This window comes from Serinicoccus sp. CUA-874 (assembly GCF_001942225.1).
Taxonomy (GTDB): Bacteria; Actinomycetota; Actinomycetes; order Actinomycetales; family Dermatophilaceae; genus Ornithinicoccus; species Ornithinicoccus marinus.
On record NZ_MKJZ01000034.1, the window covers coordinates 1 to 228222 of the forward strand.

Annotated in this window: 204 protein-coding genes and 15 pseudogenes (1 of these 219 only partly in view); 111 read left to right on the forward strand and 108 right to left on the reverse strand. The window is 71.7% G+C overall.

Translation table 11 applies throughout. The features are described 5' to 3' along the window. Together BJF80_RS20850 and BJF80_RS10875 are read left to right on the forward strand one after the other, a co-directional pair. The coding region (locus BJF80_RS20850) for a DEAD/DEAH box helicase (protein WP_187344366.1) at positions 1–1847 on the forward strand (1847 nt) is incomplete at its 5' end. Between the two features lie 24 nt (positions 1848–1871). After that, the gene (locus BJF80_RS10875) at positions 1872–3428 is read left to right on the forward strand and encodes a phytoene desaturase family protein (protein WP_075813603.1); all 1557 of its coding nucleotides are present in this window, start codon (positions 1872–1874) and stop codon (positions 3426–3428) included. A gap of 9 nt (positions 3429–3437) precedes the next feature. Here BJF80_RS10875 and BJF80_RS10880 read toward each other — a convergent pair whose 3' ends face one another. Genes BJF80_RS10880 through BJF80_RS10890 form a run of 3 tightly spaced genes read right to left on the reverse strand, consistent with a single transcriptional unit; the run spans position 3438 to position 5601 of the window. Beyond that, the gene (locus tag BJF80_RS10880; protein ID WP_022924741.1) at positions 3438–3584 is read right to left on the reverse strand and encodes a methionine/alanine import family NSS transporter small subunit; all 147 of its coding nucleotides are present in this window, start codon (positions 3582–3584) and stop codon (positions 3438–3440) included. Beyond that, positions 3581–5128: a sodium-dependent transporter gene (locus tag BJF80_RS10885; protein WP_075813605.1), complete on the reverse strand. Its 1548-nt coding sequence runs from the start codon at positions 5126–5128 to the stop codon at positions 3581–3583. Before BJF80_RS10885 ends, BJF80_RS10880 begins: the two co-directional genes overlap by 4 nt. Continuing rightward, entirely contained in the window at positions 5125–5601 is a 477-nt protein-coding gene (locus BJF80_RS10890; protein ID WP_075813607.1) for a type II 3-dehydroquinate dehydratase, read from the reverse strand. The genes BJF80_RS10885 and BJF80_RS10890 overlap by 4 nt, the downstream gene beginning before the upstream one ends. A 174-nt stretch (positions 5602–5775) precedes the next feature. Here BJF80_RS10890 and BJF80_RS10895 point away from each other — a divergent pair, with 174 nt between their 5' ends. Continuing rightward, a complete protein-coding gene (locus tag BJF80_RS10895; protein ID WP_075813609.1) occupies positions 5776–7188 on the forward strand; it encodes a GH1 family beta-glucosidase in 1413 nt (470 codons plus the stop codon). Here the strand turns inward: BJF80_RS10895 and BJF80_RS10900 are convergent. From BJF80_RS10900 to BJF80_RS10925, 6 genes are all read right to left on the reverse strand, one after another. Next, positions 7185–7994, reverse strand: a complete 810-nt coding sequence (locus tag BJF80_RS10900) for a helical backbone metal receptor (RefSeq protein ID WP_075813611.1) — start codon at positions 7992–7994, stop codon at positions 7185–7187. The two genes, BJF80_RS10895 and BJF80_RS10900, sit on opposite strands and share 4 nt — an antisense overlap. After that, positions 7991–9385, reverse strand: coding sequence for a UTP--glucose-1-phosphate uridylyltransferase (locus BJF80_RS10905; RefSeq protein WP_237767564.1), 1395 nt, complete (start codon positions 9383–9385; stop codon positions 7991–7993). The genes BJF80_RS10900 and BJF80_RS10905 overlap by 4 nt, the downstream gene beginning before the upstream one ends. 10 nt (positions 9386–9395) lie before the next feature. After that, positions 9396–10331: a DUF1295 domain-containing protein gene (locus BJF80_RS10910; RefSeq protein WP_075813613.1), complete on the reverse strand. Its 936-nt coding sequence runs from the start codon at positions 10329–10331 to the stop codon at positions 9396–9398. A 44-nt stretch (positions 10332–10375) separates the two neighbouring features. Continuing rightward, positions 10376–11323: a carbohydrate ABC transporter permease gene (locus BJF80_RS10915; protein WP_075813615.1), complete on the reverse strand. Its 948-nt coding sequence runs from the start codon at positions 11321–11323 to the stop codon at positions 10376–10378. Beyond that, positions 11320–12300 carry a carbohydrate ABC transporter permease gene (locus BJF80_RS10920; protein ID WP_075813617.1) on the reverse strand — a complete coding sequence of 327 codons (981 nt, stop codon included), beginning with the start codon at positions 12298–12300 and terminating at the stop codon, positions 11320–11322. Before BJF80_RS10920 ends, BJF80_RS10915 begins: the two co-directional genes overlap by 4 nt. Positions 12301–12386: 86 nt before the next feature. Next, on the reverse strand, positions 12387–13730 hold the full coding sequence (locus BJF80_RS10925) for an ABC transporter substrate-binding protein (RefSeq protein ID WP_237767565.1): 1344 nt from the start codon (positions 13728–13730) through the stop codon (positions 12387–12389). Between the two features lie 342 nt (positions 13731–14072). Between BJF80_RS10925 and icmF the strand changes: the two are divergent. Both icmF and BJF80_RS10935 read left to right on the forward strand, forming a co-directional pair. Next, positions 14073–17290 (forward strand): annotated as a pseudogene (gene icmF / locus BJF80_RS20855) (fused isobutyryl-CoA mutase/GTPase IcmF). A gap of 8 nt (positions 17291–17298) precedes the next feature. Continuing rightward, a complete protein-coding gene (locus BJF80_RS10935) occupies positions 17299–17511 on the forward strand; it encodes a hypothetical protein (protein WP_075813621.1) in 213 nt (70 codons plus the stop codon). 59 nt (positions 17512–17570) lie between these two features. On the opposite strand, the gene BJF80_RS10940 is transcribed toward BJF80_RS10935, so the two are convergent. Continuing rightward, positions 17571–19112, reverse strand: a complete 1542-nt coding sequence (locus BJF80_RS10940; RefSeq protein WP_075813623.1) for a DEAD/DEAH box helicase — start codon at positions 19110–19112, stop codon at positions 17571–17573. Positions 19113–19265: 153 nt separating this feature from the next. On the opposite strand from BJF80_RS10940, the gene BJF80_RS10945 reads away from it, so the two are divergent. The 4 genes from BJF80_RS10945 (at position 19266) to BJF80_RS10960 (ending at position 24890) form a co-directional block, all read left to right on the forward strand. After that, positions 19266–20111, forward strand: a complete 846-nt coding sequence (locus BJF80_RS10945) for an alpha/beta fold hydrolase (protein WP_075813625.1) — start codon at positions 19266–19268, stop codon at positions 20109–20111. A gap of 92 nt (positions 20112–20203) precedes the next feature. Continuing rightward, positions 20204–23578 carry a DEAD/DEAH box helicase gene (locus BJF80_RS10950; RefSeq protein WP_075813627.1) on the forward strand — a complete coding sequence of 1125 codons (3375 nt, stop codon included), beginning with the start codon at positions 20204–20206 and terminating at the stop codon, positions 23576–23578. Positions 23579–23590: 12 nt separating this feature from the next. Then, positions 23591–24235 carry a maleylpyruvate isomerase family mycothiol-dependent enzyme gene (locus tag BJF80_RS10955; RefSeq protein ID WP_075813629.1) on the forward strand — a complete coding sequence of 215 codons (645 nt, stop codon included), beginning with the start codon at positions 23591–23593 and terminating at the stop codon, positions 24233–24235. Continuing rightward, positions 24222–24890, forward strand: coding sequence for a VOC family protein (locus tag BJF80_RS10960; protein ID WP_202817214.1), 669 nt, complete (start codon positions 24222–24224; stop codon positions 24888–24890). The genes BJF80_RS10955 and BJF80_RS10960 overlap by 14 nt, the downstream gene beginning before the upstream one ends. Positions 24891–24898: 8 nt before the next feature. Here the strand turns inward: BJF80_RS10960 and BJF80_RS10965 are convergent, their stop codons facing one another. The 4 genes from BJF80_RS10965 to BJF80_RS10975 form a co-directional block, all read right to left on the reverse strand. Continuing rightward, entirely contained in the window at positions 24899–25597 is a 699-nt protein-coding gene (locus BJF80_RS10965) for an ABC transporter permease subunit (protein WP_321166391.1), read from the reverse strand. A 135-nt stretch (positions 25598–25732) separates the two neighbouring features. Further along, the gene (locus BJF80_RS10970) at positions 25733–26497 is read right to left on the reverse strand and encodes a carbohydrate ABC transporter permease (RefSeq protein ID WP_237767566.1); all 765 of its coding nucleotides are present in this window, start codon (positions 26495–26497) and stop codon (positions 25733–25735) included. Further along, a complete protein-coding gene (locus BJF80_RS20225; RefSeq protein ID WP_237767567.1) occupies positions 26494–26640 on the reverse strand; it encodes a hypothetical protein in 147 nt (48 codons plus the stop codon). Before BJF80_RS20225 ends, BJF80_RS10970 begins: the two co-directional genes overlap by 4 nt. Next, positions 26640–27947: an ABC transporter substrate-binding protein gene (locus BJF80_RS10975; protein WP_083673620.1), complete on the reverse strand. Its 1308-nt coding sequence runs from the start codon at positions 27945–27947 to the stop codon at positions 26640–26642. Before BJF80_RS10975 ends, BJF80_RS20225 begins: the two co-directional genes overlap by 1 nt. A 113-nt stretch (positions 27948–28060) precedes the next feature. On the opposite strand from BJF80_RS10975, the gene BJF80_RS20230 reads away from it, so the two are divergent. From BJF80_RS20230 to BJF80_RS10995, 3 genes are read left to right on the forward strand one after another with little or no spacing between them, the layout of a single operon-like run. Further along, positions 28061–28978 carry a L,D-transpeptidase family protein gene (locus BJF80_RS20230; RefSeq protein WP_237767568.1) on the forward strand — a complete coding sequence of 306 codons (918 nt, stop codon included), beginning with the start codon at positions 28061–28063 and terminating at the stop codon, positions 28976–28978. A gap of 10 nt (positions 28979–28988) precedes the next feature. Continuing rightward, positions 28989–29702, forward strand: a complete 714-nt coding sequence (locus BJF80_RS10990; protein WP_075813633.1) for a TMEM164-related integral membrane acyltransferase — start codon at positions 28989–28991, stop codon at positions 29700–29702. Continuing rightward, positions 29699–31978 carry an acyltransferase family protein gene (locus BJF80_RS10995; RefSeq protein ID WP_083673621.1) on the forward strand — a complete coding sequence of 760 codons (2280 nt, stop codon included), beginning with the start codon at positions 29699–29701 and terminating at the stop codon, positions 31976–31978. The genes BJF80_RS10990 and BJF80_RS10995 overlap by 4 nt, the downstream gene beginning before the upstream one ends. On the opposite strand, the gene BJF80_RS11000 is transcribed toward BJF80_RS10995, so the two are convergent. Then, positions 31969–33147: an acyl-CoA dehydrogenase family protein gene (locus tag BJF80_RS11000; RefSeq protein ID WP_075813635.1), complete on the reverse strand. Its 1179-nt coding sequence runs from the start codon at positions 33145–33147 to the stop codon at positions 31969–31971. The two genes, BJF80_RS10995 and BJF80_RS11000, sit on opposite strands and share 10 nt — an antisense overlap. 51 nt (positions 33148–33198) lie before the next feature. Here BJF80_RS11000 and BJF80_RS20865 point away from each other — a divergent pair. Together BJF80_RS20865 and BJF80_RS20870 are read left to right on the forward strand one after the other, a co-directional pair. Then, positions 33199–34110 (forward strand): annotated as a pseudogene (locus BJF80_RS20865) (xanthine dehydrogenase family protein molybdopterin-binding subunit); the annotation flags it as partial. Between the two features lie 100 nt (positions 34111–34210). After that, positions 34211–35578, forward strand: a complete 1368-nt coding sequence (locus BJF80_RS20870) for a xanthine dehydrogenase family protein molybdopterin-binding subunit (protein ID WP_269087404.1) — start codon at positions 34211–34213, stop codon at positions 35576–35578. A 4-nt stretch (positions 35579–35582) separates the two neighbouring features. Here the strand turns inward: BJF80_RS20870 and BJF80_RS20235 are convergent, their stop codons facing one another. The 3 genes from BJF80_RS20235 to BJF80_RS11020 form a co-directional block, all read right to left on the reverse strand. Continuing rightward, a complete protein-coding gene (locus BJF80_RS20235) occupies positions 35583–36302 on the reverse strand; it encodes a hypothetical protein (protein ID WP_075813636.1) in 720 nt (239 codons plus the stop codon). Continuing rightward, entirely contained in the window at positions 36299–36505 is a 207-nt protein-coding gene (locus BJF80_RS11015) for a hypothetical protein (protein WP_075813638.1), read from the reverse strand. Before BJF80_RS11015 ends, BJF80_RS20235 begins: the two co-directional genes overlap by 4 nt. A gap of 420 nt (positions 36506–36925) precedes the next feature. After that, the gene (locus tag BJF80_RS11020) at positions 36926–37870 is read right to left on the reverse strand and encodes an aldo/keto reductase (RefSeq protein ID WP_075813640.1); all 945 of its coding nucleotides are present in this window, start codon (positions 37868–37870) and stop codon (positions 36926–36928) included. A gap of 126 nt (positions 37871–37996) precedes the next feature. Between BJF80_RS11020 and BJF80_RS11025 the strand changes: the two genes are divergently transcribed. From BJF80_RS11025 to BJF80_RS11035, 3 genes are read left to right on the forward strand one after another with little or no spacing between them, the layout of a single operon-like run. Continuing rightward, entirely contained in the window at positions 37997–38872 is an 876-nt protein-coding gene (locus BJF80_RS11025; RefSeq protein ID WP_075813642.1) for an oxygenase MpaB family protein, read from the forward strand. Next, positions 38869–39429 carry a 2'-5' RNA ligase family protein gene (locus tag BJF80_RS11030; RefSeq protein ID WP_075813644.1) on the forward strand — a complete coding sequence of 187 codons (561 nt, stop codon included), beginning with the start codon at positions 38869–38871 and terminating at the stop codon, positions 39427–39429. The genes BJF80_RS11025 and BJF80_RS11030 overlap by 4 nt, the downstream gene beginning before the upstream one ends. Next, positions 39426–40913, forward strand: a complete 1488-nt coding sequence (locus BJF80_RS11035; protein ID WP_075813646.1) for a cryptochrome/photolyase family protein — start codon at positions 39426–39428, stop codon at positions 40911–40913. Before BJF80_RS11030 ends, BJF80_RS11035 begins: the two co-directional genes overlap by 4 nt. Before the next feature lie 69 nt (positions 40914–40982). On the opposite strand, the pseudogene BJF80_RS11040 reads toward BJF80_RS11035, so the two are convergent. Beyond that, positions 40983–41186, reverse strand: a pseudogene (locus BJF80_RS11040) (pyridoxamine 5'-phosphate oxidase family protein); the annotation flags it as partial. 3035 nt (positions 41187–44221) lie between these two features. Beyond that, positions 44222–45379 (reverse strand): M20/M25/M40 family metallo-hydrolase, encoded by a 1158-nt coding sequence (locus tag BJF80_RS11055; protein ID WP_075813652.1) that lies wholly within the window; start codon positions 45377–45379, stop codon positions 44222–44224. Between the two features lie 11 nt (positions 45380–45390). On the opposite strand from BJF80_RS11055, the gene BJF80_RS11060 reads away from it, so the two are divergent. Together BJF80_RS11060 and BJF80_RS11065 are read left to right on the forward strand one after the other, a co-directional pair. Then, positions 45391–46626, forward strand: a complete 1236-nt coding sequence (locus BJF80_RS11060) for an amidohydrolase (protein ID WP_075813654.1) — start codon at positions 45391–45393, stop codon at positions 46624–46626. Between the two features lie 232 nt (positions 46627–46858). Next, complete coding sequence (locus BJF80_RS11065) at positions 46859–47041, forward strand: hypothetical protein (protein WP_075813656.1); 183 nt, start codon at positions 46859–46861, stop codon at positions 47039–47041. A 7-nt stretch (positions 47042–47048) separates the two neighbouring features. Here the strand turns inward: BJF80_RS11065 and BJF80_RS11070 are convergent, their stop codons facing one another. Next, positions 47049–47783, reverse strand: coding sequence for a flavodoxin family protein (locus BJF80_RS11070; protein ID WP_022924698.1), 735 nt, complete (start codon positions 47781–47783; stop codon positions 47049–47051). A gap of 86 nt (positions 47784–47869) precedes the next feature. Here BJF80_RS11070 and BJF80_RS11075 point away from each other — a divergent pair, with 86 nt between their 5' ends. From BJF80_RS11075 to BJF80_RS11090, 4 genes are read left to right on the forward strand one after another with little or no spacing between them, the layout of a single operon-like run. Then, positions 47870–48550: a haloacid dehalogenase type II gene (locus BJF80_RS11075; RefSeq protein WP_075813658.1), complete on the forward strand. Its 681-nt coding sequence runs from the start codon at positions 47870–47872 to the stop codon at positions 48548–48550. 58 nt (positions 48551–48608) lie between these two features. Continuing rightward, the gene (locus BJF80_RS11080) at positions 48609–48968 is read left to right on the forward strand and encodes a hypothetical protein (protein ID WP_075813660.1); all 360 of its coding nucleotides are present in this window, start codon (positions 48609–48611) and stop codon (positions 48966–48968) included. Further along, positions 48965–50206 carry a saccharopine dehydrogenase family protein gene (locus BJF80_RS11085; protein WP_075813662.1) on the forward strand — a complete coding sequence of 414 codons (1242 nt, stop codon included), beginning with the start codon at positions 48965–48967 and terminating at the stop codon, positions 50204–50206. Before BJF80_RS11080 ends, BJF80_RS11085 begins: the two co-directional genes overlap by 4 nt. Next, positions 50203–50565 (forward strand): 2-polyprenylphenol hydroxylase, encoded by a 363-nt coding sequence (locus BJF80_RS11090; RefSeq protein WP_075813664.1) that lies wholly within the window; start codon positions 50203–50205, stop codon positions 50563–50565. The genes BJF80_RS11085 and BJF80_RS11090 overlap by 4 nt, the downstream gene beginning before the upstream one ends. Before the next feature lie 76 nt (positions 50566–50641). On the opposite strand, the gene BJF80_RS11095 is transcribed toward BJF80_RS11090, so the two are convergent. Beyond that, positions 50642–52591 carry a DUF305 domain-containing protein gene (locus BJF80_RS11095; protein WP_075813666.1) on the reverse strand — a complete coding sequence of 650 codons (1950 nt, stop codon included), beginning with the start codon at positions 52589–52591 and terminating at the stop codon, positions 50642–50644. Between the two features lie 231 nt (positions 52592–52822). On the opposite strand from BJF80_RS11095, the gene BJF80_RS11100 reads away from it, so the two are divergent. From BJF80_RS11100 to BJF80_RS11120, 5 genes are all read left to right on the forward strand, one after another. Then, positions 52823–53917, forward strand: coding sequence for a tartrate dehydrogenase (locus BJF80_RS11100; protein ID WP_075813668.1), 1095 nt, complete (start codon positions 52823–52825; stop codon positions 53915–53917). A 73-nt stretch (positions 53918–53990) separates the two neighbouring features. Then, a complete protein-coding gene (locus BJF80_RS21200) occupies positions 53991–54323 on the forward strand; it encodes a hypothetical protein (protein ID WP_321166392.1) in 333 nt (110 codons plus the stop codon). A gap of 47 nt (positions 54324–54370) precedes the next feature. Then, positions 54371–54703, forward strand: a complete 333-nt coding sequence (locus BJF80_RS11110) for a PadR family transcriptional regulator (RefSeq protein ID WP_075813670.1) — start codon at positions 54371–54373, stop codon at positions 54701–54703. Between the two features lie 5 nt (positions 54704–54708). Then, complete coding sequence (locus BJF80_RS11115) at positions 54709–55779, forward strand: hypothetical protein (protein ID WP_143554086.1); 1071 nt, start codon at positions 54709–54711, stop codon at positions 55777–55779. Positions 55780–56333: 554 nt separating this feature from the next. Beyond that, positions 56334–57032 (forward strand): hypothetical protein, encoded by a 699-nt coding sequence (locus BJF80_RS11120; protein ID WP_075813675.1) that lies wholly within the window; start codon positions 56334–56336, stop codon positions 57030–57032. Between the two features lie 27 nt (positions 57033–57059). On the opposite strand, the gene BJF80_RS11125 is transcribed toward BJF80_RS11120, so the two are convergent. The 3 genes from BJF80_RS11125 to BJF80_RS20245 all read right to left on the reverse strand — a co-directional run bounded on the left by BJF80_RS11125 (position 57060) and on the right by BJF80_RS20245 (position 62144). Continuing rightward, positions 57060–58958, reverse strand: coding sequence for an FAD-binding monooxygenase (locus BJF80_RS11125; RefSeq protein WP_075813677.1), 1899 nt, complete (start codon positions 58956–58958; stop codon positions 57060–57062). Positions 58959–59172: 214 nt separating this feature from the next. After that, on the reverse strand, positions 59173–60438 hold the full coding sequence (locus BJF80_RS20240; RefSeq protein WP_158068523.1) for a flavodoxin domain-containing protein: 1266 nt from the start codon (positions 60436–60438) through the stop codon (positions 59173–59175). Beyond that, positions 60429–62144 (reverse strand): cytochrome P450, encoded by a 1716-nt coding sequence (locus BJF80_RS20245; RefSeq protein WP_083673626.1) that lies wholly within the window; start codon positions 62142–62144, stop codon positions 60429–60431. The genes BJF80_RS20240 and BJF80_RS20245 overlap by 10 nt, the downstream gene beginning before the upstream one ends. 99 nt (positions 62145–62243) lie before the next feature. Between BJF80_RS20245 and BJF80_RS11135 the strand changes: the two genes are divergently transcribed. The 16 genes and pseudogenes from BJF80_RS11135 (at position 62244) to BJF80_RS11210 (ending at position 79420) form a co-directional block, all read left to right on the forward strand. Then, positions 62244–63161, forward strand: coding sequence for a LysR family transcriptional regulator (locus BJF80_RS11135; protein ID WP_022924672.1), 918 nt, complete (start codon positions 62244–62246; stop codon positions 63159–63161). Further along, entirely contained in the window at positions 63158–63580 is a 423-nt protein-coding gene (locus BJF80_RS11140) for an HtaA domain-containing protein (RefSeq protein ID WP_022924671.1), read from the forward strand. Before BJF80_RS11135 ends, BJF80_RS11140 begins: the two co-directional genes overlap by 4 nt. Before the next feature lie 134 nt (positions 63581–63714). Next, positions 63715–65121, forward strand: a complete 1407-nt coding sequence (locus BJF80_RS11145; protein WP_075813679.1) for an aldehyde dehydrogenase family protein — start codon at positions 63715–63717, stop codon at positions 65119–65121. Between the two features lie 120 nt (positions 65122–65241). Further along, the gene (locus BJF80_RS11150) at positions 65242–66240 is read left to right on the forward strand and encodes an AraC-like ligand-binding domain-containing protein (protein WP_052327799.1); all 999 of its coding nucleotides are present in this window, start codon (positions 65242–65244) and stop codon (positions 66238–66240) included. Between the two features lie 176 nt (positions 66241–66416). Then, a complete protein-coding gene (locus tag BJF80_RS11155) occupies positions 66417–66830 on the forward strand; it encodes a carboxymuconolactone decarboxylase family protein (RefSeq protein WP_022924668.1) in 414 nt (137 codons plus the stop codon). Between the two features lie 38 nt (positions 66831–66868). Further along, positions 66869–67756, forward strand: coding sequence for an NAD(P)-dependent oxidoreductase (locus BJF80_RS11160; RefSeq protein ID WP_075813681.1), 888 nt, complete (start codon positions 66869–66871; stop codon positions 67754–67756). Next, entirely contained in the window at positions 67753–68328 is a 576-nt protein-coding gene (locus BJF80_RS11165; RefSeq protein WP_075813683.1) for a TRAP transporter small permease, read from the forward strand. The genes BJF80_RS11160 and BJF80_RS11165 overlap by 4 nt, the downstream gene beginning before the upstream one ends. 5 nt (positions 68329–68333) lie before the next feature. After that, the gene (locus BJF80_RS11170) at positions 68334–69734 is read left to right on the forward strand and encodes a TRAP transporter large permease (RefSeq protein WP_075813685.1); all 1401 of its coding nucleotides are present in this window, start codon (positions 68334–68336) and stop codon (positions 69732–69734) included. A gap of 43 nt (positions 69735–69777) precedes the next feature. After that, positions 69778–70917 carry a TRAP transporter substrate-binding protein gene (locus tag BJF80_RS11175; protein ID WP_083673627.1) on the forward strand — a complete coding sequence of 380 codons (1140 nt, stop codon included), beginning with the start codon at positions 69778–69780 and terminating at the stop codon, positions 70915–70917. A gap of 116 nt (positions 70918–71033) precedes the next feature. Next, positions 71034–72593, forward strand: a complete 1560-nt coding sequence (locus BJF80_RS11180; protein ID WP_075813689.1) for a fumarylacetoacetate hydrolase family protein — start codon at positions 71034–71036, stop codon at positions 72591–72593. Beyond that, positions 72590–73278, forward strand: a pseudogene (locus tag BJF80_RS11185) (GntR family transcriptional regulator). Before BJF80_RS11180 ends, BJF80_RS11185 begins: the two are co-directional and overlap by 4 nt. Positions 73279–73297: 19 nt before the next feature. Continuing rightward, positions 73298–74821 carry a 5-carboxymethyl-2-hydroxymuconate semialdehyde dehydrogenase gene (hpaE, locus tag BJF80_RS11190; protein WP_075813691.1) on the forward strand — a complete coding sequence of 508 codons (1524 nt, stop codon included), beginning with the start codon at positions 73298–73300 and terminating at the stop codon, positions 74819–74821. A gap of 49 nt (positions 74822–74870) precedes the next feature. Beyond that, positions 74871–76037 carry a 3,4-dihydroxyphenylacetate 2,3-dioxygenase gene (gene hpaD / locus BJF80_RS11195; RefSeq protein WP_075813693.1) on the forward strand — a complete coding sequence of 389 codons (1167 nt, stop codon included), beginning with the start codon at positions 74871–74873 and terminating at the stop codon, positions 76035–76037. A gap of 16 nt (positions 76038–76053) precedes the next feature. Next, positions 76054–76839 (forward strand): 2-keto-4-pentenoate hydratase, encoded by a 786-nt coding sequence (locus BJF80_RS11200; protein WP_022924659.1) that lies wholly within the window; start codon positions 76054–76056, stop codon positions 76837–76839. Next, positions 76824–77624, forward strand: a complete 801-nt coding sequence (locus BJF80_RS11205; protein WP_075813695.1) for an aldolase/citrate lyase family protein — start codon at positions 76824–76826, stop codon at positions 77622–77624. Before BJF80_RS11200 ends, BJF80_RS11205 begins: the two co-directional genes overlap by 16 nt. A gap of 143 nt (positions 77625–77767) precedes the next feature. After that, complete coding sequence (locus tag BJF80_RS11210) at positions 77768–79420, forward strand: thiamine pyrophosphate-binding protein (protein ID WP_075813697.1); 1653 nt, start codon at positions 77768–77770, stop codon at positions 79418–79420. A gap of 15 nt (positions 79421–79435) precedes the next feature. On the opposite strand, the gene BJF80_RS11215 is transcribed toward BJF80_RS11210, so the two are convergent. Then, positions 79436–82318: an FAD-binding and (Fe-S)-binding domain-containing protein gene (locus tag BJF80_RS11215; protein ID WP_075813699.1), complete on the reverse strand. Its 2883-nt coding sequence runs from the start codon at positions 82316–82318 to the stop codon at positions 79436–79438. A 154-nt stretch (positions 82319–82472) separates the two neighbouring features. Between BJF80_RS11215 and BJF80_RS11220 the strand changes: the two are divergent. From BJF80_RS11220 to BJF80_RS20250, 3 genes and pseudogenes are all read left to right on the forward strand, one after another. Next, a pseudogene (locus tag BJF80_RS11220) lies at positions 82473–82769 on the forward strand (thiamine pyrophosphate-binding protein); the annotation flags it as partial. Positions 82770–83025: 256 nt separating this feature from the next. Beyond that, positions 83026–83919, forward strand: a complete 894-nt coding sequence (locus BJF80_RS11225) for a M14 family zinc carboxypeptidase (protein WP_237767569.1) — start codon at positions 83026–83028, stop codon at positions 83917–83919. Next, the gene (locus tag BJF80_RS20250; RefSeq protein ID WP_237767570.1) at positions 83817–84191 is read left to right on the forward strand and encodes a hypothetical protein; all 375 of its coding nucleotides are present in this window, start codon (positions 83817–83819) and stop codon (positions 84189–84191) included. Before BJF80_RS11225 ends, BJF80_RS20250 begins: the two co-directional genes overlap by 103 nt. Positions 84192–84198: 7 nt before the next feature. Here BJF80_RS20250 and BJF80_RS11230 read toward each other — a convergent pair whose 3' ends face one another. The 5 genes from BJF80_RS11230 to BJF80_RS11250 form a co-directional block, all read right to left on the reverse strand. Further along, entirely contained in the window at positions 84199–84708 is a 510-nt protein-coding gene (locus BJF80_RS11230) for a DUF421 domain-containing protein (RefSeq protein ID WP_022924643.1), read from the reverse strand. Between the two features lie 77 nt (positions 84709–84785). Then, the gene (locus tag BJF80_RS11235) at positions 84786–86174 is read right to left on the reverse strand and encodes an AI-2E family transporter (protein WP_075813703.1); all 1389 of its coding nucleotides are present in this window, start codon (positions 86172–86174) and stop codon (positions 84786–84788) included. 115 nt (positions 86175–86289) lie between these two features. Next, the gene (locus BJF80_RS21205; RefSeq protein ID WP_321166398.1) at positions 86290–87246 is read right to left on the reverse strand and encodes an Lsr2 family DNA-binding protein; all 957 of its coding nucleotides are present in this window, start codon (positions 87244–87246) and stop codon (positions 86290–86292) included. Beyond that, complete coding sequence (locus BJF80_RS11245) at positions 87243–87524, reverse strand: hypothetical protein (protein ID WP_143456393.1); 282 nt, start codon at positions 87522–87524, stop codon at positions 87243–87245. The genes BJF80_RS21205 and BJF80_RS11245 overlap by 4 nt, the downstream gene beginning before the upstream one ends. A gap of 102 nt (positions 87525–87626) precedes the next feature. Then, the gene (locus BJF80_RS11250) at positions 87627–88292 is read right to left on the reverse strand and encodes a hypothetical protein (protein WP_143554088.1); all 666 of its coding nucleotides are present in this window, start codon (positions 88290–88292) and stop codon (positions 87627–87629) included. 291 nt (positions 88293–88583) lie between these two features. On the opposite strand from BJF80_RS11250, the gene BJF80_RS11255 reads away from it, so the two are divergent. Beyond that, positions 88584–89513 carry a restriction endonuclease gene (locus tag BJF80_RS11255; protein WP_075813709.1) on the forward strand — a complete coding sequence of 310 codons (930 nt, stop codon included), beginning with the start codon at positions 88584–88586 and terminating at the stop codon, positions 89511–89513. A gap of 46 nt (positions 89514–89559) precedes the next feature. Here the strand turns inward: BJF80_RS11255 and BJF80_RS17845 are convergent, their stop codons facing one another. Then, a complete protein-coding gene (locus BJF80_RS17845) occupies positions 89560–90939 on the reverse strand; it encodes a DUF429 domain-containing protein (protein WP_083673628.1) in 1380 nt (459 codons plus the stop codon). A gap of 102 nt (positions 90940–91041) precedes the next feature. Here BJF80_RS17845 and BJF80_RS18880 point away from each other — a divergent pair, with 102 nt between their 5' ends. From BJF80_RS18880 to BJF80_RS11280, 4 genes are read left to right on the forward strand one after another with little or no spacing between them, the layout of a single operon-like run. Continuing rightward, positions 91042–91215 (forward strand): hypothetical protein, encoded by a 174-nt coding sequence (locus BJF80_RS18880; protein WP_158068524.1) that lies wholly within the window; start codon positions 91042–91044, stop codon positions 91213–91215. Between the two features lie 13 nt (positions 91216–91228). After that, a complete protein-coding gene (locus tag BJF80_RS11270) occupies positions 91229–91570 on the forward strand; it encodes a DUF2200 domain-containing protein (protein WP_075813711.1) in 342 nt (113 codons plus the stop codon). A 40-nt stretch (positions 91571–91610) separates the two neighbouring features. Next, on the forward strand, positions 91611–92201 hold the full coding sequence (locus tag BJF80_RS19100; RefSeq protein WP_022924634.1) for an SHOCT domain-containing protein: 591 nt from the start codon (positions 91611–91613) through the stop codon (positions 92199–92201). Between the two features lie 56 nt (positions 92202–92257). Beyond that, positions 92258–93631 (forward strand): HNH endonuclease signature motif containing protein, encoded by a 1374-nt coding sequence (locus BJF80_RS11280; protein WP_083673629.1) that lies wholly within the window; start codon positions 92258–92260, stop codon positions 93629–93631. A gap of 277 nt (positions 93632–93908) precedes the next feature. On the opposite strand, the gene BJF80_RS11285 is transcribed toward BJF80_RS11280, so the two are convergent. From BJF80_RS11285 to BJF80_RS18890, 12 genes are all read right to left on the reverse strand, one after another. Next, positions 93909–95156, reverse strand: a complete 1248-nt coding sequence (locus BJF80_RS11285; RefSeq protein ID WP_158068525.1) for a TIGR02679 family protein — start codon at positions 95154–95156, stop codon at positions 93909–93911. 8 nt (positions 95157–95164) lie between these two features. Beyond that, positions 95165–97699, reverse strand: a complete 2535-nt coding sequence (locus BJF80_RS11290; protein ID WP_237767591.1) for a TIGR02680 family protein — start codon at positions 97697–97699, stop codon at positions 95165–95167. Further along, positions 97651–99285: a TIGR02680 family protein gene (locus BJF80_RS20260; protein ID WP_237767571.1), complete on the reverse strand. Its 1635-nt coding sequence runs from the start codon at positions 99283–99285 to the stop codon at positions 97651–97653. Before BJF80_RS20260 ends, BJF80_RS11290 begins: the two co-directional genes overlap by 49 nt. Continuing rightward, complete coding sequence (locus tag BJF80_RS11295) at positions 99275–100519, reverse strand: TIGR02678 family protein (protein ID WP_075813719.1); 1245 nt, start codon at positions 100517–100519, stop codon at positions 99275–99277. The genes BJF80_RS20260 and BJF80_RS11295 overlap by 11 nt, the downstream gene beginning before the upstream one ends. Beyond that, on the reverse strand, positions 100516–102153 hold the full coding sequence (locus BJF80_RS11300) for a TIGR02677 family protein (protein WP_075813721.1): 1638 nt from the start codon (positions 102151–102153) through the stop codon (positions 100516–100518). Before BJF80_RS11300 ends, BJF80_RS11295 begins: the two co-directional genes overlap by 4 nt. Before the next feature lie 115 nt (positions 102154–102268). After that, on the reverse strand, positions 102269–103108 hold the full coding sequence (locus BJF80_RS11305; protein ID WP_075813723.1) for a TrmH family RNA methyltransferase: 840 nt from the start codon (positions 103106–103108) through the stop codon (positions 102269–102271). Continuing rightward, the gene (locus BJF80_RS11310; RefSeq protein WP_075813725.1) at positions 103101–103781 is read right to left on the reverse strand and encodes a hypothetical protein; all 681 of its coding nucleotides are present in this window, start codon (positions 103779–103781) and stop codon (positions 103101–103103) included. Before BJF80_RS11310 ends, BJF80_RS11305 begins: the two co-directional genes overlap by 8 nt. Continuing rightward, a complete protein-coding gene (locus BJF80_RS18885; protein ID WP_158068526.1) occupies positions 103778–103921 on the reverse strand; it encodes a hypothetical protein in 144 nt (47 codons plus the stop codon). Before BJF80_RS18885 ends, BJF80_RS11310 begins: the two co-directional genes overlap by 4 nt. After that, positions 103918–104145 (reverse strand): hypothetical protein, encoded by a 228-nt coding sequence (locus BJF80_RS11315; protein ID WP_143554089.1) that lies wholly within the window; start codon positions 104143–104145, stop codon positions 103918–103920. Before BJF80_RS11315 ends, BJF80_RS18885 begins: the two co-directional genes overlap by 4 nt. Positions 104146–104230: 85 nt before the next feature. After that, the gene (locus BJF80_RS11320; protein ID WP_075813729.1) at positions 104231–104599 is read right to left on the reverse strand and encodes a hypothetical protein; all 369 of its coding nucleotides are present in this window, start codon (positions 104597–104599) and stop codon (positions 104231–104233) included. 4 nt (positions 104600–104603) lie between these two features. Then, the gene (locus BJF80_RS11325) at positions 104604–105962 is read right to left on the reverse strand and encodes a hypothetical protein (RefSeq protein ID WP_075813731.1); all 1359 of its coding nucleotides are present in this window, start codon (positions 105960–105962) and stop codon (positions 104604–104606) included. Then, positions 105962–106228, reverse strand: coding sequence for a hypothetical protein (locus BJF80_RS18890; protein ID WP_075813733.1), 267 nt, complete (start codon positions 106226–106228; stop codon positions 105962–105964). The genes BJF80_RS11325 and BJF80_RS18890 overlap by 1 nt, the downstream gene beginning before the upstream one ends. Before the next feature lie 84 nt (positions 106229–106312). On the opposite strand from BJF80_RS18890, the gene BJF80_RS18895 reads away from it, so the two are divergent. Further along, positions 106313–106699 (forward strand): TY-Chap domain-containing protein, encoded by a 387-nt coding sequence (locus BJF80_RS18895; RefSeq protein ID WP_075813735.1) that lies wholly within the window; start codon positions 106313–106315, stop codon positions 106697–106699. A 142-nt stretch (positions 106700–106841) separates the two neighbouring features. Beyond that, complete coding sequence (locus BJF80_RS11340) at positions 106842–108023, forward strand: zinc-dependent alcohol dehydrogenase (protein WP_022924621.1); 1182 nt, start codon at positions 106842–106844, stop codon at positions 108021–108023. Here the strand turns inward: BJF80_RS11340 and BJF80_RS11345 are convergent. The 13 genes from BJF80_RS11345 to BJF80_RS21615 form a co-directional block, all read right to left on the reverse strand. Further along, a complete protein-coding gene (locus tag BJF80_RS11345; protein WP_075813737.1) occupies positions 108013–109014 on the reverse strand; it encodes an SDR family NAD(P)-dependent oxidoreductase in 1002 nt (333 codons plus the stop codon). The two genes, BJF80_RS11340 and BJF80_RS11345, sit on opposite strands and share 11 nt — an antisense overlap. Before the next feature lie 97 nt (positions 109015–109111). Next, entirely contained in the window at positions 109112–109369 is a 258-nt protein-coding gene (locus tag BJF80_RS11350) for a hypothetical protein (protein WP_143456458.1), read from the reverse strand. A 246-nt stretch (positions 109370–109615) separates the two neighbouring features. Beyond that, positions 109616–110563, reverse strand: coding sequence for an Lsr2 family DNA-binding protein (locus tag BJF80_RS11355; protein ID WP_237767572.1), 948 nt, complete (start codon positions 110561–110563; stop codon positions 109616–109618). A gap of 104 nt (positions 110564–110667) precedes the next feature. Further along, entirely contained in the window at positions 110668–110793 is a 126-nt protein-coding gene (locus BJF80_RS20875) for a hypothetical protein (protein WP_269087405.1), read from the reverse strand. Then, entirely contained in the window at positions 110790–112034 is a 1245-nt protein-coding gene (locus tag BJF80_RS11360) for an HNH endonuclease signature motif containing protein (RefSeq protein ID WP_237767573.1), read from the reverse strand. Before BJF80_RS11360 ends, BJF80_RS20875 begins: the two co-directional genes overlap by 4 nt. Before the next feature lie 360 nt (positions 112035–112394). Further along, the gene (locus BJF80_RS11365; RefSeq protein WP_158068527.1) at positions 112395–115781 is read right to left on the reverse strand and encodes a DEAD/DEAH box helicase; all 3387 of its coding nucleotides are present in this window, start codon (positions 115779–115781) and stop codon (positions 112395–112397) included. A gap of 109 nt (positions 115782–115890) precedes the next feature. Then, positions 115891–116088, reverse strand: a complete 198-nt coding sequence (locus BJF80_RS18900) for a PIN domain-containing protein (RefSeq protein WP_158068528.1) — start codon at positions 116086–116088, stop codon at positions 115891–115893. Positions 116089–116279: 191 nt separating this feature from the next. After that, positions 116280–116501 carry a type II toxin-antitoxin system Phd/YefM family antitoxin gene (locus tag BJF80_RS11375; RefSeq protein WP_028130947.1) on the reverse strand — a complete coding sequence of 74 codons (222 nt, stop codon included), beginning with the start codon at positions 116499–116501 and terminating at the stop codon, positions 116280–116282. Between the two features lie 248 nt (positions 116502–116749). Then, complete coding sequence (locus BJF80_RS11385) at positions 116750–117271, reverse strand: hypothetical protein (protein WP_075813745.1); 522 nt, start codon at positions 117269–117271, stop codon at positions 116750–116752. A 62-nt stretch (positions 117272–117333) separates the two neighbouring features. Continuing rightward, positions 117334–117510 (reverse strand): hypothetical protein, encoded by a 177-nt coding sequence (locus BJF80_RS20265; protein WP_237767574.1) that lies wholly within the window; start codon positions 117508–117510, stop codon positions 117334–117336. Continuing rightward, positions 117467–117967 (reverse strand): nuclease-related domain-containing protein, encoded by a 501-nt coding sequence (locus tag BJF80_RS20270; protein WP_075813747.1) that lies wholly within the window; start codon positions 117965–117967, stop codon positions 117467–117469. The genes BJF80_RS20265 and BJF80_RS20270 overlap by 44 nt, the downstream gene beginning before the upstream one ends. Positions 117968–118337: 370 nt before the next feature. After that, on the reverse strand, positions 118338–119390 hold the full coding sequence (locus tag BJF80_RS11395) for a 3'-5' exonuclease (protein ID WP_075813749.1): 1053 nt from the start codon (positions 119388–119390) through the stop codon (positions 118338–118340). A 285-nt stretch (positions 119391–119675) separates the two neighbouring features. Then, positions 119676–120362, reverse strand: coding sequence for a UvrD-helicase domain-containing protein (locus tag BJF80_RS21615; protein WP_075813751.1), 687 nt, complete (start codon positions 120360–120362; stop codon positions 119676–119678). A gap of 409 nt (positions 120363–120771) precedes the next feature. Here BJF80_RS21615 and drmD point away from each other — a divergent pair, with 409 nt between their 5' ends. The 10 genes and pseudogenes from drmD (at position 120772) to BJF80_RS11440 (ending at position 136355) form a co-directional block, all read left to right on the forward strand. Further along, entirely contained in the window at positions 120772–123900 is a 3129-nt protein-coding gene (gene drmD / locus BJF80_RS11405; RefSeq protein WP_237767576.1) for a DISARM system SNF2-like helicase DrmD, read from the forward strand. A gap of 17 nt (positions 123901–123917) precedes the next feature. After that, complete coding sequence (locus BJF80_RS11410) at positions 123918–127913, forward strand: Eco57I restriction-modification methylase domain-containing protein (protein ID WP_202817200.1); 3996 nt, start codon at positions 123918–123920, stop codon at positions 127911–127913. Then, complete coding sequence (gene drmA / locus BJF80_RS11415; protein WP_075813757.1) at positions 127913–131581, forward strand: DISARM system helicase DrmA; 3669 nt, start codon at positions 127913–127915, stop codon at positions 131579–131581. The genes BJF80_RS11410 and drmA overlap by 1 nt, the downstream gene beginning before the upstream one ends. Continuing rightward, positions 131578–131775, forward strand: a complete 198-nt coding sequence (locus tag BJF80_RS19365) for a hypothetical protein (protein WP_202817201.1) — start codon at positions 131578–131580, stop codon at positions 131773–131775. Before drmA ends, BJF80_RS19365 begins: the two co-directional genes overlap by 4 nt. Continuing rightward, a pseudogene (locus BJF80_RS21800) lies at positions 131721–132002 on the forward strand (DUF8724 domain-containing protein); the annotation flags it as partial. The gene BJF80_RS19365 and the pseudogene BJF80_RS21800, both read left to right, overlap by 55 nt. A gap of 152 nt (positions 132003–132154) precedes the next feature. Further along, the gene (drmB, locus tag BJF80_RS11420) at positions 132155–133657 is read left to right on the forward strand and encodes an MrfA Zn-binding domain-containing protein (protein WP_202817202.1); all 1503 of its coding nucleotides are present in this window, start codon (positions 132155–132157) and stop codon (positions 133655–133657) included. A 1-nt stretch (position 133658) separates the two neighbouring features. Next, positions 133659–134363 carry a DISARM system phospholipase D-like protein DrmC gene (drmC, locus tag BJF80_RS11425; protein ID WP_202817203.1) on the forward strand — a complete coding sequence of 235 codons (705 nt, stop codon included), beginning with the start codon at positions 133659–133661 and terminating at the stop codon, positions 134361–134363. A gap of 221 nt (positions 134364–134584) precedes the next feature. Then, positions 134585–135538, forward strand: coding sequence for a DNA cytosine methyltransferase (locus BJF80_RS11430; protein WP_158068529.1), 954 nt, complete (start codon positions 134585–134587; stop codon positions 135536–135538). 3 nt (positions 135539–135541) lie between these two features. Beyond that, the gene (locus BJF80_RS11435; RefSeq protein ID WP_075813761.1) at positions 135542–135949 is read left to right on the forward strand and encodes a very short patch repair endonuclease; all 408 of its coding nucleotides are present in this window, start codon (positions 135542–135544) and stop codon (positions 135947–135949) included. Between the two features lie 106 nt (positions 135950–136055). After that, positions 136056–136355, forward strand: a complete 300-nt coding sequence (locus BJF80_RS11440) for a transposase (protein WP_075813763.1) — start codon at positions 136056–136058, stop codon at positions 136353–136355. A 17-nt stretch (positions 136356–136372) separates the two neighbouring features. Here the strand turns inward: BJF80_RS11440 and BJF80_RS11445 are convergent. The 6 genes and pseudogenes from BJF80_RS11445 to BJF80_RS11470 form a co-directional block, all read right to left on the reverse strand. Continuing rightward, positions 136373–137422 (reverse strand): annotated as a pseudogene (locus tag BJF80_RS11445) (IS110 family RNA-guided transposase). Between the two features lie 381 nt (positions 137423–137803). Continuing rightward, complete coding sequence (locus BJF80_RS18490) at positions 137804–138340, reverse strand: hypothetical protein (protein WP_143554092.1); 537 nt, start codon at positions 138338–138340, stop codon at positions 137804–137806. Beyond that, a complete protein-coding gene (locus BJF80_RS11455) occupies positions 138333–139766 on the reverse strand; it encodes an RNA-directed DNA polymerase (protein WP_158068530.1) in 1434 nt (477 codons plus the stop codon). Before BJF80_RS11455 ends, BJF80_RS18490 begins: the two co-directional genes overlap by 8 nt. A gap of 416 nt (positions 139767–140182) precedes the next feature. After that, on the reverse strand, positions 140183–141244 hold the full coding sequence (locus tag BJF80_RS11460; protein WP_075813769.1) for a maleylacetate reductase: 1062 nt from the start codon (positions 141242–141244) through the stop codon (positions 140183–140185). A 35-nt stretch (positions 141245–141279) separates the two neighbouring features. Further along, complete coding sequence (locus BJF80_RS11465) at positions 141280–141963, reverse strand: alpha/beta hydrolase (protein WP_143554093.1); 684 nt, start codon at positions 141961–141963, stop codon at positions 141280–141282. Then, positions 141960–142913 (reverse strand): VOC family protein, encoded by a 954-nt coding sequence (locus BJF80_RS11470; RefSeq protein ID WP_075813771.1) that lies wholly within the window; start codon positions 142911–142913, stop codon positions 141960–141962. Before BJF80_RS11470 ends, BJF80_RS11465 begins: the two co-directional genes overlap by 4 nt. Before the next feature lie 160 nt (positions 142914–143073). On the opposite strand from BJF80_RS11470, the gene BJF80_RS11475 reads away from it, so the two are divergent. After that, positions 143074–143766: a GntR family transcriptional regulator gene (locus BJF80_RS11475; protein ID WP_075813773.1), complete on the forward strand. Its 693-nt coding sequence runs from the start codon at positions 143074–143076 to the stop codon at positions 143764–143766. 37 nt (positions 143767–143803) lie between these two features. Here BJF80_RS11475 and BJF80_RS11480 read toward each other — a convergent pair whose 3' ends face one another. Further along, positions 143804–144223, reverse strand: a complete 420-nt coding sequence (locus tag BJF80_RS11480) for a type II toxin-antitoxin system VapC family toxin (RefSeq protein WP_075813775.1) — start codon at positions 144221–144223, stop codon at positions 143804–143806. Then, complete coding sequence (locus tag BJF80_RS11485; protein WP_066636260.1) at positions 144220–144453, reverse strand: FitA-like ribbon-helix-helix domain-containing protein; 234 nt, start codon at positions 144451–144453, stop codon at positions 144220–144222. The genes BJF80_RS11480 and BJF80_RS11485 overlap by 4 nt, the downstream gene beginning before the upstream one ends. Positions 144454–144545: 92 nt before the next feature. Here BJF80_RS11485 and BJF80_RS11490 point away from each other — a divergent pair, with 92 nt between their 5' ends. The 6 genes and pseudogenes from BJF80_RS11490 (at position 144546) to BJF80_RS11515 (ending at position 149956) form a co-directional block, all read left to right on the forward strand. Further along, the gene (locus BJF80_RS11490) at positions 144546–145643 is read left to right on the forward strand and encodes an alpha/beta fold hydrolase (protein ID WP_321166393.1); all 1098 of its coding nucleotides are present in this window, start codon (positions 144546–144548) and stop codon (positions 145641–145643) included. A gap of 81 nt (positions 145644–145724) precedes the next feature. Next, positions 145725–147161 carry an HNH endonuclease signature motif containing protein gene (locus BJF80_RS11495; protein ID WP_237767577.1) on the forward strand — a complete coding sequence of 479 codons (1437 nt, stop codon included), beginning with the start codon at positions 145725–145727 and terminating at the stop codon, positions 147159–147161. A 312-nt stretch (positions 147162–147473) separates the two neighbouring features. Further along, positions 147474–148145: a hypothetical protein gene (locus tag BJF80_RS11500; protein WP_075813777.1), complete on the forward strand. Its 672-nt coding sequence runs from the start codon at positions 147474–147476 to the stop codon at positions 148143–148145. Positions 148146–148163: 18 nt separating this feature from the next. Next, positions 148164–149315: a helix-turn-helix transcriptional regulator gene (locus BJF80_RS11505; RefSeq protein WP_083673637.1), complete on the forward strand. Its 1152-nt coding sequence runs from the start codon at positions 148164–148166 to the stop codon at positions 149313–149315. A gap of 10 nt (positions 149316–149325) precedes the next feature. After that, the gene (locus tag BJF80_RS11510; protein WP_075813781.1) at positions 149326–149550 is read left to right on the forward strand and encodes a hypothetical protein; all 225 of its coding nucleotides are present in this window, start codon (positions 149326–149328) and stop codon (positions 149548–149550) included. Between the two features lie 63 nt (positions 149551–149613). After that, a pseudogene (locus BJF80_RS11515) lies at positions 149614–149956 on the forward strand (DUF2200 domain-containing protein). Positions 149957–150058: 102 nt separating this feature from the next. Here BJF80_RS11515 and BJF80_RS11520 read toward each other — a convergent pair. Next, a complete protein-coding gene (locus BJF80_RS11520; RefSeq protein ID WP_075813783.1) occupies positions 150059–150475 on the reverse strand; it encodes an organic hydroperoxide resistance protein in 417 nt (138 codons plus the stop codon). 53 nt (positions 150476–150528) lie between these two features. On the opposite strand from BJF80_RS11520, the gene BJF80_RS11525 reads away from it, so the two are divergent. Next, positions 150529–150984, forward strand: a complete 456-nt coding sequence (locus BJF80_RS11525) for a MarR family winged helix-turn-helix transcriptional regulator (RefSeq protein ID WP_075813785.1) — start codon at positions 150529–150531, stop codon at positions 150982–150984. Positions 150985–151044: 60 nt separating this feature from the next. Here the strand turns inward: BJF80_RS11525 and BJF80_RS11530 are convergent, their stop codons facing one another. The 7 genes from BJF80_RS11530 to ctlX form a co-directional block, all read right to left on the reverse strand. After that, a complete protein-coding gene (locus BJF80_RS11530; RefSeq protein ID WP_075813787.1) occupies positions 151045–151638 on the reverse strand; it encodes a (2Fe-2S)-binding protein in 594 nt (197 codons plus the stop codon). 85 nt (positions 151639–151723) lie between these two features. After that, on the reverse strand, positions 151724–152932 hold the full coding sequence (locus tag BJF80_RS11535; protein WP_075813790.1) for an NAD(P)/FAD-dependent oxidoreductase: 1209 nt from the start codon (positions 152930–152932) through the stop codon (positions 151724–151726). Positions 152933–152967: 35 nt separating this feature from the next. Further along, positions 152968–153189, reverse strand: coding sequence for a hypothetical protein (locus BJF80_RS19370; RefSeq protein WP_202817204.1), 222 nt, complete (start codon positions 153187–153189; stop codon positions 152968–152970). A gap of 195 nt (positions 153190–153384) precedes the next feature. Beyond that, positions 153385–153783 (reverse strand): thiol-disulfide oxidoreductase DCC family protein, encoded by a 399-nt coding sequence (locus tag BJF80_RS11545; RefSeq protein ID WP_075813792.1) that lies wholly within the window; start codon positions 153781–153783, stop codon positions 153385–153387. Between the two features lie 172 nt (positions 153784–153955). Then, entirely contained in the window at positions 153956–155026 is a 1071-nt protein-coding gene (locus BJF80_RS11550; RefSeq protein WP_075813794.1) for an EamA family transporter, read from the reverse strand. Further along, positions 154953–155531 carry a TetR/AcrR family transcriptional regulator gene (locus tag BJF80_RS11555; RefSeq protein ID WP_075813796.1) on the reverse strand — a complete coding sequence of 193 codons (579 nt, stop codon included), beginning with the start codon at positions 155529–155531 and terminating at the stop codon, positions 154953–154955. The genes BJF80_RS11550 and BJF80_RS11555 overlap by 74 nt, the downstream gene beginning before the upstream one ends. A gap of 221 nt (positions 155532–155752) precedes the next feature. Then, a complete protein-coding gene (ctlX, locus tag BJF80_RS11560; protein ID WP_075813798.1) occupies positions 155753–156805 on the reverse strand; it encodes a citrulline utilization hydrolase CtlX in 1053 nt (350 codons plus the stop codon). 128 nt (positions 156806–156933) lie between these two features. On the opposite strand from ctlX, the gene BJF80_RS11565 reads away from it, so the two are divergent. Both BJF80_RS11565 and BJF80_RS21210 read left to right on the forward strand, forming a co-directional pair. Continuing rightward, positions 156934–157287: a YciI family protein gene (locus BJF80_RS11565; RefSeq protein WP_075813800.1), complete on the forward strand. Its 354-nt coding sequence runs from the start codon at positions 156934–156936 to the stop codon at positions 157285–157287. Between the two features lie 338 nt (positions 157288–157625). Further along, positions 157626–158117, forward strand: a pseudogene (locus BJF80_RS21210) (DUF6596 domain-containing protein); the annotation flags it as partial. A 261-nt stretch (positions 158118–158378) separates the two neighbouring features. Here the strand turns inward: BJF80_RS21210 and BJF80_RS11575 are convergent. The 8 genes and pseudogenes from BJF80_RS11575 to BJF80_RS20290 all read right to left on the reverse strand — a co-directional run. Further along, the gene (locus BJF80_RS11575) at positions 158379–159497 is read right to left on the reverse strand and encodes an N-acetylglucosamine-6-phosphate deacetylase (RefSeq protein WP_075813986.1); all 1119 of its coding nucleotides are present in this window, start codon (positions 159495–159497) and stop codon (positions 158379–158381) included. Beyond that, entirely contained in the window at positions 159494–161038 is a 1545-nt protein-coding gene (locus BJF80_RS11580) for a glycoside hydrolase family 3 N-terminal domain-containing protein (RefSeq protein WP_075813802.1), read from the reverse strand. Before BJF80_RS11580 ends, BJF80_RS11575 begins: the two co-directional genes overlap by 4 nt. After that, a complete protein-coding gene (locus tag BJF80_RS11585) occupies positions 161035–161856 on the reverse strand; it encodes a carbohydrate ABC transporter permease (RefSeq protein WP_075813804.1) in 822 nt (273 codons plus the stop codon). Before BJF80_RS11585 ends, BJF80_RS11580 begins: the two co-directional genes overlap by 4 nt. Then, positions 161853–162758: a carbohydrate ABC transporter permease gene (locus BJF80_RS11590; protein ID WP_075813806.1), complete on the reverse strand. Its 906-nt coding sequence runs from the start codon at positions 162756–162758 to the stop codon at positions 161853–161855. The genes BJF80_RS11585 and BJF80_RS11590 overlap by 4 nt, the downstream gene beginning before the upstream one ends. Further along, a complete protein-coding gene (locus tag BJF80_RS11595) occupies positions 162755–164065 on the reverse strand; it encodes a sugar ABC transporter substrate-binding protein (RefSeq protein WP_075813808.1) in 1311 nt (436 codons plus the stop codon). Before BJF80_RS11595 ends, BJF80_RS11590 begins: the two co-directional genes overlap by 4 nt. Before the next feature lie 40 nt (positions 164066–164105). Next, a complete protein-coding gene (locus BJF80_RS20280; RefSeq protein WP_075813810.1) occupies positions 164106–164822 on the reverse strand; it encodes a GntR family transcriptional regulator in 717 nt (238 codons plus the stop codon). An 88-nt stretch (positions 164823–164910) separates the two neighbouring features. Continuing rightward, a complete protein-coding gene (locus BJF80_RS20285) occupies positions 164911–165567 on the reverse strand; it encodes a family 10 glycosylhydrolase (protein WP_237767594.1) in 657 nt (218 codons plus the stop codon). A gap of 134 nt (positions 165568–165701) precedes the next feature. Then, positions 165702–166517: pseudogene (locus BJF80_RS20290) on the reverse strand (family 10 glycosylhydrolase); the annotation flags it as partial. Between the two features lie 81 nt (positions 166518–166598). Between BJF80_RS20290 and BJF80_RS11610 the strand changes: the two are divergent. The 5 genes from BJF80_RS11610 (at position 166599) to BJF80_RS11630 (ending at position 171294) form a co-directional block, all read left to right on the forward strand. Continuing rightward, positions 166599–167642 carry an N-acetylglucosamine kinase gene (locus BJF80_RS11610; protein WP_083673638.1) on the forward strand — a complete coding sequence of 348 codons (1044 nt, stop codon included), beginning with the start codon at positions 166599–166601 and terminating at the stop codon, positions 167640–167642. After that, positions 167639–168547 carry an N-acetylmuramic acid 6-phosphate etherase gene (locus BJF80_RS11615; protein ID WP_075813988.1) on the forward strand — a complete coding sequence of 303 codons (909 nt, stop codon included), beginning with the start codon at positions 167639–167641 and terminating at the stop codon, positions 168545–168547. Before BJF80_RS11610 ends, BJF80_RS11615 begins: the two co-directional genes overlap by 4 nt. Next, positions 168544–169713 (forward strand): anhydro-N-acetylmuramic acid kinase, encoded by a 1170-nt coding sequence (locus tag BJF80_RS11620; RefSeq protein WP_075813814.1) that lies wholly within the window; start codon positions 168544–168546, stop codon positions 169711–169713. Before BJF80_RS11615 ends, BJF80_RS11620 begins: the two co-directional genes overlap by 4 nt. Then, entirely contained in the window at positions 169713–170498 is a 786-nt protein-coding gene (gene nagB / locus BJF80_RS11625; protein ID WP_075813816.1) for a glucosamine-6-phosphate deaminase, read from the forward strand. The genes BJF80_RS11620 and nagB overlap by 1 nt, the downstream gene beginning before the upstream one ends. Positions 170499–170565: 67 nt before the next feature. Beyond that, positions 170566–171294, forward strand: a complete 729-nt coding sequence (locus BJF80_RS11630; protein WP_075813818.1) for a VOC family protein — start codon at positions 170566–170568, stop codon at positions 171292–171294. Positions 171295–171310: 16 nt separating this feature from the next. Here the strand turns inward: BJF80_RS11630 and BJF80_RS11635 are convergent, their stop codons facing one another. The 6 genes from BJF80_RS11635 to BJF80_RS11660 form a co-directional block, all read right to left on the reverse strand. After that, positions 171311–171655, reverse strand: coding sequence for a hypothetical protein (locus tag BJF80_RS11635; protein WP_143554095.1), 345 nt, complete (start codon positions 171653–171655; stop codon positions 171311–171313). A 165-nt stretch (positions 171656–171820) separates the two neighbouring features. After that, a complete protein-coding gene (locus tag BJF80_RS21215) occupies positions 171821–172162 on the reverse strand; it encodes a cold-shock protein (RefSeq protein ID WP_321166394.1) in 342 nt (113 codons plus the stop codon). A 251-nt stretch (positions 172163–172413) separates the two neighbouring features. Then, positions 172414–172875 carry a zinc-binding dehydrogenase gene (locus BJF80_RS11645; protein WP_075813822.1) on the reverse strand — a complete coding sequence of 154 codons (462 nt, stop codon included), beginning with the start codon at positions 172873–172875 and terminating at the stop codon, positions 172414–172416. Between the two features lie 62 nt (positions 172876–172937). After that, positions 172938–174221 (reverse strand): hypothetical protein, encoded by a 1284-nt coding sequence (locus tag BJF80_RS11650; protein ID WP_075813824.1) that lies wholly within the window; start codon positions 174219–174221, stop codon positions 172938–172940. A 134-nt stretch (positions 174222–174355) separates the two neighbouring features. Next, positions 174356–176836, reverse strand: a complete 2481-nt coding sequence (locus BJF80_RS11655; RefSeq protein ID WP_075813826.1) for a DNA gyrase/topoisomerase IV subunit A — start codon at positions 176834–176836, stop codon at positions 174356–174358. 138 nt (positions 176837–176974) lie between these two features. Next, entirely contained in the window at positions 176975–178699 is a 1725-nt protein-coding gene (locus BJF80_RS11660) for a cell wall-binding repeat-containing protein (protein ID WP_158068532.1), read from the reverse strand. 145 nt (positions 178700–178844) lie between these two features. On the opposite strand from BJF80_RS11660, the gene BJF80_RS20295 reads away from it, so the two are divergent. The 3 genes and pseudogenes from BJF80_RS20295 (at position 178845) to lhpI (ending at position 181061) form a co-directional block, all read left to right on the forward strand. Beyond that, a complete protein-coding gene (locus tag BJF80_RS20295) occupies positions 178845–179201 on the forward strand; it encodes an amidohydrolase family protein (protein ID WP_237767578.1) in 357 nt (118 codons plus the stop codon). After that, positions 179186–180129: pseudogene (locus BJF80_RS11665) on the forward strand (amidohydrolase family protein). The gene BJF80_RS20295 and the pseudogene BJF80_RS11665 overlap by 16 nt, the downstream one beginning before the upstream one ends. Continuing rightward, entirely contained in the window at positions 180126–181061 is a 936-nt protein-coding gene (gene lhpI, locus BJF80_RS11670) for a bifunctional Delta(1)-pyrroline-2-carboxylate/Delta(1)-piperideine-2-carboxylate reductase (RefSeq protein ID WP_075813990.1), read from the forward strand. The pseudogene BJF80_RS11665 and the gene lhpI overlap by 4 nt, the downstream one beginning before the upstream one ends. A 15-nt stretch (positions 181062–181076) precedes the next feature. Here lhpI and BJF80_RS20300 read toward each other — a convergent pair whose 3' ends face one another. The 7 genes and pseudogenes from BJF80_RS20300 to BJF80_RS11700 all read right to left on the reverse strand — a co-directional run bounded on the left by BJF80_RS20300 (position 181077) and on the right by BJF80_RS11700 (position 187418). After that, entirely contained in the window at positions 181077–181433 is a 357-nt protein-coding gene (locus BJF80_RS20300; protein ID WP_237767579.1) for a hypothetical protein, read from the reverse strand. Between the two features lie 309 nt (positions 181434–181742). Next, positions 181743–181991: pseudogene (locus tag BJF80_RS21620) on the reverse strand (DnaJ domain-containing protein); the annotation flags it as partial. Then, positions 181934–182188, reverse strand: a complete 255-nt coding sequence (locus BJF80_RS18905; RefSeq protein ID WP_075813832.1) for a hypothetical protein — start codon at positions 182186–182188, stop codon at positions 181934–181936. The pseudogene BJF80_RS21620 and the gene BJF80_RS18905, both read right to left, overlap by 58 nt. A gap of 534 nt (positions 182189–182722) precedes the next feature. Then, positions 182723–183571, reverse strand: coding sequence for an ABC transporter permease (locus BJF80_RS11685; RefSeq protein ID WP_083673641.1), 849 nt, complete (start codon positions 183569–183571; stop codon positions 182723–182725). Further along, positions 183568–184551: an efflux ABC transporter ATPase subunit, DrrA-related gene (locus BJF80_RS11690; RefSeq protein ID WP_075813834.1), complete on the reverse strand. Its 984-nt coding sequence runs from the start codon at positions 184549–184551 to the stop codon at positions 183568–183570. Before BJF80_RS11690 ends, BJF80_RS11685 begins: the two co-directional genes overlap by 4 nt. Positions 184552–184619: 68 nt before the next feature. Continuing rightward, on the reverse strand, positions 184620–185837 hold the full coding sequence (locus tag BJF80_RS11695; protein ID WP_075813836.1) for a hypothetical protein: 1218 nt from the start codon (positions 185835–185837) through the stop codon (positions 184620–184622). A 306-nt stretch (positions 185838–186143) separates the two neighbouring features. Continuing rightward, the gene (locus BJF80_RS11700; RefSeq protein WP_075813994.1) at positions 186144–187418 is read right to left on the reverse strand and encodes an amidohydrolase; all 1275 of its coding nucleotides are present in this window, start codon (positions 187416–187418) and stop codon (positions 186144–186146) included. Positions 187419–187503: 85 nt separating this feature from the next. Between BJF80_RS11700 and BJF80_RS21220 the strand changes: the two are divergent. The 3 genes and pseudogenes from BJF80_RS21220 to BJF80_RS11710 all read left to right on the forward strand — a co-directional run. Next, positions 187504–187746 (forward strand): annotated as a pseudogene (locus tag BJF80_RS21220) (PfkB family carbohydrate kinase); the annotation flags it as partial. Positions 187747–187748: 2 nt separating this feature from the next. After that, positions 187749–188393: a PfkB family carbohydrate kinase gene (locus BJF80_RS11705; protein WP_321166395.1), complete on the forward strand. Its 645-nt coding sequence runs from the start codon at positions 187749–187751 to the stop codon at positions 188391–188393. Positions 188394–188603: 210 nt separating this feature from the next. Then, positions 188604–188876, forward strand: coding sequence for a hypothetical protein (locus BJF80_RS11710; RefSeq protein WP_075813838.1), 273 nt, complete (start codon positions 188604–188606; stop codon positions 188874–188876). Positions 188877–188924: 48 nt separating this feature from the next. Here BJF80_RS11710 and BJF80_RS11715 read toward each other — a convergent pair whose 3' ends face one another. Beyond that, positions 188925–189548 carry a nitroreductase family protein gene (locus BJF80_RS11715; RefSeq protein ID WP_075813840.1) on the reverse strand — a complete coding sequence of 208 codons (624 nt, stop codon included), beginning with the start codon at positions 189546–189548 and terminating at the stop codon, positions 188925–188927. A 90-nt stretch (positions 189549–189638) separates the two neighbouring features. Beyond that, on the reverse strand, positions 189639–190865 hold the full coding sequence (locus BJF80_RS11720) for a PQQ-dependent sugar dehydrogenase (RefSeq protein WP_075813842.1): 1227 nt from the start codon (positions 190863–190865) through the stop codon (positions 189639–189641). A 121-nt stretch (positions 190866–190986) separates the two neighbouring features. Between BJF80_RS11720 and BJF80_RS21225 the strand changes: the two genes are divergently transcribed. The 5 genes from BJF80_RS21225 to BJF80_RS11740 are packed head-to-tail and all read left to right on the forward strand — an operon-like array spanning position 190987 to position 196403. Next, positions 190987–191235, forward strand: coding sequence for a hypothetical protein (locus tag BJF80_RS21225; protein ID WP_321166216.1), 249 nt, complete (start codon positions 190987–190989; stop codon positions 191233–191235). Next, positions 191235–193652 (forward strand): bifunctional acetate--CoA ligase family protein/GNAT family N-acetyltransferase, encoded by a 2418-nt coding sequence (locus tag BJF80_RS11725; protein ID WP_321166396.1) that lies wholly within the window; start codon positions 191235–191237, stop codon positions 193650–193652. Before BJF80_RS21225 ends, BJF80_RS11725 begins: the two co-directional genes overlap by 1 nt. 24 nt (positions 193653–193676) lie before the next feature. Further along, the gene (locus BJF80_RS11730) at positions 193677–194255 is read left to right on the forward strand and encodes a DUF5998 family protein (RefSeq protein WP_022923734.1); all 579 of its coding nucleotides are present in this window, start codon (positions 193677–193679) and stop codon (positions 194253–194255) included. Continuing rightward, the gene (locus BJF80_RS11735; RefSeq protein WP_083673644.1) at positions 194252–195796 is read left to right on the forward strand and encodes an alkaline phosphatase family protein; all 1545 of its coding nucleotides are present in this window, start codon (positions 194252–194254) and stop codon (positions 195794–195796) included. Before BJF80_RS11730 ends, BJF80_RS11735 begins: the two co-directional genes overlap by 4 nt. After that, entirely contained in the window at positions 195678–196403 is a 726-nt protein-coding gene (locus BJF80_RS11740; protein WP_075813844.1) for a thymidine kinase, read from the forward strand. Before BJF80_RS11735 ends, BJF80_RS11740 begins: the two co-directional genes overlap by 119 nt. A 177-nt stretch (positions 196404–196580) precedes the next feature. On the opposite strand, the gene sepH is transcribed toward BJF80_RS11740, so the two are convergent. After that, positions 196581–198452 carry a septation protein SepH gene (sepH, locus tag BJF80_RS11745; protein ID WP_075813846.1) on the reverse strand — a complete coding sequence of 624 codons (1872 nt, stop codon included), beginning with the start codon at positions 198450–198452 and terminating at the stop codon, positions 196581–196583. 72 nt (positions 198453–198524) lie between these two features. On the opposite strand from sepH, the gene BJF80_RS11750 reads away from it, so the two are divergent. The 12 genes and pseudogenes from BJF80_RS11750 (at position 198525) to BJF80_RS11800 (ending at position 211229) form a co-directional block, all read left to right on the forward strand. Next, positions 198525–199199 (forward strand): trimeric intracellular cation channel family protein, encoded by a 675-nt coding sequence (locus BJF80_RS11750; RefSeq protein ID WP_075813848.1) that lies wholly within the window; start codon positions 198525–198527, stop codon positions 199197–199199. Then, a complete protein-coding gene (locus tag BJF80_RS11755; protein WP_237767580.1) occupies positions 199196–200437 on the forward strand; it encodes a ferrochelatase in 1242 nt (413 codons plus the stop codon). The genes BJF80_RS11750 and BJF80_RS11755 overlap by 4 nt, the downstream gene beginning before the upstream one ends. Beyond that, positions 200437–201315, forward strand: coding sequence for an inositol monophosphatase family protein (locus tag BJF80_RS11760; protein WP_075813850.1), 879 nt, complete (start codon positions 200437–200439; stop codon positions 201313–201315). Before BJF80_RS11755 ends, BJF80_RS11760 begins: the two co-directional genes overlap by 1 nt. 151 nt (positions 201316–201466) lie before the next feature. After that, positions 201467–201766: a DUF4193 domain-containing protein gene (locus BJF80_RS11765; protein ID WP_022923741.1), complete on the forward strand. Its 300-nt coding sequence runs from the start codon at positions 201467–201469 to the stop codon at positions 201764–201766. Between the two features lie 70 nt (positions 201767–201836). After that, positions 201837–202339 (forward strand): annotated as a pseudogene (gene dut, locus BJF80_RS11770) (dUTP diphosphatase). Between the two features lie 7 nt (positions 202340–202346). Then, positions 202347–203255, forward strand: coding sequence for a DUF3710 domain-containing protein (locus BJF80_RS11775; RefSeq protein ID WP_075813852.1), 909 nt, complete (start codon positions 202347–202349; stop codon positions 203253–203255). Then, positions 203252–203992: a DUF3159 domain-containing protein gene (locus tag BJF80_RS11780; RefSeq protein WP_075813854.1), complete on the forward strand. Its 741-nt coding sequence runs from the start codon at positions 203252–203254 to the stop codon at positions 203990–203992. Before BJF80_RS11775 ends, BJF80_RS11780 begins: the two co-directional genes overlap by 4 nt. A 1-nt stretch (position 203993) precedes the next feature. Continuing rightward, a complete protein-coding gene (locus BJF80_RS11785) occupies positions 203994–205382 on the forward strand; it encodes a class I SAM-dependent RNA methyltransferase (RefSeq protein WP_075813856.1) in 1389 nt (462 codons plus the stop codon). 15 nt (positions 205383–205397) lie between these two features. Then, positions 205398–206252 carry an LLM class flavin-dependent oxidoreductase gene (locus BJF80_RS20305; RefSeq protein WP_237767581.1) on the forward strand — a complete coding sequence of 285 codons (855 nt, stop codon included), beginning with the start codon at positions 205398–205400 and terminating at the stop codon, positions 206250–206252. A gap of 181 nt (positions 206253–206433) precedes the next feature. Continuing rightward, positions 206434–206985, forward strand: a complete 552-nt coding sequence (locus tag BJF80_RS20310) for a hemerythrin domain-containing protein (RefSeq protein ID WP_237767595.1) — start codon at positions 206434–206436, stop codon at positions 206983–206985. A 166-nt stretch (positions 206986–207151) separates the two neighbouring features. Then, a complete protein-coding gene (locus BJF80_RS11795) occupies positions 207152–209977 on the forward strand; it encodes an aconitate hydratase (protein ID WP_075813858.1) in 2826 nt (941 codons plus the stop codon). Between the two features lie 28 nt (positions 209978–210005). Further along, complete coding sequence (locus BJF80_RS11800) at positions 210006–211229, forward strand: potassium/proton antiporter (RefSeq protein WP_075813860.1); 1224 nt, start codon at positions 210006–210008, stop codon at positions 211227–211229. Positions 211230–211247: 18 nt separating this feature from the next. On the opposite strand, the gene BJF80_RS11805 is transcribed toward BJF80_RS11800, so the two are convergent. From BJF80_RS11805 to BJF80_RS11815, 3 genes are all read right to left on the reverse strand, one after another. Further along, positions 211248–212825, reverse strand: coding sequence for a GMC family oxidoreductase (locus BJF80_RS11805; RefSeq protein ID WP_075813862.1), 1578 nt, complete (start codon positions 212823–212825; stop codon positions 211248–211250). After that, positions 212822–213346 (reverse strand): hypothetical protein, encoded by a 525-nt coding sequence (locus BJF80_RS11810; protein WP_237767582.1) that lies wholly within the window; start codon positions 213344–213346, stop codon positions 212822–212824. The genes BJF80_RS11805 and BJF80_RS11810 overlap by 4 nt, the downstream gene beginning before the upstream one ends. A gap of 84 nt (positions 213347–213430) precedes the next feature. Continuing rightward, positions 213431–214216, reverse strand: a complete 786-nt coding sequence (locus BJF80_RS11815) for an IclR family transcriptional regulator (RefSeq protein ID WP_075813864.1) — start codon at positions 214214–214216, stop codon at positions 213431–213433. Between the two features lie 59 nt (positions 214217–214275). On the opposite strand from BJF80_RS11815, the gene BJF80_RS11820 reads away from it, so the two are divergent. Both BJF80_RS11820 and BJF80_RS11825 read left to right on the forward strand, forming a co-directional pair. Further along, entirely contained in the window at positions 214276–214596 is a 321-nt protein-coding gene (locus BJF80_RS11820; protein WP_075813866.1) for a putative quinol monooxygenase, read from the forward strand. 36 nt (positions 214597–214632) lie between these two features. Next, the gene (locus BJF80_RS11825) at positions 214633–215394 is read left to right on the forward strand and encodes a proteophosphoglycan 5 (protein ID WP_143554097.1); all 762 of its coding nucleotides are present in this window, start codon (positions 214633–214635) and stop codon (positions 215392–215394) included. A 43-nt stretch (positions 215395–215437) separates the two neighbouring features. On the opposite strand, the gene ppk2 is transcribed toward BJF80_RS11825, so the two are convergent. Together ppk2 and BJF80_RS11835 are read right to left on the reverse strand one after the other, a co-directional pair. After that, the gene (gene ppk2, locus BJF80_RS11830; RefSeq protein WP_083653287.1) at positions 215438–216340 is read right to left on the reverse strand and encodes a polyphosphate kinase 2; all 903 of its coding nucleotides are present in this window, start codon (positions 216338–216340) and stop codon (positions 215438–215440) included. 40 nt (positions 216341–216380) lie between these two features. After that, the gene (locus BJF80_RS11835) at positions 216381–217199 is read right to left on the reverse strand and encodes a siderophore-interacting protein (RefSeq protein WP_083673646.1); all 819 of its coding nucleotides are present in this window, start codon (positions 217197–217199) and stop codon (positions 216381–216383) included. Between the two features lie 109 nt (positions 217200–217308). Here BJF80_RS11835 and BJF80_RS11840 point away from each other — a divergent pair, with 109 nt between their 5' ends. Beyond that, complete coding sequence (locus tag BJF80_RS11840) at positions 217309–217668, forward strand: hypothetical protein (RefSeq protein WP_022923755.1); 360 nt, start codon at positions 217309–217311, stop codon at positions 217666–217668. A 164-nt stretch (positions 217669–217832) separates the two neighbouring features. On the opposite strand, the gene BJF80_RS11845 is transcribed toward BJF80_RS11840, so the two are convergent. Next, positions 217833–218231, reverse strand: a complete 399-nt coding sequence (locus BJF80_RS11845; protein ID WP_075813870.1) for a hypothetical protein — start codon at positions 218229–218231, stop codon at positions 217833–217835. Positions 218232–218355: 124 nt separating this feature from the next. Between BJF80_RS11845 and dxs the strand changes: the two genes are divergently transcribed. From dxs to BJF80_RS11875, 6 genes are all read left to right on the forward strand, one after another. Continuing rightward, on the forward strand, positions 218356–220239 hold the full coding sequence (gene dxs, locus BJF80_RS11850) for a 1-deoxy-D-xylulose-5-phosphate synthase (RefSeq protein ID WP_075813872.1): 1884 nt from the start codon (positions 218356–218358) through the stop codon (positions 220237–220239). Positions 220240–220250: 11 nt separating this feature from the next. Beyond that, positions 220251–221153, forward strand: a complete 903-nt coding sequence (locus tag BJF80_RS11855; protein WP_075813874.1) for a diacylglycerol/lipid kinase family protein — start codon at positions 220251–220253, stop codon at positions 221151–221153. Between the two features lie 63 nt (positions 221154–221216). Continuing rightward, complete coding sequence (locus BJF80_RS11860) at positions 221217–221576, forward strand: hypothetical protein (RefSeq protein WP_075813876.1); 360 nt, start codon at positions 221217–221219, stop codon at positions 221574–221576. 108 nt (positions 221577–221684) lie between these two features. Beyond that, positions 221685–222650: a phosphatase domain-containing protein gene (locus tag BJF80_RS11865; RefSeq protein ID WP_075813878.1), complete on the forward strand. Its 966-nt coding sequence runs from the start codon at positions 221685–221687 to the stop codon at positions 222648–222650. 57 nt (positions 222651–222707) lie between these two features. Beyond that, on the forward strand, positions 222708–222926 hold the full coding sequence (locus tag BJF80_RS11870) for a hypothetical protein (RefSeq protein ID WP_202817206.1): 219 nt from the start codon (positions 222708–222710) through the stop codon (positions 222924–222926). After that, entirely contained in the window at positions 222923–223381 is a 459-nt protein-coding gene (locus BJF80_RS11875) for a DUF2256 and DUF3253 domain-containing protein (RefSeq protein WP_075813882.1), read from the forward strand. Before BJF80_RS11870 ends, BJF80_RS11875 begins: the two co-directional genes overlap by 4 nt. Before the next feature lie 51 nt (positions 223382–223432). Here the strand turns inward: BJF80_RS11875 and BJF80_RS11880 are convergent, their stop codons facing one another. The 5 genes and pseudogenes from BJF80_RS11880 to BJF80_RS11900 all read right to left on the reverse strand — a co-directional run. Further along, positions 223433–224188, reverse strand: coding sequence for an iron ABC transporter ATP-binding protein (locus BJF80_RS11880; protein ID WP_075813884.1), 756 nt, complete (start codon positions 224186–224188; stop codon positions 223433–223435). Further along, positions 224185–225250, reverse strand: a pseudogene (locus BJF80_RS11885) (iron chelate uptake ABC transporter family permease subunit). The gene BJF80_RS11880 and the pseudogene BJF80_RS11885 overlap by 4 nt, the downstream one beginning before the upstream one ends. Further along, positions 225243–226259, reverse strand: a complete 1017-nt coding sequence (locus tag BJF80_RS11890; protein WP_075813886.1) for an ABC transporter permease — start codon at positions 226257–226259, stop codon at positions 225243–225245. Before BJF80_RS11890 ends, BJF80_RS11885 begins: the two are co-directional and overlap by 8 nt. Before the next feature lie 2 nt (positions 226260–226261). Beyond that, positions 226262–227320 carry a siderophore ABC transporter substrate-binding protein gene (locus tag BJF80_RS11895; RefSeq protein WP_075813888.1) on the reverse strand — a complete coding sequence of 353 codons (1059 nt, stop codon included), beginning with the start codon at positions 227318–227320 and terminating at the stop codon, positions 226262–226264. 145 nt (positions 227321–227465) lie between these two features. Continuing rightward, on the reverse strand, positions 227466–228222 hold the 3' portion of the coding sequence (locus tag BJF80_RS11900) for a serine protein kinase RIO (protein ID WP_075813890.1). It continues 104 nt past the right edge of the window; only the last 757 of its 861 coding nucleotides appear in the window; its start codon lies beyond the right edge, outside the window; it ends in the stop codon at positions 227466–227468.

The following is a 228222-nucleotide window of genomic DNA, read 5'->3' on the forward strand; positions in this document are numbered from 1 at the left end:
AGACGACCGGGGAGACCGGGGCGCTACCGCGAGGACGACCGCGGTGGCTACCGCGGGGACGGCCGCGGTGGCTACCGCCGAGACGACCGGGGAGACCGGGATGCTACCGCCGAGACGACCGGGGTGGCTCGCGCGAGGGTCAAGGACGGCAGCAGGGCTCGGGCTACCAGGAGCGGACCTGGCGCTCGCACCGCGAGGAGCGCGAGGGTCGCCCGGGCCGCGGGCGGCACGAGGGACGCAGCTGGGAGGAGGGACGCCGGCGCGAGGACCGTGGGCCGCGCGGCGACCGCTGGGAGGACCGGCGCGACAACCGTGGGAGGCCGTCCCGTTCGTGGGAGCGTGGCAGCGCCGACGACTCCTTCGCCGAGGCCGAGGCCGAGCGCGACGCGGCGGACGCGGCCTACCAGGAGCGGGTGTCCGCGGCACGCAGCGAGGACGCCTCGGCCGCGGTGGAGGCCGACAACGGCTTCGTCCCGCTCGGGCTCCGCGAGGTGCTGGTGACGACCCTGGCGCGTATCGGCATCACGACCCCCTTCCCGATCCAGGCGGCGACCATCCCCGACGCGATGGCGGGGCGCGACCTGCTGGGCCGCGGCCAGACCGGCTCGGGCAAGACCATGGCCTTCGGCCTGCCGCTGCTCGACCGCCTCGCCGGGCGACCGCGTGCGGTGCCGCACCGGCCGCGCGCGGTGATCCTGACCCCGACGCGGGAGCTGGCCATGCAGATCGTCGACGCGCTGGCGCCGCTGATGCGCGCGGTCGACCGCCGTTTCGTGCTCGTGGCCGGGGGGATGTCCTACACCCCGCAGCTGCGCGCGCTGGAGAAGGGCGTGGACGTCCTCGTCGCCACCCCGGGTCGTCTCATCGACCTCGTCGACCGGAGCGCCGCGGACCTCTCCGAGGTCGAGGTGACCGTCCTCGACGAGGCCGACCACATGGCCGAGATGGGATTCGTGGAGGCGATCCGCCAGGTCCTCGACCTCACCCCCTCCGACGGCCAGCGGCTGCTCTTCTCCGCCACGCTGGACCACGGGGTCGACCAGGTCGCGAAGACCTACCTCAAGCACCCGGTCACCCACTCCACCGACGACGCACGCGCCAGCGTCACGACGATGGCGCACCACGTCTTCCTCGTGCACCCGCACCACAAGAAGCCGATCACGGCGGCCATCGCCAACCGCCCGGGCCGCACGGTGGTCTTCTGCCGCACCAAGCTCGGCGCGGACAGGGTGGCGCTCCAGCTGCGCGAGTCCGGTGTCTTCGCCGCCGCCCTGCACGGTGGTCTCAACCAGGCCCAGCGGACCCGCGTCCTGGACGCCTTCAAGTCCGGCACCTTGCCCGTGCTCGTCGCGACCGACGTGGCCGCGCGCGGCATTCACGTCGACGACGTCTCGCTGGTGCTCCAGGTGGACCCCCCGGCCGACCACAAGGACTACCTGCACCGCTCCGGACGCACCGCGCGGGCCGGGGAGGACGGCGTCGTGGTGACACTGGCCCTGCCGCACCAGAAGCGGCAGGTGGCCCGGATGCTGGACGCCGCGGGGGTCGAGACCGAGCCCCGGCCGGTCGCCCCCGAGGACCACGCGGTGATCGAGACGGCGGGCGGGTCGGTGCCAGAGGGTGAGCCGGTGCCGCAGAGCCGGCTGGACGAGGTCATGCGCCCCCAGCGCGGTCCGGGCCGCGGATCGCGGGCACCGCGCGGTCCTCGCGGCCAGCGCCAGGGAGACCGGGGGCAGGACCGGCGCCAGCAGGACCGGGGTCGCGACCGTCAGGGCCGGGGCGGCCCGGGCGGCTCCCGCGGCCAGCGCCAGGGAGACCGGCGGCCGGACCGGCGCCCCCGCGACTGACCTGCAGCGCCTACCATCGGCCCCATGACTTCGAGCCACGACGTCGTGGTGGTCGGCGGCGGGCACAACGGGCTGGCCGCCGCGGCCTACCTCGCCCGCGCCGGTCGCTCGGTCCTGCTGCTGGAGCGGTCGCCGGAGCTGGGAGGTGCGACCGTGTCGGCGGAGGCCTTCCCCGGCACCGGTGCCCGGCTGTCGCGCTACTCCTACCTCGTCAGCCTGCTGCCGCGCCGGGTCGTCGACGACCTGGGTCTCTCGCTGCACCTGCGCCGACGCCGCTACTCCTCCTACACGCCGGTGCTCGGCGGCGACACCGGCCTGCTCATCGACCACGGCGACCCGCCGGCCACGGCCGCCTCCTTCGCCGCCGTCGGTGCCGGCGCCGACGCCGCCCGCTGGGACCGCTTCTACGAGCGGGTGGGCGAGCTCGCCCGGGCGGTGTGGCCGACGATGACCGAGCCGCTGCTGCGGCGGCGCGAGATGGCGCACCGGGTCGGGGACCCGGGACTGGTGCGCGACCTGCTGGAGCGTCCCCTCGGAGAGGTGATCGAGTCCACGGTCGCCGACGACCTGGTGCGGGGGGTCATCCTCACCGACGGCCTCATCAGCACCTTCGCCGACGCGCACGCCGCACACCTGCGGCACAACATCTGCTTCCTCTACCACGTCGTCGGCGGCGGCACCGGGGACTGGGACGTGCCGATCGGGGGCATGGGCCAGGTCTCGGGCGAGCTGGAGCGCGCCGCCCGCGACGCCGGCGCGGAGCTCGTCACGCGGGCCACGGTGACCGCGGTCGAGGAGGGCGCCGTCACCTGGCAGGACGCGGAGGGTATGCCGCAGCGTGCCACCGCGGGCCGGATCCTGTGGGCGGCAGCCCCGGCGGTGCTCGACGAGGTCGCGGGAGGCCCGCCGGGGGAGCGGGTGGAGGGAGCCCAGGTGAAGGTGAACCTGCTGCTCTCCCGGCTGCCCCGGCTGCGGGAGACCGGGGTCGCCCCAGAGGCGGCCTTCGGCGGGACGTTCCACATCAACGAGACCTACACCCAGCTGCAGCAGGCCGCGGCCGACGCCGGGCGGGGGCAGGTGCCGAGCCCGATGCCGGCCGAGATCTACTGCCACTCGCTCACCGATCCGACCATCCTGAGCCCGCGGCTGCGCGAGCGGCACCCCGAGGCCCAGACGATGACCGTCTTCACGCTGCAGACACCCGACCGGCTGCTCGACGGGCGCGGCGAGGAGGCCCGGGACGAGCTGCAGCGCGCGGTGCTCGACTCGATGTCCTCGGTGCTGGCCGAGCCGATCGACGACGTCGTGCTCACCGATGGCGACGGTCGCCCGTGCGTCGAGACGCGCACCACGCGGGACCTGCAGGCGAGCCTGGCCATGCCGGGCGGCAACATCTTCCACGCCCCGCTGGAGTGGCCGTTCGTGGAGGACGACGCCCCGCTCGACACGCCGGCGCAGCGATGGGGCGTGGCCACGGCCTACCCCGGGGTGCTGCTCGCGGGGGCCGGGTCCCGGCGCGGCGGGGGCGTCAGCGCCCTCGGCGGCTACCACGCCGCCCGGGCGCTGCTCGAGGGCGCCTGACCCGAGGGATCAGCCGACCGCGTCGTCGCGGTCCGGGTCCGGGAGCACCTCGTCGTCCACGGCGGGCCGCCGTCGCAGGAAGAGCACGCTGGCGACCAGACCGCCCCACACGACGAGGACGGCGACGATCATCATGAGCACGGCGGGGGTGGTCATCGGCGCTCCTCCTCGAGCTCGGGCCATGGCCGGAAGTCCTCGTCCTCGCCCCGCCGCCAGGGCAGCAGCGTGAGCACCAGCGCCCCGCCGACGACGAGGGCGATGGCTCCCCAGCCGAAGACGGTGAGGTACCAGCCCGGGTAGCCCTCGTAGCCCTCGGTCAGGAGCGTGCGCACCCGCTCGTAGAGCATGTAGCCGAGCAGCACCGGCGCGAGGACGCCGATGAGGGCATACCAGTAGCGACCCACCTGGAAGGTCGAGACACGGTTGAGGTGCGCCCGCAGCACCGGCGCGGTGCGGAAGACCCACACCACCAGCACCGTCATGACGATGGCCGAGACGACGATGCCCACGTTGTTGGCCCACTGGTCGACCGTGTCCAGGGCGATCAGACCGGAGGTGGTCGAGAACAGCGCCAGCGAGATCACCGCGCAGACCAGGCCGACCACGATCGCCGAGGTCCGCTGCGCCAGGCCGAACTTCTCCTGCACCGAGGCGGCGACCCCCAGCAGGATGGAGATGATCGAGGTGAAGCCCGCCAGGACCAGCGCGCCGAAGAAGACGGCGCCGAAGAGCGCACCCCCGGGCATCTCGCTGATCACCGCCGGGAAGGTGACGAAGGACAGGATGGGCCCGCTCAGGCCCTCCAGCTGGTCGATGCCCGTCGCCTGCTGGTGCGCGAGGAAGCCGAGGGTGGCGAAGACCCCGATCCCGGCGAGGATCTCGAAGCTGGAGTTGGCGAAGGCGACCACCAGCCCCGCGCTGGTCATGTTGGCCTTGCGCCGCTGGTAGGACGCGTACGTCACCATGATGCCGAAGGCGATCGAGAGGCTGAAGAAGATCTGGCTGTAGGCCGCGATCCACACCGCGGGATCGGCCAGTGCGCCCCAGTCGGGGGTGAAGAGGGCGTTCAGCCCGTCGGCCGCCCCCGGCAGCGTCACGGCCCGCGCCACGAGCGCCACGAAGGCGAGCACCAGCAACGGGATGAAGAGCACGTTGACCCGCTGCACGCCCCGGGTCACGCCGAGGGCGATGATCGCCATGACGACCACCCAGACCAGCACGAGCGGGATCGCCACGGCAGGCACGATCGTCGTCGACACCTCGGGCGCGCCGACCCGGAGGTACTCCCCGGTGAAGAAGCCTGCCGGGTCATCACCCCAGCGCAGGTCGAAGGCGAAGACGAAGTAGCTGAGCGACCACGCGATGACCGCGGCGTAGTAGACCGCGATGACGAAGCTCAGCACGATCTGGAACCACCCGAGCGCCTCGGCCGGCCGGGCCATGCGCCGGTAGGCCAGGGGTGCGGCGCCGCGGTAGCGGTGCCCGATGGCGTAGTCGAGGAAAAGGATCGGGATACCGGCGGTGAGCAGCGCCACGAGGTAAGGCACGAGGAAGGCGCCGCCGCCGCTCTCGTAGGCCACCCCCGGGAAGCGCCAGATGTTGCCCAGTCCGACCGCGGACCCGACGGCCGCCAGGATGAAGCCGGTCGAGCTCGACCACGTCTCGCGGCGTGCCTGCGTCGCCGGTGCCGCCCCGCTCATGCCCGGGTGCCCCGCGCGTCCGAGGACCGGGGGTCGGGCGCGGTGGCCAGGTGGTCGACCGCCCAGCCGTAGCCCCGCACCCCCGCACCGGCCACGACCATCTCGGCGGCGGGGGAGAGGTAGGAGGTGTGCCGGAACGGCTCGCGCGCGTGCGGGTTGGACACGTGCACCTCCACCACGCGCAGCGCGGTGCCCTTGATCGCGTCGTGCAGCGCCACGGAGGTATGCGTGCAGGCACCGGCGTTGAGCACGACGCCGACGCAGTCAGGGTCGCGACCCGCCTCCTGCAGCGCGTCGACCAGCTCACCCTCGTGGTTGCTCTGCCGGCACCTCACCTCCAGGCCGTGCTCGGCCCCGCGGTCGGCGCAGAGCCGCTCGACGTCGGCGAGGGTGGCCGTGCCGTAGATCTCCGGCTCGCGGGTGCCGAGCAGGTTGAGGTTCGGCCCGTTGAGGACCACGATGTGCCGCGCCATGGGGTTACGCTCTCACATGTCGGCGCCGCGTCGGGCCCTCGCGCCGGGCGTCGCCCGGAGCCCGGCTCGCGTCGTCGCAGCGCTGCTGTTGACGGCGCGGCCCAGGGGTGCGCAGAGTGGGTGAGTTCTGACCTGCACGGCAACAGCCGGTCCGCCCGAAGGAGTCTGTCCGCCATGACCGCCCCTCTCGCCTTTCCCGACGGTTTCCTCCTCGGGGCCGCCACCGCGGCCTACCAGATCGAAGGGGCGGTCCACGAGGACGGCCGGGCCGACTGCATCTGGGAACCCTTCTCCGCGACCCCGGGCAAGGTGGTGGAGGGGCATACCGGGGCGGTGGCCTGCGACCACTACCACCGGATGCCGCAGGACGTGGCGCTCATGCGTGCGCTCGGTCTCGGGGCCTACCGGTTCTCGGTGTCCTGGGCGCGGGTCTGCCCGGACGGGCGCACGGTCAACCCCCGAGGACTGGACTTCTACTCCCGGTTGGTCGACGAGCTGCTGGGCGCCGACATCCTGCCCTGGGTGACGCTCTACCACTGGGACATGCCGCAGGCGCTGGAGGAGGAGGGCGGCTGGGCCGACCGCGGGGTGGTCGACCGGTTCGTCGACTACGCGCTGGCGGTCCACGACCGGATCGGGGACCGGGTGCGGCAGCTCACGACGCTCAACGAACCGTGGTGCTCGGCCTTCCTCGGGTATGCCGCCGGCGTGCACGCCCCCGGGCGCACCGACCCGCAGGACGGGTTGCGGGCCGCCCACCATCTCCTGCTCTCCCACGGCCGCGCCGTGAGTGCACTGCGCGAGCGGGACCCCGGGCTGGAGCTGGGCCTGACTCTCAACTTCACCGAGATGCAGCCGCAGGATCCCGCGTCGGCGGCCGACCAGGACGCGGCCCGACGGCTCGACGGACTGGCGAACCGCTTCTTCATCGAGCCGATCACGCGGGGTGCCTACCCGCCGGACGTCCTGGACGACCTGGGCGAGCTGTGGCCGCGCGACCTGGTGCAGGCGGGCGACCTGGAGACGATCTCGACGCCGATCGACGTGCTCGGGGTCAACTTCTACGCCAGCAGCATGGTCACCGGCCCCGCCCCGGAGGCCGCCCGAGAGGCCGCCCGCCAGGCCCGCGCTCACGACGGCCCCTCACCCAACGTCGGGTCCGAGCACGTGGTGACGGTCCGCCGTGGCATACCCGTCAGCGACATGGGCTGGGAGATCCGGCCCCCGGCGCTGCACGAGCTCCTGGTGCGGCTGCAGCGGGACTACACCGGCCCTGCCGGCACCCGCCTCTACGTGACCGAGAACGGCGCGGCCATGCCGGACGTCCCCGACGAGGAGGGCTTCGTCGACGACCAGGACCGGATCGCCTACCTGGAGGGCCATCTGCGGGCGGTCCACGGCGCGATCACGGAGGGCGCCGACGTCCGCGGCTACTTCGTGTGGTCGCTGCTGGACAACTACGAGTGGGCCTTCGGCTACACCAAGCGCTTCGGCATCGTCCGGGTCGACTACGACACGCAGCGCCGCATCCCCAAGGCGAGCGCCCACTGGTATGCAGACGTCGCTCGCTCTGGCTCGATCGGCTAGCGCGGGCTGGGCGGATCGTCTCGTGGCGCTCCGTGGGTCCCCGTCGCGGGCACCGAGGTGAGCAGGTCGGCGGCCTCCAGCATGGCGGGGCCGTACCACGTGAGCACCCTGCCGCTGACGAGCCGCGTCGGGGTGCGGGAGAAGGCCTCCGGCCCGTCCTGCGCGGTGAAGACGTAGGGCTCGTCCGGGAGCAGCACGACGTCGGCACCGGCGCGGTCGAGGTCGTCCACCTCGACCCTCGGGTAGCGGTCCTCGTCGCCGGCGTAGACGTTGGCCAGCCCCGCGCGGTCGAGCAGGTCGGTGGTGTAGGTCCGGGCACCGACGACCATCCACGGGTCGCGCCAGATCGGCACGGCGACGCGCGCCCGGGGCGGGGTGCCCGGCCCGGGGGCCCAGCGACGCTCCACCTCGGTCAGCCACGCCGGCTCGCCCCACCCCAGGACGTCGACGAGCAGCGTGCGCAGCACGCGCAGCGCGTCGTCGACCGACTCCACCACCCCGACCCAGACCGGTATGCCCGCGTCCCGCAGCCGTCGCACGTCCAGCTCGCGGTTCTCCTCCTGGACGCAGACGACCAGCTCGGGAGCGAGCGCCGCCACCGCGGCCCGGTCCGGGTTCTTGGTGCCCCGGACCCGCGGGACGTCGAGGTCGGCGGGGTGGGTGCACCAGTCCGTGGCGCCCACGAGGGCCTCGCGCCGGGTCGCCGCCAGCGCCTCGGTGAGCGAGGGCACGAGGGACACCACCCTGGTCACCGCGCCCTGGGGCAGCGGCACCGTCGCACCGAGGTCGTCCTGGACCGTCCTCACGACGCGCCCAGCGTGGTCCCGTCCTCGACGGTGCCGCCCTCCGGTCCGAGCACGGCCCCCCCGACGACGCGGACGTCGCGGCCGAAGCGCCAGTCGCCCTGCACCTCGAGCCGCTCGGCCTCGACCAGCGAGGGCACCCCGGCGGGGAAGCGCTCGTCGAAGTCGCCGATCATCCCGTAGTGCTCCTTGCTCAGGTCGACCACCGGCGCCGGGTCCACGGTCCTGCGCAACCGGTAGGAGGTGTCGTCGACGGCATACACGTCCGAGCGCAGCAGCGCCAGCTCGTTGGTGGTCTTGACCGGCACGAAGCGGTCCCGGGTCACCGCCACCGACGCGGCGTCGTCGAAGAGCTCGACGGCGCTGCCCATCGCCGACTCGATCTGGACGACCGGGGTCGAAGCCTTGTCCTTGGGGTCGACCGTCTTGGCGTTGCGGATGAGCGGGAGCTCCATGACCCCGTCCCGCTCGGCCAACATCGCGCGCAGCCGCTCCAGGTTGAACCACAGGTTGTTGGTGTTGACGTAGGGGTGCTTCTCGCCGTCCATGAAGTGGACCATCTCCTCCTCCGCCGTCTGCGCGGTGTCGCGCAGCACCAGCCGGCCGTCCGCGCGCCGGCGGACGAGGTGGCCGCCCTTCTTGTCCATCTCGGTGCGGCGGCAGACCTCGGCGGCGAAACCGGCGCCGCTGGCCGCGAACCACGCCGCCACCCGCCCGTCGGGGACGGCGCCGAGGTTGTCGACGTTGGAGACGAAGGCATACCGGAAACCACCCTCGAGCAGCCGGTCGAGGAGCCCGCTCGCCAGCAGCGAGGGGTAGAGGTCGCCGTGGCCGGGCGGGCACCACTCCAGCCCGGGGTCGGCCTCCCAGGTGACGGGGGTGAGGTCGTCGGCGCGCAGCTTGGGCTCCTGGCTCTGCAGGAAGTCCAGCGGTATGCCCGCCACCTCCAGGTCGGGGTAGCGCGCCAGCACCTCCAGCGTGGCCTCCCGGGTGGAGAAGCTGTCCATGAAGGTCAGCGGCAGCCGCACGCCGTAGCGTTCCCGCAGCGCGAGCACCTGGCGCACGGTGATGTCGAGGAAGGTGAGGTCGCTCCGGACCGGGAGCAGCGACTTCGGGCCGGCCAGCCCCATCGAGGTGCCGAGCCCGCCGTTGAGGGTGATGACGGCGGTCGCGCCGAGCGCCTCGGCGGCCTCCTCGTCGGTGACCTGCACCTGGTCGAGATGGGCGGCGGGCAGGGCCGGCTCCACGTCGGCCTCCGCGATGAGCCCCGTCGCCCCGGCCGCGAGGTTCTCGTAGTGGCGGGCGAAGGTGTCCCGCGCCGGCCGGCTGACGCCGGCCTGCTCCATGCGGTCCAGGGCCTGGGCGAGTCCGGGTGTGCTCGTGCTCGTGCTCATGGGCACCAACCTACTGAACGGGGCGCGAGCGGCGACAGCGTGACCCGAGGGGGAAGAGCACGGGAGTCCGCGCCGTGTAGGCCTCGTAGTCGGACCGGCCGCCCCATCGCTCGTCGGCCCGGCGCTCCAGCGCCGGGACCCCGCTGCCGAAGCGCAGCAGCAGGTAGATGAGCCCCGGGGAGACCAGGGTGACGTGCTGCCAGCCGGAGAGCGCCGGGAGCGCCACCAGGGCGACGCCGGTCCAGAGCAGGATCTCGCCGACGTAGTTGGGGTGCCGGGAGATCGACCACAGACCGGACTGGATGAAGTCACCCTCGTTCGCCGGGTCGGCCCTGAAGGCCGACTTCTGCGCGTCGGCGACCGCCTCGACCCCGAAGCCGAGGAGCCAGACCGCGATGCCGGCATACCCGAGGACGCCCAGCGACTCCCGGGTGCCGGAGGTGATCGCGGCCAGCGCCGCGCCGGCGGCGAAGGTGACCCACAGGCCCTGCACCGTCCACACGAGCAGGAACCTCCGCCAGTCCTGCTTGAGCTCGTCGAAGCGGCCGTCCTTGCCCGCCTTCGTGACCCGCCGGAAGAGGAAGACCCCGAGCCGCAGCGCCCAGAGGAGCACCATCATCGCGAGGACCCAGGTGCGGGCGTCGCGGTCCTCGACGAGGACCAGGGCCAGGATCGCCAGGAGCTGGAAGGTGAGGGACCCGGTGAGGTCGAAGAAGCGCTCGGTCTGCGCCAGGAACGAGGGGACGTAGACGACCCAGTTGAGGACGAAGGCGAGGGCGACCAGCAGCAGCATGAGCGGCAGGCCGTCGGCGACACGGTGCCCCCCGTCCGAGGCGGCGAGCGCGAGGAGCAGCCCGCCGAGGGTGGCAGCGCCAGCGAGGACGAGGCTCGTCGCGCAGGTCAGCCTACGGTCGTGGGGGCGTGCCCTGCCCGGCAGTGCGCACATCGACCCCGGGAGGATTCCCCGGGGTCGATGTGCGTGATGGCCGCTCAGCCCTTCACACCGCCGGCCAGCAGACCGCGGACGAAGTAGCGCTGCAGCAACAGGAAGACGGTCACCGGGACGACCATGGCGACGAAGGCGCCGGCCGACAGCAGGTGCCAGGCGGTCCCGCGCGTCCCGGTCAGGTCCGCCAGGCGGACCGTCAGCGGCGCCACCTCCTGCGCCGAGCCGAAGACCAGTCCGACGAGCAGGTCGTTCCAGACCCAGAGGAACTGGAAGATGCCGAAGGCCGCGATCGCCGGCACGAGCAGGGGCAGCAGCACTTGGAAGAAGATCTTCACGTGGCCCGCCCCGTCGACGCGTGCCGCCTCCACGAGGGACCGGGGGATGTCCATCATGAAGTTGTGCAGGAGGAAGATCGCCAGCGGCAGCGCGAAGATGGTGTGTGAGAGCCAGATCGGCCAGAACGACCCGACGATGCCCCAGTTGTTGTACTGCGTCAGGAGCGGGATCATCGTGATCTGGATCGGGACGATCTGCAGCGCGAAGACCGCGACGAACAAGATGTTGCGGCCCCGGAACTCCAGCCACGCGAAGGCGTAGGCCGCCAGCAGTGCCAGCGTGATGGGGATGATGACGGCGGGCAACGTGATGACGATGGTGTTGATGAAGACATCGATGAAGTTCGTCGAGCCTCCGTAGAGCACCGCGTCGTAGTTGCCCCAGGTCACCTGCGGGTCGCTGAAGAAGGTCCACCATCCCGAGGTGCGGATGTCGATCTCCGGGCGGAAGGAGGTGACGAACAGCCCGAGCGTCGGGATGCTCCACAGGATGGCGATGACGATCGCGATCACGCTGGCCCACGGCGAGGACAGCTTGGTCTTCGCGTCGACCGCCCGCTGCTCGGCCTTGGTGAGCTTGCGCGGCGGGGTGCTCTTGGCCGGGGTGGTGCCGGCCGTGTCGGCCGTGTCGGCGGTGTCGGTGCTGGTGCTCATCGCTGCTCCTCCGCCAGCTTCATCTGGCGCACGTTGTAGACCACGACCGGGACGACCATGACGAAGAGCAGCACCGCGAGGCTGGCACCGATGCCACCCTCACCGCGCACGAAGCTCCGGGTGTAGAACTCGTTGGCCACGATCGAGGTGTCGAAGTTGCCGCCGGTCATCGTGAAGACGATGTCGAAGACCTTGAGGGTCGCCATCGCGATCGTGGTGATGACGACGACGACGGCGGGACGGATGGACGGGACGGTCACCGAGCGGAACATCTGCCAGTTGCTGACGCCGTCGAGCTTGGCGGCCTCGATGATGTCGTCCGGGATCGCCTTGATCGAGGCCGACAGGATCGTCATCGCGAAGCCGGACTGGATCCAGATCATCACGGCGATCAGGAAGAAGGTGTTCCAGGGCCAGGTGAGCAGGAACTGCTGGCTGTCGAAGCCGAGCCAGACCAGCAGCTGGTTGGCCAGGCCCGTCTGAGGCCGGTCGGTGGGCTTGAAGTCGTAGACGAACTTCCAGATGATGCTCGCCCCGACCATCGAGATCGCCATCGGGAGGAAGACCAGGGTCTTGGCGAGCTTCTCGAAGCGGGTCCGGTCCACGAGCACGGCATACACCAGCCCGATCGCCGCCGACAGCAGTGGCACCAAGATCACCCACAGGAAGGTGTTGAGCAGCACGATCCGCAGCGCCGAGTTGCCGAAGACGTCGGCGTAGTTCTGCACACCGACCCAGTCCTGGCCGTTGTCGCTGCGGAACGAGTTGATGATCGTCACGATGGCGGGGTAGACCAGCCCGAAGACGACCAGCAGGGCTGCCGGGCCCAAGAACGCCAGCACCGTGATCCACAGGGGCATCCGAGGGCGGTCGGCGAGGAAGAGCACGAGTGCCATCACTGCCACGAACAGCAGGATCGCGATCCCCATGACGAGGAACTTCTCCACCGGTGTCCCGGTGTTGAGCAAAAACTCCATGGATGAGTCCTTTCCGGCGGGCTGCGGCGCCACGGACGGCGGGGGGGCGGGCGGTGAGACACCGCCCGCCCCGCGCCGTCAGCGGGTCAGTCCCAGCTGTTCTCGATGGAGTCGAGCACCGACTGGGTGTCCTCGCCGGTGATCCAGTTGGTCATGCCGGTCCAGAAGGACCCGGTGCCGACCGCGGCCGGCATGAGGTCGGAGCCGTCGAACCGGAACTCCGTCGCCTCGTCGGTCAGCAGCTCGTAGGCCAGCTGGTCGATGGGGGACTTCAGGTTGGCCGGGTCGAGGCCGGAGTTGGCCGAGACCCATCCGGGGGAGGAGACCTTCGCCTTGGCGTTGGACCACTCGGGGCTCGCGAGGTAGGCCTGCAGGGCCTGGACCTCAGGACGGTCGGCGAACATCAGCGTGAACTCGCCACCACCCAGCAGCGGCTGCTCGTCGGGGTCGTTGCCCGGCAGGTAGAACGCGAAGACGTCGCCGTCTTCGGCGACGTTGGTACCCTCCGGCCAGTTGGCCTGGTAGAAGGACGCCTGCCGGTGCAGGAAGCACGACCCGTCGAGAATGGGCAGCCCGGCCTCGCCGAAGGGCACGGTGGCGATCGACTCCACGCCACCGAGGCCTCCGTTGACCATCTGCTCGTCCTTGAGCACCTGGCCGGCCTGGTCCAGCGCCTCGACGACCTGGTCGTCGTTGAAGGGGATCTCGTGCTCGACCCACTGGTCGTAGGCCTCCGGCCCGGCGGTCCGCAGCATCATGTCTTCCAACCAGTCTGTGGCCGGCCAGCCGGTGGCGTTGCCGGACTCGATGCCAGCGCACCAGGGCTTGGCGTCCGGGTGGTCCGAGGCGATCTGCTCAGAGAGCGCCATGAGGTCGTCCCAGGTCTCGGGGATCTGGTAGCCGTTCTCCTCGAAGGCTGCCGGGGAGTACCACACGAAGGACTTGGCGTTGGCGCCGAGCGGAGCGGCGTAGTACGTGCCGTCGACCGTGCCGTAGCCCTTCCAGGACTCGTTGTAGTACTCGTCGACGTTGGCCTCGGCCTGCTCGCCGACCGGGAAGACCGAGTCCGGGAAGTCGGTGACGAGGCGCTCGACGAGACCGGGCTGGGGGATGTAGGCCATGTCGGGGGCGTTGCCGGACTCGAGCCGCACGGGGAGCTGAGTCTCGAACTGGCGGGAGCCCTCGTACTCCACCGTCACGCCGGTGCAGTCCTCGAAGGGGATGAAGGCGTCGATGTGGGACTGGTCCTCGGGGGAGACGATCGAGGTGTAGACGCTCACGCTCGTCCCCTCGAGGTCGCCGTACTCCTGGTACGGCTCGCAGGCGACGTCGACCGACGACAGGGCCTCGTCGACGTTGTCGCCGCCGGCCCCCTCGCCGCCGCCGCAGGCGGCCAACGTGACTCCCGCCAGGCCGAGGGTCGCTGTCATCGCCAGCCGGCGAGTAGTGCTTCTGCGCATCGTCGCGCGTCCTTTCTGAAGAACTTCCCCGCATCCCGGATCGTGGGGACGTGGGCACGGGGACCTATCGCAGCACCCCGACCTGTCGGGCATCAAGCATTCGCGGTCACGTAACGGTAACGATCTCTTCCGGCTCCGGGGAGAGGCGTGCGACCAGCGGACCGGAGGCGCCCGGTTGACGAGCACGTCAAGGAGGCCGCGCCGGTCCACTACCATCGAGGGGTCAGCCCGCACTCGAGGAGGAGAGCACCGGTGAAGAACGACCAGAGCGCGACCGCGTCGGGATCGCAGGCCGCCGGCGGCAGGCCCGCCCTGCGCACCCCGGAGCACCCGGTCCGGATCGTCACGGCCGCGAGCCTCTTCGACGGGCACGACGCGTCGATCAACATCATGCGGCGCATCATGCAGAGCCAGGGCGCCGAGGTGATCCACCTGGGGCACAACCGCTCGGTGGCCGAGGTCGTCGAGGCGGTGCTCGACGAGGACGCCAACGCCGTCGCGGTGTCCTCCTACCAGGGCGGTCACGTGGAGTACTTCGAGTACCTCGTGGACCAGCTCCGCGAAGCGGGGGCGGGGCACGTCACCGTCGTCGGCGGGGGTGGCGGCGTCATCGTCGCCGAGGAGATCGAGCGGCTGCGCGAGGCCGGCGTCACCATCTTCTCCCCGGAGGACGGGCAGCGCCTGGGTCTGCCGGGGATGATCAACCAGGTCATCACCGAGGCCGACACGGACCTCTGGGAGGTCGGCGCCGCCGACGTCGAGGCCGTGCTGGCGGGGGAGCGGACCGCGGTCGCCCGGGCGATCACCGGCGCCGAGCTCGGCTCGCTGCCGTCCGCCGACCGGGAGCGGTATGCCGCGGCGGCGAAGGAGAGCAGCACCCCCGTGCTCGGGATCACCGGCACCGGCGGGTCCGGCAAGAGCTCGCTCACCGACGAGCTGGTCCGGCGCTTCCGCATCGACCAGGGCGACCGGCTCCGGATCGGGGTGCTCGCCATCGACCCGACCCGGCGCAAGGGAGGCGGCGCGCTGCTCGGCGACCGGATCCGGATGGGTGCCCTCGGCGGGGACCAGGCGATGTTCCGGTCCATGGCCACCCGCGGCGAGTCGGAGGTGCCCGAGGCGCTGCCGGTCGCCATCGACGTCCTCAAGGCCGCCGGCTTCGACCTCGTCGTCGTCGAGACGCCCGGGATCGGGCAGGGCGATGCGGGCATCGTGCCCTACGTCGACACCTCGCTCTACGTCATGACCCCGGAGTTCGGGGCGGCCAGCCAGCTGGAGAAGATCGACATGCTCGACTTCGCCGACGTCGTCGCGATCAACAAGTTCGAGCGGCGCGGCGCCATGGACGCACTGCGGGACGTCGGCCGTCAGCTCGTGCGCAACCGGGAGGCCTTCGGCAAGAAGCCCGAGGACATGCCGGTCTTCGGCACCTCCGCCGCGACCTTCAACGACGATGGGGTCACCGCCCTCTACCAGGCGCTGCGCGACCTTCTCGGCGACCAGGGTCTGGACGTCACCGAGGGCGTGCTGCCCCGCGTCGAGGTGCAGCACTCCTCGATGATCCGGCAGGTCGTGCCGCCCAAGCGGGTGCGCTACCTCGCCGAGATCGCCGACACCGTCCGCGGCTACCACGACGACACCGAGCGGTATGCCCTCGCCGCCCGTCGCGTCGAGCGCCTCGCCGCGGTCGACGACGAGCTGGCAGCCGCCGGGAGGACCGACCACGGCGTCGACGACCTCCTCGCCGAGGCGCGGCGGAAGCTCCCGACCGAGGTCGAGGAGATGATCGAGGGCTGGCCCGCGCGCGTGGAGGCCTACTCCGGGGACGAGCAGGTGGTGAAGGTCCGCGACCGCGAGATCCGGACCCGGCTGACCAAGGAGTCGCTCTCCGGCAACCGCATACCCCGGGTCGCGCTGCCGACCTACGACGAGGCCGGCGCGCTGGTGCGCTTCTGGCGCCGGGAGAACCTCCCGGGCTTCTTCCCCTACACGGCAGGCGTCTTCGCCTTCAAGCGGGACAACGAGGACCCGGCGCGGATGTTCGCGGGCGAGGGCGACCCGTTCCGCACCAACCGGCGCTTCAAGCTGCTCTCCGAGGGGCAGCCGGCGACCCGGCTGTCCACCGCCTTCGACTCGGTCACCCTCTACGGCCACGACCCGGCGCAGCGCCCGGACATCTACGGCAAGGTCGGCACCTCCGGGGTCTCCATCGCGACGCTGGACGACATGAAGGCGCTCTACGACGGCTTCGACCTCGTCGACCCGACCACCTCGGTGTCGATGACGATCAACGGCCCGGCGCCGACCGTGCTCGCCTTCTTCCTCAACACCGCGATCGACCAGCAGGTCGAGGCCTTCCGGGAGCGGGAGGGCCGCGAGCCTCCGGGGCCGAGGCGCAGGAGCTGCGTGAGTATGCCCTGCAGCACGTCCGCGGCACGGTCCAGGCGGACATCCTCAAGGAGGACCAGGGGCAGAACACCTGCCTGTTCACCACCGAGTTCTCGCTGCGGATGATGGGCGACGTCCAGGAGTGGTTCATCGAGCAGGGGGTGCGCAACTTCTACTCGGTGTCCATCTCGGGTTACCACATCGCCGAGGCCGGAGCGAACCCCATCAGCCAGCTCGCCTTCACCCTCGCCAACGGCTTCACCTACGTCGAGTCCTACCTCGCCCGCGGGATGGACATCAACGCCTTCGCGCCCAACCTGTCGTTCTTCTTCTCCAACGGGATGGACGTGGAGTACTCCGTCATCGGGCGGGTGGCGCGGCGCATCTGGACGGTCGCGATGCGCGAGCGCTACGGCGCCAACGAGCGCAGCCAGAAGCTGAAGTACCACGTCCAGACGTCGGGGCGCTCGCTGCACGCGCAGGAGATGGACTTCAACGACATCCGCACGACGCTGCAGGCGCTCATCGCGATCTACGACAACGCCAACTCGCTGCACACCAACGCCTACGACGAGGCGGTGACCACCCCCAGCGGGGAGTCGGTGCGGCGCGCGCTGGCGATCCAGCTCATCATCAACAAGGAGTGGGGCCTGGCGATGAACGAGAACCCCAACCAGGGGTCGTTCATCATCGAGCAGCTCACCGACCTCGTCGAGGAGGCGGTGCTCGCGGAGTTCGACCGGATCAGCGAGCGCGGCGGCGTCCTCGGCGCCATGGAGACCGGCTACCAGCGCGGCAAGATCCAGGACGAGTCGCTGCTCTACGAGCACCGCAAGCACGACGGCACGCTGCCGATCATCGGGGTCAACACCTTCCGGCGGCCCGAGTCCGAGCGGGAGGAGGTCGAGGTCGAGCTGGCCCGGGCCACCGAGGCGGAGAAGCAGTCGCAGCTGGACCGGGTCCAGGCATACCAGGAGGAGCACCGCGAGGAGGCGCAGGAGGCCCTGGCCCGGCTCAAGGAGGCCGCGATGGCCGGCGACAACGTCTTCGCCGTGCTCATGGACGCCGCCCGGGTGTGCACCCTGGGCCAGATCACCGAGGCCTTCTTCGAGGTCGGTGGGCAGTACCGCCGCAACGTCTGAGGCGCGGGGTGGGGCGGCTCAGCGCTCGCCCGGGCTCCACCTTCGGCACGCGCTCGCTGGACGCGCGGGACCGCACCACCCGGCTGCAGGTGGCGCAGCCCATCGCCGGGGGCTACGACCTCATGGGCTACGACGCTGAGGACGTCTGCCACGACGTGCTCGACCAGTACGAGCGCTGGGCGGCCAGCTCGGCGATGGTCGCCGAGGGCCGCGAGCACTAGCCCACCGGCGTCCCGGTGGCGACGTCGGCGGTGGCAGCGCCTCCGCCGACGGCTGCGGGTCAGCGGCGGCGACCGCTCCCGCTGGAGGTGGAGAAGGCGACGATCGAGCCGCCCGAGGTCTGCTGCCGGCCCTGCCGGCGGCGGGTCTGGCCTTGCCCCTGACCGGTGCGACCGGATCCCTGGCCGCCGCGGCCCGACCCCTGGTCCTGACCGCCGCGCCGGGGGCCGCCCTGGGTGCGGTCGCCGCGACCTGTGCCCGGACCGCCACGCCGGGACGACCCGTCCTGGGTTCGGCGTGACCCGCGCCCCTGCTGGCTACCGCCCTGGCCGGTGCGTCGGGAACCCTGACCCTTCGGGCCGCCCGCGCGACCGGAGCCCTGGCGGCCGCCGCCCTGGGCGGGCGCCTGGATCGTGAGACCACCCGGGACCAGCGTGCGCTCACCCGGGGCCAGCTCGGCGAGGATGGGGTGCCCCGCGTCGGCGCGGGTCGTCGTGGGCTTGATGCCCGCCGCCCGGGTCAGCGAGCGGACGTCGCGCACCTGCTCGTCGGTCATCAGGGTCACGACGGTGCCACCGGCACCGGCGCGCGCGGTGCGACCCGAGCGGTGCAGGTAGGCCTTGTGCTCCACCGGCGGGTCGGCGTGCACCACGAGCGAGACGTCGTCGACGTGGATGCCGCGGGCGGCGATGTCGGTCGCGACGAGCGTGGAGGCCTGGCCGGAGTGGAAGGCGTCGAGGTTGCGGGTCCGGGCGTTCTGCGCCAGGTTGCCGTGCAGCTCGACCGTCGGCACGCCCGCGCCGTTGAGCTGCTTGGCCAGCTTCTTGGCGCCGTGCTTGGTCCGGGTGAAGACGACCGTGCGGCCCGGGGCCGAGCCGAGGTCGGTGAGCACGGCGAGCCGCTGCCCGGCGTCGATGTGCAGCACGTGGTGGTCCATCGCCGCCACGGGCGACTGCGCCGAGTCGGCGTGGTGGGTGACCGGGTCGTGCAGGTAGCGCCGGGCGATGACGTCGACCCCCGAGTCGAGGGTCGCGGAGAAGAGCATCTTCTGGCCTCGCCGAGGGGTGCGGTCCAGCAGCCGCTTGACGACCGGCAGGAAGCCGAGGTCGGCCATGTGGTCGGCCTCGTCGAGGACGGTCACCTCGATGCCGGACAGGTCGGCGTGGCCCTGGCCGAGGAGGTCCTCGAGGCGGCCCGGGCAGGCGACGACGACGTCCACCCCGGCCTGCAGCGCGCGGACCTGCGGGTTTTGGCCGACCCCGCCGAAGATCGTCACGTGCGCGAGCCCCGCCTGCGCGGCGAGCGGCTCCAGCGAGGAGGCGATCTGTCCGGCCAGCTCACGGGTGGGCGCCAGGATCAGCGCGCGCGGCAGGCGCCCGCGGCGGCGGCTGGCCGAGGGATCGGCCAGCCGCCGGGCCACGACCGGCAGCAGGAAGGCGAAGGTCTTGCCCGACCCGGTGCGGCCGCGGCCGAGGACGTCGCGGCCGGCCAGCGAGTCCGGCAGCGTGGCGGCCTGGATGGGGGTCGGGACGGTGATGTCGCGGGCGGCGAGCACGTCGGTGAGGGAGGAGGGCACGCCGAGGTCGGCGAAGGAAGAGGTCACGGGGATCTTTCGGGACGGATGCGGTGTCCCACCCGGCGCGTCGCGCGTCCGTGGCGGCCGGTGGCCGCGAGATCGGGCACCCCGAGGTGAGACGGTGCGGGATGCGACACCAGTCTATCGCAACGCGGGGCTTCCACCGGCCATGATGGGGTCGTGGACAGCGACGGTGACCGGGTCGAGGAGCTCAGCCACGCCGGGCTGCGGCACGAGGCGCTCGTCGGCGGCCCCTCCGGTGGCGAGCCGGTGGTGCTGCTGCACGGCTTCCCCCAGGACGCGACCGCCTGGCGGGCGCTCGCGCCGCTGCTGCACGATGCCGGGCTGCGGATCCTCGCCCCGCACCAGCGTGGCTACGGGCCCGGGTCGGCGCCGACCTCCGTCTCCGCCTACCGGCTGGACTCCCTCGTCGGGGACGTCCTGGCCTGGCTGGACGCGCAGGGCTGGGCCCGCGCCCACGTCGTCGGCCACGACTGGGGTGGCGCGGTGGCCTGGGCCCTGGGGGCGTGGCACCCCGGGCGGGTGATCACGCTCACCGTGCTCTCCACGCCGCACCCGGCCGCGCTGCGCTGGGCGGTGCGGCACGGCGACCAGGCCCGGCGCAGCTGGTACGTCGCGGGCTTCCAGGTCCCTCGCGTGCCCGAGCTCGTCATGGCCCGGGCGCTGCGTCGGGGGGAGCTGCGGCGCACCGGGCTGCCCGCGGACGACGCCGTCCGGTATGCCGCGCGCCTGGGCTCCGCCGCACGCCTGCGCGGACCGGTCAACTGGTACCGCGCCGCGGCCCGCGGCGGGTCCCGGTCCGTCGGCACCGTCGCCGTGCCGACGGCATACCTCTGGGGTGCCCGCGACCCCTTCCTCGGACGCGCGGCGGCGGAGCGCACGGCGCACCACGTGGTCGGCGACTACCGGTTCACCGAGCTGGGTGCCGGGCACTGGCTGCCGGAGACCCGGGCGCGGGAGGTGGCCGCCACGATCCTCGGGCGGGTGGGTACGCCAGGGCACTGACCGCGCCGAGGGTCGGGCTCGGCGCACGATCGGTGGCGCCGCCTGTGGACGATCCGCCCGGTCTGTCACCCCCGAGCCCTAGGCTCGGTGCCATGTCCACGGACCTCGCCGCCGCCGACTGGGTGCTGCGGGTCCAGGACCAGGACCTGCGCTCCGAGGTCGGCGAGCTGACCTTCGCCCGGGCGCAGGGGTATGCCGACTCCGGTCAGGTCCGCACCCTGGTCACGGGGCCGGACGGCGCCGCCCTGGTCGGCACGGTGACCGGCGGTCGCGGACACGTCTACCAGACGGTGGTCCGGATCCACGACCGCGAGGTGCTGGTCTGGAGCGGCCAGTGCAGCTGCCCGGTCGGTCAGGACTGCAAGCACGCCGTCGCCGTTCTCATGACGGCGCGGGCCCGGCTGCGCGCCCGCAGCTCGACCCGGTCCGGCTGGGAGGCCGCGCTGGCGCCGCTGCTGCAGGGTGGGGCCGCCAGGGGCGGCACCGCGGCAGGGCACCGGCTGGGGCTGCAGGTCTCGCTCACCCAGGGCCCCGGGGGTCGGGACGAGCGCACCCGGGTCGGGCTGCAGCCCGTGCGGCCGGGCCGGAGCAAGCCGTGGGTCGGGCAGGGCGTCGGCTGGGACGAGCTGACCAACCGCTGGTCGCGGGTGGAGGTGGACCCGCGGCACCGCGCCCTGCTGGCCCAGCTCGCGGCGCTGGGCAAGAGCTCGGGCTTCGGCTACTTCTACTCCTCGGCCAAGGAGCTGCCGCTCGGGGAGATCGGTGCCGTGGCCTGGCCGGTGCTGCGCCAGGTGGTCGAGGCCGGGGTCCCCCTGGTGGGTGGTCGCGGGGTGGCCGACGTGGTAATGGGGGCCGGCACGGCACGGGCCGGGCTGGACGTCACGCGACGCGAGGACGGTGGCCTGCTCGTCCGCGCCCGTGTGGAGGACCTCGACGGACCCGGGGACGCCGACACCGGTCCTGACCCCCACGCCGACGACGACCAGGAACCCCAGGCCGACCGCGACCCTGACTCCGACGTCAGCCCCGGGCACGAGGTCTTCCTCGTCGGCAGGCCGGCCCACGGACTGGGCCGGCTCGACGCGTCCGGGAGGCTCACCCTGCTGCCGCTGGCCGAGCCGGTGCCCGACGTCGTCGTCGCGCTGCTCGAGTCCGGCCGCACGATGGAGGTCCCGGCCGACGACGTCTCCCGCTTCCTCACGACCTACTACCCGGCCCTGGCCCGTCAGGTGCGCCTCACCTCGAGCGACGGCAGCGTCGTGACCCCGGCCGACCGCCCGCCACGTCTCCGGCTCGAGATCACGCCGGAGGCCGGGCACGTGCTGCACCTGCGGTGGACCTTCGCCTACGCCGTGCCCGCCGTGACCGGGAGCGAGGAGGTGGCCGTCGTCGGCCTGGGGCCGGGGCAGGACGATCCGGTGCGCGACGACCGCGCCGAGGAGCAGGCCCTCGCCGCGGTCCTGCCGTTGCTCGAGGACACCCCGGGCCTAGTGGACCACGGGCGGGCGGGTGCGCACCCCCTGCGTCCCCGCGCGCTGCTCACCGGCATCGGCACGGCCCGCTTCGCGACCGAGGTTCTGCCCAGGCTCGAGGAGTCCGACCAGCTCGACGTCCTGGTGCACGGCGACCTCGCGACCTACGAGGAGGCCGACGAGGCCCCGGTCGTGCACCTGCGCACCACCGAGGCGGAGGAGGGCGACTGGTTCGACCTGCGCGTGCAGGTCCTGGTGGGGGAGACCGAGATCCCCTTCGACCAGCTCTTCGCGGCGCTCTCCCTCGGCCAGGACGAGCTGCTCCTGGAGTCCGGGCTGTGGCTGCGTCTGGACCAGCCCGAGCTGCGCGACCTGCGCCGGCTCATCGAGGAGGCCCGCGAGCTCGCCGATGACGACGGCGAGGAGGACCCTGCGCGGGTGCGGCTCTCGCCCTACCAGGCGGGGCTCTGGGAGGAGCTGGTCGAGCTCGGGGTGGTGCACGACCAGGAGGGACGCTGGCGCGAGCGGGTGGACTCGTTGCTGGCGCTGGGCGACGGGGACCGTGGCCTGGTGCAGGCCCCGGCCGCGCTGGAGGCGACCCTACGGCCCTACCAGCTGGCGGGATACCGCTGGCTGGCCGGCCTCTGGGACGCCGGCCTGGGCGGCATCCTCGCCGACGACATGGGGTTGGGCAAGACGCTGCAGGCGCTCGCGACGGTGGTCCGGGCCGAGGATCGCGGTGACCTCGCCGGCGGCCCGGTCCTCGTCGTGGCCCCGACCAGCGTCGTCGGCGCCTGGGCCGAGCAGGCGGCGCGCTTCGCCCCGCACCTGCGCACGAGGACGATCACCGCGACCCGGCGGCGCCGAGGAGCCGACCTGGCGTCCGCCGTCGGGGGCGCCGACCTCGTCATCACCTCCTACACCCTGCTGCGGCTGGAGGCGGAGGCCTACCGCGCGCTGCCGTGGAGCGCGGCGATCCTGGACGAGGCGCAGGTGGTGAAGAACCGCAGGTCGGCCACCTACCAGGCGGTCCGTCGGCTGGGTGCCGACCGGACCGTCGCGATGACGGGCACCCCGATGGAGAACACCCTCATGGACCTGTGGTCCATGACCTCGCTCGCCTCGCCCGGCCTGTTCTCGCGGCCCGAGACGTTCACCGAGCGCTACCGCAAGCCCATCGAGTCCGGCGAGGCGCCGCTGGCGCTGGACCGGCTGCGGCAGCGGATCCGACCGTTCATGCTGCGGCGGACCAAGGCGGAGGTCGCCGCCGACCTGCCGGACAAGATCGAGCAGACGCTGGGCATCGAGCTGCACCCGGCGCACCGCCGGGTCTACGACCAGCACCTCCAGCGGGAGCGGCAACGGGTGCTCGGACTGCTCGCGGACCTCGACAAGAACCGCATCGCGATCTTCCGCTCGCTGACCCTGCTGCGCCAGCTCGCCCTCGACCCGGCGCTGGTGGACGAGGAGCACGCCGGGCTCGCGCGCTCGGCCAAGATCACCGCCCTGCTGGAGCTGCTCACCGAGGTCGCTGCGGAAGGTCACCGGGCGCTGGTCTTCTCCAGCTTCACCGGCTACCTCTCGCGGGTGCGGATCGCCCTGGAGGAGGCCGGGATCGGGTATGCCTACCTCGACGGCCGGACCCGTGACCGGGCGGCCCGGATCGCGGCCTTCCGCGAGGGCGACGTGCCGGTCTTCCTCATCAGCCTCAAGGCCGGCGGCGTGGGGCTCACCCTGACCGAGGCCGACTACGTCTACGTCCTCGACCCCTGGTGGAACCCGGCCGCCGAGGCCCAGGCCGTGGACCGCACCCACCGGATCGGTCAGCACCGCACCGTCCACGTCTACCGGATGGTGTCCAGCGGCACCATCGAGGAGAAGGTCGTGGCCCTGCAGGAGCGCAAGCGCCGGCTCTTCAGCACCGTGGTCGACTCCGGCGAGTTCGCCGCCGGCACGGTGACCGCGGCGGACATCCGGGGGCTCGTCGAGGGGTGAGAGGCTGAGCGCATGACTGTCACCGGGGGCACCGCGACCTGGGATCTCGTGCACGCCGAGCGACGTGCCCTGGTCGAGGACCTCGCCACGCTCGAGGAGCCGCGGTGGGAGCACGCGTCCCTGTGCCCGGGGTGGACGGTCCACGACGTGGCGGCGCACATGGTCGACAACGCTCGCACCACGACCCCACGCCTGCTGCTGGCGATGGCGCGCGCCCGCTTCGACTTCGACGCCCAGAACGCCGCCGGCGTGACCCGGGAGCGTGGTGCCACCCCTCAGGAGACCCTCGCCCGGCTCCGGGCCGTCGTCACCCGGACCTCCGGGCCGCCCGCCCCCCGGGCCAGCAGGCTGGTCGAGGAGGTGGTCCACGGCGAGGACATCCGGAGACCGCTGGGCCTCGAGCACGACTACGCCCAGCAGGCGGTCGAGCGTGCCCTGACCTACCAGCTCGCCACCGCCGTGGGCCTCGGTGGGGCGCGGGAGCGGGTGGCGGGGCTCACGGTGCGCGCCACGGATGCCGGGATCGCCTCGGGCTCGGGACCAGTGGTGGAGGGGCCTGCCCTGGATCTGCTCCTCGTCGCCTCCGGCCGCGTCGTCTCCGGCGCGCTCCGCGGACCGGGCCTTGCCGAGCTGGAGGCGCGCTGTGCGCTGGGCTGAGCGGGCGCAGGAGGCGCCCCTGGACCACCTGGTGCTCGCCGTGCCGGACCTGGACCAGGCGGTCGAGGAGTTGCGCGAGCAGACCGGGGTGAGCGCAGCGGCCGGCGGGTCCCACCCCGGGATGGGCACCCGCAACGCCCTGGTCGCGCTGCGCGGCACGGGCGGGCCCGCCTACCTCGAGCTGCTCGCCCCCGACCCCGCCCAGGAGCCGGTGGCCCCGGAGGCCACGATGCTCGGCCTGGGACACCTGGTGGAGGACGGGACCTTCTCGCCCCGCCTGCACGCCTGGGCGATCCGCCCCGGCGACCTCGACCGGACCCTTGCCCTGGCCCGGGACGCCGGGCTGGAGGTCGGCACGGCGACCCCTGCCTCGCGCCGGACACGGGGTGGGACCGAGCTGTCCTGGCGGCTGGCGGTCCCGCACCCGCTCGGCCTGGGCGGGGTGCAGCCCTTCCTCATCGACTGGGGCAGCAGCCACCCGACGGACGACGACCTGCCCGAGCTCGACCTCGTCGAGCTCACGCTCGGCCACCCGGACCCCGACCGAGCCCAGCAGGTGCTGGACGTCCTCGGGGCAGGAGGTGCGGTCGTGGGCGCCCCGCGGCCCACGCTCGGGGCCGTGGTGGCCGGGCCGGGCGGCCAGACCGTGCTGTGAGACGCGCCTCAGTCGCTGATGCCGGTCCGCTCGACACCCTGGACGATCCACCGCTGGAGCAGCAGGAACATCAGCAGCAGCGGCAGGATCGCGACGAGCGCGGCCATGAAGAGCGTGCTGATCTGCGAGGTCTGGGCGGTGAGGTAGGTCGACAGCGCGATCTGCACGGTCCACGAGTCGGGGGTGCGGCCGATGACCAGGGGCCAGAGGAAGGCGTTCCAGCTGCCGATGAAGGTGATGGTGCCGATCGCGGCGGCGAAGCCGCCGGAGTTGGGCACGACGACCCGCCAGAAGGTGCCCCACCAGGACAACCCGTCCAGCGCGGCGGCTCCTCGATCTCCTTCGGGAAGGAGAGGAAGAACTGTCGGAAGAGGAAGGTCGCCAGCGCCTGGAAGAGTCCGGGGATGATGAGGCCGCGCAACGTCGAGATCCAGCCCAGGGAGGAGACGAGCACGAAGCTGGGGACGAAGGTGACGGCCGCCGGGATGAGCAGCGTCACGGTGATGAGCCAGAAGACGACCCCGGACCAGCGGTAGGGGATCCGGGCCAGGCCGTAGCCCGCCATCCCGGAGAGCACGAGGACGCCCACCGTCTGGCTCACGGCGATGACCGTGCTGTTGAGCAGCGCCCTCCCCATGGGCACCGTGCGGTTGTCGAAGACCGCGGCCAGGTTGCCCCACTCCCAGGTCGGCGGCAGCCAGTGCCACTGCGCGGAGGCCAGGTCGGCCTCGGTGCTGAAGGCGCCGCGCAGCAGGAGATAGAAGGGCAGCAGGAACAGCGCCGTCCCCAGGAGCAGCAGCACCCAGCGCAGGAGGGCATACCGGCGTCGTTCGTGCAGCACGTCAGTCCCTCCCGCCGAGCCGGAGCAGCCTGGTCTGCAGCAGCGCCACCACCGCGATCATGAGGGTGAGGATCACCGCACCGGCGCTGCCGTCGCCGAAGTTCTGGCCCGACCCGAGCGCGGTGTAGTAGAGGTAGACCAGCGGCGGCCGGGCGTAGGGCGGGTAGCTGCCGAAGCTGGACAGGATGTTGTAGAACTCGTCGAAGGCCTGGAAGGCGTTGATGAGAAGCAGGAGCAGGACCGCGGTGGACGCGGGGAGCAGCTGCGGCCAGGTGATGTGCCGGAAGACCTGCCAGCCCTCGGCGCCGTCGATGGCCGCCGCCTCGTAGAGCACCGTCGGGATCCGCTGCAGCGCCGCGAGGAAGAGGATCATGTAGAAGCCGACCTGCAGCCAGAGCCGGGCGGAGACGATGACCAGCCAGTACCACGGCGGGTCGGTGAGCGAGAGCCACGGGACAGGGTCCACGCCGATCAGCCCGAGTGCCGCGTTGGCGACGCCCGAGCGCATCCCGGAGAAGATCGACATCTTCCAGATCAGCGCCGCGACGACGTAGGAGCAGGCCACCGGGAGGAAGAAGACCGAGCGGAAGAAGGCCTGCATGACGCGGGTGCGGGCGACCAGGACAGCGGTGAGCAGGGACAGCGCGAAGGTCGTCGGGACGATGAAGGCGGCGAAGACGACGAAGGTCAGCAGCGAGTCCCGGAACGCCCTGTCGCCGAGCATGTCGCGGTAGTTGGCCAGCCCGACGAACTCGGTCGGCGTCACCGTGTTGTAGGCCTCGAAGAAGGAGAGGTAGACGCTCCACCGATCGGGACGTAGATGAAGAGCACCAGCCCCGCGAAGAACGGGCCGACGAAGACCCAGAACCACAGGTTGACGTCATGGCGACCGCGAAGCCGCGCGAGCATCAGGCGGTGACCCGCTCCAGCTCGTCCTCCACGATCGGGACCAGCGCCTCCAGCTCCTCCTGCGGGTCCGCGCCGTCCCGGACGATACGGCTCATCATGTCGCTCCAGGCGGTCGCGCTGCGGGGGGTCCACAGCAGCGGGGTCTGGGCGTGGCCGTACTCGGTGACGTAGCCGGCGGCGTCGGCCGCCGGACCGGACGCGAGCACGTCGGCCTCCGGGATCAGGCTGGTGCGCGAGGGCACGTGGAAGCCGTAGGCGGTGGCGAAGTCGAGCTGCTTGTCGGTCTGGTCGATCCACAGCCAGCGGACGAAGGCCCGGGCCGCCTCGACGTCGGTGGCCCGGGTGGACACGCAGGAGCCGTAGGCCCCCACCGGGACCGACGGTGAGCCGCCCTCCAGCGCCGGCCAGGGGATGGCCCCGAAGTCGTCGCCCAGCGCCTCGCTGATGGCGGGGAAGGTCCACAGCCCGGTCCACTGCATCGCGGCGCGCCCGGAGGTGAAGGCCCCGGCGTCGAACCAGTCCTGGGCCTCGCCCAGCAGCAGCGACTCGTCGGTCCACAGCGTGCGGAGCACCGACAGCGCCTCGGCGGCCCCCGCGTCCTGGAAGCCCACCTCCTCGCCGTCGAGGTAGTCCAGCCCGGCGGCCCAGAGCATGGGGCCGCCGAGCAGGCCGGCGCCACCGTCGTTGCCGAGGAAGAGTCCCTTGACGTCGCCGCGGCTGAGCTCGCGGGCCGCGGCCACGAGGTCGGGGATCTGCTGCGGTGGCTCGATCCCGGCCTCCTCCAGCAGGCTGCGGCGGTAGACGAGGACCTGCATGTCGAGGACCTGGGGGACCGCCCAGATCTTCCCGTCGTAGGTCATCCGCTCGATGAGCGAGGGGGTGAAGTCGTCCAGGGTGTCGCCGAAGAGGTCGGTGAGGTCGGCCACCTGCTCGCCCTTGATCATGTCGATCGTCGGTCCGTTGCCGTACTCGAAGACGTCCGGACCGGCGTCGGTGAGGAGCGAGGCCGCGGTCGACTGGTCGTAGTCGCCCGGCTTCCAGGAGACGGTGACGTCGGCGTCCGGGTAGTCCGCGGCATACCGCTCCACCGCCTCCTGGGTGCCGGCCTCGCCGTACTGGTGGTACCACTGTGCGATCGTGGGGCGGCCGCCCCCGCCGCTGGACGGGGCGGCATCCTCGCCGCTGCCGGTGCCGCGCCCGGTGTTGTCGCCGCAGGCGGCGAGAGAGGCGCCCAGCGCCCCGGCCCCGGTGAGGGCCAGCATCCGGCGGCGGGACAGGCTCGGGGTCGAGCGTGCGGAACGGGCCATCGTGGTCCTCCTGGGGCGGCGTTTCCGGGGCGGCGTAGATGAGCAGCATATTCTGCCCGTCGCCGGTGTGACGGCAGTGAAGCGTGAGGTCACGATTGCGCAACGGCCGGTGTGTGCTGGCAACGTGGGGGGCGGGCCATCACGTCTACTGGGCGACGGACGACGACGAAGGGGATCTGGTATGCGGACGCGACGACTCGTGCTGCGCCCTCTGCGGCAGCGCCTGCTCACCGAGCCGCTCCCGCGGCGCGCGCTGGTCAAGGGCGGCGCCGGCCTCATGGCGGGGGCCGTGGTGGGGGGGGCTGCAGGACGACGGGGGCATCTTCGCGCTGCCGCAGCCCGAACCAGAACCCGAGCCCGAACCGGAGCCGGTCGAGCCCGAGCCCGAGCAGGCGGAACCGGAGCCCGAGCCGGAGCCGGTGGAGCCCGAGCCTCCGGCCGTGCTGGCGCGCGGCAGCGGAGGCGAGGCCGTCTGGGCGCTGCAGGAGCAGCTCAACGCCACGGGGTACTGGTGCGGCGCGCCCGACGGCGGCTTCGGCCACCTCACCCAGCAGGCGGTGTGGGCCGCCCAGAAGGCGCACGGCCTGGTCCGGGACGCCGTGGTGGGACCCGGCACCCGTGCCGCCCTGGAGACCGGCTACCGGCCGGCGCCGGCCTACGGCGGCGACCACGTCGAGGTGCACCTGGCCAGCCAGCTGCTGCTCGTGGTCCGCGGCGGCGCGACCACCATGACCCTCAACACCTCCACCGGCAACGGCGAGCCCTACGAGTTCGAGGACGGCATCTACGACGCCCACACGCCACCGGGGGACTTCGCCGTCTGGCTGACGCACAGCAACGGCTGGCGGGACGGCGAGCTGGGCGAGATGTACCGGCCGATGTTCTACTCCGGCAACTACGCCGTCCACGGGTCGGAGTCGATCCCGCCCTACCCCGCCTCGCACGGCTGCGCGCGGGTCTCGGTCGCCGCCATGGAGATGATCTGGGCCCAGGGCCTCATGAGCATGGGCAGCCGGGTCGTCGTGGTCTGACCCCGCCCACGTGGCGGACTTCCTCGATCCGCACCCGCCGTGGATCACCATCGGCGGTGCCGAGCACCTGCTCTACGTCCTCGGGCTGGTCGTCGTGGCGGGCACGCTGCTCCTGGCCCGGCACCAGGTGCGCGAGCACGAGGCCGCGGTGCGCGCCGTCCTGGCCGTCGTGGTGGTGGTCCAGCAGGTCACGCTCTACGGCTTCTACCTGGTGACCGGCTGGGACCCGGCCGAGACGCTCCCGCTGCACATCTCGCGGGTGTCCGCGCTGCTGGGGCTGGCCTACCTGGTCACCGGCAGCCGGCGGGTGATGGACGTGCTCTTCTTCTTCGGGCTGTGGGCCTGGGCCAGCTTCGCCTACCCGCAGAACATCCAGCCCCCGACCAACATCCTGGGCTGGAGCTTCTTCGTCAACCACGTCGTGACGCTGCTCCTGCCGGTCCTCGCGTGGGTCACCACCGACTGGCGTCCGAGCCTGCGCGGGATGCGCCTGGCCCTCGGCTGGTTCGCCGTCTACCTCGTCGTGGCGGTCGCGGCCAACGCCGCCTTCGACGGCAACTACTTCTACCAGCGGGAGCGCCCGCTGCTGCCGTGGCTGGGGCAGCCGTGGTACCTCCTCGCCTCGGTCGCCGCGACGGTCGCGCTGTTCTCGCTGGGGTATGCCGTGAGTCGCCTCGTCGCCCACCGTACCGACCGCCCGGCGCGCGTAGAATCGGTCCAATGAGCAGTCCGGGGGGTCGTCATCTGCCCTCCCGACACCGACCCGACATCGAGGGGATGCGGGCGATCGCCGTCCTGCTCGTGCTGCTCTACCACGCGGGCGTGCCCTGGCTGCCCGGCGGCTACACCGGGGTGGACGTCTTCTTCGTCGTCTCCGGCTACGTCATCACCGGTCTGCTCCTGCGCGAGGCGACAGGGACCGGTCGCGTGGACCTGTCGCGGTTCTGGGCCCGCCGAGCGCGCCGGTTGCTGCCGGCCTCGATGCTCGTGCTGCTCACCACGGCCGCGCTGACGCTGCTCTGGGTGCCGCAGGTGCGCTGGCGCGAGATCGGCTGGGACGTCGTGACCTCCGGCCTCTACGTCGTCAACTGGCGGATGGCCGAGCGATCGGTCGACTACCTGGCCGAGGACTCGGTCGCCTCGCCGGTCCAGCACTACTGGTCGCTGGCGGTCGAGGAGCAGTTCTACGTCCTCTGGCCGCTGCTGGTGGCGCTGGCCCTCTGGCTCGCCCGCCGCCGCGGGCTCCCGGTGGTGCCCACGGTGGCGGCGCTCCTGGCGGTGCTCGTCGTGCTGCCCTCCTTCGCCTGGGCGGTGCACCTGAGCTCGGCCAGCCCGCCGGAGGCCTACTTCGTCACGACCACGCGGCTGTGGCAGCTGGGGCTGGGGGCGCTGGTGGCGCTCGGCGCGTCCTGGTGGCGGCGCGTCCCGGTCCCGGTGGCCACGGCGCTGGCCTGGCTGGGACCGGTCGCCGTCCTCGCCGGCGGCCTCCTGCTCGACGCCGGCTCCGCCTGGCCCGGCTGGCCGGCGCTCGTGCCGACCCTGGGGGCCGCGGCGATGCTCGTCGGGGGCGTGCGTGCGTCCGTGACCTTTGGCCCGGCCCGGGTCTACGGCTGGTCGGGGTTGCAGTGGACGGGGGCGCTGTCCTACTCGCTCTACCTCTGGCACTGGCCGCTGCTGGTGCTGGCGCAGGCCCGGTTCGGTCCGCTGGACGTCTGGGCCGGGCTGGGGGTGGTCGTGCTCAGCGTCGTGCCCGCCCTGCTCGGTCACCTGTTCCTCGAGCAGCCGATCCGGTATGCCCGTGGCGCCCTGGCGGGTCCTCGCGGGGGCCTCGTCGTGGGACTCGCCTGCACCCTGCTCGCGGTCGGAGCCGGGGGCTACCTGGTCCGCGAGGTCGACCGTCAGGTGCGCGCCAACGAGGTCGCGGGCGCGTCGGCGCAGGGGGCGGGGGTGCTGCGGGAGCCCGGGACGCTGGCCCCCCGACCACCCCGCGCCGCGGGTGCCGCCGTGGGCAGCGAGTCCGGGGCGCGGATCGGCTCGAGCGGCGACGACAGCAGCGACGACGGCGCTGACCCCGCCACGTCGACCGCCGGCGCACCGGAGGCCTCGCCACGGCATACCGTCCCTGCCGGCACCGAGGGTGCCCCGTCACCGTCGCTGGACGACCTCGACCTGGGGGCGCAGGACGGGTCGATCACCCCGGACCCGCTGGAGGCGACGCGGGACGTGCCCGCGCTCTACGCCGACGACTGCGACAGCACCGGTCAGGAGGTGGTGCGCTGCACCTACGGCGAGCCCGACGGTGCGCTGCGCGTCGCCGTCGTCGGCGACTCCAAGATCGCCCAGTGGGTGGACGCCCTCGCCGCGGCGGGCCGCGAGCAGGACTGGCGGGTCGACGTCTATTACCGCTCGGCCTGCCCCTGGAGCGCGACCCTCGTGCAGTTCGACGAGGAGGGTCGGGCCCGGGCCTGCCGTGACTGGGGCGACGAGGTCATGCAGGAGCTGCTGGCCCAACCGCCGGACGTCGTGCTCACCTCCTCGGTGAAGTCGCAGGGCCTCGGTCCGGACGGCGAGCTGTCCGGGGAGGCGCTCGCCGACGGCATGGCGCAGCGGTGGAGCCGGCTCGGCGACGAGGGCGTGCCGGTGGTCGCGATCGCCGACACCCCCCAGCCGGGTGGTTCCCAGGTCTACGCGTGCGTCGCGGAGCACCGGGAGGACCTCGGGCGGTGCCGGATCGACTACAACCGCGGCAGCGGCACCGGGCCGCTGCTGCGCGCCGTCGCCGAGGTCCCCACCTCCACCTTCGTGACGATGAACGACTGGGTCTGCCCCGGCGAGGACCGGTGCCCGCCCGTCGTCGGCGGGGTGCTGATCTACCGCCAGGGCAGCCACATCACCGACACGTATGCCCGGTCCCTCGCGCCGGTCCTGCAGGACCGGCTGCTCGTGGCCTTCGACCGGGTCGGTGTCGGCCGGTCGCGCGAGGTCGACCCTCAGCGGTAGGCCTGCTGCCCGGTGAGCGCCTGCCCGACGACCAGGGTGTGCATCTCCTCCGTGCCCTCGTAGGTGAGCACCGACTCCAGGTTGTTGGCGTGCCGCATGACCGGGTAGTCGCCGGAGATGCCGTTGGCGCCGAGGACCGTGCGGGCGGTGCGGCAGATCTCGAGGGCTGCCGTCACGTTGTTGAGCTTGCCGACGCTGACCTGCTCGGGCCGGAGGCCGACCGCGTCCTTGCGGCGGCCCAGGTGCAGCGCGAGCAGGGTGCCGGTGGCCCAGGACTGGTGCATCCGGGCGAGCTTGGCCTGGGTGAGCTGGAAGGCGCTGATCGGCCGCCCGAACTGCTCCCGCTCGCCGGCATACGTCAGCGCGGTCTCCAGCGCCGTCCGCGCGGCGCCCATGGCGCCCCAGACGATGCCGTAGCGCGCCTCGGAGAGGCAGGCCAGCGGCCCCTTGAGGCCGCGGACGCCGGGCAGCAGCGCGCTGCCCGGGAGACGGACGTCCTCCAGGACGACCTGCCCGGTCACCGAGGCCCGCAGCGACATCTTGTGGCCGATCGTCGGGGTGCTCACCCCGGGGGTGTCGGTGGGCACCACGAAGCCCCGGACCCCCTCGTCCTCGGTCCGCGCCCAGACCACGGCGACGTCGGCGAGGGGGGCGTTGGTGATCCACGACTTCGTGCCGTGGAGCACCCAGTCGTCGCCCTCGCGGGTCGCCCGGGTGGTCATCGACCCCGGGTCCGAGCCGTGGTCGGGCTCGGTGAGGCCGAAGCAGCCGATCGTCTCCCCCCCGGCCATGGACGGCAGCCAGGACTGCTTCTGCTCCTCGCTGCCGAAGGAGTGGATCGCCTCCATGGCCAGCGAGCCCTGCACCGACACCAGCGACCGGACGCCGGAGTCGGCCGCCTCCAGCTCGGTGCAGGCCAGGCCGTAGTCGACCGCGCTCATGCCGGCGCAGCCGTAGCCCTCGAGGTGCATGCCCAGCAGGCCGAGCCGGCCGAACTCCCGCGCCAGCCCGCGCACCTGGTCGTGCGCCAGGTCGCCGTGCTCGTACCACCCCGCGACGTGCGGGAGCACGTGCTCCGCGCAGGCCCGGCGGACGGAGTCGCGGACGGCGCGCTCGTCGTCGGTGAGCAGCGCGTCCAGGTCGAGCAGGTCGAGGGTGGCGGGAGGCATACCCTCATCATGCCGGTCGCCGACCCCTGGCCGTCGAGGCAGGATGGGCCCATGACGACACCCACGCGCGGGACCTCCATCCTCGGCACCGAGGTGCGCCGGGTCGAGGACCCCGAGCTGCTGCGCGGACGAGGAACCTTCGTCGGCGACACCGACCTCGACGACCCCGAGGTGCTGCACGCGGTCTTCGTGCGCAGCCCGGTGGCGCACGCGCTGGTCCGCGGCGTCGACACCGCGGCCGCGGCGCAGGCACCGGGTGTGGTCGGGGTGTTCACCGCGGCCGAGCTCGGCGAGGAGCCGGTGCCGCCCTTCGCCCAGATCCACGACCGGGTGCAGCGCACCGCCCTGGCGACCGACCGGGTGCGCTTCGTCGGCGACCCGGTCGCGCTGGTCGTCGCGACCGGGCGCGCTGCCGCGGTCGACGCCGGCGACCTCGTCGACGTGGACTACGAGGACCTGCCCGTGGTGGTCGACATGGAGGCCGCGCTGGAGCCGGACGCACCGACGCAGTTCCCCGAGCTCGGGAGCAACGTCGTCCTCGCGGTCAAGGACCCCGAGGGTGAGCCGGACGTGCTCGCGGGCGCGCACCGGGTCGCGCGGCTGCGCCTGGAGAACAACCGCATGGCGACCAGCCCGATCGAGGGGCACGGCATCCTCGCGCGCCCGACCCTGAGCGACGGTGAGGTCACCGGACTCGACGTCACCCTCGCCACCCAGCACCCGCACCTCGCGAAGAAGCTCCTGGTCCGCTGGACCGGGCTGCCCGCCGACGCGGTGCGAGTGCGGGCCCCGCACGTGGGCGGTGCCTTCGGCGGCAAGGCCGGGATCGCGCCGGAGCACGCGGCCGTGGTGCGGGCGGCGTGCCTGCTCGGCCGCCCGGTCCGGTGGGTGGAGACGCGCAGCGAGACGATGCTGTCGATGACGAGCCGGGGGCAGGTGCAGTACGTCGAGGTCGGGCTCGACGAGGAGGGTCGCATCACCGGGATGCGGGCGCGGCTCGTGGGTGACTGCGGGGCGTACGCCGGTTTCGGCGGGTCCTTCGCCAGCGGCTCGACCCCGGACCATGTCCGAGGGCTCCTACCGGATCCCGCGGCTGCGCTACGACGCGCTGTCGGTCATGACCAACACCGCACCCACCGGCGCCTTCCGTGGGGCGGGCCGGCCCGAGGCGGCGGCGATGCTGGAGCGGGCGATGGACCACGCGGCCCGGACGGTCGGCCTGCTCCCCGAGGAGTTCCGGCGCCGCAACGTCCTCGCCCCGGAGGACTTCCCGCACCGGACGAAGTTCGGCGCGCACTACGACACCGGCGACTACGCCACGACGCTGCAGGCGGCGCTGGACGCGGCCGGGGTGGACGAGCTGCGCGCCGAGCAGGAGCGGCGGCGGGAGCGGGGCGACGCGTGGCAGCTCGGCATCGGCATCGCGAGCTACGTCGAGATCACCGGCTTCGGCGGCTCGGAGTATGCCGGGATCCGGGTCGGTGCGGACGGCTCGGTCGTCGTCATGGCCGGTACGTCGGCCCACGGGCAGGGGCACGCGACCGCCTTCTCGATGCTCGTCGCCGACGCCCTCGACCTCCCGCTGGAGCGGGTGTCCTACGTGCAGTCCGACACCGCGCAGGTCCGCAGCGGTGGCGGCACCGGCGGGGCGCGGTCGGTGCAGCTCGGCGGCAGCGCGGTGCTGGAGGCCGCGCAGGAGCTGCGCGAGCAGGCGATCGCCACGGCGGCCGACCTGCTGGAGACGGCGGCGGCGGACGTCGAGCTGGTGGACGGCCGGTTCGCGGTCCGGGGCGTCCCCGGTGCGGGAGTGACCTGGGAGGAGGTCGCCCGCCGGGCGCACGAGGAGGGGGACGGGCTGCAGGTGGATCACGACTTCTCGCAGGACGGGTCGACCTTCCCGTTCGGCACCCACGTGAGCGTGGTCGAGGTCGATGTCGAGACGGGGGCGGTGCGGCTGCTCCGGCACGTGGCCGTCGACGACTGCGGGACCGTGGTCAACCCGCTGCTCGTGCGCGGGCAGCAGCACGGCGGGTGCGTGCAGGGCATCTCGCAGGCGCTCTGGGAGGAGTTCCGCTACGACGAGCACGGCAACCCGGTGACCGCCACCTTCGCCGACTACACGCTGCCCACCGCGGGCGACCTGGTCCAGCTGGAGACCAGCCTCACGACGACCCCGACGGACCGGAACCCGTTGGGCGCGAAGGGGATCGGGGAGGCGGCGACGGTCGGCTCGACACCGGCGGTGCAGAACGCCGTCGTCGACGCCGTCGCGCACCTCGGGGTGCGGCACGTCGACCTACCCTGCACGCCGGAACGGGTGCTGGGGGCCGTCCGCGAGGCGGGGCGGGGCGAGCACGACCCGTGGCGCGAGCCGGCGGCGATCTTCGAGGACCTGCCCGACCTGGAGTCCGTGGACGACGTCGAGGTGTGAGGGTTCAGACCCCGCTGGGGTCGTGCGTCCGGCCGCCGTCCGCGCCCTCGACCGGTGGCTGCTCGAACCCGCGGGTGGGCGGTTCCGGCGAGACCACCGGTGGCTCGACGGGGCCGACCGAGGGCGGGTCCTCCGGGGTGACGCCCACGCGCGGGTCCAGAGCGCCGGTGAGCGGGGTGTCCCACAGCGGTGCGCCGTCGGCCGGACCGGCCCAGGCGGCGGCGAGGGAGTCGGCGTCCGCGGCGGTGACCTCCAGGGCGCGGCTGCGCTCGGCGATCTCGAGCCGTGCCTGCTCGACGATCTCCTGGGCGCGTCCGTGCTCCCGCTCGATCTGCTCCACGTCGTCCTCGTCGAGCACCTCGAGCTCCACCTGCCCGTCCAGCCGGCGCACCGAGGCGGCCACCGTGCTCACCCGGGAGAAGGACGCGTCGAGGTCGCGCTGGGTCGAGGCCGTGAGGTCGTGCAGGGCGTGCAGCTGCGTCAGGACGGCCTGCGCCATCCCCTGCACGAGCTCCAGGCCCTGGGTGACCCGCGGCGCGTAGGCGAGGTAGGAGTCGGCCCGGTTGCCCTCCCAGGCGGACGCCACGCGGGTGGTGACGTCGGAGCTGTCGGCCCCGGCGTTGCCCCCGGCGTCCCGCATCGCGGCCCACGCGTCGATGGCCTCCTGCAGGCAGGACACCTGGGCCCGCAGGTGCCACACGTCGGCCTTGGTGAGCGTGATCATGCGGAGGCACCGGGGCTGTCGACGTCCAGGGCCGGGCCCTGCTGGTGCGGTGCGGCCTGCGGCAGGTCGGGGCTGTCGGTGTCGAGGGCCGGTCCGCGCTCGTGCGGTGCAGCCTGGGGCAGCTCGCCCCGGTCGACGTCCAGCCGTTGTCCCGGACCGTGCCGCTCGGCGCGACCCAGCACGGGCCGGCCGTCCTCGCCCACCCCACGCGGGGGAGCCCACGCGGCGACGGCGAGGTCTCCAGGTCGGTCGCCGCCTGCTCCAGGTGGCCACCGTCGTGCATCACGGTGCGCTGCAGGTGACCGGCTGCGGCGTCGACCGCCTGCATCACGCGGTCGTAGGCAGCGGCAACCTGGGTGTCCTGCGACGGGAGGCCGAGCCCGGAGGCCGGCAGCCCACCCCCGCGGACCAGGGAGCTGCGTCCCGTCTGCAGCGTCTGCGAGATGGTCACGAGGTCGCGCCCGCACCGCCTCAGCTCGGCTGGGTCTCCGCCGACCATCCTGATCTCCCCTTCGCCGTGTCCCGCCCCGGTCCCCGCCAGCACAACGACCAGCGACAGCGGGGGCCAGGATCCCCGGCACGCCGCGACGACGAGGCAGCGGCGTCCCGCGCCAGCACCCCGGTCAGAAGCTCGACGAGGCCTCGTCGAGCTCGCGCACGTCCGCCTCGGTCAGCTGGAGCGAGGTCGCTGCCAGCAGCGGCTCCAGCTGCTCGGGGCGGGAGGCGGAGGCGATCGGGGCGGTGATGCCCTTCGCCAGCACCCACCCGAGGGCGACGGTCGCGGGCTGCACGTCGTGCCGCTGCGCCACCTCGACGAGCACGTCCACCACCGCCAGGCCGCCGGCGTCGGCATACCGCCGGGCGGCGCCGCCACGGGCGTTGCCGGCGAAGTCCTCCTCGGTGCGGTACTTCCCGGTGAGGAAGCCCGAGGCGAGCGCGGGGTAGCTGAAGACGGCCAGCCCGAACTCCGCGACCAGCGGGGCGAGGTCGCGCTCGTAGTCGGCGCGGGAGACCAGGCTGTAGCGCGGCTGGATCGCGGTCGGGACGCTTGCCCCTTGCTCGGCGGCGGTCTCGAGGAAGGCGCGCAGCCGGTCGGGGGCGTAGTTGGACAGGCCGATCGTGCGGGCCCGGCCGCTGCGCACCACCTCGTCGAAGGTGGCGACCTGCTCGGCGATGTCGACCGAGTCGTCGTCGGTGTGCGCGTAGTAGAGGTCCACGTGGTCGGTCTCCAGCCGGTCCAAGGACTCGTCCAGGGCGGTCATCACGGTGTCGCGCTCCAGTCCCTCCCGGCCGGGCATCTTGCCGACCTTGGTCGCGACGAGCACCTCGTCGCGGTTGCCGCGCTCGGCCATCCAGCGGCCGATGATGCGCTCGGACTCGCCGCCCTCGTGGCCCTCCGCCCACGCGGAGTACATGTCGGCGGTGTCGACGAAGGACCCGCCTGCGGCGAGGAAGGCGTCGAGCACGGCGAAGCTGGCCTCGACGTCGGCGGTCCAGCCGAAAGGGTTGCCCCCCAGGTTGACGGGGAGGAACGTGCGGTCGGTGCCGGGAAAGGTGGGGTGAGACATGCGCCGACCGTACCTGCCGCTCCCGGTCGCCGCCCGTCTGGCGTGGCGGCACCGGTCCCCGCGTGCGACAGTAGGGACTGTCGACGCTTTGTCCAGCGTCTGTCCCAGGCATACACGAGGAGCACGATGACTCTCGCTCGGCTGCAGAGTGCGCTCGGGAGCGCGCTGCGCGCCCGGGTCGCCGGGGACGACGCGAGCGAGCGCGCCGCGCGCATCTGGGACACGCCGGGGGAGCGCTGGTTCACCGAGCAGGACCCGGTCTGGCGGGTGCACGCGGACGCCGCGATGTTCCCCGGCGGCGTGGCGGCGCTGCTCCTGCAGATGCTCCACCCCATGGCCATGGCGGGGGTCGCGGGCCACTCCGGCTACAAGGGTGACCCCTGGGGAAGGCTGCAGCGGACGAGTACCTACCTCGCGGCCACCACCTTCGGCACCGTCGAGCACGCGATGGACACGATCGGTCACGTCCGCGCGATCCACGAGCGGGTGCGGGGCAAGGACGCCTTCGGGCGTCCCTACCGCGCCTCGGACCCGCACCTGCTGCGGTGGGTGCACGTCGCGGAGGCATGGTCGTTCCTGCACGCCCACCAGGCCTTCGCGCGCACCCCGCTCAGCACGTCCGAGGCGGACACCTACGTCGCGCAGGCCGGGGTCTCCGCCGGGCACCTCGGCGTGGTCGACCCGCCGCGGACGGTGCGGGAGCTGGAGGGTGAGTTGACGGCATACCGCGCCGAGCTCGAGGCCACCGAGCAGGCCCGGGAGGCGGCCCGCTTCCTGCTCGTGGAGCCGCCGCTGCCGCTGGCGTCGAGGCCCGGCTACTGGGCGATCGCCGCCGGGGGAGTCGCGTTGCTGCCGAGGTATGCGCGGGCCGAGCTCGGGCTGCCCGCGTCGCCGACGCTCTCGCGCGGGGTGCTGCGGCCGCTCGGCCGGGCCAGCACCTCGACGGTGCGGTGGGCGATGGCCGGGGTGGGCCGCGACCGGGCGCAGGACCGGGCTGCGTGAGCCGGCAGCACGCCCTGGAGCTGGTGCTCTCACCGGAGGACGACGCGCGGGTCCGCGGACGCTGGCAGGCCCTCGAGGACGGCGGGATCCCGTCGCTCGCGCGGCACCAAGGACGCACCCACCGCCCGCACCTCACCGTCGCCACGTCGCAGGTCGCGCCGGTCGCGGACGTGCTGCGCGCCGCGCAGGACCTCTGGGCGCCGCTGCTGCCGCTGCCGTTGCGGGTCGACGGCCTCGTCCTGCTCGGCGGACGACGGGTGAGCGTCGCCGACCTCGTGGCCGCCCCGCTCGAGGCCCGCGTCGCCCAGGCCCGGGTGACCCACGCGTGGTCGGGTGCGGACGAGCGGCCGTGGATCCCGCACGTCACCCTGGCCACCCGGTTGAGCCTGGCCCGGGCGGGCGAGGCGCTGGAGCTGCTCGCGACGGCGGCCGGCCCGGAATCCCGGACCGAGACGTACGACGGCGCCGGTGCGCGCACGACGCTCACGGTGCAGGGCCTGCGCTGGTGGGACCCGGACCACGAGGTGGTCGCGCCGGTGGCGGGGGTCGCGGCGTGAGCGGCTCGACGCAGGTCCGGCTCGTCTACCCGCACCAGCTGCACGCGGAGCAGCTGCGGGTGCCGGAGGGGACGGTGCTCGTGGTGGTGGAGGACGACCTGCTCTACCGGCAGTACCCCTTCCATGCGCACAAGCTCGTGCTGCACCGCGCGGCCACCCGCCGTTTCGTCGACCGTGCCCGGGAGCAGGGGCTGGATGTCGAGGTCGTGGAGTCCTCCCCGGACCGGACCAGCGGCGAGGCCCTGGTGGAGCTCGTCGAGCGGCTCTCGCCCGGGAGGGTGAGCGTGCTGGACGTCGCCGACGACTGGCTCGGGCGGCACTGCCGGGACCAGCTGCGCGAGGGCGGCTACGAGTTGCGCGCCGAGGACGTGCTCGACACCCCCGCCTTCCTCACCACCCGCGAGCAGATCCGTGAGCACTTCTCCTCCGGCGGCGCGCGGATGCAGCACTTCTACGCCTGGCAGCGACGCCGGCTGGACGTGCTGATGGACGGTGACCAGCCGGTCGGGGGCCGGTGGTCCTACGACACCGAGAACCGCAAGAAGCTGCCCGCCGGACACCCCGTCCCGGACCCCGCGCTCGGGCCGGCGCGACGGCATACCCGCGTCACCGAGGCGATCGACTGGGTGAGCGAGCACTTCCCGGACGCCCCCGGGGACCCGGGGACCTTCTCCTGGGCGACGTCACGGGGCGAGGCGGACGCGGCGCTGCGCCGGTTCCTCGACGAGCGGTTCACGCAGTTCGGGCCCTACGAGGACGCGATCAGCGCCGAGCACCCGGTGATCTTCCACGCCGCGCTCACGCCAGCGCTGAACTGCGGGCTCATCGACCCCGACCAGGTGCTGGAGCGGGCGCTGGTCGCGGCGGACGAGCACGACGTGGAGCTGCCCAGCCTCGAGGGCTTCGTGCGTCAGATCATCGGCTGGCGGGAGTACATGCGGGCCACGTACCGGCTCTGGGGCCGCCGGATGCGCACGAGCAACGTCCTCGAGCACGGGCGGTCGTTGGACGAGTCGTGGTGGACCGGTGAGACGGGTCTCGAGCCGGTCGACCTCGTCATCCGACGGGTGCTGGAGCGGGGGTATGCCCACCACATCGAGCGGCTTATGGTGCTCGGCAACGCGCTGTGTCTGCTCAGGGTGCACCCGGACGAGGTCTTCCGGTGGTTCATGGCGCTCTTCGTCGACGCCTACGACTGGGTCATGGTCCCGAACGTGTATGCGATGAGCCAGTTCGCCGCGGGTGACGCCATCACCACCAAGCCCTACGTCTCGGGCAGCAACTACCTGCGGAAGATGTCGGACCTGCCGGCGGGGGACTGGCGGGAGGCGTGGGACGGGCTCTACTGGACGTTCGTCGAGGACCACCGCGAGGTCTTCGAGGCCAACAGCCGGGCGAACTTCGCGGTGCGCACCTGGGAGGGCATGGCCGAGGACAAGCAGCAGTCGCACCGCGACGCGGCGGCACCCTGGCTGGGTCGGTAGCCGGGGCCACCCGCACTTCCGTCGGGCCAGCCGTGCGGCACGGAGGGGACTCGGCGGCGACCGCTCGACTCAGCTGTCGTCGTCGGCCAGGTGCGGTGGGAAGCCACCGGTCGCGATCGGTGACCACCGGGTGGGGGTGACCCGTAGCAGGGACTTGCCCTGGTCGCGCATCGCCTGGCGGTACTCCTCCCAGCCGGTGTGCTCGCCGGAGATGCTGCGGAAGTAGTCGACCAGCGGCTCGACGGCCTCCTCGCCGTCCAGCACCTCGCAGGTCGACGACGGTCGTGGTGGCGATGGAGGGGGCAATGGTCACCACGGTGGCTCCGGCCGGGCTCAGAAGGGTGGTGGGGCGTCGGGCTGCCCATCCCAGGGCTGCCGCGGTCCCTTCTCATCGGTCTCGGTTGCGTGTTCGGGGGTTGGGCTGAAGCCGAGGAGGGTGGGGAGGGTGTCGAGGTCCTCGGGTGGTCCGCCGCGTCGTTGTCCGTCCTGGCCGCGGTGGGTGAGGGTGATCCAGCCGGTGAGCCGGGGGTCGTGGTCGGTGGCGCCGTCGGCGTCGTCGGTGTCGGCGAGCAGGGCGGCGGTGCCGCGGTGGGCCAGGGCGGTGTAGAGCGCGCGGCAGGCCAGGTCGACGTCGTCCTCGAACGTGGGGATCGAGCCGCCGGTTCGGGTCGGGGCGCGGTTCGGGTCGGGGTGCGGTGGTCGTCGGGCGGGGGTGACGGGGTGCCGGTTCGTGTCTGGTCGCGGGCTTCGTCGGTGTTGGTGTGGTCGTGGCTGTCGTCGGTCCGGTGGTGGGATTCGTCGGCCGGGGTGCGGTGGGTGGGGAGGTATTGGCGGTAGTCGTGGCCGCGGGTGCGTTCGACCTGGCCCAGGAGTGTCTGCCAGGTGAGGTCTCGTCGGGGGCTCAGGGTGCTGGTCCACCACTGGTCGGTCTTGAACTGGTGGCTGCGGACGTCCTTCAGGGTCAGGTTGGTCTCGCTGGTCGCTCCGCCGGTGCCCCAGGGGGTCTCGTGGTCGAGCTCGCATGACGTCGCGGGGGTGCGGCTTCCCGGTGCCCGGGAGTAGACGTCGGCGGCGATCACCTGGCGCCGCATCGCCGCATCCGGGCGGTAGGAGCTGATGCTGCGCTCGATCAGTCGCCCGTCGGCCGGGTCGACCAGCAACCTCGACAGGGTCGTGCCCGGGGCGAGAGCGAGCTCGCGGGCGTGCCCGGGGGTGATGAAGGCAGGGTGGCGCCCCAGGGCCTCACCGACAGCATCACCGGAACGCTGATGCACCATGCCCTGGCCCGGTCTGAGGCCGGCCGGATCGTCATCACCGGGTGGACCGTGCCCGCGGGCGGTAGCGGTATCGGGCACGGCTGGCCGGCAGGTGGAGCAGGCGGGCCGACCGGTCAGGGTGTCCCAGGGGATGACGACCTGCAGGCAGATGTCGGGTTGGGCGGTGATGATCTGCGCGATGGCCTCGAGGCCCCCAGGAGTGATGAGGGGATCATGTGCCTCGTCGTGCCGCAGGAGTGCGTCCGGCGCCCCACTCCCGAGGGCGGAGTCGTCACCGGGACCTGACTCACGATCCCCGTCCTGCCTCCGACTCTCGCCCCGGATCTGGCACTCGCCCCGGGCCCGGATGTGGTCCTGGGTCTGGCTCTGGTCGTGGTGGGGGAGGGTGAGGGTGCCGTGCAGCAGGAGGGTCTGGGCGACGTCGGAGCGTAGCTGGGCCAGGGTGCGTTCGTCGCCGGCCTTGCGCAGGCTCTTGGCGCAGGAGTCCAGGCGTTGGGATATCGCGCACAGGCTGGTCAGTGGGCCGGTGACCGCGAGCGTGGCGGTGGAGTCGTCGTCGACCCGCAGCCAGACCCGCCGCTCGGCCCGGGCCCGGGTGCGGCGTTCGCGCTCGGCCTGCCCATCCTGGCCCTCGACGCGGACGGCTTCCCGCTCCAGCGCGGCCCAGAACTGCGCCGCGTGCCAGGGCCGCTCCAACAGCTCACCGTCCGAGCCGAGACGCTCGGGCACCACGCCCGCAGGGTCGGACCCGAACAGCGACTCGGCGACCAGCGCGGCGGACTCGGCGGGCAGGTTGGCGCACCGGTCCCAGAAGCCGCGCACGTAACCCCACGTCGCCAGTCCGGAGCGCAGGGCGTGGTGCACCGCGGCCCGGACCGGTGCCGGCGCACACGCCGTGCCCACGAGCTGGCGGGCTTCCTTGACCCCGACGCCGAGCGCGACCTGCAGCTCGGCGCACGCCAGACGCTTGGTCTCGGCCCGCCACCGGCGCCGCTGGCCCGCAGTGAGCTCCTCGACGTCGCTGAAACCCTTGTCCGCCAACAGCTCCCGACCCACCTGCGCGGCCAGGTCCCGGGCCGCGTCCAGCAGCTCGGCCTCCATCGCCGCACGACGCGCCGCGACCTCACGCACCCTCGCGACCGCACCCGACGCCTCAGCGACGCCGGACGCCTCGCCGACCTCCTGCTCGGCGCCGAGACCGGACCCAGGGGGGACGGTATTCTTCCCACCTGTCGCCCGCGAGGCCGTGTGTCCGAGGTCCTGCTCGCGTCCAGGATCAGACGCCGTGGGGACGGACTGCTCCCCACCTCCCGGGCGCGCGTCGTCTGCGACGCGAGCCCCACCGCTGCCAGGGGATGCGTGGCTGTCCGATCGCGAATCCGTCGGGGCACCGGACACACCTGCCACCTCGACCAGCACGCGGCACCCCGGTCTGGGAAAGAACCGCACCGGGGGAACGGACGGGATCAGACGGCGCAGCTGCACCTCGCCCACGCTCGCGCGCTCCGGCAGCCCACCACCTGCCACGTCACAGCCCCGACGTCGTGTCATCGTCCCCTCCCTCTATCTGAGACGAGATTAGCACACATGTTCGAACACACGCAAGGCTGATCTGGCGGCACTCGCCCCACGTGTCAGGACTTCGGTGACACATCTGCATCAGGACTTGGGTGACCGTCCTGCATCAGGACGTGTGTTGCGGGTGAGGGGCCGGGACATCGTCTCCCGTATGAGCGAAGAGCCGTGTGTGCCACGACGTCGGTGACAGTCGTGTCGAGGGGCGGGCGCGACGGGCGCCGTCCACAGCCATGTCATAGGACTCCGGTCGGCTCCCACCGGGGGGCCATAGAGCTCAGGTGAGCATCAGCGGCAGCGCCCTCGCGGCCGAGGTCTGACCTCTCAGGCGACAGCGTCCAGCGCGATTCCAGGCCACCTGACGGGCCGCAGACCCTCCGTGGACGCGGCCGGGCATACCCCCTGGCGGGCTCGTCGAGGGCACGCCGCGCGTGGGTCGCGACGCGCCGTCCCTCACTACCCCGCCAGCTGCTCGATGATCCCCGCCAGCAGCGCCGTCTGCCGCGGCACACCGCTCACCAGCACGTGCTCGTGCCGGGCGTGCGGTCCGGCGCCGATCCCGCCGAGCCCGTCGAGGACCGGCAGCCCGAGCGCGGCGATGAAGTTGGCGTCGCTGGCACCGCCGACCGCCACCTCACCGACCTCAACACCTAGGTCAGCACCCGCGGCCCGGGCGAGACCGACGAGCCGCGCCGTGTGCTCCCCCGGGTTCATCGGCGGCCGGTTGCGGTCGATCGCGACCTCGAGGCGGCACCGCGGGTCGTGCGGGCGCAGCGCCTCCAGGGCCGCCACGACGCGGTCCTCCTCGGCCGGCTCCTGGATCCGCACGTCGACCGCGCAGGTGGCGTGCCCGGAGACGACGTTGCGGCCGGTGCCGCCGGTGATGGTGCCCACGTTGACGGTGGTCCCGCGCCCCGGCTCCGCGAGCGCGACCACCTCGGGCACGAGGGTCGCGAGCTCGTGCACCGCGCTGGCTCCGGCATCCGGGTCCAGCCCCGCGTGCGCCTCCACGCCGTTGACGACGAGGTCCGCAAAGACCATCCCCTTGCGACGCGTCTTCACCGCCCCGTCGGCGCTGGGCTCGGTCACGAGCGTGACCAGCGCCTTGCGGGCCGCCGCCTCGAGGTGCGGTCGCCCGGCGCGGGAGCCGATCTCCTCGTCCGCCGTGAGCATCAACCGGAGGTCCGGGTGCGGCACGCCCAGCTCGCGCAGCGCCAGCAGCGCCCAGACTGTCTGCACGATCCCGAGCTTCATGTCCAGCACGCCGGGCCCGGTCAGCACGTCGCCGTCGCGGCGCACCGGCCACCCGGCGAGCGTCCCCTCGGGCCACACCGTGTCGTAGTGCGCGAGCGACAGCACCTCGCCCGCCGCCCCGGACCCCGTCCAGGTGAGGTCGAGCACGTCGCCGAACTCACCGCCGTCGTGCTGCACCCGCCGCGCCGGCTCGCCCAACCGCCCGACGAGGTATGCCTCGATCTGCGGCAGCGCCGCCCGCAGCAGGTCCCGGCGCTGGCTCGGGGTCTCCAGCGAGACCAGCAGGTCGAGGTCCGCCAGCACGTCGTCCAGCCGGGCGGCGACAAGGTTCCGGACAGCGGCCGCGTGGGTGGTCGGCATACCCTCACCGTATGCCTGAGCCGACGACGATCCTGGACGACCACCCTGACCTGCGCGCGTCGCTGCACGACCTCTACCGCCACCTGCACGTCCACCCCGAGCTGTCCATGCAGGAGGAGGCGACCGCGACCCTGGTCGAGGAGCGGATGGGTGAGCTGGGCTACGAGGTCTTCCGGTGCGGCGGCACCGGCGTGGTCGCGACGCTGCGCAACGGCGACGGTCCCGTCGTGGCCTTCCGTGCCGACACCGACGCGCTGCCGGTCGAGGAGGACACCGGGCTGGACTACGCCTCCACCGCTCGCGGCACCCTGCCCGACGGCAGCGCCGTCCCGGTGATGCACGCTTGCGGCCATGACATGCATGTCACCGCGGCGGTGGGGGCCGCGACGCTGCTGGCGCAGGACCGCGACGGGTGGTCGGGCACGGTCGTCTTCCTCTTCCAGCCGGGGGAGGAGACCGCCCAGGGCGCGGCGGCGATGCTGGCCGACGGGCTCTGGGACCGCGCCGACCGGCCCGAGGTGGTCTACGGCCAGCACGTGTGGCCCGGCGTCACCGGCACCGTCGACCTCACCCCCGGACCGGCGATGACCTACTCCGACTCCTGGAAGGTCGTGGTCAAGGGCCGCGGCGGCCACGGCTCGCAGCCGGAGTCGACGATCGACCCGGTCGTCCTCGCCGCGCACATGATCGTGCGCATCCAGAGCCTCACGAGCCGCGAGGTCCCGGCGCAGAAGGCCGCGGTCATCACCATCGCGACCATCCACGCGGGGCTGAAGGAGAACATCATCCCCGCCACCGCCGAGTTCACCATCAACATGCGCAACCTCGACGCCGACGTCCGCGACCACCTGCTCGGCGCCCTGCGCCGGGTCATCATGGCCGAGGCCATGGCCTCGGAGGCACCCGAGCCGGAGATCACCGAGATCTGCACCTTCCCGCTCCTGCACAACGACGAGGACGAGGCCGGGCGCGTGCTGGAGGTGCTGCGCGGCACGCTCGGCGAGGGGCACGTCAGCGAGATCCCGGCGGTGATGGGCAGCGAGGACTTCGGGGCGCTGCCGGACGCGATCGACGTGCCCGGCGTCTACTGGTTCTTCGGCGGCCTCACCCGGGAGGCGGTGGAGGGGGAGGAGCCCACCGTGACCAACCACTCGCCCTTCTTCGCGCCGGAGCTGGAGCCGACGCTGAGCACCGGGGTGAGCGCGGCGCACGCGGTGCTCACCGCCCGGCTGGGGGCGCGGGCATGACCGGCGAGGGGGCCTCGGGGGCGGGGAGGGCGTCGCGCGCGAGGTGTCGCAGGACCGGCGTGTGCTCGTGCTGTCGAACTCCGCCGCGGGCAGCTCCAAGGACGACGTCGTCGAGCAGGTCTGCGGCGAGCTGGGGTCCTGATCCCCGGACGGGCTGGACGTCCAGGCACCAGGGTCGGACGAGGAGTATGCCGCGGCCGTCGCCACCGCGGTCGGCCGCGACGACGGCGTCATGGGCGGGGACGTCTCCCTCGTCTCCGGCCGGGAGGTCGTGGTCGAGGCGGACGCGCCCCAGGACGCCTTCCGCGTCAACACCGACGGCGAGGTCGAGCAGGACCGGGTGACGCGGCGCTCCTGGCGGCTGCTCGACCAGGGCTGGACGCTGCGGGTGCCGCAGGAGCCCGCCGGAGGCTGACGGCCGCTCAGCCCTGGCCCGCGACGGGCCGGGGCGCGGCATACCCGAAGAGCTCGCCGTCGCCGAGGGCGTTGCGGTCGTTGCCGTAGGTCGGCAGCCCGCCCGCCTGCCGCAGCAGGTGCGCGGTGTGCATGAGGTTCCAGCTCATGATCGTGGCGTTGCGGCGGGTGAAGTCGTTGTCGAAACCCACCGGGTCCGCGTCCTCGCGCGGGTCGGCGTAGGACGGCCCCGGCCCGATCTCGCCCAGCCACCCGCAGTCCGCCTGCGGCGGGATGACCATCCCCAGGTGCTGCAGCGAGAACAGCAGCGACATTGACGTGTGCTTGACGCCGTCCTCGTTGCCGGTGATGACCGCGCCGCCGACCTTGCCGTAGTAGATCGACTGCCCGGCGTCGTTGAGCAGCCCCGACATGGCGTAGAGCCGCTCGATGACCCGCCGGCACACCGACGACTCCTCGCCGAGCCACAGCGGGGTGCCGAGCACGACGATGTCGGCCGCCTCGACCCGCGGCCACAGGGAGGGCCAGTCGTCGGTGGCAATCCCGTGCTCGCGCATGTCCGGCTGCACCCCCGGTGCGATGTCGTGGCTCACCGCGTGGAGGCGGTCCACGCTCACCCCGGCACCGGACATGAGGTGGTCCACCACGTCGAGCAGCCGGCCGGTGTGTGACTGCTCCTCCTGCGGGCTGAGTGAGCAGTTGACGAGCAGGGCGGTGAGCGAGTCGTAGCGCGGTGCGTCCACGGGGAGCCTCCTGGGCGGGTCGGGGACCCCCAGCGTGGCACGGCGGGCGGTAGCGTGCGGGCGCACCCCTTCCCGACGAGCGAGGTATGCCCGTGGCCCTGCACCGACCCGAGCTGGTCGTCCTGGACGTCAACGAGACGCTGTCGGACCTATCGCCCCTGCGCGACCGCTTCGCCGATCTCGGCGTGCCTCCCGAGGAGGCGGCGACCTGGTTCGCCTCGCTGCTGCGGGACGGCTTCGCGCTCACCGTCACCGGCGACAGCCCGGACTTCGCCGGGATCGGGCGCGAGCTCCTCGGCGGCCTGCTGGCGGGCTCGGTGGACGACGTGCCGGCCGGGGTGGAGCACGTCATGACCGGCTTCGCCGACCTCGGGCTCCACCCGGACGTCGTGCCCGGCCTGCGGGCGCTGCGCGCGGGCGGGCTCCGGGTGGTCACCCTGAGCAACGGCTCGACCGCCGTGGCCGAGGGTCTGCTCGAGCGGGCCGGCGCGCCCGATCTCGTCGAGCGGCTGCTCAGCGTCGAGGACGCCGGGCGCTGGAAGCCGGCGCCCGAGGCATACCGGCACGCGCTGGACATCTGCGGGGTGCCCGCCGACCGCGCCGTCCTCGTCGCCGTGCACCCGTGGGACCTCCACGGGGCGCACCGGGCGGGGCTCGGCACGGCGTGGGTGGCACGGTCCGGCGGACGCTACCCCGGCCACCTCGCCGCGCCGGACCTCACGGTGGAGGATCTGCCCGCCCTGGCCGAGGCCCTCCAGCAGGCCTGAGCCCACCGGGTGCCGGGTGCGGTGGTGGCCCGGTGCGTGGCGGTGACAGACTCGTGGCATGGACGAGCCAGAGGACGAGGGTGTGGAGTATGCCGAGGTCGTCCGCCTGCCCGTGGGACGGCGGCCGGAGACCCGCAGGATGGAGCTGGAGGGGGACGAGGTCACGGTGATCTACCTGCCGTGGCCGCACGAGGTGGACGGGCAGACGCGCCCGGCCGGCCTCTACGTCTCCGGCGACGCCGAGGCTGCCGGGGCAGGTGCGGTCGAGGACGCCTTCCTCCCGGACCACGACGAGCGCGGGCTCGAGGAGACGTGGCGCGACGCCGAGCAGGCGTTGCGACGGCACCGGCGCGCCGAGCCGGACGTCAGCGTGGCGGACGACCCCGATGACGACGCCGTGTCCCAGGACGACCGGTGAGCCGCGACCTCGACATCACGGTCTACGGCGCGACGGGCTTCGTCGGCGAGCTCGTGGCCGAGCACCTGGCGCAGGCCGCTCCGGAGGGCACGGTGATCGCCCTGGCGGGCCGGTCCGAGCCCAGGCTGCGGGCGGTGCGCGACCGGCTCGGCGAGCGGGCGGCGGAGTGGCCGCTCGTCGTCGCGGACTCCTCGGACGGCGACAGCCTCCGCGCCATGGCGCAGCGGTCCAGGGTCGTCGTGAGCACGGTCGGGCCCTACCAGCGGCACGGGCTGCCGCTGGTGCTCGCGTGCGCCGAGGCGGGCACCGACTACGCCGATCTCACCGGCGAGGTCCTCTTCGTCCGTGAGGCGATCGAGCAGGCGCACGAGGTCGCCCGGCGCAGCGGTGCCCGGATCGTCGTCTCCTGCGGCTTCGACTCGGTGCCCTCCGACCTCGGCGTCCACCTGCTCCACCGCGCCGCGCAGGAGGCCGGTGCCGGTGGCCTCACCGACACCACCATGTGGGTGCGGGAGGCCACGGGCGGCTTCAGCGGCGGCACCGTCGACTCGATGCGCGGCCAGCTGCGGCAGATGGCCGACGAGCCTCACCTGCGCCGCGTCGTGGCCGACCCCTTCGCGCTGAGCGGCGGCCGCAGCGGGGCTCCTGGGCAGCGCGACGTCATGCGGCCGTTCGTCGAGCAGGACAGCGGCAGGTGGACGGCGCCCTTCGTCATGGCGTCCTACAACACCCGCGTGGTGCGCCGCTCGGACGCGCTCCGGGACGGCGCCTACGGGCCCGCCTTCCGCTACCGCGAGGTCATCGGCACCGGCCGCGGCTGGCGTGGCGCGGTGCGTGCCCGGCTGGTCGCCGGCGGCCTCGGCGCGCTCGCCGGCTCGATGATGGTGCCCGGTCTGCGCTCCCTGGTCGACCGCGCGCTGCCCTCGCCGGGCGAGGGACCGAGCCGGGAGACCCGCGAAGCCGGCTCCTTCCGCACCGAGACGATCACCACGACGCAGGACGGTCGCCGGTGGGCGGCAACCGTCGCCGCGCAGGGTGACCCGGGGTATGCCGCGACCTCCGTCGAGCTCGGGCAGGCCGCCCTCGTGCTGCTCGCCACCCGCGGCGAGCAGGGGCGGTCCGGCGGCGTTCTCACCCCGGCGGTCGCGCTCGGGGACGACCTCGTGGCGGCGCTGCGCGCGCAGGGGTTCACACTCGAGGTCCGCGAGCTGGGGGACGAGGACCTCCGGGCCGCGTGAGCGACGAGACGACGCCCGGCCACGGCGGGACAGATCCTGTCGACGACGAGCGCTGGTTGGTCGTCGACGGCCGCCGCTGGCGGCGGCAGGACCCTCATCTGCCGGAAGAGGTCGCAGCCGAGCTGCTGTCGCACCTGGGGCGGGGCCGCTCGGCGGTGCGGGCATACCGGCGCCGCGGTGAGGACCCCGCGCCGGCCCGTCGCCGCGTCGACCTGGCCAAGCACGGGCTGGGGGAGCGCGGCACACCGTGGTGGGAGCAGGACGACGAAGCGCGGCGCGCGCGGTGGCAGGAGGCGCTGGACGAGCTGTCCGCGCTGGACCGGGACGGGGCCTCCGGCGAGGACGACGACCGGACCTGACCGTTCGCGGGACGCACGCGACGGCACCCGGCACGCCCGTGGGGACGGGCGCACCGGGTGCCGGCGGTGAGGCGGGTCAGACGGCCTGCCGCAGCTGCTCCATCTCCCAGATCTGCGCCTCCTGGGTGACCAGGAGGTCGGAGGCGAACTGCTGGACGAAGAAGTCCGTGCCCTCGAGGCTCACGTCGACCGCCATGTCCACCGCGCCCTCGTGGTGCGGGATCATCAGGTCGAGGAACATCGCGTCGAACTCGGCCCCGTCAGCGTTGCGCAGCGCGCGCATCTCCTGCCGGGTCGCCATGCCCATCTGCTCGACCATCTCCGGGTCGCCCAGTATCTGGCGGTAGGCCTTCTTCTCGTTGGTGACCGGCAGGTCGTTGCGGGCCTGCCAGCCCTGCATCGCGTCGATCTCCAGACCCTGCTCGACCAGGATCCTCGCCGCCAGCGCCTTGACCTGCGGGTTCTCGGCCCGGCTCGGGGCCATGCGGCTCATGAGGACGGCCTGGTGGTGGTGCGGGGCCATCATGTGCATGAACATCTGGTCCGCCTCGTTGGCCTCGTTGGTCTCGGCGAGGCCGAGCGAGCGGTCCGTGCTGGCGAGGCGCTCGGCACCGGCGGCCGACATCGACGTGGCCGACTCACCCGGCATACCGGGCACGACGACCGGGGCCTCCTCGGTGTCGCCAGCGGCGGTCATCGACGGCAGGCGCCCGCGCTGACGACCCTCGGCGTACTGATACTGCGTCTGCGCGTTGAGCACGTCGAAGGTGACCCGGCGGTCGCCACGCGTGCCGCGGATCCGCAGCACGTCCAGGCCCTGCTCGATGTCGCTGGAGTAGATGTGGCCGTTGTAGTAGTACGCCGACCAGGAGCCACCGACGGTGAGGAACTCGTCGGACAGCGCGCCCCGGTCGAAGTAGCCGACCTCCTCCGGCTCCGAGGAGTTGGTGAAGTCGAAGACCGAGACGCCACCCTGGTACCACGCCTGCACCATCATGTCGCCGCCGTTGATCGGGACGAGCGAGCCGTTGTGGGCCACGCAGTTCTCGTTGTCGGTCTGGTTCCGCGGGATCTTGTAGTAGCTGCGGAAGACCAGCTCGCGCGAGCTGCCGGCCCCGGCGATGTCGAAGATCGCGTTGGCGCCGCGGTTGGGCCCGACCTCCTCGTTGCAGGTGGCCGCGCCACCGCCGCCGAGCTCGTCGGTGAAGACGACCTTGGTGCCGTAGTTGTTGAAGGTGGCCGAGTGCCAGAACGCGAAGTTGGCGTCGCGCACCCGCTCGATGACTCGCGGCTGCACCGGGTCGGAGATGTCCATGAGGATCCCGTTGCCCATGCAGGCGCCGGCCGCGAGCTCACGCTCCGGGGCCACGGTGATGTCGTGGCAGCCGCTCGTGCCGGGGGCACCGCCGCCGGGGAAGAGCACCGGCTCGGCGATGACCGAGGCCGAGCCCGGGTCATCCAGCGGCACGTCGACGATGGAGATGCTGTCGTGCGGGGGCTGGCAGTTGGGGAAGGCGTCGTTGGGGCCGTAGGAGGAGACGTAGAGGTAGGCGCTCTCACCCTCCGGGTCGGGGACATAGGTATGCGTGTGCGAGCCGCACTCGGTCGCGACCGCGCCGACGTAGTCCGGGTTGCGCAGGTTGCTGATATCGAAGATGCGCACGCCCTCCCAGCCCTCGGGGTCGCCGCTGTTGGTGGGCTCGCTGGTGCACGAGGTGCTGGTGCGGGCGTAGTCCACCGAGAAGAACAGCAGCGAGCCGTCGTTGGTGACCGAGATGTCGCCCTGGCCACCGGGGCAGAGCACCTGGCTGACGATCTGCGGGTTCCGCGGGCGCGAGATGTCCCAGATCGTGAAGCCGTCGTAGTTGCCCTGGAAGGCGTAGTCGCCCCAGAAGGCGATGTCGGAGTTGAAGCCGTTGTCCAGCGGCGAGCGCTTGGGCGTGTTGTCGAGCAGCGACATGTTGTCGCTGATGTCGACGTCGTCGGGATCGGCCTGGACCGTCCCCGGCAGCAGCGTGACCGTCATGACCAGCGCGATCAGGGCAGCAGCCCAGCCTCGCAGCAGTCGACGTGTGGAGACCGCGTGACTTCGCATGTGACAAACCCCCGTTGGTTCGACGATGAACGTGGATGCGGTGCTCTCGACGGTAGACCCGGCCTCAGGCGATCACCAGGAACTTGACGGGATCTTGGACAGACCTTGACGGGGCCTTTACCTCCGGGAGTCGATGGAGGGGGTCGCCCCTAGGCTGGTGCCATGAGTCCGACCGTCGAGGAGTCCGCAGAGCAGGTCAGGGTCGCCGTGATCCCCGGCGACGGGATCGGCACGGAGGTGATGGAGCCGACGCTGGAGATCCTGGAGACCGTCGGCGAGCGGCACGGGCTGGACTTCACCTGGCAGCACCACGACTGGAGCTGCGAGCACTACACCCGGACGGGGCGGATGATGCCCGAGGACGGCCTGGACCAGCTGGCCGAGGTCGACCAGATCCTGCTCGGGGCGGTCGGCTTCCCCGGGGTGCCGGACCACGTCTCGCTCTGGGGCCTGCTCATCCCGATCAGGCGCGCCTTCAAGCAGTACATCAACCTGCGGCCGGTGCGGCTCATGCCCGGGATCGAGTGCCCGTTGCGGCTGCCGGAGGGCGCCGACATCGACTTCCTCGTCGTCCGAGAGAACAACGAGGGGGAGTACTCCGAGGTCGGCGGGCGCATGTATCGCGGCACCCCTGACGAGGTGGCCGTCCAGGAGTCGGTCTTCACCCGGCGCGGCGTCGAGCGGGCCGCCCGGTATGCCCTGCAGCTCGCCGCGGACCGGTCCGGCTCGCTGGCCTCGGCGACTAAGTCCAACGGGATCGTGCACACGATGCCGTTCTGGGACGAGGTGGTCCACGCCTGCGCCGAGGACTTCCCGGGCGTGGAGGTGCGGGACTACCACATCGACGCGCTCTCGGCGCTCTTCGTGCTCGACCCCGGCCGCTTCGACGTCGTCGTCGCCTCCAACCTCTTCGGCGACATCCTCACCGACCTCGGCGCCGCGATCATCGGCAGCATCGGCATCGCACCGTCGGCCAACCTCAACCCCGAGGGCGAGCACCCCTCGATGTTCGAGCCGGTGCACGGGTCGGCCCCGGACATCGCCGGTCAGGGGATCGCCAACCCGCTCGGGCAGATCTGGGCGGCGTCGATGATGCTCGACCACCTGGGCCACCCGCAGGCGGCGGCCGAGGTCGTGGCCGCGGTGGAGGCCAGCCTGGCCGTGGGCATACGCACGCCCGACCTCGGGGGTTCGGCGACCACGACCGAGGTGGCGGACGCCGTGCGCGACCAGCTGCGTGGCGGGACGGGCGCGTGAGGATCCTCGAGGTGCGCGAGCGCACCTTCCCGATCAGCAGCCCGATCCGCAAGCGGTCGTCGACTTCTCGCAGATGACGCTGAGCCTGACCGCCGTGGTCACCGACCAGGTGCGCGACGGTCGGCCGGTCGTGGGCTTCGGCTTCAACAGCAACGGCCGTTACGGCCAGGGCTCCCTCATGCGGGAGCGCCTCATCCCCCACGGCGGGCACCAGATGTCCCTCAACATCGCGGCGGGCCTCGGGCTCGGGGGCGACGAGTCCTACCCCGACCTGTTCCAGCCCTTCGGTGGCTTCCCCGACAGCGTCACCGTGGACGAGGGCTACATCACTATGCCCGAGCTGTGCGGCATCGGCTTCGAGGGCAAGGCCGACCTGGCGCAGGTGTGCGCGGAGCTGGCCTGCTGACAGGGCGGTTCTTGCTTCGTATCTAAGTACGTGCTGTACTTAGATACATGAACGACGAGCCCAGGTGGCCGGCCCCGTGGGTCCGGGCTGCGCTGGAGCTGGCGATCCTGGGCAGTCTGGCCCCCGGCCCCGTCCATGGATATGCCGTGGCCCAAGTCCTGCAGGAGCGGGGCTTCGGGCGGTTGCGCGGGGGCTCTCTCTACCCGGCGCTCGCCCGGCTCCAGGAGTCCGGGGCGATCGAGGCGACGTGGGTAGAGGGTGCGGCCGGGCCGGGCCGGAAGGACTACCGCCTGACCGTCGAGGGTCGGGTGCGGCTCGACGAGGGGCTCGCCGCCTGGCGTGAGCTCACGGACACCCTGGACACGGACGACGAGAGGTGAGGGTGATGGAGGAGCGAGACGGGTCGGCGACGGCCTCGACCTCGGACGTCCTGCAGGCATACCGGGATGCCCGGGCGCAGGCGGAGGACGAGACGTGGGCCTCGAGGGTCCTGGCGCTGTCGGTCACCCAGGGCGTGCGCCTGGACGTGCTGGAGCGCGAGCTCTGGGGCGCGCTGGAGCTGGTTTGCGAGAGCGGTGAGCCGGCCGAAGACCTCTACGGCCCGGCGCAGGAGTGGGCCCAGGACCGCATCGAGGAACGGGTGGCACGAGGTCAGCGGGTGGTGGACTCCGTCGCGGACACGGAATGGCGGGACGTGCCTGTCGTGGGATCGGTCGTGGCCGGGATCCTCAGCCTGCTCATCCTCGCCGTCTGGTGGGCGCGAGACGGGCTGACCACGGACTACACGGCCGGTCTGCTCCTCCTGCCGGTGGCGAGCGGGTTCGGGATCATCCTGGCCCTCGCCACCTGGGAGCGGGTGCTGCGACGGCACTCCTGGACGATCGCGGTCACGATCGGGCTGGTGCTCGCCGCCGTCGGCGTGGGGCTGCTCACCTGGCTCGTCTGGGGCACCAGGGGTGAGGTGGTCGCCACCGGGAGCGTCTTCTGGCTCGCGGCCCTGTCGGCTGCACACTTCGGCGTCGCAGCGCTCCTCGAGCGGGTCCTGCAGAGCCAGGATCGACGCCCCCGCCGCAGGCCCGCCCGCGTAAGCGATGACGAGGAGTGGGAGCGGGACCTTGCCGGGGCACTCCGGTCCCGGCTGGACCTGCGCGAGGCCCAGGTCCGCGACATCGTCCGGGAGGCCAGGGCGCATACGGTGGAGTCCGGTCGCTCGCTGGAGGAGGACTTCGGTGCTGCGGACGGCTACGCCGCGAGCTTCCCGAGGGACCGGAGGGCGGCGGCTCGTCGGATCGCCTGGGCGCGATCCGCCATGGTCCTCGTGGCCGCCTTCCTCGCCTTCGGCGGTCTGCTCGACCGGCTCGCCTGGGCCGAGGTGTCCTGGGTAGGGCTCACTGTGCTCGTCCTCGCCGGGGGCCTGGCGACGTCCGCCTGGCGTCGCTACCTCGCCGAGGGTTGAGTGCCCGGCGGCCCGCTGCTGGACTCGCGCACCGTCAGTCGCCACGGAACCTCGGGGTGGCGCCGGCGCCGCGGCGGAGCCGTGGATGCGGTCGATGAGCAGGTCGCGCACGGAGCCGGTCAGGGCCTCCAGGTCGTGGGAGACCGTGGCGAGGGACGGGTTGTGGAAGCGGCCCTTCGCGATGTACTGGGCGACGAAGGGGATCGACCGGAACAGGCCCGTCATCGACGCCTCGGACTACAGCCACCGGGTGCCGACGACGGACCTCTGGGACAGCCACGACGACACGCAGGACCCCGAGCGGTTCGGTCCCAGGACGCGACCCAGGACGCGGGCGAGTCGTGGGGGTATGGCGACCGGGTGCGCGACGAGGAGGAGTTCTACTCCCGCGCCGAGGGGCTCACCCGCGTGCTCGACGGCGAGCGCATCCGGCGCATCTTCAGCGGGCCGGCGGCCTACGAGGAGTGAGCGGCCGACCGTCGAAGGCCCGCCCCGGCAGGCCCTTCACGGTCGGGCGAGCCTGAGCGGGCGCACGTCCGCCTAGAGTTGCGCGTATGGGGTCGGTCGAGCGGGGCACGCACGCAGCGGACCGGGTCGCCGACGTCCTGCGCGTCGTGCTGGCCCTCTGCGGCATCGTCGTGGTGACCGGGATCGCTGCTGTCGTCGGGTTCGTCGTGGGCGTCTTCCTTGATCTCGGTGAGGCCAGCGACGCCGCCGAGCGTCAGCGAGCCGAGACCCAGGCGGCGCTCGAGGTGCTGCCTGGGGTGGTCGAGGGCGACGCGAGGACGACCAGCCTGGGCAAGGGATGGGACCATGACGCGAGGGCGACGCTCGCCCCAGACCTGGGAGACGCCGAGCGGGGCGAGCTCAGCGCGGGGCTGGGGGAGGTGCCCTTCGGCGGGTCGGTGGACCTGACCATCGAGGATCATCGGTCGGAGCTGACCGGGCGCGTTGCCCCCACCCCGGAGGTCGTGGACTGGTGGTATGCCCTCGCCATGGAGCTGGAGCAGGGCGAGGGCACCGGTTGGGTCCGGTGCGTCGCGGACTGGGAGGAACTGACCTGCCAGGTGGACTACTCCACCGAGGAGGACGTGGCGACGGCGGTGTCAGGCGTGGGGACGGGTCAGCTGGAGCAGTGGACGGCGGCCCGGTCCGACAGCGGCGTCGAGCCGGAGATCGCGATCGTCATCGGTCTCGGCAGCGATCGGGTGCGGCTGCGCTCGCTGGAGGAGCTGCGCGCCTTCTGCTGCTGAGACGTCGTCGGGCGCTGCTGACGGGCGTCAGCCCTGCTCGAGCATCAGCCCGTCGAAGTAGGCCGCGAGCTCGTCGTGCGCGGTGAGCGGGAGGATCGCCGAGACGTACTGGTCGGGGCGGACCACGACGACGACCCCGTCACGGGACAGCGAGCGCTCCTCGAAGATGTCGACGTCGGTCCACGCGCTCGGCGCGGCGGCGAAGACCTTCTCCCAGTCCATGAGCCCCAGCGACCCGCTGCGCGGCCGGAAGACCTCGGGGACTCGCGTGATGTCGACGTCCTCGTAGGGCTGCTGGTAGACCACCTTGACGTCGAAGACGGCGTCGGCGTCGTCCCCGGCCGGGGTGTACCGGCTCATCGGTGACGCGGGGGAGCAGGCCCACTCCGCCCACTCGGCGAGCGCCGAGGGCTCACCCGCAGCCGGGGCGTCGGCGAAGGCATACACCCGCCAGCGGCCGTCGGCCCGCGCGTGGTGACCGAGGTGGACGGCGTTGCCGTCGCAGACCCGCACGACCTCGACGGATTTGAAGCGCTTGCCCAGCGGGAAGCCCTCGGCAAGGCCCTGGTGCTCGCCGTCCGCGACCAGGTCGGAGGCGGCGTACTGCGTCATGAAGCCGGAGGGGAACTCGGCGGTGCCGAGGTAGAACGTCGCGAGCTCGGAGGGGTCGGTGATGTCCTCCGGCTTGCGGGCCATGAGCGAGGACCACTCGCGGTCGAAGTCGATGAGCTGCTGGGCGACCGGCTGCCGCTCCGCCGAGTAGGTCGTCAGCAGCGACGCGGGGCTGAGCCCGGTGAGCACGTGGCCGAGCTTCCACCCGAGGTTGAAGCCGTCCTGCATCGAGACGTTCATGCCCTGGCCAGCCTTGGCGCTGTGCGTGTGGCAGGCGTCGCCGGTGAGGAAGACCCGCGGGGTCCGGCTGTCCTCCTCGCCCTCCGGCACGTCGTCGAACTTGTCCGTCACGCGGTGGCCGACCTCGTAGACGCTGTGCCAGGCGACCTCCTGCACGTCGAGGGAGTAGGGGTGCAGGATCTCGTTGGCCCGGGCGATGATCTCCTCGACCGGGGTCCTGCGGATGCTGCGGTCGGCGTCCTCAGGCGACTCGCCGAGGTCGATGTACATCCGCGACAGGTAGCCACCCTCGCGCGGGATGTGCAGGATGTTGCCGGCCTCGGCGTTGATCGCGCACTTGGTCCGCCAGTCCGGGAAGTCGGTGTTGACCAGCACGTCCATGACGCCCCACGCGTGCCGCGCCAACTCCCCGACGTGCCGGCGGCCGATCGCCTCGCGCACCCCGCTGCGCGCGCCGTCGCAGCCCACGACATACCTCGCCCGGACCGTGCGCTCCTCACCCTCCCGGTCGCCGGCGACATGGCGGAGCCGTACCTCGACGGGGTGCTCGCCCTCGTCGTGGACGGTGAGCCCGACGAACTCGACACCGTAGTCCGGCACGATCCGGCCGGGGCCACGGGCGGCGGCCTCGGCGAAGTAGTCGAGCACGCGCGCCTGGTTGACGATGAGGTGCGGGAACTCGCTGATCTTGAAGGCGTAGTCCTCGGTCCGGGCGGTGCGGACGATGTTCTCTGGGTGCTCGGGGTCGGGTCCCCAGAAGTTCATGTAGGCGATGTTGTAGGCCTCGGCGGTGATCCGTTCGGCGAAGCCGAAGGCCTGGAAGGTCTCCACGCTGCGCGGCTGGATGCCGTCCGCCTGGCCCAGCGGCAGGCGGCCCTCCCGCCGCTCGATGATCCGAGTCGATACCTGAGGGAACTGCGAGAGCTGCGCCGCCAGCAGCATGCCCGCCGGTCCGGAGCCCACGAGCAGCACGTCGGTCTCGTCCGGCAGGTCCGCGGGGCGGTCCACCCCGGTGCCAGCGGCCTCCTGCACGCGCGGATCGCCCGAGACGTAGCCGTGGTGGTGGAACTGCATAGGTGGTGACTCCTTCGTCGACCGGAGGGGCTGGCGGGACCAGCGGGTGCGGGTGGTCTCAGCATCGCACGCGGTCGCCCGCCGGCCTGGTGCGACCGCGGACCGTGCACCACCGGGCCGGTGCTGTGCACCCGGCGACCAGTGGTGCTCCTGCGCGCACGACCGGGGAAGCGGGCCTCAGGCCTGAGGCGGGGCGTCCGCGGGCCTGCTGCGGTCAGACGTCGGCCGGGCCGGTGAGCTCGGGCAGCACACTCTCCAGCCACTCGACGGCTGCCTCGGCAGCCGCGTCTGGACCGCTCGCGTCGTGCCGCCCGTACTGGCCGAAGCGGGTCGCGCCCGAGGCGGTCAGCGCCTCGTCGAGCAGCTCGCTGCCGCGCGAGTACGTGCGGGTGTAGCTGCGGTCACCCATCCCGAAGACGGCGTAGCGGAGCCCGTGCAGGTCCGTGCTCCCCGACTGCAACGACGCGTGAAAGGGGCGGGCCGAGGTCGGCACCTCACCGTCGCCGTAGGTCGAGCAGATCAGCAGGTGCGCGCGGCCGGGGTCCAGGTCGTCGGGTGTCGTCATCCCCAGGTCCTGCACCTGGACGTCCGCATCCTCCCCAAGAGCGCGGTGGAGGTCCTCGGCGACCAGCTCGGCGCCGCCCGATTCCGTGGCGAACAGGATGGTCAGGGCGGTGCCAGGGGGGAGGTGCACGCCGGCCTCGTCCGGCTCAGGCAGCTCGACCGAGGCGTCCGCGGCGGCCTCCAGCTGGGCCTCGCGAGACGCGAGCTTGGTCCGTCGGCGCCCCGGTGCCGCCGCGAGCCGCTCCCGTGCGTCGATGCGCCGCCACCCGTCGAAGCTCACCTCGCGCGCACGGGGAGGGAGCCCGGCCGCGGACACCGTGACCGCCCCGTCGGCCACGTCCTCGTGCACCGCCCGGGCAAGACTGCGGGCGTCCAGACGCTGGTCGGGTATGGTCCCGCGCGGTCCGCGACGCAGCCAGCCCGCGGTGTAGAGCCCGGGCTCGACCCGGCCCTCGGGCGAGGAGCCCGGCTCCACCGGGGTGTGGGGGCCGCCCGCGAACCCGACCGCCGTCACCACGTCGTCGGTCTCCAGGACGACCTCGCCCCCGTCCCCCGAGAAGACGACCGCCCGGACCGCGTCGGTGCCCTCGAGACGGACGGGGGACAGACCGAACCACCACTCGACCCGCACGCGCTCGCGGTCCGGGCGGCTCTCGGCCAGGGAGAGGACGGCCTCGACGCGGGCGTCCCTGCTGTCCTCCTCGTCCGGGTCGACGCCGTGGACGACGTGTCGCACACCCCGGAGCGAGCCCAGCTCGCGCACCATGACGGGGTCGAACTTGGCGGCCGACGGCGTGCTGCGCCCCACGAGGTGGACCGTCCTGACCTCGCTGCACAGCCGCTCCCGGGCCTCGTCGTCGACATCGCTGCCGCCCAGGTCGTCGACGTCGCGGACGAGCATGCGCGTCACGTCCATCGCCACGTTGCCGTGGCCCACGACCACGACGGTCGGCCCGAGTCGCGGAGCCTCGTCCTCGTCGGGGTGGGCGTTGAGCAGGCGGGTGACCCGTCCCGCGCCGTGCACCCGCAGGAGGTCCGCCCCGGGGACGGGCAGGCGGGCGTCGGCCTGCAGGCCGGTCGCCAGGACCACCACGTCGTAGGCGCGGCGCAGCTCCTCCAGGGAGACGTCCGACCCGAGCCGCAGGTTGCCCCGGAACTGCACGCCCTCGGACATGAACAGGCGGTCGAACTGGCGGACCACCGTCTTGGTGCCCTGGTGGTCGGCGGCCACCCCGTGCCGCACCAGCCGTAGGGCGTCGGGAGCTCGTCGATGACGTCGACCGGTGCCGCGGGAAAGGTGCTCCGCAGGGCCAGGGCGCTGAAGGCGCCGGCCGGACCCGACCCCACGACGGCGATCCGCGGCGCGAGGTCGGACGTCTTCTCCCCGGCCGTGGGTTGCCCGTCCGCCGGCGCTGCGGGCTCCTCGGGCGTCCGTGTCCCGGTCCAGGTCACCGGGAGCCGCGTCATACCCCGGAACACCCATCCCCCGATCTCGGCCTCACGAGCCCGGGAGAGGGCCAGCCCGTCGAGGCGACGGAACAGGAGAGGGAGCGCCACGTCGGCGACCTCGGCCCGGGCGACCCAGGCGCCCAGGCAGACGTGGACCCCCTTGCCGAAGGCCAGGTGGGGCTTGACCTCTCGACGGATGTCGAAGCGCGCGGCATCCGGCCACACCCCTTCGTCCCGGTTGGCGGACAGGATGCAGATGCCCAGCTTGGCCCCTTGGGGCAGCCGGACCCCCTCGAGGACGGTGTCCCGGGTGACCTGCCGGGAGTACAGGCCGATGGGGGCGACCCACCGGATGGCCTCGTCGAACACCGACTGCCAGAGGGAGGGGTCGGCCTCCACGGCGGCACGCTGCTCGGGGTGGGTCAGCACGGCCCAGGCGGCGACCCCCAGGGCGTCCCGGGGCTCGTTGAGTCCGCCCCCGATGGTCATCTTGACGTTCGCCCGGATGCGCTCCAGCGGCATCTCGTAGTCCGGGATGCGGAGCAGCTGGGAGAGCAGCGAGGCGTCGGGGTGGTCCTGGTGCCACCGCAGCATCTCGTCGAGGGTGGTGTCGACCTCCTCGTAGGAGGCAAGGCCGGCGGCCCAGACGTCCGGGTCGTCGGCATAGTTGCCGGTGGCGTCGATCATCGTCTGTGACCAGCGCTGCAGGTCCTGCTGCGACACGTTGTGCAGGCCGATGATCTCGCGCAGGTTCTCCGCCGCGTAGGGAGCGGCGAAGTCCCACACGAGATCCGCCTCCGGCCCCCGGGTCAGGAACTCGTCCAGGTAGCGCTCGGCGTTGCGCCGGAACACCTCGGTCCACGTGCGCTTGACCGCACCTGGCCTGAGCGCCGGCTGCCAGGCGGTCCGCTCGCGGTAGTGCTCCGGGTCGTCCCGGCGCAGCATCGAGTGCCCCATGGCGCGGATCTGCAGCGAGCCCTCCTCGTCGGCCGAGTAGACCTCCTGGTCCAGCTCGGTCTCGTGCACGGCCGCATAGCTCGTGACGAGGTAGCGACCGACCTGCGGGACCCAGTGGACGCCTCCCTCGGACCGGAGTCGCTCGTAGAGGGGGAAGGGGTCGCGGTAGAGGTCGGGGATCGTCACCCAGTCCGCAACCGGAGCATCGATGGTCATGGCACGTCCTTGTGATCCGGGGATGAGGCCGAGTATGAAGGTCTGGAAGGGCGAGCAAAAGCGGGGATATCCTCGGTGGTTCATCGGTAATATCGGGGTATGGAGGCGCCCGACTACACGCTCAGACAGCTGTCCTACTTCTTGACCGCGATCGACGAAGGGACGATCTCGGCCGCGTCCGCCCGGCTGCACGTCACACCCAGCGCGGTCTCCGACGCCATCACCGGTCTGGAGCGGGCGCTGGGGGAGCAGCTGTGCGTCCGTCGCAGGGCGCACGGCATACGCCCGACGAGTGCAGGAGCGGGGGTGGCGGCGCGGGCCCACCGCCTGCTGAGCGACGCCGGGGACCTGGCGCTCTCGTTGCGCAGCACCGAGGGCGAGCTCGTCGGCCCCATCACCCTGGGCTGCCACCCGATCCTCGCCCCGACGATCCTGCCGCGCCTGCTGGACGAGTTCGGCTCCGCCCACCCGCGCGTGCAGCTCGACGTCGTGGAGGCGACCCACGACCAGCTCGAGGGACGGCTCGAGTCGGGTGAGGTGGACGTGGCCTTCGTCTACGACACGCTGGTGCCCGGGACCCCGCGCCGTGAGCAGCTCTTCGGCATACCGGCCCACATCCTGGTGGCAGCCGACGATCCCCTGGCCTCCGCGGACGCGATCGAGCTGGAGGAGGTGGTGGGACGCGACCTCATCCTGCTGGACGCGGCACCCTCCAGCCAGCACACCCTGTCGCTGTTCGCGCGACGGGGGCTGACCCCGCGCATCCGGCTGCGGACCGCGAGCTACGAGGTGGTGCGGACCCTCGTCGGCAGGGGTCTGGGCTACGGCGTCCTGGTCCAACGACCCGCCAACCCGGCCAGCTACGAGGGCTACCCTGTCGTGATGAAGGAGATCCGGCCCGCGGTCCCCCCGGTGGGGATCGAGGTGATCTGGTCCTCGACGGCCACGCCGACCCTGCGGACCAGAGAGCTCATCTCCTTCGCGAGGTCGATCCGCTGGCCCGGCACCGTGGGATGAGCGTGCTGGTCTGGGGCATCAAGGCCTCCCTCCTCGCCTACGTGAACGGTATGCCGGACGGCAGGGTGGAGCTCGCGGAGGTGGAGGAGCAGGGCGGGAGGTTCCACTTCGCGCAGGACCGGGAGGCCGACCGCGCCGATCCCGCGGTCCGGCACTTCGCCGGGGCGGTGACCCTCGTCGGTCACCACGGCCTGATGCGCGTCGTGCTGGCTGACCCGTGGCTGCGGCCTACCGCGCCCGGTGCCGCCCTCAGCGTCGCCGATCCCGACGTCGTCGGCGCACGCCTCGCCTTCGCCCGCATCGAGAGGTGGGCCGGGGGAGCGGCGTCGGGGACGACGCTCACGTCGGAGGGCGCCGACCTCTTCTTCGGGCCGTACGCGGAGGGCACCGAGCTGGACGACCCCCGGGTGGTGGACTGAGTCGTGCGGCGCGCCGCCGCGGTACGGCGGACAGGAACGTGCGTCCCTGGACGCCCGCCGTGCGCGAATCGGCTACTGGGCCCGAGGTGTGCCTCGCCAGGCTGGCACGACAGCCGACCCAGAGGAGCGCGACCATGCCACAGACCGTGACCGACCTGCTCGACCGCGTGAGCGTCGAGGACGGGCGTCCCATCCACGACCCTGCCACCGGTGAGCTGGTCGGCCACACGGCCGAGCACACGGTCGAGGACCTGGACGCGGCCGTCGCGGCGGTGCGTGCGGCTCAGCCGGCGTGGGCCGGTCTCGGCTACGCGGGGCGGCGGGAGTACCTCATGCGCGCGGCCGACCTCGTGGAGGAGAACGCCGAGGCCCTGGCGAGGCTGCTCTCCCGCGAGCAGGGCAAGCCGCTGAACGGACCCAACGCGCGCTTCGAGGTCGGCGCCTGCGTCGCGTGGATGCGCGCCACCGCATCCCTCGAGCTCACCCCGGAGGTGGTCGTCGACGAGCCGGACAACCACTCCGAGCTGCACTACCGCCCGGCCGGCGTCGTCGGGGCCATCGGACCCTGGAACTGGCCGATGATGATCACCATCTGGCAGGTGGCACCGGCGCTCACCGTCGGAGACACGGTCGTGGTGAAGCCCAGCGAGTACACGCCGTTGTCCGTGCAGGCCCTGGTCTGCGTGCTGAACGACGCACTGCCGGCGGATGTCTGCCGGGTGGTGCCCGGAGGCCGGGACATCGGCGCGCGGATGGCCGAGCACCCGGGGATCGACAAGCTCATGTTCACCGGCTCGACCGCCACCGGGAAGGCGATCGCCCGGTCCTCGGCCGACAACCTGACCCGCCTCACGCTCGAGCTCGGCGGCAACGACGCCGGCATCGTGCTGCCGGGGACCGACGTGGCCGCGCACGCGGAGGACCTGTTCTGGGGAGCCTTCCTCAACACCGGGCAGACCTGCGCCGCGCTCAAGCGGCTCTACGTGCACGAGTCCCAGTACGAGGAGGTCGTCGACGCGCTGGCGGGTCTCGCCGCGTCGATGCCGATGGGCAACGGGCTGGACGAGGCCAACGTCCTGGGACCGCTGCAGAACAAGCAGCAGTTCGACATCGTCGCCCGGCTCGTGGAGGACGCCCGCTCGTCCGGTGCCCGGATCGTCACCGGGGGTGAGCCCGCGGCCGAGCTGGGCGACCTCTTCTACCCCGTCACCATCGTGGCCGACGTGCTCGACGGCACCGCCATCGTCGACGAGGAGCAGTTCGGGCCCGCCCTCCCGGTCATCCGGTACTCCGACGTGGACGAGGCGATCGAGGCGGCCAACGGGCTCGACGCCGCCCTCGGCGCCTCGGTGTGGTCGGACGACCCGGAGGCGGCCCGGGCGACCGCCCTGCGCCTCGAGGCCGGTAGCGTCTGGATCAACAAGCACGGCGGCATCCACCCGATGGTGCCGTTCGGAGGTATCAAGGGGTCCGGCTACGGGCTCGAGTTCGGGGTCGAGGGGCTCAAGTCCGTCTGCGTCCCGGTCGTGCTCACCAGCTAGTCCGGTCGGCGCGGCAGCCCTGTCATGGGCGGCGAGGATCATATAGGGTGCGAGTGCAATCGTATACGGTTTGATCCTGTGACCCGTTGGGACGTGACTTCGATGACGATGTCAGCCTCTGTGCAGACCCCCCGAGCGCTCGAGGAGTGCAGCGCCGACAGCCTGCGCGCGTGGCGACGGCTGATGGGCAGCCGGTTCGTCGCGCTACGGCTGAGCGGTCCGGAGCCGTTCGTCGGAGTGCTGCGCACCACCGTCATCGACGGCACCCACATCTCCGACATCCAGGCCAGCGCGCACCGGGTCGAACGGCGTGCCGACGACATCAGCGTGGACGACCCGGAGCACCTCAAGCTCACCCTGCAGCTCACCGGCCGGGGAGTGGTCCGGCAGGACGGCAGGGAGGCCGTCCTGCACCAGGGGGACGTGGCGGTGTACGACACGGGCCGGCCCTACGTCCTCGACTACCCGGTGGGCATGCGCTCGCTGGTCATGGTCTTCCCGCACCGGATGCTCGGGTTGTCCGCAGAGCTGGTGCCCTCGATGACCGCGACCCGGCTGGCCGGCGACAGCGGCATCGGGAAGGTCATCTCCCCCTTCATGACCCACCTGGCCGAGAACCTCACCCAGCTCTCGGGAGCCCCGGGCGTCCGCATCGTCCGCAGCGCCCTGGACCTCGTGACGGCGATGCTGTCCGACGAGCTCCTGCGCCACCACAGCGGCGGTGAGTCCTGGCGTCAGCTGCTGGGGGCCGCGCAGCGGTACATCGAGGCCAACCTCGACGACCCCGAGCTGTCGGCCAGCCGGGTCGCGGCCGTCCACTACGTCTCGTTGCGGCACCTGCAGTACCTCTTCAGCCATGAGAACCAGACCGTCTCCGGCTACATCCGCCAGCAGCGTCTGGAGCGGAGCCGGATGGACCTGCAGGACCCCTCGCTCGTCGACCTCTCCATCCTGCACATCGCGCACCGGTGGGGCTTCTCGGACGCCAGTCACTTCAGCCGGATCTTCCGCGCGGCCTACGGCGCCAGCCCGAGCGCGTACCGGCGCGGCCTCGTCGCGGGGGAGACCGGCCGCCCGGTGGGTCCGGTCCTGGGACGGTCCGACCGCCGGAGTGCGTGACTCCTGGTCGGGGTCGTCTGCGGCGTGCACCTGGCGCCGGGCGCCGTGCACCTGTGGCCCAGCAGGGCAGGTCGTGACCGCAGCAGACTGACAGGACGGTCACCGCAGATCAGGTGAGATCAGGTGGCCGTGGTGCCGGATCGAGCCGGCACCCCCACCTTGCGGAAGGACACCCCATGATCCGAGACGACCTGCTCTACGCGACGGGGCTCGAGCAGCGCCGGGCGATGTTCGGCTCGGCCGGTGCCGAGGACCAGGTCGAGCACACGGACGATCTGAACGACAAGCTGCAGGAGTTCGTCACCCGGGTCTGCTTCGGGGACATCTGGCAGCGTGAGGGGCTCGACCTCACGGAGCGCAGCAAGATCACCCTCGCCATGCTCATCGCCACGGGCAAGTCGCACGAGATCCGCATCCACCTCCGAGGTGCCCTGGCCAACGGGGTGACCCCGCTGCAGCTGCGCGAGATCGTCGTGCACTCCATCCTCTACTGCGGCATCCCGGCCGCGGTCGAGGGCATGCGTGCGTTGACGGAGGTCCTGGACGAGCAGGGGATCAGCACCGATCTCGACGGCGAATCCGCTCGCTGACCCATCGACCGATGACTCGCGAAGGAGCGGGACCAACCATGACTGATCACACTGCGCACCCGGTGGGCTTCATCGGACTGGGGGTGATGGGCGCCCCGATGGCGGCCAACATCGTCCGGTCGGGCCGACGCGTCCTGGTCCATGACGTCGACGCCGAGGTGACGGCGCGCGTCGCCGCCGACATCGGTGCCGTCCCGGCCGTCGAGCTGTCCGAGCTGACGGAGTGCTCGGTCGTCGTGCTGATGCTGCCGACGAGCGCGGTCGTGCGTTCGGCGCTGCTGGACGAGGGTGGGAGGCCCAGGGTGGCGTTCGAAGGGGGGACCGTCTTCGTCGACATGAGCAGCTCCGACCCGACCGAGACGGTCGAGACGGGTGGGCTGCTCCGCGAGGCCGGTCTGCGCATGGTCGACGCCCCGGTGTCCGGTGCGCGCGAGAGGGCGATCGCCGGGACCTTGTCCATCATGCTGGGCACCGACGACGAGAGCGCGGCGGACCTCGCGGTGCCGGTCATCGAGGCGATGAGCTCGGCGATCTTCCGGACCGGCAAGCTCGGCACCGGACACGCGATGAAGGCCCTCAACAACTTCGTGGCTGCTGCCGCCTTCACCGCCGCCGCCGAGGCCCTGGTCGCGGGCGGCAGGTTCGGGCTGGTCCCGGCCGTCATGGTCGACGTCCTCAACGCGTCCACCGGACAGAGCTTCGTCACCCAGCACGTCATGGGTCCGCACATCGTGGAGGGCGCGTACGCCAGCGGCTTCGCCCTTCCCCTGTTCACCAAGGATGTCCGTATCGCGGAGCGGCTGCAGCGGGCCATGGGTCACACGTCACCGGTCTGCGACGCCGTGGCCGCCACCATGGGTGACGCCCTGGAGGCGCTGGGACCCGTCGACCACACCCGCGCGCACGAGTTCTGGAGCACCCGGTGAGCGTGGCCGGCGTCGGTCGCACCCTTCCCGGGGAGCGTGCAGTACTGACGCTGGCGCGGGTCTGCGCCGTCATCTCCGCCCTGGCCGTGGTCACGATCATGGTGGCGATCGCGCTCCAGGTCGCGGTGCGCGCGCTCTGGGGATTCACCCTCCCCGGCATGCTCGAGGTCGCGCAGTCCTGCCTGGTCATCGCGGTGGCCTTCGGGCTGGCCTGGGCTGCCGTCACGGGTGACCACGTCTCGGTGACCCTGCTCACCGACCGCCTGAGCCCACGGGTCAACCGTGTGCTGGACGTGGTCGTGTGGTCGGTGTCCTCGGTCCTCGTCGCCTGGTTGGCCGTCTCCAGCACCCTCCGGGCTGTCGAGGCGACGGAGCGGGGGGAGCAGGGGTTCGGGATCATCGTCTGGTATGAGTGGCCGTGGCGGTGGTTCATCGCCGCCGGCTTCGTCGTGCTGTTCCTCGTCTGCGTCATGAACGTCGCCCGCTCTCTCACGGGGGCGCGGCCCTACGACCAGCTGGACGGGGCCGAGCAGCACCTCCTCGGCCCGGTCGCCCGGCGTCCGCAGGAGTAGGTCGCATGACCGTCTCGATGATCATCGCCGTCACCATCGGCCTGCTCCTGCTGCTCCTCGCGAGCCGGTTTCCCATCGCCCTCGCCCTGGGGCTGTCGGGAGCCTGCGGACTGATCCTGCTCAAGGGAACGGGCTACACCGGGAGCGTCCTGGGGTCCGTGTCCTTCAGCCAGACCTACAGCTTCGGGCTGACCATCATCCCGATGTTCATCCTCATGGGCCTCTTCGCCGTCCGGGCCAACGTCGCCGAGTACGTCTACACCATCGCGGCCCGTGCGGTGCGGCGCGCGCCCGGTGGGCTGGGTGTCGCGACGGTCATGGCCTGTGCCGGGTTCGCCGCGGTCTCCGGGTCGAGCATCGGGACCGCAGCCACGATGTCCAAGCTGTCGATCGCCCAGATGCGCCGCCACGGGTACCCGGCCAGCCTGGCCTCCGCGCTGGTCGCCGTCGCGGGAACCCTCGGGGTGATGATCCCGCCCAGCACGTTCCTGGTCCTCTACGCCATCATGACGAGCACCTCGGTCGCGCAGATGCTCGCCGGGGGCGTGGTGCCGGGGCTGCTGTCGGCTGCCGCCTACATCACCTACATCATGACGCTCGGGGCGCGCCGGATCGGCCGCTCGACGGACCCCGAGGACCTGCAGGGCGCGGTCGACGACGCCCGGGCCGAGGTGGCGGCCGGGAGCGGCCCCACCCCCTCGGACGACGTCGACAGCCCCCGGCCCTGGCGCAGCCTGCCCTGGCAGGGGCTGGTCTACATCGCCATCCTCTTCAGCATCGTCCTCGGTGGGATGTACTCGGGCATCTTCACGTCGACCGAGTCGGCGGCCATCGGCGCCCTGGCTGCAGTGGTCATCCTGGTCTTCGAGAACCGGCGACGAGGCCTGCGCGGCATCGCCACCGAGGTGCGGCACGCGCTGCAGGACACCGCGGCGACCACCTCGATGGTCTTCTTCATCATCATCGGCTCGGCCATCCTGTCGGCCTTCTTCATCGCTGCCCGGGTGCCCCAGTCCATCACCCAGGCCGTGACCGCCGTCGACCTGCCCCCCACCCTCACCATGGCCCTCCTGCTGGCCTGCCTCATCCCGCTGGGCATGGCCCTGGAGTCCCTGTCCATCCTGGTCATCACCGTGCCGATCCTCTACCCCATCGCCATGGAGTACGGCTTCGACGGCGTGTGGCTGGGCATCCTCATCGTCAAGCTGATCGAGATCGGCATGGTGACCCCGCCCGTCGGCATCAACGCCTTCGTCGTGGCCGGGAGCGCCGGCCTGCGCACCGACACGGTCTTCCGGGGGCTGCTGCCGCTGTTCCTCGTCGAGCTCGTGGTGGTGGTCATCCTCTTCGCCTTCCCCCAGCTGTCCCTGTTCCTGCCCTCCCTCGTCAACCCGGCAGCGGGCTAGACCGGCCCCTGCCAGCGCACCTGCAACCCCACAAAGGAGAACGATGATGTTTCCTCGTCTGACCACCGGCCGCCGCCCGCTCGTGCTGGGGGCCGTGACCGCCGCTGCCCTCGTGTCGGCCGGTTGTTCCGGCGTCGCCACCGACGACACCGCTGCCGATGAGGGGGAGACCTTCACCTTCACCCTGTCCACCGGAGCCCAGGAGGGCACACCCAATGCCGCGGTGCAGGACTGGTACCTCGACGCCGTCGAGGAGGCCACCGAGGGCCGGGTGAGCTTCGAGCGCACCACGAACGAGTCGCTGTGCGCCGCTCCGGAGGTCGTCGAGTGCGTCCGGGACGGCCGCGCCCAGATCGGCGTCACGGTGCCCGACTACACGCCGCAGTACTTCCCGTCCACCAGCATGGTGAGCATCCCGTTCCTCACCACCAACTCGCAGGCGTCGATGGAGACGCTCTACCAGCTGCACCTCGAGGACGGCCCGGCCAAGGCCGTGATGGACCAGAACGGACTGCACCACGTGGGCACGTGGCCGGTGGGGCGCATCCTCATTGGGACCGAGGAGCAGGTGTCCTCCCCCGAGGACCTCGACGGCCTGTCGATGCGGGCCTCCGGTCCGATCGTCCAGCAGCTGCTGACCGACTCCGGCGCCAGCATCCAGGCCGTGACCGCCTCGGAGAGCTACGAGGCGGTGCAGCGCGGGGTGCTGGAGGCGGTCGGGGGCACCATCGACTTCCCGGTCAACTACGGACTCATGGAGCTGCTGCCCTACTGGAGCGACCCGGGCATCGGTCAGTACTCGACGTTCGGGATGTGGTTCTCCCAGGACGCCTACGACAGCCTGCCCGAAGACCTGCGGGAGACCGTCGACGGCGTCACCGAGGAGCTCAACACCGGAGCGGGCATCGAGGCGTTCAACGACCAGGCTGCGGACCAGTGCCAGCAGATGTTGGACGCCCCGACCGTCGAGGACCTGACCATGTGGGACGAGTCCGTGACCCAGGCCTGGGAGGAGGAGTCCCTGGAGTCCTCGAAGCAGGCCTGGGTGGAGCTCGCGTCCAGCCAGGGTCTGGAGGACGCCCAGGCCGTGCTCGACGAGTACGTGGCGGGCTACACGGACCTGGAGGACGTGGCCTACGACGACGCGATCCTCGCCTGCGTGGACGAGTTCGCCTCCCAGTGACGCGGGACCGGCCCCGCCCGGTCCGGGCGGGGCCGGTCGCGGCGCCGCAGGGGAGTTGTGCAGCCCGACCTGAATCGTATACGATCTGTCCCATGACGACGAGCGAGGAAGCTCCCATGATCATCGACGAGACCAGGAGTGGTCAGACGACGGGCACCCCGGAGCCCCAGGACCCTCGCTTCGCCGCCCTCCCGTGTCGCCCGGGCAAGGTCATCGCCGTCCACCTGAGCTACGCCTCCCGTGCCGACCAGCGCGGGCGTCGCCCTGCTGCACCGTCGTACTTCCTCAAGCCGTCCAGCTCCGTGGCGCCCTCGCAGGGCACCGTGGAGCGCCCGGCCGGGACCGAGCTGCTGGCCTTCGAGGGGGAGGTGGCCCTCGTCATCGGCCGGCCCGCCCGGCACGTCACCGAGGAGGAGGCGTGGTCGTACGTGGGCTGGGTCACCGCCGCCAACGACCTCGGGCTCTATGACCTGCGCGCCAACGACAAGGGGTCCAACACCCGTTCCAAGGGCCGCGACGGGTATACCCCGGTCGGGCCAGAGCTCGTCGACGCGCGCCTCGTCGACCCCGCTGCGCTCAGGGTGCGTACCTGGGTCAACGACGAGCTGGTGCAGGACGACACCACCGCGGGGTTGATCTTCTCGCTGCCACAGATCGTCGCCGACCTCGCCCAGCACCTCACCCTGGAGACCGGGGACGTCATCCTCACAGGCACCCCGTCCGGCTCCTCGGTCCTCGCCCCCGGTGACGTCGTCGAGGTCGAGGTGGACGCCCCCGCCGCCGAGGGCGCACCCACCAGCGGGCGGCTCGTCACCACTGTGGTCCAGGGGGAGGGCGGGTTCGACCCCGAGCTCGGCTCCCTGCCCGCGGTCGACGACACCCAGCGCGCAGAGGCGTGGGGCTCCCGGGAGGCGGCCGGCCTGCCGGCCGAGGACACCTCCTCCACCGACGCCCGCGAGCACGAGGTCGCGACGCGCCCGGCCCTGGACCCGGACCTGCGCGAGCGGCTCCTGCAGGTGCCCGTGGCCGGGCTGTCGCAGCAGCTGCGGCAGCGCGGCCTCGACAACGTCACCATCGACGGCGTCCGGCCGCTGCACCCCGGCGCCAAGCTCGTCGGGCTGGCCCGCACCCTGCGCTTCGTGCCCAACCGCGAGGACCTCTTCCGCAGCCACGGCGGGGGCTACAACGCCCAGAAGCGCGCCTTCGACGCCGTCGGCGAGGGCGAGGTCATCGTCATCGAGGCCCGCGGGGAGACCGGCTCCGGGACCCTCGGGGACATCCTCGCCATCCGGGCCCACGCCAACGGCGCCGCCGGCATCGTCACCGACGGCGGGGTGCGCGACCACGACGCCGTCGCTGCGGTCGGCATCCCCGTCTACAGCGCCGGGGCCCACCCCGCCGTCCTCGGCCGCCGCCACGTGCCGTGGGACCACGACCTCACGATCGCCTGCGGCGGCACCACCGTGCAGCCCGGTGACATCCTCGTCGGCGACGCCGACGGCGTGGTCGTCATCCCGCCCAGCCTCGCCGAGGAGGTCGTCGACGCCGCGCTCGCCAAGGAGGCCGAGGACGCGTGGGTCGCCGACCGGGTCGCCGAGGGGCACTCGGTGGACGGTCTCTTCCCGATGAACGCCGAGTGGAGAGCGAGGTACGACGCGTGGCGCGAGCAGAGCTGAGCAGCACGGACGCCTCGTCCCTCAGCAAGTCCCAGCGGGCCTACCACTGGATCAAGGAGCGCATCGCCAGCCAGGACTTCACCCCCGGCTACCGGCTCGTGCTCGGCTCCATCGCCGGGGAGCTCGACATGAGCGTGGTGCCGGTCCGCGAGGCGATCCGCCAGCTCGAGGCGGAGGGGCTGGTGACCTTCGAGCGCAACGTCGGGGCCCGGGTGTCGATGGTCGACGACTCGCAGTACCGGCACAGTATGCAGGCGCTGTCGATCCTGGAGGGGACGGCGACCGCGCTCGCCGCACGTCGCTGACGGCCGACGACCTGCGCGCTGCCCGCAGCCTCAACGAGCTGATGATCGAGATGCTGGACCACTTCGAGCCACGCGCGTTCACCCGCCTCAACCAGGAGTTCCACTCCACCCTCTACGGTCGCTGCCCGAACCCGCGGCTGCTGGACCTGGTGGAGGCCGAGTGGGCCCGGCTGGGCCACCTGCGCGACTCGACCTTCAGCTTCGTGCCCGGGCGCGCGCAGGAGTCGGTGCACGAGCACGAAGGCATCCTGCGGCTCATCGAGCACGGTGCACCTCTGGGCGAGATCGAGAAGGCGGCCCGGCGCCACCGCTCGGCGACCCTCGACGCCTACCTCATCCACGAGCACCCCGACGAGACGCTGGGTCTCCCGGCGTTCTGACCACCCCAGGAGGAGCATGATGACCGACCCCACCAGCACGGGGCACCGCCCCGCCGACCTGCCCGAGCGCATCCAGCACTACATCGACGGCGAGCTCGTCGACTCCGTGGACGGCGCGACCTTCGAGGTGCTCGACCCTGTCTCGAACGAGACGTACCTCAGCGCGGCGGCCGGCAAGCAGGCGGACGTCGATCGTGCGGTCGCCGCCGCCCGACGGGCGTTCACCGAGGGGCCGTGGCCGGGGATGCTGCCGCGCGATCGCAGCCGCATCCTGCACCGGGTCGCCGACATCGTCGAGTCCCGGGACGCCCGGCTCGCGGAGCTGGAGTCCTTCGACTCCGGGCTGCCGATCACCCAGGCGCTCGGCCAGGCCCGCCGGGCCGCGGAGAACTTCCGGTTCTTCGCCGACCTGGTGGTGGCCCAGGCCGACGACACCTACAAGGTGCCCGGGCGCCAGGTGAACTACGTCAACCGCAAGCCCATCGGGGTCGCCGGCCTCATCACCCCCTGGAACACGCCGTTCATGCTGGAGTCCTGGAAGCTGGGCCCGGCGCTGGCGACGGGCAACACGGTGGTGCTCAAGCCGGCCGAGTTCACCCCGCTGTCGGCCTCGCTGTGGGCAGGGATCTTCCAGGAGGCGGGGGTACCGCCGGGGGTCTTCAACCTGGTCAACGGTCTCGGGGAGGAGGCCGGGGACGCCCTGGTCAAGCACCCGGACGTGCCGCTCATCTCCTTCACCGGCGAGAGCCGCACCGGGCAGCTCATCTTCGCCAACGCGGCTCCCCACCTCAAGGGTCTGTCGATGGAGCTGGGCGGCAAGTCGCCGGCCGTCGTCTTCGCCGACGCCGACCTCGACGCCGCGATCGACGCGACCATCTTCGGCGTCTTCTCCCTCAACGGGGAGCGGTGCACCGCCGGCAGCCGGATCCTCGTGCAGCGCGAGGTCTACGACGAGTTCGTCGAGCGGTATGCCGCGCAGGCCCGGCGTGTCGTCGTGGGGCACCCCCACGACGAGCGCACGGAGGTCGGCGCGCTGGTCCACCCCGAGCACTTCGACAAGGTGATGAGCTACATCGAGATCGGCCGCGGCGAGGCACGGCTGGTCGCCGGCGGCGGCCGGCCGGAGGGCTTCGAGAGCGGCAACTTCGTCGCCCCGACGGTCTTCGTCGACGTCCCCCGCGACGCCCGGATCTTCCAGGAGGAGATCTTCGGGCCGGTGGTGGCGATCACCCCCTTCGACACCGAGGAGGAGGCGCTCGAGCTGGCCAACGGGGTGAGGTACGGCCTGGCCGCCTACATCTGGACCAACGACCTGCGCCGCGCGCACACCTTCGCCCAGAGCGTGGAGGCGGGCATGGTGTGGCTCAACTCCAACAACGTGCGCGACCTGCGCACCCCCTTCGGCGGCGTCAAGGCCTCCGGCCTGGGGCACGAGGGCGGCTACCGGTCCATCGACTTCTACACCGACCAGCAGGCCGTGCACATCACCCTCGGTGGGGCCCACCACCCGACCTTCGGCAAGCGCGACGCGGCTGACCGCTGACCGCCCACCCTGAGCAGCCCCGACCACCCCGACCTCGCAAGGACGCGACATGAGCGACAGGCACACCGACAAGACCCTCACCTCCTCGGGCTACTACGTCTCCCAGGAGGCACCCATCCACACCGACGACCCGGTGCCGACCCCGTCGGTTCCGGCTCCGGACATCCTGCGCTGCGCCTACATGGAGATCGTCGTCACCGACTTGGCTGCGTCCCGCGACTTCTACGTGGATGTGCTCGGCCTGACCGTCACCGAGGAGGACGACGCCACCGTCTACCTCCGCTCGATCGAGGAGTTCATCCACCACAACCTCGTCCTGCGCCAGGGGCCGGTGGCCGCGGTGGCGGCGTTCTCCTACCGCGTACGCTCCCCGGAGGACCTGGACAAGGCGGTGGCGTTCTACACCGAGCTGGGGTGCCGGGTCGAGCGGCGACCCGAGGGCTTCACCAAGGGGGTCGGCGACTCCGTGCGCGTCACCGACCCGCTGGGCTTCCCCTACGAGTTCTTCCACGACGTCGAGCACGTGGAGCGCCTGGCCTGGCGCTACGACCTCTACACCCCCGGTGCACTGGTGCGCCTGGACCACTTCAACCAGGTGACGCCCGACGTGCCCCGGGCCACGAAGTTCATGCAGGACCTGGGCTTCCGCGTCACCGAGGACATCCAGGACGACGCGGGCACGGTGTATGCCGCGTGGATGCGGCGCAAGCCGACCGTCCACGACACCGCGATGACCGGCGGCGACGGCCCGCGGATGCACCACGTCGCCTTCTCCACGCACGAGAAGCACAACATCCTGGCGATCTGCGACAAGCTCGGGGCGCTGCGCCGCTCGGACGCCATCGAGCGTGGCCCGGGCCGGCACGGGGTGTCCAACGCCTTCTACCTCTACCTGCGCGACCCGGACGGGCACCGGGTCGAGATCTACACCCAGGACTACTACACCGGTGACCCGGACAATCCCGTCATCACCTGGGACGTCCACGACAACCAGCGCCGGGACTGGTGGGGCAACCCGGTGGTGCCGTCGTGGTACACCGAGGCCTCCCTCGTGCTCGACCTCGACGGCAACCCGCAGCCGGTGGTCGAGCGCACCGACGACTCCGAGATGGGCGTCACCATCGGTGCCGACGGCTTCTCCTACACCCGCCGGGACGAGGACGAGGAGATGCCCGAGTGGAAGAAGGGCGAGTACAAGCTGGGGCACCAGCTGTGACGAGGGAGGACCACGGATGCTGACACCCGAGCAGATCGCCACGATCGCCGAGGAGCTGGCCGAGGCGGACCGCACGCACTCGGTCGTCCCGCGCATCACGGCACGCTACCCCGAGGCGACCATCGAGGACTCCTACGCCATCCAAGGCGTGTGGCGTGACCAGAACCTCGCCGCCGGTCGCCGGCTGGTGGGCCGCAAGATCGGATTGACCTCCAAGGCGATGCAGCAGGCCACAGGGATCACCGAGCCGGACTACGGCGTGATGTTCGACGACACCGTGCACGCCTCGGGCGCCGAGATCCCGGTCGACCACTTCTCCAATGTCCGCATCGAGGTCGAGCTCGCCTTCGTGCTGGCTCGGCCGCTGTCCGGACCGGACTGCACCCTCGAGCAGGCCCTGGACGCCATCGACTACGCCGTCCCGGCGCTGGAGGTCCTCAACTCGCACATCGAGCTCGAGGGCCGCACCATCGTCGACACCATCAGCGACAACGCCGCCTACGGCGCGATGGTGCTCGGTGACGAGCGCCGGCGCCCGGACGAGATCGACCTGCGCTGGGTCCCCGGGGTGCTGTCCCGCAACGGGGAGGTCGAGGAGACCGGCGTGGCCGCCGGTGTCCTCGGGCACCCCGCGACCGGGGTGGCCTGGCTGGCCAACAAGTTCCACCAGCACGGCGCCCGGCTGGAAGCCGGCGAGATCATCCTGGCCGGGTCGTTCACTCGGCCGATGTGGGTGTCCCGCGGGGACGACGTGCACTGCGACTACCGCGAGATGGGGACCGTCACGTGCCGCTTCGTCTGACGCCGGCCTTCCGCGACGTGCTGGCCTCCCAGGACCGGCCGATGGTCGGCATGTGGGTCAGCTCGGGCTCACCGCTGGTCGCCGAGATCGCCGCCGGCTCCGGTCTGGACTGGCTGCTCATCGACATGGAGCACGCCCCCAACGGCCTGGAGTCGGTGCTCGCGCAGCTGCAGGCGGTGGCGGCATACCCCGTCGTGCCGGTCGTCCGCGTCCCCTCCGCCGACCCGGTCCTCCTCAAGCAGGTGCTCGACCTCGGCGCGCAGACCATCCTCGTGCCCATGGTCGACAGCGCGCAGGAGGCCGCCGACGCCGTCGCGGCGGTCCGCTACCCGCCCCGCGGCAGGCGGGGCGTGGGCTCGGCCCTCGGCCGCTCGGCGCGGTGGAACCGCGTCGAGGGTTACCTCCAGCGGGCCGAGGAGCACGTCTCGCTGCTCGTGCAGATCGAGTCCGAGGCCGCCGTCGAGGCGGCGGCCGAGATCGGGGCGGTCGACGGCGTCGACGGGGTCTTCGTCGGGCCCAGCGACCTGGCTGCGTCCATGGGCGTGCTGGGGCAGCAGACGCACCCGGACGTGCGGGCCGCCGTGCTCCGGACCTTCGACGCGGTGCGGGCGGCGGGGACTCCCGTGGGCGTCAACGCCTTCGACCCCGCCGTGGCGGACGCCTACCTCGAGCAGGGTGCCTCCTTCGTCCTGGTCGGTGCCGACGTTGCGCTGCTCGCCCGCGGGTCGGAGGCGCTGGCGGCGCGCTTCATCGGCTCCGGCGGGGAGGACACCGACCGGTCCTGACGGCCCGCCCCCCGCCAGCACCTATAGTCGAGGGGTCCGGTGCCGCTGCGCGCCGGTGCTCGAAAAAGGAGCACGGAGCCGCGCCCGGCGCGGGAGACACATACGACCTCGATCCCGTCATGTCTCCAGCAGAGGAAACTCGTATGCCCAGCGTCTCCGCCCACGTCGCCCACACCCTGGCCCGCCACGTCGACCACGTCTTCGGGGTCATGGGCAACGGCAACGCGCACGTCCTCGACGCCCTCGAGCGCTCGAGCGACGTGCAGTTCACCGCGGTCCGCCACGAGGCCGGGGGAGTCGTGGCGGCGGACGCCTACCACCGCGCGTCCGGTCGGATCGCAGCCGCGACCTCGACCTACGGCGCCGGCTTCACCAACACGCTCACCGCGCTCGCCGAGGCGGTGCAGGCGCAGGTGCCGCTCGTGCTCGTCGTGGGGGATGAGCCGACCTCCGGGCCGCGGCCGTGGGACGTGGACCAGATCGCGCTGGCCTCCGCGGTGGGGGCGCGGACGTATACCGTCGGTCGCACCGACGCGGCGGCGACCACGGTCATCGCGATCGAGCACGCGCTGACCTACCGGGTGCCGACCGTGCTCGCAGTGCCCTACGACGTCGCCAAGCTCGACGCCGGCCCGGTGCCGGAGGTTTCCGCGCCGCGGATCCCCGAACCGCGCCGCCCCACGGGTGCCTTCGCCGAGGGGACGATCGCCGAGATCGCCACCGTCCTGGCCGGGGCGCAGCGGCCGCTGCTGCTCGCCGGGCGTGGGGCGTGGCTGGCCGGCGCGGGGGAGGCGTTGGGGGACCTCGCCGACGCCACCGGCGCGGTGACCGCCACCACCTCGCTGGGGCGCAACATCTTCCCCCGGGCGGAGTACGACCTGGGGGTGGCCGGCGGTTGGGGTGCCGAGGGGGCGATGGACCTCGTCCGCGAGGCCGACGTCGCGGTCGTCTTCGGCGCCTCGCTCAACCAGTTCACGATGCGCTTCGGGGCGCTGCTGGCGCCCGGCACCCGCATCTTCCAGGTCGACGTCGCGCCGGCGGCCACTCACCCTCACGTCGGGGGCTACGTTCAGGGTGATGCGGCCATCGTGGCCAGGGCGGTCACCGCGCAGCTCGGCGAGCTCGGCCACGCGCCCGGCGCCTGGCGCGAGTCCGTCCCCGTCGTCGAGCTGCGCGCCTACCACCCCGGGGAGGACCTCGCGCCCGACGGCCGGCTGGACCCGCGGTCAGTCGCCGTCCGGATCGGCGAGCTGCTGCCGCAGGACCGGGTCGTCGTTTCCGACGGTGGGCACTTCATCGGGTGGGCGAACATGTACTGGCCGGTGGCGGCGCCCGACCGGATGATCATGGTGGGCACCGCCTTCCAGTCGATCGGCCTGGGCTGGCCCTCGGTGCTCGGCGCCGCGCTGGCACGCCCGGACGCGACGGTCGTTCTCACCACCGGGGACGGCGGCGGGCTCATGGCCCTGGCCGACCTGGAGTCGGCGGTGCGCGTCGCCGGCGGGTCCGGGATGGCCGTGGTGTGGAACGACGGGGCCTACGGCGCCGAGGTCAACCTCTACGGGCTGCAGGGGCTGGCGCTCGCGCCGATGCTCATCCCGGAGGTCGACTTCGCCGCGCTGGCCTCCGGTGTGGGCGCCCGAGGCGTCGTCGTACGGCGCCTGGACGACCTCGACCAGCTCGCCGACTGGGCGGCGCAGCCGGCCGACGATCGCTCGTTCCTCGTCCTCGACTGCCGGGTGTCCCGCGACGTCGTCGCGCCCTACCAGGAGGAGATCATCCGGGTGAACAGCTGACACCACGGATGTCGCTCACAGGCGGCTCGCCTCCTCGAGCAGCTCGAGCACGTGCCGGTACGGGTGGCCGGTGGCCCGGGTCATCCCGATCTCGCAGGTGCGGTTCGAGGAGACGAACCCGGGCTCGGCGGCCGGGCTCGGGTCGGGGTTCGGGCTCACCCGCGCGACGATACCCGCGACCTCGGCGGCCTCCGCCGCGGTGGCCGAGGCGGTGAGCTCGGGGTGCAGCAGACCGCGGTCCCCGGCGAAGGCACAGCAGCCCCAGGACACCGGCACCACCACGTCGGTCGAGACCGCACGAGCCAGCGCCACCAGGGCCTCGGTACTGCCGGACCGCTCGGAGGAGCAGGTGGGGTGCACGACGACGGTGCGGTCGGTGCGACGTACGGCGAGCCGGGGGAGCACGGTGTCCCGGACGAACTCGACGGCGTCCACCACCCGCAGCTCCGGTGCGCGCTCGGCGAGCATCACGACGAGGCCCTCGGCGCAGGAAGACGCCTCGACCACGACCGGCAGCCGGCCACCCTCGGTGGCCTCCCGCAGGGCCGGGACGACCCGGTCGACCATGACGGCATACCCGCCGTCCAGCCCCTTGGACTTCCATGGGGTGCCGCAGCACAGGTCGCGGATGCCGGTCGGCGTGCGCAGCGGGACGTCGGCGCGCACGCACAGGTCGACGAGTGCACCGGTCGCCCCGGAGCCCAGGTCGCCGCGGTGGCCGCCCGGCTCGGTCCCGAACATCTCGCCGATGCAGGTGCTGAAGAGCACTGCGGCGGAGGAGGCCGGGTCGAGCTCACGGCGGCGCCGGCCGCCGCGCGGCAGGCGCGGGTCGTAGAGCGGCACGGCGTCGGCGCCGGCCACCGCGCGCACCACCCGCGTGGCAGCCACCGGGACGCCGGAGGGCACCAACCTCGCCGCGCTGAGCGCCAGCCCGCCCAGCGGCGCGACCGTGCCCCAGGCCCGCGCCGCCCCTGCCCAGGCCGTCTGCGCCGTGCGGGTGGCGGACTCCCTGCGCAGCCTCCGGGTGAGAGCACCCGTGTCGATGCGGACCGGGCACGCGCTCTGGCACATCCCGTCGACGGCGCAGGTCTGGTTGCCGTCGTAGTCGTAGTCGCGCTCGAGGGAGTCGGCGAGCGCGTGGTCGCCGGCGGCCCGCGCGGTCTGGATGTCGCGGCGCACCACGATGCGCTGGCGCGGGGTGAGCGTGAGGTCCTTGGACGGGCAGACCGGCTCGCAGTAGCCGCACTCGACGCACCGGTCGACCTCCTCCTCGACCGGCGGCGCGGTCTTGAGGTCCTGCAGGTATGACGTGGGCTCGTCGGAGAGGACGGCCGCCGGGTTGAGCAGTCCACGTGGGTCGACGAGCCGCTTGAGCTGCCACATGACGTCGTAGAGCTCGTCGCCGTACTGCCGCCGGACGAAGGGGGCCATGATGCGGCCGGTCCCGTGCTCGGCCTTGAGCGAGCCGCCCTGGCCCAGCACCAGGTCGACCATGTCCTCGGTGAAGGCGGCGTAGCGGCGCATCGCATCGGGGTCGTCGAAGCGCTCGTTGAGCAGGAAGTGGACGTTGCCGTCGCGGGCGTGCCCGAAGATGACCGACTGCTCGTAGCGGTGCGTGTCGAAGAGCTCGGTCAGCGCGACGCAGGTCTCCCCGAGCACGTCGACGCCGACGACGACATCCTCGAGCAGGGCGTTGGTGCCGGCGGGGCGGGCCTCGGCGACGGCGGAGAACAGCCCCTTGCGGACCCTCCACAGCGCGGCGCGCTCCCGGGCGTCCCGGGTAAGCCGGGCAGGCTCGGTCAGCGCCAGCCCGTCGAGGGTGGCGGCCGCCGACGCCAACGTGGCGTCCAGCTCGGCGGGGGTGTCGCCCTGCCACTCGACCAGCAGCGCGGCGTGCTCCTCGATGGCGAGGGAGGCGATCTGGGGCGGGCAGGCCGGGTCCTGCTGGGCCACCCGCAGCGACGCGGCGTCGAGCAGCTCGGCGGTGGCGACGTCGGTCCTGGCCAGCGCGGGGACTGCGCCGGTGGCCTCGGCGATGGTGTCGAGGACGAGGAGACCGGTGGCTACCTCGGGGTGGACGGGCACGGTCGCCAGGACGGCGGAGGCGACGAAGCCAAGCGTGCCCTCGCTGCCCACCATGAGGTGCACGAGCATGTCGAGCGGCCGCTCGTAGTCGAGCAGCGCGTTGATGCCGTAGCCCATGGTGTTCTTCATCGAGAACAGCCGCCGGATCGTCGCGACCGAGTCCGGGTCGGCGAGCACCTGCCGGCGCAGGGCCAGCAGCCCGGCGACCAGCTCGGGCTCCCTGGCCGCCAGCTCCGCCTCGGCGTCCGGGGCGCCCGAGTCGATGACGGTGCCCGAGGGCAGCACGAAGGTCAGCGACTCGAGCGTGGCGTAGGTGTTGAGCTCGGTGCCGCAGTGCATGCCGCTCGAGTTGTTGGCGATGACGCCGCCGAGCGTGCAGGCGCCCTCGCTGGCCGGATCCGGCCCGAGCTTGCGGTGGTAGGGCGCGAGCCGGGCGTTCACCGCACGCACCGTCACCCCCGGCTGGACCCGGACACGGGCCCCGCCGTCGAGCACCTCGACATCGGTGAAGTGGCGGCGGGTGTCGACCAGCACCGCGTCGGTGACGGACTGCCCGGAGAGGCTGGTGCCGCCGGAACGGAAGGTGATGGGCGCGCCTACGCGGTCGCAGGCGGCCATCACCGCGGCCACCTGGCTCGCGGAAGTGGGGCGGACGAGCAGCTCGGGCGTCAGCAGGTAGTGCGACGCGTCGTGCGCGAGCGCGTGCAGGTCCATCGGCCGCCGGCTGACCGCGCCGTCTCCCAACTGCTCGCCGAGCGCGCTCTCGAGCCGGCTCCAGGGGATCTCCAGGGTCGTCCGCGGCACGCCCGTCATCCTAGACCGGCACCTCACACGGTGCGCAGGAAGTCCAGGTGCGCCTCGTAGGCGTCGAGACAGTCGTGGATGGCCTGCGCGCGGGTGAACCCCATGACGTCGTCGTCCTGCCCGCCGTCGGCGAGGTGCACCTCGGGCCGGGCATACCGGTCGCGGTTGCCGCGGCCTGGCCGTGGTCGGGAACGACGCGGCCTACGGCGCCGAGGTCAACCTCTACGGGCTGCAGGGCTTGGCGCGCGGACCGATGCTGATCCCCGAAGCCGACTTCGCCGCCCTGGCCGGCGGCGTCGGGGCCGAGGGAGTCGTCGTGCGGACGCTGGCGGACCTGGACCGGCTCGAGGCCTGGGCCGCCGAGCCGGAGGAGTCGCGCCGGTTCCTCGTGCTCGACTGCCGCATCTCCGGTGACGTCATCGCGCCCTACCAGGAGGAGATCATCCGGGTGAACAGCTGAGACGCCCTGGGTGGACCAGTCGTCTCAGTGGTTTCGCGCCGGTGACCGTCGTTGTCCCGCCCCGGCAGCACTTCCCTGGTCGCGCCTCGTCGACCCGGCGGTGGTGACCGTCGAATTCGCGCCGGGGCATGCTTTCGACGGTCGGCGGCGGCCCTTTGACGTCGCGTCTTGATCGACTCTAGACCGACGGCAAACCCGGGCTTGAGCATCACCGCCCTAGCGTGTGGACCACCCTGACGACCCCCTGGAGGTTCATATGTCCCCTGCCCAGATCTCGCGACGTTCGCTGCTCGGATGGGGGAGCCTGGCCGCGATCGGCGGCTCGGTCGCCGGGCCGGGAGTCGCCTCGGCCGCGCCGAACTTCCCCGACCCCGGCAAGGACACGCCGCTGGCGGCGATCCGCAGCTACGGCGACATGGTGGACCAGCTGCGCAAGCTGGAGGGGAGCAGCCGCTACCCGGTGAGGGTGCGGACGCTGTCCGAGATCGGGACCGCCGAGAGCCTCACCGAGCAGGGGCGCGAGCTGTACGTCGCGACCGTCGGCACCGGGGACACGCCGGTGTGGGTGCAGGGCCGGATCCACGGCAACGAGCCCTACGGCCTCGACTCCTCGCTGACCGTGCTCAAGCGCCTGGCCACGAGCGGGGCGAAGGAGTGGCGGGCGATCCGCGAGGAGTTCACCGTCCACGTCATCCCCTGCTACAACCCGGACGGCTCCGAGGGCAACATCCGGCAGACGATCCTGTGGGACCGGGAGGCTGACGCGCCGCGGCTGGACGCCGACGGCAACGAGCAGCTGGTCGACCTCAACCGGGACTGGGCGCCGGACGCCTTCGTCGCGCGCGAGTCGCTGGCGTGGTACGAGTACTGGACGATGGTCAAGCCGGCGTATGCCCTCGACATCCACCACCAGGGCCTGAAGACCGACCGGGAGACGGGCGAGGCCATCACGTTCTCCCTCGGCATCTCGCTGGCCCCCGGTGGGCCGACGCTGCCGGGCATCAAGGGCGGGGAGTACGACGTCGTCACGCGGCAGATGCAGGGCACGTGTGGCTGGAGACGCTCAACCGCGGCTTCATCAGCGCGGACAAGTACGACGTGGGCTACGGCACGGTCATCGACATCCGCGGCGGCGTGGTGTCGGCGATGATGCTCGGGCTCGACTACAACGGCCTCAACCCGACCGGGCACAGCAACCCGGCGGTGTTCTTCGAGACCTCGGGCAACACCCGCGACGGCAACATCGGCCACAAGGCCCGCGGCAAGATGGTCAAGCAGAACGTGCTCGGCCTCACGGCGTGGCTGGACGGGCTGGCGACCGGCGAGGTCTTCGACGTGGACCCGCAGATCTGGGACGACGAGATCCCCGGCACACCGGTGCTGCAGTACCCCTTCGACTGGGGCGGGATCATCCCCGCCTGAGGGTGGCTCAGCCGGTCGCGCGTCGCAGGACGCTGATCGAGCCGCCGGACTCGAGCACCGCGAGGTGCACCTCCTCGACCCGGTTGAGGCCGGAGGCGCGCAGGTGCTGGTCGAGGATGGCGCGGGAGACCCGCGCACGACGCATCGGGCCCGCCAGGACCTGGCCGTCCTGCACGAGCACCACCGGGTCGTTGTCCGCCACGTCCCGCGCCGCGCGGGAGCGTGCGGCCGCGCTGGACACGGCATACTGCAGCACCACGAGGACGACGAGACCGACGGTCGCCTCGACCATCCGGTCGCTGAGGATGGCGCTGGCGACCAGCGAGCCGGCGGCGACGTTGGTGAGGAAGTCGTAGGTGGTGAAGGAGGCGAAGGTGCGCGTGCCGAACAGGCGCGCCAGCAGCACGATCGCCAGGAACATCACCACGGTCGTCAGCACGGTGCGCAGCAACAGCTCGGCGCTCCAACCGGTCTCGGGGGTCACCATGTCGCGTGCGGCGTCGAGGAGCGTCTCCATCGCACCAGCGTGACAGCCGATCCGCCGCGTCGCCATGCCGGTCGGTCCCCGTCGCAGGACGGGACCGCCGAGACGGGTCAGTGCCGGCCGAAGAGCCAGGAGAGCAGGCCCGGACGGGCGGGCTGCGCAGGTGCCGTGTCGTCGCGCGAGGCGGCGCGCTCGGACCGCTCGACCTCGCCGAGGTACTGCGTCCGCGCCCCGGCGACGCGCCCTTCCGGCGTCGCGAAGGCGACGTGCTCGACGTCGATGTCACCGCTGCGCAGGTCGACCTGCTCGCTGAGGTAGCGCAGCAGCACCACGAAGGTGGCGGCGAAGGGGACGGCCAGGAAGGCGCCGATGACGCCGAAGAGGGTGCTGCCGCCGGCGACCGCGAGCAGGATGATGCCGGGGTGCATCTGCATGCTGCGGCCCTGGAGGGCCGGCTGCAGGACGTTGCCCTCGATCTGCTGCACCGCGATGACGATCGCCAGCACGATCAGCGCCTCGGTCAGCCCCTGCGTCACCAGCGCCACCAGCACGGCGATGCCGCCCGCGACGACCGCGCCCACGATGGGGATGAAGCCGCCGAAGAAGGTGAGCACGGCCAGGGTGAGGGCGAGCGGCACCTGAAGGATGAGCAGGCCGATGCCGATGAGCACGGCGTCCACGGCACTGACGATCGCCTGGGTGCGGATGAAGCCGCCGAGGGTCGTCCACATGCGGGTGAGCGCCTCGGTGAGGTGGCGGCCGGTGTTGCGGCCGCTGGTGCGTCGCAGCCAGGGCAGGAAGCTCGGCCCGTCCTTGAGGAAGAAGAACAGCAGCACGACCATGAGACCGAGGGTCACCAGGGCGGAGCCGACGACGCCCAGGCCGGAGGCGACTGCACCGGCGGCCACGCTGCTGCGCTCCTGCAGCCAGGTGATGGCGGTGCCCAGGTATTCGTCGATCTGCGCGTTGTCGAGGTTGAGCGGCGGCCCGCTGATCCAGGCTCGCACCTCGTCGACCCCGCCTCTGGCCTGCTCGAAGATCTCGCGGGACTGCGAGGTGATCGACGGGGCGAGGGCGGCGAAGACGCCCACCAACAGACCCACGGACAGCAGGAGCGTGAGGACCGTCGCGAGCGTGGGGTGCAGCCCGATCCGTCGGCCGAGGGCGACCACGGGGGAGAGCAGGGTCGCGACGATGAGCGCGAGCAGGATCGGGAGGACGCCGAACCAGACACGGTCCAGGACCCACCAGGCGAGCCAGAGCGCCGCGATGACGATGATGCCGCGCAGCGCCCAGGCGGTGACGAAGGTGAATCCGTCGCCGGTGACGCGCATCCGGTCCGTGCCGACGTTGGTGGTCGGCTCGGGCGTACCCGAGGGGCGGGTGGAGGCGCCGGGAACGGTCGGCGGTCGGTGCCCGGGCTGGTCCGCGGGCGCTTCGGGGGTGACCCCGAGCGCGGCGACCGCGCGCGCCTCGTCGGGCAGGTCGTGGTTGGGCATGGTGCTCCTGTCGTGTCGAGATGCCGTCGCGGCCGGTCTGTGCTGGCGTCTCCGGGCCCTGGTGCAGCCGCCTTTGCAGCATAGGCGCCGCAGCACCGGGGACGGGCGTGCCGTCCTACCGCCCTGCCTCGAAGGCCTCGCGGATCTCGCGTGGGATGCGCCCGCGGTCGGACACGGCATACCCGTGCTCGCGTGCCCACTTGCGCACCTCGCCGGGGCTGGCGGCACGCGCGGAGGTGAGAGGTGAGGCCTCGGTCTCGACGTGGGTCTCCTCGTCGGCGTGGGCGAGGGCGGCGGCGAGGAAGCGGTAGGTCCACTCCTGGGCGAGGGCCCGGGTCTCGCAGAAGATGATGGGGACGGTGGGGAAGCGGGCCTGGCACTCGCCGAGCGCGTCGGCGACGACGGCGGGGCGGACGCGGTCGAGCTTGAAGACGGCGGAGTAGCGGTCCTCGATGACGACGGCCGCGGTGGGCAGGGAGGAGAGGTCGGCGAGCAGGTAACGCATCTTGCCGGTGGTCAGGGTGGAGACGAGGTCGACGAGGCTCTTGCGTTCGACCGAGGCGAGCACCCGGCCGGCGACCTCGACGGCGTAGTCGCCCGCGGGGAGGCCCTCGCGGCGGGTGGTGACCTGCTGGTGGTCGAAGGTCCAGGCATACCGCTCGTGGCTGTCGACGACGATCTCGAGGGTGGGGATGCCCGAGCCGCGCGCGTGGGGAGACTGACCGCGGGGCGTGCCTGCTTGGCGGTGCGGGCGGTCTGCCAGAAGACCGCCTCGCGGCCGCGGGCGTCGGGTCCAGGACGAACTGCGAGCGGAACTCCTTTCCCCGGTCGAGGACGAGGTCGATGCTGGCGCCGCGCCGGACGCAGGAGCGGGTCGGGACGGTCTCGACCAGGTCCGGCTCGGCGGGCCAGCCGGTGGCGCGGTGGCAGTAGACCTTTCCGGTGCGCGGCCAGGTCTCCCGTGCCTTGAGCACGACGCCGTCCGGCCCGAGGGGGATGCGCAGCAGGTAGGGCAGTCGCGAGCCGTCCTCAGGGTTGTGGGCGATGAGGAAGTCGTCCGGCACGGCTTCAGGGTATGCCGTCGGCCCGGTGATCGGCGCTCAGCTGAGAGTCTCGACGGGCCTCGTCCCGTGCGGCGAGGGTGTCCTCGCTATGGATGCCGAGGGGTGGGTTGGCCCTGATCTCGGCGAAGAGACGCTCGCGCCGAGCCGTGATGTCTTTTTCGCGAAGGTCCTTCTCGACGAGTTCCTTGAGGTAGTCCGACAGGCTCAGGTGCCGCCGCGCGGCCTCGGCTTTTGCCGCCGCGGCCAGAGCGTTGTCCACGGAACTGATCTTCAGGTTCGTGCTCACGGTCATCAGCGTACTGCCGGTGCATCCAGGTGCATGCTGATCCCACAATTGGCAGGCAGGCCCTAGGGACTAGGGAAGAGCCGGTACAGAGAATGCGAAGAGTTACTCGATGACCGTTGAGAGCGTCGTTCCTTCGCTGGAGAAATCCATCATGTCTTCCACCGTGAGATCGAAGGGCTCGCCGGCAGTGACGCCATATCCGATGGCGTACTCCAATTCACGACCCGGTTGGATCACCGCGCTCGGAGTCTCCAGGCCGCTCTCGTAGTCGTACACCTCCTCGGCAGCTTGACTACCGGTCGTGGCGCGCGTGTAGACGTTGAAGGACTCGAGGGGCTCGTCGCCCGTGTTCTCGACGAGGACATCCATGCGGACGAACGTCTCCCACTCGCCGGACAGGAAGTCCGTACTGGATGGCGTGAACTCCTCCGGGGCGCTGATGGTCACGGTCATGTTGTCGCTGACCTGCACCGGAGAGCCGAACTCGGGCCCTGCAGCATCAGCACTTTCCTCCTCATCGCTCGGGTCCTCTGCCTCGTCGCTGGTCGACTCCTCGGCAGCCGAAGTCTCGTCCTCCGCGCTACTTTCCGTGTCTGACCCCTCGGCCTCCGCGGACGACTCGTCCGCCGCATCCTCGCTCTCCTCGGCCGACGACTCCTCAGCTGCCGAAATCGTGGCATCATCAGAGGCGTCCTCGCCCTCGCCACACGCGGACAGAAGCGCGGCGGTCGTGAGCATGGAGACGGAAAGGGCAGAGATTCGTCGCATGGGTAAGTCCTCTGGTGGCGTTCAAGGTGTGTGTTCCGCGAAAATACGTGACGACATTCGCCACGTCGTCGGTCATGTGCCAATCGTTATCGAACCGCAATGTGTACTCTGCTTCTCCGCTGCGCCTCTTCGCCGCGTCTGCTTGGATGACGCCATGACGACGATTCGCTTCGGAATCCCTTCGAGGTGTTGCGCTGCCGGGTCCGTTCAACGCGATCGCGACTCGAGTCCGGCGTCGAGTGAGGCCGTGGCCGCTCTTTCTGGCCTCGTCGTCCTTGAGAGGCACCAGCGATGACCATCCCGGACTACCAGTCGCTGATGCGCCCTGTCCTGGAACTGCTCGATGAGCAAGACACCTGGCTCTTCCGGGACGTCAGATCGACCATGGCCGACCGGCTCGAGCTCACGGTCGCCGAGCGTGAGAAGCGGCTACCCAGCGGACGGCAGACAGCGTTCAGCAACAGGGTGGGCTGGGCGCTGACCTACCTGGTGCAGGCTGGTCTGGCCGAGCGACCGCGTCGTGGGAGTGCTCAGATAACCACGACGGGCCGGTCGGCTCTGCAGGAGTTGCCGGACCGCATCGACACCTCCACCCTGGAGCGGTACCCAGCCTTCAGGGCCTTTCGGGAACGATCCAGGACTACGACGACCGGCGATGCGCCAGCTGCCGATCCGGCGAACAGCCGTGAAGCTGCAGAGGCGACGCCGCACGAACTCATCGAGGGCGCGGTGCGGCAAAGTCGGGCCGCGCTGGAGGCCGAGGTTCTGGCTCGAGCGCTCGAGCTGTCACCCACAGGCTTCGAGGATCTCGTCATGGCGCTCTTGGAGAGCATGGGCTATGGGCGCCTCGGCACCGTGCAGCGCACCAGTACCACCGGTGATGCAGGGGTAGACGGCATCATCAGCCAGGACCCACTCGGTCTTGATCGAATCTATGTACAGGCGAAGCGGTACGCCGTCGACCAGCCGGTGGCCAGGCCTCGCATCCATGAGTTTGCGGGCGCGCTGCTCGGCAAGCAGGGTGATCGTGGGGTCTTCATCACGACATCGAGGTTCACCTCGGGTGCAGAGCAGGAAGCCGAGCGGATCAACGCGCGGATCGAGTTGATCGACGGGGTGCGGCTCGCCAGCCTGCTCGTTCACTACGGGGTAGGCGTACAGGTTCAGAGCACGTTCAAGCTGTATCGGCTGGACGAAGACTTCTTGGACTCGATCGGGTGACAGTAGCTCGCGCAGCGCGAGCCGCAGACTCGCGGTCCGCTCGGGTTCACGGCCCTGTGATTCGGGCCCGAGGCGTCGCCGGGTGGCTCGGCGGCGGGGGCGCGACGATGTAGCCGGAGCGGACATCCCCGTAGACCTCCAGCGCACCGGGGGAGCGCCGCCACAACCAGGCGAGGTGGGCGCAGAAGATCGCGTCGACCTCGTCCTCGACGTGCTCCAGGTGCATGGGGCGGGTGGCGCGCTCGACGGCATACCGGATCTCCCGCCAGCGCTCGCTGTCGCTCACGTCGAGACCGGACAGGCCTTCCATCCGGTCGAGCAGCTCGACCATGGCGGCGCCGCGGTTTGTGACGGTGCGGCCGCGCTTGCCCTTGTAGGGCAGGATGCGCCCGAGGCCGAACAGTCCCACCATCGCCGGGTGCGGGTAGACCTCCAAGCAGACGCCGCGGCCGATGGTGGAGGGGTCGGTGGTCCATCCATGGCGTTGCGCGAGCCGGGCCGCGCGCGGCGGATCCATGTAGGCCTTGCTCGTGTTGCTCGCGTGGCAGCCTGCGTCGAAGCGCCCGAACGCCGAGGTGATCATCCGCTCGCAGGGTCGCTGCCCGGTCGGGTTGTGCACGATGAGCGGCGCGTCGATCGCGACCACGTCAGGGCTCGGGTATGCCCGCAGCCAGTCGTCGATCTCCTCGTCCGTGCGGCAGGTCGTCGAGCCGACGAGCCGTCCCTCGTCGTCGACCGCGGCGAGGCCGGTGCGAGCCCGGTCGTTCCACGCCAGGTCGATGCCGACGAACACGGCGTGCGCCGCGCCACCTCGCGAGTCGACGATCTCCGCAGCAGTGGCAGCCGGGGAGCCTCCGTCGAGGGACGGGCAGTCTGGTGTCGCGTCGGCAGCCGGGGCGAGGAGCGTGGCGAGAATTTCCTGCGCGACGCCGGTGGCCGGGGTGTCGGTCGTGTCGATCCTCAGCTCGTCCGTGAAGCCGGCTCGGTCGAGGACGTCGGCCAGCTCGGGATGGCGTCGGGCGTGCCACCGCAAGGCGCTCTCGTCGTCGCCGTGCCGTCGCCGGAGCCGGGACAGGGCCGCGTCCGGTGCTGCTGTGAGGTGGACGTGCAGCAGACTCCTCGCGGTGAGCGCGACAGCATACTGCTCGAGCTCGGCGCGGGTCTCCACGACCGCCGCGACCACGAGCAGCCGCGCACCGGAGCGGCGGAAGTTCGCGGCGACGGCCCTCAGGTTCTGCATCGCCAGCGCGGTCCGGAAGGGATCTCCGGGAGGAGGAGGCCACGATCGTCGGAGTGCGTCGACGTCGATGACCGCACCGGGGATACCGCGACGTCTCGCCAGCTCGCCGAGGATCTCCGCGACGGTCGTCTTCCCTGTGCCGACGCTTCCGTTGATCAGCGCGGTGTCGAGCGTCGCCGTGGACATGGCCTGGAGCGTATCGGGCGACGGCCCCCATGGCAGGGCTCGCACGCGCCCAACGACGCGCCGGGTGAGCAGCAGCACTCCGGGTCACCGTACATTTGAGGTATGACTGACGACACCGACCAGGGCGGCACCGTCTCCGAGGGTGGCTCGGGCGCGCTGAACCGCGAGACCACCGACGGTGGTGCCGACGCCGTGCCCGAGACGCCCGACACCAACGACACGGGCACCGACGACGCCACGGACGAGGACGACCCGGACGGCGACACCGCCCGCTGACGACGATCGCGCCATGAGCCGCATCTTCACCACCAGCGTCGCGTCGGTCTACCCGCACTACGTCACCAAGGCCGAGCGCAAGGGACGCACCGAGGCAGAGGTGCGCGAGGTCATCGAGTGGCTGACCGGCTTCGACGACGCCACCCTGACCCAGCACCTCGAGGACGGGACGACGTTTGAGGACTTCTTCGCCGCCGCGGAGATCAACCCCAACGTCGACCAGATCACCGGGTCGGTCTGCGGGGTGAAGGTGCAGGAGGTCGAGGACCCGCTCATGCAAAAGATCCGCTTCCTGGACAAGCTCGTCGACGAGCTCGCCAAGGGTCGGCCGATGGAGAAGGTCCTCCGCTCCTGATGGGTCGCCCCGAGGGTCACGCGCGGCGAGGGGAGCGAGGGTGAGCGAGCACCTGCCGCTGCCGGGCGAGGGCACGGCATACCGCGACAAGAAGGTCAGCAAGCGCACCCTGCGCGCGGCGCGCCGCTCCCTCGCGCTCGCGCTGCAGCCGGGCGAGCAGGTGCAGGGACTCTTCGTGAGCTGGCGGATCCGCCGCAGCATCAGCCTGCTCGTCGTCACCGACCGGCGGCTGCTGACCCTGGGTGACCCGAGCGCCGGGCTCCCGGTCGTCGACGACGTGCCGCGCAGCGTCGTCACCGAGCTGCAGGTCGAGCGGGTCAAGACCTTCAGCATGGGTCGCGTCACCGCGGTGACGGAGGAGGGGCCGGTCGGTCTCGGCACCCTCGACTACGGCCCGGAGACGTTCAACGGTCTCGACGAGGCGTGGGCGCGGGCATCAGGGCGGCTGCCGGTCATCCCCACGCTGGGTCGGCCAGGGGCTGAGCCGCCGCGCGAGGACGAACCCGTGCCGCCCGAGGGTGGCTGGCACCCGCTGGTCGCCGAGCTCGAGTCGCTGGCGCGCCTGCACCGCAGTGGAGCACTCACGGACGGCGAGTTCGCCGCGGCGAAGGCACGGTTGCTGGGGCGCTGACCTGGGTCGATGCGTGGCGGCAGGGTATGTCGGTGCCGGCTCGTACTGTTGTTCGTATGAAGTCAGGGTGGGGGAGCGAGGCGGCCGGTGGTCGTGCCGGGGGAGTGTCGGCGGTGCTGGCTGGTCTGGCTGATTCGCTCGAGCGGTCGGTGGCGGCGCTGGCCTCGCCGGCTCTGCTGCAGGAGAGTGAGCTGGGGGATGTGTTGGGCGTGCTCGACGGGGTGGCGGTCCGGACCCACGCGTTGCTGGTGGCGGTGGCGCGCGAGGGGCTGGCGCGAGGGTTGCACCAGGAGGCCGGTTTCTCCGAGGTGGACTGGGTCCGGCTGGTATGCCCGGGGCTCGCTTCGCGGACCGCGATCGAGATCGCGATGGTCGCCCGTGCCGCGCAGCAGCGGGTGCATGTCCCGTTGGTGGACGCGGTCCAGGACGGGGGTGTGCCGGTGCACCGCGCCGCCCAGATCCTGCGGGCACTCACGAGGATCCGGCCCGCGCTCGGGGAGAGCGAGTATGCGGAGGCGACCGAGCTGTTGACCGCGGCCGCGGCGCGTGAGGAGTTCGACGACAAGGACCTGGCCAAGATCACCGCCAAGCTCGTGGCGACCTGCCTGTCCGAGAAGGAGCAGGTGGCGCGCGCCCAGGCGCGCCACGAGATGCGTGACGTGTACGAGTCGTCCCTCGCGGACGGCTCGTTGCGGCGTTTCGTGCTGACTGTCGGCAGCGATGCCGACTACGAGGCGATCCGGGCGGTGCTGATGTCGCCTCTGGCTGCACCGGCGCCTCGCCCCGATGCGACCACGGACGCGATCACCGAGTCGAGCACGGATGCTGGGGAAGCTGGTCGTCTGATCCCTGACGGTGGGGCTGCCGAGGCCGTCCACGCCACAACCGGCGGCGGAGCAACGCTTGCCGAGCTGGACCTGCGCACCGCGGGTCAACGTCGCTACGACGCGTTCATGACGGTCTTCCGCCGTGGTGTGGCGGGCACGCAGGGTCAGCCCACCACCCCGAAGGCGCAGGTCATGGTGACCATCGGGCTGCAGGAGCTGCGCGGTGCCCTGGGTGGGGCCGGGCGCATGGTGCACGAGGGCACGGTGCCGGCCCACGAGGTGCGACAGTTGGCGTGCGAGGCCGACATCATCCCGGCCGTGCTGGGCGAGGCGGGGCAGATCCTCGACCTCGGTCGCGCCAAGAGGCTGGTCACCCCTGGTCAGCGACGGGCGTTGGCGCACCGGGACGGCGGATGCACCTTCCCCGGGTGTCACGTGCCCGCGACCTGGTGCGATGCGCACCACGTCGTGCACTGGGCCCGCGGGGGTCGCTCGGACCTGGGCAACTACGCGTTGCTGTGTCCTCGGCACCACACCTGGGTGCACCAGCACGACGCGACCGCCGACGTGACGGCGACCGGGGTCCGGTGGCGGCTGCGATGATCTCGCCCCGCACCCGGCCCCGCCGTCGGCCGGGCTACTGGCCTGCGGGCCGCTCGGGTTGGTGTGCGAGGCAGGGGTTGGGAGAGGCAAGCTGGCTGGGCGAGGAAGCGAGCGGGTTGTCTGCCGGCCGGCGTGACTGGATCATCTCCTCGCGACGGGCCACCGCCGCGGGGCTCTCACGAATGAGGAGTTCATGGTGGCGAAGACGCGGTTGCCGGACAGCTGACCCGCACCGTTCGTCTGGGCCCGACCTGCGCCTACCTGTGGCATGACAACGTCACGGACTGTCGTCGCGCACAGCCTGCAGCAGGGTGTCGAGGACGGCTTCCTCGTGTACGCCGCGCCCATGACTCCGCATCGCCGCGCCCAGGTCGGGGTCCCAGCCTGGCTCCACCTCACCTCCGCTCAGAGCCGGACCCGAGGCGGACCGCGACACTCCGGCAAGGTAGTCCTGCGCTGACATCAACCATGGGCGTGCGCGATATCTCATCATCGCCCGGTTGGCGATGGCCACGCCCGGCCAGTCGAGGTCGCCGTGATACCGCAGCTCCACCCCGGCCGCCGCCAGGTCCACGAGCAGCCGGTCGACCACGAGATTGGGCTCACCGGAGGTGCACACGACCGCCCACCCGGGTATGCCGTCCTGCGCGACCGCCTCCAGGACGCGCGGGTTCTCGCACACCAGCACGAGGATGCCCGGCTCCGGGACCAGCGTGCCCGTTCTGCGCAGCTCCCACTCGGTCAGGTGCACGGGGTCACCGGCCCTGGCGGCGGCCGCCAACCTGGCGCCCAGCGGGCCACCATCCACCAGCCGCAGTCCCCAGACCAGGCAGGTCCGCGACAGCAGATCGGGTGCGACGCCCGCACCGGCCCACAGCTCCTCCACCTCCCGCGCCGCAGTGGGCACGGCGGTGTCCCTGGCTGCGGCGAGGGCTCGGACCACGACGTGGTGGAGCACGGTGCCCCGGTCCAGCGCGTGCGCGTCCCCCAGCAGCCGGGCGGCGAGCTCGACCCGGGAGAGGGTATGCCGATGCTGACCCGGGGGGTCCGTCGTCTCCTGGGCGAGCTCGGCCATGACAGCGGCGGCCGCCCGCACGATGTCCTCGGCGTCGTCCCGGCCGGTCAGCACGCCGGTGCTGCGCAGACCGGCTACCCACCGGTCGGCCCAGGGCTGGGTCACGAGCTCACCTGCCAGCGCCAGCGGCGCCTCGCGGGCCGCGAGCTGCTGCGCCCGCGCGGCCGGCCGGTCCAGGAGGGGCTGACCCGTCACCGCAGGCAGGACCTCAGCCAGCCCGCCGATCCCGGACCGCTCCCGCAACCGGGCGTCCAGGCCCGCCAGGTCCACCCGGACCCGGGCCCGCACCGCCGGCCGGCCCAGCAGCGCCGCCACGGCCTGCCGCTCCCCCCGTGTCGCGGGCGACAGCACGACATACCCCTGCGCTTGGAGACCCGCGCGCTCGAAGCGCGCCCGGACCCGCTCCCAGGTGCGGCCCAGCTCGGGATCCGCGACCCATGCGGGGGTCACCCTCATCCTCAGCCGACCGACTCGAGCACGGTGCCGTTCCAGCGGTACTCGTACTGCGCGATGCCGCGCTGCCCGGGATCGCGCAGCGCCTCGTAGATCGCCAGCGACGGCACCGTCGCATGGTCGCCCCAGAGCCGCTCGCTGGTCACCACGAAATCCAGGTCGAGCTGGACCAGCAGCCCGAAGAGCAGCGGGTGGGTGCGCACGTCGATCTTGGGGAAGGCGTCGTCGAGCAGGACCAGGCGCGGTGCGTGCGGGGCCGCCCCGGCCAGGGTGGTGAAGTGGGCGGCCGCGGCGGCGAAGAGAGGCAGGTAGCACAGCACCTTCTGCTCGCCCTGGGAGAGCGGTGAGCGGCGGTGCAGCCGCTCCCACCTGCCCTGCCCCTCCGGCCGGGCATAACGGATCGCGAAGACGAACCAGGTCCGGTAGTCCAGCGCCGCGGCGAGATGCTCGGCGTAGGACAGGTCGGGCCGCTGGGCACGGGAGGCCTCGATCAGCCGGTGCAGCGCGTCGCGCAGCGAGGCACGCTCCTCCGGGAGCATCGCGCCCAGGGGCTGGGTCAGCAGGTCGACCGCCGACCTGGCCTCGGGGGCGACGTCGTCGCGCAGCCGCCAGTCGAGCCGCACCCGGATGCCCTGCGAGGTCGAGACCTGGGCCAGCTGCGTGTTCATGGCGTCCACCAGCTCGGTCGCCTCGCTGCGGCACCGGCGCAGCGCCTCACCGAGCTCCCCGAGCACGTGCCGCTCGAACTGCTCCTTCTCCCGCTGGGTGAGCAGCGCACGGTCCCGCTCGACGGCGGCGGTGACCCGCTGCGCCAGCGTGGTGATGACCGCCTCTCCCGCTTCGTCCCGGCCGGAGACGGTATGCAGCTCTCCGTGGGTGAACAGGGCCGGCTGGTGCTCGGCCGCGGGGCCGCTCGTGGCGGCGGCGTGCCGCTCGTAGAGGCGGTTGCTCAGGGGCGCCAGCTCGCGGGAGCTCAGCGCGGCGAGCGAGCGGACCGCCGCCAGCGTGGGTCGGCCGACGGGCTGGGTGTCCGGTAGGTCCGCGAGGCCGAGCACCAGGTCACCGGTCGCAGCGTCCACGCGCGCTGCCTCCGGGAGACCGGGCACCTCTAGCGCGGTGATCATGCGGTCGATCGCCGCGGTCCGGGTCTGGCGGTGCGTCTGCACCCGCTCCTGCGCGGTGGTGGCCGCGGTGCGGGCCTCCCCGACGTCGACGAGCAGACCGTCGAGCGTCGCGCGAGTCGACCGGACCGCGCTCTGGTGGCCCTCGAGCGAGGCTCGGGTGCGCCCGATGCGTTCCCGCAGCTCGGTGATGGTGTCGCCGATGCTGGCGTGCAGCTCATCCCTCGCGGTGGCAGACACGGTCGCGTCGTTCCTGATCTGCTGAGCGGTCCTCTCGTCCTCGGCCACGGTCTGGGCCGCTGCGGCCCGGGCCTCGACGGAGCGGGACCACACGGACAGCAGCCGGTGCACCTGGCGTTCGTCCCGCCCGAGTCCTGCCAGGTCGTGGCCGATCGTGCGCAGCGACTCCTCCAGCGCCGTCAGGGCGTGCTGCTCGGTGGGCAGCGTGAGCTCGGTCGCCAGCTGGCGCAGCTCCTGGCTGAGCCGCACCGTCTCGGCCCGGGCCGCCTGGGCGGCCTCCTGCGCGCGGGCGTTGAGACCGGCCTCCCGCTCTTCGGCCGCGACGAGAAGCTCGACCCGCTGCCATGCGGTGCTGAGCGGCTGGACCGAGGGCGCGTCGGCGGCCCACGCCTCGAGCGCCTCCTGCTCTGTGTGGGCCGCGTCCCGTGCTGTGAGCGCCTCGGTCAGGAGCTGTCGCTGTCGGGTCAGGCTGTCGTCGAGGACCGCGATCCGCCTGGCTCGCTCGGCGCCCCGGGCGGTCGCCCCGATGAACTGGGCCCGGTCCTTGGCGGCGCGGCCGTGGGCCGGTCCGAGCTGCCACCGGCCGTCCGGGCATACCCACGACGGGCCGCTGTCCGGGCCGAGCCCGACCGCGGCGAGCACCGCCGCCACCTCGGCCTGCTCGAGGTCTGAGCCGTGCGGGAGGTCGATGGTGAGCGCGTCGGCCAGGGTGCGGTGGGGTGCTGCCGACCCGTCCCCGGCGTCTGGCGCTGTGCTTCTCGCGAGCACGATGTCACGGTCGTCGTGGTCCAGCAGGCGTCCCCCGGGCCGGACCCAGGCATCCAGCAGCCCTGAGGACTGCAGGGCTGCCTCGAGCCCGGACCTCTGGTCCTCGGCGAGCCCGTCGGTGAAGTCGACGACCTGCCACAGGCTGTGACCGTCGGTGCGTGCGGACCGGCCCAGGGCAGGCGCGGGAGGGGCAGGGTCGCGCTCCTGCTCCACCGCCACCCGCTCCTGCTCGAGCTGGGCGATCTCCTGCTGCGCCTGCCCGGCGGCAGCCCCGGCCCGGGCCGACTCCTCGGACAGCGTCCGGAGTCTCGGCCCGGCGCTGTCCGCACCGATCCGGACGAGCGTGCCGAGCTGCTCGGGTGTCAGGTCGCCCGGCAGGGTGACCTGCGGCGCGCCGGGACGATCAGCCAGGTGGCCAGCGCATCGAGGAGGGCTGCCGCCTCCAGGTCTGCGTCGTGCTCCCCGCCGATCCGGTCCTGACGGGAGGTCTCCCACCGTTGCTCGGCACGCTCGGCGTCCCGCTCGGCCACCGTCTGCCGGACGGTGGCGGCGTCCACCGCGGCCAGGCGTTCGCGCACCATTCCCAGCTCGGCACGGCGGGTGGACACCCCGGCCGTCGCCTCCTGCAGCGAGGCGCGCAGGCGCTCCAGGGCAGCGAGCGTCTCGACCTCGACCTGATCGGGAGCGGTGTCCAGCAGGGCGCGGGACACGGCGGTGGCGAGGTGTACCCCCGGGGCAGACCGGCGCAGCGCGTCGGCGGTGCTCCCCACCTCGCGCCCTAGCTCCTCGATGGTCTCGGCGAGCTCGTCCCGGGCGCGGGCCAGCGCGGCCTCGGCCTCGGCCAGCCGCTGCCCGGACCGCTCGAGGCGGAGCGTGGCGTCGTCGGCCAGCGCGGCGTCGCGGCCGGCCTGCTGCGTCAGCTCGTCGAGGCGGCGCTGGTCCCGGAACTCCGGGCTGTCCATGAGGGTGGCCAACCGGGCCTGGTCCTGCTCTGCTCCGGCCCGGGCCTCGTCGAGAGCGGTCTGCGCCTCGTCCCGGCGCCTCTCGACCTCCGCCAGGGTGCTGCGCGCCTGCTCAGCCCCCCGGTGCAGGCGCCGGTCCTCCTGGACTGTCGTATCGACAGCGGTGGCCCGGTGGGCCAGCACCGCAGCGGCATAGTCGTGGTATGCCTCCGCGAGCCCGGTCAGGGCGGTCGCGGCTGCGGCGCGCCGGTCGATCTGCTCCCCGAACGCCGTGAGCTCGTCGAAGGTGTCCGCGGCACCCCGGACCGCCTGCTCGTCCAGCTGGGGAAGGGACTGACCGAGCTGGCCGGTGAGTCGGGCCGGCTCGATGTCCTCCCCGACCTGCGGCTGGCGCAGCCAGTAGAGCAGCCGCAACACCTCGTCGTAGGCGCGCGGGTCCAGCCCGAACAGCTCCCGGCCGACGCACGCCTTGTAGTCCGCCGCCCGGTCGAAGACCTGCTCCGCGCCGAGGACCTCGCGCAGCCGCGGCGCGGACAGCGGGCCACCGGCGTCCTCCAGGGCGAGATCGACGCCCACCCGCCGGGAGGTGACGAAGTGCCACGCGGTCGCCTGCCGGGCGCTGGACGAGGCGCGGATGCCGACTCCGCAGGTGAAGAACTCCTCCGTGCCGTCTGCAGCGGTGCGCGCGAACTCGACCCACACATACCCGATCCGGTTGCCACCGTCGACCCCGTCGGTCATCAGCCACAGCAGGCTGGTGTGGTGCTTGGCCGACGCGGTCATGCGGGCCTTGTCGCCGTCCAGGGCGAAGGGCAGCAGCATCTCCAAGGTCTTGGACTTTCCGGCTCCGTTGGCCCCGCGCAGCAGCATCCTGCCTCCGGCGAAGGAGAACACCTGCTCGTCGTACTGCCAGACGTTGAGGATCCCGGCCCGGTGCAGCCGGAAGCGGGTCGCCCCCGCTCCTGCGCCCCGCGCCTGCCCGTTCAGCGTCGCGGTCCCCGACTCCTGGCCGACGTCGCTGGGCTCAGCCTCCATCCTCATCCTCCTCGAAAAGGGAACGCTCGCCCTTCGGGCCGCTTGCGGTGACGAGCTCGGCCCGGGGCGCATACCGGGCGGCGGCCGCGTGCACGTGGACGACGCCCGGGCCCTCCCGGACCAGACCGAGGGAGACCAGGATCTGCATCGCCTCGGCGAACAGCAGGTCGGGGTCCTCACGGTGCGCCTTGCGCAGACCGCGGCGCCAGGATCGCAGCAAGCGGTCACTGGCCGCGCGGGCGGTGGAGGCCGCCACCGGCCGCCAGGTCCGGGAGCCGTCCTGCGACACCCCGGTCTGGAGGTCGCTCGGTTCTGCCCCTGTGCGGGCCGCCTCGGTCAGCTCGGCGAGCAGGAGCAGCGCGGCGTGCCGGGCCGACCCCGCACCGGGGAAGGTGACATCGCTCAGCTCCTCGTCCGGGTCTAGGGCCAACGCTCCTTCCGCGCGGATCTCCAGGTCCAGACCCAGCCAGCGGCTGAACCACTCCCGCTCCCGCTCCCGGTTGCGGCGCCACCAGCCCGACTGATCCTCGGTGAGGTCCTCGGCGGACACGACCGGGCTCTCGGTCAGCGCTCGCCGGACGGCGATGCGGGCCCCACCGGCAGCCGAGGGCACCTCCTGCACGGCGAGCACGTCCTCCGGGGTCTGGCACGAGGCCAGCGGGGCGGCGACGAGAACAGCGAGCCGGTCGCGGTGCACATCGAGCAGGGACTCGGTGTGGCGCTCGACCCAGTGCTCCAGATCGCCGTCGCGCTCGGTGAGGATCCCCAGGTCGACCAGCGCGGTGAGGGCCGAGTGCAGCGCCCTCCGGTCGTGGATGCTGTCGAGGTCGACATCGACGCCGGCATCGGTGGCGGCCGACCTCACACCGGCGACCACCTCGTCCACCATCACCTGGCGGCGGGTGCGGGTCAGCGCGGCGAGCGTGAGCGCGAGGAAGGCGTAGCGGCGCGGGGTGAAGGGCGAGCCGTTGCGCCGCAGCAGCGGCCGGGTGCCGTCCGGCCCCAACCCGACTTTCATCAGCCGGGCCAGACCGGGCTCGACGACCAGCCGGTAGCCGAGACCTTCGGCGAACATGGCGATGAGCTCGCGCTGATGGCGCCGGACCAGGGCGAGGTCGTCGGCGCCCCGGTCGAGGTGCAGCAGCGGGGTGCGGAGCAGGGCGCGCGCCGCCCGCCGGCGCTCGGCGTCGGCATACGGGTCGACCGTGGAGACCTCGGGGGAGGGCGATGTCACCGGTCCTCGCCCCCGGCGCTGCGCATCGCGAGGGGGGCCGGGCTGCGCTCGTCCGCCTGGTCGAGGACTGATGCCCGGGGCGGGGTGTGCGGGTCGCCGGGGGCCCGGACCTCGCCCGTTGCGACAAGCTCGCAGCGCAGGTCGTGCAGCACCAGCACTCCGGACGGGCTGGTCAGGCGGAGCTGACTGCCGGGCTCGCGGTCCACGAGCAGCGCGACGGCGACGCCTGAGGTGGTGAGCTCGGCCCGGGCCTGGTCCGCAGCGCCGAGAGGGCGGCCGACCCGCGCGAGGGCAGCGGCATACAGATCCAGCAGGGCGCCACGCGCCTCGTCGCTGATCCGCAGGTCGGTGACCGGGCCGGCGTGCGCGGCGAGCTCGGTGGCGGCGCGGCGGAGCCGCTGCTCGGCCTCCCGGCGCTCCCGGAGGCGGGCCTGCTTGGCCGTGGAGTAGTCGACCCGCTGGCTGGCGCGGCCGCCGGCCTGACGCTCACCCCGCACGCGCAGGCCGATCGGGACCTCGGCCGCGGGGGCGTCCCACCAGCTCTTGGTCGACGGGACCGGGTCGCCGTCGGTCTCGGCGGCGAAGGAGACGTGCCGGGCGGGGAAGAGGCCGAAGGCGTTCGCCCACAGCGCGTGGGAGACCTCGTCGTCCGCGTCGTCGAACCACGACGCGAGGCGTACGAGATCGCCGTACCGGCTCTGGTGCCGGTCTGCGCCGGCGGCGAGGCGGCGCAGGTTGGTCAGGAGCGCACGCAGCGCGTCGGTGGCCAGCCTCCGGACGTTCTCGGCGTCCGCGCGCCGGTCGGCGCTGCCGATGAACCAGGTGTGCAGGCTCGACCAGTCCTCGGCTGACAGGCCTGTCGACCGCCGGGCGGAGGAGCCGTCGAGACCCTTCAGCCCGCCGGACTCAGCCGCGCGCTCGCAGAGGGCGGGGATCGTCGGCTCCAGGCGCAGCAGCTGGTCACCGACCTGCGGCATGTGCTGGGAGATCTCATCGACGAAGCGTTGGAGGTAGTCGATGAGCGCGCTCTTGAAGGAGACGAACTCGTCCCGGCCCAGGTCGAAGCGGGTGAGCACCTGCGCGAGATAGGCATAGAACTGGCGGGTCGAGGTCACCAGCACCTCGAACTGCGCGAAGACGGTCGCGATGCGGGTGGCGAGCTGCGCCGGGTCGGCGCCGTCCAGGTCCCGCTCGCACACGGCCACGAGCCCGGTCAGGCCGCTGAGGATGCCGGGGAGCATCTCGCTGGACACCTCCCGGGCACCCTCGGACCGCGTCAGCAGCTCCTCGACCTGGCGTTGCACGAGCTCGCCGCGGGCGGTGAGCTGGTAGCGGGCCCGGTTGGAGAGGTATTCGCGCACGCTGCGCGCCTCGGTCTCCCGAGGGCTGCGCGCCAGGTTGCCGTGCTCGACGAGATAGGAGAGGCGTTGGTCGACCGTGTCCCGGTCCAGGTCGATGCCGTGCTCGTGCAACCGCTCGGTGACCTCGTCGGCGGACTGGTCGGAGAGAAAGCCGCTGATGCCGTCGGTGAACAAGCGCATGATGGCCAGGTAACTGCCCGCTTCGTCGTTCACGGCATACCGCAGCGCCCCGAGGGTGAGCCGCTCCTGCGGGCTCAGGGTGCCGTCCGACATGACCCACAGCCTATGAGGGAGCGAGTGGTGCGACGCCGCCGGCGCCGACCGCTCGCCGAAGGGGCCCCGCACCAGGTCGGCAGCGGGAGTTCCGGGCAGCTGCGACAGCGCTCGGTCAGCTCCGGGCGCGCAGCGCGGCGTGCAGCACGACCGAGGCGGCGACCGCGGCGTTGAGCGAGCTCGCCGAGCCCACCATCGGGATGCCGACCATCCCGTCGCACGCCTCGCGCCAGCCCTGCGCGAGGCCCCGTGTCTCGTTGCCGATGACCAGCACGACCGGTTGGTCCCACGGCACGGCGGCGAGGTCGGTCCGCCCGTCCTCGTCGGTGCCCCACACCTGCAGCGGAGTCCCGAGCGCGCGTTGCTCGCCGACCCAGTCGAGCACCGGACCCGGACCCGCTGCGCGGACGGTTGGCACGGCGAAGCACGACCCGGTCGAGGCGCGGACCGCCTTGGGGTCGTAGGGGTCGGCGGCGTGGCCGGTCACGACCAGCCCGGTGCCGCCGAAGGCGTCGATCGAGCGCTGCAGCGTGCCGATGTTGCCGGGCTGCCCGGGCCGGTCGAAGACCGTGACCAGCGGTGCTAGCCAGGTGTCGGCACCGTCGCCGAGCACCCGGTCGAGGTCGTCCGGCGGTATGCCCACCACGGCGACCAGCTCGGGCGCCCCGTCGTCGCGCTGGGCGAGCTCGGCGAGCAGCTCCGGCGCCAGCTCGTGCCGCTCGCCGCCGGACTCGGCCCACACCTGCTCGGCCCAGGACGACGGGCGGCCCCCGACGGGACGCAGCAGCGCCCGCACCGACCAGCCGTGGGCGACCGCCTGGCTGATGGGTCGCACGCCGTGCACGAGGAACTCTCCGCTGCGGTGCCGCTTGGTCCGGTTCGTCAGCAGCGCCGACCACTGCTGGAAGGCCGCGTTGCGCGTCGTGACCCGCCGCGCCCTCCGGGGCTCAGGCATCGGGTGACGAAGCAGCGTGCCTGCCCGCCGTGCCGGCCGCCGGCACCAGCGCCGGGAGCAGACCGGTCAGCCCACGCCATACCTGCGTGGGCGTGGTCGGGACCAGGCGGAGGTCCTCGGCAGCGGCCTCCACCACCCAGACGCCGCTGGTCCGACCGTCGAGCGCCGCCAGCATGGTCGGGGCCTGCGTGGACCCGACGGCAGCGGCCACCAGCCGCCACGCCCGGTCCGCCCCGAGCTCGGTGGCCGCACGCTCCTCATCCGGCGCCTGGGGGTCGAACCACGCCTCCAGCGCCTCGGCGGTCACCTCTCGCGGCTCCCGGTCCGCGGCGGCGTGCGCCCGGGGCGCCAGACCGACGACCCTGGCGAGGGCGGCACCGAGGTGGTCCGGCGGCAGCGGGACGACCCGCCGGCGGTCGGTGCCGTCCAGGTCGACGAGCACGGCCACGGCCTCCGGCCCGACCCACGCCTCGTGGGTGTAGACGCCGCCCGGGGTCGCGGTCTGGAGCTGCACGACGACCAGCGGGTCCCGCGCCGCGGCCACGGCCTGCTCGGCGCCCGGCACCTGCTGGATGAGCTCACGCTCCTGCTCCGGGATCTCCTGGCCGTCGGCCCAGCCCGCCCACGCGGCGACCTCCACGACCAGCGCACCGTCACGCACCTCGACGCTCACCGGGCCACCTCCTCGGGCAGGTGCAGGCTCGCGCAGCAGGCGGCCATGTCGTCGGCGACGAGGGGGTAGCGCAGGCTGTCCACGGTGGCGGTGAGGGTATACCCGGTCCCCTCCGCCTCGGCGAAGCGCTGCTCCATCACCAGGCGCGGCCACGCTCGTCCAGGTGGTGCGCCAGCCGGGTGCCTCCCGGACGCCCGTCGACCTCCACCGTGTGCAGGTCGAGCACCAGGTAGTCACGCAGCTCCTGGGGGAGCAGTCCCTCGGTGCCGTTCTGCCAGTCCCGGAAGGACCGGCCGCCGGTGTCGAGCACGGTGAGCACGAGGCTGGCACGCACGTCGTCCTCTCCGCGCGCAGGCTCGACCACGGTGAGCACCGCGTCGTGCCCGGTCGCCTCGACCTGCCAGCCGTCGGGTGCCTCGAAGCTGGTGCCCGAGGCTCGTGCGTCACCTTCACCGTCGCCACCTTGTCTTGTCGAAGCGTGCGCCGATCGTCTCGCGAGCCCATCCGGGCACCGACCAGCGGGGGTAGGGCAGGGCGAGCGCGCCCCAGCCGAAGACCAGCCACAGGCCCAGGGGCGCCAGCACGAGGGCCACCAGGCCGAGCAGCGGCGACCCCTCCAGCCACGGTGCCAGCCCCACGAGCAGGCTCAGGATGCCGAACCCGGGCAGCACGAACATCGCGCCGCGGACGCCGCTCTCCCGGGGCGCGCGCAGCCACGCCCGCGCCTGCGGCCCGCGCCCGAGCCGCTCCCAGAGGGCGAGCGCGAGCAGCAGGATCCCGAGCACGAGGGCGGAGATCGTCAGCGGTGAGGGGTCCACCGGGTCACCACGGGGTGATGTCGTCGACGAGGTCCCCCGCGGCATCCAGCGCGTCCCCGACCCCGTCGGCGATGTCGCCGCCGACGTCCTTGAGCCTGTCGCCCACCCAGGCGCCGGCCTGCGAGCCGACGAAGCCGCCGATCAGCGCCCCGACACCCGCACCGATGACCGTCCCCACGCCCGGGCAGATGGCCGTCCCGATCGCCCCGCCGGCCCAGGCGCCACCCTTGGCGCCCAGCAGCGCACCTCCGGTCGTGGTGGCGGACACCGTCACAGTGCGGCCGACGCGCTCGTCGGTGGGGTAGTTGGCGCTCTCGTTCCACTCGTCCCACGCCGAGGTCGCCGCGGTGAGCACGGTGCCGCCGCGACCCAACCACCTGCCGGCCGTGCTCCAGCGAGAGGCCTGACCACCGTGCCAGGGACGGGCGCTGAAGTGCCCGCGCGGGTCGAAACCGCGCGCCCGCTGCCAGGGGGACAGTCCGCGAGCCGTGGGGAAGCGCCCGGCGCCGTGCCGGAGGCGCTGCCAGAAGCCCATGCTGGGGGAGACGGTGCGCCCGGCGGCGTCGATGGGCCGGAAGTGGGAGTAGCGCTGGTCCGCCATCCAGCTCGCCACCGTGGACGTGCCGAACTGCACCTGTCCGAGCGCGAAGAGCGTCATCGAGACCGAGCCGTCGCCGACGGGTGGGCGGAAGCCCAGCCAGGACTCCAGCGCCTGGTCGCCCAGCGAGGCCGCCGGCTCGGACACACCGGACAGCGCCTCCCAGGCGTCCTCGGTGGAGAGCTCGCCGGCCGCCAGCGGCGTGCTGGTGCCCGAGACGCCGGTCGAGCCGTGGACCCGGCGGGCGACCTGGTCGGGGCTCAGCGTGCCGGCCTCAGGGACGAGGATCTCGGTGCCCGCGTCGAGGGCGCCCGCGGTCGAGGTGGCGTCGCGCTCCACCTCGTCGCGGATCTCCTGCGCCTGGCGACGCAGCCGCGCCACCTCGGTGTCCACGCTGGTCCGGGTGTCGTCGTAGTCGTCGTCCTCGGAGTCGAGGCCGTCCATCCGGTCCAGCTGGCGCTGCGCCTGCCGTTCGAGCTCGTCGATGTCCTCGCGGGCGTTGCGCAGCCGGCGCGCGAAGCCGCTGACCTGCTCCTGGGACGCGTCGACCAACCCGGAGGCGCCGTCGAGCGTGCCCGTGATGCCGCGCCCGGCGTCCTCGAAGTCGCCGGAGCGGGTGGCCTCCCAGGTGCGCAGCGTCGTCGCGACGCCGGAGCTGACGTTGCCCTTCTCCGTGGTCAGGTCGCCGGAGAGGGTGCCGAGGCTGCGGGCGACCCCGTCCAGGCCGCCCGGGTCACCGTCGGGACAGCTGAAGCCGGCGACCATCAGCTGCCTGCCGCCGCATGGATGTCCTGGGCAGCGGCGTCGGCCAGCGCCGCGGCGATCTTGGTCTGGGTCCCGGTGTCCTCGACCGCGGTCCCGACGGCGGCACCGAGGCGGCGGATCGCCGTGGACAGGACCTCGTGGCCCGCGCTGGAGCCGCTGATGTCGCGCAGCGCGCCACCGGCGTCCTCGATCCGCCCGCCCGTGCGGTGCAGGGCGCGCGAACCCTCCGTCATCTCCTGCGGATCTCCCCCGACGAAGCCAGACATCCCTCTCCTCGTGCTCTCGCTCTCGGTCGGCCTCACAGGGTAGGCGGACCGCGGGCGGCTCCCAAGTCGTGCCACGCTGAGGCCATGGACGACGCCGCCTGGACCCGCACGCTCGAGGAGCTGACCGCCGAGATCGGAGCGCTCGGCGACCACGAGAGCCTGCTGCTGGCCGAGCCCGACCCGCCGGGTGCCATCGGGCGCTACGTCCAGGTCTCCCGGCTCGGTGACGACCTGCTCTGCGAGTGCGTCTCCGCCGCGTATGCCGACCTCTCACCGGAGCAGACCGCTGCCCTGCAGCGCGCCGGGTGGTCCGACCCCGACCGGCAGCCGCGCGGCGCGACGAGCGAGAACCACGTCTTCTGGGGTCGGGTGGAGGACGCCGCGTCGAGCGCCCACATGCTGGTCGCGGCGCTGCAAACCCTCGGCACGGGCATACCGGACGAGCGGTGGACCCGGCAGCGGGTCAGCTGACCGCCGCCCACGCCGGCCTTCGGATCGGCTGCAGGAGGCGGTCGAGGTCCTGGCGCCGGCCACGGTCGCCGATCAGGACGCGGCTGTGCACCCCGGGTCGGCTCACCGCGCGAGCGCCTCGGCGCGCTCTTAGCGTGGAGGGATGCGAGCACTCACATGGCAAGGACTCCAGGACGTCTCGGTCCGGTCAGTCCCCGACCCCGTCCTGCAGGACCCGACCGACGCGATCGTGCGCGTCACCTCGACCGCGATCTGCGGCTCCGACCTGCACCTCTACAACGTGCTGGCGGCCTACCTGCACCCCGGTGACATCCTCGGGCACGAGTTCATGGGCGTCGTCGAGCAGGTGGGTAGCGCCGTCGACACGCTGGAGGTCGGCGACAAGGTCATCGTCCCGTTCAACGTCAGCTGCGGGAAGTGCTGGATGTGCGAGCGCGGCCTCTTCGCCCAGTGCGAGACCACGCAGAACGTCGACCAGGGCACGGGTGCGAGCCTCTTCGGCTTTTCCGACCTCTACGGCGCGGTGCCCGGCGGGCAGGCCGAGATGGTCCGCGTCCCGCACGCCGACTTCGGCCCGGTCCGGGTCGACCCCCAGCTCGCCGACGAGCGCGTGCTCTACCTCACCGACATCCTCCCGACCGCGTGGCAGGGCATCGAGTATGCCGACGTCGAGGAGGGCGGCACCCTCGCCGTCATGGGTCTGGGCCCGGTCGGGCAGCTGGCCGTCCGCGCGGCCCGGCACCGTGGCCTGCGGGTCATCGGCGTCGACCGGATCCCGGAGCGCAACGCGCTGGCGGCCGAGTGGGGCGCCGAGGTCGTGGACCTGGACTCGACGAAGAACGTCGGCGACGCGATCCGTGACCTGACCGACGGCCGCGGGGCCGACGGGGTGCTCGATGCGGTCGGCATGGAGGCGCACGGCAGCCCCGTGCTCGGTGCCGCGGTGTCGGCGGCCAAGCGCCTGCCCAAGCCGCTCGCCCGGGCCGCCATCGAGACGGCCGGTGTGGACCGGCTGGCGGCGCTGCACAGCTCCATCGACGCGGTGCGCCGCGGCGGCACGGTGTCGATCAGCGGCGTCTACGGCGGCATGGCCGACCCGATGCCGATGATGGAGCTCTTCGACAAGGGCGTGCAGATGCGCATGGGGCAGTGCCACGTGCGCCGGTGGACCGACGAGCTCTACGAGCTGGTCAGCGGCCCCGACGACGTGCTCGGCCTGGAGGACCTGGCGACGCACCGGGTGCCACTGGAGCAGGCGCCGGAGATGTACAAGACGTTCAACGACAAGCAGGACAACTGCCTGAAGGTCGTGCTCACGCCGTAGGGGCCGAGCCCGGGCCGCGCTGGTTGAAACGCTCCGCGGCCCGGCGGCCCAGGGTGGTGAGCCGGCTCACCACGTCGGACCCCAGCTGCTGCGCCGCGGTCCGCCCGGTCACCGGGCGGGCCGCGTCGCGGTCTGCGGGGGCGCTGGGCAGCAGCCGCGAGGTCAGGCCCATGACGCGGACGGTGGTGGCGGGCATGAGGCCGTGCACGCGCATACCGATCTTGGCCAGCGGGGTGAGGACGACCATGGGGCGGCCGGCGAGGACCCCGTCGACCATCCGGTGCGCCGCGCGCTCGGCGTCCATCGACAGCAGGGGGAGCGAGGCGGCCGGGGCGAACCAGGCATACTCCGCCGCGCGGTCTCCGGTGAACTGCGCGTTCTCGTGCGAGCCGGTGCGCATGAGGCCGGGCACGATCGTCGTGGCGGTGACCCCGGTGCCGGCCAGCTCGCTGGCCAGGCCCTGGGTGAGGCCGGTGGCGCCGAACTTGGCAGTGGAATAGGGCAGCAGGTGCGGCGGGGCGACGACGCCGCCGATGCTGGAGACCACGCCGAGCCTGCCGTGGCCGCGCTCGCGCATGCCGGGCAGCACCGACCAGAGCGTGTTGAGCGGGCCCAGGAGCATGGTGCCGAGGGCCTGGTCGAAGTGGTGGAAGGTCATCGTCTCGGCCGGGCCGACCTGGATGATGCCGGCGACGTGGATGGCGACCTCGACCGGCCCCAGGTCGCTCTCGACCTGCGCCACCCAGGCCTGGACGGCCTCCCGGTCGGCGACGTCGCACTCGAAGGCGACGACCCGGCCAGCGTCGTCCCCGGCCTCGTCCCGCGCGCGGGACTCGGCGATCTCGGCGCCGCGCCGGGTCTCCTCGAGGTGGCGGGCGCAGACCGCGACGTCGTAGCCGCGCTGGGCGAGCTCCTGGGCGACCAGGAGCCCGAGGCCGCGGGAGCCTCCTGCGACGAGGGAGACGGGGCGGGGGGTGTGGGGGGTGCTCATGCCCTCACGCTAGGAGGAGGCGGGGTATGCCGCTTGCTGAGACGGCGGGGGCCGGGTCCGACTCGGCGCCCTCCGCCCAGCGTGGTGGACGGTTCCCTCAGCTGATGATGCCGTGTCGCGTGTTCCAGGAGCGCGCGGTGGCATAACCGTCGTAGATGGAGAACGCCCACGCAGCCAGCCACACAGGGAACAGCAGCCATCCGATGAAGGGGATCAACATGGCGATGCCGAAGAAGGCGACCGTGCACAGGATGAGGATCCCCCGGCCGACGCGCCCACCCAGCATGGTGCCGAGGCCCGCGATGAGGGCGGACGCCAAGGCGTACAAGACGGGGTTACGCGATTGCACCTTCATGGGGTAGTGCATTCCGGGCGGCGGCCCCCAGGCATGCTGCTGCGCGGCGGGCGGCTGTGCTGCCGGTGACTGCGGTTGGTGTGGATCGGCCCACTGGCCCTGCGGTCCGGTTGTTTCGTCCGGTACATGTGGATATGACATTCCCCTGGTCCTCTCCAAGAATGTCCCGTCGGCGTCATGGATTCCGACGTCGGACAAGGGAAGAGTAGCGAGGAATGTCTACGCTGGGAAGGCCTCGGCGCTGCTCTACCGCCGTGCGTCGAATGCCTCGCGGATCTCGCGTGGGATGCGCCCGCGGTCGGACACGGCATACCCGTGCTCGCGTGCCCACTGGCGCACCTCGCCGGGGCTGGCGGCACGCGCGGAGGTGAGAGGTGTGGCCTCGGTCTCGACGTGGGTCTCCTCGCCGGCGTGGGCGAGGGCGGCGGCGAGGAAGCGGTAGGTCCACTCCTGGGCGAGGGCCCGGGTCTCGCAGAAGATGATGGGGACGGTGGGGAAGCGGGCCTGGCACTCGCCGAGCGCGTCGGCGACGACGGCGGGGCGGACGCGGTCGAGCTTGAAGACGGCGGAGTATCGGTCCTCGACGACGACGGCCGCGGTGGGGAGTGATGAGAGGTCGGCGAGCAGGTAGCGCATCTTGCCGGTGGTCAGGGTGGAGACGAGGTCGACGAGGCTCTTGCGCTCGACCGACGCGGCGACCCGGCCGGCGACCTCGATCGCGTAGTCGCCCGCGGGGAGGCCCTTCGCGGCGGGTGGTGACCTGCTGGTGGTCGAAGGTCCAGGCATACCGCTCGTGGCTGTCGATGATGATCTCGAGGGTGGGGATGCCTGAGCCGCGCGCGTGGGGAGACTGACCGCGGGGCGTGCCTGCTTGGCGGTGCGCGCGGTCTGCCAGAAGACCGCCTCGCGGCCGCGGGCTCGGGTCAGGACGAACTGCGAGCGGTTCTCACGGCCACGGTCGAGGACGAGGTCGATGCTGGCGCCGCGGCGCACGCAGGATCGGGTCGGCACGCGTTCCACGAGGTCGGGCTCGCTCGGCCATCCGGTCGCGCGGTGGCAGTAGACCTTTCCGGTCCGCGGCCACGTCTCTTTCGCCTTGAGCACGACGCCGTCCGGCCCGAGGGGGATGCGCAACAGGTACGGCAGCCGCGAGCCGTCCTCGGGGTTGTGGGCGATGAGGAAGTCGTCCGGCACGAGGTCAGGGTATGCGGTCGCACACCACATGGCGCGGCATCTGGACCGGCCCTTCGCCCGGTTCACGTCGCGGCTCCGGGCCTGAGCCGGGCTCTCACCGCGGCTCACGCCGTGTCCTTGGCCGGGCTCCCACAGCGGCTCACGCCGCCGCCTCGTCGGCGTCCCACGTCATCGACCGGGCGCAGGCCGGTGGCCCGGCCCTTGGGGGGCCGGGTGTGGGGCGGGGTCATCGCAGTCTCCATCGGACACCGGTGGTGTCGACGTCGGCGGTGGTGTCGTGCTGGTGGACCCAGGTGTGGTGGCGGGGGCAGAGGAGGGCGTAGTTGCCCAGGTCCGAGGGGCCGCCGCGGGCCCAGTGCACGATGTGGTGCGCGTCGCACCAGGTCGCGGGCACGTGGCACCCGGGGAAGGTGCACCCGCCGTCGCGGTGCGCCAACGCCCGCCGCTGACCCGGGGTGACCAACCGCTTCGCCCGACCCAGGTCCAGGATCTGTCCCTTCTCGCCGAGCACGGCGGGGATGATGTCGGCCTCGCACGCCAGCTGCCGCACCTGGTGCGCCGGGATCGCCCCCTCGTGCACGGTGTGCCCGGCACCGCCCAGGGCACCGCGCAGCTCCTGCAGCCCGATCGTCACCATGACCTGCGCCTTCGGAGTCGTGGGCTGCCCCTGCGTGCCGGCGACACCACGCCGGAAGACCGTCATGAACGCGTCGTAGCGCCGCTGACCCGCCGTCCGCAGGTCCAGCTCGGCCACCGAGAGACCACCATCGTCGATGCCGCCTCCCTGGACACCCTCGACCTGCGTGCCGTCGCCTCGGACCCCGCCCCCCGGGACACCACCCTGTGCGGGGTCGCCGCCCTGCGCGCCGTCCTCGCCCGCACCCTTCGGCGGTGTCGGCGCGGCCAGAGGTGACATGAGCACCGCGCGGATGGTCTCGTAGTCGGCGTCGTCGCCCACGGTCACCACGAACCGGCGCAGCGACCCGTCCGCCAACGACGACTCGTGCACGTCCCGCAGCTCATGCCTGGCCTGGGCCCGGGCGATCTGTTCCTTCTCGGACAGGCAGGTCGCGACCAGCTTGGACGTGATCCGGGCCAGGTCCTTCTCGTCGAACTCCTTGCTCGCGGCGGCGACGGTCAGCAGGTCGGTGGCCTGGGCGTACTCGGCCTCCCCGAGGGCCGGGCGGATCCTCATCAACGCGCGCAGGACCTGCGCCGCGCGGTGCACCGGTACCGTCCCGTCCTGGACGGCGTCCGCCAACGGGACGTGCACGCGCTGCTGGGCGGCGCGGGCGACCAGCGCGATCTCGACCGCGGCCCGCGACGCCAGCCCGGGGCATACCAGTCTCACCCAGTCCACGTCGGAGAACCCGGCCTCCTGGTGCAACCCCCGGCTCAGTCCCTCCCGGACCACCGCCACCAGCAACGCGTGCGTCCGCGCCGCCACCCCGTCCAGCGCCCAGCACCTCACCGAGCTCACGCTCCTGCAACAGCGCCGGCGACGCCAACGCCGTCACCGACCGCTCGAGGACACCGGCAAGCTCGGCCACGACCGCCGCCGCACCGTCGGCCTGACCACCGGCCGTCTCACCACCCCAGCTACCCCTCATGCGAACAAGTGTACGAGTCAGGTCTGACAGACCCTCCTCCTGCGACAGTGCACCTCGCTGAGAACCGGGAGCGGCCCGACCGCGTCATCCCCGCGCCGTCGAGTCGGCGGCGAGGACGTGGGACCGACCCCCCGAGGCCACGCTCGTCAGCTTCTACGCCGCGTCCCGACCCTGCCACGTGATGCCTTCCGACCCCGCAACGCGCCGGGCCGGCAGCCTGGTCAGGACGTGAGCCCGGCCGGGACGTCCAGCAGCCCGCGGATGTCCTCGGCGCTCAGGGGCGCGCCCAGGGCGCCACCGGCGTCGACGACCTTGTCGAAGAGCTCCCGCTTGTGCTCCTGCAGCGCGACGACCTTCTCCTCGATGGTGTCCTCCGCGACCAGCCGGTAGACCATCACCGTCTTGTCCTGACCGATGCGGTGGGTGCGGTCGACAGCCTGCGCCTCGACGGCAGGGTTCCACCACGGGTCGAGCACGAAGACGTAGTCGGCCTCGGTGAGCGTGAGCCCGGAGCCGCCGGCCTTGAGGCTGATGAGGAAGACCGGCGCGTCCCCGTCGGTGAACTGCGCGATGCGGCGCGGCCGGTCCCGGGTGCGTCCGTCGAGGTAGACGTGCTCGATGCCCTCGGCCTGCAGGCGGTCCCGGACCACCCGCAGGAAGCGGGTGAACTGGCTGAAGACCAGGCACCGGTGCCCCTCGGCGGCGAGCTCGACCACCTGCTCCAGCAGGGCGTCGACCTTGCTGGGTCGGGCGGAGGCCGGGGCGTCGGGCACCACGAGGTGGACGTCGAGGCTGAGCTGGCGCAGCTTCGTGAGCGCGGCGAGGATCGCGATCCGGTGCCGGTCGACGTCGTCCAGCAGGCCGAGGATGCGCTGCCGCTCGCGCTGCAGGTGGGTGTCGTAGATGCGCCGGTGGGCGGGGTTCAGCGGCACCGAGACGACCTGCTCGATCTTCGGGGGCAGGTCGGCCGCCACCGACTCCTTGGTCCGGCGCAGCACGAGGGGGCGGATGCGGCGGCGCAGCGTGTCCAGCAGCTCGGGAGCGGTCCCCGACTCGATGGGTCGGCGGAAGACGGTGCTGAAGCGCTCCGGGGAGCTGAACAGCCCGGGCGCGACGATGGACAGCAGCGCCCACAGGTCCATGAGCGAGTTCTCGAGCGGCGTCCCGGTGACCGCGATCTTCACCGGCGCCCGCAGCCGCCGGGCGACCTGGTAGGTCCGCGACCGGTGGTTCTTGACCGCCTGAGCCTCGTCGAGGACCACCCCGCCCCAGGCACGCTCCACCAGGTGCTCCTCCTCGATCCGCAGCAGGGTGTATGACGTGACCACCACGTGGGCGCCCGCCACCAGGTCGTCCAGGGGTCGCCCCGTGCGGCGCGTGGTCTGGGTGAGCGCCATCACGTCCAGGTGCGGGGTGAACCGCGCCGCCTCGCGCTGCCACGTGGCGAGGACGCTCGTCGGCGCGACGACGAGCAGCGGCTTCTCCGGGCTCAGCCGGCCCTCGGCCCGCAGCCGCTCGGCGGCGGTGAGGACCTGCAGGGTCTTGCCGAGCCCCATGTCGTCGGCGAGGATCCCGCCGAGGTCGTGGTCGAGCAGGAAGGACAACCACCGGTAGCCGTCCAGCTGGTAGTCGCGCAGCGTCGCCTCGACGGTGCCCGGTGGGTCCGGGTGCGGCAGCTCCTCGAGGGCCAGCAGGGCCCCCACGGTGCGCTGCCAGCGCTCGCTCTGCTCGGTGACCACGCCGAGGGCGACGAGCTCCTCCCAGAGCCCGGCCTGGTAGCGGTTGATCCGCAGGCCGTCGCCGTCGTCGGCGCCGTCGTGGAGGGCCAGGGCCTCCTGGACCAGCCGGTGCAGGGCGCGCAGCTCGTCGGTGTCCAGCCGGAACCACGACCCGTCCGGGAGCAGCAGCACCTCCTCGTCGCGGGTCAGGGCGGTGAGCAGGTCGCGCAGCGGTACCTCCTGGTCACCTGCCCGGACGCTGAGGCCCAGGCCGAACCAGTCGCGGTCGCCGTTGACGCCGGCCTCTCTCGTCTCGGCGTCATCCGGGCCGTCTTCCGGCCCGAGGTCCCGGGTGGACACCTGCACGACCGGGCCGTCCTCGACCTCGGCGTAGGACAGGGGCTCGCCGACGAGGGTGACGTCGATGTCGTCCCGTTCCTGCAGCGCCGGGAGGACGTCGCGGGCGAACTGCACGGTGGCCCAGCCGGTGAGCTCGGGCTCCAGGACCACACCGAGGCGCGCCTTGCCAGGCAGGGGGATGCGCAGCCCGGGCGCCCCGTCGAGGATGTCGAGGCTGGAGAGCAGCGCCTCCTCGCGGTCGGGGTCGCGGACCACGGGCTGGGGGGAGCCGGCGTGGTGGTCCTGGGAATTGCGCGGCGGGAGCAGGGGGACGTCGTGGGTGACCTGGCCGACGGCATACCGGAACGTCCAGCGGAGCCGGGTGAGGTGCCCGGGCTCGAAGGTGACCGTCAGCCCGAGGTGCGGCGGGCGGACCTCGGGGATGAGGACGCTGCCGTCGCTGGAGGTGAGGGTGGTGTGGCGGCGCAGGGCGGGGGAGTATGCCGTGAGGAAGCGCTCGGAGTCCGCCGCCGGAACCCGCAGCCGCCCGGCCTGGCCGAGCAGGGTGGTGACCGCCTTGCTGAGCGGACGGGTCAGCGGTGCGAGCACCATCCCGTGCTCGTCCCCGGCAGCCAGCCCGTGGCCGGGGTCACCGACCAGCTGCGGCGGCGCGGTGGTGCCGGGCAGGTCCACGACCGGGGCCAGGGTGATGGCCGCGTCGGAGTCCCTCGTGAGGTCGAGCGAGAGCTCGACCGGGTCGGCCAGCCGGACGGACCGTCGACCACGCCCGGTCACCAGGGCGACGCCGGCGTGGGCCGCGTCGCGCAGCAGCGGCCAGACGGCCGGCCCCAGAGCGGTGGCCTCGACCCACTCCCCGGGGTGGTACCAGTGCGGCGAGCGGGCCGCCTGTGCCTGCACGACGGCGGCCAGCGCGGCCCGGTGCCGGTCGTCGGTGCGGGCAGAGGCGTAGCCCCGGTGCAGGTCGGCCCAGGAGACCCCGGTCTGGATCCAGGCGCCCGAGGCTCCCCGGACCAACGGCTTCAGGCGTAGCCGGGTGGGGTGCGCGGTGGTGGCCTGGGCCAGTTCGACCTGCAGGGCGAGCGGCGTGCCGCTGCGGTCCTCGGAGGCGGAGTCGAGCTCGGCCAGGACGGGCGCGAGCAGGTTCTCCCAGGCCGCGGTGGCTGGGGTATGCGGTGTCCCCGAGGCGGGGGTCGCGGCCCCTGCGGTGCGCTGCGCGTGCAGGATCACCGCCGCCGCGTGCTTGCACAGCGTGCCGACGGGGCAGGAACACGAGGTGGCCAGCCCCGCGGGCCGGCGGGGGGTCCGGCGGGCTCCGGCCTGCGACCAGACCGTGGTGGAGTATCGGCGGTTGCCGTAGACCGTGGCCCTCAGCACCCCGTCTTGGTCCTCCCGCAGACCGTGGACCGCACCCCGCCGCTGGTAGGTGACGGCCCGTGTCACCGTGGTCGTGCCGAAGACCCTGCTGAGGTCGTCGCGGCCCAGCTGCCGGATCCAGTCCGGTGCCACGAAGGCGGGCGGCGGGCCGGCCATGTGTGACTCCTTGGTGGCGTGTGGGTGGGGCGCCGGGCACGAGGATACGGGGCGGGGCTTGGTAACGGCCGCCGAGCCCGGGCCGGAGCCTCCGGGCGGCTCCGACCTTTCAGGGAAGTGGGCCGCCCCACCAGGTGGGTGCATCGTAGGCGTCCAGGGTCCGGTCGGCGGTGACGAGTGTGCAGCCCTCGACCAGCGACTGGGCGAGGAGGATCCGGTGGAAGGAAAGTCGGTGGTGCCAGGGGAGGTCTTGCACACCGTGGGCGTGTTCGGCGGAGACGGGAAGGTGCGCGAGATCCAGGCCCATCAGTGCGCGGTACCAGCCCACCGTCGATGCGCAACTTGCCCAGCGAGCGCTTGATGGCGATCTCCCACACGGACGCGGCGCTCACGATCACGTCGGACGAGGGTCAGCCATGGTCTCCGCGACGTCCTGGGGCACGGACCGCCGCTCGCCGAGCAAGAGCCAGATGACGACGTTGGTGTCGAGGAGCAGCCTCATGGCGTGTATGGCGCGAGGTCGTCCAGGGGCTCGTCGAACATCGGCGTCAGCTCACCGGGCAGGTCGCCCCAGATCCTCCGCTGCTCCGTCGTCATCGGCGCGGGGCTGAGCACGGCGACGCGAGTGCGGCCACGGCGGATCACGACGGTCTCGCCGGCCTCCACCTTGCGGAGCAGCCGGGAGAGGTGGGTCTTCGCTTCCTGGACCGTGACCTCCATCCGCCCATGATAGGTCGACCAACCTGACCTGGTCAACATCCCATTCCCCGGTGCAAGGCGGGACTCAGTCGGCGGAACGAGCCCACTCGTCAGCCTGACGTTGCCGCCTGGCCCGGTCTCGCGCCAAGGCCCCAGATGCCTGCGCGAGCAGGAGACTCTCCTCGAGCCACTCGAGTCGTTGCGCCGGGGTCGTCGCCGCCCGCGCCTGGATGGCAGACCCCGCGTCCGAGGTGCCGCGCCAGAGATGCTCAGCCTTGGTCGTGCTCATCGCTCACCACCATAGGTGGGCTCCTCAGCTGCGACAACGCCTCGATGTCAGCGAGGTCCTGCGCGCGCCCGGAATGGCGTTTCATCGTTACCAGGTGCTCGACCGACGCCACGCGCACGGGGACGCCGCCGACGTCGACGATGTCGGAGGACGTGCGGAGGGCGGCGAAGGGCAGGGGGATGTCCGCCAGCAGATCCACCTCGCGCAGCGCGTCGGAGGGGTCGTGCAGCGTGAAGGCCACCAGGTTGCGCTCCTCCACCCAGGTGCGTCGGGTGTCCGGGTCGGCGAACTGCTCGGGTGCGACCGGGAGTCTGGGCACGAGCCCCTGCGCCTTGAGGACGTCGAGGGCGGCGGTGAGGTTGTCGGTCGTGAGGTTGAGCGCGAGGTCCAGGTCGACCGTCATGCGGGCGTGACCGCGCAGGACCACCGCGACGCCGCCGACGACCACGTAGTCGACGCCCGCGTCGTTGAGAGCGTCCAGGAGATCCAGGATGCGGCGCACGTCAGCACCCTATCGGTGACACGTCGCGGTATGGGGTCGTCCGAGCGGTCGGCGGCCGGGAGTCAGGCTGGGGGGAAGGCGGCAGCCAGGCGCCGGTGGATGACGGCGATCTGCTCCTCGGTCAGCGGACCCGGCCGCGCGATGGTCGTCGCCAGCTTCTTCGGCCAGGTCACCGTGACATCGCGCAGCACGAAGTCACCGCCGAAGAGAGGCCAGTCGGCCTCGACGAAGCACAGCACGCTGCGCACCTCGATGGTCGGCCAGCGCTCTGCGCACGAGGTCCGCCTGCTTCAGGCCGGCGTCCACCAGCCGGGTGCAGTCACGGCGGCCGACGAGCAGCTTGTCGACGCGGGGCGTGAAGAAGCCACCCTCGACGACGTGGTGCGGTCGCCCCCGGTAGCGCTTGGCGTCCACGACGAAGACCCCGCTGGAGCACACCACCAGGTGGTCAAGGTTGGCGCGGCTCCTGGGTATGCCGCGGTCGTGCAGCACGCGGACCAGGGGACCGGCGGTGGCGTCGAGCCGTCGCCCCAGCCGCTCCTCGCCGACCGCGCCGGTCGCCCACGCCTTGGTGCTCTGCGGCTCCTCCGAGATGGCGAGCAGGAGCCCGCCCAGCCTGGGATGCCGGCTCCGGACCCGTTCCTCCCGCTGGGCGACGCGGCGCTCGTGCTCACGGCGGGCGGACGAGCCCGCCACACCTGGCGAGGTGTCGGCTGCAACCGGCGCCAGAACTGGTGGGGGTGTCGGTGCGAGCGCCAGTGAGGGTGTCGGTGGGCTCAGCTTTCCGGTCTCCCCACCGTCCTCATCGCCGCTCGCGGGGGCGTCGGCCGGCGACTCCCTCGTCTCCGCATCACCGCCCGAGGGGTCCTCGCTCGGCGACACCGTGTCTCCGGTGGCCGAGGTCTGACAGGTCAAGCAGCGGACCGTCTTCGTCCCCGGGTCGTAGACGGCCCGCGTCCCACGGGGGAGCTCGGTGGCGCACCCGCGGCACCGACCGGCATACCGCAGTCGCATCTCGCGCGGCGCGACGCTGGGGGACTCTGTCTCGGTCACGGTGCTCCGTCTCTCAGAAGGCTGGCCGACGTGTCGTGGACCTGGTGACGCTCGGTCGCTCTCCCGGCCCGGGTGGTGTGTTGCACGTGTAGGTGCACGCCGGGAAAGTGCTGCAGCCCCAGAAGTGGCCGTTGCAACCGGACCTCTGGCGGAGCACGCCGACCCGGCACCCGGGGCGGGGGGTGGCGACCGGGCGGGGACCGACGTCCCGCACGAGCCTGTCCTGGATGAGCTCGGTCACGAAGGGGGAGGGGTTGTGCTCGGGGCTGATGAGCAGCACCCCGCGGCGTGCCCGGGTGAGCGCCACGTAGAAGAGCCGGCGCTCCTCGGCGTGCGGGTAGGTGTCACCACCGGTCATGGCCAGCGCCAGGACCGGGTCGTCCGCGATCCGGCTCGGGAAGGCGTAGGAGCCTGCCGACAGGTTCGGGATCACGACGTAGTCGGCTTCGAGCCCCTTGGCGGAGTGGATGGTGCGGAACGCCAGCCGAATCTCCGGCGGGGCTGCGTGCGGCATGAGGCCACGGTCCTGGTGGTAGCGCCCGAGGACGTCGACGCTCACCGAGTCCGCGACGATGGCGCCCCCGTGTATGGCGTCACGCAGCTGGGTGAGGAAGTCGCCGATCGCGCGGGGGACCTCGGCGGCGCTCGCCACCGTGCGCAGCTGCACGCCTTCGTGCGCGGCCCGGTCGATCGGCCGGTCGTGCACCGACACGACAGTCTTGCGGACCTGGGCGGGATTCTTCCGGACGAAGCTCGCCGCAGTGTCGGTGATCGATTGGTGGCACCGGAAGGTCGTGGTCAGGTGCACCGTGGGGCCGGGGCCGAACTGGTCGTGGAACCCTGTCACCACGCTCAGGTCGGCCCCGGCGAAGCGGTTGATGGACTGCCAGTCGTCCCCGACGGCCAGCAGGTGCCGGCCGGGCTGCGCGACCAGGGCCCGGGTCAGGCGGGCCCTCGCCTGGCTGGCGTCCTGCAGCTCGTCGACCATGACCAGCCGGTAGGGGCTGACGTACCTGCCGGACTCGAGGTGGTCGGCGGCCTGCACGAGCATGTCCTCGAAGTCCACGTAGCCGCCGTCGGCGAGCCGGGCCTGCCAGGCGTCGTGGATCGGCCAGTAGAGGTCAGGAAGATGCCGGCCCGCCTCCGGTTGCGCACGAGGCCGACCCCCAGGCGTCGTCCCACCTCCTGCCGGTCCAGCGAGTTCGCCTTGACGTGCAGCATGAAGGTGCGCACGAGGCGGAGCATGTCGGCGTCGGTGACGACCCTGACGCCTCGCGCGGGCGGCCGGTCGGGGTCCCAGTCGAGGCGTATGCCGTGCCCCACCAGCTCCTTCTCGAGGTGGGACAGGCCGTTACCCTGCATGACCTCGGCCCACGTGGTCTCCACCAGGGTCGTGCCGTGCTGCCGATGCAGCTGGCGCTTCCACTCCATACCGTCGAGGTAGTCGGTCCACCCGGGGCGGGGGTTGCCGTTCGCGTCGAGGCCCCAGTGCTCGTGCCAGACGTCGATGTCGGGGTAGTAGAAGTCGGGGTGGTACTGCCGGTGCTCGGCGTCGGCGGTGTCGTGCGGGTAGGGGCGTTCGTACTCGTAGCTGACGCCGTGGAGGTAGAGGAAGTTCGCGACCCAGCGCTCTCCCTCGCTCTTGACCGTGGTGCCGTCCATCGCGCGGTAGCCCGTCGCGCGTCGGGCCGGGTCCCAGGCTTCGGGAGCCGACGGCTCGGTGAAGTCCTCGTCCGGACGCGTGAAAATCAGCAGTTTCGCCACGATCTGCGAACCTCGGTGGCGCCGTCCTTGTTGAAGGCGAGGAGTACGTTCCCTCAGGCTTCACCAGCCCGCGGGACACGGCATACGCGGCCCGGGCCACCATGACCGACGTCTTGCCCAACCCGGCTGCGGCGATGACGTTGACCCGGTTGTCGTAGGTCACGACCGCGCGCGCCTGCTCGGAGGTCAGCGGGCTGCTCTCGACGGTGTCGAAGAACCGCCGCTGCTGCTGCTGGATGATCGCAGCGGCGACCTTGTCGTTGACCGTCCGCACCCACCGACGCGTGCCTTCCTCGGTCAGCCTGAGGGGACCGGCTCCCGATGCATGGTTGGCGACGACTGGCTCTCCGTCGGCGATACTTGGACGGGTGGAGAGCAGCGCGGCGACCTCCTCCTCGGTGATCCACCGGAGGTCTTGCCGAGCCGTCTCGATAGTGGTCGAGAGCCTCTCGGTCCAGGCGGCGATAGACCTTTACAGCGATGGCTGCGTCTCTCGCTACCCTGACGACTGGGTAAACGGCGTCATCTGCGCCGTGCGGTGCAGCACCGGACAAGGCGACAACCGGCGGGGTGTTTCAGCGGTTGGCGGCGGGCGGGACCAGTTAGGGTGAGGCGCTGTGAGCGGGGTTGCCAGGTCAGTGTCTGATGGCGAGAGAGCGGATGAGGGAGAAACGCAGCCACCCGTGGCCGAGATCGGGCAGATCGTCTCGGTCCGCGGGTCCAATTGGGCGGTGACAGACGTCCAGCAGCAAGGACTCGGTCGCAGTAGCGCCGACGATTCGGTCCAGCAGCTTCAGCACGCTGTAACGCTCCAATCCGTAGAGGACGACCGCCTGGGACACGAGCTGCGTGTCGTCTGGGAGCTCGAGCAGGGGCGCAGCAGCAGCGCCCACCGCGGTCTCCCGACTGAAATCGACCCACGTCGTTTCGACGACCCCAACAAGCTGGCTGCCTTCGTCGACGCACTCCGATGGGGCGCGATCACCAGCGCCGACGATCAGACGGTGCAGGCACCTTTCCACTCGGGTGCCAACGTGGAGGCCTACCAGCTCGAGCCGCTGAAGCGAGCGCTGGCCAACCCGCGTGTCAACCTCCTCCTCGCCGACGACGTAGGCCTCGGCAAGACAATCGAGGCGGGCCTGGTCATCCAGGAGCTCTTCCTCCGGCACCGGGCGCGGACGGCCATCATCGTCTGCCCCGCCGGCCTGTGCCTCAAGTGGCGGGACGAGATGGACCAGAAGTTCGGCCTTCACTTCGAGGTCGTGAACTCCGAGACGATGAGGCAGGTCCGGCGCAGCCACGGCATCCACGCCAATCCGTTCACGCTGTTTCCGCGGATCATCGTCTCGATGGCCTGGCTGCCTGGCCGGCGAGCCCAGCGCCAGTTGAGGGATGCCGTCAGCGCCACCACCGAGCGCTTCTCGTTCGACATCCTCGTCGTCGACGAGGCGCACCACGTGGCGCCGAGCAGCCCGACCCGCACCGACAGTGTCGGTCTCGAGCGGAGGGGGTACGCCGTCGACTCCCAGCGCACCCGCGCCGTCCGCGACCTCGCTGAGCGGGCAGAACACCGGCTTTTCCTGTCAGCGACCCCCCACAACGGCTACACCGAGTCCTTCACTGCGCTACTCGAGATGATCGACCCGCAGCGCTTCGTGCGCAGCAACAAGGTCGACCCGAAGGCACTTCAAGAGGTCGCCGTGAGGCGCCTGAAGCGCGACCTCCGCGAGGCCAAGGGCTTCAGGGAGCGCGAGGTCAAGGCACTCCGCTACATCCCCACCGCAGACGAGGCCGAGGCGTACGAATGCCTCCTCGCCTTCACCCGACGTCGAGACAAGGCCGTCGCCGACACGCCGGGCACCCGGAGCGCCAAAGACATGGCAACCTTACTCCTCAAGAAGCGGTTCTTCTCGTCCCCAGTCGCATTCGCCCGCACGGTCGACGTCTATAAGGACACCCGAACGCGGGGCCTGGACGTCGACTTCGAAGCCGCCTACGAGGAGATCCTCGGCTTCGGTGCTGACGACCTCGAGGAAGGCAAGGTCGACCAGCCCGAGCTCCAGACCCTGCAGGAGGCCAAGGGGGTTCTTCCCGCCCTAACGGACGAAGACGTCGCAGACCTCGACTGGCTCAGCAACTGGGGCCACGGCTACGAGGGGCGGCCGGACAGTCGGCTGGCTGCCCTCATCGCTGACCTCAACGCCTACGTCCGTACGGGGGAGGACTGGCTCAACGAACGCGTCGTCGTCTTCACCGAGTACGTCGACACCCTCGAGTGGATCCGCACCATCCTGCGCCAGGAGGGCTTCGACCAGGACCGGGTGGAGATCATCGACGGCAGCACGGATGCCGAGACCCGCGAACTCATCCGGGCTCGATTCAACGAGTCACCCGCCAAGACCAAGGTCCGGATCCTGCTCGCAACGGACGCTGCCGGAGAAGGCATCGACCTGCAGCGCCAGTGCCACCGGCTCGTGAACTACGACATCCCGTTCAACCCCAACCGCCTCGAACAGCGCATCGGACGGATCGACCGGTACGGCCAGGCGCACACCCCCCAGGTCTTCCATTTCGCGCCCGAGGCCACGTCGGACAACGCGCTCGGCCTGGACACAGAGATGCTGGCCCGCGTCGCCGAGAAGGTCGCCCAGATCATGAACGACCTCGGCTCGGCGAACGAGATCATCGCGCCTGACATCCAGCGCAAACTGGGCGGGATGGACGTCCGGCCTGCCAAACTTCGGGCCGAGAAGGACCCGATTACCGGGATGATGCAGGGCGAGCGAGTTCTGAATGCCGAACTGACGCGCCTCGAGGAGGACCTTGCCGCCAGCCGCGAGAGGCTGCACCTACGCCCCGAAAACCTGCAGCGCGTCGTCGAAACAGCGTTCGAGCTCAACCAGTTCCCACCGATGGTGCTCGAAGGATCGGACCGCACCGACGCGCCGGTCTTCCGGCTGCCCTCACTCGACAGCTCGTGGGAGCCCGTGACCCGAGAGCTGACCAACCGGCTCGATCCGGAGCATCTCAAGCCGATCGCGTTCGACGGCCAGGTCCTCCAGGAGGACGACGATGTCGCGTACATGCATCTCGGGAGCCAACTGCTCCAGCGGGCCACCCGCAGGCTCAGGTCGGCGCTGTGGGGCGGCGAGCGATCCCTGGAGCGCGTCACTGCTGTGCTCGTTCCGGAGCTCGAGGAGTCGTATGCCGTGGCGGTCACCCGCCTGGTCCTCGTGGGTCGCGCCGGACTCCGCCTCCACGAAGAGGTGTTCCTGGCGGGCACCAGGCTCGCCCGGCGCCAGGCCGTCGGCGCGCATCGAGCTGAGGAGCTGCTCGAGCGAGCGCTCGACTCCACAGACCTGCAGCCCGTCGACGAACGGGTCGCGGCGGAGCTGGCGGACGCCTGGAACTCAGGCGACGGTGTCCGCCAGCGCGTGGAGGACGCCATCCGCAAACGTGCCCAGCGCCGCCGTCGCGATGTCGAGGAGCAACTCGCCGAGCGGCGCGAGGCCGACCGTAGGCGCGTCGTCGCGATCTTCGACCGGTTCGAGCTGACCCTGCGAGAGGCCCTACAGGAAGCCGAGGCCATGGAGAGTGACCCCCAGCTCGCTCTCTTCGAGGACGAGCGTCGCCAGAGCCAGCGAGACCTCCGGGAGATCCGCCGGCGCATCGCCGCACTCGCAGACGAGCGCGAGCGCGAGCTCGCTGCGGTCGACAGCAGGTACGAGGACGTCCGCGCATGGGAGTTCCCGGCCGCGGTGGTCTTCGCGCTCGCGCCCGAGGACGTGCAGAAGGGGGTGGCGATCCGATGACGAGGCGAGCGCGTTCGGTGGCCGACCTGCACGAGGACTGGCTGGCCCAGGTCGAGACCGAGGGGCCGTTCTTGGCGCTCCCGGTCGTGAAGGACATCTGGCCCGATGGCGTGGAGCGGCTGGGCGACGCGGACGACCGGATGACGAGGTTCAAGCAGGCCTTTGTCACGTGGCAGCACGAGGTCGACTCCTTCGCCTATGCGGACCGGACTCCGGAGGCCAAGGAACGATACGGCGCGGTGACGCGTGCCTGGATCGATACCGTCCTGGACGATCTCGCTGGGTGGCAAGTACTGCGGATCCCCGGCGACGAGCTCCCGACCGCCCTCGAGATCCGGTCTCCCGGCGAGCAGGTTGCGGTGCGTCCGACCGCGGCGCTAAAGGGACGCAACACCGACTACGGAGCGCTCCTGCTGATCTCGGAGCCCACCTCCAGCCTGCGGGACACCGGACTGGACGGATGGGCTGCGAACGAGATCGACCGGATGGCGATGCTGCTCCGAAAGGCGCAGGTCGAGGTCGGCATCGTCACCGACGGCCAGTGGTGGGCCATCGTCTGGGCCAAGGAGGGCAAGCCGACGGGCTCCGGCACGGTCAATGCGCTGACCTGGGCCGAGGAGCCGCTGCTGCGGGATGCGTTCCTCACCCTGATCGACCAGCGGCGGTTCCGTGCCAAGGACGGCGAGCAGCGGTTGCCCCGATTGTTCGAGCGCAGCGAGCTCGAAGCGGAAGAGATCACTGAGGCGCTCGGCACCCAGGTGCGGCGCTCCGTGGAGCTGCTCGTGCAGGCGTTTTCCGAGGCCCGACTTGCTGCGCTGCTCGTTGGTGACCCCGACCCTCTCCCGGAGGACCCCGACGAGGTGTACCAGGCGGCGGTCACGGTGATGATGCGGGTGGTCTTCCTGCTCTTCGCCGAGGAACGGGAGATGCTCCCGACCGAGCAGCTCTACTGGGACTCGTATGCGATCCGTGATCTGCTCACCGACCTCGAGACGGTCGTCGCAAACGGTGAGGAACCACTCGACGGGTCCTTCGACGTGTGGCATCGGTTGCTCGCGGTCAGCCGCGCGCTGTACGGGGGCGTGAACTACGACGAGATGCGGATGCCGGCCTACGGCGGCTCGCTGCTCGACCCGGAGCGCTTCCCCTGGCTGAGCGCCACCGACCGGCGAGGCCTCCGGCTCAAGGTCTCCGACCGGGTGATGCTCCACGTACTCCAGTCCGTCCAGACTGTGGTCGTACGGCGCGAGCGGCGTCGCGTGTCGTTCCGCGACGTCGACGTCGAACAGATCGGATACATCTACGAAGGTCTGCTCGGGTACTCCTGCGAGTTCGTCGAGGACCAGGTCGTCATCGGGCTCGTCGGCAAGGAGGGCGAGGAACCCGAGATCGACGCAGACACCCTCCAACAGCTCTATGGCGAGACCTCGGACGCCAAGACGTTCGCAAAGGCCCTAAGCGACTGGATCAAGGAAGACCAGCCAGCGGCGAAGTCATTGACGGCCGCTCGGCTGGCGAAGTTGTACGACGCCCAGATCGACGAGGCCGACGTGCGCCGGCTGCTGACTCCCGTGGCTAGCCACGACGAAGATCTCCTCGGATTCCTCATCGACTGGAGCAACTACATCCGTCGGGACCTCCGCGGGATCCCGCTCGTCGTGCCTGTCGGAGGGTTGGTCGTCGTCGAGACCCCGTCACGGAAGAACGCGGGCGCGCACTACACGCCACGCTCCTTGGCCGAGGAGGTCGTGCGCTACGCCCTCGAGCCACTCGTGTACGAGCCAGGCCCGCTGCAGACCAACGACGAGAACGCCTGGCGTCTGAAGTCGAGCAGCAGCATCCTCGACCTAAAAGTCGCCGACATCGCCGCCGGCTCCGGTGCATTCCTCGTGGCCGCAGCTCGGTATCTGGCCGATCGCGTCACCGAGGCTTGGATCGACGAGGGCCGGCTCGAGGCTGACCAGTTGGCCGAACCGGCGCGGGCCAAAGACCGGGCCATGCGCGAGGTGATCGCGCGCTGTCTCTACGGCGCTGATATCAACCCCATGGCTGTCGAGATGTGCAAACTGTCGCTGTGGCTGGTGTCGATGGACAAGACGAAGCCGTTCTCCTTCGTCGACGACAAGATCTTCTGCGGAAACTCATTGATTGGCGTCACGAGCCTGGAGCAGCTGAGACAGCTTCATGTCCACCCCGAGTCCACAGAGGGCCAAGGCCAACTGCTCGTCGACATCGACGCCAAGATCGCGGAGGCTACACGGCTGCGGGAGGAACTTGCCTCGCCGGTCGAGGAACACGACCCCATGCGCTCCACTCGCGGCAAGTTGGCACTTCTCGAACAGCTCCGTAGGGCCACAGCCGATCTACGACTTATCGCTGACGCCATCATCGCTGCTGGACTGCCAAAAGGGTTCAAGCCTGGCCCAGCGCTAGACGACACCTACAAGCTACTTAGCTGGGAGATTCTTGAAGCGTTTCCTGCCGGTGGAGCTAATGGCGACCCGGCCAAACTCCACAAACGCATCGATAGTGGACTGACGCCGACTGTTCCGATAGATGGCGATAGATGGCGTCCCCTTCACTGGGCTCTGGAAGTACCGGAGGTTATGGCGCAGGGAGGATTCGACGCGGTTATTGGAAATCCACCATTTCTCTATGGCCGCGCTATAGCGAATGCCGTGGGTTCGAATATGCGCAGCGCGATGATCAATGGACTTGTCGAAGGCGTGCCGGGGGTTGCCGACCTTTGCGTCTACTTTTTGCGCCGCGCGGCGGACCTCCTGTCGGAGGCAGGGCTCTTGGGATACGTAGCGACCAATACGGTCACGCAAGGGCCTAGCCGCGTCGTTGGGCTGGCCGCCTTGCTGACAAAAGGATTCGCCGTTCGCCGCTGCATCCGGAGTATGCCGTGGCCGACCAAGTCAGCATCCGTGGATGTGTCTATTGTTTGGCTGCAGAACTGTGGGACCGTGAGCTTGCCAGAAGTATGGGCTGACGGAGTCTGGGTGCCAGCAGTCAATTCTCAATTGGAACCCGTAGGTCGCGTCTCCGGGGAACCGCTGCCCCTCTCGGCAAGTAGAGGTGTCGCATTTAAGGGCTCGAATTTGAATGGTTTGGGATTCCTAATGAGTCCTGGCGACGCGGCGAGGATGATAAGTGAAAATCCACGGAATTCGAAGGTATTGCGACCATATGTAACCGGGGAAGACCTCAACTCGCGCGCAGATCATTCTGCGAGCAGGTGGACCGTCGACTTTAACGACCTCCCTGTAGACGAGGCTCAAAGCTACGCTGGGCCGTACTCTTGGCTACAGAGAAATCTCTACGACTATAGGAAGGGCTTGAATAACAAGCCCCGCCTGCAGCAGAGGTGGTACACGTACGAAAGCCGAGCGCTCTCTCTGTACCAAGCTCTCGCGGAAAGTTCCGAAGCCATCGCCATGAGTGCAGTGACCAAGCATGTCGCTCCCGTGATTGTGCCCACCGGTCCAGTCTTCAGTCATGGCGTAATTGTCTTCACTCATTGCTCCCATGATTTGCTGGCACTGCTAGCCTCCGAGTGCCATGTATTGTGGGCGTGGACGCACGGTTCCAACTTGGAGACACGCCTCAATTACAACGTTGCATCCTGCTTTGAGACCTTCCCTCCACCTGAAAAGTTTCGCCAATTGAGCGGGCTCGGCAGGCGCCTAGAGCAATTGCGAAGTGACATTCTTGCTGCGCGCGAAATTGGCCTAACTGATCTGTACAATTTGGTATGTAGTGCTGAGAACAAGGATGGTGACGTTAAAGATCTTAGGGATCTTCACGAACAGATCGATCGAGCGGTTCTGGGTTGCTATGGTTGGCAAGATTTGAAGGTCGAACATGGTTTCTATGAATACAAGCGAGTTGTTCGTTGGACAATCGACCCCAGGTCCCGTTCTGAACTTCTAGACCGGCTCTTGGAGTTAAACCTCACGCGTGCGCGGGCTGAGGGTCAAGATGTTCCCGAGCAGACGGAGTCGCTCTGATGGGCGCCAGTTCGTCGACTATCGTCCGGACCGAGTTGCTGGCGCTCGTTGAGCGTGAGCTCCTCGGGCCGCGGAATGGGCCTGAGGAGGAGATCAAGGGCACACCACGTGCGGCCTACGCGGTCGGCGGTCTGGCCCCGGTCACCGTCGACCCCACCCAGATCGCTGCGGTTCAAGGCACCGATGTGGGAGCGGATCCGAACGAGACAGGCCTTGGGGTCAGCGACACCGATCCGACGACCCAGGGCCAGCGAGGCGTCCCGGTCCCTACCGACGAGGAGACCGGGACCGCGGACGACGACGAGGATCGCGACGAGGGCCCCAAGGGGGCGTTGACGTTCCCGTCGTCCATGGGGTTGAGATTCCAGGTCCCACGGGACTGCGGCGTACTTGCCGTCACCACTACCTGGGGGCGCTACACGTCGTTCCGCAAGGAGAACGATGAGGGGAGAAGGTTCCAGTGGTCGCGTCGCACCCCGGTCGAGAAGACGGCCGAGCTAGACGTGCAAGACCACGACAAGCACACCGTCCTCGACCCCATCATGCTCGATGACGACGTGACGCTGCGAGTAGAGCTCTTCCCGCGTGGTGACCGAGTCATCGTCGAGCTCGTTGTGTCCAATGACCGTGTGACCGGAATGGACGCTCCGCCGGGAGACTGGCTGTTCCAGACCAAGCTCCGGGTCGAGGCCAACAGCGGCGAGCCTGTCTTCCTCCCAACCCGTGACGTCCTGCTGCCCGGCTATGACGAGCCCGACGAGGAACGCCAGAGGCTCGACCTCCAGTATCGCCACCGCCTTGAGTTCGCCATCGGTCGGACGGCATCCGTCACCTGGGAGGAAGCCACCGACGAGGAGGGCAACGGGCTCCGACGTGCAACCTCGGTCGAGACGACCTGGCTGCCGACTGCCGATATCCCGCAGACCATTGCGGGCTCGGCAGGGACCGCCATCACCTCGATGCGAGCACTCGCCGAGCTCGAGCCCGGCCAGGCCGAGGCGGCCTTCGCGCCACTTGTCGACGGGTACCTCGAGTGGCTTGACAGTCAGCAGGAGGCTGCCTCAGCGCTACCCGCCCACCTGAGCGAGATCGCGGAGGACGCGATCGGAGAAGCACGCCTGGTGGCCGAGCGGCTCCAGGCCGGCGTCAGGCTCCTTGCCCAGGGTGGACGCGCGCTGCAGGCCTTCCGGTTCATGAACCGCGCCATGCGGGACCAGCGCATCCGCACTCAGGCTGCCGCACGGCGGGCAGCCGACGACACGACCACCATCGACGAGGCGCTTGCCGCGGTCGAGTCCGACGGAGACAAGGCTGCCTCCTGGCGGCCCTTCCAGCTGGCCTTCATCCTCCTGCTGCTGCCTGCTCTCACGGACCCGGCTCATCCTCTGCGCAGCGGTGAGGCCGCCAACGTCGAGCTGCTGTTCTTCCCGACCGGTGGTGGAAAGACCGAGGCCTACCTCGGCCTGGCGGCGTACACCTTCGCCATCCGTCGGTTGGACGGCCAACTGAATTCCGACGACGGGGTCCTCGACGGGGGTGATGGGGTCGCGGTCCTCATGCGGTACACCCTGCGCCTGCTCACCTCCCAGCAGTTCCAACGCGCGGCGGCCCTGGTCTGCGCCGCCGAGCTGATCCGCCAGGAGGATCCCGCCACCTGGGGTGAGAAGCAGTTCAGCATCGGCCTCTGGGTGGGCTCCGCGGTCAGCCCCAAGCGATACAAGGAGGCCGAGGCACAGGTCCAAGCGGTCCGGGGCAACGACAGCGTCCGCGCCTTCGGGCTCACTGTCCTCCAGCTGCAGCGGTGCCCCTGGTGCGGCACCAAGATCGACCCCAAGCGTGACGTGCGCACGGTGCCGGCGACCGAGCGGATCGAGGTCTACTGCGGCGACCGGCACGACGAGTGTCCGTTCGCGCTCGACGGTGACGCCGACGGCCCGCTACCGATCATCACCGTCGACGACGAGATCTACCGCAACCCGCCCATCTTCCTGTTGGCCACTGTCGACAAGTTCGCCCGGCTCGCGCGGGAAGGGGAGGCGGCGAGCCTCTTCGGCTACGTGGCCGAGTGGTGCCCGCGGCACGGGTACCGCCACCCGGATACTCGCGGCGCCTGCAGCGGGCACTCGCACAACGCCAAGACCGACGGCGGCATCAGCTATCCGAAGGTGTCGATCCAGCCGGCGAACCGGCTGCGGCCGCCGGACCTGATCATCCAGGACGAGCTGCACCTCATCACGGGCGCGCTCGGCACCGCGGTCGGGGTGTTCGAGAACGCCGTCGACCTCCTGTCGTCGTACCCCAGGGCCGGTCAGACCGTCCGCCCGCTCATCGTCGCCTCCACAGCCACTGTCCGGAACGCCGAGAACCAGATCCACGCGCTGTACGGGCGCGGCGTGGACGTATTCCCGCCCCAAGTGCTCGACGTCCGCGACACGTTCTTCTCCAAGGAGAAGCCCGTCAGCGACGCAGACCCCGGCCGCAAGTACCTCGGTGTCTGCGCGCACGGGATCCGCCTCACGCTGGCCGAGATCCGACTCTCCGAGGTCCTGCTGCTGGCCGGGCAGAAGCTCCTCGACGAGCACGGTGACGCCGCCGACCCCTACCTGACGACGGTGGGCTACTTCAGCGCCACCCGCGAGCTGGCCGGTATGCGGCGGTACCTCGACGACGACGTGACGATGCGGGTCGCCGGCAACACCGAGCCGTTCCCGCGGCGTACCAACGACTTCGCACGGTTGAACATCGGCGAACTGACCTCCCGGATCTCCGCCGAGGACATCTCCAAGACACTCGATCGCCTCGCGCTGCCCTTCAGCGCAGAGCGCTGGAGTACCCGCGGCAAAGATTCCTTCGCGAAGGCCTACCGCGAGGCCAAGGCGGCGGTCAAGCCCACGCCGCCCTTCACGGAACGGCCGTACGACGTCGTGCTCGCGACGTCGATGCTCCAGGTCGGGGTCGACGTCTCCCGGCTGGGGCTCATGCTCGTCGTGGGGCAGCCCAAGAACACGGCGGAGTACATCCAGGCGTCCTCACGCGTCGGTCGTGATCCTGCGCGACCTGGCCTGGTGGTGTCCCTGGCCAACTGGTCCCGGCCACGGGACATGGCCCACTTCGAGCAGTTCCGCCACTACCACGAGACGTTCTACGCCCAGGTGGAGGCGCTGAGCGTTACCCCGTACTCCGAGACCGCCATGGAACGCGGACTCATGGGGGTGCTCGTCAGCGTCTCTCGGGTAGCGGATGTGCGGGACAGTGGCTCGCTGTCGCCCGAGAGGGGTGCCGGCGAGATCCTCGACAGTATGCCGATCGTGCAACGCCTCATCGAGCAGCTCGGCGAGCGCGCCGTGCGTGCCGCCGACAACCTCCAGGCCGCCGAGAGGATGCGCGACAAGCTCGTCCAGCGGGTGGACCGCTGGCACGACAAGGCCGCCGACACCAAGGGCGCCCTCGTCTACGAGAGGGTGCCCCGCGGGCAACCGTTCTGGCCGCTGTTGATCAGCCCGGAGGACACCGTCCCCTCGGTTGCGGATCGGGTGTTCGTCGTGGCGAACTCCATGCGGGAGGTCCAGCCCGAGATCAATCTGCTCGTGAGTCCCAGCCCGGGTCGGCTGGCCTTCAAGGAACCCCAGGACAGCCCAGAGTGGACGATCCCCGAGGAGACGACGTGACCGAGGCCACGACCGACGACGGCATCGTCACGACCGTCGACCCTCTCGTCGAGGGGGCCGAACCCCTCGACCCGATCGCCGACGTCGAGGCCAACCGGCCGAGAACCGGAGCCGGGTTGGATCGATCCGCCCGTCGGCGATGCTCTACACCAACGGCATCGGTGCCACCGTCGATCTCCCTCATCTCTCCGTGATGCCCCATGGGCTGGACGCATGGGACCCCATCTACGCGAGGAGGCCGGGACCCGTCGAGATCATCGCCGAGCCCCGCCTCCTCGAACTCGTCAGGGCCCACCTCGGCTCACAGGTGTCCGAGCTCCGCAAGCCGCCGTGGGCCCCCGAGGAGCGCGGCCACGGTGACGCTCAATCTGTCGACCTCGGGATCCCCGGGCGGATCTTCCCGCAGTGGCTGCGCTGCACAGGCTGCAATCTGCTCGCACCCGTGTCACATGAGCTGTTCGCGTACGAGAACGTCAATCGTTTTCGCCCGGACCAGGCGCAGTTCGTCCACAAGTCGTGTAGAGGCTGGGCTGCGGCGGACGCCAGCCCCGGGGAGCGAGGGACCAGCTCGCGGTGCCGGCGCGCTATCTCATCGCGTGCGCCAACGGGCACCTCGACGAGTTCCCCTATGCCGGGTGGGTTCACCGAGGCAAGCCGTGCAGCAAGGCGAAGATCCCGCAGCTGCGGATGCGGGAGTGGAAGAGCAACATCGGTCCGGACGTACAGATCATGTGTGTCTCGTGCACCGCCACCCGGGGCATGCTCGAGGCCACAGGGCCGAAGGCCGCCGACAAGCTGCCGCGGTGTCGAGGTCGGCATGCCCATCTCGATGCCTTCTACCCCTGCGACCAGCAGGGTCGGTTGATGATGCTCGGTGCAGCCAACCAATGGTTCCCGTCGACGCTCGGCCTGCTGGCGCTGCCGCGCGAGGAGGTGGCTTCGGCGGCCGATCTCGTCCCGCTGCTCCAGGCGCTTCCTCACGGCGTTCTCGTGACGGCGACGGTAAAGGAGGCCCTTCCGGGCTTCAGGCTCGCCGCAGGGATGGTGGCGCAGACCGACGCATTCGACGATGTCGACGATGAGGTGCTGTGGGAGGCGATCCAGCTCGTCAAGGGTGGAGCCGTCGCCCCGAAGGTCGTGGCGACCGACCGGCGCACCGACCCGATGACTGTTCTGGGGCCGGAGTGGTTGGTGCTCACCGACGAGCGGAAGTACACACGCCACAGCGGATCCGCCGACTTCAGGGCCGTCCGACGAGAGGTGCCCGACGCGCTGTCAACCGTGGTGTCGGCCGTCGTCGCCGTGGAGAAGCTCAAGAAGGTCAACGCGTTCATCGGCTTCACCCGCATCGACGCGCTCGACCGCATCGACGACGCGTCCGCTCGGGTGGCGCCGCTGAGCCGCAACGGTCGCCCATCCTGGGTCCCCTCGACGGAAGACCGCGGTGAAGGCTTCTTCCTGCAGTTCGAAGAAGACGCCGTCTCTTCCTGGGAGGAGAAGGTGCTGCCGCTGCCGGTGTGGGCCGCCTTCAAGGAGGCCCATCGGATCAACTTCCGGCGCCGGACCAGTGCAACGGCCGGTGACATCGACCCCGACCTTCGGTTCCCTCCGCCCCGGTACTGGGCGATCCATACGCTATCCCATCTACTGATCCGGGAGGCCGCCATGTCGAGCGGCTACGGATCGGCGAGCCTCACCGAGAGGATCTACGCCTGGCGCGAGGGCGGTGACATCAGGCCGGCAGCGGGGCTGCTCATCAGCACCACTGCTTCCGACAGCGAGGGCACCCTGGGCGGTCTCGTCGACCTGGCTCGACCGGAGAAGCTGGGCCGATTGATCTCGGACGCCGTCCGCCGCGGACAGCGGTGCTCGTCGGACCCCATCTGCTCGCACCGCGTCCCAGCCGACAAGGAGGAGTTCCTCCACGGCGCTGCGTGCCACTTCTGTCTGTTCGTCAGCGAGACCAGCTGCGAGCGCACCAATCGCTTCCTCGACCGGCGGTTGCTGCTGGGTCTCGTGACGGACCCTGCGGTTGCTACTCCGCACCTGCTCGAGCCACTCGTCGAGGTGCGGTGAAGTGACGGCAGTGGCTCGGCTCGGTGCGCTGCTGAGTGCCGAGGAGGCAGGCTGGATCGCGGCCGAGCTCCGGCAGCGGCGGCTCCTGTACCTTGCCGCCAAGCGGGCGTTTGCCCACCATCGGGGGGAGGTGAAGTCCCTGCTGAGCCAGATGCTCGCCGAGAATGGTGATGTCGCGATCGCCGCGGCGGCCCTCGATGGGATCGCGTCGGTGCCCCGTCCGGACCCCCTCGAAGCAGTGTGGACCGTCCCGAGCCTGCCGGGCATCGAGGGACGGACCACACTCGCAGTGGCCGAGCTGATCAACGAGGCCCAGATAAGCGTCTACGCCGCGACGTACTCGGCGTCCTGGCAGTCCGATTATGTGGTTGCGCTCGGACACGCCGTACAGCGCGGCGTGGAGGTGACTGTCATCGTCGACCGAAAGCTCCAGAGGGAGACGAACGAAATGCTCCAGCAGCAGTTGCCCGGGGCTAGGCTCTGGACCTTGTCATCGACCGATGGCTCTGCATACCCCCCGCGGCAGCACGCCAAGTTGGTCGTGGTCGACGGGAAGGCAGCCTTCGTGACCAGCGCCAATTTCTCGGACGCGGCCGCCAAGCGGAACCTCGAGTGTGGTTTGTTGTCACGTGATGCTGGCATCGCAGGGGGGATCAGAGCCCAACTCCACAAGCTGTACGAGCACGACGTCTTGGTCGACTACTGATGCGGCCTCGTCGCTTGCTTGGGCCAGGATCGTGCTCGAGGATGCTCACGTGCGCGCAGTAGGACTCTTTTCGGGGATCGGTGGGCTCGAGCGCGGCCTCCAGCGGGCTGGCATCGAGCTGCCCTCCTCTGCGAGAACTGGTCGCCGGCTACGGGCGTGCTGAAGCGACGCTTCGACGCGGCAGTCGTTGGGGACATCAGGCTCTGCGCTCGATCCCCAGGGTGGATGTCGTCGCCGCTGGGTTTCCGTGCACGGATCTCAGCCAGGTGGGTCGGATGGCGGGGATCGATGGAGGCCAGTCGGGACTGATCAAGGAAGTGTTCCGGCTCATCGATGACGCCCCCCCGACATGGCTGGTCTTGGAGAACGTTCCGAACATGTTGAGCCTGCATAGCGGGTCGCCGATCGCGGCTGTCGTCGCGTGGCTCGAGGCGGACGGGTGGAACTGGGCCTACCGGACCGTGGACTCCCAGCACTTCGGCGTTCGTCAGAGGCGACGCAGGGTCTTCCTCGTGGCCTCACAGTCCGAGGATCCACGAACGGTACTGTTCGCGGACGAGACATCGCCGCCCTACGCGGTCGCCCACCGACATGCGGCGTACGGCTTCTACTGGACGGAAGGTAACCGCGGGCTCGGGTGGGGGCCCGGAGTCACCCCGACTCTCAAGGGCGGCTCGGCGGTCGGCATCGCCTCTCCTCCGGCCATATGGCGTCGTGATCGGGACGCCGGTCAAGCCATCAGTCGCCCCAGTATCGAAGTGGGGGAGCGGCTGCAGGGTTTTCGAGCTGGATGGACCTCGCAGGTCGACCGAGAGGGCATCCGCTGGAAGCTCGTCGGCAACGCCGTCACCGTACCGGTGGCGACGTGGCTGGGATCGCGCCTCGCGGAGCCGCGACCTCCCGCAGATGTCCCGAGTCGTCCGCTGCCTGTTGGCTCCCGGTGGCCCAGTGCTGCGGCGTCGATACTGGGCGCCCGCGAGGCCTGGAGCCTCAGTGAGCGACCGCTTGCCCGCCGACAGCGATCCACTCTCGACGGACTTCTCGACGAGCACGGCTGGGCTCCGCTGAGCCTCGGAGCCACCCTGGGGTTCACGACCCGCTTCAAGGCCAGCCGACTCAAGCAGCCCCCGGGGTTCGTGGAGGCACTCGACGCCCACATTGACGCGATGGCCTGAGACATGGCCGAACCGCGCGACGACGTAATCCGCCGACGGATGCAGCGACAGCGTCGGCGAGACACTACCCGCGAGCTCGAGATTCGCAGGGAACTGCACGCCCTCGGCTACCGCTTTCGGGTCGACTACCGAATGGAGCCGTCGCTGCGGTCTCGCGGTGACATCGTGTTCACCCGCCGCCGGTTGGTGGTCTTCATCGACGGATGCTTCTGGCACGGCTGCCCCGAGCACGCCACCCCGCCGAAAACGAACACCGAGTGGTGGACGGGGAAGCTAGCCGCGAACGTTGCCCGTGATCGCCGGGTAGACAGTGCACTCACTGCACTTGGGTGGAAGGTACTCCGCGTCTGGGAGCACGAGGCGCTCCAAAAGGCGGTGCATCGCATTCAGTGGGAAATCGAACAGTGCTAGTGGGGCTCTTCACAGATGAGGGTGTCAAGGGGTTTGGGGGACTGCTGAAGGTTCGGTTGACACCTGATCTGTGGGGCCGAGAAGGCTCCGCTGGGAGGATGTCAACATGCCTGCACACCCTCCGAAGGAGATCCGCGACGACGTGGTCGCGGTCGCCCGCAAGGGCGAGACTCGGATCGCCAAACTTGCCGCTGATTTCGGGATCTCCGAGTCGTGCCTGCGGAACTGGCTACGCCAGGGCGACGTCGAGGACAGCGTACGGCCCGGCACGACCGCGGCGGAGAATGCCGAGCTGAGACGGGCCAAGCGCAAGATCCGGCTCCTTGAGCAGGAGAACGAGGTGCTGCGCCGCGCTGCGGCGTACCTGTCGCAGGCGAACTTGCGGCTGGGTCAGTCCCCAAAATGACGCTTCTATGCCTGGTGTCAAGCACTGCAGGTCTGGAGTTGACGGAAGACTGCTCGGCAGACGTAGCGCTTTAGGCAGCGTCGGATCTCGCGGTTACTGCGTCCCTCGGCGCGGCGCCGGGCAGCGTACTCGCGGGTGGGCTGGTCGTAGCTCAGTCTGGTTCGGACGATGACGTCGAACGCGCGATTGAGTTGACGATCGCCGGACCGGGATAGGCGGTGCCGGGTTGTGTTGCCTGAGGACGCCGGTAGCGGGGCTATCTCGTCGAGGGCGGCGAAGGCTGCTTCGGACCGGATTCGTCCGTGGTGGGAGTAGGCACACACGATGATCGCCGCGGTGACCGGTCCGATGCCGGGTTGTGTTTGCAGACCAGGAGCCACTTCTTCGGCAAGCAGACGCAGCTCGTCATGGTTCTGGCGCAGGGCGGTGGTCTGCTCGAGCACGGCCACTGCCAGACGGCGAGCCTCTCGTCGTGCTACTGGCAACGGGTCGCGTGCCTGCAGCGCGCGGCCGGGACGCATGCGGCGATGGTGCGGATCTGCTGGTCGCTCCGTGGCTTCCGGGCGTCGATGCCCAAGTCGATGCTGCGCAGGAGCGCGGTCAGGGCATTGCGGTTAGCGGTTCGCTGCTGGTCGATGATCGAGCGGGATGCCAGCAGCACCCGTAACGCTGCACGCTTTCCGGCCTGCCGGGGCCGGGCCAGCTGGTTGTAGTCGCGGCCCAGGACAGACCTGGCAGCAGCCTCGGCATCCAGCACATCAGATTTGCCCGCGTGCGCATGGGTGGTGCGAGGCGCAGGACGGACCTCGGCGACGTCGAGGCCCTCGTCGGTGCGGGCTGTGGCGATGCCTGCACCGTAGGAGGAAGCCTTCGACGGCGGCCAGCACGCTGCCCTGAGTCCGACGTGCGATCCAGTTCACGGCGCGGGCGTTGCCGGCCCTACTGGTCGGGAAGGACGCCGTGTCGATGACGGCGCCACTGCGGGCGTAGAGGAGACAGTAGGTGTGGGTGCGCGCATGCGTGTCGATACCGACGACATGCTCGAACAACTCGGCGACGATGGTCATGAGATTCCTGTCAGGTTGAGCGGACAGTGGCCAGCCCGGTCCCCGTGGTGGTCGCTCAGAGACATATCTGTGATGAGTCACGCCCAGCCCAGAAGGGGTCGGGCGGACAGGCTTCTTATCAAGACATCTGGGCGTAGGGACCGCTCCTCGACCTGACCGTGGACATGTCATTTTCAAGACACCACTGGTGAGTAGGTCGCATGTACCCGGAGTCACACGGCAGGTCGAGAAGCAGCCTCTCAGCCGGCCACGGGCCAGCTATGACATTACAGACGTTCCCGCTGGTCCCGGATCTTGCCGACGACGGGATCCCAGTCGCGGTGACCTGCGGGCTGCCGGGGTTCTCCCGGCAAGCCTTCTACGCCTGGCAGACGAACCCCTCTATGACCTGTTTTCTTGGTGTTGATAACTTAGGTGCTCCACAAAGTTCATGGCGATGCTGACCCATTCATCCCTAAATGCCCCCTGGAGCACTAGGCGCCGGCCATCAGCTTGAACACCGGGAAGGCTGTTAATCCGTTTCTTTAGGGCGATGAACTTTCTGACAGAGTCGGCTTGACGCGTAGTCATCTCCCCTGAACCGTGCAGGAGAGTGTTCCGTACTTCAATCAGGATTTGGAAGGTTTGAACCGAGCGTTCGCCCCTGAGTGAAGGAATACCACTATGCTGCAACCAGGTCAAGCGCTTCTCCCACGAATTCTCCCTGTCGCGTCTCAGCGTGTCCAGTGCAACTTGGCCTAACGCGAAGTATGCCGGCGAGGCGCGTATCCGGGTCTCCAGAATTTCCATCGCGTACGCCTCGCCGGCTGCGCAGCTAAGCAGCAGAGTATTGGAGGCGGTTTGATCCTCTTCGCTGATTCCGCCCCTGCTCATGAGGGAGGCGAGGCGATCCTTAAAATCTTCGACTGGGTCACGCATTTTGCACGGCCCACTTGCTCGCCGCCCGATTCAGTGGCCCGTCATCCATGATATCTCGGGAGATGGACACATTCACCCTAGCAGCCGCGGCGGCTAGGACATGGGCGGTAACAGACGAAGCGCGCAGATAGGTGCGGCTCAGGTCGGTATGCGTCAGTAATTCATTTTTCGCACTTACCCACGCAGCCTCGGCCCGGACTACTTCATGCCTGTGTTCCAGCTGAGTCAGAAGCCACTCTTCCTGAACCGGGGTCAATTCCTCCGTTCTAGCTGCTAGAACGGAGAGAAGCCACAGTCTAAACCACGATGATTGACGACCTCCACTTAGTAATGAATCAAGCAAGTAATCATCGGCTTCCAATTCTTCGTTGTTAAACATATGAGCGACCATGTCAACATGATGCGGCGAGAAGAATGCAAACTCGGAGACTTCTTCCGCGTCTAGGAGTGCACGTGATGCCGCCAGTCGGAAAGAGAGTGGTGCGTATTGCTCGTAGAGACGTCCCTGCCCGACCACGTCTTTATCATCCGTTTCGCCTCTCTTTAGGGACAGCCATGTCCGGAAGAGTCGTAGCGCTCCTTCTTCATCCCAAGCAGGACCGAGCGATTGCAATCGTTCATAAGGGTTCAGAGCAAAATGTGCAGCTGGCTGAGACGGATCGGCGACGATATGGGCCTTCCAGAACTCGTAGTCCTGTCGCCGCCGCGCCTCTAATGTTTCTCGGCGGAATATTACTGTCTTCTGCTGTGACAGCACCAAACCATACGCGCGAGCCGCTTCCGTCAGCGCTTCAATTGCCTCATTGGCTGCCATCCAATCTGGGCTGAATATGCGGAAATCGTCTGCATAGGTAGTAACTTCTAGGTTGTTTAAACGGAGGCGTTTCCTTATGGCATGGATGTACAAGTCCGCCAGCTGGTCGCTTGACATGTTCATTTGGGGTAGGCCAACATTCGAGGGGTAAATGGCGTGCAGAAGTGAATCCAAGGATTCAATTTGTTTGCGTCGCGCGGGGGCTGCCTTGAGTAGTTCGTGCCGCAATAGGTCGTGTCGTACGTACTCGTAGCAGGAAGCAATGTCAGACTCAACAACATACTCGTAGCCTTCAGGTTGGTGATTTTTGAACATATCAAACGACCGTGGATCCCGCCTTGGGGCGATGTCCGAGAAGATGCTACAGAGGCCCGAATATGCGATGGCTGTACCGGGGTGCAGAAAAGTGAGGGGGCGGGGAGCGCCGCCGCTTCGCCTGGGTACGCTGATGATCTCGCTAGTGCTCACCATGTCGCCGCTTAGCGCGGCCATCGCTAGAGCCTCAAGCGGCTCGGAAGCATCAGTCAAGGAGTGATGCAGCGCCATGGGTGGCAACGCGGTGTCGATGCTTGACTGATAGGACCTGGCTGCTTCGACGAGTTCCTCGTGCATGACCGCCATTCGAACACAAAGCGGGGCGTTTCGCACTCATGCGTTCGTCGAGTTGGTCGCGCGCAGTCTCGTCCCCTCGACTGATGGTCCGCGGCGAAGGGGACTAAGCAGGCCACGCCTCGGAAGCCCTCCGTCCCCGGCTTCAGACGAACTGTCGTTCTCTACGGGTGCTTTCGGCCGCATAAGGAGGCAGACTGGGCTTGGCTATGCCCAGCCCCTCGTTCGAAAGGTCTGGCGGTCGGGCGCATCCATGTGTTGAGATATTCTTCCCGCCAAGATGGGCACAATAGGTAGGCCGCATCATGGCAAGCTGCTGAAGCTCGTGTCAGGCATCGCATGGACTATGCGCCGCGTCCAAGCAGGCGCCTCCAAGGTCTGGGCCGGCAGATCGGACAGCCCAACAGATGGTTGAGTCATCACCGGACGTCGTCACCTCGGAGCGCGGACCGCAGGAGCGCCGCTGCGCTCTCCCGGCTCACCGGCCGAGGATTAGAGTCCGGGATCGCCGCTGTCGCCAGCTCAGCAGCAAGCTCCACGTCGTCCTCGGTGAAGCCGATCCCGCCCAGCGAACCGGGCGCACCCACCTCTCGGGCGAAGTCCCACAACCTCGAGGCAGCGTGAGCGGTCCCCAGCGCCTCCGCGATGCGGGCCTCGGAGTCGGGGTCCGCGCCGGCGTTATAGGCCGCGACGTACGGCAGCACCACGGCATGGGTCGGGGCGTGGGGCAGGTTGAACGTCCCACCCAGGACGTGGCAGATCTTGTGGTGCATCCCGGCCCCCGCCGAGGCCAGGGCGACCCCCGAGAGGTAGGTGCCGTAGAGCACCTGCTCATGGGCGCGCACATCCGCCGGGCCAGCCCGGAGGCCGCGCAGCCCCGGCACCAGCGCGCGCATCCCCTCACCGGCCATGGCCCGGTTGATGGGGTCCGCCCGAGGGGCCCACAGGCTGTCCACGGCATGGGCCAGGGCGTTGAGTCCGGAGTGGACCGCGAGGTCGGTCGGCAGACCCAGGGTCAACGTCGCGTCGTAGACCACCACCCTCGGCAGCACCCGGAGGTCGGTCCCGGTGGTCTTGCGCTCGTCCTCGGTCATCCCCCAGATGTCGGTCGCCTCCGACCCCGAGAAGGTGGTGGGCACCGCGACGACCGGCAGCCCGGTGTCCCGGGCGACGATCTTGGCGAGCCCGGTGGCCGACCCGCCGCCGATGGCGACGACCGAGTCCGCGTCCACGTCCTGGGCCAGGGCGACCGCCTCGCGGGCCCGCTCCGCCGGCACGTGCTGGACGACCTCACCGATATGCCCCACGACGGCGAACTCCTCGGACACCTGGTCCACGACCTCGCCAGCATGTCCACCTCCCACGAGCAGCGGCCGTGAGGCGCCCAGGTCGCGCAGGGCCACGGCGATGTTCGCCGCGGCCGCCCCGGTGCCGAAGAGCACGCGCTGACCCAGGGTGGTGTGGTCGAACCTGATCTCCATACGATCCTCTCCCTCGTCCCGCACCGGCGGCGCGGTCATCGGTGTCCGGTGCCGCCCACGGTATGCCGCAGCAACCGGGCGGTGAGCTCGCCCGCCGTCGCGCTGACCTCGTGCTCCGCGCCCGGCTCGACGAGCGAGGTGAGGTGGGCGCCCATACCTCGCAGCCGGTCCTCGGTCTGCGCCATCCGGGTGCGGGGCACCCAGGGGTCGGCCTCGCACCCGGCCAGCAGGGCGGGCGTGCCGTCGAAGTCACCCGTGAACGACAGCTCCTCGCGCTCGGTCCCGACGTAACCACCGGTGAGGACGACGAGGCCGGCATACCTGGCGGGGTGCAGGAGCGCCCAGTGCGCGAGCAGGCAGGCGCCCTGGGAGAACCCGAGCAGCACCACCCTCTCCGGCGGCCACCCCGCCTCCACGAGGCGACCCACATGTTCGTCGACCGCCTCGAGCGACCAGGCGAGCCACGGGTCGTCGCCCGGCCGGTCCTCCATGAAGCCGTAGGGATACCAGCTCTGCCCGGCGGCGGCCGGCGCGAGCCACCGCAGACCCTCGACGTCCAGGCGCTCGGCGAGAGCGCGCATGTCGGCGGGGGACTGGGTGCGTCCGTGCACCGCGAGCACCGCGACCGGGGCATCCTCCTCGCCCCAGCACTCCACGCCCGCGGCCAGGTGAGGGTTCTCGCCGCCTTGCGGTCGTGCCGGAGCTGCGGAGCTGGTCACACCTCGATCGGTTCGAGCTGGCCCATGATGTGGCTGCGCTCGGACTCGAACTGCGGCGGCAGCATGAAGGCCTGGCCGAGCTCCTCGGGCGACTCGTCGCAGTCCCAGCCGCCCTCGTTGTGCGTGACGGCCAGCTCGAAGAGGGCGCCACCGGGCATCCGGACGTAGTGGGACTTGAAGTAGGTGCGGTCCTTCAGCTCGGAGATGTCGGTGTAGCCGGCACCCTCGATGTCGAACTTGACCTGCTCCTGGTTCTCCAGGTCGCCGAGGTTCCAGGCGAAGTGGTGGTAGGTGCCCGCGCCGTAGCGCCAGGTGCCCTGGTCGTCGGTGCGGTTGCCGCGCAGCTCGACCCAGTTGCCGTGCTTGGCGTCGCCGACCCGGAACCGGGCCAGGTCACCCTCCTCCTCGACGTCCCCCGCGAGGAAGAACGCCTCCTGGCCGAAGTCGACCGAGCGGTCCTGGTCGTAGACGTGGATGCCGATGCCGTGGATGCCGTAGACCGCGTGCTCGCGGGTCACCCCGTGGGCCTGGTGGCCGACGCGGGGGTCGTCGTCGCTCTCGACGAGCTGGTACTCGATGCCGGACGGGTGCGCGAAGGCGAGCCGGCGGGCGCCGAAGACCTCGACCGAGGTGCTGTCGACCTCGTGGTCGGCGAGCCGCTTCGCCCACCAGTCGAGCGACCCGTGGGGCACCGCGAGCAGCACCTCGCGGGCCTGGTTGGTGCCGCGGCTGCCGTAGAGGTTGGCCTGCGCCCACGGGAACGTCGTGATCACCGAGGACGGGTCGCCGTTCGCGTTGGAGTAGTAGAGGTGGTAGACGGGCTTGGAGCCGTCGTAGAGCACGGTCTTCTTGATGAAGCGCATGCCCAGCACCTTGGTGTGGAAGTCGACGTCCTCCTGGGCGCCGGCGACCGAGAGCGTGACGTGGTGGGAGCCGTTGATGTACGTCATGGGGCGAATCTCCTTTGATGAGCACCCAGAGTGGTGACCGACCCGATCGTCGGTTCTCGGACGCTAGCACTCGCGGTCTTGTCGGACAATAGTTGCCAAGAAGAAAGTTCTTGTCCGTTCTGTGACCGCGTGTGTTGGCAGGGGCGGGTATGTTTCCACCATGACTGCAGCCACGACGCACCGGGAGGTCGCCGCGACCGAGGCGGCGCCGACGTCCCAGTCGGGACGGGTCCACCAGGAGCTGAGCCGGCAGATCCTCGACCACCAGCTGGCGCCCGGGCAGCGCCTCATCGAGCGCGAGCTCATCGACCGCTTCGAGGTGTCCCGGGCGACCGTGCGCGAGACGCTGCGCCAGCTGTCCGCCGAGGGGCTCGTCCAGATCCAGCCGCGGCGTGGGGCCGTGGTGCGGGCCATCGACACCGACGAGGCGAGGGACCTCTACCGGTTGCGCGGTGCGATCGAGGGGTTGCTCGTCGAGTGCTTCGTCGAGCGCGCCGGTGTCGCCGACGTGCAGCGGCTGCAGGAGGCCGTCGACGCGCTGGAGGGCGCGGTCGAGGCTGGGCTGCCGGCCTCGGAGGTGATGCGGGTCCGTGACGGCTTCTACGAGGCATTGTTCGACGGTGCATCGAGCTCGGTGATGCGCGAGGAGCTGGGGGTGGTCCAGGCGCGGGTGCGGGTCCTGTGCGTCTCGAGCCTGTCTGAGTCCGGTCGCGGCGCGACGGCGGTCCGCGAGCTGCGGGCGGTGACCCAGGCGATCATCGAGGCCGACGGTCCGCGCGCAGCCGCACTGATGCGCGAGCACATCGCCTTCGCGGCTGCCGCCACGCTGCGCACCTTGCCTCGTCCCGACTGAGGTCGCGGGTCCGACCGGTCGTGGAGGGCCCAGATGCTCAGGCGAGCCAGGGATCGACGAGCTGGATGCCGGTCAGTTCGAAGTCCCTGGTGTTGCGCGTCGCGCAAGTCGCGGCGTGCGCTCGGCAGATTGCCGCGATCTGAGTGTCAGCCGTGCTGATCGGCAACCCCGCTTGTTCTCGTACCGCGAGCACGTCTGCGTAGTGATCTGCGGCTACGTCATCGAAGGCCAGGACGGCGCTGGTCCCGCGGTAGGGCCGGAGCGCTTGCTCGAGCTGGCTGCCCAGCGCCGTCTTGCGCCGGCCGTCCGGCAGGCAACGCACGCCAGCGAGCAGCTCAGCAAGAGTGATCGACGTGATGGCGACCTCACCCGTGATCGTCTGCAACCACGTCAGGACACGCCCGTCAGGCTGCGGCCGGAGCACCTCGGACAGGACGTTGGTGTCGAGGACGATCACCCGAGATCTGCCGCTCGGGCACGATCGGTGCGCTCGGGGACCGGGAGATTCTCGATGCCGCCAACTTCCTGCGCGGCCCAGAACAGTGCGAGTCCGACGTTGGGGTGTTGTGTGCCTCTCGTGAGGATGTGACGGGCTTCGGCCTCCATCGACCGGCCGTGCTCCCTCGCCTGAGCGGCCAGCCGCTCCTTCACGGACTGGTCAAGGCCTCGGATGACGATCGATGCCATGGTGCCCTCCTGTCGTAGAGATATCATCGACGATATCATTGGCCTGGGTCGGACGGCAGCACTCCACGGGCACCTGTAGGGTCGCGACCACCGTGACCGCACTCGACGAGGAGTCCACCATGCCGATCGACAACCCCTTCTACACGCCCGAGGTGCAGGGCGCATACGACCTGCACTCACTCGGCTCCTTCGAGCTCGAGGAGGGAGGTGTCATCCCGGACCTGGAGCTCGCGGTCGCCACCTTCGGCGAGCTCAACGAGGCCAAGGACAACGCGATCCTCATCCCGACCTGGTTCTCCGGCACCCACCAGACGTGGGAGCTGGCCTACATCGGCGAGGGCCGCGCGCTGGACCCGTCGAGGTATTTCATCGTCGTCGTCAACCAGATCGGCAATGGCCTCTCGACCTCCCCGCACACCGCCGACGGCGAGATCGCCATGGCCGGCTTCCCGCAGGTGCGCATCGGCGACGATGTCCGCGCGCAGGAGCAGCTGCTGCGCGAGGTCTTCGGCATCGACCGGCTCGCCCTCGTCGTGGGCGGGTCGATGGGTGCCCAGCAGACGTGGGAGTGGGCGGTCCGCTTCCCGGACAAGGTGCAGCGGGCAGCCATGATCGCCGGCACCGCGCAGAACACCCCGCACGACTTCCTCTTCACCCAGACGCTCATGGACGCGATCACCTCCGACCCGGGCTGGAACGGCGGCGACTACGCCTCACCGGCCGACGTCGCTGACGGGCTGCACCGGCACGCCGACATCTGGGCGGTGGTGGGTCTGTCCACGGAGTTCTGGCGCTCCGAGTTCTGGCGCAACATCGAGCTGCCGGACGTCACCTGGGACACCTTCGAGGAGTTCCGCGACCGCTTCCTGCGGCCGACCTTCGGGGCCATGGACCCCAATGCGCTGCTGAGCATGGCGTGGAAGTGGCAGCGCGGCGACGTCGCGCGGCATACCGGTGGTGACCTCGCGGCCGCGCTCGGCCGCATCACCGCGAAGACCTTCGTGATGCCGATCGATGAGGACATGTTCTTCCCGCCGCGCGACTGCGCGCGCGAGCAGGAGCTCGTGCCGGGCAGCGAGTTGCGCACCCTGCACTCGATCGCCGGCCACTTCGGGCTCTTCGGGTTCGAGGAGTCCTACCTCGCCGAGGTCGACCAGCACCTCGGCGAGCTGCTCGCGGCCGACGTCTGAGGTCACGCAGAACGGTCACAGGTGAGTTGACACCTCCGCCACGGAGGGGGTTTGTCAGAGCCGGCTCGTACACTTGTTCGTATGAAGTCAGGGTGGGGGAGCGAGGCGGGCGGCGGTCACGCCGAGGGCACGTCCGCGCTGCTGGCTGGTCTGGCTGACTCCCTCGACCGCTCGGCGACGGCGCTCGCGTCGCCGGCTCTCCTGCAGGAGAGCGAGCTGGGCGACGTGCTGGGCGCGCTCGACCGGGTGGCAGCCCGGACCCACGCGTTGCTCGTCGCGGTGGCGCGCGAAGGGCTGGCGCGAGGGTTGCATCAGGAGGCCGGTTTTTCCGACGTCGACTGGGTCCGGCTGGTATGCCCGGGGCTCGCCTCGCGCACCGCGATCGAGGTCGCGATGGTCGCCCGTGCCGCGCAGCAGCGGGTGCACGCGCCGCTCGCGGACGCCGTCCAGGACGGGTCGGTACCGGTGCACCGGGCGGCGCAGGTGCTGCGGGCGCTGACGAGGATCCGCCCGGCCCTCGGGGAGGCCGAGTACGCCCAGGCCACCGACCTGCTGACCGCGGCCGCGGCGCGTGAGGAGTTCGACGACAAGGACCTGGGCAGGATCACGTCCAAGCTCGTGGCGACCTGCCTGTCCGAGAAGGAACAGATCGCCCGCGCCCAGGCCAAGCATGAGCTTCGTGACGTGCACGAGTCGTCGCTGGCCGACGGTTCGCTGCGCCGGTTCGTGCTGACTGTGGGCAGCGACGCCGACTACGAGGCCATCAAGGCGGTGCTCATGTCGCCGCTGGCCGCGCCGGTACCGGCCAAGGATCCGGGCCAGTGTGGTGTCACGGGGGTGGCCGAGGGTGGTGTGGTGGACCCCGCGGGGGGTGGTGCCACGCTGGCGGAACTGGACCTGCGCACCGCGGGTCAACGGCGCTACGACGCGTTCATGGCGGTCTTCCGCCGTGGCGTGGCGGGCACGCAGGGTCAGCCCACCACCCCGAAGGCGCAGGTCATGGTGACCATCGGGCTGCAGGAGCTGCGCGGCGCCCTCGCAGGTGATGGGCGCACGGTGCACGAGGGCACGGTGCCGGCCCACGAGGTGCGACAGCTGGCCTGCGAGGCCGATATCATCCCGGTTGTGCTGGGCGAGGCGGGGCAGATCCTCGACCTCGGTCGCGCCAAGAGGCTGGTCACCCCTGGTCAGCGACGAGCGTTGGCGCACCGGGACGGCGGGTGCACCTTCCCCGGGTGTCACGTGCCCGCGACGTGGTGCGATGCGCACCACGTGGTGCACTGGGCCCGTGGTGGTCGCTCGGACCTGGGCAACTACGCGTTGCTCTGTCCGCGGCACCACACCTGGGTGCACCAGCACGACACGGGCGCGACGTCGACGAGACCGGGGTCCGGTGGCGGCTGCGATGACCCCGCCCCGCACCCGGCCCGGGCGGGCCGGGCCGTCGGGCTGTGCGTCGGGACTCCGGGGCGCACGAGGAAGTGTCGTCGCCGGCCACAGCAAGGATCCCCGGGCTGACGAGGGCTCAGCCGATGGGGTCGGTCGTGGCAGCCGCAGGACCGGTGATCTCTGGAAGGTCCGGGAGGGACTCCCGCGTCGTCCTTCGAAGCATGACTGGTCCATCCCAGATGTCTGGGATGGCGGTGCCCGCCTCAGCACTGCCAGGGTCGGCATCACGCCCGACGATGCCGGGCGGCAGGCGGCAGGGACCTACCGACACCCAGGAGATCGATCGTGAACCCAGGAACGAGGCGACGAGAGGGCCGAAGCGACCTTCGACCCTGCCGAGGAACCCGCCGGACAGGTCGTTCGTCGGTCGCCTGGGTGGCAATGGTCGCGGGTGTTGCGGTGCTGTCGGCCTGCTCCGGCAGCGACGCCGACTCGGCGACGGACGACGGAACCAGTCAGGCGACCGAACAAGAGGACGCCGCAGCGCAGGAGGCCGACGAAGCGGGCGCAGGTAGTGAGGAGGAGGGCACCCAGGAGCAGGACAGCCAGGAGGGGGACGCCCAGGCGTCGTCAGAGGACACCGAGGCAGACCCGTCCGGCGGGATGAAGCCTGCGGGGGCAGACCCGGGTGAGGAGTCACTCGAGGTGCTGCTGGCCGACGCGCAGGCTCTCTGTGACGCCTTGGACGAGCAGGAGCTACGCCCGGTGGTGGACGACTTCGTCGAGCTGCGCGCCGACGAGGTGACCGAGGTCGACAGCCTGTGCTCTCTGCGCGACGAGCGTTTCGAGGTGGCACGCGTCTGGGTCCAGGCGGACTGGAGCGAGCGGGAGTTCCTTCAGAGCATGGCCGCGGACCCCTACGAGCCCTGCGAGATCTCCGGACGCCCAGCCGTCTGCCAGAGCCACGAGGGGGACCCGGAGCTGGCCAACGGCTGGCCACGCGTCGCCATCCAGGTCGGGAGCATGGGTGTCGAGACCCAGGCGGCCGACCCGGCGGTGGCCCGAGAGGTCGCCGCGACGGTGCTCGACGACGTGCTGGCGCAGCCGGAGTAGCCCCACTAGCCTGGAGCGATGGCGCGCAGACGGCGAGCGACGCTGGAGCGGTCCCGGCGACAGGTGGCTGGCCTCGCCGAAGACGGTCTGCGGTGGGGGGACTTCGCCGCGGCCGCGCAGGAGGTCATCGACGGCATCGTCCCGCACGACGCCGCCGTGCTCGCGTTGGTCGACCCGGTGTCCGGCATCCTCACCGACACCTTTCGCACGGGGCTGGACGACTCGCTGGACGAGCTCTTCATCAGGCTCGAGCTCACCCACCCCGACCCCATCACCATGACGACCCTGACCGGTCGCCCGGACGGGGTGGGCATCCTCGCCGACCACGTCCCTGCGGGTCTGCACAGCACCCCCCGGGTGCGGGAGCTGCTGGCCCCCCACTTCGACCTCGAGCACGAGATGCGTTCGGTGGTGCGGTCCGGCGGCAGCATGGTGGCCGCGTGCGGGCTCTACCGCGCACCTCACCGACCCGGGTTCACCGCCGATGAGGCAGCCACGCTGAGTGCGTTCGAGGACCTGCTGGCCGCCGGAGTGCGTGCGTCGGCTGCCGCCGCTGCTGGTGTCGCGGGTGTTGCGCGCGCGGCACCGGGCGTCGAGGAGGCCCAGGCCTCGGTGCTCGTGGTGGAAGCGGAGGGTCGGGCGAGCGGGACCACCGCGACGGCACAGGCATACCTCGACCAGCTGGGAGGGGGACCCGGCGGGACGCTGCCCGCACCCGTGCGGATGGTCGCCGAGGCCTCTCGCCTGCGTCAGGCCGGTCACATGGTCTCGCCCTTCGTTCGCGCCCGCACCCGTACCGGCCGGTGGCTGATGCTCCGAGCGGCGCCGCTGAGCGGTGACCCGGGCTCGGACCGGACGGTGGTCACGGTCGAGCCCGCCAGCGCCGAGCACACCATGGAGCTGGACCTCGACCTGTATGACGTGACTCCCCGGGAACGGATGGTGGTGCGCGAGGTGGTCGCGGGGGCTGGGACGACGGCCATGGCCCATCGCCTGGCCATCAGCGCCTACACCGTCCAGGATCACCTCAAGTCGGTTTTCAGAAAGGTAGGGGTCCGCAGCCGGCGTGAGCTCGTCCACGTGCTCACCCACCCTTGTGCGCAGGGTCCGGTCATCGGCCTCGGCCTCGGTGCCACTGTCCGGAAGGAGATGCTGCGAGCCAGGACGTAGATTGAGGTCCATGACCCATGATTCCGACCAGGGCGGCACCGTCTCCGAGGGTGGCTCCGGCTCCCTCAACGAGGAGACCATCCGCGGGGGCGCCGACGCCGTCCCCGAGACCCCGGACACCAACGACACCGGCCCCGACGACGCCACGGCTGAGGACAAGCACGGCGACAAGGCGGAGGGCGATGCGACGGCCGCTCACGGTCGACAGAGCACCGTCGAGGACCGCGGGCGCTGACCCGGACCTGACGGCCAGGACGACCCACGCCTCACCACCCGCACCTGAGGACCAGGACCTGGCATGAGCCGTATCTTCAGCGTCATGGTCGCCTCGGTCTACCCGCACTACGTGACCAAGGCCGAGCGCAAGGGGCGGACCGAGGCCGAGGTGCGCGAGGTATTCGGGTGGTTGACCGGGTTCGACGACGCCGGGCTGAGCCGGCACCTGGCCGATGGGACGACCTTCGAGGACTTCTTCGCCGCCGCGGACCTCAACCCGCGCGTGGACCAGATCACCGGCTCGGTGTGCGGTGTCAAGGTCCAGGAGGTCGAGGACCCGGTTGATGGGGCAGATCAGCTACCTGGACAAGTTCGTCGACGAGCTGGCCAAGGGACGCCCGATGATCAAGGTGCTGAGGTCCTGACGTCGACGCCCCGTCCTGCTCCGGGCGAGCCAGGGACGGGATCCGAGCGTTAGGTGGTCCTGAGATGGTCGCCTGGCGCCCGGGGCGGCATACCTGTGTCTGTCAGGCGACGGTGAGGGTGACCTCGATGTTGCCGCGGGTGGCGTTGGAGTAGGGGCAGACCTGGTGCGCCTGCTCGACGAGCTTCTCGGCATCGGCGCGCTCGACGTGGGGGAGCGTCACCTCCAGACCGACGGCCAGGCCGAAGCCGCCCTCCCCGTTGGGGCCGATCGCGACATCGGCGACCACCTCGGAGTCGGTCACGTCGGCGCCGGAGCGCTTCGCGACGCCGCGCAGCGCGGAGTGGAAGCACGCGGCATACCCGGCGGCGAAGAGCTGCTCGGGGTTCGTCGCGCCTCCCGGGCCGCCCATCTCCTTCGGGGCGCGGACGTCGGCGGCGAGGATGCCGTCGCTGGACTCGATGCGGCCGTTGCGGCCGTCTCCGGTGGCGAGGGCGGTGGCGGTGTAGAGAGTTTCCATGCGCGCAACTCTATTGCGCGCAATCAAATGGCGCAAACGGGTAGACTGGTCGCATGGACGGCTACCCCCAGCTCGCGCTCGACCAGCAGCTCTGCCTGCCGCTCTACGCCGCCTCCCGGGCCGTGACCCGGCGGTATGCCGAGCTGCTCGCCGACGTCGGGCTGACGTACCCGCAGTACCTCACGCTCCTGGCCCTCTGGGACGCGCAGGAGCCGCCGAGCGTGCGCGAGCTCGGCAGCCGGCTGCACCTGGACTCCGGCACGCTCACCCCGCTGCTCAAGCGGATGGAGACCGCGGGCCTCGTCCGGCGGGTGCGCGACGAGCGCGACGAGCGGCGCGTCCTGGTCTCGGTGACCGACCGCGGGTGGTCGCTGCGCGAGCGCGTGGCCGACGTGCCGGAGCGGCTCGCCGGGGGGATGGGGATGACCGAGGCGCAGCGCCGTGATCTGCGGTCGTTGCTGGGCCAGGTGATCGAGTCGCTGGAGGGTGGGCGGCCGGAGGCCAGCTGAGCCGCGAGCGGGGACGGGTGAAGGAGCGGCAGCTGGCAAGACTGACCCGGGTCGGCCGGATCAGGCGACGATCTCTGTCGTGTCCTCGAGAGCCGTGTCGTCGAAAGCCGGGTGCCGGCTGCCGACCTCGCGCGCCACGGCCAGGTGACCGCCGAGGTATGCCGCCACGCCGGACGCCCCGGCACCACCGAGTGCGAGCAGGGCACCGAGCCGGTGGTGACCGCTGCGGCGCGCGAGCCAGGACGCGGCATACGCGCTGGCGGCGAGGCCGTTGCCGGTTGCGTGCACTAGGCCGACCCGCTTGTCGCGGGGACCGGTCTCCGACCACTCCGCCCACCCCGACCAGGCCGTGGGCCCCGCGGTGAGCAGCCCCAGGCCCACCAAGCGCTGCGCCGCCGGTGCGGAGCCTGGCCCGCCGACGACGTCCAGGACGGTCGCCGAGGTCCACGACCCCATGGTGATGTCGGTGAGCAGCGGGTGCAGGGCGTGCCCGAGCCACTCGCCGCGCAGCACCCAACCGGTGGTGCCGGACCCGAAGAGGGAGGTGATGGTCGGCTCGACGGCGCTCACCGCGCCGTCCAGCGCCTCGGTCTGTTCCAGGCGCCGGGTCCAGCGGACGACGGCGGGGACGGGCTGGGACTGGGTCTGCTCCATCGATCCATGGTGCGCCCGCGCGCGCGGGCCCGCACCTCGAGGCGGAGGGTGTGCCGCCGCGGGCACGGGTCCGGAAGCGAGGTCGTCAGGGGACGAGGCGCCCCCGGAGCAGCGCGCGGAAGTAGAGGAGGGGCTCGACGTAGCGGTCGAAGAGCCACAGCGCGCGGCGCGGGACGCTCAGGTCGACCAGACATGTCGTCGGTGCCTGCGCGCCGGTCCGGTCGAACTCGGCGAGCAGCAGCCGGCGCCGGTCGAGCGTGACGGGGACGATGGTGTAGCCGTCGTAGCGACGCAGCGGCCGCCCCAACCGGCTGCGCGCGATGTTGTCGGCCAGCACCTCCACCTGTCGGCGCAGCGCGCCCCCGGACGGCCGGGTGTCGAGCGCCGCGGCGTCGCCCAGGCTCCAGACCCGTGGTGCCGAGCGGTGGGCCATGGTCTCCGGGTCGACGTCGATCTGCCCGGACGCCGGGTCGACGTCGATCTGCCCGGACGCTCCCTCTCGGGCGAGCGGCTCCAGCCACCCCCGGCCCCGGTAGGGCGGCACCACGAAGGCGCGGTCGACCTCGTCGAGCACCGTGGGAGTCGGCCCGTCCACCGTCACCGTCCGCTGCCGGTGGTCCACCGAGGCCACCGTGCTCTCGCGGTGCACGCTGACCCCCAGCTCGCCGAGCTGTGCCTCCAGGCGGTCGTCCACGAACGGCAGCCCCAGGACCCCGGTGAACGGCGTCACGAGGTGCACGTCCAGGTCGCCCAGCACACCGCGCCGGCGCCACTCGTCGCACGCCAGGAAGAGCGGCTTGAGCGCCGTTCCGCCGCAGGGGGAGGGCTCGGGCGGGAGCGAGAAGACGACCCGGCCGCGCGACATACCCTGCACGGCATCCCACACGGCCGGCGCCTGCGACTCCAGGTGGGCGGTCAGCGACCAGCCCGCCGTCATCGCCTCCGCCAGCCCGGGTACGGCGTCGAGGTCCTCCTCCATGCCAGGGGCCAGCACCAAATCGCCGTAACCCACCCGAGCACCGTCGGACAGCTCGACCTCGCGCTCGTCGGTGTGCACGGCCACCGCGCTGTCGCGGATCCAGGTGCAACCCGCCGGGATGACCGAGGCGGTGCTGCGCGTCAGCTCGCTCATCGTGGCCTGCCCTCCGGCGACGTAGTTGAGCAGCGGGCGGAACAGGTGCGGCCGGTCCGGCGACACGATGGCGACGTCCTTCGCGCCGACCCGCAGCAGCCGCGCCGCCAGGGAGACGCCGGCGTTGCCGGCTCCGACGACGACGACGTCGTGGCGTGCCATGGTGCTCCCCTCGGTCGGTGCTTCGTCTCGTCAGACTATCCGCGGCGCGGGTGGGCCGAGACCGCAACGAGCCTGCGCAGCGCCCACCGCGCGACCGGGCGGTAGAGCAGGACGACCGGCAACGGCCCCTGCAGCACGAGCCCGGCGTGGGTGTCCTTCTGGCACGCGTCGAGGGTGTGGAGCAGCTGCAGGCTGACGCCCAGCGCGCGGACCTCCCATGACCAGCGCCGGGCCGCCTCGTCGACGGCCTTGACCACGAAGTCGCCCGCACCCCCACGGGTCCGAGCACCACCCCGGTCAGCCCGGGGTGCAGCCGCCTGTCCACACCGCTCGCCTCGATCTCGACGGCGCGCAGGTGGGGCGCCCAGGAGGACCACCGGTCGGGGTCGGCATACCGCTCCCACGCCTCGTCGACCGGCAGCGGCCCGCTGGCGTGGATCCAGCGCTGTGCGTCAGGCACCCGACGACGGGGGCAGGGCGCAGGCGGCGGTGCCGCCGGGCAGCCGACCACGGTTCGCAGCGACCAGCCGGTATACCGCTGCCCCCGGGACCTCCATGACGCGCGAGTCGAGCGCGGCGCCGATCAGCCGCCACGGCTGCGGCGAGCGCAGCAGGACCTGCGCCCACGCGTGGTGGCCGTAGGCGATCGTGCCGTCCTCGAGCACCACCGGCATCTCCAGGCCGGCACGGTCCTCGTCGACCCCGAGAGCCGCCAGGTCGTGGGACTGCAACGAGGACACCTCGACCTGCGCCCCGAGCCGCGGGATCCACCCGGCGGCGCGGGTGCAGAAGCCGCAGTCGGCGTCGTAGAGCACGAGGGCGACGGCTCGGGTGGCTCCGGCGGCGGTCATGGAAACATTCTCTCGCAGCGCACCTACGAGTGCGAGCGCGAGCGGAGGTGGGCTCTGGTGATCCTGCGTCTCCGGTCGCTGACCGTCATCGCGCTGGTGCTCGCGATCTGGCTCCTGGGCACCGGTCGACGCGGCCAGCCGCAGACGGTCACCTACGGCCCTCCCACGACCACTACCACCCGGCACGCCGAGGCGATGGCAGCGGCCCGCGAGCAGCTCCCGGACGACACCGACCTGCCCGTGGACCTGCTGACGTCGCTGATGCGAGCGCGACCGAAGGACGTCGGCGGCGGGGGAGGGTGAGGGACCTGGTGTCGGCCCCCTGCATGAGGAGCCCCAGGAGCAGCACGACGAGACCGGCCGCGCCGGTGAACCCCAGGTGCTCGTCGAGCACCGCGATCCCGAGGGCCGTGGCGACCAGTGGCTCGGCCAGCATGAGGGTCGCGACCGAGGCGGTGGGCAGGGTGGCCAGCCCGCGGGCGAAGAGCACATACCCCGTGGTCGTCGTCACTAGCCCGAGGTAGAGCGCCAGACCCATCCCCCGGGCACCGGCCAGCCAGTCGGTCGGCAGGGCCAGCAGGACGGGCACCAGCAGCGCACCCCCGAGCCCGAAGGCTCCCGCCATCACCGTGACGGGGGCGTGCCCCTCGCGAAGCTGCTGCTTGGCGAGCACCGTGTAGCCGGCGTAGGCGGCCGCCGCGACCAGGGCAGCGGCGACGCCGGTCACGGAGAAGGCGGCGGACGACTCGACCCCACCCACGAGCAGCACGAGCCCCGACACGCAGACGCCCGTCGCGACCAGCCACGCCCTCGTGGGACGCTCGCCCAGCAGCACCAGCGCCAGCACGCCCGCGAGCACAGGTCCGGTCCCGATCGTCACCAGCGTGCCGACAGCCACGCCGGTCTGCCCCACCGCGACGAAGAAGCACAGCTGGTATGCCGCGGTGCACACCCCGGCGACCAGCCCGGCACGGGTGCGCCACAGCGCCAGCACGTCGCCGAACCTCGCCCCCATGAGGGGCAGCAGGGCGAGCAGGCCGAGGCCGCCCACGACCAGTCGAGCGGCCCGACCGCGAGCGGCGTCGTGCCCGCAGGTCCGAGGGCCTGTGCCGTCCCCGTGGTGCCGAACAAGGCTGCGGCCAGGAGGACCGCCAGCGGCCCGGCCGTCCTCACGCGCCGACCAGCTGGGCCGCGATCTCCCGGGCCTCGCCCAACGGGCCGAGGTCCCCCTCCAGCCCCGCACGGGCCATCGAGCCCTCGAGGAGGAAGCTGAGGTGGACCGCCAGCGCGTGCGCCTGTGCCGGGTCCAGGACCGTGACGAGCTGCTCCTCGACCAGGTCCTGCACCTGACGCTTGTGCTCGCGCACGACAGCGCGCCCGGGGTCGCCGTCGGCGAGCTCGGCCGCCGCGTTGAGCAGACCGCATCCGCGAAAGCCGGTGGTCCGCGACGTCGCGGCGTGGTCGGCATACGCGTCGAAGACCGCCAGCACCCGCTCCTGTGGCGTCCTCGTCGGCGCGAGCCGGACGGCATACAGGTCCAGCCACTCCTCGTGCCGCCGCTGCAGGTATGCCTCGACCAGGTCCGCCTTGGACGCGAAGTTGTTGTAGAGGCTCATCTTGGCCACGCCGGCGTCCGCGGTGATCGCGTCGATGCCGGTCGCGGCGACGCCGGCGCTGTAGAAGCGTGCGGCGGCAGCCTCAAGCAGGCGCTCTTGCGCGCTGGGGCGGGTGGGGGACTGGGGGGACATGGGTGACCTCCTGGGATGAGGTAGATCAGTCTACCTAATCACTGACGTGGGAGGTCGGCTACCGCGGCTCCTGCCGCTTCGTCGACGAGTTCAGCGACGCGCTGCAGCTCATGGCGTCCGGCGTCGACGTCGGGCCCGCTCGTGACGCACAGCTTTCCCCTTCGCCGACGCCGTCGAGGCCTTCGCCGTCGCCGCCGACCGGGGCACCGGCTCGAGCAAGGTCATGCTCGAGCCGACGACCGCCGATCGGACCGACGGGCGTCCTCCACCTGGCCGTCCGCGCTGACCGGGTGCTCGTCGATCGCCTCGGCCGTGGCGGTCGGGGTGGGCGCCCCGGTCGGGCGCGGGTCGAGGTGAACGCCGGCGATCATGCAGCGCACCGACCCGCCGGCCAGCTCGATGGTGGGGATGTCGACCGAGACGACCTCGCAGGAGCGCTCGATGACGGTCAGCTGCTCGCCGGTGAGGCTGCGCCGGGCGCGGCCCGACATCGCCATGATGTGGCGCTTGCGCCCCTCGGGCGTCCGCCCGCACAGCTCGACGGCGTTGCCGGCGAACTCGCGGACCTGCTCCTCGCTGAGCTCGACGATCTCGCGCCCGGTGACCTCCAGTCGCTCGCGCACCTCGCGCCGCCGCTGCTCGTCGGCGATGAGGTCCAGCGCGACGAGCGCGACCTCGGTGCCGATGCAGGCGATGACGTTGGTGTGGTAGACCGGCACCCCTCCGGCGTCGACCGCGTCGAAGGGCATCGGCTCGTAGTTGAAGTCGCTGCAGAAGCGCTCCAGCACGTGCGTGTCGGCGCGGTGGCTGACCGCGGTGTAGGCGACCCGCGAGACGTGGTCGAGCACCATCGCCCCGGTGCCCTCGAGGAAGATCCCGTCCGGCTCCAGCCCGGAGTAGTCGACGATCGTCTGCAGCCGGTAGTCCGCCTTGAGCATCTCCAGGATGTCGCCGCGCCGCTCGTGCCGGCGGTTCGAGGCATACATCGGGTAGACCGCGACGTAGCCGCCCGGATGGGTCGAGAGCCAGTTGTTGGGGAAGACGCTGTCCGGGCGGGTGTGGTCGGAGTCGCCGAAGACGTGGACCCGCACCCCGGCGTCGCGCAGCGCCTGCGCCACCGCGTCCATCTCCGCCAGGGCCGCCGCCGAGGTGGCCTCCGTCGACTGCCCGACGGGCACGTCGTGCTGGAAGGCGTTGTCCGCGGCGGTGGCCGGGTTGGGCACGAACTTCTCGGCGCGGATGAGGATGACAGCAGAGGGGGCCTGTGCACTCACGCGAGGCAATGTAGAGCATCGGCCCGGGCTGCCGGAAAGTTCCTCGGCCCGGCTGTCGATCTGCACCCCGCTCGTCCGACATGCTGGTGAGGTCGCGCACGGCGGCCCGTGATCGAAGGAGACCCCACATGAAGTACCTCGTGCTGCTCATGGCCGACGGCGAGCTGCCCGCCTGGTCGACGATGTCGGAGGAGGACCAGGCGGCGATGATGGGCCGATTCGAGGCCTTCGACCGGGCCTGCGAGGCCCGGGACGGGGTCGAGATCCTCGCCGGGGAGGCGCTCGGCGACGGCGACATGTCGACGACGGTCCGCACCCGTGGCGGCGAGCGTCAGCTCACCGACGGCCCCTACGCCGAGGCCGTCGAGCAGCTCGGCGGCTTCTACCTGCTCCAGGCTCCTGACCTCGACGTCGTCCTCGAGCTGCTCACCGAGCTGCCGGCCTACGACATGCAGGTCAGCCCGGTGGTCGACCCGGTCTGACCGGTATGCCCGACGAGCTGGACCGCGTGGTGCGCGAGGAGTGGGGCGCCCTGGTGGCCCTGCTCCTCGCGCGCTTCCGCCGGCTCGACCTCGTCGAGGACGCGCTCGGGGACGCCGTCGAGGCCGCTGCCCGTCGCTGGCCGGTCGACGGCGTGCCCGACAACCCGGCCGGATGGCTGCAGACGGTCGCCCGACGCCGGGTGGTCGACCGGCTGCGCTCCGAGGCGATGGCCCACCGCCGGCATACCCTCCTCGCCACCGACCTGGACCGTCGTCCGTCCTCGGCGATGGCCGACCCCGGTGACCTCGTCGAGGACGATCTGCTGCGGCTGGTGCTGATGTGCACCCACCCGGCACTGTCCCCGGAGGCGGCGAGCGCCCTCGCGTTGCGGCTCGTCCTCGGGGTCGGCACCTACGACATCGCCCGGCTCTTCCTCGTGCCCGAGCCCACCATGGCGGCGCGGCTCACCCGGGCGAAGAAGAAGATCGTCGCCGCGGGCATCCCGTTCGCGATACCCGACCTGGAGGCGCTCCCGACTCGGCTCGCGACGGTGGCGCAGACGGCCTACCTCGCCTTCACCGCCGGGTATGCCCCCGCGAGCGGCGCCGACCTCGTCCGTCACGGTCTGGCGGGCGAGGCGCTCCGGCTGGTCCGCACGGTGCGCGGCCTGCGCCCGACCGACCCGACGCTCACCGCGCTGCTGGCCCTGCTCCTCCTGCAGCACTCCCGCCGGGACGCGCGTCTGGACGGCGAGGGCCGGCTGGTCCTCCTCGCCGACCAGGACCGCGATCGCTGGCACCGGGAAGAGATCGACGAGGCGCTGGGGCTGCTCACCTCGGCACCGCTGACCCGGCCCGACCTCCCGCACCAGGCCGCGACCTACGTGCTGCAGGCCCTCGTCGCCGCCGAGCACGCGACGGCACCCACCGCGCGGGACACCCGGTGGGATCGGATCGTCCTCCACTACGACGCGCTGCTCCGCCTGGAGCCCACCCCCGCCGCCCTCCTGGCGCGGGCGGTGGCCCTCGCCGAGGCGGAGGGGCCGGAGGCTGGGCTGGACGCCCTCACGGAGGTAGAGGTGCCGGGCAGCTCAGGTGTCGAGCAGGACCTCCCCGGCGCGGACGACCAGCCGGGTCTCGAGGTCGGCGTCGAGCCCGACGAGGTCGGCGCGGCCGCCCACGGTGATCTTCCCGGCGTCGAGCCCGAGGGTGCGCGCCGGGTCGCTGGTGGCGGCCACGAGAGCGTCCTCGGGGGCGAGCCCGGCGCCGACGGCCCGCCGCACGGCCCGGCCCAGGGTGAGCGTGCTCCCGGCGATGCTCCCGGTGTCGACCGAGCGCGCGACGCCGTCCACGACGTCGACCTCCATCGAGCCCAGCGCGTAGCGGCCGTCCTCGGCGGCCGCCGCGGCCATCGCGTCGCTGATGAGCACCATCCGCGCCCGGGAGCTGCGGTGGAGCAGGTCGACGACGTCGTCGTGCAGGTGCACGCCGTCAACGATGAGCTCCAGGGTGAGGCGCGGGTCGCCGAGCGCGGCGATGACCGGGCCCGGGTCGCGGTGGTGGATCGGGCGCATGGCGTTGCACAGGTGCGTGACGACCTCCGCGCCGGCGTCGACCGCCGCCCGGAGCTGGTCGGCGTCGGCGTCGGTGTGCCCGACCGCGACGACGACGCCGGCGCCCACGAGCCGGCGGATCGCGTCCAGGCTCCCCGGCAGTTCGGGAGCGATCGTCACCATGCAGATGCTCCCGGCGCCGGCCTCCAGCACGGCGTCGATCTCGGCTGGGTCGGGGTGCCGCAGCACCGCCGGGTCGTGCGCGCCGCGCCGGGTCGGGTTGAGCCACGGGCCTTCGAGGTGGATCCCGGCGATCATGCGCCCGCGGACCAGCGGAGCCAGCGCCCGCACCTGCGCGAGCAGCGTGTCCGGCGCCGCGGAGACCAGCGAGGCCATGACGGTGCTCGTCCCGGCGAGGTGGTGGGCCATGGCGGCGCTGCTCACCTCGTCCGGGTCGAGGGTCGCAAAGCTGTGGCCGCCGCCGCCGTGGCAGTGGATGTCGACGAAGCCGGGGGAGAGGAGCGCCGTATGCCGGTCCGCCGGCTCGGTCGGGGCGCCTCGCCCCACGCGGGCGATCTGGCCCCCCTCCACGGCGACCCAGCCGCCGGAGAGGCTGCCGTCCGGCCACAGCACCTGCTCGGCCGAGACGAGCCTCACGGCTCACCGCCGAGGCCGCGCAACGCCGTGGCACCGGCCAGCGCGCTCGCCCGGCCGCCGCCGTAGGTCCGCACGACGCGGGGCACGGCCAGGTCGGCGGGGAGATCCCGGATACCGGTGTGCACGAGCGCGTCGGCACGGCCCAGCAGCCCGCGGATCGTGGGGTCGTCCCACTCACTGTGGTCGTCGCTCACGAGCACCAGTGGACCACGGTCGGTGCCCGCGGTCACGTCGTCCACCGCCTCGTCCACGGTCTGGTCCGGCGTGCGGACCCGGCCCGAGAGCTCTTGCGCGAGCACACCGGATACGACCTCCTGGCGGGCGCCGCTGGCGATGTTGCCCCGCCTGCTGAGCGCCACCACGTCCGCCCCGGACAGCGACCCGCCCACCCCCGTGACGCGCACCGCTCGCGAAGCGACCCGCTGCCCCAGGTCGTCGGGCGCCTCCAGTGGCAGCGAGGTGGAGTCCCCGCCGTCGGCCGCCGCCCCGCCGTCACCTCTGCCATGACCGGCACGTCGCGCCGCCTGCCGCGCTCCCAGCGCCCGCACCCGGCCGGCGGCCTCGGCCAGCCGGGCCGCGGAGAGCTCGCCGTCGCGCACCGCGGCCACCACAGCCTCCACCAGCCGCACGGTGTCCTCGGCCGCGTCGTAGTCGCCGGGGAAGACCGGGTTGCCGATGCAGAGCAGGTCGGCCCCGGCGGCCAGGGCGAGCACCGCGCTGCGCTCCCGCCCGTAGCGGTCGGCCACCGCCGCCATGTCGAGCGCGTCGGTGCAGATCACCCCGGTGAGGCCGAGCTCCTCGCGGAGCATCCCGAGCAGCGCCGGGTTGAGCGTCGCCGGCAGGTCGCCGTGCCCCGGCACGACCAGGTGACCGGTCATGATCGCGTCCGTCCCCGCGTCGACCGCGGCGCGGAAGGGCACCAGCTCACGACGCGCGAGGGTCTGTGGGTCGACGTCGAGGACGGGCAGGTCGAGGTGGGAGTCGAGGGTGGTCGACCCGTGACCGGGGAAGTGCTTGGCGCAGGTCGCCACGCCCGCCTCCGCGAGTCCCGCAACGGCCGCGCTCACGTGCCGCGCGACCAGCCCGGCGTCCGCCCCGAACGACCGCACGCCGATGACCGGGTTGTCCGGCTCGGTATTGACGTCGGCGTCGGGCGCCGCGGTGAGGTCGATCCCGGCCGCGGCGAGCTGCTCGCCCAGCCCGCGGTATACCGTCCGCGTCGCCTCCGCGTCGTCGACGACCCCGAGCGCCCACGCACCCGGCCAGGGCGAGCCCTCGGCGTGGTGCAGCCGGGTGACGGTGCCGCCCTCCTCGTCGGCGCAGACCAGCGCCTCCGCGCACCGCCCGTGCACCGCTTCGGTGAGCGCCCGCACCTGCGCCTCGTCGGTCACGTTGTGGCCGAAGAGCCACACCCCGCCCAGACCCTCGTCGAGCAGCTGCTCCAGCCAGGGCGGCAGCGTCGTCCCGACGAAGCCGGGCGCGAGCACGTTGAGCGCGTCCCGCCGCAGGTCGTCCCCGGCGGGGAGGTCGGTCTGGTTCATCCCTTGGTCGCTCCTGCCATGAGGCCGCCGGACAGCCGGGACTGCACGGCGACGAAGAAGATCATGACCGGCACGGTGATGATCGAGCTGGCCGCCATGACCGCGCCCCAGTCGGTGCCGCTGCGGGTGAAGAAAGTCCGCAGCCCGACGGCGGCGGTATACATGTCGTCGTCCGCCATGAAGGTGAGCGCGAAGATGAACTCGTTCCACGCCAGGATGAAGCTGAAGACGCTCACCGCCACGAGCCCGGGGGCGACGAGCGGGAAGAGAACCTTCCAGAACATCTGCCACCAGCTGGCACCGTCGAGGTAGGCCGCCTCCTCCAGCTCGACCGGGACCGCCGCCACGAAGCCGCGCAGCGTCCAGATGGCGAAGGACAGGCTGAAGGCGATGTAGACCACCGACAGCCCGAGCAGGCTGTTGAGCAATCCCAGGGTCTTGGCCTGCAGGAACAGCGGGATGACGAGTGCCTCCATCGGCACCATCTGCACGATGAGGATCATCATGAGGATCTTGGTGCGCCCGGAGAAGCGGAAGCGCGCGACCGCGACCGCGGCGAAGAGCGCGAGCAGCCCGCTGGCGACGACGGTGACGACCGCGACGATGAGCGAGTTGAGCAGGTAGTCGGGGAACCGCGTCTCGGAGAAGATCCGGGCGAAGTGCTCGAACGAGATGCCGGCGGGTATGACGCCGCGCCCGCCCGCGTTCGCCGCCGGGTCGACGGCGGTGCCGAGCATGACGAAGACCGGGAAGATGCTGAAGACGATGACCACGAGGCTGGCCAGCACCAGCCCGCTGCGTCCGAGCAGGCGCCTCACAGCTCCTCCTCCTTGAACAGGGTGCGCAGGTAGACCGCGGTGATGACGAGCAGCAGCAGCGTCAGCAGCACCGCGATGGCGGCGCCGAGGCCGAACTTGTTCTGCGACATGGCGGTGATGTAGCTCCAGGTGCCGAGGTTGAGCACCTCACGGTTGGAGCCGTCGCCGCCGGGCATGAGGTAGATCTGGGTGAAGACCTTGAAGTCCCAGATCGTCGACAGGATCGTGACGATCGCGAAGACCGGCTTGAGCATCGGCAGCGTGACGTGCCGGAAGCGTTGCCAGGCGTTGGCGCCGTCGATCATCGCCGCCTCGGGCAGCTCGGTCGGGATCGTCATGAGCCCCGCGAGCACGGTGACCGCGACGAAGGGGAAGCCGTGGTGCACGACGTTGAGGGTGGCGATGGCGTAGAACCAGCCGCGCTCGGTGAAGAGGTTCTGGGTAGCGACGTCGACCAGGCCGAGCTGGCCGAGCAGCCCGGTGAGGAAGCCGGCGCGGGCGTCGAAGAGGTAGACCCAGACATACGTCCCGGTCACGGCGGGGACGGCCCAGGCGGCCATGACCGACATCGTCACCAGCGTCCGCCACCCCGGCGGCAGCCGGTGCAGCAGCAGCGCGACCAGCGTGCCGACGAGCACCGTGAGGACGACGCAGACGAGCGCGAAGAGGACGGTGTTGGGCAGCGCCACCCGCCACAGCCGCTCGTCGGTGAGGACGTCGCGGTAGTTCTCGACCGCCACGAACTCCGCGCCGCCGCGGACGAGCTCGCGCAGCCCGAAGTCCTGGAAGGACAGGATGACCACGCGGAGCATCGGCCACAGCAGCAAGATGCCGATGACGGCCAGGGTCGGCGCGAGCAGCAGCCACGGCCGCCGCGCCGACCCCAGGGCGGGCGAGCTCACGAGCCGAAGATCTCGTTCATCTCGTCCGCGGCGGTCGTGGTGGCCTCCTCGACGCTGGCCTTGCCGCCGAGGATCGACTCCATCATCGCCGGGATCGTCTGCGCGCCCTCGACCTGGCCCCACAGCGGGGTGACCGGGAGCGTGGCGCTACCATCCTGCATCTGCTGGGCGAAGGGCGCGACGAGCGGGTCGTCGGCCTCCTCCAGCTGGGTCAGCAGGTCGGTGGTGGCCGGGAAGAATCCGGTCTGCTCGCCCCACTTCTCGGCGAACTCACCGGTGGTCATCATCTCCACGAAGGTCCACGCCAGCTCCTCGTTCTCCGTCGTCTCGAAGACCGACAGGTGCGAGCCGCCCGCGAAGGAGGGGGCCATGCCGCCGTCCTGGCCGGGGATCGGCACCACGCCGAGCTTGCCCTCGAGGTCGCCGTTGGCCTCGAGGATCGACTTCGGCGTCCACGAGCCGCTGATGATCATGCCGGCCTCGCCGCGGGCGAAGGCGTCGCGGGTGTCCGCCTCGTTCCACGTGCTCGCGGCCGGGGTCGACAGGTCGTGCTCGCCCGCCAGGCTCTCCAGGAAGGTCAGCCCCTCGACCGCCTCGGCCGAGTCCAGGCCGGAGGTCCAGGTGTCGCCGTCCTGGGTGGCGACCTCGCCGCCCGCGCCCCAGATGAACGGGGTCGTGGTGTGCGTCGAGTTCGGCACCGGGAAGGGGATGAGCTCGGGATCGGACTCCTTGAGCGCCTCGCCGACCGAGACGATCTCGTCCCACGTGGTCGGCGGCTCCACGCCGGCCTCCTCGAGCAGGTCGGTGCGGTAGACGATCGAGCGGACACCGGCATACCAGGGCGCGCCGTAGACGGCGTCGTCGTAGGTGCCGGCGTCGAGGACGCTGTCGACGTAGGCGTCGCCGAGGTCGGCCTCCTCGATGTGGCCGGAGAGGTCCATGAGCGCGCCGGCGTCGCCGAACTCGGGGGTCCACGTGGTGCCGACCTCCGCGACGTCCGGGCCGGTGCCGCCGGCGATGGAGTTGGTGAACTTGTCGTGCGCCGAGGCCCACGGGACGAACTGGATGTCCAGGCTCGCGCCCGTCTCCTCCTCGAAGGCGGTGCTCACCTCGTCGAAGAACGGGGTCGGGTCGGGGTTGGTGCCTTCCATGATCCAGACGGTGAGGGTCTCGCCCGAGGCATCACCACCGCCGCTCTCGCCGGAGCCGTCGCCAGAGCCGCCGTCGTCGCCACCGCAGGCGGACAGGGTCAGGGAGGTGATGGCCGCCAGCGCGAGGAGGCGGGTGGCACGGGATGCGCTCTTCATGGTGTGTCCTTTCGAGGGGTGTCGCATGGTGCGGGATGGGTCACCGGCGCTCGCCGGTGGAGGTGGGGAAGATGTCGACGAGGATGCGGTAGCGGTCGCCGCGGTAGACCGAGCGGACGAACTCGGTGACGCGCCCGTCGGCGACCCGCGAGGTCCGCTCGAAGAGGAACGCCAGGGAGCCGGGGTCGGTGGCGAGCTGCTCGGACTCCTCGGCGGTGGTGAGGTGCGGCTCGATGGTCTGCGTGGCCGCGGTGATCGTGAGGCCGTAGCGGGACTCGAGCAGCTGGTAGAAGGAGGAGTTCTCCAGGTCGGCGCCCGTCAGCCCCGGCACCAGGTCGCCGGGCACGTGCAGGTCCTCCAGCGCCATGGGTTCGCCGTCGGCGGTCCGGACGCGGCGGACGTGCACGAGCGTGGCGGTGGGCTCGATGCCGAGCACCGAGCCGAGCATCATGCCGGCCGGCTGCTCCCGCGCCCACACGGTATGCGCTCCCGGCGTCATCCCCCGGGAGCGCATGTCGGTGGAGAAGGACGTGGCGGACAGCTGCTGGTCCACGCGCGCCGGGGCGACGAAGGTGCCGGCGCCGGGGCGCCGGATGAGCCGGTGGTCGGCGACGAGGGCCTCGACGGCGCGGCGCAGCGTCATCCGGGCGACGCCGAGCTCGGCGGCGAGGTCGCGCTCGGCGGGCAGCGGCTCCCCGGGGCTCATCGGGGCGATGAGGTCCTCGAGCCGCTGTCGGATCACCTCGGCCTTGCCCACGCGGGCACTGCCCAGCCCGAGCCCGACGTCGCGCCCGCTGGGGCGCCGGTCCGGGCACCCTCGCGCGCGGTCGACGTCGGCTCGGCGCTCATCGGCCGCGCTTCGGCTTCGAGGCGGGCGACTGGGTGTTGTCGCGGGAGAGCGCGGTGACGACGTAGACGTCGTGCTTGTCGCCCTCGGGGTCGACCCAGTCGGTGTGGCCGTCGCCGAGGACCGCGACGAGGGAGTCGGCGTCCAGGTCGTCACAGTCGACGCGACCGGGGCCCCGGGCGTCGTCGACGCGGTAGACCGCGAAGCCGGCGTCGTCGCCCGCGTGCGACCAGGAGAGGCGGGTGCCCTCCGCGGTGCGGGCGGTGCGTAGCCCGGTCGGTGTCTCGACCTCCTCGGTCGTGCCGGGGTTGAGCGCGGGCGGCAGCGCCGGGTTGGCGTAGTGCGCCTGCTGGAGCAGCGGCCAGTGGTCGAGCCGGTTGGCGCGGACGTCCTTGGCGGAGAAGTAGACGTCCCCGGTGACCTGGGGGTAGTCCTCGTTGAGGTCGAGGTGGCGGACCATCTCCTGCGGGTCCGACCACTCCGGGCTCTGGGTGGAGGTGCCGACCTTGTAGGTCGCCTGCCCGATCCACAGCGCCACATCGGTGCCGTCGACCTGCTCGCTCCACCAGGGGACGAGCACGTCGTAGGCCGCGGGCTCGAAGCCGATCGCCCAGTAGACCTGCGGGAGCACGTAGTCGAGCCACTCCTGCTGCACCCACAGGCGGGTGTCGGCATACAGGTCGTCGTAGGTCTGCGCCCCCGCGGTCGTGTCCGAGCCTCCGGGTCGGTGCCGGCGTTGCGCCAGACGGCGAATGGGCTGACGCCGAAGGCGACGTGCGGCTTGGCCGCCTCGATCTGCTGGTGCAGACCCTCGATGAGCTGGTCGACGTTGTCGCGCCGCCAGTCGCCGCGGTCGCTGAAGCCGTCGCCGTAGGCCGCGAAGCTCGCGTCGTCGGGGAACTCCTCGCCGGCGACGGGGTAAGGGTAGAAGTAGTCATCGAAGTGCACGCCGTCGATGTCGTAGCGCTCGACCGCCTCCATGATCACCGCGGTGGTGTGCTCCCGGACCGCGGGGACGCCCGGGTCGTAGTAGAGCTTGCCGCCGTAGGCGACGGTCCAGTCGGGGTTGACCCGGGCCGGGTGGTCCTCGGCGAGCGCCGTGGGGTCGGTGCCGGTCAGGGTGACGCGGTAGGGGTTGAACCAGGCGTGGAAGTCCAGGCCGCGGGCGTGCGCCTCCTCGACGGCGAACTCCATCGGGTCCCACCCGCCGAAGTCCGCGCCCTGCTCGCCGGTCAGCCAGGCGCTGCTCGGCTCGAGCTCGGAGGGCCAGAAGGTGTCGGCGGTCGGGCGGACCTGGACGACGACGCTGTTGAGGCCGGAGGCGAGCGCCTCGTCGTACCACGCCTCGAGCTCGGCCTGGGCCTCCTCCGGGCTCAGCCCGGGCTGCGAGGGCCAGTCGATGTTGGCGACGCTGGCGATCCAGACGCCCCGCATCTCGTGCAGGGGTGCCTCCGGGGCAGGGGTGCAGCTGCTCAGCGGTGGGCCGGTCGGGGCAGGGGCCGCGTGCGAGGCGGCGCCGGTGCCGGTGAGCGCCAGGCCGGCGCTGAGGGGAAGGGTCAGGGCGAGCGCGACGCGGTTGCGGCGGCGGGGGTTCGGCTGGGGCATGTGCTCTCACGTCCTTGTCAGAGGCATCTAGACCAACGGTGCTAGACCAACGGTCCAGACATTGGCATACTGCCTGCTGTGATGTCAACGACGACGAGACGTGACGGCGGGTCGCCGACCCTGCTGGCGGTGGACCTGGGCAAGACCGGGGCGCGGGTGCGCGCGTGCGGACCGGACGGGGTGCGCGAGGGCGAGGGGCCGGGTGTCGTCGGGCTCGCGGCGGCCGACGGGGTGCGGCAGGTGATGGCCGCCCTGCGCGGTGCGCTCGAGGGTCTGGACGTCGGGCGGGTCGACGTGCTGGCGATGGGGTTGGTCGGCTACCACGCGGCGAGCGCGCGGCGGGAGGCGCTGGCGGAGGCGCTGCTCACGGAGCACGCCGACCTCGTGCTGCTCACCGGTGACGTGACGACGACCTACGTGGGGGCGATCGGTGACCGGCCCGGGGTCGTGGTGGCCGCCGGGACCGGGGCGGTGGCGCTCGGGGCGGACGCGACCGGGCGCACGGTGGTGCGGGACGGCTGGGGCTTCCTCCTCGGGGACGACGGCAGCGGGTATGCCGTGGGCCGTGCCGGTCTGCGCGCGGCGCTGGAGCATCGCGACGGGCGGGGCGGGTCGGCCGCGCTGGAGCGCGCGGCGACCGAGCGATTCGGCGAGCTCGTCGGACTGCCGGCGGCGGTCCACTCCGCGGCGCACCCGTCGCAGCTCATCGCCTCCTTCGCCACCGACGTAGCGCGGGCGGCGCAGGACGGCGACGAGGTGGCGCGGCAGATCTGGGCGGACGCGGCGGCGGCGCTGGCGCGGACGGCGCGCGCGTGCCGCGAGGCGCTCGACCCCGGGCTGCCCGTCTGCCTGGCGGGCGGGCTGGCCCAGGTGGGCGCCCTGCTGGCCCAGCCCTTCGCGGCCGCGGTCGGCGGGGAGGTGTTGCGGGCCGCCGGGACCTCGCTGGACGGGGCCGAGGCGCTGGCCCGGCAGGCGTGGTCAGGCGCGGTGAGCCCGGTCGTGGCCGACCAGGTGAGCGTCGTGCGAGCCTGCGGGAGCGGGCTGGAGGGTGCCGTGGCCGAGGAGGGTGGAGCGGACGGGCTGGGGGTGCCGTGGCCGAGGAGGGTGGGGAAGGGGCGGAGGTGACCGAGGTTATCGGTGCGCTCGCGACCGAGGGGGTGCGGGAGGACCTGCTCGACCTCGACGAGCGTGACTCCGCGGCGGTCCTGACCGAGCTGTGGGAGGCCGAGGCGACGGTGGCGCCCGCGCTGCTGCGGGTCGTGCCGACCGTGGCCGCGGCGGTGGACGACATCGCGGACCGGCTGCGCGGGGGAGGGCGGATGTTCTACCTCGGGGCGGGCACACCGGGACGGCTCGCCTTCGTCGACGCCTCGGAGCTGCCGCCGACCTACGGCACCACCCCCGACCTCGTGCGGGCGCTGCCCGCCGGAGGGGTGGAGGCGATGGTGCAGGCGCGGGAGGGCGCCGAGGACGACGGCCCGGCCGGGGCCGAGATGGTGCGCGGCGCCGGGGTCGGTCCGGGCGACGTCGTGGTCGGGATCAGCGCGTCCGGCCGCACGCCCTACGTCCTGCACGGGCTGGCGGAGGCCTCGTCGCGGGGTGCGCTGACCGTCGCCGTGTCCGGCAACACCGGGGCGCGGGCGTCGGTCGGGGTGGACCACGCGATCGAGGTGCCGACGGGGCCGGAGGTCATCAGCGGCTCCACCCGGCTCAAGGCGGGCACGGCGCAGAAGATGCTGCTCGGCGCGCTGTCCACCGCGGTCATGGTGCGGCTGGGCAAGACGCACGGCCCGTTCATGGTCGACATGCAGGCCTCCAACGTGAAGCTGCGCGACCGGGCAGTGCGGATGGTGCAGCGAGTGACCGGCTGCGAGGCGGGGCGGGCGACCGAGGCCCTCGAGGCCGCCGGCTGGAGCACGAAGGTCGCCGTGGTCATGGTGCTCGGCGACCACGACGCCGACCGGGCGCGCGAGCTGCTCGCGCAGGGCGGCGACTCGGTGCGCGGAGCCCTGGCCCGGGTGCGGTCGTGATCGTCGTCGGGGTCGGCTCGGGCACGAGCGTCGACGGCATCGACGTCGCGGCCCTCGACCTGGAGCTGCGCGGCGAGGTCGTGCAGGCCCGGATCCTCGGCTCGGGGACCGTGCCCTTCGACGACGCGCTGCGGGAGGAGGTGCTCGCGGCATACCCGCCCGGACAGGTGGGGATGGAGCAGGTGTGCCGGCTCGACACCCGGCTCGGCCAGGCGTTCGCCGACGCGGTGGCGGGGCTCGGCGCCGAGCTGGCCGGGGGAGCGCCCGACCTCGTCGCCTCGCACGGACAGACCCTCTTCCACGACGTCGTGGACGGACAGGTCGCCGGGACCCTGCAGCTCGGGCAGCCGGCGTGGATCGCCGAGCGGACGGTTAGACCGGTGGTCTCCGACCTGCGGGTCGCCGACGTCGCGGCCGGCGGGCAGGGTGCGCCGCTGGCGAGCCGGTGGGACGCGCTGTGGCTCGGCGGGCGGGGCCATACCTGCGCGGCGCTCAACCTCGGGGGCATCGCCAATGTCACCGTGGTCGGCCCCCAGGAGGTGCTGGCCTTCGACACCGGGCCCGCCAACGCGCTCGTCGACGCGGTGGTCGCACGGCAGACCGCGGGACGGGCGCGTTACGACGCGGACGGGGCCGGCGCCGCCGCGGGGAGCGTGGACGAGGGGCTGCTCGCGGTGCTGCTGGCGGACGACTACTACCGGCGGGAGCCGCCGAGGACCACCGGCAAGGAGCGCTTCAACCTCGGGCACGTCGACGACGCGCTGGCCGCGCACGGTCGCCCGGTCAGTGACGCCGACCTGCTCGCGACGCTCACCGCGCTGACCGCCCGCACCGTGGCCGACGCCCTGGCGCCGTTTGCGCCGCAGGAGGTCGTGACCAGCGGCGGCGGTGCGCACAACCCGACGCTGATGAGGATGCTGGCCGAGGCGATGCCGCAGGTGCGGGTGACGACGAGCGAGAGCCACGGCATACCGGTCGACGCGAAGGAGGCCTGCCTCTTCGCGCTGCTCGGCTTCCTCACCTGGCACGGCCTGCCCGGCACCCTGCCGGGCGTCACCGGGGCCCGCGACGCGCGGCTGGCGGGGCGCATCACCCCTGGTCACGGACCGCTGCGCCTCCCCGAGCCCGCGGAGGTCACCCCGACCCGGTTGGAGGTGGTGGGCTGATGGAGGTCGTCATCTGCCGCGCCGAGGAGGAGATCGGGCGGCTCGGCGCCGACGTCGTGAGCCGGCTCGTGCGGACCCGACCGGAGGCGGTGCTCGGCGTCGCGACCGGCTCCAGCCCGCGCCCGGTGTATGCCGAGCTCGTCGCCCGGGTGCGGGCGGGCGAGCTCGACCTGTCCGGGGTGAGCACGGTCTCGCTGGACGAGTACGTCGGGCTGCCCGAGGGGCACCCGGCGAGCTACCGCACCGAGATCCGGCGCGAGCTGACCGACCCGGCGGGCATCCCGCCGGAGCGGGTGCACAGCCCGCAGGGGAGCGCGGACGACCTGCCCGCGGCGGCGCGGGCCTACGAGCAACGGATCGCGGCGGCGGGCGGCGTCGACGTGCAGCTGCTTGGGATCGGCAGCGACGGGCACATCGCCTTCAACGAGCCGGGCAGCTCGCTCGCGAGCCGGACCCGGATCAAGACCCTGACCCGGCGGACGCGGGAGGACAACGCGCGCTTCTTCGACGGCGACGCCGACGCGGTGCCGACGCACTGCCTGACCCAGGGGCTGGCGACGATCATGCAGGCCCGGCACGTCGTGCTCGTCGCCACGGGGGAGGGCAAGGCGCGGGCGGTCGCCCAGCTCGTCGAGGGTGCGGTCTCGGCGCGCTGGCCCGGCACGGTGCTGCAGTGGCACCCGCACGTGAGCGTGCTGCTCGACGAGGCGGCCGCGGCGGGGCTCGGGCTCGCCCGGTACTACCGGGAGGCGTGGGCGAACAAGCCCGACTGGCAGGGGCTCTGACCCGCGGTCCCGGGCGTGCGGCGCTCGCGGACCGCTGCTGTCCTCGGGGCGGACTAGGGTCACAAGTATGCGGCTGGAGAACATCGTCATGCAGGCGCGGGACCCGCAGGCCACGGGCCGGTTCTGGTCGGCAGCGCTCGGGCTCGAGGACCTGGCTCCCGGCAGCCCGGAGGACTACGAGGGCCGGCTGCGGATCGACGACGACGTGTGGCTGGACATCTGCATCGAGCCGGTGACCGAGCCACCGCCATCGGGGTGGCGGCTGCACCTGGACCTGCGCGGCGGTGCCCAGCAGGCGGAGGTGGTGGAGCGGCTCCTCGGACTGGGCGCCAGGCATACCGACATCGGGCAGGTGGACGTGCCGTGGGTCGTGCTCGCCGACCCGGACGGCAACCCGTTCTGCGTCATGCAGGAGCGCGCCGCCTATGCCGATACCGGTCCGGTCGCGGCGCTGCCGCTCGACAGCGCCGACCCGGCGCGCGACGCCGAGCTGTATGCCGCGATCACCGGCTGGGTCCCGACCGAGGGGGTCGGACTCGTCACGCTGCGGCACCCGAGCCTGCGCGGTCCGCTGCTCGAGCTCTGCCCCGAGCCGGAGCCGAAGGTGCGCCAGAACCGCACGCACCTCGACGTCCGGCCGACCCGCGACGGGCCGGACCAGCGCCGTCTGGTCGACCTCGCCCTCTCGCTGGGCGCCTCGCTGGCGACGGAGGACTGGGCGCAGGGGCACCCGTGGACGGTGATGCGCGACGTGTCGGGCAACGAGTTCTGCGTGCTGGGCGACATTGCGGACTGACCTGCACCGGGTGGGGTCAGGACGACTCTCTCGGTGCCGGCCAGGCCAGCGGCACGACCGCGGCGGTGACGACACCGAGCACCCCGGCGACGAGCATGCCGGCGCCCACCAGCGCGGCGAGTGCTGTCACCCCGGCCGCGAGGAAGAGCTGCACCACCTTGCGCCAGCCCGCCTGCTCGGCCGTCACGCGCCCGCTACCTCGGGCGGGAGGGATCAGCGCGGCGACGAGGATGACGACGACCGCGACGGCGAGCGCCACGGGACGATCGTCCGGCTCCACCAGGCGGCGCAGGGCACGCAGCAGTGCCCACAGTGAGATGACGGCCGCGAACCACCCCACTCGCGATCGCATCCAGGTCATGCTGCCCACGCTAGTGGCCTAGCCGGGAGTGGCGGGGTCGGGTCAGGCAGCCATGAAGCGATGCTCACAGCGGGTTGTCCAGGACGCTGAGGCGGGGCACGGACTCCGTGCCTGGCCACGCGACGGGCATACCCGGGACGAGCGGCATACCGTCCGCCGACGGGACTAGAGCAGCTCGAGGCGGTCGGCCTGCGGTCCCCGGTCGCTCTGGCGCACCTGGTAGCGCACCCGGTCACCCGGCTCTAGCGTCTCGACGTCGCGCAGGACGGAGACGTGCACGAAGAGGTCCGCGCCTCCGGCGTCCGGGGTGATGAAGCCGAAGCCCCGGTCCGCGTCGTAGCGCGACCACGCCCTGGCCCCCTCGGGCCGGGCCGTCGGACGACCGCCGCGGCCCGGAGCGGGGGCGGGACGTCGACCGCGCGGGTGCGCCCCGACGTGCCGACCCACCGACGAGCCGCACGTCGCGAGCCTGCGGGCCCTCTCGCTGTCGACGGTGTCGAAGCTCACCCGGTCACCTGCGTCCAGACCGGTGAGGTCCGCGGGCAGTGCTCGGGCGTGGACGAAGAGACGTCGGGCCCACCCGTCTCGGGAGCGATGAAGCCGAAGCCCCTGTCGTCGTCGTACCAGGACACGGTGCCGTCCGCCCCGTCCGAGGCTCCGGCCCGCTCGGCGCCCTGGCCCGCCAGGGGCAGCAGGTGGTCCGCCTGCGGTCCCTTCTCCCCGCGGGGCGAGGAGCGATGCGCCCCGGCGTCAGCGCCTCACGAGTCGTGCGGCACGATGACGGCGCGCGCGTCGAGCTCGCCGTCCCGGAGGCGTCGGTATGCCTCGAGCCCGTCGTCCAGCGAGTAGCGCTCGATCGCGGGCGTGATCTGGCCGGCGCGGTACATCGCCACCACCTCGTGCAGGTCCTCGATGGTGCCCCAGTAGGTCGAGGAGAAGTTGACCTCGTAGGGCACGGTGAAGAAGTTCCACGAGAAGGTGCCGCCGCCGATCCCGACGATCGTGACGGAGCCGCGCTGGGCGACCGTCGCGCCGGCGAGCTGCATCGTCGCGTCGACACCGACCATGTCGAAGACGGCGTCCACGCCGCGCCCGCCGGTCAGCTCGCGGATCCGCTCGACCTGATCCTCGCCGGAGGGGACCGTGACAGCGCCAAGCTCCTCGGCCGCCGCCATGGCCGCGGGCTTGGAGTCCGTGGCACCGGCGGCACAGACGCACACTTCGCCCCGCCTCCCGAAACCCGTGAATCGGCGCAGCTCTGCAGCTGCGCCAATTCGGTCAGCTACCTGTCGGCTATTCCGCGAAAGGCCTCTCTACCTTCAGATTGGTCGATCAAGTCTTCCCAAGGCCAACGTACCGTGCAATAGCGACGGTATAGAAGCAGCTGTCGGTCTACAACACGCACCTTTTCGTCCGCGTACGACAGGACCAAACCGCGACCTTGATCGTCCACCTGAAGTTGCTCGAACTTCTCCAAGACAGTGCGCAAATTCCCCTTTTGAATGCGCGACTGTCGCTGACTGGCCTGCCTGAATATTTTGTCGATACTGACACCCGAAATCAACTCTTCATCAGACGCGTCGAAGATCACCGCCATCGCGTGACCGTAGATCCCTGTGCTGTTCGGGTACGTGCGAACGCCCGATGCTACATTTTGAGCAAACGACTGGTAAGTGGTATTCAGTTCTTCTGCATAGAACATTGCGGCATCTTCTGCCAAGTGCACGTTATGGATGCTGACGCGCGAGTCGGCCTGCTCGTATAACCCTGCTTTGTCCAGCACTTCCAAGGCAAGTCGCTGCAGAATTCCCGCGTTCTCACAGCTGTCCTCGATGAGCCGATCCTTCACCTCCCGGGAGAACTGCACGTTTAGGGCTGATCCCCCCATGTCGAGGATGGCTTCTAGGTCCCGTCTTGACCAGACGATCGACTCCTCGCGGACCCGACCTGTGAGGTCGTGGTTCAGGTTGAGGAGTAGGTTCGATTCGCTCCAGACTCCGACGATCACAACGAAGAGACCGAAGTCCCAAAAAGCCTTGAGATCGAAAGCGAACGTCTTCCGCTCGTCCCTCGACAGATAGTGAAAGTCTTCAATGACGAGACGTTTTCCCGACTCGCGAAGAAGTTCAGCGATGAACTTCAGGTCGCTGATTGGCTGGCGCAACGTGGCGGTCTCTCTCTCGCTCGAGTATCCGGCAGTCAGCCCGAGCTTGGCCGACACCTTCCCGATGAGTGCAACACCAAACTTCGAACTCGCTTCGACAGTGCCGGAAATCTGGGACGTTGACTTGCGAGACAATTCGAGCCGAACGCCGAGTTCGGCCAAAGCCTCTCTGTAGATGTCCTCCACTTTTTTGCCAAGGCGGCACTGAATCACCAGCGCGTTGGGTACAACCGTTTGCCGAAGCCACGTCTTTCCTGCCTTGGAACTTCCCTTGATGGCTACATGGTTCCGGCGTTCGAGGTGACGCGCGAGTGCTTCGTCCAGCTTGCCTCTGTCCACATATGAGTAGGCGCTCACCACGTTGCTGATGCCGAAGACCTCATCGGTGCGAAGGTTTGCCATGGCGTGAGTCTACGAGTGTTCACGTTGCGCACAGTGCTGACAGAGCTCCAGCCGCCGCTTGCCGGGCGGTAGACGTGCCCACCATGCATCCGGACATCGGCATGAGCGGACGGTCATGACCCCGCCCGTCGACGTCAGCCGACAGCAGCGATCGGGGCGGCTGCGGGCATACCTGAGCCGTCGCGCTTGTCGTTGGTCTCGGGCAGGTCGACCGCGACACCGTTGCCGGAGGCGGCGCGCGGAGGAGCGGCGCCGGCCCAGCCGAGGACGAGGGCGTCCTCGTCGCGCAGCAGCCGGTGGCAGCGGACGCCGCCGGTCGCGCGCCCCTTCGTGGGGTATGCCCACAGGTCGGTGACCTTCACCGAGCCCGTCTGGGTGCCGGGCAGCGAGCCGGCGGTGCCGGCCACGGTCACGACGACGTTCTCCGCCGAGGTGTCGACGGCGGCGAAGCCCACGACAACGGCGCCCGCGCCGAGCTTGATCCCCGCGATGCCGCCGCCGGAGCGCCCCTGCGACCGCACCAGCGACGAGGAGAAGCGCAGCAGCTGCGCGTCCGAGGTGATGAAGACCAGCTCCTCCTCGCCCGTGGCCAGCTCGACCGCCCCGACGACGCTGTCGCCGTCCTTGAGCGAGATGACCTCGAAGGAGTCGCGGTGGGCGGGGTAGTCCGGGTTGACCCGCTTGACCACGCCGTGCTTCGTGCCGAGCGCGAGGCCCGGACCGTCACCGGTCAGCGAGCACAGCCCGAGCACCTGCTCGCCCGGGGGCAGGTCGACGAAGGCCGACAGCGGAGCGCCGCCGGACAGGTTGGGCGCGTCGGCCGAGGGCGGCAGCGAGGGCAGCTCCACGACCGACAGGCTCACGACCCGCCCCGCGGTGGTGAGCAGCCCGACGTGCCCGCGGGCGGTCGTCCGCACGCTCGAGGTGATGACGTCGTGCTTCGCCCGCCGCCCGCCGGTCCCGAGCGGCTCGTCGTCAGTGCTTGCGGTGCGGGCCAGCAGCCCGGTGGAGGAGAGCAGCACCCAGCACGGGTCGTCCGCGACCTCCAGGTCCATCCCCGACGCCTTGCCACCGGTCGCCGGACCGGCGGCCGACGACGACGCGCCCGTCCCGTCGCTCTCCAGCAGCACGGTCCGCCGCGGGGTCCCGTGCTCGGCCGCGACCGCGGCCAGCTCGTCCGAGACCACCTTGAGCAGCAGCTGCGGGTCGGCGAGGATCGCCTCCAGCGCCTCGATCTCGCGCTGCAGCTCGTCCCGCTCGCTCTCCAGCTCGATCCGGGAGAACTTCGTCAGCTGCCGCAGCGGGATCGCGAGGATGTCGTCGGCCTGCCGCTCGGAGAGGTCGAAGACCTGCATCAGCCGAGTCTTCGCCTCGGCGGCGTCGTCGCTGGACCGGATGAGCTGGATGACCTCGTCGATGTCGAGGATCGCGAGCAGCCGGCCCTCGACGATGTGCAGCCGGTCCTTCTTCTTGCCCAGCCGGTGCTCGGTCCGGCGCCGCACCACGTCGGTGCGGAAGTCGACATACACGCCCAGCAGGTCGCGCAGCCCGAGCGTGCGCGGCTGCCCCTCGACCAGCGCGACGTTGTTGATCCCGAAGGACTCCTCCATGGGCGTCAGCTTGTAGAGCTGCTCCAGCACCGCCTCGGGGTTGAAGCCGGTCTTGATCTCGATGACCAGGTGCAGCCCCTTGGTCCGGTCGGTGAGGTCGATGATGTCCGAGATCCCCTGCAGCTTCTTGCTCTGCGCGAGCTGCTTGACCTTCTCGATGACCTTCTCCGGCCCGACGAGGTAGGGCAGGTCGGTGACGACGATGCCCTTCTTGCGCGGCGTGACGTTCTCGATCCGCGCGGTCGCCCGCGTCTTGAACGACCCGCGCCCGGTCTCGTAGGCCTCACGGATGCCGTCCAGCCCCACGATCCGTCCGCCCAGTGGCAGGTCCGGGCCGGGCACGAAGCGCATGAGCGCCTCCAGGTCGGCCTCCGGGTTGGCGATGAGGTGCCGCGCCGCACCGATGACCTCGCCGAGGTTGTGCGGCGGCATGTTGGTCGCCATCCCGACCGCGATGCCGGTGGCGCCGTTGACCAGCAGGTTCGGGTATGCCGCGGGCAGCACGTCGGGCTGGAAGAGCTGGTCGTCGTAGTTGGGGACGAAGTCGACCGTGCTCTCGTCCAGGCTGCCGGTCATGAGCAGCGCGGCCGGCGCCATCCGCGCCTCGGTGTAGCGGCTGGCCGCCGGCCCGTCGTCCAGCGACCCGAAGTTGCCGTGCCCGTCCACCAGCGGCAGCCGCATCGTGAACGGCTGCGCCATCCGCACCATCGCGTCGTAGATCGCGGTGTCCCCGTGCGGGTGGTACTTACCCATCACCTCACCGACGACCCGCGAGCACTTCACGTGCGGCCGGTCCGGCCGCAGCCCCAGCTCGTGCATCCCGTAGAGGATCCGCCGCTGCACCGGCTTGAGCCCGTCCCGCGCGTCCGGCAGCGCCCGCGAGTAGATGACCGAGTAGGCATACTCCAGGAACGCCCCCTCCATCTCCTCGACAGCGTCGACCTCGAGGATCTTCTCCTCGACGTCGAAGAGGTCCTCGCTCTGCGGGCGCTTGCGACGGGCCATGTGGTGGCGGTGCTCCTGGGTCGGTCAGGTCGGGCGGGCGCGGCCCTGCCCCGGATCACGCGGGGCGGGCGTCTGAGGGCAAGGGTATGCCGCGCCCCCGCCCGGTCGGCGGAGGCGCGGCGGCCCTGTGGACGCCGGTCAGCCATCGCGCATGTCGGAGATCGTCGTCATCGTGTAGCCGTGGCTGCGCATCGTGCGCACGATCTGGGGCAGCGCCTCGGCGGTCCGGTAGCCGCCGATGTGCGCCAGGACGATGCTGCCGCTGGCGGGCAGCGGGCTCGTCGTCCGCGCCACGATCTCGGCGGCGGAGGTGTCCGGGCTCCAGTCGATCGTGTCCCTGGCCCACATCGCGGTGACCGGGAAGCCCTCGCTCGCGGCGATGCCGCGCACCCGTGCGTCCTGCGCGCCGTAGGGCGGCCGCCACATCGGGGTGACCGGCATACCCGTGAGGTCACGCAGCACCGGGGTGGCGCCGGCGATCTCGGCGCGGACCACCGCGTCGGTCATCCGGCGACGGCACGGCTCGCCGCTGGGGGAGCCGCCCCCGCCGCGCACGAGGTCGCAGTGGTGGACGGTGTGGTTGCCCACCTCGAAGAGTTCCGGGTGAGCCCTGATCTTCGCCATGACCGCCCGGCCCTCGCTGGTGTTGGCCATCTGGCTCGTGGAGAAGAACGTCGTGCACACCTGGTCCTCGACGAGGTAGTCGACGAGGCCCCGGGCACCGGTGAGCCGTCCGCCCATGTCGAGGGTGAAGGCCATCTTCCGGCTGTCGGTGCCGCCCACGACGGAGAGGACCTTCTGGCTCTCCCGCGCCGAGTAGGTCGGACCGGCCCAGCAGATGCCGCGCTCGCGCTGGACCTGGCGGGCGACGTCGATGGACAGCGCACCGCTCCCGCCCAGCAGGTATGCCGTCCGCGGAGTGAGCCGGTCCAGGTCGCCCCCGACGCCGCCGGGGATGCCGTCGGCGCGGGCGAGCAGGATGGGGCCGCGGGTGGTGGCCGTCGCCGGCACCGCTGCGAGGGCGTCCGGGAAGGCGGACCCGGTGGCGATGACGACGCCCGGGCGGCTGGGGCCGAAGACCCGGCGGGAGACCGCCAGCGCGGTGGAGTAGCGGTTCGCCCCGCTGACCCGCTCGGTCACGGCATACCCCTGGAGCTGGCGGACCACCGCCTCGGAGACCGCCGAGCTGCCGCCGACGACCATGATCCGGTCCGGGGCGAGCCGGGCGATCTCCGCGCCCACCGCGGCGGGCAGGCGGCCGGGCTCGGTGAGCAGCACCGGGGCGTCCTGCACCCCGGCCGCGGCGCCGGCGGAGAGCGCGTCCGGCCAGTCCGCGCCGGTGGAGACGTAGACGACGTCGGCGCCGCCGGGGAAGGCGCGGCGGCTCACCGCGACCGAGGTGTCGTAGCGCGTGCCGCCCGACACGCGATGGACCGACCCAGAGGTATAACCGCGCAGCGCCGCGATCACGTCGTCGCTGACCACGCCGGTGCCGCCGACGACCACGATGCTGCGCGGCTGCAGCCGGCGCAGCTCGGCGGCCGTCGGCCCGGGGACGGTGCCGTGCCGCACGAAGAGCACCGGACCACCCTCCCGGTCCGCGGCGGGACCGGCCGACAGGGCGTCGGCGAAGGTGCCGCCGGCGGCGACGTAGGCCACCGGGACGCGCGGGGAGTGGAAGCGCGCGCCGACGCGGGCGGCGGTGGCATACCGGTCGCTGCCGGCGAGACGCTGCACGCGGAAGTCGGGATCGCCGGCGTCCGGTGCGGCCACGGCCGGCTGCTCTACGGCCGGTGCGGCGAGCGGGCTCGCCGCGACCACGGCGGCGGCGAGCAGGGTGCTGAGCAGGCGGGATCGTCGCATGACGCGCTCCTTCACGGGATGGGCACCACGGTGTGCCTCATCCGATATGTCGCGCGCCGGGCGCAGAAGGTTGCTCCCGTGAGGCGGTCGGTGGGGAGCCACACCGTCGGTGGGCCCGTGGGTGGCACGCAGTAGCGTGACCGGCATGACCAGCACCCTCTTCAGCGGCGGCACCGTGGTCGACGGCACCCTCGGCGAGCCGGCGGTCGCCGACGTCCTGGTGCGGGACGGTCGGATCGTCGACGTCGGCCCCCCGCTCGGTGTTGACGCGGACGTCGTCGTCGACTGCTCCGGGCGGACCGTGACGCCGGGGCTGTTCGACTGCCACGTGCACGTGATGATCGAGCAGCCGAGCATGGTCCAGGTGCTGCAGACGCCGTTCAGCCTGCCGTTCTCCGAGGCGGCGGACCGGCTGCGCCGGACCCTGGCCACCGGCGTGACCTGGGTGCGGGACGCGGGCGGGCCGACCTCGGCGTCGCGGAGGCGGTGCGCCGCGGGCTGACGCCGGGGCCGCGCCTGCAGATCGCGGTCAACATGATCAGCCAGACCGGTGGTCACGGCGACGACTGGCAGGCCTGCGGCGCCCACGTCGGGCTCATCCAGGAGCACCCCGGCTGCCCGTCAGCCGTCGTCGACGGCCCGGTGGAGATGCGCAAGAAGGTGCGTGAGCTCATCCGCGCCGGCGCCGACGTGCTCAAGGTCGCGACCAGCGGCGGCGTGCTCTCGCCGCGCAGCAACCCGCAGCACGGCCACCTGCGCGACGACGAGCTGGACGCCCTGGTCACCGAGGCCACCGCGGCGGGCCTGCACGTCATGGCGCACGCGCAGGCCACCGACGGCATCAAGGCCGCGGTCCGCGCCGGCATCCGCTCCATCGAGCACGGCATCTACCTCGACGACGAGGCGATCGAGATGATGCTCGACCGTGGCACCTGGCTGGTGCCGACGCTGCTCGCCCCCCGGGCGGTGCTCGCGCAGGCGGATGCAGGCATACCCCTCCCGGACGCGGTCGTCGCCAAGGCGCGCATGGTGTCCGAGGCGCACGACGACTCGGTCCGGCGAGCGATCGCCGCGGGCGCAAGGTCGCGATGGGCACCGACTCCGGGGTCGGCGCCCACGGCACCAACCTCGACGAGCTCGCGATCATGCGCGACCTCGGCATGAGCGAGCTCGAGGCCTGGCACGCCACGACACAGGTCGCCGCCGAGCTGCTCGGGGTGGAGCAGGACCACGGCACGCTGGAGCCGGGCAAGGTGGCCGACGTGGTCGTGCTCGACGGGAGCTACGACGACCTGGCCGGGCTCGGCCAGCGCGTGCGCTCGGTGTGGCTGGCGGGGGAGCCGGTGGCGGGGCCGGATGTGCTGGGCGGCTCGACCGGCGCGGGCGCGGTGACTGGGTCTGGCTCGGGGACCGGGGCGGTGCAGGGGTGACGCTCGTCCTCGACGCTGCCGCGGTCCGGGAGTCGCTCGACCCGGCGGCGCTGGTGGCGGCGCTGCGTGAGGTCTTCGCCGGGGGAGGCGTCGTCGCGCCGGAGCGCAGCCACGTGCCGCTGGACGACGAGCACGAGGCGACCCTGCTGCTCATGCCGGCCTGGCGCAGCGGCGACCTGCTCGGGGTGAAGGTCGCCACCCACCACCCCCGCAACGGCGAGCGCGGGCTGCCCGCGATCCACGGCACCTACCTGTTGCTCGACCACGCCACCGGGGTGCCGCAGGCGATCCTGGACGGGACCGAGCTGACCCGGTGGCGAACGGCCGCCGCGAGCGCGCTCGCCGCCGACCACCTCGCCCCGGACGAGGTCGGCGAGCACCTGGTCGTGGGCGCCGGCAACGTGGCCGCCGCCGTCCCGGCGTGCTACGCCGCGGTCCGCCGGGTCGGGCACACCAGCGTCTGGGCACGGGACCGTGCACGCGCGGCGCGGCTGGTCGAGGAGCTGCGCGAGCAGGGGTATGCCGCGGACGTCGCCGACGACCTGCGCGCCGCGGTGCGCCGCGCCGACGTCGTGACCACCGCCACCTCGGCCACGAGTCCGCTCGTCCTGGGGGAGGACGTGTCGCCCGGGACGCACGCCGACCTCATCGGGTCGTTCAGCCCGCAGATGATCGAGGCGGACGAGGCACTCATGACGCGGGCGCGGATCGTCGTCGACGTGCCCGAGGCGCGGCAGACCGCGGGGGAACTGGTCGGACCGCTGGGCCGCGGTGCCCTCGACGAGGAGGATGTGCGGCTCACCCTGGCCGACCTCGTGAGCGGGCGAGAGACGGGGCGCGAGACCGCCGAGCAGGTGACCGCCTTCGTGTCGGTCGGCACGGCCGCCGAGGATCTCGCGGCCGCGGCGCTGGTGCTGCGCTCGCGGCCCTGAGTGCGAGGTCGGCGATCAGCTGCGGGTCAGATCGCGGCGTCGCGTCTCGACCGCGACGACGTAGCTCACGATCCAGAGCGCTAGGTACACGGCGACCATCCAGGCCCAGTCGGTTGGTGCGAGCCACGTGCCGAGTGCTGCGACCCCGGCAAGGGTGATCCATCCGAAGTAGGCGAAGCGACCTCCACTGCTGATGCGCTGGATCGCGATCAGGATCGAGATCAGGGCCCCGAGTCCGACTGCGAGAAGTCCGCCGAGATCGCCCTGACGCGTGATGAGGCTAGGTAGGACGGGCAGCAGACTGAGAAGGACCAGGAGACATCCGCTGAGGCGGGCGGCGCGAGTGCGACCTCGCCAGTCGGAGGTGGACATTGCCAACGGACGTTGTTGCTGTGGTGGTTGTTGCCATTGCGGTGGTGGGTAGTGCTGTTGCCACTGTGGTGGTGGATTCGGTTGCTGCCATTGCGGTGGTGGATAGTGCTGTTGCCACTGTGGTGGTGGCGTCGGCTGCTCCCACGCTGGTGGCGGAGAGGCGGGGGAAGGGTGGGGCGAAGGAGGTGTCCAGATCTCTTCCTGGCCCCAGTGGTCCTGAGGTTGTTGAGGGGGTGGCGGTGGGACCGGCCCTGTTGACGATGCGTGGTCCTGCTCTTCTGAAGCGGCCAGCTGGGCGTCGAACGCACGCCTCTTGTCACGGTCGAGGAGCGTGTCCCGTGCCGTGCAGAGGTCGTGCATGTCCACAGTCCCGGAGCCACCGGAATCGGGGTGGTCGAGGCGTGCGAGCACAGCGAAGTGGCGTTTGATCACCTCAGGTGGGGCATCTGGTGAGACACGGAGAATCTCGTACCAGTTCTTCTGCGGTTGACGCATGGTGGTCAGTCGAGCGCTGTACGGAGCGACACGAACGAGTAGGAGAGCTGTTCGGCCTGCCATGTCGCAGCCCCGTGCTGCCGGGAGGCCAGCAGAGCGATCCCGCTCGACTCGCACATGACCAGCGCAGAGACGGAGTGATAGACGCTCCCGTCGCCGCGGGTGTAGCGAAGGGCTTGGACATCGGCGAGCCACGCCTCCGACAGGCGTGACACCAGGCTGGTCCTGAGGGGCACGGGCAGAAAGGCAACGTCCTCCATCCGCCCGAGAATCGACTCTGAGGCTGCGGTCCCCGAACCGACCGCATCACCGGAGAAAGTCTGGTCGTGTGGGACGTCGCCTGTCCGTCTCCTTGGTGGGCTCGTGAGCGGATACCACTGAGTCTGTGGCGACAACCAAGCTCCAGAGGGTTTGAAGCGTCCGTCTGCCTGCGGCTGGAGAGGCTGCTCCCGCACGCCGATGACAACGCCCCCCACTTGCGCTATCCAGCCGAGGCGCCGACGCGACCACTGGCCTGCACGTCGCCTCGCCCCGGGGATCTTCTGATGGGCCTCCGTGAGAACTTCTCCACCGACGTCAGAGGGACGGAGTGCGAGATCGTCCCGACCGAGAGTCGTTCCTGACCATTCTGTCTCATCGACGGATCGACCACCGTCAGCCGACGGGATGGACCCCACCGTTGCTGGCCTATGGGACGCCTGATGGTGGCGCGCCAGATCTCCCATGATACCCCCGTCGGACGACGATTGCACCGGCAGTCTAACCGTCTGGTGTCCGGAGCCCAATGGTTGTCCTCAGCGTGAGGACGCCTGCCGGAAGCGGTTGACTGAGAGCGGGATGAAGATCGCCATGAGCAGGATCGAGCCTGCGAGCACCGTGACGACCGAGTTCTGCATGGGCCAGGTGTCCGGGGTCGGGGCCGACCCGGTGTTGCCGAAGAGCTCGCGCGCGGCCTGGACCAGCGCCGAGATCGGGTTCCAGTTGGCGAAGATCTCCAGCGCCCGCGGCAGATCGTCCGTCTGGACGAAGGCGTTGGAGATGAAGGTCAGCGGGAAGAGGATCATGAACGAGGCGTTGTTGATCACCTCCGGTGTGGGCACGATGATCCCCAGCAACGTCATCACCCAGCTGAAGGCATAGCTGAAGAACAGCAGGATCAGCACCCCGCCAAGGAACGACACCCACCCGTCGGTGAAGCGCCAGCCCACGGCGAGGCCGCTGAGCATCATGATGACCATCGACACGGAGTTCAGCGCCAGGTCGGCGTTGGTCCGGCCGAAGAGTACCGCCGAGTCGTGCATCGGCAGCGTCCGGAAACGGTCGATCATCCCCTCCTTGAGGTCCTGCGCCATCTGGAAGCCGGAGAAGGTCGAGCCGAACAGCACCGTCTGGCCGAAGATCCCGGCCATGAGGTAGTTGGTGTAGTCGCCACCCTCGATCTGGATCGATCCGCCGTAGACCTGGCTGAACAGCAGGACGAACATGATCGGCTGGAGCACCGCGAAGAGCAGCATCTCCGGGTTGCGGCGGAACTTGATGAGGTTGCGCCACGTGACCGTGCGCACGTCGGAGGCCCAGGTCGTCAGGCCGGAGCGGGGAGCCGCGCGGTGGGCGGCCGGGGCGGGTGCGGTCTGGGTGCTCATGCGCTCTCGTCCTCCAGGACATCGGTGTCGTCGGCCTGCTCGCGGCCGGTGAGGGTGAGGAAGACGTCATCGAGCGTCGGACGGCGCATGCCGGCGTCGTGGAGCTCGACCCCGGCCTCCCCGAGCGAGGAGAGGACCCGCTGCAGCGTCTGCGGTCCGCCGTCGACCGGCACGGACAGGGTGCGCCCGGCCGAGTCGGTCTGCACGTCGTCGGTCCCGTGCCGGTGCAGCACCTCGCGCGCGGTCGCGGCCTGGGCCGAGTCGACCAGGGTGACGACGACCCGGTGCCCGCCGACCTGCGCCTTGAGCTCGTCGGCGGTGCCCTCGGCGATGACCTTGCCGTGGTCGATGACGCTGATGTCGTCGGCGAGGTAGTCGGCCTCCTCGAGGTACTGCGTGGTCAGCAGCACCGTGGTGCCCTGGCCGACCAGGGTCTTGATGACGTCCCACAGCCCGAGCCGGCTACGCGGGTCCAGCCCCGTCGTCGGCTCGTCGAGGAAGAGGATCTGCGGGTCGTTGACGAGCGCGCAGGCGAGGTCGATCCGGCGGCGCATACCTCCGGAGAAGCCCTTCACCGGGCGGTCGCCGGCGTCGACGAGGTCGAACTGCTCCAGCAGCTCGCTCGCCCGGGCCCTGGCCGTGCCGCCGCCCAGGTGGTAGAGCCACCCCACCATCTCGAGGTTCTCCCGGCCGGTGAGGTGCTCGTCGACGGCGGCATACTGCCCGCTGGCCCCGATCACCCGGCGCACACCCTCCGGGTCGCGCAGCACGTCTACCCCGGCGACGGTCGCCGATCCCGAGTCGGGCTGCAGCAGCGTGTTGAGCACCTTGACGGTGGTCGTCTTGCCGGCGCCGTTGGGACCGAGCAGGCCCTTGACGGTGCCCTCCGGCACGCTGAGCGACAGCCCGTCCAGGGCGTGCACGTCGCCGGAGCGCGAGCGGTAGGTCTTGCGCAGGTCCCTCGCCTCGATGATGGTCACGGATGCACCTCGATGGTCGTCACGGAGGACGATCGTAGGCCCACGCACCGACAGCGCCATGATTGTTGTCAGGGGTAGCGCGAGATCCCGTCTGGCCCGGCGACGACGTCGAGCTCGTGTGGGGGGTCCTTCAGAATCACCTCTAGGGCGCGCGCCGTCGGTGGGTTCTGTGGCTTTCCATCAAGACCGCAGGTGAAGAGTAGGTGGTCGCTGCGGAACTTCTCCTCGCTCTGGCCCAGCAGCCGTGATCTGAAACAGCGGAAGCCGTCCGGGACAGAGGCACTGCCTCCGGATAGGGCTTCCCCTGTCTGAGGGTCGACCACCATCACATCGCCCTGTTGCTGCACTGTCTCCAGCTTCGAGTCAACAGGTCTGCTCAATTCGGAGTTCATAGCGGTCCAGTCGGTTCCCGTGATGGCGATGCTCCAGAGCTCTTCACCGGTCGACTCCACGACACCGGAGAGCGTGACTTGGTTCGTCCCATCGAAATTGAGCGTCCCCATGTCGTAGTCCACCCTCGCCGCACCTGTCCCCTCGCAGACCAGGACGACGTCTGATTCTTCATCTGCGGCGCCACCGCAGAGGCCCGCACCGTCTCTTCGCCACAATTCGGCGCCTGTCTCGAGATCGAGGGCGAGAAGTGGGTGATCCTGCAGGGGCAGTTCACCTACCTCGTCTTCCTGGGAGTAGTACAAGTCTGCGATGTACACCCCAGCGGCCTTGCGTGTGCTCCCGGCAACAACGCGGCCACGGGGCAGCTCAAGCTCCACCAGTGGGCGCTCCCAGACAACTCCGTCGGCGTCAAGCCCACGCATGGTTTCCACGCCCTCAACATCCATCCTCCGCACGACGATGCCATCGCTTGCCGAGACTGGTGAAGAGGTTGACGTATGCTCGCCGACCCTGAGCTCGCCTTCGTCCAGCGTGACCTGCCAGTCGGTGTAATTCTCGTCATCTCCCACATAGCCGCGGAAGCACACGCGATCATCGAGACAGGCCCAGGGAAGCGCATAAACGGCGACCGGTTCTTCGAGACGCGCTACCTCGCGCCCGGACCCGTTGATCGCCACGAGGTGCACCCATGGCGCTTGATGAGTGCTCGGGACCGTGACGATGACGAGATCGCTGAGAAGGGGAGGCGCCGAAACACGTGTTGCGCCCGAGAGGCTAGTCGTCAGACGCCATTCCTCTGCCCCGGAGTCAGCGTCGATTCCGGCGAGCAGAAGCTCTGAAGAGTCCTGAGAATCCTCAGGCTCGATAAAGCTGATGATGCGACCCTCGGTCATGACGGGATTGGACAAGAGACTTGCCGCCCAGGTCCAAGCCGGATCCGGCTCAGGCTCCGCAGTCGCTCCATGCTCATCACCAGGACCCGGGGCAGAGGTCGCCGGACCGTTTTCGGTGGTAGACGAGGTCGATGGGCTGTCTGCGGCGCTGCAGCCCCCTGTGCACAATGCCAGCGCAGCCGAGACGGCTATGTATCCATGAATTCGCCTCATGGCCTCACGCTATGTCTAGAACTGCTAGGCAGCCGGCCTCACTGCTCCGCCTGTGGAAGACCCGGCGCCGCACAGCCCCCGTCCGGACGAGCCCTACCGCCCGATCCAGGCCATCGCCGCGGCGACCATCGCCCGCACCCCGGTGTCCAGCATCGGCTGCAGCACCGGCGCGAAGTGCGGGGAGTGGTTGTCGGGAAAGGCAGGATCTGTCCGCTCGGTGCCGCGCTCCCGGGCCGCCTCCCAGGCCCCGGCGTCGAAGGCGCCGAAGCCCCAGTAGCAGGACGGGGCGCCCCACGCCGCGGGCAGCTCCCCGAAGTCCTCCGAGCCCATCTCCGGGGTGAACTCGCCGACCCGGTCGGTCCCGAGCTCGGCCTCCAGGGCCGCCCGGACCCGGGCCGTGGCATCGGGCTCGTTGTCGGTCACCGGCAGGTGGTCGAAGGTCTCGAAGCCGGGCTCGGGGGCACCCCAGGCCAGCGCCTCGGCGAGCGCGGTCCGCTCGATGACCTCCAGGCAGTGCGCGGCCACCGCACCGTCGTAGGTGCGCACCGTGCCCTCCAGGACGGCGTGCTCGGGGATGATGTTGGTCTTGGTGCCGGCGCTGATCCGGCCCACCGTCACCACCGCGGTCGCCTGCGGCGACACCTGCCGCGAGACGACTGTCTGCAGCCGCATCACCAGCGAGGCGGCCATCACCACGGGGTCGATCGCCGTGTGCGGCGCGGAGCCGTGGCCACCCTTGCCGTTCAGCGTGATCCGGAAGTCGTCGCAGCTGGCCATGATCGGTCCGGGAGCCACCTCCACCGACCCGGCCGCGCCGGGCAGCACGTGCTGGCCGAGCGCCACGTCGGGCCGGGGCACCAGGTCGACGAGCCCGTCGGCCACCATGGCCTCGGCGCCGTTGAACTGCTCCTCGGCCGGCTGGAAGACCGCCACCACCGTCCCGTCCCAGTGCTCGCGCCCCTGGAGCAGCAGCCGCAGCGCGCCGAGCAGCGTCGCCACGTGGGTGTCGTGCCCGCAGGCGTGCATCACCGGCACCTGCTCGCCCGCGTCGTTGGTGACCCGCACGGTCGAGGCGTAGTCGAGGCCGGTGTCCTCGGCGACCGGCAGGCCGTCCATGTCGGCCCGGAGCAGGACGGTCGGACCCTCGCCGTTGCGCGCGACCACGGCCACCCCGGTCCCGCCGATGCCGGTGCGCACCTCCAGCTCACCGGCCGTCGGCATACCCGAGACCTCCTGGACCACCCGGGCAGCCGTCGCGTGCTCGGCCATCGACAGCTCGGGATGGGCATGCAGGTGGCGGTAGAGGTCCTCCACCCACTCCCGGACGTCGGGCAGGGCGGCCAGCACAGCGGCGGTGGGGGTGCTCATGCGGTGAGGGTATGCGCTCGCCCGCCGTGGCAGGGTACGACCCATGACGCAGACGCCGCGCAGGGTCATCCACACCGGTCAGGCCATGGTCGACCTCGTGCTCGAGGTGGACCACCTGCCCGCGCGCGGCGGCAACGTCATGGCGGACCGGGCGACGAGGTATGCCGGTGGCTCGGTCACCATCGTCGTCGCGGCGGCACGCTCCGGGGCGGCGGCGGTGCTCGCGGGGGCGGTCGGCACCGGGCCCAACGGGGACCTTGTGCGGGAGGTGCTGGAGCGCGAGGGGGTCGAGGTCAGCGCTGCACCGGTCGAAGAGCTGGACACCGGCGTGTGCGTGGTCCTCGTCGAGCCGAGCGCCGAGCGCACCTTCGTCACCACCCGCGCGCCGAGCGGCGGATCACCGCGGGATCGCTGGCCACCAGCGCGGCGGCACCGGGGGACCTGGTGTGCCTGTCCGGCTACACCCTCTTCGAGCCCACCCGCGACCCGCTGCTCACCTGGGTGGAGGGCCTGCCGGAAGGCGTCGAGGTCGTGCTCGACCCCGGTGCTCCCTTCGCCACCTTCGATGCCGAGCTCGTCGAGCGGGTGCTGGCCCGGACCACGGTGTGGACCTCCAACGCCGCGGAGGCGGCCGAGCTCGTCGGGGCGGAGGGCCCGCCCGCCGACCTGTGCGACGCCGTCGCCGCCCGACTGCCCGAGGGGGCGGTGGTCGTCGTCCGGGACGGGCCCCAGGGGTGCGCGGTCCGGGTGGGCGACGAGACCACGCCGGTGGCCGGCTTCCCGCAGACCCCGGTCGACACCAACGGGGCCGGGGACACGCACACCGGAGTCCTGTGCGCCGAGGTGGCGGGCGGCCGCGGCTGGGTGGGGGCCGCACGGCGAGCCAACGCGGCGGGGGCCATCAAGGTCACCCGGCGCGGTCCGGCGACCGCGCCGACCTCGGCGGAGGTCGACGACTTCCTCGCCTCGCGCTGAGGTGCCCGGGCCCGCCCAGCCCGGGGCGGGTGCGCGTCGTGGTGCTGCCCGGGCTGGTGAGCCTCAGGAGGTGGGCGGGGGGCCGGCAGGGTCACGATCCGGTCACGTTCTCCCCGTGGACGCAACGGCAGACGCCATGCTGGGCATCTAGAGGTCAGAGGCCGGCGCGCAGGGGGCGCCGTCCTTCACCTCGACGACAAGGATGACGCGATGGACCTCGACAGCTCGCCGCACCAGCCGACCCTCGCCGCGCCAGCCCGCCGCGGTCGCACGCCTCGCGGCGGGGCCGCCGTCCTCGACCCGACCCGCCACGCGCCGGAGGTCCAGCTGGCGCTGGCCGCCCTGCTCGTCGTCGTGGCCGGACCGGTCGCCAGCGCCCTGGCGCCGACCAGTGCCGTCGTCGCCGGGGCCTCGGTCGTCCTGCTCCTCGTGGGCATCGGGCTGGCGCTCCTGGCGACGATCAGCCTGCTGCGCAACGCCTGACCTCGCTTCCCCCGACCTCCCTCGGCCTCGACCCCCTCGCCTCCGGCCTCACCCGGTCCAGGGCGTCCCGAACCTCCCCTCGTGCGCCACCTCGCCCACCGGGCGCCGTCCGCGACGCAGCGAGGGGGAGGGGCGGTCCGGCGCGGCATACCCCATCGCCACCACACCGACGATCCGCCGGTCCGGCGGTGCCTCCAGCGCGTCGAGCGTCGCCTCCTGCCGGTCGCCCGGCACACCGAAGAACAACCCGCCGAGACCCTCGTCCACGGCGGTCAGCAGCATGAGCAGCGCGGCCATGCCGGTGTCGACGTCCCAGTAGGGCACCGGCCAGTGCTCCTCGGACCGATCGGTCAGACCCTTGTCCGGCTCGGCATACCGGTCCAGGTAGGCCTGCTTGTCGGACAGGCAGACGACGAGGCAGGGGGCGCTGCTCACCCCGCGCAGCCAGGAGTCCATGCGCTCGCGCGCCACCTCTCCGGTCGACGCCGACCAGAAGCGGCCGCGCTCCTCCTCGCGCGTGAGGACGACGAAGTCCCAGCCCTGGGAGAAGCCGGCGCTCGGCGCCCGGATCGCGTGGCGCAGCGCCCGGTCGACGACCTCCCGCGGCACCGGCCGGTCGGGGTCGTAGGCCCGCACCATCCGGCGGGCGCGCACCACGTCGCGGAACTCCATACCCGCGGATCCTGCCACGGGGCACCGACACCCGCGGCGGTCGCAGGCGGCACCCTGGTCCCGACGGGCGGCCCCTCGAGGCCCAGGCCCTCAGCCCTCCGGCGTCAGCCGCAGCAGCCGGCCGCTGCCCTCGTCCTCCAGCACCCACACCGCGCCGTCCGGCCCCTGCTCCACCGCGCGGATCCGTTGCCCGAGCTCGATGACCTCGCTGCCCCGGGACCGGCCGTCCTCGAGGTCGACCCGCACCAGCGCCTGCCCGGAGAGTGCCCCCAGCAGGGCGTCACCCTGCCACTGGGGGAAGAGGTCGCCGGTGTAGATGAGCAGGCTCCCCGGGGAGATGCTCGGGTTCCACGACTCGACCGGTGCGACGAAGCCGTCGCCCTCGGCGTGGTCCGGGATCTCTCCGCCGCCGTACTGGCTGCCGTTGGAGACCTCGGGCCAGCCGTAGTTGCCGCCCTCTTCGACGACGTTGAGCTCGTCCCCGCCTTCCGGGCCCATCTCCGAGGACCACAGCGTGCCGTCCGGCGCGAACTCCAGGCCGAGCGGGTTGCGGTGCCCCCAGCTCCAGATCTGCGCCGCGGCCCCGCCCTGGTCGGCCAGCGGGTTGCCCGGTGCGGCCTGGCCGTCCAGGGTGAGCCGGACCACGGTGCCCAGCGTGTTGCTCGTGTCCTGCGCCGGGTCCAGCTGCTGCCGGTCTCCGGAGGAGACGAAGAGGTGCTCGCCGTCGGGGTCGAGCGCCAGCCGGTGCGAGAAGTGGCCCGACCCCTCGACCTTCGGCGTCTGCCGCCAGATGACCTCCAGGCCCTCCAGCGCGGCGTCGCCCCCGTCGGTCACGAGCCGCGCCCGGCCCACCGCCGCACCGGTGCCGCCCTCGCCCGCCTCGGCCCAGCTCAGGTAGACGACCTGGTCCTCGTCGAAGGTCGGCCCCGGCAGCACGTCGCCCAGACCGCCCTGGCCGTCGTCGACCACCTCGGGGGTGCCCGCCACCTCGATGCGCTCGCCGCTCTCGGCGTCGCGCAGGTGCAGGGTGCCGCTGCGCTCGGTGACCAGCAGGTCGTCGGTGCCCGGCAGGAAGGCCATCGCCCACGGCTCGGCGAAGGTGTCGACCTCCGCCACCGCGATGTCCGGTGACGCCGCCGCCGACGACTCCTCGGGGGCCCCCGTCCCAGCCCCGTCAGCGGACCCCTCCTGCCCGGTCCCGGCGGTCTCGTCCGTGCCAGACGGAGCGCTCGTCCCCGCGGTCGAGCAGCCGGCCAGCAGCACGCCGGCGAGGCACAGCGCGAGGGGACGGTGGCGGCGTTGGGGGGCGGGGTGCATACCCAGGTCCTTCCGGCGGTGGTCGGCGTCCTCCCTGACCAGCCTACGGCCGCCGCACCATGACCGGGCGGCCCTGCGAGGACCACGGACGCCTGTCGGCCGACGATGGGATGATGAGGCCATGAGCGAGGCCGACGCGCTGCCCCCCGGCTACCCCCGCGAGTGGGAGGCCGACGTCGTCCTCTCCGACGGCATGGTCGCGCACGTGCGGCCGATCCGGCCCGACGACACCGAGGCCATCCACCTCTTCCACGGCGCCCAGTCGGAGCAGTCGATCTACCTGCGGTTCTTCGCACCGATCAAGCGGCTGTCGGACAAGGACGTGCACCGCTTCACCCACGTCACTACGTCGACCGCGTCGCGCTGGTGATGTATGTCCGTGACGACCTGGTCGGTATCGGCCGCTACGACCGGCTCCGCGAGGGCGGGAGTGTGGCCGAGGTGGCCTTCAACGTGTCCGACCAGCACCAGGGCCGGGGGATCGGCTCGGTGCTGCTGGAGCACCTGGCCGACATCGCCCGGGAGGCCGGGATCACCCGCTTCGTCGCCGACGTGCTGCCGCAGAACCGCAAGATGATCGGGGTCTTCCGCGACGCCGGCTTCGAGGTCTCGCACGAGTTCGACGACGGGGTCATCGCGGTGTCCTTCGACATCGAGCCGACCGAGGAGTCGCGGGCGGTGCGGATGTCGCGCGAGCACCGCTCGGAGGTGCGCTCGGTGCGTGCCGTGCTGCACCCGGAGTCGGTCGCCGTGGTGGGAGTCAGCCGGCGGCCCGCCACCATCGGCCGGGCCTTCTTCGACCACATCGTCGCCGGAGGCTTCACCGGCCGCGTCCATCCGGTCAACAACGCGGCCGAGCCCGGCACCCTCATCAACGGCCACCCCGCCGTCGCCTCGGTGCGCGACATCGAGGGCGGGATCGACCTCGCCGTCGTCGCGGTGGTCGCCGACGAGGTGCTCGGCATCGTCGACGAGTGCGCCGACGCCGGGGCCAAGGCGCTCGTCGTGGCCTCCGAGGGCTTCGCCGAGGCGGGCACCGAGGGCCGGGCGCTGCAGCGTCAGCTGCTGGTCCGCGCCCGCCACCACGGGATGCGGGTGCTCGGGCCGACGAGCTTCGGGCTCATCAACAACGACCCGGGGATCCGGCTCAACGCCTCCATCGCCTCGGCCGACCAGCTGCCGCCCTTCGGGCACCTGGGGCTGTTCAGCCAGTCCGGCGGGCTGGGCATCGCGCTGCTCGCCTCGGCCCGGCGCCGCGGCCTGGGCCTGTCGACCTTCGCCTCGGCCGGCAACCGGGTCGACCTCTCGGGCAACGACCTCATGCAGTACTGGACCGACGACGACAGCACCACGGTCGTCGGGCTCTACCTCGAGTCGATGGGCAACCCGCGCAAGTTCACCCGCATCGCCCGCAAGCTCGCCATGCGCAAGCCGGTGATCGTGGTCAAGTCGGGCATCGGACAGCACGCCATCCCGCAGGGGCACCGCGTGCGGCTCACGCAGGAGCAGCCGGAGACCTTCGGCCAGATGCTGCGGCAGTCCGGCGTGATCCGGGTCGACAACGCCCACCAGCTCTTCGACGTCGCCCAGCTCGTCCTCAACCAGCCGCTGCCGCAGGGGGAGCGGGTCGCGGTGGTCAGCAACAACGACGCCCTCGGATCGCTGGCGGCCGACTCCGCCTCGGCGCGCGGGCTGCGGGTCACCCACGGTCCGGTCACGGTGTCCGCCGAGGCGCTGACCGAGCAGTTCCGTGAGGTCGTCGACGTCGCCCTCGCCGACGACGCCGTGGACGCGCTCATCGCCTGCTTCGTCCCGCCGATCGCCGACATCGACCCCGAGGTGGTCCAGGCCGTGTCCGCTGCGGCCGAGGGCCACGAGAAGCCGTGCGTGGCGACCTTCGTCGGGATGCGCGGCGTCACCCCCGGCACGGGCGTTCCGTCCTACCCCATGCCCGAGGACGCCGTCCGCGCGCTCACGGCCGCGGTCCGGTATGCCCAGTGGCGCCGCCGTGACCACGGCGAGCGGGTGCGCCTGGACGGAGTGACGCGGGCGACGGTCTCGGAGATCGTCGACGCCGCGCTGGCCCGGACCCCGCGCGGCACCGACCTCGAGCCCGAGGAGGTCACCACCCTGCTCGCCGCCTACGGCATCCGGGTGTGGCCGCGCGTCCTCGTCGGCTCCGCCGACGAGGCGGTCGACGTGGCGCGTGAGCTGGGTGACGCCGTCGTGCTCAAGGCGACCTCGCCCCTGTTGCAGCACCAGCCCGGGCAGGGGTGGGTCCGGACCGCGCTGCGCAGCCCGGAGGCCGTGCGCGAGGCATACCGTGACCTCTCGGCGCTGCTGCAGCCGCTCGGCGTCGACGGCATCGCGGTGCAGCGGATGGCACCCTCGGGGGTGAGCGTGGAGGTCAACTCGGCCGAGGACCCGCTCTTCGGGCCGGTCGTCGGCTTCGGCGTGGCCGGGCTGCCGATCGACCTGCTCGGCGACGAGGCGCTGCGCTTCCCACCGCTGACCGATGTCGACATCAGCGAGATGGTGTCCTCGATCAAGGCGGCCCCGATGCTCGACGGCTACCGCGGGGCGATGCCCGTCGACCACGCGGCCCTGCACGACCTCATCGCGCGGGTCAGCGTGCTCGCCGACGACCACCCCGAGCTGGCTCACGTCCGGCTCAACCCCGTGCTGGCGCACCAGGACGGGGTCGAGGTGCTGGGAGCCACCGTCCGGGTCGCTCCTGCCCCGACCCGCACCGACGCCGAGCGTCGGACGCTGCTCGCCGACGTCTGACACGACGTCTGACACGATGGGCGCATGGTCCGTCGTGTGAGGTCGCCCCTGCCCGAGACGCTGGTCGCCGATATCCAGGCCGCCGGCTACCTCCCCGCGGTGGTCCACGACGTCATCGTCACCGCCGTCGGGCGGGACTCGGTGATCTCCCACCTGGTCCACGACGAGACGACCTTCGACGAGATGGCGGTGCGCAACCACCTCACCGTCCTGGTGCTCACCGACCGGCGGCTGGTCATCGCCCACGCCGACGACCACGAGGGGCCGGAAGGGCAGCGCATGGCGACCGCGACCAGCGAGACCGTGCCGCTGCGGTCGGTCCGCGGGGTCATGCTCACGCACACCGTGCCGGACCCGGAGCAGTACGACGGCGGCCTCGCCGGGCGGGGCGTCACGCTGACCCTGGGCTGGGGCGCGGTCTCCCGGGTCGACCTGCTGCCGGCGGTGTGCGAGGACCCGCAGTGCGAGGGCGACCACGGCTACGAGGGCACCGTCTCCAGCGACGACATCTCGCTGCGGGTGGCGGCGGAGACGCACGGGGAGCAGCGCCTGGAGCAGACGCTGCTCTTCGCCAGCGAGCTGTCGGCCCGACTGGGCCAGTGAGCCCGGCAGGCGCCGCCCGTCCGTCGGCGAGCGGCGGGACCGGCGCGGACTCCCCGGCTCGCCCCGCCACGAGTGACGTGGTCGCGGCCGCGCGGGAGGCATACCAGCCCCCGGCGCCGGGTTCCGGCCTGGCCTCCGTGCTGCCCGGTGCGCTCCGGGCGCTGGGCGTGGAGGACCTGCCCGAGGGGGTGGCTGCTCCCGTGTGGTCGGTGGACCCGACCCGGCGGGTCGTCGTGGTGCTCGCGGACGGCCTGGGAGCGCAGCAGCTCGCGCGTCGCAGCGGCCACGCGCGCACGCTGCGTGACCTCGCGACCCCGGAGGGCGCCGAGGGCTTCGGTTGCGGCTTCCCGTCGACCACGGCGACGAGCCTCACCAGCCTGGGCACCGGGCTGCCGCCGGGCGGTCACGGGATCGTCGGGTGGCAGACGAGCTACCGGGGGCGGCTCTTCAGCCACCTGGCGTGGAAGGACGGCCCCGACCCGCACACCTACCAGCCGGTGCCGACGCTGCTGCAGCACGCGGCACGGCGCGACGTGTCGATGACCACCGTCTCGCAGCAGGCCTTCTCCGGCTCCGGGCTGACCCGGGCCTCGCTGCGCGGCGGCGGCTACGTCGGCGCCGGCACCCACGACGAGCGCACCAGCGGCGTGCTGCAGTCGCTGATGCAGGCCGGACGGCGCGGTCGGGCGCTGGTGTATGCCTACTGGGACGAGATCGACAAGGCCGGCCACGTGTACGGCCCGGACTCGCTGGAGTGGGGGGAGGCGGTCGAGGTGTTCGACACGTGGGTCGCCGGGCTGCTCGCGCGCCTTCCGGCGGAGACGACGCTGCTCGTCACCGCCGACCACGGGATGATCGAGGCGCCGTTCGACCAGCGCCGCGACCTGGCGCTCGATCCGGTGCTGGACGAGGGCGTCGAGCTGCTCGCGGGCGAGCCACGGGCGCCGCAGGCCTGGTGCCGCCCCGGTGCGGTGGACGACGTCGTCGCCACCTGGCGCGAGGAGCTGGGCGAGGAGGCGATCGTGCTCACCCGCGAGGAGGCGGTCGAGGCGGGGTGGTTCGGCCCGGTCCGCGAGGCCTACGACTCCCGCATCGGCGAGGTCGTCGTCGCCATGCTCGGCCAGGCCACCGTGCTCGACTCGCGCCTGCTGCGACCCGAGGTGCTGCGGCTGCGCGGCCACCACGCTCGATCACCGAGGCCGAGACGGCCGTCCCGCTGCTGGTCGCCACGACCTGAGCCACGTCCCACCGAGCGTCGCGAATGGTTGCCACAGCCCCGACCGGCGCTGCGAATGGTTGGCTACGACCCCACCGGGCGTCGCGAATGGTTGCCACAGCCACGACAGGGCGTCGCGAATGGTTGGCCGACGGCATACCGGCAACCCATCACGGCGCTCGGTGGGTGGTCCGTAGACTGCCGGGGTGGCCGAGCTCGTCTTCTTCACCGGAACGATGGACTGCGGCAAGTCGACCCTCGCGCTGCAGATGGACCACACCCATCACCAGCGCGGCCGTCGCGGGCTGCTCTTCACCCAGCATGACCGCTCCGGGGCCGCGGTCCTCTCCTCCCGGCTGGGGCTGACCAAGGACGCGCTCGAGGTCGGCGACGACCTCGACTTCTGGGAGCTGGTCGTGGAGCAGCGCACCAACGGTCGCGCCATCGACTACGTCATCTGCGACGAGGCGCAGTTCTACCGTCCCGAGCAGGTGGAGCAGCTCGCCCGGCTGGTCGACGAGATGGGCATCGACGTGTATGCCTTCGGCATCACCGCCGACTTTCGCACCGAGCTCTTCCCCGGGTCGCGTCGTCTCATCGAGCTCGCGGACCGCACCGAGCAGCTGCAGGTCCGGGCGCTGTGCTGGTGCGGCAAACCCGCCACGGTCAACGCCCGTGTCGTCGACGGCACCATGGTCATCGAGGGCGAGCAGGTCGTCGTGGGGGACGTCGGCGGAGCGGAGGACGAGGGGGAGGAGGCGGCCGCGAGCAGCGACCATGCGCCGGTGGTGGAGTACGAGGTGCTCTGCCGGCGGCACTACATGCGCCGCATGAACTCGGCTGCCGCCCGTACGGCCTCGACCTCCCCGGAGCTGCTGCCCTTCGACCTCGACCTCTGCCCGTTGCCCGGAGCTGCCGAACCCCTGCGCTGACGGTGAAAGTCGCGCCGGGGCGACATTTCGCCGGTCGGTGGGGTGATGGGGGGCCGGAAGTGACCGTGAAAGGCGCGCCGGGGCGACATTTCGCCGGTCGGTGGGGTGATGGGTACCCCTGGTGACCGTCGAAAGCGTGCCGGGGCAGGACTTTGCCGGTCGGCGGTATGCCGGGGGTCAGCCGCGCGGGGGGCGGGAGCCGAACATGATGTCGTCCCAGCTGGGGACGCTGGTGCGGCCCTTGCGTCCGGACGTCGGCTTCGCGGCCGGCTCCTCGGGAGCGTCCTCCTCGACCGCGTCATCGACCTCCACCTGATCTGCGGCCGCCTCCTCGTCGGCGTGCTCCTGGGGTGCGTCGTCGGACGACGACGGCTCAGCGTCAGCCTCCTCGCTGACGGACTCCTCGCCCACGGACTCCTCGCCCACGGACTCCTCGCTGACGGACTCCTCGCCCACGGACTCCTCGTCGACGGGCTCCTCGATCCCATGATCCGCGGAGACCTCGTCATCGAGAGGCGCTGCAGCCCTTTGGTCCGCGGCTGCCTCCTCGCGCACGGGCTCCTCGGATGCGTCGTCGGACGACGACCCGTCGCCGACGTCGTCAGTCGGCTCCTCCTGGTGGACGCCCTCCGCCTCCGGACCGGGCTCGCCCTTCTGCACATCTTCGGGCTGGGACTCCGCAGCAGCCGGCTCGTCCGCGGAGTCGGCACCCTCGAAGGCCTCGTCCTCGATGAGCACCTCGTCCTCGAGCAGCTCCCCGTCGCCGTCGCGCTCCTCCGCGGCCGACTCGTCGTCGCCGTCCGGCTCGTGGAGGTCGTCCTGCTGAGGCTGGCCCTCCTCGACGTCCAGGTCGTCGTCCTCCATTCCGAAGAACTCGTCGAAGGTGACCTCCTGCGGGTCGTGGCGGGTCCGGGCGAAGCTGCCCTCCGCCTCGACGCCCTCCTCCTCGTGCGCAGCGGGTGCCACCGACGGCAACCGCAGGCGACGCCGCTTGCGGCCCTTGCCACGGCCGACGGCACGACGGGCCTCCTCCGGGGTGACCGGCTCGGGCTGCTCCTCCGGCCCCGGCTCGGCGACCACCTCAGGCTCCTCGACGACCTCCGGCTCAGCGACCACGTCAGGACCCGCCGCGACCTCGGGGGCCGGCTCGACGGCGACCGGGTCCTCGACGGGCTCGTCCCCCGTCGGCCCCACCGGCGAGGGGGACTCCGGCGCCGAGCCCCGCGGGTGCGCGGCGGGCGGGTCGCCCATGGTGCCGGGGTCGTAGGGCAGGTCCTCCAGCGGGAGCACCTCGCCGGGCATCTCCCGCTGACCCGGCACGTGGCCCGGGTCGTCAGCGCCCTGGCGCGCGGCCGGCTGGGTGCGCCGACCGCGACGCTGGCGCCGCTCGCGCATCGTGGCCATGAGGTCGGCCGCGGCCTCGTCCTCGCCGTGGGACCCGCCGAGCAGCGGGTGGCCCGACAGCCCGCCGGGCAGCGCCTGCTCGTCCTCGCTCAGCCAGCGCGCCTCGTCGTCGAGCGCCTCCACCGCACGCGAGCGCACGTCGTAGTGCCAGGCCGCCCGGCGCTCACGCCCCCCGGCACCGAAGGCCACGATGACCGTCCACGGCTCCTGCGGCTCCCCACGGGCGGCGTCCCACGACACCGCGGTGAGGTCGACGCCCCGGCTCTGCAGCCGCTCCCGGACCCGGCGGTCCAGGGTGTGCGACCCGTCGGTCCGCCCGCTCGCCCGCACCGGCGCGCGCTGCGCCAGCCCCACGACGTGCTCCCGCTCGGCGAGGACCGGGCCCTCGAACCGGCGCACCCGCTCCAGCTCCCACCCGGTCGAGGCGGCGACGTCCTCGGCCGGCTGCCCGGCCCGGATCATCGCCTGCACGTCGCGCGGGCTCACCGCCCGACGGCCCGCGCCCTCCGACTCGGCCTGCCGGGACCGCGGCCGCAGCGCCGCGCGCAGCCGGTCGTCGACCCGGACGGCATACTGCGACCCGTCGTCACCGGTGAGGACCAGACGACCACCCTCGTCGAGCTCGACGAACTGGAGCTGCTGCATGGTTGACCACTGTGCCACCCCGCCCGGACCGCTCGCGGGAGGGCACGCCGCGCGGGATACCCTGAAGGGGCCATGATCGCCGCTTCCGCCGATGTGCGTCTCGCCCTCGACCTCGCGGGGATCTTCGTCTTCGCGCTGTCGGGTGGGCTGGTCGCGGTGCGGGCCCGGCTCGACCTCTTCGGCGTCGCGGTGCTCGCCTGGGTGAGCGGCCTGGGTGGCGGCATCATCCGCGACGTCTTCCTCGGCGACGTCCCTCCCGACGGCATCAGCAACCCCTGGTACGTCCTCACCGTCCTGCTCGCCGGCCTGGTCGTCTTCGCCTTCCACGGCCTCTTCGTCGACCTCTCCCGTCACCGGCCCAAGCTGCGGCTGCACCGGATCAGCCAGGCCGTGAAGTACCTCGACGCCGTCGGGCTCGCGACCTTCGCCGTGGCGGGTGCTCTCAAGGCCGTGGTCCTGGGCGCGCCACCGCTGGCAGCCGTCTTCGTCGGCGGCATCACCGCCGTCGGCGGTGGGGTCATCCGCGACGTGCTCGTGGGTCAGGTGCCCGAGGTGCTCCGCCGCGAGCTGTATGCCGTGCCCGCCCTGCTCGGCGCCGCGGTCGTGGTCACCGCGGCCGAGCTCGGACAGCTGTCCTTCCTGGTGGTCTGGTCCACCCTGGCCCTCGTGCTGGGGATCCGGGTCGCCGCCATCGTCTTCGACCTGCACGCCCCGACCCCCATCCCCTCTCGAGGAGACGCAGCATGAGCAACCCCATGACCGACCCCAGCGACGCCGCCGACCCGGGAGTCGCCGACCCCGCGGCCACCGGACCCGAGGCCGGCTCGGCGCAGGACGAGGTCGTCGCCGAGCTCGAGGAGACCCTGCAGGAGTCGGAGGAGAACGACCTCTTCCCCTACCAGGCGATCGTCCTCACCTCCTTCGGCGGTCCGGAGGGCCCGGACGAGGTCATGCCGTTCCTGCGCCGGGTCACCGGCGGTCGGGGCATCCCCGACGAGCGGCTCGCGGAGGTCGCCGAGCACTACTACGAGTTCGGCGGCAAGAGCCCGATCAACGACCAGAACCGCGCGCTCATCGAGGCGATCCGGGCCGAGCTCGCCCGTCGCGAGCTGACCATCCCCGTGCTCTTCGGCAACCGCAACTCCGAGCCGTTCCTCGCCGACGCCTTCCGGGAGGCCGCCGCCGAGGGCATGACCCGGCTGCTGTCGGTGACCACCAGCGCCTACTCCTGCTACTCCTCCTGCCGGCAGTACCGCGAAGACATCGCGGCGGCCCAGGAGGAGCTGCGCGCCGAAGGGCAGGAGGTGCACGTGGACAAGGTGCGGCAGTACTGGAACCACCCCGGCTTCTCCGGCACCAACGCCCGCATCGTCACCGAGGCGGTCCGGCAGCGGATGGAGTCGAGCGGCTCCGGCGACGCTCCGCACCTGGTCTTCGTCACCCACTCCCTCCCGGTCGCCATGGACGACACGTCCGGGCCCGGGGACGAGGAGGGCAACCTCTACTCCGCGCAGCACACCGAGCTCGCCGCCGCGATCAGCCGCGAGGTCTCGGCCACGCTCGGCGTCGAGGTCGAGCACGACCTGACCTACTGCTCGCGCTCCGGCCCGCCGAGCCAGCCGTGGCTCGAGCCGGACGTCAACGACCACCTGCGCGAGCTCGCGGGCCGCGGGGTGACCGACGTCGTCGTGGCCCCCATCGGCTTCGTCTCCGACCACATGGAGGTCGCCTTCGACCTCGACACCGAGGCCGCCGAGACCGCCGAGGAGCTCGGCATCGACATGCTGCGCGTGCCGACCGTCGGCACCGACACCGAGTTCGTCATGGGCCTGGTCGACCTCGCGCTGGAGCGCGCCGCGCAGGCGCGGGACGAGGACGTCGAGCGACCCACCTGGCCGGGCGGCGAGCCGCGCCCCTCGATCTGCCGCCCCGGTTGCTGCCCCAACCTGCGTCAGGCGAAGCCGGCGGCCTGCGGGAGCGACTGATGGACGGCGCGCCCGACCTCGAGGGCGCCCCTGACCCGCACCAGGTCCCGGCCGACGAACGGGCCGAGCTGGAGCGCCTCGCCGTCGACCTGGCCGAGGAGGCGGGGGCGCTCATCCGCGAGGAGCGGCCGGACGGGCTGGGGGTCGCCCACACCAAGAGCAGCGACCTCGACGTCGTCACCGAGATGGACACCCGCGCCGAGGCGCTGCTGCGGGACCGCCTCGCCGCGGCCCGACCCGAGGACGGCGTGCTGGGCGAGGAGGGCGGCCTCGGGGCGGGGAGCACCGGACTCACCTGGGTCCTGGACCCCATCGACGGCACCGTCAACTACCTCTACGACCTCCCCTCGTATGCCGTCTCCGTCGCGGTCGTGCTCGGTGACCCCACGACGCCGGGCGCCTGGACGCCGGTCGCCGGCGCGGTGATCAACCCCCGCACGGACGAGGTCTTCCACGCGCATTCCGGGGGTGGCGCCCGGGTGACGGGACGTGGGACGACCCGGTCGCTGGCCGTGGGGAACCAGGACCGGCTGGAGTCGGCGCTGCTCGCCACCGGCTTCTCCTACGACCGTGCGGTGCGGCGGGGTCAGGCGGCGGTCGTCTCCGACCTGCTGCCCCGCGTGCGCGACGTCCGACGGATGGGTGCCGCGGCTCTCGACCTGTGCCATGTCGCGGCCGGCCGCGTGGACGGCTACTGGGAGAGCGGGCTGCAGCCGTGGGACCTTGCGGCAGGGTGGCTCGTCGTCACCGAGGCCGGCGGCGTGGTCACCGGACCGGGCGGCTCGGGCCCGCCCTCGGGCGACCTTGCGCTCGCCGCCAACGCGACCCTCCACCCCCTGCTGAGCGACGAGATCGACCGGCTCTCCGCCCGCCCCTGAGCGCCCGTCCGATACCGCCTCGCGCGGCCCGGGGCGGATAGGGCATACTCCCGCGCGGCGGATGTGCACCGGCGGCCGGCGGTGGGCACAAAATCGAGGCTCTCGGCGTTCAGGGACGACGAGACCACGCGGCGATGGCAAGAGAGGCAAGATGGCGACCGACTACGACGCACCACGCAAGAACGACGACGAGCTCAACGAGGACTCGATCGAGGAGCTGAAGGCTCGGCGCAACGACAAGTCCTCGGGCAGTGTCGACGTCGACGAGACCGAGCAGGCCGAGGGCTTCGAGCTCCCGGGGGCGGACCTGTCCGACCAGGAGCTGTCGGTGCACGTGCTGCCCCGGCAGCAGGACGAGTTCACCTGCTCGCGCTGCTTCCTCGTGCACCACCGCAGCCAGCTGGCCAAGGAGGTCGGGGGGATGCCGGTGTGCACGGAGTGCGCAGCCTGAGCACCGTGCCGACGCCGTCACGGGCGGGGACGGTCACCGGCCGTCCCCGCCCGGCGGGCGGCTACCCTCGATGACCATGCCCCCCGAGCCGCTGACCGTCCCCGTCGCGCTGCGACGGCTGGACCACGGCCTGCCCGTGCCCGCCCAGGCGCGACCCGGCGACGCCGGGGTCGACCTGCACGCGCGCGAGGACGTCAGCATCGCGCCGGGGGAGCGCGTGCTCGTGGGCACCGGCGTGGCGCTCGCCGTCCCCGAGGGGTATGCCGCCTTCGTCCACCCCCGCTCCGGCTCGCGGCACGGCACGGCCTGACGATCGTCAACGCTCCCGGCACGGTCGACTCCGGCTACCGCGGCGAGATCTTCGTCAACCTGCTCAACACCGACCGGCGGACGCCGGTGGACGTGCAGCGCGGCGACCGCATCGCCCAGCTCGTCGTCCAACAGGTGGCCCGTCCCGTCTTCACCGAGGTCGAGGACCTGGGCGAGTCGGCGCGCGGCGCCGGCGGCCACGGGCATACCGGCCGCTCCACCCCCCTCCCGGCGACCGCCGGACCGACCCAGCAGAAGGACTGAGCCACCCGTGGCACTCTTCGGCCGACGCAAGACCAAGCAGCTCAGCGACGACGAGCTCCTCCTCGACGAGGAGGACACCGTCGCCGTCCGGCCCGAGCCCGCCGAGGGGGAGCCTGGGGTCGACCGGGACTGGGTGCGCGCCGAGGACGGGCCCTACGACATCACCGAGTGGCCGGAGGTGGACGGCGGCATCGACCTCGGTGCGCTCCGCATCCCCTCGGTCAAGGGGATGCAGCTGCGTCTCGACATCGAGCAGAGCTCCGGGCGCGTCATCGGCGCCACCCTCGGGTTCGGCGCCTCGCAGGCGCAGGTGCAGGTCTTCGCGGCGCCCCGCACCGAGGGCATCTGGGAGGAGCTCCGGGCCGAGATCGCCCGCGGCCTGGTCGACTCCGGGGGAGCGGCCGAGGTCGTGGACGGGCGCATGGGCAAGGAACTGCGGGCTCGTATGCCCGGGCGCGCCCCGGACGGGCGCGTCGCCTACCAGCCGGCCCGCTTCGTCGGCGTGGACGGTCCCCGGTGGTTCCTCCGCGTCGTGATCGGTGGCCCGGCCGCGACCGACGACCACCAGGTCCGCGGCATCCTGTCCTTCGTCCGGCGCATCGTGGTGACCAGAGGCGACGAGCCCCGCCCGCCGCGCGAGGTCCTCACCCTGACCCCGCCCCAGGGTTTCGCGGAGGCCGTCGCCAAGGAGGCGCAGGCGCGGCGCGAGCAGCAGGAGCAGGCCCGGCGCGCCGCGGCGGCCGAGGCCGTCCGCAAGGCACCCTCCGCGAGCGGCTCGAGCGACGCCACGGCGGTCGCGGGTGTCGGGCTGTCGACCGGGGACGCGGCGGACACCTCGGGCGAGGCAGCGGCCTCCGCGCCCGAGCCGGCACCCACCGACGCGCCGAAGGCCCCGCGCAACCCCGACTTCACATGACCGACCACGGGCCGGGGCAGGAGCCCGCGGCAGGGTCCGTCGGGTCCACCGGCTCGGCGCAGGAGACCGTCGAGCAGGTCATCCGCCGGCGGATCAGCGAGGCCCTCGGCGGGTGGTACGGCTCGCTGGAGACGGCGCTGCCGACGGTCGCCTTCGTGACCACCTGGCTCGTCACCGATGCCGTCCGTCCGGCCGTGGTGGCCGCGGCGGCGCTGCTGGTGGTGCTCACGGTGATCCGCGGGTTCGTCGGCGGCTCGTGGCGCTTCCTCGGCTCGGCGATCTTCGCGACCGGCATCGCCGCCTTCTTCGCGCTGCGCTCCGGCGAGGCCCAGGACGCCTTCCTCCCCGGGATCCTGGTGAGCGGGCTCTACGGCGTGGCCGCCCTGGCGTCGATCCTGACGCGCTGGCCCCTGCTGGGCTTCATCGTCGCCCTCGGCGACCCCGACTTCGCCGAGCGACCCACCGCCTGGCGCCGCGACCCCGGCCTGGTCGCGGTCTGCGCCCGTCTCACCTGGGTGCTCGTCGCGCTCTTCGCGCTGCGCGTCGCGATCATGCTGCCGCTCTACCTCGCCGAGCAGGTCGCCTGGCTGGGCGTCACCAAGATCGTGCTGAGCTGGCCGGCCTACCTGCTGGCCGTGGTGGTCATGGGCTGGATGCTCGCGACCGGACGCACCCCCGCCCAGCCCCAGGACGACGCGAGCGGGACGGCCGCGATCGACCCGACGCAGGGTCGCTGAGGTGCCGGGCACCGACGCGGCCGCGGTCCCGGCGGTCGGCGACGAGCTGGACCTCCTCGTCGGCCCGGTGGCGCACGGCGGCCACTGCGTGGCCAGGGTCGGGGACACCGACGACGGCCTCGTCGTCTTCGTCCGGCACGCCCTGCCGGGGGAGCAGGTGCGGGCGCGCGTGACCGGCGTCGGCAGCGGCGGCCGCTTCCTGCGCGCCGACGCCCTCACGGTCCACCGTGCCTCGCCGGACCGGGTCGAGCCCCCGTGCCCCTTCTCCGGCCCGGGACGCTGCGGCGGGTGCGACTGGCAGCACGCCGACCTCGCGGCGCAGCGCGCACTCAAGGCGGAGGTCGTCACCGAGCAGCTGCTGCGGGTCGGTGGGCTGGGACCGAAGGAGGTCCGCCGCCTCGGCCAGGGAGCGGAGCTGGTCTGCGACCCGGTCCCCGGTGACGACCACGGCCTGCGGTGGCGCACCCGGGTCGAGGTGGCGCTGCGACAGGTGCCCGGGCACCCGCCCGTCTCCGGCCTGCGGGCGCACCGCTCGCACGAGGTGGTCGACGTCGACGACTGCCGCATCGCCGCACCCGGCGTGGTCGGCACCGGGGTCTTCGCCGCTGCGCAGGAGCTCGTCCCCGGCACGACCGGGCGGTCCCGGGCCGCAGACGTGGTCACTGCTCTCGACGTCGTCGCCCCGGCCGTGGGCGAGCCGGTCGTCGTCCCCCTCGCGGCGCCCTCCGGCGGCCACCGTCCCCGGGGCCGCCGCCCGGGCACCGGTCGGCGAGCGGCCCGCCGACCCCCGGTGCCGGTGGGTCCGGTCCCCGAGGTCACCGAGCGGGTCGGCGAGCACGACTTCACCGTCTCCGCCCGCGGGTTCTGGCAGGTGCACCCCGGGGCCGCCGCCACCTTCACCGAGCAGGTCCTGGCCTGGCTCGACCCGCAGCCGGGGGAGAGCGCCCTGGACCTGTATGCCGGCGTCGGGCTCTTCGCCGCGCCCCTCGCCGACGCGGTCGGCCCGGAGGGCCGCGTGCTCGCCGTCGAGGCGGACGAGGAAGCGACCCGGTCCGCGCGCGGCAACCTGTCGGCATACCCCTGGGTGCGGGCGGTCGCCGAGCCGACCGCCGCCGTCCTGGAGCGGCTGGTGGCCGACGGGGAGCGGGTGGACCTCGTCGTCCTCGACCCACCGCGCAGCGGCGCCGGCGGCGACGTCGTCCGTGCCCTCGCCGCGCTGCGTCCCCGCGCGGTCGTCCACGTCGCCTGCGACCCGGCGGCGCTGGCCCGCGACCTCGCGACCGCCCGCGAGGCCGGGCTGGAGCCGGAGGCGCTGCGGGTGCTGGACGCTTTCCCGATGACCCACCACGTGGAGTGCCTGGCGCTGCTGCGCCCCGGCGCCCCGCGCTGAACGATGAGAGGCACCATGCCCGATCTGGACCAGCAGCTCGAGTTCGGCATCTTCCCGACGCCGGACGCCCGCCGGATCCCCGACCTGCTCTCGCTGGTCGCCCTCGCCGAGGTCGAGGGCCTCGACGTGGTCTCGGTGCAGGACCACCCCTACCAGGACGGCTTCCTCGACACCTGGACGTTGCTCTCCGTGCTCGGCGCGCGGACCACGACGATCCGGCTCGCCCCCAACGTCGCGAGCCTGCCGCTGCGGCCCCCGGTCGTGCTGGCCAAGGCGGCCGCTACCCTCGACCTGCTCACCGACGGGCGCGTCGAGCTCGGGCTCGGGGCCGGCGCCTTCTGGGACGCCATCGTCGCCGCGGGCGGTCCGCGTCGCACTCCGGGCGAGGCGGTCGACGCGCTGGCGGAGGCGGTCGAGCTCATCAGGGCCTTCTGGGCCGGCGGCACGCTGCGCTTCGAGGGAGAGCACTACACGGCGCGGGGTCTGCACGCCGGCCCGGCCCCGGCCCACGACATCCCGATCTGGCTCGGGGCCTACAAGCCGCGGATGCTGCGGCTCACCGGACGCCTCGCCGACGGGTGGGTCCCGAGCATGGGGTATGCCGACCCGCCCGCCCTCCCTGCGGCGCGCCGCGCGCGTCGACGAGGCGGCGCTGGAGGCGGGGCGCCCGCCCGCCGCCGTGCGCCGGATCTACAACGTCTTCGGGTCGTTCGGGACCGGGAGCGGCTTCCTCCGGGGCCGCCCGCAGGACTGGGCCGAGCAGCTCGCGGAGCTGACCCTGGACGTCGGCATGAGCTGCTACGTCCTCGGGACCGACGACCCGGACGTGGTGCGCCGCTACGCCGCCGAGGTCGCCCCGGCGACCCGTGAGCTGGTCGACGCCGAGCGGGCGCGACGGGCGCAGCAGTCGGCGGAGGCGACAGGCGTCCCAGCGACCTCCGCTCCGCGCGACGCGGGACCGGGGACCGCGGACGGCGCCGTCCAGGAGCAGCACGGGCAGGGGCATACCGTCACCGCGACGCCGGACGACGGGACACGCCTCTCGCCCTCGATGCCCTGGGATGAGGGCGCACGTCCCTCCGCCCCGGCGGGGGAGCCCGGCCGGCACCCCGAGCAGGCGCAGCACCTCGTCGACATCCACGACGGCCTGCGCTCCGAGCTGGAGCAGGTGCGCGACGTGCTCGACCAGGTGCGGCGGGGGCACGTCACGGTCGGCGCGGCGCGCTCGGTGATCAACACGATGACGATGCGGCAGAACAACTGGACCCTGGGCGCCTACTGCGAGTCCTACTGCCGGATCGTCACCGGGCACCACACGCTGGAGGACCGGAGCGTCTTCCCCCACCTGCGGCACCGCCAGCCCGACCTCGCGCCGGTGCTGGACCGGCTCGCGGAGGAGCACGTCGTCATCCACGAGGTGCTGGACGAGTTCGACAAGGCGCTGGTGCGGCTGGTCGCCGAGGACGGGACCGGGCGCGCGGGCGAGGAGGTCCTGGAGGGGGTGCAGCGCTCGTTGGACCTGCTCACCGACACCCTGCTCTCGCACCTGGCCTACGAGGAGCGCGAGCTCATCGGGCCGCTCGGGCGGCACGGCCTGGGCTGACCCGGCCGCACCGGACAGCAGGGCACAGGCAAGCCTCACCTGACGTCGGGGCCAGGGTGCGGCAGGATGGGCGACATCCGGGTATGCCCGCGCGTTGCGGCAGGCACCCTGGGTGAGATATCTTGATGTCAAGATAAATAGCCAGTGAGCGAAGGAGCGACCCACGTTGAGCACCAATCCGAACAGCTTCGATGCCCAGGGCACGCTGGAGGTGGGGGACGCCAGCTACGAGATCTTCCGGATCGGTGGGCTGGAGGGTGCCGACACGCTCCCGTACTCGCTCAAGGTGCTGCTGGAGAACCTGCTGCGCACCGAGGACGGCGCCAACATCACCGCCGACCACATCACCGCGCTCGCCGGCTGGGACGCCGACGCCGAGCCGGACACGGAGATCCAGTTCACCCCGGCCCGCGTGATCATGCAGGACTTCACCGGTGTGCCGTGCATCGTCGACCTCGCCACCATGCGTGAGGCGATGGGCGACCTCGGCGGCGACCCCACCAAGATCAACCCGCTGGCGCCGGCCGAGCTGGTCATCGACCACTCCGTCATCATCGACGTCTTCGGCCGCCCCGACGCCTTCGAGCGCAACGTCGAGATCGAGTACGAGCGCAACGAGGAGCGCTACCAGTTCCTGCGCTGGGGCCAGACCGCCTTCGAGGACTTCAAGGTCGTGCCCCCGGGCACCGGCATCGTCCACCAGGTCAACATCGAGCACCTGGCGCGCACCGTCATGACCCGTGAGTCGGGCGCCGACGGCGCGCTGCAGGCATACCCCGACACCTGCGTGGGCACCGACAGCCACACGACCATGGTCAACGGCCTCGGCGTCCTGGGTTGGGGCGTCGGCGGCATCGAGGCCGAGGCCGCGATGCTCGGTCAGCCGGTCTCCATGCTCATCCCGCGGGTCGTGGGCTTCAAGCTCACCGGCGCGGTGCCCTCCGGCGCGACCGCCACCGACGTGGTGCTGACGATCACCGAGATGCTGCGCGAGCACGGCGTGGTGGGCAAGTTCGTCGAGTTCTACGGCGAGGGCGTCACCCAGGTGCCGCTGGCCAACCGGGCCACGATCGGCAACATGAGCCCGGAGTTCGGCTCCACCTGCGCGATCTTCCCGATCGACGACGTGACCCTCGACTACCTGCGGCTCACCGGCCGGTCCGACGAGCAGGTCGCGCTCGTCGAGGCCTACGCCAAGGAGCAGGGCATGTGGGCCGACCCGGCCAACGAGGCCCGCTACAGCGAGTACCTCGAGCTCGACCTGTCCACCGTCGTGCCCTCCATCGCCGGGCCCAAGCGCCCGCAGGACCGCATCGAGCTGACCAACGCCAAGCAGCAGTTCTGCGCCGACCTGGTCAACTACGCCGATGGCGAGGCCGAGCTGTCGGCCGTCGACCACGAGCTGGAGGACACCTTCCCGGCCTCGGACGCCCCGTCGCACGACGCCAGCGACGCCGGTCAGCAGGCCGCCCGGCCGATGCGCTCCGGGCGCTCCAAGGACGGGTCCACCCGCCGCGCATCCAAGCCGGTCGAGGTCACGATGGACGGCGAGACCTTCGAGATCGACCACGGCATCGTTGCGATCGCCTCGATCACCTCCTGCACCAACACCTCCAACCCCTCGGTGATGATGGCCGCCGCGATGCTGGCCAAGAACGCCGTCGAGAAGGGCCTGACCGTCGCGCCGTGGGTGAAGACGTCGATGGCCCCAGGCTCCAAGGTGGTCACCGGCTACTTCGACAAGGCGGGCATGTGGCCCTTCCTGGAGCAGCTCGGCTTCCACCTCGTCGGCTACGGCTGCACGACCTGCATCGGCAACTCCGGCCCGCTGGTCGAGGAGATCAGCCAGGCGATCAACGACAACGACCTCGCGGTCACCTCGGTGCTCTCCGGCAACCGCAACTTCGAGGGCCGGATCAACCCGGACGTGAAGATGAACTACCTGGCGTCGCCGCCGCTGGTCATCGCCTACGCCCTCGCCGGCACGATGGACTTCGACTTCGACGCCGAGCCGCTGGGGCAGGACACGGACGGCAACGACGTCTTCCTCCAGGACATCTGGCCCGCGCCGGAGGACGTCGAGGCGACCATCGCCTCCTCGATCAGCCGCGACATGTTCACCGAGGACTACAGCGATGTCTTCGCCGGTGACGAGCGCTGGCAGAGCCTGGACACCCCGGACGGCAACACCTTCGAGTGGGCCGGCGAGTCGACCTACGTCCGCAAGCCCCCGTACTTCGAGGGCATGGGCGCCGAGCCCGAGGCCGTGGAGGACATCTCCGGCGCTCGCGTCCTGGCGCTGCTGGGCGACTCGGTCACCACCGACCACATCAGCCCCGCGGGCTCGATCAAGGCGGACAGCCCCGCCGGCAAGTACCTCTCCGAGCACGGCATCGAGCGCAAGGACTTCAACTCCTACGGCTCGCGCCGCGGCAACCACGAGGTCATGATCCGGGGCACCTTCGCCAACATCCGGCTCAAGAACCAGCTGCTGGACGGGGTCGAGGGCGGCTTCACCCGCAACTTCAGCAACGGCGGCGGGCAGACCACGATCTACGACGCGGCCCAGGCGTACGCCGAGGCCGGCACTCCGCTCGTCGTGCTCGCCGGCAAGGAGTACGGCTCCGGCTCCTCCCGCGACTGGGCGGCGAAGGGCACCCGGCTCTTGGGCGTCAAGGCGGTCATCGCCGAGTCCTACGAGCGGATCCACCGCTCCAACCTCATCGGTATGGGTGTCCTCCCGCTGCAGTACCCGGAGGGGCAGAACGCTGAGAGCCTGGGCCTGGACGGCACCGAGACCTTCGACATCTCCGGGGTGACCGGGCTCAACGAGGGCTCGACGCCGAAGACGGTCAAGGTCACCGCCACCAAGGACGACGGCGAGCCCGTGGAGTTCGACGCCGTGGTCCGCATCGACACCCCCGGCGAGGCGGACTACTACCGCAACGACGGCATCCTGCAGTACGTCCTGCGCTCCCTGGCGACCGTCTGAGGCCACTGGCGCGGCGGGCACCGGGATCATGGATCTGACGGTGCTCGCCGCCGGGGTGCTGCTCATCCTGGCCGTGCTGTCGGTGCGGCTGTCGGAGCGGCTCCGGATGCCGGTCCTGCTGCTCTTCCTCGGGCTGGGCATGGCGGCCGGGTCGGAGGGTCCGGGCGGCATCGCCTTCGACTCGCCGGGCCTGGCGCAGAGCGTCGGCACGGTATGCCTGGTGGTGATCCTCTTCGCCGGCGGGTTGGACACGGCGTGGTCCTCGGTGCGCTCGGTCGTCGGCCCGGGGCTGCTGCTGGCGACGGGTGGCGTGCTCGTGAGCACGCTCATCCTCGGCACCGCCGCCTGGTGGTTGCTCGGGTCCTACACCGACCTGCGCCTGGGCGGCGACGGCATCAGCTGGACCGAGGGGCTGCTCATCGGCGCGATCGTGTCCTCCACCGACGCGGCGGCCATCTTCGGCCTCTTCCGGTCCGGCAGCCCCGCGCCCCGTCGACGGCTGCGGTCGCTGCTCGAGCTCGAGTCCGGCACCAACGACCCGATGGCGGTCATCCTCACGGTGACCCTCATCGGCATCCTCACCCGTGGGGAGGCCAGCCTCGGCTCGGCGCTGGCGGGCGTGCTGCTGGGCATCGTGGTCGGCGCCGTGCTCGGCCTGCTGCTGGGGGGCGTCGCGGCTGTGGGGGCCGACGCGCTGCGACTGTCCATCCCGGGTCTCTACCCCGTGCTGTGCCTCGGGGTGGCGTTGACGACCTACGGCACCGCGCAGGCGTTCGAGGGAAACGGCTTCCTGGCCGTCTACCTGTGCGGTCTCGTGCTCGGCAACCGGGTGCGCTCGCACCGCCGCCTCATCATCCAGGTCAGTGACGCCCTGGCGTGGCTTGCGCAGATCGCGATGTTCATCACCATGGGGCTGCTGGTCTTCCCCTCCGAGCTGGTCGGGGTCGCTCCGGTGGGCATCGTGCTGGCGCTCATCCTCATGTTCCTCGCGAGACCGGTGAGCGTCTTCCTGTGCCTGCTCCCCAGCGGGTTCTCGGCGCGCGAGAGCGCCTACGTCTCCTGGGCCGGGCTTCGTGGCGCCGTGCCGGTCGTGCTCGCCACCTTCCCGGCGACCGCCGGGCTGGCCCAGGCCGGGGACGTCTTCGGCGTCGTCTTCTTCCTCGTGGTCGTCTCGGTGCTGGTCCAGGGATTCACCCTCGGCCCCGTCGGGCGACGGCTCGGCATCGAGGAACCGGCAGGCCCACCGACCTGAGCCTGGTCTCAAGGCCCCTCACAGGTCGCCGGTGCGCAGCAGCTCCCGGATGCGGTCGGCCTGTCGCATGGCGAGGGCGACGATGGTCAGGGTCGGGTTCGCGGCGCCACCGGTGGTCATCACCGATCCGTCCGCGACGAAGAGGTTGGGCACGTCGTGCGCCTGGCCCCACCCGTTGAGCGGTCCATCGGCAGGGTCCGAGGTCATCCGGCAGGTCCCGAGGTTGTGCGTCGCCGGGTAGGGCGGGGTGTGGTGTACCCCGACCGCACCCGCGGCCCGGTAGACGGTGTCCGCGGAACGGTAGGCGTGCCGCCGCATCGCGATGTCGTTCGGGTGGTCGTCGAAGTGGACGTGCGGGGCGGGCAGTCCCCAGTGGTCCTTGACGTCGGGGTCGAGGGTGACCCGGTTCGACTCCTGCGGCATGTCCTCGCCGAGCAGCCACATACCGGCGGTGTTGGCGTAGGCGTCCATCAGCCGGGTGAACTCGCGGCCCCAGCTGCCCGGCTCGACGAAGGTGGCCAGGAAGGCCGGACCCAGTGACAGGGTCTCCATGTAGTAGCCGCCGACGAACCCGCGGGACGGGTCGTGGACCGCCTCGTCGGCGATGATGCCGGCCATCGTCTCGCCGCGGTACATCCGCACCGGCTGCTCGAAGCGGGCGTAGGCGGACCCGGTCAGGTGCCGCATGTAGTTGCGGCCGACTTGACCGGAGGAGTTGGCCAGCCCGTCCGGGTGCGAGGGCGAGTCGCTCATGAGCAGCAGTCTCGGCGTCTCGATGGAGTTGCCGGCGACGCACACGGCGCGCGCCGCTTGCCGGTGCAGGTTGCCGTCGGCGTCGAGATACTCCACCGCGTCGGCCCGTCCGTCGGAGCCGTGGGTGATCCGCACCGCCTGGCAGAGCGGGCGCAGCTCGGCGTTCCCGGACTCCAGGGCCCGCGGGATCTCCCGGACGAGCGTGGACCACTTGGCGCCGGACTTGTCCCCCTGGAAGTTGAACCCGTCCTGCACGGTGGCGGGGCGGCCGTCGTAGGGCTCGGCGTTGGTGGCGTAGGGACCGGTGGCGTAGTACTTGTAACCGGCGCGCTCGGCACCGTTCGCGAGGACCTTGTAGTTGTTGTTCGCCGGCATCGGCGGCCGCCCGTGCCGGTGCGAGGAGCCCATCGCCTTCTCGGCCCGGTCGTACCACGGCTCTATCTCCTCGAGCGTGACCGGCCAGTCCAGCAGGTTCGCGCCCTCCACCTCGCCGTAGGTGCTGCGGGCGGCGAACTCGTGCGCCATGAACCGCGGCGTCGCCCCGGCCCAGTGCGTGGTGGTCCCGCCGACGGCCTTGACGATCCACGCCGGCAGGTTGGGGAAGTCCCGCGCGACGCGGTAGGAGCCGGAGGTCGTGCGCATGTCCAGCCACGCCATCTGGTTGAAGGCGGGCCACTCGTCGTTGGTGTAGTCGTCCGCGGTAAGGTAGGGACCGGCCTCGAGGACGACGACCTTGACCCCCTCGGTCGCCAGGTCGTGGGCGACGGTGCCACCGCCGGCCCCCGAGCCGATGACGACGACGACCGGCTCGTTGAGCGGGATGGGGTTTCCGTGCGTGCTCATCGCTGCTCCTCCACGTCGCGCAGTTCGGTTCGGGGCTCACCGTCGTACTCGGTGATCCGCGGCTCGGGCAGCCAGTCCAGGTCGTCGAAACCCCGGGTCAGGTAGCCGCCCTGGTCGAAGCTCGGCCCCTCGTAGCCGAGCAGCTCCCACACCTCGCGGTCGTCGTACAGCGCGACCACCGCCACCCCGCGGATCTGCCGGAAGTAGGGCTCGTCGGCGTACTCCCGCAGGAGCAGAGTCGCCGTCTCGTCGGAGGCCCCGAGGAAGTCGCCGTCGCTGATCGTGTCGAGCATGTCCAGGTCGGGACCCAGGGTGGCGGCCAGACGCCGGTCGTCGGCGGTCGCCTCGACCACGGCGTCCGCGGTGCGCTCGTAGGGGCCGTCGGGGAAGGTGTCGTGCGGGTAGGCCAGCCGGAGCACGCGCACCAGGATCTGGCGTTGACGTGAGGTGAGCGTGGCCGGGCCGCCCCGGAGCGCGGAGCTGGTGTCCCGCTTGATCGTCGCCGAGTCCTTGTCCGCCATGGAGCCTCCTCGTCCCCGTCGCACCGCGTCGTGCGACGTGTCGCCCACGCTAGGCGCGCCCGGCGGAGCCCGCCACGGTTGTTCTCAGTGCGTGAGAACGTCGGGGTCGACGCGGCGGAAGTACGCGGCGACGTCACGGGCCGCCATCCGCAGCCGGTGCTCGATGCGCAGGTCCGGTCCGTCGAAGCGCGCGGCACCCGCGGAGACGGCCACGCAGCCGAGCAGGCCGCCGTCTGGCCGGCGCACCGCCACCGCGGCGCAGCTGCTGCCGGGCAGGAACTCCTCGAACTCCCAGGCGACGCCGCGACGAGTGACCCGCGCCAGGTGGGCCTCGAGCACCCCGGTGTCGGTGATGGTGCGCGGGGTGAGGGCGGGCAGCCCGTGGCGGGCGAGCTCCACCTGCCGCTCGGTGTCGTCCAGGTCGGCGAGCAGGATCTTGCCGAAGGCGGTCGCGTGCGGCGCCTGGCGGAAGCCGAAGGTCATCGGCTCCAGCCGAGGGCACTCGGGCGAGTCGGCGACGAAGATGAGCGCCAGGGTGGCGCCCCGCCGCACGGCGAGATATGCCGCGCAGCCGGTCGCGCGGTGCAGGTCGACGATCCGCTGCCGCACCTGGGCGGACAGGCCGATCTGCCGGTGCAGGGCCAGGCCCAGACGGTGCGGCTTGTAGCCGAGCTCGAAGCGGCCCTCGTGGCGCAGGTGGAGCAGGTAGTCCCTCGCCACGAGGTCCGCGGCCAGCCGGTAGACCGTGGACAGCGGCAGGCCGAGCTCGTCGGCGAGCTCCCGCGCGGTGGCGCCGCCCCGGTCCGCGACGAGCTCCAGCAGGTCGAAGGTGCGCTCCACGGTGCGCGCACCGGCGGGTGTCGTGCTCACGCCCCCATCATGGGGCAGCCGCGCTTGACGTCCGGCGCGGGGCACCCGACGATCGGGGCATGTACTTCATCGTGGTCAAGTTCCCCGTCAAGCCCGAGTCCGCCGAGCGCTGGTCCGAGATCGTCGCCGACTACACCGCCGGCTGCCGCAGCGAGGAGGGCAACATCTCCTTCGAGTGGTCCCGGAGCCTGGAGGACCCGCTGCAGTACGTCCTCGTCGAGACGTTCACCGACGAGGGCGCGGCCAAGCACGTCGAGAGCCCGCACTTCACCGAGGGCATCGAGGCGATGCGCCCGCATCTCACCGGCACTCCGCAGATCATCTCCCGGCAGGTCGAGGGTGAGGGCTGGGAGCCGATGGGCGAGCTGCAGATCGACTGACGCAGCGCAGACGACAGCCAGGGGAGGGGAGCCGTCATGGGATGGTTCCGGACGATGTTCGGGCGGCGCGACCACAAGGAAAGGCCCGCGGACCGCGACAGTGCGCCTGCGGACGGGCCCGAGACCGCCGCCGACGGACGCGTGGGGGATCCGCCGCGCGGACCAGTGGAGCTCGACCTGCCCGCGCCGGACCAGCTCCGACCGCGCTGGGCCGCGGTCGCCGCGGTGCTCGGGAGCGTGGGCTACGGCAGCGAGGACTGCCGCTCGGACGACGGTGACTGGTACTACCACGACGGCGGTGGCAACTGGTGCCGTCTCTACCGTTACGCCGACGGACGCGCGCTCCTCGTCGGCTCCGACCACGAGTACTCCGACACCTTCTACGGGGAGGCGGCGGCATACTTCGAGCGGCCCGAGACCGACCTGCTGGCGGCGGGTGAGCCGTGGTGGGGCGACGCGCTCGGCTGGCACGACCGGCGAGACGGTCAGTGGGTCTCCTTCATCTACGCCTTCGACGGGCAGCGGTGGCGCCGGGCGCCCTACGACCTCGACGACGGCTTCGCCTCGTTGGACCTGCCGGCCGTCTCCGACGACCGCGCGCGACGGACAATCACCGAGTATGCCAAGGGTGAGGGAGACGACGACCTCGTCCCGGACCTCGGGTCGCGGGTCGAGGAGGTGCTGCGCGCCGGCGTGGACGTCACCGCGGACCAGGTCCGGGCGCTGGGCTCGCACCTCACCGAGCCCGGGGTCGGGGTCGCGGCCGCACGCGGCTTCGCGGCACCGGGGCGACACTGAGCGCGCGCATACCGGAAGCTCGGCCGGTCGGGCGCTGCGGGATCTAGCTGAGGTCTTGCTGCGAGCGGCGCTCGACGGGCTTGCCGGCGGCCTCACCGACGGCGGCGGCGTGGTCGGGGACCGGCAGCTGCAGCCGTCGGTCGGTGCGCTGGTAGCCGGTCGAGTCCGGGCGCTCCGGCATGGTCAGCTCGGCCTGCTCGACCTGCTCGTAGGGGATCGTCGAGAGCAGGTGGGCGATCATGTTGATGCGGGCCGAGCGCTTGTCGTCCGACGGCACGACGTTCCACCGCGCCTCGGGGATGTCGGTGTGGACGAACATCTCGTCCTTGGCCCGGCTGTAGTCCTCCCACCGGGTCAGCGACTCCAGGTCGGTGGGGGAGAGCTTCCAGCGGCGCATCGGGTCCTCCATCCGGGACCGGAAGCGGCGCTCCTGCTCGTCGTCGGAGACGGAGAACCAGTACTTGCGCAGCAGGATCCCGTCGTCCATGAGCATCCGCTCGAAGATCGGGGTCTGCTGCAGCCACCGCCGGTGCTCCTCCGGGGTGCAGTAGCCCATGACCCGCTCGACCCCGCCGCGGTTGTACCAGGAGCGGTCGAAGAGCCGGGTCTCGCCGGCGGCGGGCAGGTGTTCGATGTAGCGCTGGAAGTACCACTGTGTCTTCTGCCGCTCGGTCGGGGTCGGCAGGGCCACGATCTGGGCGTCGCGGGGGGAGAGGTACTCGGTGACCCGTTTGATCGCCCCGCCCTTGCCGGCGGCGTCGCGTCCCTCGAAGACGATGACGAGGCGGTGGCCTGTCTCCTTGATCCAGGTCTGCATCTCGACGAGCTGCTCCTGGAGCCGGAGCAGCTCGGCCTCGTAGACCTTCTTGTTCAGCCGCGGCACCGGTCCTGCGGTGCTCCCGCCCGTGGTCGCCTCGGTCTTCTTCGCGTTGCTGCGCGTCGCCATGGGGTCATCGTGCCACTACGACGGCGCGTCGTGAAGAGGCTCAGCTCTCCAGCGGCTCGTGGTGGTCGCGACCGGCGACGCCGCGCCGCCAGTAGCCGTCCACCTGCAGCGCGCTGGGCTGCAGTGCCTCGCCGCCGACGCCGAGCTCGGCCGCCGCACGGCGCACCTGGACCATCGCGCCGGCCTCGCCTGCGGCCCAGACGTAGTCCCCCTGGGCCGGGGGCAGGTCGCGCAGGGCCTGCGCGAGGGTGGTGTCCATCTCGTTCATGAGCCAGGTGATGCGGGCGCCGTCGCGCTGCGGCAGCGGGACCACGACCTCGAGCGGTATGCCTGCGGGCGCCTCCTCGAGCCAGCGGCCGATCGCGGGGATGGCCGTCTCGTCGGCGAGGAGCACGTAGCGCCGGGCGTCCGACGGCTCGGTCATCGACCCCCGGGGGCCGAGCAGCCCGACGACATCGCCCGGCCCGGCGCTGCTGGCCCACGTGCTCGCCGGTCCGGTGCCGTGCACGACGAGGTCGATGCTCACCTGCTGGCTGCCGTCGGGCCGCGCGTCCTCGACGCCGCGCACGGTGTAGTCGCGGGTCACCGGCCGCGAGGCTCCCTCGGGGAGCTGGGGCCGGTCGTCCACCACGGTCGGGAGGGTCAGCTCGCCGGTCGACGGGTGCGGGAAGGCGACCTTGACGTGGTCGCCGACGGCGAGCGGCACCCAGGGGATGGGTGGCGCGCCGGCCTCGAGGTCGAGCGTGACCCGCCGCATCCGGCCGCCGAGCGGCTCGACGCGGCTGACGGTGGCGCGGCGGACGTGGAGCGGGTGGAGCTGGCGACCGCGCTGCAGGGCTGGGGTGGCGGCGGTGGTCATGATGGGCCCCGTTCGTCAAATAGAGAAGGAATGCGTGCTCATAATAAGGGACGAGAGGCTCGAGGACGGCACACGACGGGCCGACGTCGGTGGTCGTACACTTGTTCGCATGAACAGCGGACCGCCCGGGTGGCCCGACCGGGTCCCGCCGGCCGGTGTCGCGGGTTGGGAGCAGGCGGCGGTGTCCTGGCTGCTCGACCAGTGCCCGGCCGACTACCGGGCGTATGCCGCCTGGCGCCGGCACCCGGCCGCGCTCGCCTGGATGGCGACCCGGCACCTGGAGGCCCAGCTCGAGGCCATGCGCGGCGCGTGGCGCGACGTCCGCCCCGAGCTCGGGCCGGCGCTGCCGCCGGGCACCATCGGCGACGTGCTGGAGTCGCTGGCCCGGGAGGGGCTGCGGCTGCGCGCCAACCACCGGGCCGCCGGCCTGCTGCTCGAGGCCCTGCGGCTGCGCGCCCCCATCGCCTGAGCCCGGGCGTCCGGCGAGCCGCCCCCTGACAGCCTCGTCGTCCACTGCGAGCCTCCTCGACCAGGCTGCCAGATGACGAACCGGCGCAGAGATGCGCCCACCGACCGGGAAAGTGCTGCCGGGGCCGGCGTTCCACGGTCACCGGCGCGGAGACGGCGGTGCGCTCAGGCCAGGTCGTGCTCGGCGAGGCGCCGGCGGAGGGCCTCCTCGAAGCGCGTGACGTCGCCCCCGAGCTCGTCGAGCTCCGCCCGACCGAGCAGCACGGTATGCCCGGCGTCCTCCCCGCGCCCACGCTCGAGCAGCACCACGGGCGCACCGGCCTCGTCCACCGCGGCCTCCAGCGCCGGGGTCAGCTCGTCGAGGTGCCGCAGCTCGAGGGTGGCCTCCATCCTGGCGGCCATCTCGTCCCACCCCTTCTTGCGCCGGACCGGCGAGTGCGTGATGTCGCACAACGAGCAGTGCGCGGTGCCGCGCAGCTTGCCCCAGGCATCCGCCACCTCCCCGAGCACGCTGTCCCGGGCGTCGTAGACGCCGACGATCCTCGGACCCGGCTGCGCGCTCATCCCACCAGCGTAGGCGCGGGTCGGCGTCGTCCACCGCACGAGGCCCGGGTGCAGCGTCCTCCCAGGACCGGCCACGTAGACTGATCCGGCTGACAACGACGCCGTCGAGGCCGGAGGACGACACGTGGCACTGATGCGCACCATCACCGGGCCGTCCGACCTCAAGCGGTTGACGCAGGGTCAGGTGACATCCCTCGCGGAGGAGATCCGCGCCTACCTCATCTCCTCGGTGTCCCAGACCGGCGGCCACCTCGGCCCGAACCTCGGCGTCGTCGAGCTCACCATCGCCCTGCACCGGGTCTTCGACTCCCCGCGCGACACGCTGCTCTTCGACACCGGGCACATCTCCTACGTGCACAAGCTGCTGACCGGCCGGCACGACCTCTCGACGCTGCGCAAGCAGGGCGGGCTGTCCGGCTACCCCAGCCGTGCCGAGTCCGACCACGACGTCGTCGAGAACAGCCACGCTAGCTCCTCGCTGTCCTGGGCCATCGGCATCGCGACCGGCCGCAAGCTGCGCGGCGAGACCGACCGGCACACGGTCGCGGTCATCGGCGACGGCGCGCTCACCGGCGGCATGGTGTGGGAGGCGCTCAACAACATCGCCGACCAGCCGGACCTGCCGCTCATCATCGTCATCAACGACAACGAGCGGTCGTATGCCCCGACGCGCGGCGGCATGGCGGAGTACCTCGCCTCGCTGCGCGCCACCCAGGAGTACGAGCACATGCTCTCCTGGGGCAAGCGGCAGCTCTCCCGCACCCCGGTGGTCGGGCGCCAGGTCTACGAGGCGCTGCACGGGGTGAAGAAGGGGCTCAAGGACATCGTCAGCCCGCAGGGGATGTTCGAGGACCTGGGGCTGAAGTACCTCGGCCCGGTCGACGGTCACGACGTCGAGGCGATGGAGACCGCGCTGCGCCGCGCCCACGACTTCGGCGGGGTGGTGCTCGTGCACGCGATCACCGAGAAGGGTCACGGCTACGACCCGGCGACCGCCGACGAGGCCGACCGCTTCCACGCCGTCGGCAAGATCAACCCCGAGACCGGGCTGCCGCTCGAGCTCTCCGGGCGGTCCTGGACCGACGAGTTCAGCGACGAGCTGGTGCGGCTCGGGCGGGAGCGGGACGACATCGTCGCGCTCACCGCGGCCATGCTCATCCCGGTCGGCCTGCAGCCCTTCGCCGAGCGCTTCCCGGACCGCGTCTTCGACGTGGGCATCGCCGAGCAGCACGCGGTGGCGATGGCCTCCGGCCTGTCGTTCACCGGGATGCACCCGGTGGTGTGCATCTACGCCACCTTCCTCAACCGCGCCTTCGACCAGCTCCTCATGGACTGCGCGCTGCACCGGCAGGGCGTCACCTTCATCCTCGACCGGGCCGGGATCACCGGCTCGGACGGCGCCAGCCACAACGGTATGTGGGACCTCACCCTCGTCGGGATCGTGCCCGGCATCCGGGTCGCGGCCCCGCGCGACGGGCAGCAGGTGGCGCTCGCGCTGCGCGAGTCGGTGGACATCGACGACGGGCCGAGCGTGGTGCGCTTCCCGAAGGGCAGCGTGGGCGCCCCCATCGAGGCCGTCGGTCAGGTGGGGACGCTGGACGTCCTGCGGGACGTCGATGCCCTGGGCGGTGAGCAGGGAGAGCTGGAGCTGCTCCTCGTCGGCGTCGGCTCCATGGCCGCCACCGCGCTGGAGGTGGCCGACAAGCTGGGTGCCGAGGGGCGCCGGGTCATGGTGGTGGACCCGCGCTGGGCGCTGCCGGTGAGCCCTGACCTCGTCGACCTCGCCCGCGGAGCCGGGCGGGTGGCCGTCATCGAGGACAACATCGTCGGCGGCGGCATCGCCGGCGCGGTGTCGCAGGCGTTCGTGGAGGCGGGCGTCGACGTGCCGGTGCACGGCTACGGCATACCTCGGGAGTTCCTCGACCACGGGTCCCGCGACCAGGTGCTCGACCGCATCGGCCTGACGCCGGACGCGGTGGCGACCTCGTTGACGGCCAAGCTGGGCTGAGGGAGCAGGTCGTGCCCACGGTCGGGCTCGTCCTCAACCCGGCCGCACGCGGAGCGGAGCGCGCCCGCTCGGAGGTCGCCATCGCCTGCGCCGAGGCCGCGCTGCCGCCGCCCGTGGTCCGGTCGACGACGGTCGCCGACCCCGGGCCGGGGCAGACCCGCGAGCTGCTGGCGCTGGGGTGTCGCCGCCTCGTCGTCGCGGGCGGGGACGGCACCGTGCGCGAGGTCGTCGGGGCGACGGACCCCGCGGCCACCGTCGGGATCGTGCCCTGTGGCACCGCCGACCTGGCCGCCCGCAGCCTGCGGCTGCCGCTGCGGGCGCGACCGGCCGCCCGGCTGGCCGTGGGCGCGGACGCCTCTCCGGTCGACGTGGGCCGGGTCGAGGTGTGGCAGGAGGACGGCTCCTCGATCCGTCTCCCCTTCCTCGTGGTCGTGGGCGTGGGCCACGACGCGGAGGTCCTCGCGTCCCTGTCGCCGGTGGCGAAGGCGCGCCTGGGGTGGCTGGCCTACGTCACGCCGGGGCTGCGGCGGCTGCACCGTCCCGGACGGACGGTCGAGGTGCGGGTCGACGACGCCGTCGAGCAGCAGGAGCGTGCCTGGAGCGTGCTCGTCGTCAACGGGGGCCGCCTCCCGCTCGGGGCGCGGCTGGTGCCCGGTGCGCGGATGGACGACGGGCTGCTGCACGTCGCGGTCGTCGCGCCGCGGCGGCTGAGGGAGTGGGGGCGCGTCGCGGCGACCGGGGTGGGGGTGCGGCACCGGGAGCACCCGGCGCTGCGTTACCGCAGCGGGCAGGTCGTCGAGGTCCGGATGCGGGCGCCGGGGCCGCTCCAAATCGACGGCGACGTGGTGCCGCGCGCGGTGTCCGCGAGGATCACGGTCGAGCCGGGTGCGGTGCGGGTGGCGCGGGAGCGCTGATCCGAGGACGGGACGTATCTGGCGCGAGGCTCCGTGCTCTGCCCCCCGACGAAGGAGGGATCCATGAGCCCACCGCTCACCGCACCGCAGCATCTCGTCGCCGTCCCGACGACGGACGTGGAGGAGATGATCGACCGGGGGGAGGGGCCTGTCGTGGTGCACCGCTTCGGGGACGTCACGATCATCCGCCTCGCCGACCCCACGATCCGCCCGGGCAGCGCGGAGGTGGAGGCGCTGCGGACGTTGTCCGACCCGATGGTGCTGCCGCGTGACGAGCTGATCGCGCACCTCGACCTCGCCGCCTTCGCCTACCGTCGCCGGGGGGAGCTGCAGCGTCGGGCCCGTGGCGTGGTCACCCTGATGTCCGCCGTGGTGGGGGAGGCGGCGGTGGACGGGCTCCCCTCGAACGCGGCCAGCACCTGATCCGTCCCGCCCGCGGCCGCTGCGGTCGACCGTGGCTCGACGCCGGTGGCGCCACCTGGCAGGCTTGCTCCTCCTGGCACTCCGACCAGGGCCGCCCCAGGAGGGACCATGGATCCGACCACCGTGACGGCCCGCGTGCCGACCGAGCTGCTGGCGCGCCTCATCGGGCCGCTGCACCGGGGCCGGGTGACCCGCCAGGACCAGCAGGCGATCGTGGACACGATGACCGCGGTGACCGGCGCCCCCTTCCACGACCTGAAGTACCGCCTCAACGCCACCGGCGACCACCATGACCTCGAGCACCTCGTCTTCGACCACCTGGACGAGGACCTCCAGGACCGGCTCCTCGAGCACATCGCCGCGCAGGCGCAGGCCGACCCGACCCCCGACCTCCGCGTGCTCTGCGACATCGACGATACGCTCCGGTGCGCGCTGCACGACGACCGCTACCCCCGCGGGACGGTCTACCCCGGGGTCGTCGAGCTGCTGACCCAGCTCGACCGCGGGGCGGCGGCGGACCCGGGCCGGGTGGGCGACCTCACCTTCGTCACCGCCCGGCCGGGCGGGCCGGCCGGGCTCATCGAGGAGTACACCCGGGACGGGCTGGCCGACCTCGGTCTGCCGCCGCACTCCGTGCTCGGCGGGTCGCTGCTCAACCTGCACACGAAGGCGGCGATCGCCGAGCGCAAGCTGCAGAACATGGAGCGTGACCACCTGCTCTTCCCCGAGTGCCGCATGGTCTTCGTCGGCGACAGCGGGCAGGCGGACGGCGACGTCGGCGCCGAGATGGCGGCCCGCCCCCACGACCACGTGGTGGGCACCCTCCTGCACGACGTCACCGGGCTGGACGGGGCGGCGCGGGCCGCGTGGGCAGAGCGCGGCGTGCACGTCTTCGACACCTATGCCGGTGCCGCCGGCCACGCGCTCCGGCTCGGCCTGCTCACCCGGGAGCAGGCGCACGCCGTCGCCGGGGCGACGCGGGAGGGCGTGGCCCGGCTCGACCTCGAGCCGCGGCAGCGGGCGCACCTCGAGGACGTTCTGACCGCCGAGGAGGCGGATCTGCGGATAGGCTGACCCGGCCGCTCCCCGCACGGCGCCTGTCACCGTCCGCGCCCGATCATCGGAGTTCGCATGCGACTCACCCGACGCTCGTTCCTCGCTGCCATGGGAGGGGCGGACACCCCGGCAGTCCTGGGTGGCTGCGGCGGCTTCTCCACCGGTTCCGGCTCCGGGGGTGTGGAGGGCACGCTGTCCTTCACCACCTGGGGGACCGACGCCGAGCTGGCCGGCTTCCGGGCCGCCATCGCGGCCTTCGAGGAGGCCAACGAGGGTGCCGGCGGGCTGCGATGAGCGGGCGGCGCGCCGGCGACGAGGGCGGGGATCACGCCCGGGACGTCGAGAAGTGGTGCGCCTCCTGCGGGCGCCGGATCGAGTGGCGCAAGAAGTGGGAGCGCTCCTGGGACGAGGTGAGGTACTGCTCCAGTGCCTGCCGCCGGCGGGGCGTGCGGGCCGTCGACCGCGAGCTGGAGGAGGCGCTGGTCGACCTGCTCGCGCGGCGGGCGGCGACCTCCTCGGTCTGCCCGTCGGAGGCGGCGCGCCAGGTCGTCCGCACCCAGGGGCAGGACGGCGAGGGTTCCGACGACCCCGAGGCGTGGCGGGAGCTCATGGAGCCGGCCCGCCGGGCCGCCCGGCGGCTCGTCGTCGCGGGCCGGGTCGAGATCACCCAGGGCGGACGGGTGGTCGACCCCTCGACGGCGAGCGGACCCGTCCGGGTCCGTCGCGGCCCCGGCTGGTCGGCCTCCTGACCCCTGACCCCTGATTGTGCCCGGCCCGCGAGCCGGTCGTGGACCGCGAGGTCAGTAGTAGACCGCGAGCGGCCCGTCGGGCCCGTCGATGACCTTCACCGGGGTGTGGAAGACGCGGGTGAGGGTCGCGTCGTTGAGGATCTGCGCCGGCGGCCCGAACTCGGTGATCTGCCCGTCGTTCATCGCCATGATCTGGTCGGCGTAGCGCGCCGCGAAGTTGATGTCGTGCAGCACGATGACCACGGTGCGTCCCAGCTCGTCCGCGGCCCGGCGCAGCTGGCGCATCATCTGCACCGAGTGCTGCATGTCCAGGTTGTTCAGCGGCTCGTCGAGGAGCACGTAGTCGGTGTCCTGGGCGAGCACCATCGCGACGTAGGCGCGCTGCCGCTGGCCGCCGGACAGCTCGTCGAGGTAACGGTGCTCCAGGCCGGTGAGGTCGAGGAAGTCGATCGCCTCGCTGATGTGGCGCTCGCACTCGGGCGTGAGCCGGCCCCGGGAGTGGGGGAACCGGCCGAAGCCGACGAGCTGGCGCACCGTGAGTCGGGTGATGAAGTGGTTCTCCTGGCGCAGGATCGACAGGATCGTGGCGATCGCGCGCGACGGCGTGTGCACGACGTCGTGCCCGGCGACCGTGATCGACCCCTCGTCCAACCCGAGGAGCCGGCCGATCATGGTGAGCACCGTCGACTTCCCGGCGCCGTTCGGCCCGATGAGCGCGGTGATCCCTCCGGCGGGGATCTGCGTGGTCACCGGACCGATCGTGGTCTCGGTGCCGTAGGTCTTGGTGACGTCGGTCAGCTCGATCACAGCCGGCCCTTTCGGATGATGTAGACCAGGAAGGTCAGGCCGCCGACCAGCTCGATGATGATCGTGACCATGCCCTGGGCGTAGAAGACGTGGCGCAGCACGAAGTAGGCACCACTGAGCACGACATACCCCAGCAGGAAGGCCATCGGCAGCAGCAGCCGGTGGTCGTAGGTGTCGGCGAACTGGTAGGCGAGCATCGCCACGAGGAACCCGAGGAAGGTCATCGGGCCGACGAGGGAGGTCGTCATCGCCATGAGGACCGAGACGAGGACGAGGACGACGATGACCTCGCGCCGGTGGTTCAGCCCCAGGTTGGTCGTGGCGTCCCGGCCCAGGGCGAGCACGTCCAGCCGCCGCGCCCGCCACCACAGCGTGCCACCGGCGGCCAGCGCGATCGGCACGGCATAGGGCAGGTAGCCGCGTCGCGTTGCCGATGTTGCCGAAGAGCCGGGCGGTGAGGATGTCGAACTCGCTGGGCGTGAGGAGGCGCTGCATGAAGGTCGACAACGACCCCAGCCCACCGCCGAGGATCACCCCGACGAGCAGCATGATGTGGATGCTGCCGAAGCGGCCCGACAGCAGCCAGCCGTAGAGGATCGTCGCGACGACGACCATGAGCCCTGCCTGCAGCAGGAACTGTGCGGTGCCGGTGACCGCGGCCACGCCCGAGGCGCCGAGGAAGAAGACTGCGCCGGTCTGCACGACGACGTAGAGCGCCTCGAAGCCCATGATGGAGGGGGTGATGATCCGGTTGCTCGTGGCGGTCTGGAAGCTCACCGTGGCGAAGGCGTGGCAGAAGGCCACGACGAGGATCACCGCGATGCTCGTGGCCCGGAGCTCGGCGATCCGCCAGAAGCCGTCGGTGCCGACCGGCATCGGGTTGTCGTAGGCGAGGATCCCGGCCGTGAAGCCCAGGGCGAGGAGCACCAGCAGCCCCATGACGACGGCATACCGGAGCCGGTCCCGGCCGCGCACGAACGGGCCGGTGCGGCGCTCGCCGGGACCAGGGGTATGCCCGCAGACCTGCGGCGCGTCGGTGGCGGCGGTCCTCGTCTCAGGCACGGCGCTGCCGGATCACGAGCAGGGCGATGAAGAAGACCGCGCCAAGGACGCCGAGGATGAGCGAGACCGGCACCTCGAACGGCATGATGATCGTGCGCCCGATGATGTCGCAGACGGTGACCACCCAGACGCCGAGCAGGCAGACCCACGGCAGGTTGCTGCGCAGGTTGTCGCCGCGCAGGAGCGAGACCACGTTGGGCACGATGAGGCCGAGGAAGGGCAACGACCCGATGACCACGGTCACCACGCCCGTCGCGACGGCCACCATGGCGACGCCCAGGAGGATGACGCGGTCGTAGTCGAGCCCCACGTTGGTCGCGACGTCCTTGCCGAGCCCCGCCACGGTGAGCCGGTCGGCGATGAGGAAGACGAGGACGGTCACCACGAGGACGATCCAGAGCATCTCGTAGCGGCCCCGGACCACCGAGGTGAAGCTGCCGGCGAACCAGATGCCCATCTGCTGCAGCATGTCGAAGCCCAGCGCCAGGTAGGTCGAGACGGCGCCGACGACGGCGCCGATCATGATGCCGACGATCGGCACAATGAGCGAGGAGCGCAACGAGACCCGGCGGAGGAAGGCGAAGAAGATCATCGTCCCGACGAAGGCCATGACGACCGCTCCGGTCATCTTGGTGAGCAGGCTCGCGCCCGGGACGAGGATGAAGACGAGCAGCAGACCCAGGCCGGCCCACTCGGTGGTGCCGGTCGTCGTGGGCTCGACGAAGCGGTTCTGGGTGAGCAGCTGCATGACCAGCCCGCACATCGACATCGCTGCTCCGGCGAGCACCAAAGAGATGGTGCGGGGCACCCGTGTGATCGCGAACATCTCCCACCCGTCCTGCCCGGCGGTGATGTCGTAGACCCCGACCGAGAGCGAGAGCGCGAGCAGCGCGGCCGTGGCGACCAGGGCGACCACCAGAGCCCACGCCGAGGACCCCCGGCGGCGGCCAGGGCGGCCGGCCGGGGGTCCTGCGTAGGTCGACGTCGTCGACGAGGTGCTGGGCGTCACGGTCAGCGGGCGGCGCCGCCCATCGCGTCGGCCATGTCGTTGAAGATGGTGGTGTAGGCCTGGATGTCCTCGGTCAGGTAGAAGTCGGCCGGCAGGTAGACGATGTTGCCCTCGGTCACCGCGGTGACATTGGCCAGTGCCTCGGACTCGGCGATGAGCTCCTCGGCGCTGGAGTACTCCTCGCCCTCGGCGGCGACGGCCGCGTCGCGGTCCATGACGATGATCCAGTCCGGGTTGGACTCGGCGATCGCCTCGACCGAGATGTCGTCGCCGGTGTGGCCGCTGCCGCCCTCCTGCTCCAGGGCCGGGGTGAGGCCCAGGACGTCGAAGACCGGACCGATCGCGCGGCCGGTGCTCGGGGCGACGTAGCCGATGTCGCCGCCGGAAGTGATCAGCCCCATGACCGTCTGCTCGCTGTCGTAGGCCTCGGTGGCCGCGGCGATGGACGCCTCGAACTCCTCGACCAGCGCGGCCGCGTCCTCCTCATGCTGGACGGCCTGGCCGGCGAGCTCGATCTGGCGGATGAGCTCCTCGTCCAGGGGGTTGGTCTCGTAGTCCGTGGTGGTGTCGACGATGGCGGCCTCGGGCACGAGCGAGGTGATGTCCTCGTAGAAGTCCTGGAAGCGGTAGCCGGTGAGCACGAGGTCGGGGTCGGCGGCCACGATGGCCTCCAGGTCGGGCTCGCCGTGGTTGCCGAGGTTGACCACGGAGTCGTCGCTGGCGTAGCCGATGTCCTTCGGGAAGATGTCCAGCGGCGCGGCCACGACCGGGACGCCCCAGGCGTCGAGGGCGCGAACGACGCGGTTGTCGGTCACCATGATCCGCTCGGCCGGGACCGGCACCTCCACGGTGCCCTGGAAGTCCTCGACCTCGACGGTGCCGGACGCGGCCTCCTCCGACGACGTGTCGCCCTCGGCAGAGTCGTCGCTGTCGGCGGACTCGTCGGCGGCGGAGCCCTCGGACGAGCTGTCGGTGCCCTCGTCACTGCCGCAGGCGGCCAGGGTCAGGGCGGCGGCGGTCGCGACGGCCACGAGGCCGGCGCGAGGGCGACGCAGGTGCATGATGCTTCTCCTTGAGGTTCGGGGTCGGCACCAGCATCCTGACACCGAAGGTAACCCTAACCTAAGTGATCTTTCCCCCCGCTGCACCACCCAAAATTGTGGGATGGCTCACGTCGCTGCGCCTGACCCGACTCCGCGGCCGCCCTCACAGGGCCAGCGCGAGGGCCTCCGCGAAGAGCTCCTCGGCGTCGGCGTCGACCCCGCGCCGCAGGAACCACGCGGTCACTGTGGTGCAGTCCCGGTGCAGCAGGTCCGCGCCCTGCGGGTTGGCGACGACATCCACCACCTGGGGCAGGTCGATGACCACCAGGGTCTCTCCGTGGACGAGCAGGTTGTAGGCGGACAGGTCGCCGTGCGCCCAGCCCTGACCGGCCAGGCCGAGGACGACGTCCCGGGTCTGGTCCCATAGGTGGGCCAGGAGCGGGGGATCGCCCGTGACCTGGGCCAGGCGTGGCGCCGCCGTCCCGTCCGGCTCGCCGACGAACTCCATGAGCAGCTCGGTGCCCTGGATCGAGACCGGGTAGGGGATGGGCAGGCCGACCTCCCAGGCGTGGCACATGGCCTCCCACTCGGCGTGCGCCCAGCGGCCCGCGGCCACGGCGCGGCCGTAGGTGGTCCCCTTGGCCAGCGCCCGCTGGTCGCGGGACCGACGCACGCCGCGACCCTCGGTATACCTCGCGCTGCGGTGGAACGAGCGGTGGTCGGCGTCGCGGTAGCGCTTGGCGGCGAGCAGGCAGGCGGCGTCGGTGCCCGGCGTGCTCGCCGTGCGCTCGAGCAGGAAGACATCGGCCTCCTTGCCGGTCTTGAGCACGCCGAGCTCGGTGTCGATGGCGCCGGAGTCCTGCACCACCCACGGCGGGACGGGGGCCGGGCCGCGCTGGCCCGCCTCGACGTCCCAGTAG

Bases quoted from the DNA above. Each gene is read 5' to 3' on its own strand.
- BJF80_RS11660 (WP_158068532.1), bottom strand. From the start codon at position 178,699: ATGCGACGATCCCGCCTGCTCAGCACCCTGCTCGCCGCCGCCGTGGTC.
- BJF80_RS11530 (WP_075813787.1), bottom strand. From the start codon at position 151,638: ATGGAGCAGACCCAGTCCCAGCCCGTCCCCGCCGTCGTCCGCTGGACC.
- BJF80_RS20240 (WP_158068523.1), bottom strand. From the start codon at position 60,438: ATGGACGTGACGCGCATGCTCGTCCGCGACGTCGACGACCTGGGCGGC.
- BJF80_RS11200 (WP_022924659.1), top strand. From the start codon at position 76,054: ATGCTGACACCCGAGCAGATCGCCACGATCGCCGAGGAGCTGGCCGAG.
- BJF80_RS11650 (WP_075813824.1), bottom strand. From the start codon at position 174,221: ATGGCAAACCTTCGCACCGATGAGGTCTTCGGCATCAGCAACGTGGTG.
- BJF80_RS11750 (WP_075813848.1), top strand. From the start codon at position 198,525: ATGATCGCCGCTTCCGCCGATGTGCGTCTCGCCCTCGACCTCGCGGGG.
- BJF80_RS11170 (WP_075813685.1), top strand. From the start codon at position 68,334: ATGACCGTCTCGATGATCATCGCCGTCACCATCGGCCTGCTCCTGCTG.
- BJF80_RS11685 (WP_083673641.1), bottom strand. From the start codon at position 183,571: ATGAGCACCCAGACCGCACCCGCCCCGGCCGCCCACCGCGCGGCTCCC.
- BJF80_RS20875 (WP_269087405.1), bottom strand. From the start codon at position 110,793: ATGACCCCGCCCCACACCCGGCCCCCCAAGGGCCGGGCCACCGGCCTG.
- BJF80_RS18890 (WP_075813733.1), bottom strand. From the start codon at position 106,228: ATGTCTGGCTTCGTCGGGGGAGATCCGCAGGAGATGACGGAGGGTTCG.
- BJF80_RS11280 (WP_083673629.1), top strand. From the start codon at position 92,258: ATGAAGTCAGGGTGGGGGAGCGAGGCGGCCGGTGGTCGTGCCGGGGGA.
- sepH (WP_075813846.1), bottom strand. From the start codon at position 198,452: ATGCAGCAGCTCCAGTTCGTCGAGCTCGACGAGGGTGGTCGTCTGGTC.
- BJF80_RS11365 (WP_158068527.1), bottom strand. From the start codon at position 115,781: ATGGCCGGCCCGCCGCCCGCCTTCGTGGCACCGGACTGGATCCGGCAG.
- BJF80_RS10920 (WP_075813617.1), bottom strand. From the start codon at position 12,300: ATGGAGTTTTTGCTCAACACCGGGACACCGGTGGAGAAGTTCCTCGTC.
- BJF80_RS11635 (WP_143554095.1), bottom strand. From the start codon at position 171,655: ATGACCTGGATGCGATCGCGAGTGGGGTGGTTCGCGGCCGTCATCTCA.
- BJF80_RS11500 (WP_075813777.1), top strand. From the start codon at position 147,474: ATGGTCGCGGGTGTTGCGGTGCTGTCGGCCTGCTCCGGCAGCGACGCC.
- BJF80_RS11025 (WP_075813642.1), top strand. From the start codon at position 37,997: ATGACTCTCGCTCGGCTGCAGAGTGCGCTCGGGAGCGCGCTGCGCGCC.
- BJF80_RS11340 (WP_022924621.1), top strand. From the start codon at position 106,842: ATGCGAGCACTCACATGGCAAGGACTCCAGGACGTCTCGGTCCGGTCA.
- BJF80_RS18905 (WP_075813832.1), bottom strand. From the start codon at position 182,188: ATGGAGGACGTTGCCTTTCTGCCCGTGCCCCTCAGGACCAGCCTGGTG.
- BJF80_RS20300 (WP_237767579.1), bottom strand. From the start codon at position 181,433: ATGTCCACCTCCGACTGGCGAGGTCGCACTCGCGCCGCCCGCCTCAGC.
- BJF80_RS11655 (WP_075813826.1), bottom strand. From the start codon at position 176,836: ATGGCCCGTCGCAAGCGCCCGCAGAGCGAGGACCTCTTCGACGTCGAG.
- BJF80_RS11210 (WP_075813697.1), top strand. From the start codon at position 77,768: ATGCCCAGCGTCTCCGCCCACGTCGCCCACACCCTGGCCCGCCACGTC.
- BJF80_RS11065 (WP_075813656.1), top strand. From the start codon at position 46,859: ATGGGCGGGGACGTCTCCCTCGTCTCCGGCCGGGAGGTCGTGGTCGAG.
- BJF80_RS11875 (WP_075813882.1), top strand. From the start codon at position 222,923: ATGAGCGGGCGGCGCGCCGGCGACGAGGGCGGGGATCACGCCCGGGAC.
- BJF80_RS11115 (WP_143554086.1), top strand. From the start codon at position 54,709: ATGGAGGAGCGAGACGGGTCGGCGACGGCCTCGACCTCGGACGTCCTG.
- BJF80_RS11840 (WP_022923755.1), top strand. From the start codon at position 217,309: ATGAACAGCGGACCGCCCGGGTGGCCCGACCGGGTCCCGCCGGCCGGT.
- BJF80_RS11895 (WP_075813888.1), bottom strand. From the start codon at position 227,320: ATGCACCTGCGTCGCCCTCGCGCCGGCCTCGTGGCCGTCGCGACCGCC.
- BJF80_RS11080 (WP_075813660.1), top strand. From the start codon at position 48,609: ATGGACGAGCCAGAGGACGAGGGTGTGGAGTATGCCGAGGTCGTCCGC.
- BJF80_RS11870 (WP_202817206.1), top strand. From the start codon at position 222,708: ATGCGACTCACCCGACGCTCGTTCCTCGCTGCCATGGGAGGGGCGGAC.
- BJF80_RS11305 (WP_075813723.1), bottom strand. From the start codon at position 103,108: ATGCCTGAGCCCCGGAGGGCGCGGCGGGTCACGACGCGCAACGCGGCC.
- BJF80_RS11475 (WP_075813773.1), top strand. From the start codon at position 143,074: ATGACTGCAGCCACGACGCACCGGGAGGTCGCCGCGACCGAGGCGGCG.
- hpaD (WP_075813693.1), top strand. From the start codon at position 74,871: ATGAGCGACAGGCACACCGACAAGACCCTCACCTCCTCGGGCTACTAC.
- BJF80_RS11845 (WP_075813870.1), bottom strand. From the start codon at position 218,231: ATGAGCGCGCAGCCGGGTCCGAGGATCGTCGGCGTCTACGACGCCCGG.
- BJF80_RS11075 (WP_075813658.1), top strand. From the start codon at position 47,870: ATGCCCGTGGCCCTGCACCGACCCGAGCTGGTCGTCCTGGACGTCAAC.
- BJF80_RS11000 (WP_075813635.1), bottom strand. From the start codon at position 33,147: ATGCCTCCCGCCACCCTCGACCTGCTCGACCTGGACGCGCTGCTCACC.
- BJF80_RS11145 (WP_075813679.1), top strand. From the start codon at position 63,715: ATGCCACAGACCGTGACCGACCTGCTCGACCGCGTGAGCGTCGAGGAC.
- BJF80_RS10885 (WP_075813605.1), bottom strand. From the start codon at position 5,128: ATGAGCGGGGCGGCACCGGCGACGCAGGCACGCCGCGAGACGTGGTCG.
- BJF80_RS11505 (WP_083673637.1), top strand. From the start codon at position 148,164: ATGGCGCGCAGACGGCGAGCGACGCTGGAGCGGTCCCGGCGACAGGTG.
- drmA (WP_075813757.1), top strand. From the start codon at position 127,913: ATGGGCGCCAGTTCGTCGACTATCGTCCGGACCGAGTTGCTGGCGCTC.
- BJF80_RS11250 (WP_143554088.1), bottom strand. From the start codon at position 88,292: ATGCGACGAATCTCTGCCCTTTCCGTCTCCATGCTCACGACCGCCGCG.
- BJF80_RS11125 (WP_075813677.1), bottom strand. From the start codon at position 58,958: ATGCAGTTCCACCACCACGGCTACGTCTCGGGCGATCCGCGCGTGCAG.
- BJF80_RS20245 (WP_083673626.1), bottom strand. From the start codon at position 62,144: ATGACCATCGATGCTCCGGTTGCGGACTGGGTGACGATCCCCGACCTC.
- BJF80_RS11060 (WP_075813654.1), top strand. From the start codon at position 45,391: ATGCCTGAGCCGACGACGATCCTGGACGACCACCCTGACCTGCGCGCG.
- BJF80_RS10895 (WP_075813609.1), top strand. From the start codon at position 5,776: ATGACCGCCCCTCTCGCCTTTCCCGACGGTTTCCTCCTCGGGGCCGCC.
- BJF80_RS11525 (WP_075813785.1), top strand. From the start codon at position 150,529: ATGGACGGCTACCCCCAGCTCGCGCTCGACCAGCAGCTCTGCCTGCCG.
- ppk2 (WP_083653287.1), bottom strand. From the start codon at position 216,340: ATGGCGACGCGCAGCAACGCGAAGAAGACCGAGGCGACCACGGGCGGG.
- BJF80_RS11095 (WP_075813666.1), bottom strand. From the start codon at position 52,591: ATGACGGTCACGCTGCTGCCGGGGACGGTCCAGGCCGATCCCGACGAC.
- BJF80_RS11630 (WP_075813818.1), top strand. From the start codon at position 170,566: ATGCGGCTGGAGAACATCGTCATGCAGGCGCGGGACCCGCAGGCCACG.
- BJF80_RS10955 (WP_075813629.1), top strand. From the start codon at position 23,591: ATGACTGTCACCGGGGGCACCGCGACCTGGGATCTCGTGCACGCCGAG.
- BJF80_RS11350 (WP_143456458.1), bottom strand. From the start codon at position 109,369: ATGAAGGTGCAATCGCGTAACCCCGTCTTGTACGCCTTGGCGTCCGCC.
- BJF80_RS20235 (WP_075813636.1), bottom strand. From the start codon at position 36,302: ATGATCACGCTCACCAAGGCCGACGTGTGGCACCTGCGGGCCCAGGTG.
- BJF80_RS11120 (WP_075813675.1), top strand. From the start codon at position 56,334: ATGGGGTCGGTCGAGCGGGGCACGCACGCAGCGGACCGGGTCGCCGAC.
- BJF80_RS11825 (WP_143554097.1), top strand. From the start codon at position 214,633: ATGGGATGGTTCCGGACGATGTTCGGGCGGCGCGACCACAAGGAAAGG.
- BJF80_RS11460 (WP_075813769.1), bottom strand. From the start codon at position 141,244: ATGGAGATCAGGTTCGACCACACCACCCTGGGTCAGCGCGTGCTCTTC.
- BJF80_RS11135 (WP_022924672.1), top strand. From the start codon at position 62,244: ATGGAGGCGCCCGACTACACGCTCAGACAGCTGTCCTACTTCTTGACC.
- BJF80_RS11235 (WP_075813703.1), bottom strand. From the start codon at position 86,174: ATGCCCAACCACGACCTGCCCGACGAGGCGCGCGCGGTCGCCGCGCTC.
- BJF80_RS20305 (WP_237767581.1), top strand. From the start codon at position 205,398: ATGCCCGATCTGGACCAGCAGCTCGAGTTCGGCATCTTCCCGACGCCG.
- BJF80_RS11155 (WP_022924668.1), top strand. From the start codon at position 66,417: ATGATCCGAGACGACCTGCTCTACGCGACGGGGCTCGAGCAGCGCCGG.
- BJF80_RS11545 (WP_075813792.1), bottom strand. From the start codon at position 153,783: ATGACCGCCGCCGGAGCCACCCGAGCCGTCGCCCTCGTGCTCTACGAC.
- BJF80_RS18900 (WP_158068528.1), bottom strand. From the start codon at position 116,088: ATGGGCCTGGATCTCGCGCACCTTCCCGTCTCCGCCGAACACGCCCAC.
- BJF80_RS18880 (WP_158068524.1), top strand. From the start codon at position 91,042: ATGACTGACGACACCGACCAGGGCGGCACCGTCTCCGAGGGTGGCTCG.
- BJF80_RS11345 (WP_075813737.1), bottom strand. From the start codon at position 109,014: ATGAGCACCCCCCACACCCCCCGCCCCGTCTCCCTCGTCGCAGGAGGC.
- BJF80_RS11520 (WP_075813783.1), bottom strand. From the start codon at position 150,475: ATGGAAACTCTCTACACCGCCACCGCCCTCGCCACCGGAGACGGCCGC.
- BJF80_RS11230 (WP_022924643.1), bottom strand. From the start codon at position 84,708: ATGGAGACGCTCCTCGACGCCGCACGCGACATGGTGACCCCCGAGACC.
- BJF80_RS11695 (WP_075813836.1), bottom strand. From the start codon at position 185,837: ATGACCGAGGGTCGCATCATCAGCTTTATCGAGCCTGAGGATTCTCAG.
- BJF80_RS11700 (WP_075813994.1), bottom strand. From the start codon at position 187,418: ATGAGCACCCCCACCGCCGCTGTGCTGGCCGCCCTGCCCGACGTCCGG.
- BJF80_RS11255 (WP_075813709.1), top strand. From the start codon at position 88,584: ATGACCATCCCGGACTACCAGTCGCTGATGCGCCCTGTCCTGGAACTG.
- BJF80_RS11175 (WP_083673627.1), top strand. From the start codon at position 69,778: ATGATGTTTCCTCGTCTGACCACCGGCCGCCGCCCGCTCGTGCTGGGG.
- BJF80_RS11765 (WP_022923741.1), top strand. From the start codon at position 201,467: ATGGCGACCGACTACGACGCACCACGCAAGAACGACGACGAGCTCAAC.
- BJF80_RS11805 (WP_075813862.1), bottom strand. From the start codon at position 212,825: ATGAGCACGCACGGAAACCCCATCCCGCTCAACGAGCCGGTCGTCGTC.
- BJF80_RS10875 (WP_075813603.1), top strand. From the start codon at position 1,872: ATGACTTCGAGCCACGACGTCGTGGTGGTCGGCGGCGGGCACAACGGG.
- BJF80_RS10910 (WP_075813613.1), bottom strand. From the start codon at position 10,331: ATGTGCGCACTGCCGGGCAGGGCACGCCCCCACGACCGTAGGCTGACC.
- BJF80_RS20310 (WP_237767595.1), top strand. From the start codon at position 206,434: ATGCCCTGGGATGAGGGCGCACGTCCCTCCGCCCCGGCGGGGGAGCCC.
- BJF80_RS11595 (WP_075813808.1), bottom strand. From the start codon at position 164,065: ATGAAGAGCGCATCCCGTGCCACCCGCCTCCTCGCGCTGGCGGCCATC.
- BJF80_RS11495 (WP_237767577.1), top strand. From the start codon at position 145,725: ATGAAGTCAGGGTGGGGGAGCGAGGCGGGCGGCGGTCACGCCGAGGGC.
- BJF80_RS11730 (WP_022923734.1), top strand. From the start codon at position 193,677: ATGGTCCGTCGTGTGAGGTCGCCCCTGCCCGAGACGCTGGTCGCCGAT.
- BJF80_RS11110 (WP_075813670.1), top strand. From the start codon at position 54,371: ATGAACGACGAGCCCAGGTGGCCGGCCCCGTGGGTCCGGGCTGCGCTG.
- BJF80_RS11215 (WP_075813699.1), bottom strand. From the start codon at position 82,318: ATGACGGGCGTGCCGCGGACGACCCTGGAGATCCCCTGGAGCCGGCTC.
- BJF80_RS11710 (WP_075813838.1), top strand. From the start codon at position 188,604: ATGGACCTCGACAGCTCGCCGCACCAGCCGACCCTCGCCGCGCCAGCC.
- BJF80_RS20870 (WP_269087404.1), top strand. From the start codon at position 34,211: ATGTCCGAGGGCTCCTACCGGATCCCGCGGCTGCGCTACGACGCGCTG.
- BJF80_RS11180 (WP_075813689.1), top strand. From the start codon at position 71,034: ATGATCATCGACGAGACCAGGAGTGGTCAGACGACGGGCACCCCGGAG.
- BJF80_RS11160 (WP_075813681.1), top strand. From the start codon at position 66,869: ATGACTGATCACACTGCGCACCCGGTGGGCTTCATCGGACTGGGGGTG.
- BJF80_RS11455 (WP_158068530.1), bottom strand. From the start codon at position 139,766: ATGCACGAGGAACTCGTCGAAGCAGCCAGGTCCTATCAGTCAAGCATC.
- BJF80_RS11435 (WP_075813761.1), top strand. From the start codon at position 135,542: ATGGCCGAACCGCGCGACGACGTAATCCGCCGACGGATGCAGCGACAG.
- BJF80_RS10890 (WP_075813607.1), bottom strand. From the start codon at position 5,601: ATGGCGCGGCACATCGTGGTCCTCAACGGGCCGAACCTCAACCTGCTC.
- BJF80_RS11300 (WP_075813721.1), bottom strand. From the start codon at position 102,153: ATGTCGGACGGCACCCTGAGCCCGCAGGAGCGGCTCACCCTCGGGGCG.
- BJF80_RS11140 (WP_022924671.1), top strand. From the start codon at position 63,158: ATGAGCGTGCTGGTCTGGGGCATCAAGGCCTCCCTCCTCGCCTACGTG.
- BJF80_RS20260 (WP_237767571.1), bottom strand. From the start codon at position 99,285: ATGGAGGCTGAGCCCAGCGACGTCGGCCAGGAGTCGGGGACCGCGACG.
- BJF80_RS11325 (WP_075813731.1), bottom strand. From the start codon at position 105,962: ATGGTCGCCGGCTTCAGCTGTCCCGACGGTGACCCGGGCGGCCTGGAC.
- BJF80_RS10905 (WP_237767564.1), bottom strand. From the start codon at position 9,385: ATGAGCACGAGCACGAGCACACCCGGACTCGCCCAGGCCCTGGACCGC.
- BJF80_RS11375 (WP_028130947.1), bottom strand. From the start codon at position 116,501: ATGGAGGTCACGGTCCAGGAAGCGAAGACCCACCTCTCCCGGCTGCTC.
- BJF80_RS21225 (WP_321166216.1), top strand. From the start codon at position 190,987: ATGAGCGAGGCCGACGCGCTGCCCCCCGGCTACCCCCGCGAGTGGGAG.
- BJF80_RS11835 (WP_083673646.1), bottom strand. From the start codon at position 217,199: ATGACCACCGCCGCCACCCCAGCCCTGCAGCGCGGTCGCCAGCTCCAC.
- BJF80_RS11055 (WP_075813652.1), bottom strand. From the start codon at position 45,379: ATGCCGACCACCCACGCGGCCGCTGTCCGGAACCTTGTCGCCGCCCGG.
- BJF80_RS11760 (WP_075813850.1), top strand. From the start codon at position 200,437: ATGGACGGCGCGCCCGACCTCGAGGGCGCCCCTGACCCGCACCAGGTC.
- BJF80_RS11440 (WP_075813763.1), top strand. From the start codon at position 136,056: ATGCCTGCACACCCTCCGAAGGAGATCCGCGACGACGTGGTCGCGGTC.
- BJF80_RS10880 (WP_022924741.1), bottom strand. From the start codon at position 3,584: ATGACCACCCCCGCCGTGCTCATGATGATCGTCGCCGTCCTCGTCGTG.
- BJF80_RS11225 (WP_237767569.1), top strand. From the start codon at position 83,026: ATGTCCCCTGCCCAGATCTCGCGACGTTCGCTGCTCGGATGGGGGAGC.
- BJF80_RS10995 (WP_083673621.1), top strand. From the start codon at position 29,699: ATGAGCAGTCCGGGGGGTCGTCATCTGCCCTCCCGACACCGACCCGAC.
- hpaE (WP_075813691.1), top strand. From the start codon at position 73,298: ATGACCGACCCCACCAGCACGGGGCACCGCCCCGCCGACCTGCCCGAG.
- BJF80_RS11755 (WP_237767580.1), top strand. From the start codon at position 199,196: ATGAGCAACCCCATGACCGACCCCAGCGACGCCGCCGACCCGGGAGTC.
- BJF80_RS10950 (WP_075813627.1), top strand. From the start codon at position 20,204: ATGTCCACGGACCTCGCCGCCGCCGACTGGGTGCTGCGGGTCCAGGAC.
- BJF80_RS18895 (WP_075813735.1), top strand. From the start codon at position 106,313: ATGGACGACGCCGCCTGGACCCGCACGCTCGAGGAGCTGACCGCCGAG.
- BJF80_RS11715 (WP_075813840.1), bottom strand. From the start codon at position 189,548: ATGGAGTTCCGCGACGTGGTGCGCGCCCGCCGGATGGTGCGGGCCTAC.
- BJF80_RS11555 (WP_075813796.1), bottom strand. From the start codon at position 155,531: ATGTCCCCCCAGTCCCCCACCCGCCCCAGCGCGCAAGAGCGCCTGCTT.
- BJF80_RS11535 (WP_075813790.1), bottom strand. From the start codon at position 152,932: ATGGCACGCCACGACGTCGTCGTCGTCGGAGCCGGCAACGCCGGCGTC.
- BJF80_RS18490 (WP_143554092.1), bottom strand. From the start codon at position 138,340: ATGCGTGACCCAGTCGAAGATTTTAAGGATCGCCTCGCCTCCCTCATG.
- BJF80_RS11800 (WP_075813860.1), top strand. From the start codon at position 210,006: ATGGATCTGACGGTGCTCGCCGCCGGGGTGCTGCTCATCCTGGCCGTG.
- BJF80_RS11020 (WP_075813640.1), bottom strand. From the start codon at position 37,870: ATGTCTCACCCCACCTTTCCCGGCACCGACCGCACGTTCCTCCCCGTC.
- BJF80_RS17845 (WP_083673628.1), bottom strand. From the start codon at position 90,939: ATGTCCACGGCGACGCTCGACACCGCGCTGATCAACGGAAGCGTCGGC.
- BJF80_RS11810 (WP_237767582.1), bottom strand. From the start codon at position 213,346: ATGGCGGACAAGGACTCGGCGACGATCAAGCGGGACACCAGCTCCGCG.
- BJF80_RS11820 (WP_075813866.1), top strand. From the start codon at position 214,276: ATGTACTTCATCGTGGTCAAGTTCCCCGTCAAGCCCGAGTCCGCCGAG.
- BJF80_RS11565 (WP_075813800.1), top strand. From the start codon at position 156,934: ATGAAGTACCTCGTGCTGCTCATGGCCGACGGCGAGCTGCCCGCCTGG.
- BJF80_RS11865 (WP_075813878.1), top strand. From the start codon at position 221,685: ATGGATCCGACCACCGTGACGGCCCGCGTGCCGACCGAGCTGCTGGCG.
- BJF80_RS11270 (WP_075813711.1), top strand. From the start codon at position 91,229: ATGAGCCGCATCTTCACCACCAGCGTCGCGTCGGTCTACCCGCACTAC.
- BJF80_RS11720 (WP_075813842.1), bottom strand. From the start codon at position 190,865: ATGCACCCCGCCCCCCAACGCCGCCACCGTCCCCTCGCGCTGTGCCTC.
- BJF80_RS10925 (WP_237767565.1), bottom strand. From the start codon at position 13,730: ATGACAGCGACCCTCGGCCTGGCGGGAGTCACGTTGGCCGCCTGCGGC.
- BJF80_RS11780 (WP_075813854.1), top strand. From the start codon at position 203,252: ATGACCGACCACGGGCCGGGGCAGGAGCCCGCGGCAGGGTCCGTCGGG.
- BJF80_RS11100 (WP_075813668.1), top strand. From the start codon at position 52,823: ATGAGTCCGACCGTCGAGGAGTCCGCAGAGCAGGTCAGGGTCGCCGTG.
- BJF80_RS21200 (WP_321166392.1), top strand. From the start codon at position 53,991: ATGACGCTGAGCCTGACCGCCGTGGTCACCGACCAGGTGCGCGACGGT.
- BJF80_RS10975 (WP_083673620.1), bottom strand. From the start codon at position 27,947: ATGGCCCGTTCCGCACGCTCGACCCCGAGCCTGTCCCGCCGCCGGATG.
- BJF80_RS20295 (WP_237767578.1), top strand. From the start codon at position 178,845: ATGACCAGCACCCTCTTCAGCGGCGGCACCGTGGTCGACGGCACCCTC.
- BJF80_RS11725 (WP_321166396.1), top strand. From the start codon at position 191,235: ATGTATGTCCGTGACGACCTGGTCGGTATCGGCCGCTACGACCGGCTC.
- nagB (WP_075813816.1), top strand. From the start codon at position 169,713: ATGGAGGTCGTCATCTGCCGCGCCGAGGAGGAGATCGGGCGGCTCGGC.
- BJF80_RS20225 (WP_237767567.1), bottom strand. From the start codon at position 26,640: ATGCTCGCGCGGCTTCGCGGTCGCCATGACGTCAACCTGTGGTTCTGG.
- BJF80_RS10915 (WP_075813615.1), bottom strand. From the start codon at position 11,323: ATGAGCACCAGCACCGACACCGCCGACACGGCCGACACGGCCGGCACC.
- BJF80_RS11580 (WP_075813802.1), bottom strand. From the start codon at position 161,038: ATGAACCAGACCGACCTCCCCGCCGGGGACGACCTGCGGCGGGACGCG.
- BJF80_RS11470 (WP_075813771.1), bottom strand. From the start codon at position 142,913: ATGACGTACATCAACGGCTCCCACCACGTCACGCTCTCGGTCGCCGGC.
- BJF80_RS11860 (WP_075813876.1), top strand. From the start codon at position 221,217: ATGAGCCCACCGCTCACCGCACCGCAGCATCTCGTCGCCGTCCCGACG.
- BJF80_RS11485 (WP_066636260.1), bottom strand. From the start codon at position 144,453: ATGGCATCGATCGTCATCCGAGGCCTTGACCAGTCCGTGAAGGAGCGG.
- BJF80_RS11610 (WP_083673638.1), top strand. From the start codon at position 166,599: ATGTCAACGACGACGAGACGTGACGGCGGGTCGCCGACCCTGCTGGCG.
- BJF80_RS11510 (WP_075813781.1), top strand. From the start codon at position 149,326: ATGACCCATGATTCCGACCAGGGCGGCACCGTCTCCGAGGGTGGCTCC.